Source organism: Aurantimonas sp. A3-2-R12 (assembly GCF_036016755.1).
GTDB lineage: Bacteria > Pseudomonadota > Alphaproteobacteria > Rhizobiales > Rhizobiaceae > Aurantimonas > Aurantimonas coralicida_A.
Genome location: NZ_JAYXIH010000001.1, coordinates 1 through 230,686, shown reverse-complemented (window position 1 = coordinate 230,686; position 230,686 = coordinate 1). Strand labels below are relative to the sequence as shown.

The following is a 230,686-nucleotide window of genomic DNA, read 5'->3' as shown; positions in this document are numbered from 1 at the left end:
CTGATCGACCGATCCGGCATGGGCGACGCCCGCCCATAGCCAGGCAAGACCCACCACGATCGACCCCATCCCCGCGCGCATTGCACAGATTCCTTGCGACAAGAAGTTCGTAAGGGACACGCTACCCGATCGCGCACGCAACACAAGCGCCGCCCATCGGCCGTCATAAAACACATGACCGTGGAACGCCGGTGCTAACGGCCGGCTCCTTGTACGACCGGCCCGTCCGACATCCGCCTTGACAACGCCTCAGTAAATGGAACATAAAGCGAACATTGAACAAAAGGGGAACTCACTATGCTCACCTTCGCCAAGGACTTGCTGTCTCTCGCCGCTGTGTCGGGTTTCGTCCTCAGCCTGAGTCTTCTGATCCACGCGGTTTAATGCAACGTTTTCTGGGGATCGGACGGTTCGGGTCTTACCCCGTCGAATGGCGTGGGTTACCTCTTGGGCGATGCGCGTAGGGCTTTGCTCTGACGCGCGGTTTGCGAGGAAACGGGACGGGTCCTCCAATCGGTATCGTGCCGCGGTGCCGGAGCCAGTAAAGACGGGGTGATCGGCCATGACGGAACCGGTGGAATGCGATCCGAAATTCATTCACCTTCGGGTCCATAGCGCGTTTTCGCTGCTGGAAGGCGCGTTGCGGCTGGACCAGATCATCCAGTTCGCCAAGACGGACGGATTGCCGGCGATCGGGATCAGTGACACGAACAACCTGTTCGGCGCACTGGAGTTTTCCGAAAAGGCCGCGAAGGCCGGCATACAGCCGATTATCGGATGTCAGCTCGACGTCGACTTTGGCGATACCGAGTCTGAGGAGCGCGGCGGCCGCAAGGACCGGAATTTGGCGTCGATCGCGCCGCTGGTGTTGATCGCCGCGAGCGAGGTGGGGTTCGCCAATCTCGTCGAAATCGTTTCGCTAGCCTATCTCGGACATCCGGATAACCCCAAACCGCACGTCTTGTTCGATTGGGTGGCGGAGCGTGCCGAGGGGGTGATCGCCCTGACTGGCGGGCCGCTGGGGCCGATCGGCGCGGCACTTGCCGCCGACCGGGAGGCGATCGCCCGGACCCGGTTGGAGCGTCTGGCGGCGATCTTCGGCGACCGGCTTTATGTCGAACTGCAGCGCCAGGAAGGGCGGAGCCGCAAGGTGGAGGCCGGAACGGTTCGGCTAGCCTATGAGTTCGCGCTTCCCCTCGTGGCGACCAACGAGCCGTTCTTTTTTGGCCGAGACGATTTCGAGGCCCATGACGCGCTGATGGCGGTGGCGAGCAACCGGCTGGTCAGTCACGAGGATCGGCGTCGGCTTTCGCGGGACCACAGCCTCAAATCGCAGGGCGAAATGGCGGTGCTGTTCGCCGATTTGCCGGAAGCCCTTCACAATACGGTCGAGATCGCCCGGCGTTGTTCCTACCGGCCAACGACGCGGGCGCCGATCTTGCCACGTTTCGCCGGCGCCGACGCCGACCCGGTCGAGGCGGAGGGCGCGGAAACCGCCGAACTTCGCCGGCAGGCCGTCGAAGGCTTGGAGAAGCGGCTCGCGGCGCACGGCCTGGCCCCCGGCGAGACCGAGGCGAGCTACCGCGAGCGCCTGGATTTCGAGCTGTCGATCATCGAGCGTATGAAGTTCCCAGGCTACTTCCTGATCGTTTCGGACTTCATCAAGTGGGCCAAGGGGCAGGGGATTCCGGTCGGACCCGGCCGTGGTTCGGGCGCCGGTTCGCTGGTCGCCTATTCCCTGACGATCACAGATCTCGACCCGCTGCGCTTTTCGCTGCTCTTCGAGCGCTTCCTCAACCCCGAACGCGTCTCGATGCCGGACTTCGATATCGATTTCTGCCAGGAGCGGCGCGAGGAGGTGATCCGCTACGTCCAGGAGAAATACGGGCGCGAGCAGGTCGGCCAGATCATTACCTTCGGAACGCTCCAGGCGCGTGCAGTGCTACGCGACGTCGGCCGTGTGCTGGAGATGTCGTACGGCCAGGTGGACAAGCTCTGCAAGCTGGTGCCGCAGAACCCCGCCAACCCGGTGACACTCGCCCAGGCGCTGGTTGAGGAGCCGCGGCTGCAGGAAGCGCGCGAGAGGGAGGAGATCGTCGACCGGCTGATCTCGATCGCGCTGAAGCTCGAGGGTCTCTACCGGCACGCTTCGACCCATGCGGCGGGGATCGTCATCGGCGATCGGCCGCTATCGCAGCTCGTGCCGATGTACCGCGATCCGCGCTCCGACATGCCGGTCACCCAATACAATATGAAATGGGTCGAGCCGGCGGGCCTGGTCAAATTCGACTTTCTGGGGTTGAAGACCCTGACGGTGCTACAGACGGCGGTGGAACTCATTGCCCGAAAAGGCATCGAGATCGATCTCACGGCTATCCCGCTCGATGATGCCAAGAGCTACGAGATGATGACCCGCGGCGAGACCGTGGGCGTGTTCCAGGTTGAATCGGTCGGTATGCGCAAGGCGCTGATCGGTATGCGCCCGGACCGGTTCGAGGACATCATCGCCCTGGTCGCGCTCTATCGGCCGGGTCCGATGGAGAACATCCCGACCTATAACGCCCGCAAGCACGGGGAGGAGGAGCCGGACTTCATTCACCCGATGATCGCGCCGATTCTGAAGGAGACGCAGGGCGTCATCATCTATCAGGAACAGGTGATGCAGATCGCGCAGGTGCTTGCGGGATACTCGCTTGGCGAAGCCGACCTCTTGCGCCGCGCGATGGGCAAGAAAATTCGCGCGGAGATGGACAAGCAGCGGGTCCGTTTCGTCGAGGGCGCGGTCAAGAACGGTCTGCAAAAGGCCCAGGCGAACATGATCTTCGACCTGCTGGCCAAGTTTGCCGATTACGGCTTCAACAAGAGCCATGCGGCAGCTTACGCCCTGGTAGCGTATCAGACGGCCTATCTGAAGGCGAACCATCCGGTCGAGTTCCTGGCCGCCTCGATGACCCTCGACGCGGGCAACACCGAAAAGCTCAATGATTTCCGCATGGATGCGATGCGGCTCGGAATTGCGGTCGTGCCGCCATGCGTCCGGACATCCTACAAATCCTTCGAGGTGGGTGAAAACCGAATCTTCTATGCCCTCGCCGCGATCAAGGGCGTCGGGGAACATGCGGTCGAGCACATCGTGGAGCGACGCGGCGACGTGGGTTTCGCCTCGCTGGAGGATTTCTGCGCCCGGATCGACCCGAAGATCGTCAACAAGCGCACGCTCGAATTCCTGATCGCGGCGGGCGCGCTCGACTGTTTCGGCCACGATCGGTCGCTGTTGAGCGGCAATATCGAACTGATGTCCTCTTATGCGCTGCGGGTCCATGAGGGGCGGACGTCGGGGCAGCACGACATGTTCGGCTCGGCCGGCGATGCGCCTGAGCCGCTGCGGCTCAACCCGGCGCCGTTGTGGATCGCGTCGGAGAAGTTGTTGCGGGAATTCCAGGCAATCGGCTTCTACCTCTCGGCCCACCCGCTGGACGAATACAAGGCGACGTTGAAGCGGCTGCGGGTGCAGACCCACGCGGAAGTCGTCGCTGGTGTGAAACGGGGCGCCAGCGCCGGCAAACTCGCTGGTACGGTCACCTCGCGGCAGGAACGCAAGACGCGGAGCGGCGGCAAGCTCGGAATTGTCCAATTGTCGGACCCCAGCGGCCAGTACGAGGTCGTACTGTTCTCGGAAGCCCTCTACGCCTTTCGCGACATGCTCGAGCCCGGCACGTCGGTGATCGTGACGGTGTCGGCGGAGGAACGGCCGGAGGGAATCTCGTTCCGCGTCCAGTCGGTTCAGTCGCTGGAAGACGAGGCGGTGCGCATGCAGAAATCACTGCGTGTCTTCATGCGCGACGCCGCGCCGCTGCAAAGTTTTCGCGGTCAGCTCCAAGGCGATGGCGACAGCGAGGTCTCGCTCGTTCTGGTCCGCGACGGCGGCGAACGGGAGATCGAGATCATGCTTCCGGGCCGCTACCGTGTCTCGCCGCAGATGGCGAGCGCCGTCAAGGCGGCACCAGGGGTCCTCGACGTCGAGCTTTTATAAGCGTTTGACGGGAAAGCCGCCAGCAGGGGGAGGGCGCGTGTCCTGTCGTGAGCCGTTCTTGGACTCCTGGGAAGCCGGGTCGTTTTCGTGTCGCCGTGCTGGGCGGGGCACCTCGGAATCGGCGGCCTGTCGGAACGTATAGCCGGTCTCGATCGAGCCTTGGCCGAAGCGGTCGCGCAGGCGATCGAGCGCTGCCTCCGCCTTGGCCCGCTTGGCAGCGCCCGGATCGACGAGATCGTCGGGGTCGGCAAGGGCGGCGGGCCCAAAATCCGCGCAGCCGATACCAATGAGCCGGAACCGCGTTCCATCGATCTCCTTTTCGATCAGGGCGAGACCGGTCTCGAATATCCGATCGGCCAGACGCGTCGGATCGTGGAGTTTGCGATTGCGGGTGCGTGTCCGAAAATCCGCGGATTTCATCTTGAGAACGATCGTCGAAGCGGACAGGTCGGTCGCTTTCAGACGTCGTGCGACCTTTTCGCTCAAGCTCCGCAGGACCGGGACAAGCTGGTCGCGCGTCGACAGGTCGTGATGGAACGTCGTTTCCGCCGATATGCTCTTCATGTCGCCGCGCGGATCGACCGTGCGGATGTCGATGCCGCGCGAGAGGCCGAACAATCGCTGGCCCATGCGGCCATATCGCCTCATCAGGTCGGCCTCGTCCATCGTCTGAAGCTGGCCGATGGTTGCGAGCCCGTCTCGCTGCAATGTCCGGTCCATCGCTTCGCCGACCCCCCAGATCATCGAGATCGGCTTGTCTCGGAGAAACACCAGGGTTTCTGCTCGGCCGATCACCGAGAACCCACGCGGCTTCTCCAGATCGCTGGCGATCTTGGCGAGAAACTTGTTGTGCGACAGGCCGACCGAGACGCTGATGCCGAGGTCCCGTTCCACATCGCGCGCAAGACGCGCGAGGGTCATCGCCGGCGGTTGGCCGTGGAGTCGTTCCGTGCCGCTCAGGTCCAGGAACGCCTCATCGATCGACAGTGGTTCGACGAGCGGGGTGATGGCCAGCATCATGTCGCGAACCGCGCGCCCAACCTCGGCATATTTCGCCATGTTCGGACGAAGGACGATAGCGTCGGGACAGAGCTTCAATGCCTTGAACATCGGCATGGCTGAACGCACGCCGTGGATTCGGGCGACGTAGCAGGCGGTGGCGACAACCCCGCGGTGGCCACCACCGATGATCACGGGCTGCTNAACGCACGCCGTGGATTCGGGCGACGTAGCAGGCGGTGGCGACAACCCCGCGGTGGCCACCACCGATGATCACGGGCTGCTGGCGAAGCTCCGGCCGGTCGCGCTTTTCGACGGCCGCGTAGAAGGCATCGCAATCGATATGGGCAATGGCGAGCTCGGCGAGCTCGCCATGACCGACGACCCGCGGGCTGCCGCAGGCGCGACAACGCGCTCCCGCTGTGTCGTCCCGGGCCAGGCAGTCCCGGCAAAACCGCAAATGGGGTGGGATGGACATCACGACCTCGGACGATTCCCAGCGGCCAGAATAGCCAAGTCCGTGAGAAAAGGGAATTTCCGGCGATCCGACCGTCGCGATCTATTCAACCCGGTGGGACGCCAGAATGCTCTCGATGATCGTCTCGGCCTCGTTCCAATGGGCCGCCGCATGCGCGCCGGCAGGAAGCGGCGGCAGATGCGGCCGGAAGACGGTGTTCGCCATCAAATGCAGCAGATGTACCTCAGGCACGCTCTTGCGGACACCCGCAAGATTGGGCGGCAGATCGTCGGCGAAGACGAGCGGACCGGGCCAGCGTTTCGAGAGTTCCGCGACGATCGCGCCTTTCGAGCGCTCGGTTGCGATCATCGGATAATGCAGACCCTTTTTGTCGAGCAGGGCCCGCCGGTATGGATAGTAGGACGGCGTCATCGCCGTCAGAAATACGATGTCGGCCTTGCACGACAGCCGGTCGAGAGCGGCGGCGACACCCGCGACCAGCGGCTGTCGCGTTTCCTGGGTCTCGTAGAGAAGCTCGGTCACGCGATCTAGCTCCGACCCCGACAGGGCCGCTCCAGTCGAAATCGACCGGACGTTGCCGGTCAGTTTGAAGCTCTCGGGGTGGAGGCGCGCGCCATGTTCCTCGAGCAGCCGGCCGAACGGATCGATGAATTCGAGGACGACCTCGTCGACGTCCAGCACCAACAGCGCATCATGGGATTTGGTCAGCGATGCGATCGGTGGACCGGCGGTGACGCTGCCGCGGCTCACGGCTGCTCCACAAAAGGGCTGTCGCCCAACGCCTGCCGGGCCGCGGCGACCCGGGAGGGATCGGTTTCGGCGTCGGCCGCGAAGGCGAGGACCGTCGGCTCGTGTGCGAGAATGAAATCGAGAACCCCGGGCAAAAAGCCCGGTGTCGCGGCGGCTTGACGCAGCGCCGGCACGTCGAGTCCAGTCAGCGCAAGGAAGCGGTCGAACAGGGTCCGATCGGCAGCGATAAAGGCGAGCGCCGCGACCGCCAGGGCTTCCGCTTCCTGGCGATTCATCCCGGCGCCGCCAACGCCGCCGTGCAACCTTTTGTTATCGTTAAGAGATGGCAACCCGTCCATTCCCACTTCTTAAATCAAATCAGCGTAGAAGGGACCTCGATAGCGCAAGATCGCAAGTCGGTCGAGGCAAGGAGTGTCGCCCATGGCGAAGACCGTGATGATCGTCGAAGACAACGAACTCAACATGAAGCTCTTTCGCGACCTGATTGAGGCACATGGTTACGCAACCGTGCAGACTCGCAGCGGACTGACCGCGATGGATCTCGCCCGCGAACATCGTCCCGACCTGATCCTGATGGATATTCAGCTTCCGGAAATTTCCGGCCTCGACGTGACACGGGATCTCAAGGCCGATCCCGAGCTGAGCAGGATCCCCGTGATCGCGGTCACGGCCTTCGCGATGAAGGGCGACGAGGAGCGAATCCGTCAGGGCGGCTGCGAAGCCTATATTTCGAAGCCGATCTCGGTCACCAAATTCATCGACACCATCCGCTCCTTCCTGGGCGAAGCCTGAGGGTCGCGTCATGACCGCTCGAATCCTGCTGGTCGACGATATCGAGATGAACCTTCGCGTTCTCGAGGCGCGGCTGTCGGCGGAATACTACGATGTGGTCACGGCGATGAGCGGCGCAGACGCGCTGGAGATTTGCCGTAGCCAGCCCATCGATCTCGTGCTCCTCGACGTGATGATGCCGGAGATGGACGGCTTCGAGGTCTGCCGACAGCTGAAGGCCGACCCCCGCACGATGTATCTTCCCATCGTTCTGATTACCGCCCTCGATCAGCCCTCCGACCGGCTTGCCGGGCTCGAGGCGGGCGCCGACGATTTTCTGACCAAACCCGTTCGCGATCTGCCGCTGTTCTCTCGGGTCCGCAGTCTGACGCGCCTCAAGCTGGTGACAGACGAATTGCGGCGCCGCGCCGAAACGGCGATCAACCTCGTCGCGGAGGAGCATGCCGGCGACGGGCGCGAGGTGCTCGCCAGGCTCGCCTTCTACGGGGAGGATGTCGACGAGACGCGGCGGATCCAGAAATATCTGAAGGGCGTGGTGCAGGTCGAGGCCGTCGCGGATGCGGCAAGCTTGATCGCCGCCGCCGTCAATGGGGCGGCCGACGCCGTGTTGGTCGACATGGCAGCAAAAGCGGTCGATCCGTTGCGGCTCGTATCGCAGTTGCGGTCGAACGAGGCGTCGCGGCTCCTGCCGGTCCTCGCGATCGCGGAAGCGGAAGATGATGAAACGGCTGCCCGTGCCCTGGAACTGGGTGCCAACGACTACATCCAGCGTCCGCTCGACCGCCACGAACTGATCGCCCGCATCCGAACCCAAATGCGGCGCAAACGCAACGACGAGCGCCTTCGGCAATCGGTCGAACAGACAATTGAGCTTGCCCTGTCCGATTCCCTGACGGGGCTGCATAATCGCCGCTTCTTCGAGACCCATCTCGCCACGGCCGTGCAGCGCGCTCGCACCACAGGAGCGAGCTTCTCGGTGCTGATCGCCGACATCGATCACTTCAAGCGAGTCAACGACGGCTGGGGGCACGAGGCGGGCGACCGCGTGCTCAAGCAGTTTTCCGCAAGGCTCAACGATTGCCTGCGTTCCAGCGATCTGGCGTGCCGGTTCGGCGGCGAGGAGTTCGCGATCCTGATGATGGACGCCGATTTCGACACCGCCATGTCGATCGCCGACCGTATCCGTCGCAGCGTATGCGATACACCCTTCGACATCGGCGGCGAAATGATCGATGTGACCGTCAGCGAAGGCTTTGCCGTCTTCGACGGCGCGCGCGACGACGCGGCGAATTTGGTGAGGCGGGCCGACCAGGCGCTTTATGCGGCCAAGCGCGGCGGCCGCAACCGGGTCGGTACCGCGGAGGCGGCTTGAAAACAGACCGGAGGTTGCAACGGCGGTTTGGCCTCTCGACCTCGGAAGCATCGGCCCCGTAGGGAGGGGCCACCGCCGGTCGAGGAAGCGCCTAGCGTATCATCTTGATACCACTTCGAACGAAGCCGAAACAAAACGGCCTTAACCATTTCTTAAAAGTCTAGACCCAATGGCGCGCAATGTCGTTGCAATTGAATCGGTTCTGGGCGAGTCTCCAGACAGAAATCGAAGGTCAAGAGCTAGACGGAAGACCTTCGAAGTTACCCCCATGGAATGCTCAGGTCCGCCGCATCTCCTGGGTCCCGTGGGGAGGTCGGTCGGTAGCGTGCGCATGCGGTTTCCTCGTACCGTTGTGCGTTGCCGGCCGGCCACTTTTTTGCGGCGCCCCCCGCCGACGATCACCCGATCCCTATTGCCGCTGATATCGCGCTTCGTTCAACCGATGCCGTTTGGCGAACATGCGCGCCAACGGTTTTCTCGCCGTGGCCTGTGGCCCGGCGGCGCTTGGCAAAACAAGGCGGCACTCCAAAACCAAAAGCGCCGCCCCGTTGCCGGAGCGGCGCCATCATCGGCCGATCGTGCCGAAAATTATTTGATTTTCGCCTCACGAAACTCGACGTGCTTGCGCGCGACCGGGTCGTACTTGGTCTTCACCATCTTCTCGGTCATCGTGCGGCTGTTCTTGCTCGTGACATAGAAGAAGCCGGTGTCGGCTGTCGAGAGGAGCTTGATCTTGATGGTGGTTGCCTTCGCCATGGCCTTATCCGTTCGCTGATGCGCGTCGTCATTTTCGATCGAACCGGGCGCGGGCCGATTCCGTTCGCTACGACTGCGGCTGAAACTGTTTCGGCTTGTGGGATTAACTGCATAACAGCCGACACACCACGCACCAACGCGCCGTCGCGATGCGGCGGCGAATTCGACGCGGACCATAGCCAAGCTCGTCGGCAAGTCAAGCCCGTCTCGCCCACGCCATTCGCCCCAGCGTAAGGACGAGGTAGAGGCCGAAGAAGAGGGCGAGCGCCCAAGCGAATCCGTTGGCTCCGAACAGATCCATCGACGAGCCGATGGCCTGCGGACCGACGAGCATGCCTGCGGAATAACAGAAGATGAAGGCGGCATTCGCCGAGGCGAGTTCGGAGCCGGCGAGCTTCGATCCCAGATGCGCCAGCCCCACAGTGTAAAGGCCGGCCACGACGCCGCCCCACAGGAACAGGAGTGTGGCCATCAACATCCAGTCTTGGGCCACCAAAGGCAGCGACAGGGTTCCGATGAGGCCGATCAGCGCGAAGAGCGACAACAGGCTGCGGCGATCCCGGACACGATCGGACACAAGGCCGATCGGAATCTGCATCAGGACATTGCCGAGGCCTATCGCGGTCAGCAACAGGGCGGCGGATGATTCCGAAAAGCCAAGCCGTTCGCCATAGATCGGAAACAGCGCGAAGCCGCCTGACTCCACGGCTCCGAAGATCAGCACGGCGCCGGTCGCGGTCGGGACGGCGAATATGTATCGCCAGAAGGAGCCGCGTTGACGCTCTCCGAGAGCGGGCTGTCGGTTCCAGGCGAAGAACAAGGGAATCGCCGAGGCAAAGATGACGCCAGCGCCGATCGCGAAGGGCAGGATTCCCGTCGAGCCGACTTGCGAGAAGATGAACGGTCCGGCGGCGAAGCCGAGCGACAGGACGGTCGCGTAGATGCCCAGAACGAAGCCGCGCTTGCCGGGCGGTGCCGCCGCGGTGATCCAGAATTCGGAGAGGACGAACAGCGCCGTGATCGCGAAGTGGAAGACCAGCCGCAGCGGAAACCAGGTCCAGAACGGTGTCAGGAAATAGAAGCCGAGAGCCGAGATGCCTGAGAGAGCAATGGCAATCAGCATCGACAAGCGAACGCCGAGACGGCGTGCGATCGGCGTGATCAAGGGCGCCGCGAGGAGCGAGGCAATTCCGGCAACGGCGGTGTTGGCGCCGATCAGGCTTGCCGAGATCCCCCGTTGCTCGAGAATGACACTGAGCAGGGGCAGGCCAAGGCCAAGGGCGATACCGACCGCGCTGATCGAAGCGATGGCGGCGCCGGCCGAGACCCAGTCGACCTGTTCGATCTCGTGTTCGGCTTGTGCGACGATGTCATCGGGCGTCCATTTGCCCATCCGGCGGGTCCGCCCATACCGTCAGAGAAAATCGCGGACGAATCGCCCGCGCACGGCCCGGTAGAAGGGCATGGGGCGTGTCGCGTCGCGCCACGATCCGTCCGCGATCCGCGCCTCCAGATCCGCGAGAACCCGCAAGGTGATGGCGGCGAGTGATAGTTGCTTGACCTGATCGAAGGTGAACCATTCGACCGCTTCGAGTTCATCGGTCGGCAGGTCCTCGAGCGACGGCCCGTGCGACATCTCGGTAGCGGACACACAGAAGAAGCGGGTGTCGTAGCGCCGAGGCGGCCCCGGCGGCGTGATCGCGCGCGCCAACGGCACAAGGCGTCCGGGATCCGGGCGAATTCCCCGGTCGGCGAACATGCCCCAAAAGCCGGCCGTCCGGCCTTCGAACGCACCAGGCGCCCCCACCATCGCGCCCGCCTCCTCGAAGGTCTCCCGAATCGCGGCGAGGGCGGTCGCGGTCGCCCTGCGAGAATCGAACCGGGCTGGGGGCCCCGCGCAAAGCCGCGCAAGGGCCGGTTCGGAGAGGGTGAAGGCCGAAGCCAGGGCGAGATCAGCGGCATCCACCCGGCCGCCGGGAAAGACATAGCGGCCTGGCATGAACACGTGTCCGGCCGCCCGCCGCCCCATCAAGAGACGCGGCGCCGGGCCAGCCTCGTCGACGATGATCAATGTTCCCGCGTCGCGGGGCCGCTGCTTGGGTCCGGCAGGCCGCGGGCCGTCGGGCCGCATTCGTCCGGCATCCAGCGCCGCCATGGCTCCGGTCTCGCTCAACCGTATGGCTCCTCGTCGGCCTCTCCGCCGAAGCCGCCGAGACGCAACGCCCACTGCAATGCGATAGTTGCGCCTTTCAACGGTTGAAGCAGCGCGAGCGAAAGGAAGAGCGTGATCGGGACCCAAATCGCCAAATGCGTCCACATGGACAGCGTGACAGCACGCTCCACGAACATGAACAGGCCGACCACGATATGGCCGACGATAAACACCGTCAGATAGGGCGGCAGGTCGTCGGCGCGGTGATGGTGAATTTCCTGGTGGCAGACCGAGCAGGCGTCCACGCTCTTGAGATAGCCGCTGAAGAGCTTGCCCACGCCGCAATTAGGGCACCGGCAACGAAGGCCCTTGAGCAGCGCCGGCCCCACCGGCCGGACGCTGTCGGGGCTGCTTGCCCGAACCGCGTATTCGCTGTCGATCATCTGCTGGCTCATCGCCGTTTCCTGGCCTTCCCCGCAACGTTCTTGTCGCGTCCTGTGGAGCGCCGGCGTCCGCCTGCCTTGTGGAAGGAGCCGGTCGTGCGCGGCAGTTTGCGGGGCTCGCTCAACATCTCGAACTGCATCGAGCCGGCCAGTGGCAGCGCCTCTTTGAGGCGCACCTCTACCGAATCGCCCAGGCGAAAGCCATGACCGCTCCGGTCGCCGACCAGCGAGCGGCCCACCTCGTCATAATGGAAGAACTCGTTGCCGAGCGTCGAGATCGGCACGAAACCGTCCGCCCCAAAGGCTGGGAGAACGACAAACAGTCCGGCCTTGGTCACGCCGGTAATCCGCCCGTCGAAATCCTCGCCGACGCGATCGGCGAGATGATGGGCGATCAGCCGGTCGACGGTGTCGCGTTCCGCCGCCATGGCGCGACGTTCGGCGCGCGAAATGTTCTCGGCGGTCTGTTCCAGGGTCTCCTCGTCCTCGCGGCTCAGCCCACCCTCGCCAAGGCCGAGCGCGGTGATCAGCGCCCGGTGAACGATCAAATCGGCATAACGACGGATCGGCGAGGTGAAGTGGGCGTAGCGGACGAGGTTGAGACCGAAATGTCCGATATTCTCAGGTGAATAGACCGCCTGCGACTGCGACCGCAGCACTACCTCGTTGACGAGGCTCTCGTGCTCGCTCGCCTTCACCTGGGTGAGGATGCCGTTGAAATGCGATGGCCGCAGCGAGCCGCTCTTGGCCAGCGATATCTCCAGCGTCCGCAGAAAGTCGCGCAAGGATTCGAGCTTGGCGAGCGAGGGCGCGTCGTGGGCCCGGTAGATCAGTGCTTGGCGCTTCGCCTCGAGCGTTTCGGCCGCGGCCACATTGGCCAGGATCATGAACTCCTCGATCAGCCGGTGGGCGTCGAGGCGCGGCGGCACGACGACCTTGTCGACATGCCCGTCCGGCCCCAGGACGATCTTCTTCTCCGGCAGGTCGAGATCCAGCGGTTGCCGGCGCGCGCGCTCCGCCTTGGCGAGGCCATAGGCTTTCCAGAGCGGCTTCAGCATGTCGTCGACGACCGTCGGATGCACGTCACCCGGCGCACCGTCGATCGCCGCCTGGGCCGCCTCGTAGGACAGCTTGGCGTGGCTTTTCATCATGATGCGATGGAAGCTGTGACGCCGCTTTTCGCCATGCGCCCCGAGAATCATCCGGACGGCGAGGGCGGGGCGGTCCACCCCCTCACGCAGCGAGCAGAGTTCGTTCGAAATGCGCTCCGGCAGCATCGGCACGACGCGATCCGGGAAATAGACCGAATTGCCGCGAAGCCGGGCTTCGGCGTCGAGCTTCGAGCCCGGGCGGACATACAGCGCGACATCGGCGATGGCGACCGTGACGACCATGCCGCCGGGATTGGCGGGATCGTCGTCCTCCACCGCATGCACCGCGTCGTCATGGTCCTTGGCGTCGGCCGGATCGATGGTGACGAGAGACAGCCTCCGCCAATCCTCGCGGTCCTTCATCGTTGCCGGGCCGGCGGCCTCGGCTTCGGTGATCACGGCTTTCGGAAAAATATGCGGGATGGAGTGAGCATGCAGCGCGATGGTCGAAATCGCGCGCTCGGAGTTCATCGAGCCGACGACGTCGACGACCGTAGCGATCGGCAGGCTCGTGCGATGGCGCGGCCCCGGCGCGATCTCCACCAGATCGCCGTCCTTGGCGTGGTTCGTGTCGCCCGCCCGCACGATATATTCAAGTTGCTTGCGCTCGACCGGTTCGACGCGGCCCCCGCCGCCCGGCTGCGCGCGGAACACGCCGAGCGCCAAGGTTTTCTGCCGTTCCAGCACCCGGATCACGCGGGCGATTTTAGCGCCGCCCTCGTCCTCGTCGATCCGCGCCAGGATACGCTCGCCAAGACCGGCCACCGGGCCCTTGTCACGATCCTGGCTAACGGGCAGGCGAGGGCGCTCGCCGTCTCTTTCCGCGTCCCAGCTCACGGGTTCGGCGATCAGTCCGCCATCATCGTCGCGGCTACGGATTTCGAGAACCGCCACGTCCGGCAACGCACCGGGCGTCGAAAACCGTTTGCGGCCGCCGGCGAGGACGCCTTCGGCCTGCAGGTCGGCAAGGAGGTCCTTCAGGGCGACGCGCTCGTCGCCCTTGACCTGAAACGCCTTGGCGATGTCGCGCTTGGACGAGCGCCCCGGATTGTCCGTGATGAAGCGGAGCACCGCCTCCCGGCTCAATTCCGGGCGCGTTTCGCCCTGAGGCCGACCCCGCGCCATCGGATCAGTCCGCGTCCCAAGGCAGCGACTCGTCGCCGGTCGCGGAGGATTCGGCGGGTGGCTTCTTCGCCGCTTTGCTCTTGGCGGGTGCCTTCGCCGCCGCCTTCTTCGCCGGCGTCTTGCCGTCTGCGGCAGTTTTGGCGGCAGCTGCCTTCGCCTTGGGCTTGGCGGCCGCCTTAGGCTTGCTCTTGGCTGCAGCCTTTTTCGCGGGTCCCTTCTTGCCGGTCTTTTCCGCCCGTTCGTTGAGCAGCTGGATCGCCTCTTCCAGCGTCACGCTCGACGGGTCCTTGCCCTTCGGCAGCGTGGCGTTGATCTTGCCGGTGTTGACATAGGGGCCGAAACGGCCGTCGCGCACGGTGATCTGGCCGCCGAGCTGCGGGTGTTCGCCGAGTGTCGCCAGAGCCGCCGGTTTGCCGCGACCGCGACCACCGTTCTCCTTCTTTTCGGCGATGACGGTAACGGCCCGGTTGAGCCCGACCTCGAACACGTCCTCGATGGTCTCGAGGTTCGCGTACATGCCGTCATGCTGCAGAAACGGACCATAGCGGCCGAGGCCAGCGAGAATCGGCTTGCCGCTCTCGGGATGAAGTCCCACCTCGCGCGGCAGCGACAAGAGCCGCAAAGCCTTTTCCAGATCGATCTCTGCCGGCTGCCAACCCTTGGGCAGGGACGAGCGCTTGGCCTCCTTGCCTTCGCCACGCTGGACATAGGGCCCAAAGCGGCCGCTGCGCAGCGTCACCGGGTCGCTGGTTTCCGGATCGACGCCCAGATCCTTGGGACCCTCTGCTTCATCGCCATTGCCGTTCCCCGAAAGGCTGGTGCCGAGCTGCCGGGTGAAGCCGCATTCGGGGTAGTTCGAGCAGCCGACGAAGGCGCCGAACTTGCCGAGCTTGAGCGATAGCTTGCCCTCGCCGCAGCGGGGGCAGGCGCGCGGCTCGGTGCCATCCTCCTTGGGCGGGAACACGAGCGGTCCGAGTTCCTCGTTCAGCGCGTCGAGGACATCGGTGACCCGCAACTCCTTGGTGCCGTCGACATGGGTCGAGAAGTTCTGCCAGAACTCGCGCAGAACGTCCTTCCAGGCCAATTTGCCGGCGGAGATGAGATCGAGCTTCTCTTCGAGTTCGGCGGTGAAATCGTACTCGACATAGCGCTCGAAGAAATTGTGCAGGAAGGCCGTGACCAACCGGCCCTTGGCCTCGGGCAGAAGCTTGCGCTTTTCATGCACGACGTAGTCGCGGTCCTGCAGCGTCTGCAGCGTCGAGGCGTAGGTCGAAGGACGGCCGATGCCGAGCTCTTCCATCCGCTTGATCAGGGAGGCCTCCGAGTAACGCGGCGGCGGCTCGGTGAAGTGCTGCGAGGCGTCGATGGCGCGTTTGGCGAGGTCGTCGTTCGCCAGAATCTCCGGCAGACGCGCCGAATCCTCGTCGTCATCGCCAGCATCCGGGGCGCGACTATCGTCGCGATGGTCGACATAGGCGCCGATGAAGCCGTCGAACTTGATCACCTGACCGGTCGCACGCAGCGTCGCGGTCTTGCCGCCACCGCTCGCGAAGATGTCGACGGTCGTGCGTTCGATTTCGGCCGAGGCCATCTGGCTGGCGATGCAGCGCTTCCAGATGAGGTCGTAGAGACGCGCCTGGTCGCGATCGAGATAGCGCTCGACATCCTTCGGCGCACGGCCGAACTCGGTCGGACGAATGGCCTCGTGCGCCTCCTGAGCGTTCTTGGCCTTGGTCGCGTAATAGCGCGGCTTCTCGGGGACGTAGCGCTCGCCGAAGCTGGCGCCGATGGATTGGCGCGCGTCCGCAACGGCCTCCGGCGCCATCTGCACGCCGTCGGTCCGCATATAGGTGATCAGGCCGACGGTCTCGCCGCCGACATCGACACCTTCGTAGAGCTTCTGCGCGACCTGCATGGTTCGCGAGGCCGAAAAGCCGAGCTTGGCGGAGGCGGCCTGCTGCAATGTCGAGGTGGTGAAGGGCGGGCCGGGATTGCGCTTCGTCGGCTTGGCTTCGACGCTGTCAACGCGGTAGGTCGCGCCTTCGAGCATCGAACGAACCACCGATGCGCGCTCCTCGTTGCCGATCGACAGCTTCTGCAGCTTCTCCCCGTCGAAAACCGTCAGGCGCGCCTTGAAGTCATCGCCGCGCGGCGTGGCGAGCTGGGCGGCGATCTGCCAGTATTCGTCCGTCTTGAAGCGCTCGATCTCGGCTTCCCGGTCGCAGATGAGCCGCAGCGCCACCGACTGGACCCGGCCGGCGGAGCGGGCGCCCGGCAGCTTGCGCCAGAGTACTGGCGACAGGGTAAACCCGACCAGATAGTCGAGTGCCCGGCGGGCGAGATAGGCATTGACTAGCGGTTCGTCGATCTCCCGCGGATTGGCCATGGCGTCGAGGACGGCCTTCTTGGTGATGGCATTGAAGACGACGCGGCTGACCGGCTTCTTGCCGATCGCCTTTTTCTGGCGCAGCACTTCCAGAACATGCCAGGAAATCGCTTCGCCTTCGCGATCGGGATCGGTGGCGAGGACGAGGCCGTCGGCGGCCCGAACCGCTTGGGCGATCTCCGTCAGCCGCTTCTGGGACGGTTTGGCGACCTCCCAGATCATCTCGAAATCCTCGTCCGGCCGCACGGACCCGTCTTTTGGCGGCAGATCGCGGACATGACCGTAGGAGGCGATAACCTTGTAGTTTCCGCCGAGATATTTGTTGATCGTCTTCGCTTTGGCAGGCGATTCAACGATGACGACATCCATAGATATTATGTCCTGGCAGGAGAAAGGTCATACCGGCAGCCGAATGCACAGCCGAAGATGGCGAGATTCCGACTGTCGACCGTCCCGTCACATGGACAGTCCGGCGCGGGCGGTCAACCCCGACGAGGACTACGTAAGATGGGCTTGCAACTATAGAGGGAATTTTTCTATAAATGCCTATCGTCAGGTGATCCGGGCTCCGCCACATCTGAACTGCCGATATCCTTGAGTTTCTGGAGTTTTGCCGTCCATGTCAGCCAATCCAACCGATCGACGGGAAAATCTCCAATATGTCCGTGATATGCTCGAGCAATTAAAGGTTGTGTCCGGGGCCAGGGAGGGGTCGATCCTCGGATATTTGATGGACATGGCGCGACTCGAGACAGAGCAACAGATCGGTTCCTCCGCCGAGACATCAAAGAAGCAGTGACACCCGGCCGTTGGCGTGCCGTTCAAGACGCCCAGCAAGATCGAGTTCAAGCAGGACCAACTGTACGGCGCCGGGCGACGATCCGGTGTGCGCAATGATGTCGTCGATATCGATGGGGGTCGTCCCCAGCGTTTCGACGATGCGCTCGCGTTCGCCTTCGGCGGGTTCATCGGCGGGGCCATTCCCCGCGGGCTCTTCCAACGCGACATCGCCGTCGTTCGGCGTCATCCGTGCGTCGAGGGGACGCAGTGCTGCGATGACATCTTCGGCATCCGTCGCCAGAATCGCACCCTCCTTGAGAAGGCCGTTGGTGCCGACCGCGCGCGGATCGAGCGGCGATCCGGGAACGGCGAAGACGAGCCGGCCCATTTCGGCGGACAAGCGGGCACTGATCAGGGAGCCCGACCGCGTGGCTGCTTCCACCACCAAAAGCCCGAGCGCCATCCCGGCAACCAGACGGTTGCGACGCGGAAAGTCCCTGGCACGCGGCTCCCAGCCGAATGGCATTTCGGAGATGAGGCAACCGTCGGCATCGACGATTTGTCGCATCAGTGGCCGGTTTTCGTTCGGATAGGGTCGGTCCAGGCCACCGGCGAAAACCCCCACTGTGCCGGTCGCAAGCGATGCCTCATGCGCAGCGGCGTCGATCCCGCGGGCAAGCCCGGAAACAATGGAGTAGCCGGCGCGACCGAGTTCGACGGCAAACCGTCGGGTCAACTTGATGCCGGAGAGCGAGGCGTTGCGGGCACCGACGATGGCGACCGCCGGGCGCATCAGGACGTCCGTGCCGCCCATGACGGCCAGAACCGGCGGTGCCTGTTCCATGCGGCGCAGCAGGACCGGATAATCCGGCTCACCGAGGCAGACGAAGCGCGCGCTGAGCCGCTCGGCATTTGCCATCTCGTCTTCGATCGCCGCCAAGCTGGCCACGCGGATCTTGCGACCGCCGCGAGCCGCCAGGTCCGGCAGTGCCTCCAGCGCCGCCTCGGCGCCGCCGTAGCGATTGATGAGCGCGCGAAACGTGGCGGGGCCGACATTCTCGCTGCGGATCAGGCGCAGCCACGCGAGCCGCGTGGTCAGGGGGAGGTGGACGCCGGGCTTCTGAGCGTCCGTAAGAGTCACCCCTTCGCTCCGATCTTGCCTTCCTCACCGGAGAGCAGACGGCGGATATTGGCGTGGTGCTTGATATAGACCAGCAGCGTCAGCACTGCGGTAAGCGTCGCGGCCGTCTCGAAGCCGAGCGCGAAATAGGCGGGCGGCACCACCAGCGTCGCGGCGAGGGCGGCGAGGGACGAATAGCGAGAGAAATAAGCGACCGACAGCCAGACGGCCGCAAAGATCAGCACTCCAACTGGAGCGATGCCCAGCAAGATGCCGAGATAGGTGGCGACGCCCTTGCCGCCCTTGAAGCTCAGCCAGACCGGAAAAAGGTGGCCGAGGAAGGCACCAAGGCCAGCAAACGTGGCCGGCACGTCTCCCCAGATTGCCGCGGCGACGACAACGGGGACGGTTCCCTTGAGGATATCGCCCGCGAGCGTCAGTGCCGCCATCGGCTTGTTGCCGGTGCGCAGCGCGTTGGTCGCGCCGATATTGCCCGACCCGATCTTGCGGATGTCGCCGAGGCCGAAAAGCCTCGCAAAGATCAGGCCGAACGGAATCGTACCGCAGAGATAACCACCGGCAAGCGCCGCCGCGATGATCAGGCCCGTCCCCCCTTCGCTCACCAAAAGACTCAACCTCCGCTCGTTTCGGTCGCCGAAAAGACTGTGCGGCCCGCAACGAAGGTTCGCAAGACCCGGCCCTGGAAGCGGGCGTTTTCGAATGCAGTGTTCTTCGAGCGCGAATGGATTGCTTCCTCGCTGAAGATGAAGGGCGCATCGAGGTCGACGAGCGCCATATCCGCCGGCCGGCCGGGAACGAGCGTGCCCCGGTCGAGACCGAGCAAGGCTGCTGGAGCCGACGTCATTGCTTCGACGATCCGAAGCAGCGCGACATGGCAGGCGTGGTGCAACCGCAAGGCCGCGGGCAGGAGCGTTTCCAGACCGATGGCGCCGCTTTCGGCCTCGGCGAAGGGGCGACGTTTGCCGTCGGCGTCCTGCGGATCGTGGGAGGAGACGATAATGTCGATCGTTCCGTCGGCCAGCGCGGCGACCATCGCGGAGCGGTCGTCCTCGCCGCGCAATGGCGGCGACAGGCGAAAATAGGTCCGGTATTCGCCGATATCGTTCTCGTTCAGCGACAGATGGTTGATCGAGACGCCGGCGCTCGCCCTGATGCCGCGCAGCTTGGCACGCCGTATGACCTCGGCCGATTCGCCGAGCGAAATCTTGGCCGCGTGATAACGGCAGGTTGTGAGGGCGGCGAGCCGCAGATCGCGCTCTAGCGGAATGATCTCGGCTTCGGCCGGCACGCCCGGCAGACCCAGCCATGAGGCGAGAAGGCCTTCGTTCATGACGCCGTCGCCGCTGAGCGCCGCGTCCTGGGTCTCATGCATGACGAGCGCGTCGAAATCGCGCGCATAAGTCATGATCCGGCGCAGCAGCGCCGGGTTCGCGATGGTGTTGCGGCCGTCGGTGAAGGCGCGGACGCCCGCGTCCGACAGGAGGCCGATCTCGGTCATCTCCTCGCCTCGCAGGCCTCGGGTGAGTGCTGCCGCCGGAAACACATTGATCGAGGCTGTGTCGCGCGCGGTCCGCATGACAAATTCGGCGATGGCGACGTCGTCAACCACCGGATTGGTGTCGGGCATGGTGAGGATAGACGTCACGCCGCCGGCCGCGGCCGCCGCGGAGGCCGACGCGATCGTCTCGCGGTGTTCGCCGCCGGGTTCGCCGATGAATACTCGCGCGTCGACGAGGCCCGGCAAAAGCGCCAGCCCACGCCCGTCGATTACCTCCGCGCCATCCGGCCGTCCCTGGTTCAGCGCATCGGCGCCACAGGAGATGATCACGCCGTTCGCGACGACGACGGAGCCGACCGCGTCAAGCGACCGTGCCGGATCAATGATTCGAACCTGTTCGATGACGAGGGGGCGAAGCGGGTCGCTCATACCGTATCCTCCGGACCGCCGATCAAGGCTTCCATGACGGCCATCCGCACGGCGACGCCCATCTCGACCTGTTCCTCGATGACGCTTTGCGGTCCGTCGGCGATCTCCGAGGCGATCTCGACCCCCCGATTCATCGGCCCTGGATGCATGACCAGTGCATCCGGCTTGGCGATCTTCAGCTTGTCTGAGTCGAGGCCGAAATAGCGGAAATACTCACGCACCGACGGCACGAAGGAGCCGGCCATGCGCTCGCGCTGGAGCCGCAGCATCATCACCACGTCGGCATCTTTCAGGCCGTCCGCCATCCGGCGGTGAACCTCGACGCCCATCTGCTCGATGCCGCGCGGCAAAAGGGTCGAGGGCGCGACGACCCGGACCTGGGCGCCAAGGGCGTTCAGCAGGAGAATGTTCGAGCGGGCGACGCGGCTGTGCAAGACGTCGCCGCAGATCGTCACGATGAGCCCCGCGATCCGCCCCTTTCGCCGCCGGATAGTCAGGGCGTCTAGCAGCGCCTGCGTCGGGTGCTCATGGGCTCCGTCGCCGGCATTGACCACGGAACAGGCCACCTTCTGGGCGAGCAGTGCGACGGCGCCCGCCGAGTGGTGCCGCACGACGAGAATATCCGGTCGCATGGCGTTCAGCGTCATCGCCGTGTCGATCAGCGTCTCGCCTTTTTTGACGGACGAGTTCGCGACCGACATGTTCATGACGTCGGCGCCGAGACGCTTGCCGGCAAGTTCGAAGGATGCCTGGGTTCGGGTCGAGGCCTCGAAGAAGAGATTGATTTGGGTCCGCCCCTTGAGGGTCGACTTCTTCTTGTCTCGACGGCGGCCGATGGCGACCTCCGCTTCGGCGAGATCGATCAACTGCTCGATCTCGTGCGGCTGCAGGCTGGCAATGCCGAGCAGGTGTCGCTGGGAAAATACGGGAAAGAAAGAAGTCGCGCTCATAAAACCCACGCCTATAGGCAATCGCGGGTTTTGCGGCAAGGATCGTCTTGGCGAGCGAACCGAACGAGGAGGCTGATATGGCCGAACCGACATTTCAGACCCATGAGGTGGTCAACCAGTCATCCGATTACGCCGGCTTCAATGCTTTTCGAAGCGACCCGCTGCTGCGGCATCTCGCGGCGGAGTTCGGCGACGCGACGCTCCTGGCGCTGGAGCAGCATGGGCGGTTTTGCGGTTCCGCCGAGGCGCACGATCTTGCGCGCCTTGCCAATACCGAACCGCCAAAGTTGCGTCGTTTCGACGAGAAGGGCCGTCGGCTGGAACTCGTCGACTATCATCCGGCCTATCACGCGCTGATGCGCCGCTCGATCGCGGACGGTTTGCATGCGTCGCTGTGGAGCGGTCCGGCCGAGGAGGAGGGCGTTCGCCATCGCGCCCGGGCGGCACGCTTCTACATGACGGCCGGTGTCGAATGCGGCCATTTGTGCCCGATAACGATGACCAGTGCGGCGGTCGCACCGCTGGCTGCGGCGCCGGAGGTGCGCGATGCCTGGTTGCCGGTCATCGCGACCCGGCAGTACGATCCGGGCGTGAAGCCGCCGCTGACGAAGGCTGGCGTCACGCTCGGCATGGGCATGACCGAGAAGCAGGGCGGAACGGACGTTCGCGCCAACACCTCGCGGGCGATCGAAGCCGGAAACGGCCGCTATCGCATCACCGGCCACAAATGGTTCATGTCCGCGCCGATGTCGGATGCTTTCCTTGTTCTCGCACAGACCGGCGATGGCCCGACCTGTTTCCTGATGCCGCGGCGGCGCGACGACGGTACGCTCAACGGCCTTTTCATCCAGCGGCTCAAGGACAAGCTCGGCAACCGCTCCAACGCTTCGGCGGAGGTCGAATTCATCGATGCCGAGGCGGTCCGGATCGGCGATTCGGGGAGGGGCGTCCGCACGATCGTCGACATGGTCACGCTGACCCGGCTCGATTGTGCGCTTGCCTCCGCCGGCCTGATGCGAGGCGCGCTCGCCGAGGCGGTACATCATTGCCGCGAGCGTCAGGTGTTCGGCAATGTCCTGGTCGATCAGCCTCAGATGATCAGGGTGCTCGCTGACATGGCCCTGGACGTCGCCGGTGCGACGGCGCTGTCGTTGCGCCTGGCCGAGTCCTTCGACCGTCGCTCGCAGGATGGCGACGGCGCCGCCGAGGCGGCCTGGGCGCGGGTCATGACGCCGGTGACGAAATATTGGGTCTGCAAGCTGGCGCCCGCGCTCACCTACGAAGCGATGGAGTGTCTTGGCGGCAATGGCTACGTCGAGGACGGACGGCTTGCCAGAGCCTACCGCGAGGCGCCAGTGAACGCCATCTGGGAAGGCTCGGGCAACGTCATGGCGCTCGATCTGGCGCGTGTGCTGCGGCAGGACCCGGATGCCTTCGAGACGGTAATCGGGCTGATCGAAACGGATCTGGGCGTCACGGCGGGCGGCACGCCAGGCGTCCTGCGGGCCGCGCTGTCGATGGCCCTGTCCGACGAAGGCGCATGCCGGCTGTTTGCCGAGCAACTGGCGCTCGCCGGCGCGGCTGCCGCGTTGCGTCGTCTGAACGCCGCGCGCGCCGCTGATGCCTTCGTCGATACGCGGCTCGGCGGCGTGTTCCGCCACACCTACGGGATGCTCGATCTGCGTCACGACTCCCGCGCCATCGTCGATAATCTTTATCCACCCATCCGCTGACGACGGTATACCTCGGGTTTTTGCGGCAACCCTATGGGGAGTTGGAAGTTATTCCAGAACCGGAGAGAAATCGGGGGAGTGGCCCGGAGCCATTAAGGTTAACGTTCGGTATCGGTTGCGGCGAAGGGAGCGGATCGCGAGACTGGGCGTTAATGAACTGGTAACCATGACGTAGGGAGGCACCCATGCGCCGTTTGGCGACGACCCTGGCACTGAGTGCCTGGACGGGGTTCACCGCTCTCACAGGCCTGCGCCTCGCTCAAGAGGCAGGGATGCTCGGAGGTCTGTCGGGTGACGGGTGGGGCGGCCTGCTGGCCCTGATGCCCAATCCCCTTGATCTCGGCCTGCTTCCGCATCAGGCGCTCGCCTTCGCTGCGATGTTCGCCGCATTGGCGATCGGTTTCGGCGTGGGGATTGCCGGCCTGAACGTATCGTCGGTGGCCGCCGCGCGCAGGGCCGAGCCCATCGCCGGTGCCGTGCTTGTAGCGCTTGTCGCCCTTTACGCATCGACGGCACTGATGGGTTCGCCGGTCGCCGAGGTCTTCGGGGAGGGGCCGGGCTTCCTCGTCTCAGTAGCGTTCACATTTGGAGCGCTGCTGTTCGACCATCTGATGGAAGTCGACGAGGACGGCGCCGACGACGCGACGTTCGAGACGATACTCCAGTCCATTCGGGCAGCCGAGCGCAGGGCGTTGATCGAAAATCAGCGGTCGTCGAAATTCGAAGAAAGCGATGGCCACTGATGCGTAAGCTTCTCGCCCTTTGGCTCGGCCCGCTGGCGTTCTTCTGGGGCTGGTATTTCCTGTCGCTCAACGATCTGGGCGGGGTGTTCTTCTCCCGCGCGCTGCATGATCAAGTCTTCAACATGTATGGGACCATGCTGGGGATCGAGCCGACTGCCATTCCCGGCATGATCGCCGAGGCCCTTGTCGTCGACAGTCTGATTCTCGGGGCCATCGTCGCATTTCGCAAGCGTCGCAAGATCGCCGCGTGGTGGGAGAACCGCCGAGCATCCGAGCCGAATGCATTTGCGGCGCCTGCCTACGTCGCCTATGGCCGCAGCGACGAAAGCCTGTCCAGCGCGCCCTGAAGGATGAAGGCAGCAGCAGCCGAATCGATCCGCTCGGCGCGTTTGCGGCGCGAGACGTCCGCTTCCAGCAAGCCGCGTTCCGCTGCCACCGTCGACAGCCGCTCGTCCCAAAGAAGCACCGGACGCGGGTCGAACTGCGCGTAATTGCGCACGAAAGCCCGGGTCGACTGGACGCGAGGCCCCTCGGAGCCGTTCATATTGAGGGGCAGGCCGACCACGATGCCAGCGACGCGTTCGCTGTCCAGAGCGGCCAACAGGGCCTTGGCGTCGATCGTGAACTTGACCCGCCGGATTACCTTGCGCGGCGTCGCGAAGCCTTGTCCGAGATCCGAGACGGCGAGCCCGATGGTCTTGGTTCCGAGGTCGATACCAGCGATCGTTGCACCTTCCGGCACATTTGCGGCGAACTCATCGATTGCGAGGATGGGCATTCCAAATCCTTGACCGTTCCGCCTTTACGCGCAGTTAGCACGGCGAGCGCAGACTATGGCAAACCGCCGGGTTTTCCTTCCACGGCAAGGAGCAGCTTCATGAAGATCACCTATTTCGGCCATTCCGCATTTCGAATCGAGACGGCCGCTTCGGTTATCCTGATCGACCCGTTTCTCACGGGAAATCCGCATTTCAAGGGCGATCTGGCAGCGGCGGCCGAAGGCGTGACGCATATCGTGCTCAGCCACGGCCACGCCGATCATGTCGGCGATACGGTGGAACTGGCGAAGCGACACGGCTGCAAGATCGTGGGCAATTACGAGCTGGTGAACTGGCTGGGCAAGCAGGGCGCCGAGAACGGCGAAGGGGGAAACACCGGCGGCACGATCGCCTTCGGCGATTTTACCGTGACTTTCACACAAGCGTTCCATTCGTCCGGCCATGTCGAGGAGGACGGGACGGTGACCTATCTCGGCATGCCAAACGGCCTCGTCTTCCATTTCGACGACGGGCCGACGGTCTATCATATGGGCGACACCGACATTTTCGCCGACATGGCGCTGATCGAGGAGCTGCACGCGCCGAAGATCGCGATGGTGCCTATCGGCGACCGCTTCACCATGGGGGCGGCTGTGGCGGCCTTGGCCTGCCGACGCTACTTCAACTTCGATACGATCATGCCAATCCACTGGGGCACCTTCCCCATGCTCGACGCGACGCCGGACAAGTTCATCGAAGCGATGGAAGGGGAGGCCAGCAAGGTCCGCAATCCGGCGATCGGAGAAGCCTTCGGGGTCTGAGGGGTTCTGCCGTCAGACCCTCCTTCGACCAGCGTGAGGATGATGGACGGGACGCGCCGTTGCCTCGTGCCGGCTACGCCGCTATAGCTCGCGAAAATCTTGTCACAACCATAGGGCCGCAATGTCCGTCGATACCAATACCGTCCGCCGGGTCGCCCGGCTGGCCCGAATCGCCGTTACCGACGACGACGTCGCAGCCATGGAGGGCGAACTCAACGCCATCCTCGGCTTCGTGGAGCACCTCGGTGAGGTCGACGTCGAAGGCGTCGAGCCGATGACTTCGGTGATCCCGATGGCAATGAAGAAGCGCGCCGATGTCGTCACCGACGGGGCGAAGGTCGACGACATCATGGCCAATGCCCCGGTGAGCGACGACCATTTCTTCGTCGTGCCGAAGGTGGTGGAATAGCCGGCGATGGCCGTTACGATCGCGGTGGAAACGCCGCTCCAGGATGAAGTGCGGACGCTGGTTGCCAGCCTCAATGGCTATCTGCAACCACTCTCGCCCCCGGAGTTTCAATTCCAGCTGACCGCCGAACAGATGGCGGATGCGGATACCACCGTGTTTGTAATGCGCGACGACACCGGCGAAGCGGTCGGGATCGGGGCGTTGAAAGTGCATGATGCGACGCTTGGCGAGATCAAGCGAATGTTCACGACACCAGCCGTGCGTGGCACTGGTGCGGGCTGGAAAATTCTGCGGGCGATCGAAGCCAAGGCTCGCGACCTCGGTCTTGGCCGGCTGGTTCTCGAAACCGGGTCGACCACGGGCTTCGAACCGGCCTGGGCGCTGTACGAGCGCTCGGGTTTCACGCCTTGCGGTCCAGTCCTCGATTATCCGGATTCCGCCTACAATTGCTTTTATGAGAAGACCCTGACCTGATGAATGATCTGACTTCACTGACCATAGCGGAAGCACGCGGCAAGCTGGCGTCGAAGGACATCGGCGCCGTCGAACTGACGGACGCCTATCTGGCCGCCATCGACCAGGCCAATGGCGCGCTCAATGCCTATGTCGCGGTGACGGCCGATAAGGCGCGCGACATGGCGAAGGCGTCCGACGCGCGCTTGGCCAAGGGCGAGGGCGGGGCGCTCGAAGGCATTCCGCTCGGCATCAAGGATCTGTTCGCGACCGAAGGTATCCACACCCAGGCCTGCAGCCACATTCTCGACGGCTTCAAGCCGCGCTACGAATCCACCGTCACGGCCAATTTGTGGGCTGACGGCGCGGTAATGCTCGGCAAGCTCAACATGGACGAGTTCGCCATGGGCTCGTCGAACGAGACGTCCTATTACGGCCCGGTCAAGAACCCTTGGCGGAAGAAGGGTTCCAACCTCGACCTCGTGCCCGGCGGCTCGTCCGGCGGATCGGCCGCGGCGGTGGCGGCGCATCTTTGCGCCGGTGCGACGGCGACCGACACCGGCGGCTCCATCCGCCAGCCGGCCGCCTTCACCGGCACGGTCGGCATCAAGCCCACCTACGGGCGCTGCTCGCGCTGGGGCACCGTCGCCTTTGCCTCCTCGCTCGACCAGGCCGGGCCGATTGCCCGTGATGTCCGCGACGCGGCGATCCTGTTGAAATCGATGGCCTCCGTCGATGCGAAGGACACGACATCGGTCGACCGTGACGTGCCGGACTATGAGGCAGCGATCGGCCGCTCCGTGAAGGGGCTCAGGATCGGCATCCCGAAGGAATACCGGGTGGACGGCATGCCGGGCGAGATCGAAACCCTTTGGCAGCAGGGTGTCGCCTGGCTGAAGGACGCTGGCGCCGAGATCGTCGACGTCTCGCTGCCGCATACGAAATACGCGCTTCCAGCCTATTACATCGTCGCGCCGGCCGAGGCGTCGTCCAATCTGGCGCGCTATGACGGCGTGCGCTACGGCCTGCGCGTGCCGGGCAAGGACATCGCGGATATGTACGAGAAGACCCGCGCCGAGGGATTCGGCCGCGAGGTCAAACGCCGAGTCATGATCGGCACCTATGTGCTCTCATCCGGCTATTACGATGCCTATTACCTGCGGGCGCAAAAAGTCCGGACGTTGATCAAACGCGATTTCGAGACCGTCTATGCCGACGGCATCGACGCGCTGCTGACGCCGGCGACGCCCTCGGCGGCCTTCGGCATCGCCGACCAGGAAATGGCCTCAGATCCGGTGAAAATGTATCTCAACGACATCTTCACGGTCACCGTGAACATGGCGGGTCTGCCGGGAATTGCGGTGCCGGCCGGACTGACTGGCGACGGACTGCCGCTGGGACTCCAATTGATCGGTCGGCCGTTCGACGAGGAAACGTTGTTCGCGCTCGGTCATGTCATCGAGCAGGCGGCCGGACGGTTCGAGCCGGCCAAGTGGTGGTAACATCAACGAGAGCTCGCAATTCACCCGTCAGTGCCCAGACCGCTTCTTCCTCTGAAAGCCGACCATGACCCTCATCGACACCCGCACACCCGATCCGAAGAACTTCATCTCCGGTGCTACCGGCGACTGGGAGATCGTCATCGGCATGGAGGTTCACGCCCAGGTCTCGTCGGAAGCCAAGCTGTTTTCCGGCGCTTCCGCCGAATATGGCGGCGAGGCGAATAACCACGTCAGCCTCGTCGACGCGGCGATGCCCGGTATGCTGCCGGTGATTAATGAGGAGTGCGTGCGCCAGGCAGTCCGCACCGGGCTTGGCCTCAAGGCCGAGATCAAGCATCGCTCGGTGTTCGACCGGAAGAATTATTTCTATCCGGATCTGCCGCAGGGCTACCAGATTTCGCAGTTCAAGGATCCGATCGTCGGGGAGGGGGTCGTCAGCGTCTCGGTCGGACCGAACTCCAAGGGCGAGTTCGAGGAGATCGAGGTGGGTGTCGAACGGCTGCACCTGGAACAGGACGCCGGCAAGTCGATGCACGACCAGCATCCGACCATGTCATTCGTCGACCTCAACCGATCGGGCGTCGCGCTGATGGAGATCGTTTCCAAGCCCGACATGCGCTCGGCCGACGAGGCGAAGGCCTATCTGACCAAGCTGCGCACTATCCTGCGCTATCTCGGCACCTGCGACGGCAATATGGACGAAGGCTCGATGCGCGCCGACGTCAATGTCTCGGTGCGCCGTCCCGGCGGCGCCTTCGGTACCCGCTGCGAGATCAAGAACGTCAACTCGATCCGCTTCGTCGGCCAGTCGATCGAAGCGGAGGCCCGGCGTCAGATCGCGATCATCGAGGACGGCGGCACGATCGACCAGGAGACGCGGCTGTTCGATCCGGTCAAGGGCGAGACGCGGGCGATGCGCACCAAGGAAGACGCGCATGACTACCGCTATTTCCCCGATCCGGACCTGTTGCCGCTGGAATTCGACCAGGCCTATATCGACGCGCTGCTGAAGGAACTGCCGGAGCTCCCCGACGACAAGAAGAACCGGCTGATCAAGGATGCCGGGCTGTCGCCCTACGACGCCTCCATCCTCGTTTCCGAAAAGGCGATCGCCGACTACTTCGAGAAGGTGGCCGACGGCCGCGACGCCAAGCAGGCCGCCAACTGGACGATCAACGACCTGCTCGGGGCGCTGAACAAGGCCGGCAAGGGGATCGACGAATCGCCCATCTCGGCCGAGCAGCTCGGCGCGATCCTCGACCTGATCCGCGAAGGCACGATCTCAGGCAAGATCGCCAAGGACCTCTTCGAGATCGTCTGGAACGAGGGTGGTGATCCCAAGCAACTCGTCGACGAGCGCGGCATGAAGCAGGTGACCGACACCGGCGCGATCGAAAAGGCGGTGGACGAGGTGATTGCCGCCAATCCCGACAAGGTCAGCCAGGCCATGGCCAAGCCGACGATGGCCGGCTGGTTCGTCGGCCAGGTGATGAAGGCAACTGGCGGCAAGGCCAACCCCCAAGCGGTGAACGCGCTGGTCAAGGCCAAGCTCGGGCTCGAATGACGCCGTTCTTCATCCGCACGGCCGGACCGCGCGATCTTCAGGCGATCAGCGATCTGCTTCGCGAGACCTGGCACGCGACCTATGACGGCATCTACGGCGCGGCGCGGGTGTCGGAACTCACCGCGTCGTGGCATTCGGTGGATGCGCTGAAGCCACGGCTCGGCCGGCTGAATTCCGAGTTCCTGGTCGCTGACGACGGCGGGCGGCTTGGCGGCATGGCCTTTGCCGCCGCGACCGAAGGAAACGGCAGGACAATCGTCCTGCACCAACTCTACGTTCGGCCTGGCTGCCAGCGGGCCGGCATCGGTCGGAGCCTGCTGGCCGAGATCGAGGAATGCTTCCCGCAGGCCGAGCGGCTGCGGCTTGAGGTCGAGGAGGCCAACGAACCGGCGATCCGATTCTACCGGAGCGCGGGATTCGCATGTACGGGATCGACCGCCAATTGCTGCGACGACACATCGGGAATCCCCGCCGCGGTCTATGAAAAGCGCCTGACCTGACCGCTCGCGGCCGGGTGGACATTTTTCCCCGGCGGCAGCATAACGAGCCCGCATCGCGGCGGCGCGCATCGCGGCGGCCAGCATCGAGACGGATTGAGATCCCCATGAAGGAATGGCTGCTTCAGATCTTCACCTGGTGGAACGGTCAGACGATCGGCACCCGGTTTTTCACCTGGCGGTTCGGCCGGAGCCTCGGCGAGGATCATCTGGGCAATGTCTATTACCAGAACGCGGACGGCTCCAAGCGCTGGGTGATCTACAACGGTCCAGCGGACGCGTCGGCCATTCCTCCCGGCTGGCATGGCTGGATGCACCACCGTGTCGATACGCCACCGTCGTCAGAGGACTACGTCCCTCGTAGCTGGCAGAAGCCGCACCAGCCGAACCATACCGGCACCCCCTTGGCGTACCGGCCCAAAGGCTCGCTGCTCAATCCGGCGGAGCGTCCGCGTGTCACCGGAGACTACGACGCCTGGACGCCGTAATCGACAGAGAGGCGCGTTGTCCATCCAGACTGCCGATGGACCGGCACCGTTCCTATTTCCCGGTCTGCCCTGCGTCGGCAAAATGGCGCCGGTTTCAAACGCTCAATTCTCTGCCGTAATCGTCTGGCACAGAGTGGTGTGGTCATGTCGGGATAGCGGCTTTCGACACGTCGAGGAAGATTTGATGAATAACCGTATTCTGAGTTCGATCTTGGTCGCCGCGACCCTTGGTTTGGGGATCTCGCCGGCGGCGGCGCAGGAACGCGTCTCGAACCCGGTCGCGGTGTTTTCCGGTCTCGACAAAATCACCGGTCGGATCACCAGTTTCGACGTCTATATCGACGAGACGGTCCAGTTCGGTGCGCTGCAGGTCACGCCGAAAGTCTGCTACAGCAGCGCCGAGGGACAGATCGCCAAGACCGACGCGTTTGTGCAGGTCGACGAGATAACGTTGCAGCGCGATATCCGGCAAATTTTTTCCGGCTGGATGTTCGCCGATTCCCCCGGTCTCAACGCCGTTGAACACCCAGTCTACGATGTCTGGTTGAAGAGCTGTAAGAGCGATTCGGCCGTTCCCGCTCCCGAGGGGTAAAAGGTCGCATCCTCGGAGACCGCTTCCGCCAGAAGCACCTGATAGGCATCGCGATGCACCTCGATTGCGCCGAACGAGGCGAGATGATCGGTCAGGAACTGCGTGTCGAGCAGGCGGTAGCCGCCGCGGCTGAGGCGCTCCCACAGATAGGCGAGCGCGATCTTCGAGGCGTCGGTCCGGCGTGAGAACATGCTCTCACCAAAGAACGCCGCGCCGAGCGAAACGCCATAGAGTCCCCCGACCAACTCCTCCCCCTCCCAGACCTCGACGGAATGCGCGAAGCCTTCGCGAAACAGCGACAGGGTCAGCGATCGAATCTGAGAGTTGATCCAGGTCTGCGACCGGCCGGGGGCGGCCTCGGCGCAGCCATCGACCACGGCCGGGAAGGCGGTGTCCACCCGGATCTCGAACGGAGCGCGCCGGATCGTCTTGCGCAGGCTCCGCGACAGATGAAACTCGTCGAGCGGCAATATCCCGCGCTCGGTCGGGTCGATCCAGAAAATGCCGGGATCGTCGGCGGTTTCCGCCATCGGAAAGATCCCGCAGGCATAGGCTTTCAAAAGAATGCTCGGCGTGATCTCGAACCGCTGTCCGCCGCGCCGGACCATGGTGTCAATCCATCGCCTTCGCGGCGAGATAGTTTTCCAGCCAATGGATGTCGTAGTCGCCGGTGCCGATGTCGGGGTTGTCGACCAGGTCACGGAACAGCGGCAGCGTCGTCTTGACCCCATCGACGACGATCTCGTCCAACGCTCGGCGTAGCCGCATCATGCATTCGGCGCGGTTGCGGCCATGCACGATCAGCTTGCCGATCAGGCTGTCGTAGAAAGGCGGAATCTTGTAGCCCTGATAGACGCCGGAATCGACCCGCACGCCCAGGCCGCCAGGCATATGATAATGCGTGATCTCACCGGGTGAGGGAGCGAAGGTCTTCGGATCCTCGGCATTGATCCGGCATTCGATGGCATGGCCGGAGAACTGAATCTCGGATTGTTTAATGGACAGTCCTTGACCGCTCGCCACACGAATCTGTTCATGTACGAGGTCGAGACCGGTGATGGCCTCGGTCACGGGGTGCTCGACCTGCAGACGGGTGTTCATTTCGATGAAATAGAACTCGCCGTTTTCATAGAGAAATTCGATCGTCCCCGCGCCCCGATAACGAAGCTCGGACATGGCGTTCGCGCAGACACTGCCGATCCTTGCGCGCTGCGCATCGTCGAGTGCGGGCGAGTTCGCCTCTTCCCAGACCTTTTGATGGCGCCGCTGTAGCGAGCAGTCGCGCTCGCCAAGATGGATGGCATTGCCGGCTCCGTCGCCGAAAACCTGCACCTCGATATGGCGCGGCTTTTGCAGATATTTCTCGAGATAGACCGCGTCGTCGCCGAAGGCCGATCCCGCTTCGGCGCGGGCGGTCGCCAGCGCGTTGGAAAGGTCGCCAGCCGAGTGCGCGACCTTCATGCCACGTCCGCCGCCGCCGGCGGATGCCTTGACCAGTACGGGGAAGCCGATGTCGTTGGCGATTTTCAAAGCTTCGTCGTCGTCGGTCACCGCACCCGGCGAGCCGGGAACGACTGGGATGCCGAGGCGCTTGGCCGTGCGCTTGGCCTCGATCTTGTCGCCCATGATCCGGATATGGTCGGCGGTTGGGCCGATAAAGGTGACGTTATGCGCCTCGAGAATGTCGGCGAAGCGGGCATTTTCGGACAGAAAACCATAGCCGGGATGAACCGCGTCGGCGCCCGATATTTCACAGGCGGCGACGATCTGGGGAATATTGAGATAACTGTCGCGCGCCGGCGGTGGCCCGATGCACACGCTTTCATCGGCAAGCCGCACATGCATCGCCGTGTTGTCGGCGGTCGAATGCACCGCGACCGTCGAGATGCCGAGTTCCTTGCAGGCGCGCAGAACTCGCAGTGCGATCTCGCCGCGATTGGCAATCAGAACCTTCTTGACCATCCCGTGCCCCTCAAGCGACCACGACGAGCGGCTCGCCGTATTCCACTGGCTGGGCATTCTCGACCAGGATCTTGACGACCTTGCCGGCCCGCGGTGCCGGGATCTGGTTCATCGTCTTCATTGCTTCGATGATCAGCAGCGTTTCGCCTTCCGCGACCTGCTGGCCGATTTCAATGAAATGCCGGCCCCCAGGGGCGGATGAGAGATAAACTGTTCCGACCATGGGCGAGGGGACAGTGCCGGGCTCCGGACCGGTAGAGGCAGGTGCGTTGACAGGGGATACTCCGGATTGCGACGCCACAGGCGCCGGCTGACCGTGCTCGGGAGATGGAGCGTAGGTCAAAGCCTGGGGATGACCGACCACGTAGTCCTTTTGGCGCGACACCCGGACACGGAGCGTACCGTGCTCGACCTCGATCTCGGTGAGGTCAGTGTCGTTCAGGATTGTCGCCAGCTCGCGAACGAGGGCGGAGTCCACATTGTTTTCTGCGTTCGACATTCCGGTCCTTCGGCCCCTTCGGGCTCGCTTTTATCGAAGACGTGCTTTGAGTGCGGTGATGGCGAGTTCGTAACCAACCGGCCCAAACCCCACGATCATCCCATCCGCGATCGGGGCGATCAGGCTCTCGTGCCGGATTTCCTCGCGCGCATGGATGTTCGAGATATGGACCTCGACCACTGGTTTGCCAAAAAAACGGAGCGCGTCGTGAATGGCCAGGGAGGTATGTGTGTAGGCGCCGGCATTGATGATGATCGCCGCGGCGGCGTCTCGCGCCTCCTGTATCCACTCGACCAATTCGCCTTCATGGTTCGATTGCCGAAACACGATTTCGAATCCGGCTTCCGTACCCGCTGCCTCGCACCGGGTCTGAACGTCCGCAAGTGTCGCGGACCCATAGATCTCAGGCTCTCTGAGGCCAAGGGTATTCAAATTGGGTCCGTTGAGGATGTAGATCGTCGGGGTCATCGATCCTCGGTGGGTTCAACAATCACGTACGGCGCCCGCACGGCTTGCAAATCCCTATAGTGCGATAGCTGGCGCGGGGAAAGCGCCACCTATCGCGTTTCCTCGTCATCCAAAGGATTCAGCAGTTCGCGCTGCCGCATTTTCGAACATTGGCGACGGTGGCGGCCAAATCGGCCAAGCCAACGGCACCAGGCAGCACCTTGTCCGCGATGACGTAGGAGGGCGTGCCATTGATCGCCAGCCCTTGGGCAAGTTGATCCGCCTCCTGCAGGGCCGCCTTGACGGCCGGGGACTCCATCACCGGCCGCAGTTGTTCCTCGCTGATACCAAAACCCTCCGCCACCGTCAGCGCTTTGGCCTCGTCGGCGACTCCCCGTCCGGCAAGTAGGTCACGATGGAACGCGGCATATTTTTCGGGAGCAAGTTCACGGAATGCCAGACTGACGGTCGCCGCTTCGAGCGACTGCGGGCCGAGCACCGGAATTTCCTTGAGGATGAAACGCACATTGGGGTCATTCTCGACCAGCGCGTCCATATCCGCCATCGCCCTTTTGCAGAAACTGCAATTGTAGTCGAAAAATTCGACCACGGTGACATCGCCGTCGGGATTGCCCAGAGCCGTGCCTTCGGGCGTTTCGAACAGTGCCGGCCCAGTGTCGGTAATCGCCTTCTTCTGGGAGGCCAGCTGCTGCGCTGATCGCTTGGTCTCCAGCGCGTCCATCACCTCCAGAAGAACCTCGGGGTTCGTCACCAGGTAGTCATGAACGATCTCTTCGATGGCCCGGCTCTCGGTCTCGTCGAAGGATGTCTGTGCCGGCTTTGCGGTCATCGTTTGCTGGGCGCTGGCGGGCGCGGCGAAAGCGATCGCCAGTGCGGCGGCGGCGAGGAGCTTGATTTTGGTCACGAGGAGGCGGTTCCTTCTGGATCGTCAGCGGATCTTGGTCTGGATGATGTCCTGGGCCTTCAGCCATGCTGGGGAGCCTGGCTTCAATTTCTGCTGGGCCCGCGTCGCGAAAATCTTCGCCTGACGGAAAGACCCACCGTGCCAGTAGCCCTCTGCGGTGGCAAGCTCCGCGCGACCGACATCGCCGAGGCGGCCATAGGCCATGGCGAGAAATCGATAAGCGACGGAGTTGACCGGGTCGCTTTGCAGGCCGGATTGGATCAAATCCACAGCCTTGTCCATTTGTGAGCGATCCCCGCCAGTGACGAGCGCCTGTCCGACCTCAGCCTTGAGGATACCCGAGCCGCTCTTGTCGAGCTTGACGGCCTTGGAGAACGCGGCTGCCGCTTCCTGCCAGCGACCGGCATCCATCAAAATCTCGCCGCGCATCTCGTGAAACCACGGGCTGTTCGGCTGGGCCGCAATCAGCGCCTCGATCTTTTGCAGGGCGGTCGCAGGGGAACCGGACAGATGCGTCGCGATGGCGTGGCCATACAGTGCGGCCAGACCGCGCGGATTGCGGGCGAACAGCCGCCGAACCTCCGACGCTCCCCCATTGTAGGCGACGATCTTGGCTCGTGCCAGATCATGCCGCTGAGCCAGGCCCGGCGAATCCTGGCGATTGAAATCGGGACTTTCCTGCGCGACCTGCTTCAAGGCCGCGATGCGCTCGCGCGGCAAAGGATGCGACGACAGATAGTTGCCCGAACGTCCGCTGGCGAAAAGATTGTTGCGATCGAGGGTCTCGAAGGTCTCCAGAAGCCCTTTTCCCGACTGGCCGGTCTTTCGCAGATAGGTCAGCGCAGCCCGGTCGGCGGTCGATTCCTCGCCGCGCTGATAGCTGAGCAGCCCCCGTCGCGCGAGATCGCCGCCGCCGGCCATAAGACCCGCACCGGCTTGAGCCGCCCCGCGCGCGCCTAATGACGCACCGGCCACCGCGACGCCGGCGCCGAGCAGTCCGGCCACGATGGCGATCGTCTTGGCGCGTTCCAATTGCTGGCGCAGCCGCTGCTGGTGGCCGCCCGCCAGATGCCCGATCTCGTGCGCGAGAATGCCGATCAGTTGGTTGGGGGTCTCGGTCGCTATGATCGCCCCGGTGTTGACGAAAATCCGGCGACCGGCAACGAAGGCGTTGAAGCTGCCGGAATTGACCAGGACGATCTCGATGCCCGAGCGGGATAATCCGGCCGCCTTGAGGATCGGCCGCGCGTACTCGCCGATCAGCGCTTCGATTTCGGCGTCCCGGACCACGGGAAGGCTGGCTTTTTCGCTTCGCGCGGCCTCGGCCGCGACCGGGGCCAGCGCGACGGCAAGGGCGACGGCGAGCGCGGTCAAACGGGCCGACAGACGGCGGGGCGACAAATTCATGCTAGGTCCTCTTCCAAACCCGGCCATTCAAGCGGATATCCTCCCCGGATCAAAGGGGCCGAACTCCCGCTGTTCCGGCATTCCAATCCGGCGAATTCGAGGCGAAACAGGAATGAAACAGTGTCCGATCTGCTCACAATGACGGCATCCCGGCGATCGGAAATCGATCCGTTTCGCGCGATGGACGTGCTGGCCGAGGCCAACCGGATGATCGCACAAGGAGATTCGGTCCTCTCGCTGGCCGTCGGGCAACCGGCGGCGCCGGCACCGGAGATCGCGCGCGCCGCAGCGCGGCGTATGCTCGATCATGGCCGCATCGCCTATACGGACGCTCTCGGTCGGCGCGATTTGCGCGAGCGGATCGCGCGGCATTATGCTGAGGCATACGACCAATCGCTCGACGCGGACCGAATCATGGTCACGACCGGCTCGTCGGCCGGTTTCAATCTCGCTTTTCTCGCCGCCTTCGACGCCGGCGATCGAATCGCCATCGCCGCTCCCGGCTATCCCGCCTATCGCAACATCCTGCGCGCGCTCGGTCTGGTCCCGGTGGAAATCGAAGTCGATCATGCGAGCGACTATGTGTTCACTGCCGAGCATCTCCGCAGCGCGCATGAGGCCGGCCCGGTTGCCGGCGTCCTCGTGGCAAGCCCGGCGAATCCGACAGGCACCATGACGCCGCGCGAGGAACTGCGTCGTCTGGTCGAATATGCTGATGCTCAGGGCATCCGGTTCATTTCGGATGAAATCTATCATGGCCTGGCCTATGGCAAGGCGGAGGCGACGGCGCTCGAATTCTCGAAGCGACCGATCGTCGTCAACTCATTCTCGAAATACTACTGCATGACCGGTTGGCGGATCGGCTGGCTCGTGCTGCCGCCGGACCTGATGCGCGCGGCCGAGCGAATTGGCCAGAGCCTCTATATCTCAGCGCCCGAGCTTTCGCAGGTCGCCGCAACGGCCGTCTTCGATGCGAGAGACGAGCTGGATCGGGTTCGCGATGGCTATGTGCGCAACCGTGATCTTCTGATCGATCGCCTTCCATCGCTCGGTTTCCGTGACATCGCGCCGATCGACGGCGCCTTCTATGCCTATGCGGCCATCCCGGAGGGTGAGGCGAGTTCGACCGCCTTCGCCAAGGCCATCCTCGAAAACTGCCATGTCGCGGTCACCCCCGGCACGGACTTCGATCCACGCCGCGGCGAGGGGTTCGTTCGGCTATCCTATGCCTGCGACCACGCGACGCTCAGCGAAGCTCTGGAACGAATCGCGGCGAACTCCGTCCGGTAGGTGCAGCCAGCCTCGCTTGCCAACAGAAACGGGCGGCCCCTTGCGAGGCCGCCCGGTGTCTTTGTGCGTCGCGTTGGAAGGCCAAACGCGATCGGCGCGCGGTGCCGCGCAGCCGGAACCCGCGTTATCGAGAACCGACGGCGCGGGGGCTCAGAAGAACGAGCGCCGCGCCCACCAGCCGGTACGCCGCGGTTTTTCCGCGGTTTCGGTGGTATCCTTCGTCGTGTCGTTGGATGTCACCACCGGCTCACCGGACTCTTCGACCTGGGTTTCACGCACATCGTCATTGGCCGCGGAGGCGGTCGACACCATCTCCTGGTCCGCCATCTCCCTCGGCGCGGCTTCCGGCGTTTCGCGCGAAGCGGATTCCGCGGCCGGAGCGGACTCCGGCGCCGCTGCTGCCAGCTCTTCCCCAGTGCGTTCACCGGATGTCGCGACGGACGTTTCGGCGGACGCGGCATCCGACTCCGCAGCCGCATCCGTGGCGACTGGCTGGAGCGGGGCCGAAGGCGTCACCTCGACGTGCGGCGCGGCAACGGCATCGCCAGCTTCCGCGGCGTTCGCGGGCTGCGCCTCCTGCGCAGCGTCGCCGCCCGCCTCGGTCCCGTCGTCCGCACCGCCGGTCTCGTCACGATTGCGACGACCGCCACGCCGTCCGCGGCGCCGACGTTTGCGTCCCCGATCCGAATCATCCTCGCTTCGATCTGAAGCACGGTCATCGCCCGCCGATTCATCATCGGCGTCGCTGTCGGTCTCCGGCTCGGACTGGTCGCTTTCGGCAGAAACCGTCTCGTCGTCGTTCTCGCCCCGCCGCTTGCGCCGCCTGCGGCGTCTGCGCTTGCCGCCGTCGGAACTATCGGAGTCGGCCTGCTCGCCCGTCTCCTCGATCGTTTCAGGCGACTTGCGGGCAGCTTCCTCGTCAGCCGCTTCGTCCAAAGCGTCGATCTCGGCCGCCGCCACCGATTCAGGATTGACGACGTCGGACAGTATCTCCGGTTTCACCGCCTCGCTGCCATGCTCGATAGCGATGCCTTGATGACCGGCACTCTCATCGGCGGCGAGGAGGATGCGCAGACCGTAATGGCGTTCCAGCTCTTCGATCCGCTGGCGCTTTTCATTGAGCACGTAGAGCGCGGTCGCCGTCTGGATCTTGACGATCAGGTCGTGGCTCGAATGCTTCTGGAGGTGTTCCTCGATGGTGCGCAGGACATGCAGCGCGGAGGAGGAAGCCGATCGGATGTGGCCGGCGCCTTCGCAGACCGGGCAGGGCTGCATTGTGGATTCGAGAACGCTGGCGCGAATGCGCTGGCGACTCATTTCCAGAAGGCCGAAATGCGAAATGCTGCCGACCTGAATGCGCGCCCGATCGCTCTTCAGGCAATCCTTGATCTTCTTCTCGACCGTCCGGTTGTTGCGCTTTTCCTCCATGTCGATGAAGTCGATGACGATCAGACCCGCGAGATCGCGCAGACGGAGCTGCCGCGCGACTTCCTCGGCGGCCTCCATATTGGTCTGGAACGCCGTATCCTCGATCGAGTGCTCGCGCGTCGAGCGTCCCGAATTGACGTCGATGGCAACCAATGCCTCGGTCTGATTGATGATGATGTATCCGCCGGACTTCAGCGTGACATGCGGATGCACCATCTTTTCAAGCTGCGATTCGATGCCTTGGCGCGCGAAGATCGGCGTCTGATCCCGATAGGGCTGAACCACCTTCGCCTGGCTCGGCATCAGCATCCGCATGAAGTCCTTGGCTTCACGGTAACCGGCCTCGCCGGCGACGAGGATCTCGTCGATATCCTTGTTGTAGAGGTCGCGGATCGATCGCTTGATCAGGCTGCCTTCTTCGTAGACCAGGGCCGGGGCGATCGATGACAGCGTCAGATTGCGGACGGTCTCCCACAACCGCATCAGATACTCGTAGTCGCGCTTGACCTCGGGCTTCGTCCGGTTCGCGCCAGCCGTGCGCAGGATGATGCCCATGCCCTTCGGCACGTCGAGATCGCGCACGACATCTTTCAGACGCTTGCGATCGGACGCGTTGGTGATCTTGCGGGAAATGCCGCCGCCGCGCGCCGTATTCGGCATCAGAACCGAATAACGACCGGCGAGGGACAGGTAGGTGGTGAGCGCCGCGCCCTTGTTGCCGCGTTCCTCCTTGACCACCTGGACCAGCAGAATCTGGCGCCGCTTGATCACTTCCTGGATCTTGTATTGGCGGCGCGGGCGGCTCTGGCGAACCGGGACCTCCTCCATCGCATCCTCGGAGCCGATTTCGTCGATCTGCTCCGATTCGTCGCCATTCGCCTCGTCATTGGCGTCGTCGTCGCTTGTCGAGCGGCCACGGCCGCGCCGAGCTCTGCTGCTGCGTCGACCGCGTTGTGATTGACTAGAGGTCGGCTCGTCGTCGCCATCGGAATCGTCGGCGTCGGTCTCCGCGGTGTCGTCTGCCGACTCGCCTTGCGGCATCCCGGCGGCTGCTACGTCAGGCTGATCCCGGTCTTCAGATGATTCGCCGCCGTCGCCCGACGCGGGTTCGCCGTCCTGCGAATCGACGGTTTCCGAGATGCTTTCCTCGTCGTTGCGCTCGGCCGCCTTGTTCCGCGACCCCCTGCGGCTACGCCCACGGCTGGGGCGCGGCTCGTCGGCCTCGTCCTCTTCCTCCTGGACGCGGGCAAGCTCTTCGTCGATCAACGCCTGCCGGTCGGCCTTGGGGATCTGGTAGTAGTCCGGATGGATTTCGCTGAAGGCAAGAAAGCCGTGGCGGTTGCCGCCATATTCGACGAAGGCGGCCTGCAGTGACGGCTCGACCCGTGTCACCTTGGCCAGATAGATGTTTCCCTTGAGTTGCTTCTTGTGCTCCGACTCGAAATCGAATTCCTCGATCCGACTACCGCGGACGACGACGACCCGCGTCTCCTCCGGGTGGGACGCGTCGATCAGCATTTTGTTTGCCATGAATGGACTCCCGGGCGCTCGCGCCGGGCCGTAACGAGGCGTGTGAAGCCTGCGGGACGACTGTGGGGCGCGAGCCCGTAAGGGGCGTGATTCGCTGCCGTTCCTCTCCACGCGGCGACGACCGTCCGGCCCTGGTAGGGCTGGCGATGAACGTCGGGCTATAAGCGGAGGCTGACGACAAAATCACGACCTGCAACAATTGGATGGCCGCTGTAGCGGCCGACGAAACGCGCGGACCGGCTGCTGTTTCGAACAGGGCGCATCCGCATCGTTGGAAAATCGCCTGGAGCTGCGCTCCAGTATCGATTGAAAATCTTCCGAGAAGCTGATGACCGGTGTCGATGCCGTCAAGGATCCAAGTGCCGCAACCCCTGCAACCAGACGCTAGCGTCCACTGGCGGTTCCGCTTTCGACCCGACGACGACACGGTCCTCCCGTCATAGTCAGCCTCGTCTGCGCTTTTATGCTGGCCGAGGGCAAGAAACAAGGGGAACATCGCAATGGGGCGTAGCGCGGTACCGATCTGCCAAGGCCAACGCAAGCTTTGGCCGCTAGCCAAGCGCTAGGACCAAAAAAACTGCCCTGGCGTTGCGGAGCTGGCGATGGGTACGCGCGGGAGCATGGTCGAATCCGATGCGGCTTCCGCCCCAGTCTGATCATCTTTATAGCGTTCGACCGGGCGATGCGGGGTCGAAGGTCGGCTCAGTGCGGCGAGGATTACCAGATGGGAGCACGGGCTGGATCGAGGGGCATGACACGCTTCGTCCAAACACTGGTTTCCGGCTGTCGCGGATTGCTTCCGGTCGCGGTCTTGGCGCTGCTTGCGATCTTGGCCTGGCGGGGGGAGGAGGCGCACGCCCGGGACTTGGTCATCACCGGCATGAGCCAGAGTGCCGAAGAGGGCGAATATTCCGCATCCTTCGTCCTGCGAGGCAAACCCCAGACCCGCATTCTGCGGCTTGCCAATCCCGACCGGATCGCGGTCGACTTCATCGATACGCTTTCGGCCGCTTCCATCGCGGCACCGCCGGACAACGGTATCGTCGAGAGCATCCGCCACGGGCTTGTCTCCAGCAACCGCTATCGCTTCATTTTTCGCCTCAAGCGAGAGGCATTCGCCGCGATCCGGACCGAGGAAAGGCCGGACGGGCAGGTCATTGTCCTGTCGATTCAGCCGTCGGACGCGGCGCAAGCGCCCGTGGCCTCGGTCGAAGCGCCGGGCGCACAGCGCGATGCCACTGATTCGAAACAGACCGCGGCGAAGCCCGAGCGGAAGCTGACGATCGTGCTCGACCCCGGCCACGGCGGAATCGACAATGGCGCGGTGTCAAGCTCCGGCACGCATGAGAAGGAAATCAATCTCCAACTGGCGTTCGCCCTAAGGGATTCGCTGCTTGCCAAGGGTGGCGTCAAAGTGGTTTTGACGCGCGAAGACGACACCTTCATTCCGTTGGACGAAAGGGCTGCCGCCGGCCGTCGGGAGCGGGCCGACCTTTTCATCTCCATCCACGCCGATTCGATTCGCCAATCCGCTTTGCGCGGCGCGACAGTCTATACGCTTTCGGAAACGGCATCGGACGAGCTGTCTCGGCAGGTCGCCGCCGCGGAAAATGCCTCCGACCGCTTTGCCGGCGAGGAATGGCAGAAGGAGAAACCGGATGTCTTCGACATCCTGCTGGACCTCACGCGCCGGGAGACCGTCAGCTTCTCGGAGCACTTCGCGACGTCGCTCGTCCACGATCTGGCCACACGTGACATTCGCCTGATCAATCGACCCAAGCGGTCGGCGGGGTTTAAGGTTCTAAAGGCGCCGGATGTTCCCTCTGTCCTGGTCGAATTCGGTTTTCTTTCCAACCGTCAGGACGAAAAGCTCTTGCAGGATGACGCCTGGCGCGAGGAAGTGGCCGCCGCCACGGCGGATGCCGTGATGAATTTTTTCGGGGGAACGGCACAGGAGGGACGAGGAGGCTGCACGGCGGTCGACGAGTGTGATAAATCGACAACGAAGACGGCAATTGATCGACCGAAAGCCGATTGAGTTCACGGCCTTGCCGCAATTGCCGACAACAAGGTTGATGGATTGAATGCGGGAAAAGGGCAATCCCTCGTCCAGACCGTATTTATAAACCTGCCGGATGGCCAATCGGCGCCATGATCGGGTAGGAGACCGAACCGGAGTGTCGCACCTGGGGCGGACGGAGTTTTTATGATTAGACTGCTCGGCTATTTCTTCGGAATCGGAGCCATCTTCTTCCTGATCGTGGCGGGTGGTTTTGCCTGGTACGTCGAGAAGATGGCGCAGGATTTGCCGGACTATCAGGTGCTGGCCGACTACGAGCCGCCGGTGACGACGCGGGTTCACGCTTCGGACGGCTCGCTCATGGCCGAATATGCGCGCCAACGCCGTTTGTTTCTGCCGATCCAGGCGATCCCAGATCTGGTCAAGAACGCGTTTCTCTCGGCCGAAGACAAGAACTTCTATCAGCATCCCGGCATCGACCTCGAAGGTGTCGCCCGTGCCGTCCTGGTCCTGGCCAAAGGCGGTCGCATGCAGGGCGCTTCGACGATCACCCAGCAGGTCGCCAAGAACTTTCTGTTGACGAACGAGCGCACGCTGGATCGCAAGGTGAAGGAAGCGATCCTTTCACTGCGCATCGAGCAAGCCTATTCGAAGGACAAGATATTCGAGCTTTATCTCAACGAGATCTACCTCGGGCTCGGCTCCTATGGCATCGCCGCGGCGTCGCTGGCCTATTTCGACAAGCCGGTCAGTGAGCTGACGATCGAAGAATCAGCTTATCTCGCGGCGCTGCCGAAGGCGCCTGAGAACTACAATCCGTTCCGCGACGAAGACAAAGCGCTCGAGCGTCGGAACTGGGTCATCGATCAGATGGCCACGAACCAGATTATCACCGACGCCGAGGCCGTCGAGGCTCAGCAGAAGCCGCTGGGCGTCAATCCTCGCTCGTCCGACACCTATCTGGCGGCAGCAGAGTATTTCACTGAGGATGTCCGGCGCGAGATCATCCAGCGCTATGGCGTCGATGCGCTCTACGAAGGCGGATTGTCAGTCCGGACGACGCTCGATCCACAGCTGCAGGCCGAAGCGCGCGCCGCGCTGCAGCGTGGGCTGGTCAAATATGACGAGGCGCGTGGGTTTCGGGGCGCGGTGACGCGGATCGACATTGGAAGCGACTGGGGGCCGGCGCTCGGCAAGGTCGAACCGCTCGCGGACGTGCCCGAGTGGCGCTTGGCGGTGGTTCTCGCCACCGACAGCGACCGGATCAGCATCGGCCTTCAGCCGGCACGCCAGGTCTCCGGCGCGCTCGGCCCAAAACGCGAAGTCGGCACGATCGCGCTCGCCGATATGAAGTGGGCGCTACGGCTGAACACCAAAGAGCGACAGGGCACGGTGAAATCGGCCTCGGATGTCGTCTCGCGTGGTGACGTCGTCTATGTCGAGAGCATCGAGGAAGGCGGCGGCTATCGGCTCCGCCAACCGCCGAAGATTCAGGGCGCGCTAGTTGCGATGGAGCCGCAGACCGGCCGCGTATTGGCCATGGTCGGCGGCTTCTCCTTCGCCGAGTCGGAGTTCAACCGGGCCTCGCAGGCCTATCGGCAGCCCGGATCGTCGTTCAAACCATTCGTCTACGCCGCGGCACTCGACAATGGCTACACCCCCGCGTCCGTCATCCTCGACGCGCCGATTTCACTGCCCGACGGCAATGGCGGTTTCTGGGAGCCTTCCAATTACGGCGGCGGCTCCGCCGGCCCATCGACACTGCGCCTCGGAATCGAAAAGAGCCGCAACCTCATGACGGTCCGCCTGGCCAAGGACATGGGCATGCAACTCGTCGCCGAATACGCGGAACGGTTCGGCATTTACGACAAGCTCTTGCCCTATCTTCCCATGGCGCTCGGCGCGGGCGAAACGACGGTCCTGCGGATGGTGTCGGCTTTTTCGATGATCGCCAATGGCGGGCGTTCGCTCCAGCCCTCGCTGATCGATCGCATCCAGGACCGGTATGGACGCACGATCTACAAACACGATCAGCGCCAATGCCAGTCATGCGATGCGACCCGATATGACGGCCAGCCCGAGCCGGAGCTGATCGACGAGCGCGATCAGATCCTCGATCCGATGACGGCCTACCAGATCACCTCGATGATGGAAGGCGTCGTGCAGCGCGGTACGGCGACCAAGGTGAAGGAACTCGGCGTTCCGATCGCCGGCAAGACCGGGACGACCAATGAGGAGAAGGACGTCTGGTTCGTGGGCTTCACGCCGGATATCGTCACCGGTGTCTTTCTCGGCTACGACAATCCGACGCCGATGGGCCGCGGGGCGACGGGTGGCGGAATGGCTGCCCCGGTCTTCATCGATTTCATGCGTGAGGCTTTGAAAGACCGCAAGCCGATCGAGTTCCAACCTCCGGAGGGCATGGAGATCATCGCCGTCAACCGGAAGTCCGGCATGCGCGCCAGCGGCTCGGGACCCGACGTGATCATGGAGGCGTTCAAGCCCGGAACCGGCCCGTCGGATGCCTACCAGGTCATCGGCATGGACGAGGTCGCGTCGGGTTTCGGCTCCGGCGAAGTCTCGCAGGAAGCCGAGCAGGCCATCGTCCAGGGCGCTGGCGGGCTGTTCTAGCCAAGCGCTGCCATCGGCGTTATAGACGCTTCAAGGGCGGGCCGACCGCCCTTTTCCTTGCGCAAAGCGCCCCGGCGACCGTCGGGGCGGCATTCAAATCACCAGTAAATCAGGAGATTGCGGCATGCGTGCCGAGATCGAGACCATGGTCGACGAAATCAAGCAGGCCATAAGCCTGCTGAGGAGGCATCTTTGACTGGGATCAATCCCTCAAGCGCCTCGATCATCTGAACCAGAAGGCGGAAGATCCGTCGATCTGGGACGATGCGGCGGAGGCGCAGAAGCTGATGCGCGAGCGCCAGCATCTCGACGAAGCGGTCAGCTCCATCAAGCGCCTCGACCAGTCGCTCAGCGATAACGTCGAACTCATCGCCATGGGCGAGGAGGAGGGCGATTCTGAGATCGTGACGGAAGCCGAAAAGGCGATCCGCGGAATTCGGGCCGACGTCGACAAACGGCAGATCGAGGCGTTGCTGGCCGGCGAGGCCGATTCCAACGACACCTATGTCGAGGTCCATTCCGGTGCCGGTGGCACCGAGAGCCAGGACTGGGCGGCCATGCTTTTGCGCATGTATATGCGCTGGGCCGACCGCTCCAAGATGAAGGTGGAGGTTCTCGAGGAACATGCCGGCGAAGAGGCAGGCATCAAATCGGCGACGCTGGTCATCAAGGGCCACAACGCCTATGGCTGGATGAAAACCGAATCGGGCGTGCATCGCCTCGTGCGGATTTCGCCGTATGATAGCCAGGCGCGACGCCACACGTCCTTTGCGTCGGTTTGGGTGTATCCGGTGATCGACGACACGATCCAGATCGACGTGTCCGAGTCCGACGTGCGTATCGATACCTATCGCGCGTCCGGCGCCGGCGGTCAGCACGTCAATACGACGGATTCGGCCGTGCGCATCACCCATTTGGCGACCGGCATCGTCGTTCAGTGTCAGGCCGAGCGCTCACAGCACAAGAACCGCGCAACGGCGTGGAACATGTTGCGCGCGCGGCTCTACGAGGCCGAACTCGAGCGGCGCGAGGAAGAGGCGAGTGCCGAGGCCGCATCGAAGACCGATATCGGCTGGGGTCACCAGATCCGGTCTTACGTCCTGCAGCCTTATCAGCTGGTGAAGGACTTGCGCACCGGGGTGGAGAGCACGTCACCCCAAGACGTGCTGGATGGTTACATCGACGAGTTCATGGAAGCGGCACTGGCCCATCGCGTGCATGGCAGCGACGTGGAAGTCGAAGATATCGCCTGAGAACAGGATGGACGGGCGGGTAAAGGCCGGTCGTCAGCTGAGCGCGCCAATCCTCAGGCCGATGCGACGAAATCGTGCCGGGTCGACGGCTCGGTCATCGCGCCGCACTTCGTAGTGAAGGTGGGGGCCGGTACTGCGCCCGGTGCTGCCGACCTCGCCGATCTTGGTGCCTTTCGCGACGGTCTGGCCCACGCTAACGTCGACCCGCAACATATGTGCGTATCGCGTGGTAATGCCGTTGCCGTGGTCGATTTCGACGAGGTTGCCGTAGCCACCGGCGCGGCCGGCTTTGGTGACGGTGCCGGGCGCGGTGGCCGGGACCGGCGTGCCTGCCGCCGCGGCATAATCGTCGCCCGAGTGCAATCCGCGCCGTCCGAGAAAGGGATCGGAGCGAATTCCGAACGAGCTGGAGAGGCGACTGCCGGGCAGCGGCGCCGAGATCGGAAGGGTCGTCGCCACCAAATGGACCTTCTGCAAAGATGCCAGGGCCGTATCGAGTTCGGCATACGATTCGTCGAAATCATAGTCCACAGGTACCGGCTCGAACGGACCACCCGTGGCAGTCTGCTCATCGAGCTCAGGAACGTCGATCCCGGCCGCTTTCAGTGCCGCGGCGATCTTGAGCGTTCGTGTCCGGGCCGTCTCCGCCATACTCTGTAGATGTTCGATCTGACGAAGTTCGGCGATGTCGATGGAGCGTCCGACCTCGCGGATCATCGCGTCGGCGACCTGGGTCTTCCCGGCCAATTCGGCGGGCGCCGCCGCGGAGGGGCGCAATCCGGTCGTGAGAGCGGCCCGCTCGCCGAGCGAGCCGGTACGGATCGGATCGACGAGGGCCGCAGCGGGCTGCGAAACCGCAGCGCCGACCTCGTCCTCGACGAGCGTGTCGAGCACTCCCATCGGCAAATCCGCCACCTCGAGTCGAGGATTGGGTGTGGGCAGGGGAATCGACGCCAGGGCGACCCCAACCTCTTGGGCGCGTTCATACAAGGGGCGCAGCTTGTCGTAGCGGGCGGTGAGCTCTTCCTGCTGATCGAGAAGCACGTCGACCTTTGTCTCGACGATCTTTTGCGAAATCATCTGTCGGCTAGTGACTGTGTCGAGTTGCGAACGCAGCGATGCGATCCGCTGTTCGTAATCCTGACGGATCTGGGCTTGTCGCGCGGTCAGCCGCGCCGCGATATCGTCTTGCATGAGGAACCAGGTCGGCGCCGCGACAATGGTCAGAGAGATCAGAGCCGCAAAGGCCGTTCCGAGCAGAAGCGACCGTCGCCCCACCGTGAAATGGCGAACCTGTTCGCCGCGGGCGATGATGATGGTGTGAGGCTCGCGGTACTCCCCAAAGGTTCGTCTGTGTTTGCTCGCCGCCATTTCCCGTTCCTCGTTGATGGGACGGAGGCCCAGTCATCGATGAACCGATTGCACACGATTAAGGTTAACGATCCTTTGCCTGTTGCTCACAATTCCGCTTCTCAGCTGGAAAGCGGCGATAGCGAGCGATAGAAGGTTGGGGTCAACCCCGCTTCGGATCGGGCGCGATCGTTGAAGGGCGCTTTTACCTGGCCGCGGAAACTCGCGCGAACGAGTTCTTGAAAGCGCTCGGCGGGATCGCGCCGTTCCCGGGCGCAGAGGAACCGGAACCACTTGGCGCCGATCGCCACATGCTTTTTCTCGTCGCGATAGATGATTTCCAGGATGGCCGCGGTGCCGGCGTCGCCGACACCTTCCAGTTTTTCCAGAAGCGAGGGCGTCACATCCAGCCCCCGCGCTTCGAGGATCAGCGGAACGACCGCGAGGCGGGCGCCGAGATCATGCGCTGTCGCTACCACGGCCTCCCACAATCCGTCATGGGCGGGCAGGGCGCCATAGTGGGAGCCGAGGGCTTCCAGCCTTCGCGCCAACAGGCGGAAGTGCTTGGCCTCTTCCAGCGCGACGGTCATCCAGCCATCGAAGAACGAGCGCGGCACCGCTTCGCTGGCAAAGCGGGCGACGATGTCGAGCGCGAGGTCGATGGCGTTCAGCTCGATGTGGGCAATCGCGTGGATCAGAGCGATGCGGCCCTCGACCGTGTGCACGGAGCGCCGTTTGACCTTGCGCGGCGAAACGAGAATCGGGGCGGCCGGGCGGCCGGGCCGATCTGGCAGCGCAGGATCCCCAGGAGCGTGCAGGCCTATGCGCCGGCCGAACCAGAGGCGGCAGGCGAGGTTGGTGCGCTCCACCTTGGCGTCGAGGTCGCTTTCGCGCAGCGCTTCGATGGTCGCTTGCCGAAGCGTCGAGGGTTCCTTGCTGGCTCTGCTCATGTCGAGGATGCGAGTTGGCGCGCGGCCTCCAGCACCTCCTCGGCGTGCCCCGGCACTTTCACCTTCTGCCAGAGCCGAATGATCGTGCCGTCCGGACCGACCAGCGCGGTGGTGCGTTCGACGCCCATGTAACGGCGGCCATACATGCTCTTCTCGACCCAAACCCCGCAGGCATCGAGCAGCAGCTTTTCCTCGTCCGACAGGAGACGGACGGTTAGATTGTGCTTGTGCTTGAATTTGCCATGCTTTTTGACCGTATCCGGCGAGACCCCGAATACCGGGACACCGAGGGAATCGAATTCGCCCTTCAGCCGCGAGAAATCAACAGCTTCAACCGTGCAACCGGACGTATCGTCCTTTGGGTAGAAATAAAGAACGAATGGTGTGCCCTTCAGATCATCGCGTGAGACGATCTCCCCCTTGTCATCCGGCAAGCGGAATTCGGGGCAGGTATCGCCGGCTGAAAGTGCCATCATGTCGTCCTATTGAGTTCAGGGGCCTGAGAAATCAGCCTTGGGATGTTTTGTGAACCTTGGCTGCCAGAATTTTTTATCAATATCTCTATTGTGTTGGAGCAGCCATGCCGCCCTCGACGCATCTTCAGGAGCGAGAATGAGCATCTTTTCGCGTGGGAAGGCATGGCGACAATGCGCGCTGCGTTCGGCACGCGTGTGATTTGCCCATGAAAACCGCGATTCGGATTGTCGCCGGGCTTGCCAGTCTCGCCATATTCGTTGTTCTGGCGCTCGCCATCGCCATTAGCGCACTGCTGTGGACCGATCGCGGCAAAGACTTGCTGCGTTGGCAGACCGAACGGATCGCCTCGGCGTTTGTCGGGCCAGCCTTCTCGGTTGAGTTCGGTCGCCAGCAGGTCGGATTCGGTCCGGCGGGAACTCTTGGTATTCGCTTTTCCGACGTCGCGATCAAGAATCGGCGGACCGGTCAAGCGGTTGGAACCGCCGGCAGCGTCCGGGCGGGTGTCGGCCTGGGCGCGCTCTTTGGTGGGGGGCTCGCCGTCGATCGCCTCTCAGTCGAGACCGTGCGTCTCGACTCGTCTGTCTTCGACCATCTGCTGTCCGGCAAGGAGTTTGCGGCAGAAGACCTCTTTATCGCTCTCGACCGACCCTTCGTCGCGATCGAGGCCATTGGGTTGCGCCGTATCGAGGTCAGCGATCTTGCCGTGCTTGGCCGGGACGCAGACCGACTTGAGAACTTCGAGATCGCGGCTGACGCCTCGGGCCAATTCACGATGGACGCCAAGGGCATCGTCGCCGCGCACGCACTGGCCTTATCCGGGACAGCCAAGCTTGATCCGAACCGGCAGCGAATTGTCGAGTTCGCGGCAAGAACGTCCGAGCAGGAACTGCGGTGGGGCAGGGTGCCGGCGAATGGGGATGACGACGCGCTCGGGCTCGTGTTGCCGGCAAGCTTCGCCGTTTGGCTCGCCACGACCGCGTCCGGCCGCCGCGTCACCGCGAGCGTGAACGGTCATGACGGCCGGATCGTTGGCAAGGCCACGCAACCTGTGGCTTCGGTTAGGGGCAGCGTCAGCCTTGCGGAAGGCGAGGACCACCTGACGATCAGCGATGGGCGCGTCGATTTCGGGACGGCCGAGGCGGAGTTCGCTGGCCGGATCGCTCTGATCCCGGACGGTTCCGGGCGCCATCGCCTGGAACTTCGCACCACTCGGCTGGCCTCGACGGCAGGACGCTCTGATGTGGCGACATCGGCGTCGTTCAAGGCGGTGGGAGCAGTACATTTCGGTGGGGCGTACGTCGCATTGGATGAATTGTCCCTGAAAACCGATCGCGGCGAACTGGCCGGAACCGGCGAACTCACCGGCCTGAATCCCGCGGACCGGGTTCGGCTGGAACTGACCGCAACTGCGCTGGCGGCTGCGGACATCAGAGCGTTCTGGCCGTTCTTCATCGCCGGCAAGGCGCGCGACTGGGTGCTGGCCCATGTTGGAGAGGCCGGATCAGTGCCGACGGGTTCGCTCGCTCTGGATATCAGTCTTGCGCGGCTTGCCGAGATCGCAGTGCCGGACGAGGGACCAATCGGGGATGAAGTGCGGCTTGCGCTCGATTTCGAGGATGGCACCTTCGCGACGATCGGCGACATGCCCGCAGTCGAGACCGTTTCCGGAACGCTGGACTATCGCGACGGTACGACGCTGATCACGGTCGCGGCAGGAAGCATCACCGGCTTTTCGAGCCTCGACATCGTGCCGTCGTCGTTGGATTTCGTTCGGGCGGACCATGGCGTGGCCGCGTCACTGTCCCTCAATCTCGTCGGCGATGCGCCGGCGCTGCTTCGGCTGGCCGACCGCGGGCCGGTGGGGGCTTTGCGAAAGTTCGGCTGGCGGAGCGACGACGTGACCGGCCGAGCGAAGGTCGGGGTCGGAGCGGCATTTCTTCTCGGTCAACCGGCGCCGGAACAAGAGCGGCTGGAGAGCTGGTCGGTCTTCGCCGATCTCGATGGGGTCGACCTCAAACGCCAGATCGACGGGCGCGAGATCAAAGCCATCTCCGGGATGGTCACACTTGCCCCCGGCGCGGCCATCGGAGACATTGCGGCTGCGATTGACGGGATTCCCGCCAGGGTGGAATTCTCTCAGCCGATCGGGCCGAACCCGATCGGCGAGGCGACGCTCGACGTGACCGCGCGATTGACCGACGACGAAGTTCGCGCAGCGTTGCCGATGCTCGGCGAGATCGTCGATGGCCCGCTGTCGGCGCGTTTGACGCGCGTCCAGGACGGATTTCACGCCCGGCTCGATCTCGGGACGGCACGACTTGACATGCCGGCGGTCGGCTGGAGCAAAGGTCCGGGTGTCCCTGCAATGCTCGCTTTCGATCTGAGCGTATCGGGCGAACAGATCTCGATGCGCAATGTCGAATTGTCGGGAGAGGGTTTCTCGGCCAAAGGCAGCATCGAAGCCGACAGCTCCGGTCTCAGGAGCGTGACGCTGGATAGTGCGGCTCTAAATCGGGGCGACGACATCTCCGGACAGCTCATACGCGGCGACGAGGGGTATGTGCTCGACATGACCGGGCGCAGCCTGGACGCCCGTGCGATGCTCGATCGGCTTCGCCGGGAAGGCCTGGCGGCGAAACCGGGCCAAGCGAGTAAAAGCAAGGCCGTCGACGCCACGATCGTGCTCGAGCGCTTGCTGGGTTTTGACGGTGAGGAGTTTCGGGATGCAACAATTCGCTACAAAGCCGGGGGAGCGATTTCGCTTTCAGCCCACACCATAGCCGGCCGTTCGATCGAGCTCGCCGTCCGGCTACGCGGGGCGGATCGGATGATCAGTCTTGCCACCGACGACGCGGGATCGCTGCTCCGATTCGGTGGGCTTTATGGGCGCATGCAGGGTGGCAGCGCACGCTTGCAGCTCTCGGGATTGGCATCAGGTGGTTTTAGCGGCGCTTTGACGCTGCAAGATTTCACCTTGGTGGATGAACCGAGATTGGCAAACCTGGTCGGGACCACGCGTGCCGGGAGCCAAAGCTTGGCGGGCGCGATCGGCCGCGACCTCGAAGTGTCGCGAGCCTATTTCGACTCCGCGTCCGTCGGCCTTGCCTGGGAAGGCGGCCGTCTTGTTGCGCAGGATGGCATTCTGCGCGGCCCGATCTTCGGCTCGAGCTTCGAAGGCACCATCTACGACTCTCGCGAGCAGATCGACATATCCGGCTCGTTCATGCCGGCTTACGCAATCAACCGGTTGTTCGGAGCCCTGCCGTTTGTCGGCGGCATTCTGGGCAACGGGGCCGAGGGCGCGCTGATCGGAATAACCTACCGATTGGCTGGCGCCTTCGGCGATCCGACTTTGACCGTCAATCCGATATCGGCGATCGCGCCGGGGATATTTCGCAGGATCTTCGAATATTAGCTCCTCGGAGGATCAGACGCTTCAGGCGACCGGCCGCACGAGAACGTGCTTTTTGCGCCCGACCGACAGTTTGGCCACGCCTTCGGCGAGGTTCTGCGGTCCCACCATAAGCCGCTCGTCAGAAACCGACACGTCGTTGAGGCGAACCGCGCCGCCCTTCACATGCCGCCGCGCCTCGCCATTCGATGCCGCAAGCCCAGCCGACACGAGCAGCGACAGAAGTCCGATGCCGGATTCAAAGGACGCCGCCGACACCTCGATCGTCGGCAATGTGTCGGCCAGCGCGCCTTCCTCGAAGGTCTTGCGGGCCGTCTCGGACGCCTCGTCGGCGGCCTCGCGCCCATGCAGCATCGCCGTGACTTCGTTGGCGAGGCGCTTCTTCGCCTCATTGATTTCCGACCCGCCAAGCGCTTCCAGCCGCGCGATCTCGTCCATCGGCAGCGTCGTGTACAGCTTGAGGAAGCGGCCGACGTCGGCGTCCTCGGTGTTTCGCCAATACTGCCAGAAATCGTAAGGCGAGAGCATGTCGGCATTCAGCCAGATCGCGCCGCTGGCGGTCTTGCCCATCTTGGCGCCCGAAGCGGTGGTCAGGAGCGGCGAGGTGAGGGCGAACAGCTCCGCCCCATCCATGCGCCGGCCAAGGTCGATGCCGTTGACGATATTGCCCCATTGATCCGAGCCGCCCATCTGCAGCCGGCAGCCAAAGCGGCGATAAAGCTCGACGAAATCGTAGGCCTGCAGGATCATGTAGTTGAATTCGAGGAAGGACAGCGACTGCTCGCGATCGAGCCGCAGCTTGACCGAATCGAAGGACAGCATCCGGTTGACCGAGAAATGCCGTCCGACGTCCCGCAGGAACGACACGTAGTTGAGGTCGAGAAGCCAGTCGGCATTGTCGACCATGACGGCATCGTTCGGACCCTCGCCGAAGCGGACATAGCGCTCAAAAGAGCGCCTGATCCCGGCAAGGTTCTGCTGGATTCCCTCCACGGTCTGAAGCTTGCGCGCTTCGTCCTTGAAGGACGGGTCGCCGATCATGCCGGTGCCGCCGCCCATCAGCGCGATCGGGCGATGGCCGGTCTTCTGCATCCAGTGCAGCATCATGATCTGCATCAGCGATCCGACATGGAGGCTGGCCGCCGTCGGGTCGAAACCGATATAGCTGGTGACGGTCTCGGTGCGAAACAGCTCATCGAGGGCGGAGTCGCCGGATGTCTGGTGAATGAAGCCGCGTTCGCAGAGCGTCGCCAGAAACTCGGACTTGAAACCGGTCATGGGATAGTGATCCTGAGAGGTTCATGGGAACGCTGAGGTTCCTTCGTTCGTCGAGAGCCGTTTACCAGCCCTGACCAACAATTCCAGATGCGGAGCCGATTTTGGCCGAAACGCCCCAACGCCGAGCGATCGGCCTGATGAGCGGAACCTCGCTTGACGGGATCGACGTGGCGCTCCTCGACACCGACGGAGACGGCCTCGTGAAGCGCGGGCCGGCGCGGGTCTATGAATATGACGCCGCATTCCGGCGCCGTCTCGCCGAGGGGCTCGAAACCGCGAAGTCGATCATCCGCCGGACCGATCGTCCCGGTGATCTGCAAGCCTTGGAAACCGAATTGACCCGGCGCCACGCGGAGGCGGTGCGGCGCTTTTTCGCAGACTGCGACGTCGACCCCGCGACTGTCGACATCATAGGGTTCCATGGCCAGACCGTGCTGCACCGGCCCGACAAGGCAGTGACAGTGCAACTCGGGAACGGTCAGCTGCTTGCGGACATGCTCGGACTGCCGGTCGTCTTCGACATGCGCGCGAACGACATGGCCGAGGGCGGGCAGGGCGCACCGCTGGTTCCCGCCTATCATGCGGCGCTGGCGAAGAATCTGGCGCCCGAATGCCGGGAACTCCCGGTTGTCTTCGTCAATATCGGCGGCATTTCCAACGTCACCTATCTCGACGGCGAGCATGACCCCATCGCTTTCGATTCCGGTCCCGGCAACGCCTTGCTCGACCAGTGGCTGGACCGCGAGGCGGGAATTCCCTTCGACCAGAACGGCGCGATCGCCAGCGAGGGCGGCATTTTGTCCGCGCTTTCCGAACGCTATCTGTCCGCCGAATTCTTCGCGCAGGCGGCGCCGAAGTCACTCGATCGCTTCGATTTTGCCGTTCCGCCGCCCGGCGTCGGCTCGCTGGAGGACGTCGCCCGCACCCTCTGCTTCGTCAGCGCGCAAGCCATTCTCAAGGCGGCCGCGCATTTTCCCGAACCGCCGAAACTGTGGATCGTCTGCGGCGGCGGGCGGCGGCATCCGGCGATCATGGCCGATCTTCGCAATGGCGCCGCGCCGCATGCTCGCGTCGTCACGGCCGAGGAGGTCGGCTTCGACGGCGACGCAATGGAGGCGGAGGCCTGGGCCTATCTCGCGGTCCGCTCGCTCGACGGGAGGCCGCTGACATGGCCGACGACCACCGGCTGCCGCGAGCCGTCGAGCGGCGGCAGCCTCGTGCGACCCGCCTTAAGGCGGGTCGCGTCGGTGTGACATGGCAAGCCGCTTTGCACCGAGGTCATTGGCTATCTCAGCCGTTTGGGCCTCGGGTCTGACAATTCGCCGGCAAGCCGTCGATCGAGATAGTCGGCGCACTCGGCAAGCAGCTGGTCGGTATGTTCGGTGAAGAAGTGGTTCGCACCCTCCATCGTATTCTGGGTGATGACGATACCCTTTTGCGTCTTCAGCTTGTCGACGAGCGTCTGCACGTCCTTGGGCGGCGCCACGCGATCCTGATCGCCATGAATGATCAGGCCCGACGACGGGCAGGGCGCCAGGAACGAAAAATCGTAGGAGTTCGGCTGCGGGGCAATCGACAGGAAGCCTTCGATCTCGGGGCGACGCATCAAAAGCTGCATGCCGATCCAAGAACCGAAGGAATAGCCGGCCACCCAGCACTGCTTGGAATCGGGATGCAGGCTCTGCACCCAGTCGAGTGCCGAGGCGGCGTCCGAGAGTTCGCCGGCGCCATGATCGAATTCGCCTTGGCTGCGGCCAATGCTGCGGAAGTTAAAGCGTAGCGTCGTGAAACCACGTTCGACGAACATATAGAAAAGCTGATAAACGATCTGATTGTTCATCGTGCCGCCGAACCGCGGATGCGGATGCAGGACGATGGCGATCGGGGCGTTCTTCTCCTTGGCGGCCTGGTACCGGCCTTCCAGGCGGCCGGCAGGGCCATTGAAGATCACTTCGGGCATAATTGTCTTCCTTGGCGAGCAGGATTGCTCGGCGGGACGCTTCTTGACGAAGCCAAAGCGGCCTCGTAAGCTCTAGTTTAGAATGATTCAAAACTACCGGCCGGCGTTGAAGGCGTCTTTTAGTCCAAGCGCTGCGGAAAATTCAAGAATTTTGCGTCGACCGGCCACGAAATCGAACCGCTGCGAGAGCGAATGACCGCAAGCCAGCGACGCCTCTATCTGGATTACAACGCGACGGCGCCGCTGCTCGAGGAGGCACGGGACGCGCTCGTGTCGGCGCTCGACGCCGCCAATCCGTCGTCGGTCCATAGCGAGGGGCGCCACGCGCGTGCCCTGGTGGAGGAGGCGCGACGCTCGATCGCCCGCCTGTTGTCGTGCGATCCGGCCGACGTCGTCTTCACCAGCGGAGCGAGCGAGGCGGCCATGACAGCCCTCTCACAACGTTGGTTGATCGACGGTCGGGAGACGGAGATCAAAAAGCTCGCGGTCATCGACACCGATCACCCCTGCATTCGCGAAGGCGGCAGCTTCGCGGCGGATCACGTGACCCGTCTGCCGGTGGATGTGAATGGCATTGTGGACTGCGAGGCGCTTGCGGCCTGGGCCGCCGGGCTCGGCGAGGGCAATGTCGGCCTACTGGCGCTGACGCTGGCCAATTCCGAAACCGGCGTCCTGCAGCCCCTGGATCGTATCCACGCGGCGATCGTCGGTCGCCCGGTCCGGCTGGTGGTCGACGCCGTGCAGGCGATTGGCCGCATACCGCTCGACCTTGCCGAGACGGGAGCCGACGTGTTGCTGGTTTCCGGCCACAAGCTCGGCGCGGCCAAGGGCGTCGGCGCTTTTGTCCTTCGTCATTCCACGACGCGTCCGTTTCCGCTGGTGCGGGGTGGCGGACAGGAGTCGGGGCGGCGGGCCGGCACCGAATCGGTTCCGGCGATAGCAAGCTTCGGCGCGGCTGCCGACGTGGCTCGTGAACGTTTCGAGAGCATGCCGGACCGGCTTGTGACACTGCGCCACCATCTCGAAGCGGCCATCCGGAAAGCGCTTCCAGGTGTCGTCGTGCTCGGCGCGGACGCGGAACGGCTGCCAAATACGGTGGCGGTCGCGACTCTAGGGCTTCGCAGCGAAACGGCGCAGATGGCACTCGACATCGCCGGTATCGCGATATCGGCGGGATCGGCGTGTTCGTCGGGCAAGGTCGGCCGCAGCCACGTCGTTGCCGCGATGGCGGAAGCGGGACTGGCGATCTCGGCTGAGGAGGGAGCCATCCGCGTCAGTTTCGGTTATGAGACGAGCGCGGACGATCTCGACTGGTTCGTCAGCGAATATGCCGGATTGGCCAATCGCATCACGCACGCGCACCGACAAGATCACGCGGCATGAGGATTCAATCTTGCACTGCGGCTCCGGGAGCCTAAAAAGCAGGACGCCTCGTTGCTATGTTAAGGGCCGCGTCGATGATATCGCGGCCGCACACGCCCAACCACCGGACCTTGAATCCGGCGAGTATGGAGAATTGGAATGCCCGCAGTCCAGGAGACCATCGATCAGGTCCGAAAGATCGACGTCGATCAATACAAATACGGGTTCGAGACGCTCATCGAGATGGATGTCGCCCCGAAGGGCCTCACCGAAGACACGATCAAGCTGATCTCGGCCAAGAAGAACGAGCCGCAATGGATGCTCGACTGGCGTCTCCAGGCTTTCGAGCGCTGGAAGACGATGGAAAGCCCGAGCTGGGCGCGGCTCGAATATCCCGAGATCGATTTCCAGGACATTCACTATTACGCGGCGCCCAAGTCGATGTCCGGGCCGGCCTCGCTGGACGAGGTGGATCCGGAAATCCTGCGCACCTATGAAAAGCTGGGAATCCCTCTGCGCGAGCAGGAGATCCTGGCTGGCGTCGTGAAGACCGTGGAGCCATCGGAGTTCGACGAGAATTCGCTGATGCCGCCGGGCTCCAACGGCTCCTCGCGGGTCGCTGTCGACGCCGTGTTCGATTCGGTGTCGGTCGCCACGACCTTCAAGAAGGAGCTCCAGAAGGCCGGCGTGATCTTCATGCCAATCTCCGAGGCGATCCGCGAGCACCCCGATCTGGTGAAGAAATATCTCGGCACGGTGGTTCCGGTGTCCGATAATTTCTTCGCAACGATGAATTCGGCGGTCTTCACCGACGGGTCCTTCGTCTACATCCCCAAGGGCGTTCGCTGCCCGATGGAACTGTCGACTTATTTCCGGATCAACGAGAAGAACACCGGCCAGTTCGAGCGCACGCTGATCATCGCCGACGAAGGCTCCTACGTTTCCTATCTGGAAGGCTGCACGGCGCCCCAGCGCGACGAAAACCAGTTGCACGCCGCCGTGGTCGAACTGATCGCGCTGGACGACGCCGAGATCAAATATTCGACGGTCCAGAACTGGTATCCGGGCGACAAGGACGGCAAGGGCGGCATCTACAATTTCGTCACCAAGCGTGGCGATTGTCGCGGCAAGCGCTCGAAAATTTCGTGGACACAGGTCGAGACCGGCTCGGCGATCACCTGGAAATACCCGTCCTGCATCCTGCGCGGCGACCACTCGCAGGGCGAATTCTACTCGATCGCCGTCTCCAACGGTCGCCAGCAGATCGACAGCGGCACCAAGATGCTGCATCTCGGCAAGAACACCACCAGCCGGATCATCTCGAAGGGGATTTCCGCCGGGCGCTCGAACAACACCTATCGCGGCCAGGTTTCGGCCCACCGCAGGGCGGCCGACGCGCGCAACTTCACACAGTGCGACTCGCTTCTGATCGGCAACGAGTGCGGCGCGCACACGGTCCCTTATATCGAGACCAAGAACGCCACCGCGCAGTTTGAGCACGAGGCGACCACCTCGAAAATCTCCGACGACCAGCTGTTCTACTGCATGCAGCGGGGCATCCCGGAGGAAGAGGCCGTGGCGCTGATCGTCAACGGCTTCGTCCGGGACGTGATCCAGCAATTGCCGATGGAATTCGCCGTGGAGGCGCAGAAGCTGATCGGCATCAGCCTCGAGGGCTCGGTCGGATAATGTCGCGCCCCAACGTGCCGCAGGATGCCGCCCGCGACGAACGCCTGAGCGATATCGAAGACGAGATCGCGCAGGCCCGGGAGACGATCGGGATGGCGCAGGGAAATGCCACTGACTCGACCGTCGCCGACGCACTTGAAGCGCTTCAGAACGAGCGCGATCGTCTTCTGACAGAAATCCAATCGGCCGATGTCGCCGACAACACCGAACGTTGAAGAAAACACCGATGCTTGAAATCAAAAACCTTCATGCCCGCGTGGCGGACGACGAGACCGAAATCCTGCGTGGCGTCGACCTGACGGTCCAGGCCGGCGAGGTGGCCGCGATCATGGGGCCGAACGGCTCCGGCAAATCGACCCTGTCCTATATTCTCGCCGGCCGCAGCGATTACGAAGTGACCGAGGGCGACATCCTCTACAATGGCGAGTCGATCCTGGAGATGGACCCGGCCGAACGTGCCGCCGCGGGTGTTTTCCTCGCCTTCCAGTATCCGCTGGAAATTCCAGGCGTGGCGACGATGACGTTTCTCAAGACGGCGCTCAACTCCCAGCGCAAGGCGCGCGGCGAGGGCGAAATGACGACGCCGGACCTGATGCGACGGGTGAAGGCGGCGGCGGCCGATCTGAAGATCGACGCGGCCATGCTGAAGCGCCCGCTCAATGTCGGGTTTTCCGGCGGCGAGAAGAAGCGCGCCGAAATCCTGCAGATGGCGTTGCTGGAGCCCAAGCTCTGCGTCATGGACGAGACCGATTCCGGCCTCGACATCGACGCGCTGAAGATCGTCGCCGACGGGGTCAACGCGCTGCGTTCGCCGGAGCGGTCGTTCCTCGTGATCACCCACTATCAGCGGCTGCTCGACTACATCGTGCCGGACACGGTGCATGTCCTCTACAAGGGACGGATCATCAAGACCGGCAACAAGGAGTTGGCGCTGCAGCTTGAGAACGAGGGCTACAGCCAGATCATCGACGAGGCGGCGTGACGATGAATGTGCATCAGATGAATCCGCGGACGCCGGCGGAAACGGCGCTGATCGAGCGTGCCGAAAGCACCGGCGTTGTCGCCGACGCCAAGGATTCGGCGGTTGAGGCGCTGCGCCGCGATGGGCTGCCGAACCGGCGCGTCGAAGCCTGGCACTACACCGACCTGCGCTTGCTGATGAGCCGGCTGGAAGACAAGGGCACAGCAGCCGCAGGCCCGTCAGGCGAGGGGAGCACGCTGCTGGCGCCGCTGCTGCCGAACAGCCATGTCGTCGAGATCGGTGCGCCCGACAATGGCGCGGTGCCGGCGGGTGTCACGGTGTCGGCGATCACGGAAGCGGCGGATTGGAGCCGATCGCCGAACCACCTCGACCGGCCGGTCGATACGATCCGGCTTTTGAACGCGTCCTTCGGCGCGGCGGCCGTCGCCATCGAGATCGCGCCGAACACCAACGTGACAGCGCCGCTGGAACTGCGTTCCCAGGCGGGTGATCGCTCGCATGGCCTGGCGCGCTGCACCGTAGGCGCCGGCGCGAAAGCGGTGTTCGTCGAGCGGATCGAGGGAGCGGCGTCGCCGACGCCCTCGACCGGGGTCTCGCATCTGGCGATCGGCGAGGGCGCCGATGTGCTCTGGATCGTCGATCAGGCCAAGGGCGCGTCGGCCGCGCATCTCGGCCAGCTCAATGTCGAACTCGGCACCGATGCCTCGTTCCGGATGTTCGTCCTCAACACGGGCGGCGCGCTGGTGCGCTACGAGGTGCATGCCGAGACGATGGGCGAGGGCGGCGATATCAAGATCCGCGGCGTCAATCTCATCGAGAAAGGCCAGCATATCGACGTGACGACCACGTTGAGGCACACAGCTCCGCATACGACGGCGACCGAGACGTTCCGCAATGTCGTTACCGGCGGTCACGGCGTGTTCCAGGGTATGATCAAGGTGGCCAAGGAGGCGCAGAAGACCGACGCCAAGATGGCCTGCAACACGCTGCTCCTGTCGGACGACGGCGATTTCTCGGCGAAGCCCGAACTCGAAATCTTCGCCGACGACGTGCAGTGCGGCCACGGCGCGACCGCTGGCGAGATCAACGCAGACCATCTGTTCTACCTGATGTCGCGCGGCATTCCCGAACAGCCGGCCCGGGCGCTTCTGGTGAAGGCTTTCGTCGCCGAAATCGTCGAGGAGCTGGAGCATGAGGCCGCCGAAGATGCGCTGATGCAACGCATCGACACCTGGCTCGAACGGAGCCACTGATCGTCGCTGCTTTTTGATCCGGTCGCCATTGGGCGCCCTGATCAGATCCAGCCTAGTTTCGCGAGCCTCCGGGTTCGCCACGGGAGTCCGTTTCCATGAAGGCCGAAGCGACAGCCGCAGACATCGGGGGCTACGACGTCGAAGCCGTGCGCCAGGATTTTCCCATCCTGTCGAAACAGGTCTACGGCAAGCCGCTGGTCTATCTCGACAACGGTGCCTCGGCGCAGAAGCCGCGCGCCGTCCTTGACGCAATCCAGAAGGCCTATAGCGAAGACTATTCCAACGTCCATCGCGGGCTCCATTTCCTGTCGAACAAGGCGACGGAGGAATTCGAGGGTGCGCGGGACAAGGTGCGCGACTTCCTCCACGCCGCCAGCAGCGAGGAAATCGTCTTCACCCGCTCGGCCACCGAGGCGATCAACGTCGTCGCCTATGGCTACGGGATGAACGAGATCGGCGAGGGCGACGAGATCGTCCTGACCATCATGGAACACCACTCCAATATCGTTCCCTGGCACTTCATTCGCGAGAGGAATGGCGCCAAGCTCGTCTTCGTGCCGGTGGAAGACGACGGATCGATCGACATCGAGGCCTTTGAAAAGGCGATCACGCCACGCACCAAGCTGGTGGCGACGACCCATATGTCCAATGTGCTGGGCACGGTCGTCGACGTGAAGGCCGTGACCGCGCTCGCTCACGCCAAGGGCATTCCGGTTCTTGTCGACGGCAGCCAGGCCGCCGTCCACATGCCGGTCGACGTCCAGGACATCGGTTGCGACTTCTATGTCCTCACCGGTCACAAGCTCTATGGCCCGACCGGAATCGGGATTCTTTACGGTCGGCGCGATATGCTCGAGCGCACACGGCCGTTCAACGGCGGCGGCGAGATGATCGTCGAGGTCACCGAGGAAACCGTGACCTACAATGCGCCGCCGCACCGCTTCGAGGCCGGCACGCCACCGATCGTCCAGGCGATCGGGCTCGGCGCTGCGATCGACTACATGAACATGATCGGCCGCGATGCGATCGCGGCCCATGAGGAAAGCCTCAGGGACTACGCGCATGAGCGGCTGAAAGCAGTGAATTCGCTCCGAATCTACGGCGAAGCGCCGGGCAAGGGGGCGATCGTCTCCTTCGACCTGGAAGGCATCCACGCCCACGACGTGTCGATGGTGATCGACCGGGAGGGGGTTGCGGTCAGGGCCGGGACCCACTGCGCCCAGCCGCTCTTGAAGCGTTTCGGCGCGACCTCCACATGTCGGGCATCATTTGGTATGTACAACACACTGGCGGAAATCGACCGCCTCGCGGAAGCCCTCGAAAAAGCCAGACGCTTCTTTGCCTGACGACCGGGCCTGAGGATCAATTCATGACTGACGAAGCCGAGATCACGACGCCGGCGAACGATGATACTCCGGATGCAAACGGTGCGGTGGCCTCCGAGGACGCGGCGCCCGTGTCGGCGCTGCCCGCGGAGGAGTTGACGCGCCTCACCGACGACATCGTCGGCGCGCTGAAGACCGTCTACGACCCGGAGATTCCGGCCGACATCTATGAGCTCGGCCTGATTTACAAGATCGACATCGACGACGAGCGCAATGTCGATGTCGAAATGACGCTGACGGCGCCAGGCTGCCCCGTCGCCGGCGAAATGCCGATCTGGGTCGAGAACGCCGTTAACTCCGTCGCCGGCGTCGGGCAGGTCCGGGTCGATCTCGTCTTCGATCCGCCGTGGACGCCGGAGCGCATGAGCGAAGAGGCACAGGTCGCCGTCGGCTGGTTCTGATCGGCGACGCAGGCGTACCCATGGCTCCACCACTCGCCGGGCTTTTGGAAACCTGCCTTTATGTCGACGACATGGAACGGTCGCGCGACTTCTACCGCCGCGTTCTGGGCCTGTCGCCGCTGTTCGCGGAAGACCGTATCACCGTCTTCCGTTTGCCGGACGGGACGGTTCTTATCCTTTTCGCGCGCGGGTCGACGCTCGAAGTCGTGACGACGCCCGGCGGTACGATCCCGCCGCATGACGGCAGCGGGCCCATTCATTTCGCGTTGGCGATCCCGGAAGGCTCAGTCGACGAATGGCGCGATCATCTTGTCGCCTGCGGTGTAAGCGTCGAGAGCGAGGTCGAGTGGTCGAAGGGGCGGGGACACAGCCTGTATTTCCGTGATCCCGACGGCCATGCCGCGGAACTCGCCACCCGCGAGTTGTGGACGCGCTCTTGAGCGCCAGACAATCATACCCGGGCGAGAGGAGGACATTGTGTTCAGCTTGCGTAGTGTCGCCATACCGCCCATGTTTCGTGTAGAATCCGCAAGACCTTGGACAGCCGAAAAGGAAACCGCCATGGGCCGTTTCACCGTCATGAGCATGACCGACACCGCCGCCGACCGCGTCAAGGCGGTTCTGGCCACCAAAGGCGAGGATGCCCTTGGCCTTCGCGTTGGCATCAAGAAGGGCGGCTGCGCCGGCATGGAATATACGGTCGATCTGGCGACTGAAGCGAAACCGGGCGAAGACTCGATCGAAAAAGACGGCGCACGCGTTTTCATCGCCCCGGAGGCCGTCCTGTTCCTGCTTGGCACCGAGATGGACTACGAGGAGACCGTACTGCGCTCGGGCTTCACCTTCCGCAATCCCAATCAGACTTCGGCCTGCGGCTGTGGCGAGTCGGTCGAATTGAAGCAGGCGGATCTGGCTGCGCTTGCCGGCCACGCCGGCTAAAACCGGATGGACGAGGATTTCCTGCGGGACCTCTTCGTCTCGCTTGCTGATGTCCGCGTTCGCAGGATGTTCGGCGGGCAGGGGGTCTACTCCGGAGATCGGATCGTCGCCGTCGTGGTCCAGGGAGAACTCTATCTGAAGAGCGACGCGCTCAGTGGGCCCATTTACGAGGCAGCCGATCTGACGCGCTGGACCTATGCGCGCGAGGGCCGGGCGCCGACGCGCATGCCCTATTACCGCATGCCGGAGTCCGCACTCGATGATCAGGACGAGGCCGAAAATTGGATCGCCATCGCCGATGCTGCTTCACGTCGCGCCTCCCAGCAGTCGCGACGTCCAAATCGAGAAACCAAGGCAAAATAGAAGACATCCGTCGCCTGGCGCCTCAGTCTGGCGAAGGAGCCGATCGGCGCTTCGCCGCCACCCACAAGGCCTCCATCTCGTCGAGACTTGCCGAATGTAGCGATCGGTTGGTCGTTTCGAGCTGATCCTCGATAAAGCCGAACCGGTCCCGGAATTTGCGCACGCAGCGTCTTAACGCCAGCTCCGGGTCGATCTCGTGGAAGCGGGCGAGATTGACGACGCTGAACAAAAGGTCGCCGAGTTCCGCCTCGCTTGCATCTCGGTCATGGGCTGCGATCGCCTCGGCGAATTCGCCCAGTTCCTCGTCGATCTTCTCCAGGATTGGCTCCGGCCGGTCCCAGTCGAAGCCGGTGTCGGCTGCCTTCTTCTGCACCTTGAGCGCCAGCGTCAGCGCCGGAAACGCGGTGGGAATTCCGTCGAGATGCCGCGGCCGCTCGGCGCCGTTGGCTCCACTTGGTGAGCATGCGTCGCCGGCAAGTTTCGCCCGCAATGCTGCTCTCTCGGCCTTTTCCTCCGCCTTGATCTTTTCCCACTGGCCCTTGGCAGAGCGGGCAGAGCGCGCGACGGCGTCACCGAATACATGCGGATGCCGGCGGACCATCTTCCGCGTGATCGTCTCGACGACGTCGCCGAATTCAAACAGGCCTTGTTCCGCGGCGAGTTGGGCATGGTAGACGACCTGAAGCAAGAGGTCGCCCAATTCCTCACGCAAATCGGCCATGTCGTCGCGCTCGATCGCGTCAGACACTTCGTAGGCCTCCTCGACCGTATAGGGCGCAATCGTCGCGAAATTTTGCTCGATATCCCACGGACACCCGGTTTCTGGTTCGCGCAGAGCTGCCATGATTTCCACGAGACGGGCGACGTTTTTGGAGGGTGTCATGTGGTCGTCCTTGCGCGGGTTATGACGCTGCCGGGCCGATTGCACCCTCTTCGCCGGCTTGGCTTGTGAACAAGAGAAGCGGGCGGTCGGTACCTGCAGCCTGCGCTAACGCGAAGATATTCATGTGCAAGAACGCGGGTTTTATGAACGCCGCCCATCCAGCCCGCGAACAACGATTTGCGATGAAACTGCCCGCATCACACCACAAGGATCCGGGCGCCGCATCAAGCTGCCGCAGCGCCCGGACGGTTCATCAGTTGCGCAGGCTTTCGGGCACAACGCCGCCATTTTCCGCGAGTTTCTGCATCACCGCCTTATGAAGCGCAATGTTCTCCTCCGCGCTGCCATCTGGCCCTGCATGGACGTTCAATTCGTCGGCCAGTTCCTTGCGGGCAGCAAGGCTGGAATCCATGTCGAGAAGCTTGAGGAGGTCGACGATCGATGTCTGGTAATGGCCGCCGCCGCCCTTGTGCGAAGCCGCCATCTTGTCGAGAACCGCGCCGACGTCGACAGTTCGGGCCGGCGCCGCTTCTGACGATCCGCCGGTTGCCGGCGGCATGGACGTTGCCGGTTGCGCGGGTTTTGGCGACGTCACCTGAGCAGTCGCGGACGGTGATGCACCCTGATCGTTGCTTGCTGGCTTCTGGGGCGCGGGGCTCGCCGAAGGTGCTTTCGAGGAAGCAGGCGCCTCCGCCGCCTCTGCGGACCCTTGCCCGAAAATCTTGTTCATGATGTTGCCGAACATGCTCATTGTCGTCTCCTTGAAAGCGTGCGCATGCAAACCGGTGCGCGATCCGTGGAGGGTTAAGCCGTCTGCCCGCGAAAGGTTGCTCGCGGTGATGCACTTGGCTCCAGCACCAGGGATGACCATGCCAACCCTCATGCCCATCGAGAGACCGCTCATGTGTCAGTCGCGACGCACACCGACTGCAACAGGACGACGAGCAGGGCAGTGCGCATGGCCGGGATGTGTCGTCATCGACGTTCAACCTGTTCCGCCTGCCGCCAGCTCCTCTCACGTCATTAAGTGGCATAAGATATATTATGGAACTAAATAGGCCGGCGATGGCTGCTGGCGTAACGGTGGCGGACACTCCACCGCCGGATGACGGGATCGGTCCCGATCGATACAGACCTCAGTCCAGCGGGAATTCGATCGTCAGGCCGTCATATCCCGGCCGCACATGCGCCGGCAGTTCGGCGCAGAGCGTGTCGTAGTCGAGCGGCGTGTTCATGTGTGTCAGCGTCGCGCCGTCGACATGGAAGCGGTCGATCCATGCGAGCGCCTGGGCGACGGTCAGATGGCTCGGATGCGGTTTGTATTGGAGCGCATCGATGACGACGTGCCGGGCGCCGTCGATCGCGGCGATTGCTTCATTGGGGAAATCGCTGACGTCGCTGCAATAAGCGATGGGTCCGACTCGGAAGCCGAGCGAATGAATCGCGCCATGCTCCTGCCGAAACGGCGTCAGCGAGAGCAATCCGCCAGGTCCGGCGATCTCGAAACTCTGCCCGGCAGTGATGGCGACGTGCCGGGCGACCGGCGGATAGTTGCTGCCCGGCGGCGTCTCGAAACAATAGCGAAACGCCTCGAGCACGCGATCGTGGGTCGCGGCGTCGGCATGGACCGGTATCCGTGTCTGCTGTGCGAGCATATAGCCGCGCAGATCGTCGATGCCGTGAATATGGTCGGCGTGTGAGTGCGTCAGCGCGACGGCGTCGAGGCGCGTCACGGATGCACTGAGCATTTGCTGGTGAAAATCCGGTCCGCAATCGATGGCGACCACGGTTCGACCGGCGGCGCCAATTCGTTCGATGAGAGCGGCGCTGCGGGTGCGTCGATTCCTGGGGTTTGCCGGATCGCAGACGCCCCAATCACCATTGATCCGGGGCACCCCCGGCGAGGAAGCGCATCCCAGAATCGTCAATCGCAGCGTATCGCTCACTAAGCAGTCCTCCACCGCTCAGCCGCCGCGCGGATCGGGAATTTTCGTGAACAAGGCAAGGAAGTTGTTCGACGTTTGTTGCGCGATTTCGCCGAGATCAACGCCCTTGGTTTCGGCTAGAACCTCTGCTGTGTGACGCACGTAAGCCGGCTCGTTTCGCTTGCCACGATACGGCGGCGGCGCGAGATATGGCGCGTCCGTCTCGACGAGCAACCGGCTCATCGGCACATCGGCGGCGATGGCGCGGATCTCCTCGGATTTCTTGAACGCCAGAATTCCGGAAAACGACACATAGCCGCCGAGCGCGATCCCGGCCTCGGCGAGGCCGCGGCCGGAGGAGAAACAGTGGAGAATGAACGGGAAGGCCCCCTTCCCGCTTTCGTCTTCCAGAATTCGGATCATATCGGCGTCAGCGTCGCGCGAATGGATGACGAGCGGCAAACCCGTTTCGCGCGCCGCTTCGATATGGCGCCGAAAGACAGTCTCCTGGATGTCTCGCGGGGCTTTGTCGTAGAAGTAATCGAGGCCGGCTTCGCCGATGGCGACGATCTTTTCGTCCTGGCTCAGCCGCACCAAGTCCGCCACGGGCGTATCTGGCTCCGTCGCTGCATTGTGTGGATGGGTTCCCACCGAGGCGAAGATTTCCGCGTGCGCACGGGTCAACTGTTTCAATCGCTCGATCCGGGCCACATGGGTCGAGATCGTCACGAACAGACCAACCCCTTCAGCCTTTGCACGACTGAGCAATTCGACGTGCTCACCCTCGAAATCAGGGAAATCGAGGTGGCAATGGCTGTCGACCAGAAACGGCATCGTCACGCGGGCGTCTCCGCCTCGACAAAACGCGGAAATACCGGTTGCGGCGCCGGAAGTGATTGGCCGGGCACCAAGGCGACGTCCGGCGTCAGGTCGGTGAAGCTTCGTTCGTCGTCGGCCACGCCGAGTGTGTCGAGCAGCTTGGCGGCGCTCTCCGGCACGAAGGGCTGCAGCAGGATTGCCACCCGCCGGATCACCTCGGCGGTGACATAGAGGACAGTCTCCATGCGCGCCGGGTCGCTCTTGCGCAGCGCCCAGGGTTCTTGCCCTGCGAAATATCGGTTCGCCTCGCTGACGACCGCAATGATCGCGGCAAGGACCGCGTGGAGTTCCTGCCGGTCGATCGCCTCGCGCGCCTTTGGCAACAGGTTGCTCGCGGCCGACAGGATGGCGTCGTCGGCTTCGCTCAACGGACCTGGCGTCGGCACCGCGCCGGAGCAGTGCTTGGCGACCATCGACAGCGAGCGCTGGGCCAGATTGCCCAGATCGTTGGCGAGCTCGGAATTCGTTCGGTTGACGATGGCGTCATGCGAGTAATTTCCGTCCTGGCCGAACGGCACCTCGCGCAAGAGGAAATAGCGCAGCCGATCAAGGCCGTAGACGTCGATCAGGGCGAACGGGTCGATGACGTTGCCGACCGATTTCGACATTTTCTCACCGCGGTTGAACAGAAAGCCGTGGGCAAAGACGCGACGCGGCAGCGGTATCCCGGCCGACATCAGAAAGGCCGGCCAATAGACCGCGTGAAACCGCACGATGTCCTTGCCGATCACATGCAGATCGGCGGGCCAGAAGGATGTCCGCTCCCCCTCGCCCGGAAATCCCGTCGCCGTCAGATAGTTCGTCAGCGCGTCGACCCACACATACATGACGTGCTTTTCGTCGTCCGGCACCGGAATGCCCCAATCGAAGGTCGTCCGGGAAACCGACAGATCCTTCAGGCCGGAACGAACGAAGGAGACGACCTCATTGCGCCGCTCAGCCGGGCCGATGAAGTCGGGATTGGCCTCGTAGTGCGCCAGAAGACGGGCTTGGAAATTCGAGAGCCGGAAGAAATAGCTTTCCTCCTCCACCCACTCGACCGGCGAGCCTTGCGGACCGCGACGCTGGCCGTCCTCGCCGACGGTGGTCTCGTCGGCGCCGTAATAGGCCTCGTCGCGCACCGAATACCAGCCGGAATAGGCGCCTTTGTAAATGTCGCCAGCGGCCGCCATCTTCGTCCAGATCGCCTGGCTCGCAGCGACATGCCGCTTTTCGCTGGTGCGGATGAAGTCGTCGTTTGTGCCGCCGAGCGCTTTGGCCATGCGCTCGAACTCAGCGGAATTGCGCTCGGCCAGTTCGTTCGGCGCCAGCCCCTGGTCGCGCGCGCTCTGCAGCATCTTGATGCCGTGTTCGTCCGTGCCGGTCAGGAAAAACACCTCGTAGCCGTCGAGCCGCTTGAAGCGCGCCAGCGCGTCGGTCGCGATCAGCTCGTACGCGTGGCCGATATGCGGGCGACCGTTCGGATAGGAGATCGCGGTGGTCAGGTAGAAGCGTTCGGCCATCGGGGCTTTCGTCAAATCCGGTGCGGGAAGCAATGTCGTACCCGCGACATAGAGCATTGCGCTAAACGGCTCAATCGGCGCCGTTGCCGGTTCGGCGCGGGCACAGGGGGCGTGTCAGGCGGCCCGGTGCCGCGCCCGCCGGTGATAGAACCCGTCGAACAGTGTGAGGAGAGCCTGCTTTCGGTCCAGATTATAGGCTGCGGCTTCCCGAAGCCGCGTGGTTTCGTCCTGCCACAGCGAGGCCAACGCCGCCGCGCCCTCCCCGTCGCCGGCCCGTAGGCATGTCTCGCTGGCTTCGGCGATCGCGGAGAGCAGCGCCGCGACAAGCAGCTCATAGGCCGATTCCCGCCCCTTGAGCGTCAAGGCGTCGGCCAGGGAATGGATAGCGTTCCAATCAGGCCTGTCGGCCTGGAGCAATTGGTCCAGGGTGCTGCGAATCTCTATCCCGCCGTGAGCGATCAGCGAGATGGCCTCGCGGACGCTGCCCTCGGCAATCCGTGCCGCGGCACGAATTTCCTCCGCGTCGGCGCTCGGCAGGCAATGGGCGAGGGTCGCCGCGAGGTCGTCCTCATCCAGCGGCTTGAACTGCAACAGCCGGCAACGAGAGCGGATCGTCGGAAGCAACCGGCCGGGGGTGTGGTTGGTGATCAGAAACAGCGACCGCGGCGGGGGCTCCTCCAAGATCTTCAAAAGCGCATTGGCCGCGCTGCGGTTCATGTCGTCGGCCGGGTCGATCAACGCGATCCGCCAATTGGAACCCGATGCCGTCGCATGAAAGAAGCGGTTGAGCTTGCGGACCTCGTCGACGGTGATCTGCGTCCTGAAGCCCGTACCCTTTTCGACTGGCGGCCGCGCGACGTGGATCAGGTTCGGATGCGTCCCGAAGGCGATTTGACGGACAGTCGCGTCGTCTGGCGAGAATACCGGCGTTGCCGCCTCCGGTTCGTCCGGCCGCGGCCCCGCCAGTAGATGCCGCGCGAAGGCGAAGGCCGTCGTGGCCTTGCCGATGCCGCGCGGCCCCTGGAAAAGCCATGCATGATGAAGACGTCCGCTAGCCCCGGCCGCAACGAGTTCCCGCCATTCGTTCTCATGGCCCGACAGCGTGAGTGTCGCCGGCGGCGCCGGTACGCCGTCGAGATCGTCGTGGGCTTCCGGCGTTTCGAGCGGCAGGTCGTTCATGACGTTCCCTGCCTCGCGTTGAGAGATTGGCAAATTGCCTCGAATCGCGCCGCTTCTAGCCGATCATCGACGATGCCGGCGATTTCCGCGGCGACCACATCCTCCGCCCGTGTCCCATCGACGACGACGCAGCGATCCGGCTCTTCGGCGGCAATCTTGAGGAAGGCCTGCCGCCGTCTCTCGTGCAGGGCCTCGCCTTCCTTCTCGAACCGGTCGGCCGTGCCGCCTTTTCGTCGTTCACGGGCGCGCTCCGCCCCGATGCCGGCCGGGACATCGAGGATGATCGTCAGATTTGGGTATAGCCCCGCGGTCGCGGCCTGCTCGAGGCGTTTCATCAGATCACGGTCGAGGGAGGCGTCCAGGAATTGATAGACACGGGTGGAATCGTGAAACCGATCGCACAGAACGACCTCGCCGCGCTGGATCGCCGGACGTATCACGGCCGCCACATGATCGGCGCGCGCCGCGGCGAACAGAATGGCCTCTACCTCCGGCCCAAGTTCCTCGGCCGCGCCCGACAGGATGACGTGCCGGATCGCATCGGCGCCGGGCGAACCGCCGGGTTCGCGTGTGGTCACCACGATACGGCCCTGGGCTTCCAGGTGGCGGGCAAGACGGGCGATTTGCGTCGTCTTGCCGCTGCCCTCGCCGCCTTCGAATGTGATGAAAAAACTGGTCAATGGGCGTCCGAATCTCGCAGATCAAAAGGCGCGGAGCCAGCCGACGGCCAGTTCCTTGACCGCTCCCATCGCGCGGTCCGCGAAGTCCCCGGCGAAGACGGAAGCGCCAGCATAAAGAGCTTGGGTCATCACTATGTCCTCATCGACGCGGATTTCCAGCGAAGCAACCCTGTCACCTTCATTGATTGGCGGGATCAGCGGCCCATTGTAGCGGATCTGGGCCGAGACGCGGTCCTGAGCATCGACCGGAACCAATAGCTTGACGGGTTGGCGGACGGCCAGCGGGACGCTGCCCGAACTGCCGCCAAAGACGCTTGCGGTGCCAATGCTCGCGCCGCTCTCGAACAGGATGCGGGGCTCGAAGGCCTCCTCGGCAAAGGTCAACAGACGGCGGGCCTCATCGGCGCGCTCCTTGGACTTCTCGAGGCCGCTCATCGCCAGAAAGGTCACCCGGCCGTCCATCTGCGTCACACCGACCAGGGCATAACCCGACGCTTCCGTATAGCCGGTTCCCATGCCGTCGGCACCGAGTTCCATCGCCAGAAGCGGATTGCGATTGCGCTGGAAAATCCCGTTCCATTCGAAGGCGGGCTCGGCATAGATCTTGTACAACTCGGGATATGTTGCGCGGATATAGCGCGCTAAAGTCAGCAGATCGCGCACCGTGACTTCTTGGCCGTCAGCCGGGAGCCCGGTCGGATTGACGAAACGCGAGGCGGTCATTCCCAATTCACGGGCGCGCTCGTTCATCCTCTGTGCAAAAGCCTCCTCTGAGCCGTCCATCCCCTCAGCAATGGCGATCGCCGCGTCGTTCGCCGACTGGACGATGGTGCCGCGGATCAACGCCTCGACCGGAACGCGGGAATTCAGCTTGGCGAACATGGTGGAGGAGCCCGACGGAGCGCCGCCGGTCCGCCAGGCGTGTTCGCTGATCGGAAATTCCGTATCCATGCGCAACTCGCCGGCGCGCAATGCCGCGAATACGATCTCCATCGTCATCATCTTGGCGAGAGAGGCAGGGGGAAATGGCGCGTCGGGATCTTTCTGGAAAAGCACCGTCCCGGTTTCGCCGTCGACCAGGAGCGCTTGCTTCGCCGCCGTTTCGATCCGCGACGCCGTAGCAGGTTCCTGCGAAAATGTCGGATTCGACGCGACCACCGCCGCCAGAATACCTGCCGCGAACAGGACACGCGTCTTGAGGAAACCTGCTCGACTCATGGACACCATCTTTCCCGGAAGGCCCGTTGCGAACGCGCGCTGATGCCGTTCTTGACCCCAAACTAGGCTATCGGGTGTTTCGATCGCAAGAATTGGCGTCAGATGGTTGCGGAAGCCGGTCGAAATCAGTTCCGAACGACGAAGGCTTCGTCGGCGCCAGCCTGCCACAGCGCGAGAAGCACCGCGTCGACATCCTCGCCCCGAGCGACGGCGAGGCTCGCCGAGATCAGACCGGCCTCCGGTCCGGCTTCTTCAATCAGATCGCCCTTCCCATTGACGAGGAAACGAACACGTTCGGCCACCGCTTCGTCGATCAGGCCAATTGCGATCCGCTCAGCTGAAGCGCCGCGGGCGCCAAACGCCCTGAGAGCACGGGGTGCTCCCGACGCTCGTGACTCAGATGCATAGGACGAGCTGAAGGCCGGCGATGTCGGGACCGGCACTGACTGTCCGACAGACGGGACTGGTGTCCAGAGATCCCGCGCCAGATGGTCGAGCGGTCGAACCCCAGGCAACTCTGGTTTCGCCGCGTCGTATGCGACATGCGCGAGGCCGTTCCTGCCCGAGATTGGCTGGTCTGCCGCCGCCACCATGACGGCCTCGGCGCCGGAGGAATTCCATTCCCCACCGCGCTCGAAGCTGGCCATCAGCATTTGGGTGTCATCGCCTTCGAGCGGCGCCCGGCCGATATATTCCACCTTCACATTGGCCGTGCCGGCGGTCTTGAAGTCGAGGAGGTCGGCGGCCTGCGAGGACACATCAATCTCGCGGCCGTGGGCATAAGGCCCTCGGTCGTTGACCCGCACCATCACCCGGTTTCCGTTCGTCAGATTGGTGACCATCGCATAGGACGGCAGCGGAAAGGTCTTATGGGCGGCCGACAACCCGTACATGTCGTAGATTTCGCCATTGGCGGTCAGGCGGCCGTGGAAGTTCGGTCCATACCAGGAGGAGATGCCGGTGTTCACATAACCCGGCTCATCCTTGGGATAATACCATTGGCCGCGCACCTTGTAGGGCTTGCCGACCTGGGAGCGGCCGCCGCCCTTGCGGATGTTTTTCGAGGTCGTCACCCGCGGACTGGCTGGAACACCAAAGGTCTTGGAATCGAACTTCACGGTCGTACTGATGTCGGCCATCTCTTGGACCGGCGATCGCGCGCCCTGGCAACCCGATACCAGAAGTCCAACCGAGACGAGCATACCCGTCAGGATCGCGCTCCGTTTCATATCCGCAATGGCATAGCCCATGCGGCACCCCCTCTTCCATGCATCTGTCAACGCGGGTGCGAACAGACGCTCCCCAGCGCGGCGCACCCATGCAGACAAAGACTTAACAACCGCCGAACACGCGAATCAACGCATTCCGGCCGAACGATCCTGGCATCGCCGCCATGCCGCGAACCTGACCTGCCGGGGTCAGGGAGTCGCGCAACGGTTACGACGACAGCAAGTTGGAGGCGAATGGCCCTGTGTCGGCGTCCGCGGCCCCGGTCATGAAGGAGGTAAGGCACTGTCGGGAAAGCCGGAAATTCTGTGCGATGGCCACGCCTTTCTCGAGCGGGGACGTAGGAAATCGGCAACTCGCCTCAGCCTTCGCCTTACATCCGCCAAAATTCCGCCACGCTTTCGCCTCTTCGTCAATTTTGTCACGATTTGTTTCAATCACCGCACAAATCCGTGAATCGCCCCGGCGACGAACGTCCATCCGGCTGGCGCAGGCCGTCCCGTGCGGACCGATATGCATTCCTGCGCCGACTCGCCTTGCCTCCCGTCGCCATCGCCATTAAGCGGGCGGAGCGGGATGGGTGGCCGAGCGGTTGAAGGCACCGGTCTTGAAAACCGGCAGGCGGGAGACCGTCTCGTGGGTTCGAATCCCACCCCATCCGCCATTATCATGCCCCACGCGATACTCATAATCCATTGATATTACTGAAGAAATCGCGATTTCCGATTTTCGTCTGGCCTCGCATTGGCAACCTATGCTATACATTTTGCTGTGCATTTTGCGGGCAAGATCATGAACATCACCAAACGCGGCAGCACCTATCATCTCGTCCGGCGCGTGCCCAAGCGTTACGGCAGCGTCGAGCCGCGCGGGACCATCTGGATAAGCCTGCACACCGATTCCGAGAACGAGGCCAAACGCAAGGCCCCGGTCGCGTGGAGCCTCATGGAAGCCGCGTGGGAGGCCCGTCTTGCCGGCGAGGTAGACGACGCCGAACGGCGCTATGAGGCCGCGCGCAATCTCGCCGCCATGCGCGGCTTCCGCTACCTGCCCGTCGAGAAGGTCGCCGCCCTGCCACGGCAGGAACGGCTTGAACGCTTGGAAGCGGTCATGCGCAACGGCGAGCCGGACCGGATCGAAGCGGCCGCCATCCTCGGCGGGGTCACCCCGCCGCCGATCACCGTCAACCGGGCGCTGGAAATGTTCTGGACGCTCGCCAGGGACCGCACCCTCGGCAAAAGCGAAGACCAGCTTCGGCGATGGAAGAATCCGCGCATCAAGGCCGTGCGCAATTTCGTGGAGGTCGTCGGCGACAAGGCCATAGACCAGATCACGCCCGACGACGTGCTCGAATTTCGCCAGTGGTGGGTCGAACGGGTCGAGACCGAAGGCAAGACACCCAACAGCGCCAACAAGGACTTCACGCATCTCGCCGACACGTTGCGGACGGTCAACCGAATGAAGCGGCTGGGGCTGGTCCTGCCCTTCACCGACGTCGCCCTGAAGGAAGGCGAGAAGCGGGTACGGCCGCCCTTCTCGACGGAATGGATCGAGACCAAATTGCTTGCGCCCGGCGTGCTCGACGGACTCAACACGGAAGCGCGCTGCATCGTCCTCGGCATGGTCAACACCGGTTATCGCCCCAGCGAGGCGGCCGGCCTGTTGCCGGAGCATATCCGGCTCGACGGCACCGTGCCCTATGTCTCTATCGAACCGGTCGGACGGCAGCTGAAGAACGCCACGAGCAAGCGGCTTATCCCGCTGGCGGGCGTGTCGCTCGACGCCTTCCGGCAATGCCCCGATGGGTTCCCCGCCTATCGGGGCAAGGACAAGATCAGCGACACCGTGAACAAGTTCCTGCGCGAGAACGGGTTGCTCGAAACGCCTGCCCATAGCCTCTATGGGCTCCGGCACGCGTTCGAAGACCGGATGATCGCCGCCCGCGTTGACGAGCGCGTGCGGCGCGACCTGTTCGGTCATGCCTACAATCGCGAGCGCTACGGCAAGGGGGCTGATCTCAAGCATCTTCACGAGGTCGTTTCGAGCGTCGCCTTATGCGCGCGTTCCAGCGCTTCCAGTTCTTCCAAATCGCGTTCGAACGCTCGGAAGATCGGAAGATAGACCGGGTTTTCGCGCACGAGTTTTGCCGCTGCGGCATGGGCTTTGCGCACCCTCGCCAACATATCCATGACCGAACCTTTGGTTACGGTCCCATGCGCTGAGTTATGGGCGAGCGGAGAGGTCAGGAATCCACTTGCCCGGTTGGATCAGAACGCGCCGTTGAGACGCACGCTGGTCGTGCCGGACGGGTTGACCGCCGTTGCGACGCTCACGCCGATCTTCGTGTTGCCGGTCGCCGTGATAGTGACGAGCTTCGCGGCGTCATCCCAGTAGACGGGCGTGCCGACCGCCATGGCGTCGAGCGCGACTTTGGGCAGGACGAACACGCCCTCGGTCACAAGATCGACTTCAGCGCCGATCGCGGCGTCGCCAGCGGCCACGCCGAAGATAGAGCCAACCAAAGCCCCGTCGCCGCTCGACAGGGCGTAGGGCGCGGGAAGGGTCAAATTCTCGCCCTTCTGCACATAGTTCTTCATGATCAAAGTCCTTTCGAAGTTTTGAAGAGGATGGTGGAAGGCCGCTTGCCTGCAATCGCCGCGTCGGCGGCCGCGAGCGCGGCGGCCATTTCCCGATCGGAGCGGTATTCCACCTCTTCGCCGTTCTGATCGCGGACACGCCGCACACCTTGAAGTCGAGCTTCGAAAAGAGCGTCGCGCCATGCGACCAGATCGGCGAGGGAGACGGCCATGCTTACGCGCCCGGATTGAGATAGGCACCGCGCCAATCAACCGCGCCGGCCCCGAAATCGAGCACCACGCGGAATTCCACTCCCAGCGTATTCCAGCCCTCACGCGACGCCATCTGGGGCCCCTGCGCCGACGACAGATACGCGTATTCGAGGGTCGGAAGGACCGCCGGGTCTGCGAAGACGTACCAGGACGAATCGACGATCCGGGGTTCGACCAAAAGCGACAACCGGCCAGCGAACGGGTTCGCGTCGCCGAAGGTCGTGGCGTAGATCGTTGCCAAGACCTGTTCGGCCGCCGTCTCAAGCGCCGGCCCGACAAGCAGGAACTTCGGCGTCGCGTTGATCGGCGTGTTGCCATCCAGCGCCTTCATTCCGCGCATGGCGAGGCGAGCGTCGGACAGGGCCGCCACGTCCACCGCGCCGCCGGGCGCGGCAAGGTTGCCATGGGCAGCGCTGAAGAGGTTTGCGCCGTCCTCGCCCATGGCGGGATTCGCGAGCAGCTTAGTGACCAGAAGGTTCGCTTCGGTCTCCGCCGCCATGCGGCCGGCCGTGGCTCCCCAGTCCCGGAACGCGCCAAGGTCGTTGTTGATCAGCGCTTTCCGGGAAATCGCGAACTGCGTCGCGTGCGTTTCGAGCGCATACGACTCAGCCGCCTCGCCGCGAGACGTGTGGGTGATTTCGCCCGATTCGCTCACGCGCTCAAGCAGGCCGATGTCGGACAGCTTGAGTTTCGTGCCAGGCCGGAAATCCGAAAGCGTCGTCTGGCGGGCGAGCGTCGTCTTGATCGGCGAGGCGGCCGCCTGATAGCTCGCCATCAGCGTGCGGTTGCCCGTGCCGGTCAAAAGCTGGGGGAAGTCGCTGGTCGTGTGCATCGCTGCGCGAAAGAGCGAGTCGGCGTCCATGCCGCGCGTAGAGATGCCAGCGGTTTCGACACACGCCCGCGCCATGTCGCGAAGGGTTTCGGCCATGAACGGCCGGGCTTCGTCGGTCGGCGCGGTGCCGGAAACGCGGGCGTAGAGCGCATCGGCGCGCCGGGTGCGCATGACGGCCGGGTCTTCGCTGGATGGGCTCACGACGCGGATGCGCGGCGTGTTGCGCGTGCGGGTCTGCATCGCCTGAAAAGCTTCCGCACGCGCTTCGGTGATCGACAAATCGCGGTCGATCATATCGTCCGCCTGGTCGGTCGTCATGCCGGCGGAGCGGGCAATCTGGCGGATGGCGGCGCGGTTTTCGGCCGGGGTGTCTTCGACGGTCTCGATGATGTCTTCGTCTTCCATGTTCTCACTCCGAAAGGTTGCTCCGGGATCGGCCGGGACCGGCACGGCGGAAACTTCAAAGATCGACCACGCCGCCGCCGTGCGGACGCGGACCTTGTTTTCGATGGAGTCGGCCCAGCGTTGGACGCGGTAGCCGACAGAGACGCCGCGAATGATGCCCTGCCGAATGCGCTCGATGATGGGCTTCACATCGTCGGACTGAAGCAGGCGGATCGTGGCAATGAGCGCGTTGCCGGCCATGCGATAGGCGGTCACGACACCAATGGTGTCGCGGGCGCTCGCCTGCCGATGGCCGTCCAGGACGGGCGCGCCGACAAGCCGCGTCGCGTCGAGCCCGGCCGGGTCCAGCCGCTCGACGTACCCGCCGCGATGGTCGCGACGGTTCACATCTGAAAACGTCGAGATGGTCGCTTCGACGGTCAACGCCGCTTCGTCGAACGAGTCGGGCGAGATGACCGCGCGGCGCGTCATGACGTCCTGCGATTCCAACGGCAGGTTTCCGTGGCGAAGAATGACCGGCTCGCAATAAACGTCGTCATACTTGCGGCGGCGCGCGGGCGCGGCTTTCCTAACTCCCGGCATTTGAGGGCTCCTTTTCGGCGGCGATCTCTTCGTCCAGTTGTTCGATGGACCAGCCGCGTTCGGCGACGGCCTTGCGGCGGCTGGTAAGCCCGGCCTCGATTTCGGCGACGGTCGCTTGCGTGTCCTTCAGCGGGTCGACCTGCATGGGCTTGGGCGGCAACCATTCGACCGCCAGCCATTCCGGGCCGAAGTCGTCGAGTTCGCCGGAAAGGCCCGCATAGGTGACGACGCGCCGCCACACGGGCGCGAGGAACTGCGGAACGAAAGTGCCGTATTGGATTTGCTCGACGCGCTGGCGGAATGGCAGAAGCCCGGCGCGCAAGGAACTGTAGTTCGCGCCGGTCAAGTCGCCGTCGACAAAGTGCGTCGGCAGGCCGAGACCGGCGGCGAGCTGCCGCAGCTGCGCCTTCACAAATTCGGTCGTTTGCTGGGCCTGCTGCGGCGTCGAAAACTTCACGTCAACGCCCGTCGGCAACCGTTTCAACGTACCCGGCTCAAGTCCGGTTTCGAGGATTCCGCCCTCGCCGGTGCCGTCATACGCCTCCCCGGTGCCGTTCTGATCGACCAGAAACCCCGCGTGCATGGCGGCGATCTTGACGCCCATGAGCAGCGCGTCGGTAAGCTGGTCCAATTCGCTGGCGGGTAAGATGACGGGCGTGAGCCAGGAGACGCCCCTAACCTGTCCGGCCGCCAGCGGACGCATGATGTGAAGGATTTCCGAAGCGTCGATCCGCACCGGTGGCGCGTAAGTGGCGAACTGATCGTGGGGGCGCGATGGTAGGACGTGGTACGCGACCCGCCGCCCGTCGGTGTCGAACTCGACGCCCTGCACGATCACGCCGCCGTTGCCGAGTTCACGCGTCATCGACTCGTCGACCAGCTCCGGCGGGATTAGCCGGAGTCGAACGCCGTCTGAATCGAGAAACTGGACGAAGGCTTCGCCGTCCACGACAAGGCCGCGCGCGACATCCGCCTGGAGGCCCCAAAAGGTCGTGCGTGCGTCCGCGTCCGCCACTTCGGCCCAGGTGTTGAAAAGTTTCGCCAACACCCGGCGAGCGCTGGCGTCGGGATGCTGACTGGTCGGCACGATGCCGGGGCCGACCAGCGCGCCGGTCCAGTTGGCGACAGCGTTGGAAAGCAGTGGATTGTTCGCGGCGAGGTAGCGGGCGCGACCGCGAAGGCTCGCCCCAGCGGCGGCGACCTCGGGATTGATCGCGCCAAAATTGCCCATGCCCCAACCGCGCCGGCCGCCCGCCGCGCCATCGAACCGGCGGACGTGCTGCGGCCGCGTCGTGCGGCGGAAAAGGCGGTCGAGCAAGCGCATGGTCAGTTCACCGCGCCCCGCGAGTGCATCCGGTCCAGTACGTCGCCAAGGTCGATGGCGAGCACGGCACGCTGCGCGAATTTTGACAGGTCGTAGGTCAGCGAAGGCCCGCTACCGGCGGCCGGATTGTAGATGCGAGCGTCATGGACAACCGTGCCGCTGTCGCTGCGCAAAGACCAAAGTTCCAAAGTCCAGTTCGCGGCCCCCTCGACATAATTCTTGATGACCAGCGCGCCGGGCGAATAGCCGGGCGCTTCGCCGTCCTTCGCGTTCCACTGGTAGAGCGCCTTCGCGGCCATGTGGCAGGCCCGCGCATCGCGAAGGCCCATCTCGGTCATGCGGAGAAGGGTCGCGGCCACGAGGCACGTTGCGGGAGCATAGAGATACGCCTGGCGCGCTTCGGTCTCGCGATACGGCGCGAAAAGGTAGCCCTGCACAGCGAATTGCCGGAGTGCGGCGATCATCTTCGCCTTGTCTTCTCCCGGTTCCGCGACCGCTTCCGCAACGTCAGCGATAGTGAGGAAGTGGCCCGGATTTCGCGAGATCGGCTTCGAAATTAAGAGATGGTTGTTTTCGAGCATTGTCAGGACTCCCAAGGGTAAATCTTGGATGCCACGTTTACTCGGATTCGAAGCAATGTAAATGAGCAACTAAAGGTAGCTATAAGCAACCAAAGGGTCACAATGCGATATATTCTTGACCGGATGCCAGGTATCGGCTAGTTCTATTTGCGATCCGAGAGGGTCGACCGATAGCCAACGGGCCGGGCGGGGAACTGCCCGGCCCCCCCGGTAAAAGGACGAGCCAATGCAGAGCGAATTGAAACGGATGGAAGCCATTCGCTACGAAGCGAACCAGATTCTCGCGGAGGGGGCGACGAAGCGCTATCCGCTCTTGCTGTCGGTGCTGGCAGTGCGCCTGATGTTCCGCAAGGAGGGCGTTCCTTCGCCCGACGACGTGCTCGCCTTCGCGTCCGGCGGTAAGGTCAACATGACCATGGTGGACGACTGGCAATCACCATGGGGCTGCTGATTCGAATAGGAGTTTTCAGCACGTCAGAACGGTCGAGCTTCCTGACCCGCATTGTCTGGCAGAGGAAGGCCATGTAGCTTTTCCCGACGGCATTGGCGGGGGTAGAAAAATGGAATGGTTGGCTGGCTTCGTATTAGGATTTATTGCGGACCTTGTTCGATCCGCCTTCATTCCCGCCAGCACCGAGTGGTTTAATCGTTTCATTCCTTCTTCTCGTCAAAAAGCGAATGTCGAAGAAAATATTCTGACGCTCGACATAATGGAAAAACTGAAATCGCTAGGAAAAGACCCCGATCTAGTAAAGCACGCTCGCGATGATGCCACTCAATTCATGAGCGTCTTGTCCAGCCAACAAGAAGCGTTCGTCGAGACCGCGATAGAAATTATCGACAGCACCTTCATGACGCAGGCCGAAATGAATATGGAGGCAGGCCGCCGCGCGGACGTAGCGAAAAAGCAAATGGAGCGCGCTATTATCGCTTTGGAGCGTTCGGGCTGGATGAGCGAAGCCCAGACTTCCGCCCTGACAGAAACACAGGAACGTTGGGGGAAATACGCTCAAGCCCAAGCGGAGTTTGCCGCAGCCGAATTTGAGGGCGGTTCTATGGCTCCTCTTATTTTTGCCAGCGAATTGGAGTCTGCGACCGTGAGCCGAACAGGTGAACTGAAGCGCATGCTGGAAGAAATGCGTGAGCGCTATGGTGATTAGCGATCCAACCATGCGCTGCGGACCACGCTGGGCGGTTTCTTCGGCATTCGCGGCGACGCCAGTTCCTCTTCGCGCCGGTCGAGGTCGAGATTCACCAGTTGCCGGGCGGCGAGCGAGTAGGTCAAGCAATCCAACGCTTCGCCACGGCGGCCGGGGATGCGCTCGAATGCGCGGACCGGCTGACCACGATGATAGCGCACGACGCGCTTTTCACTGGCAAGCTGTTCAAACCAGGTCGCGTCGAGGCTATCGCTGAATCGGATCGTGCGGCCCGCCTGAAGACGGTTCATGATTTGACTTTTCGCCGCGTCGACGCCAACCAAAATCAAACGGATTTCCCGCACCTTTGACAGTTGCACAAGCGGCCGCTGGAAGCCGGCGACGCCCTTGCCAGCGAACACGCGGCGCACGGTGCGCGGTCGGCAGAACGCATAGACGGCGTCGGTGTGGCCGCCGGAGCCGGAGTCGACCACGGCCGCGTCGATCTTCAGAAGGCCACCGTTCGGATGCCGCCATGACCGTTTGAGGAGGTCGTCAACTTCCACCCATGTATCGGACGCGAGCGGCGAGCCCCACACGATTTCGTGACCCAGCACGAGCGCGTCGCCGTCCTTCGTCCATCCGGCCGTCGTGATCTCGATTCGATCGTCCTGGACGTCGAGGCCCGCCGTCACGACCAGGACTTCGGCTGGCAGACGGTCAAGACCGAACGGCTCCACGCGGTCGAGGAGGGAGTCGCCGTCCAGTTCCTCGCCAGCGTCGCGCCATGCCTCGCCCAGAACGGTGTTGACGAAGGTTTGCAGCGTCTGCGGGCTTTTCTTCGCCTCCAGGAACTCCGCTGCCAGCTTCGGCCATGCGGCGTTCGGCAACATCGAGATCAGCGCCGACACGCGGTAGCCGTGATGGCCGACGATCGCCGGCCGCGTCGCCCGCCACCGGCCGCCAGAGACGAAAGCCGCCTTGTCGTCTTCCTCGACGATGCCGCCGCACGCGGGGCACGCCCAATGAGCCGTCTCGGGCCGGTCTGGGAGCCAGTGAATGTCCTTCCACCGAAGTTCGGCCCGCTCGCCGCACGCCGGACAGGCGCACTCATAGACGCGCTGATCCGACTTTTCATAGGCTCGCAAGATGCGCGACGTAGACTCGTGAACGGGCGTCGAGCCCATAACGATTTTTCTATTGCTGAAGGTCGCCGTCCGGCGTTCGGTGAGCGCCACGGGATCGCCCTCGCCGCGCACGTCGACTTCGAAGGCGTCCACTTCGTCTAGGAGCAACACGCGGGCGGTATGGCCGCGAAGGTTGCGAGGCGCGCGGGCCGAAACCAGCTTCAGCGACCCACCGGGAAAGCGACGGCTGTAGAGCGTGTCGCGGTCGTTCATGTTCGACGTGAGCGCGGACCGAAGCGCCGGGGACTCGGCGAACACCGGCTCGATGTTTCCGACCATCAAATCGCGGCAATCTTGTTCGGCGGGCAGGACAACTAAGACGGGGCCGGGATCGTTCGCGGTGAAATGGCCCAGCGTCGCGACGAGGAGCTGAGTATAACCGACGCGGGCGGACTTCAGCATCGTGATGCGCTCGACGGCCGGGTCACCCATGCTCCTGGCAATGTCCACCTGATGCGGCCATAGGCGCATTCGCCCCGGATGCGCGGCCAGGCTCGCCGGCAACACGACGTTCGCCTCCACCCAATCGGCGAGGTCGAGGCGCTGGGGCGGCCGGAGCGCCTGCATGGCGGCACGGCGGATATGATCAAGCATCTGCCAGCGCCTCCAATGCGGACCGGATTTCGTGGTCGAGCCGTTCGCGGTCTAGGTCTGGCAGCCGCGACGGAATTGCGAGCACGGCCGCGCGCACGTCGGTCAGGATCGACTCCCATTCGGCCTTCACGTCGGCGGCCGCAACGAGTTCGCCGCGCGCGACGGCGTTGCGGTGCGCTTCTCGGTCGGCTTGTTCTCGCACAAGGCGGCGTCGTTCGTCGGCGAGCGCCGGGTCGGCCGACTTCCTGCCCACGGGATTTTCCCGGAGATAGGCGATATACCCTCGCACGGCAGCGCGGCGTTCGAAGCGGCCCTTCGACACACGGGGGATGTGACCGCTACGGGCAAGCATGAGCACCCGGTTGACGGACAGGTCGAGAAGGTCCGCCAATTCGTCCGTGGTGATTGGTTGCTTACCCACAGTGCCTACCAGGGCTTCGATGTCAGCTTCCACGGTCATTTTAAAATCTCGATTCCTAAATTCTCTCACACGGGGATAGACCGGCGATCCGCGCTCCCCCCGACGGCCACCACCCTCCAAGGACCCGTTCCCTCCCAGCATGGGGGTGGTCCAGACGGTCCACACGGCGGTCCAATAGCCCAGCCTCGCAAGTCATTGATTTCATTGGCTGGTCCAAACGGTCCAATTGGTCCGATAGAATCCGGTCAATTCCCCTAGGGATTGCACGAGTCATGCCCTCACGATCAGTCGTCGATTGCCATAGAACTGTAAAACCCATTGGACCGTTTGGACCGTCTGGACCAGAAGGATTAACCAACGGATTTCGCTGACGAATTCCGGTCCAATCGAAGCCGCCCGTCTTCCCGGTCATCTGGACCGTTTGGACCGTCATTCGTCATCCCCCCAATCGACGGGTGCGCCCAGCCACTCGACGAACTCGGCGCGGCACTCACGCAACGGCGGGAAGACGTAGAAGCGCGGGCGCTGTCCGCCATCCACGCGGGGGCGAGTTTCGCTCAAGCTGGGAAGCATCTTCCGCAACTCGATACCGAACTGCCGAGAGTTCACCGCGTCGCCCTGGTGGCGGTTTTCCCGGATGAAGGATTCGTATCGGCCCCGAATGCCGTCGCGGTTCGCCGTGACGGTCTCTTCCCAATCATCGAAGTCGCCGATGTCGCCCTTGTGCAGGAACTCGAACCACCAGCGCTCGACGCCGCGAAGCGTGTTCAGCTTCTGGTCGCGAAGGGCTTCGGTCTGCGGCACGTCGCGAACGTTGAAATCGGACAGGTCCACGTCGAGCAAATGGGCCAGGAATCCGGCCGGGCCGTCACCTTCGATCTCGGCATAGAGCGCCGTGAAATAGTCGTCGTCGCGGATGCGGGAATCGCTCACGTCGAACACGGCATAGCGCCGCTCATCATTCGACGCCGGGACGGCCCATGCTTCGTTCGTGGTCATGATCAGACGAAGGAAGGAGTCGACCGTCACCGTGTCGATACCCTTCCGCTCAATTGGAAGCGTTTCCGACGTGATCAGCGATTGCAGCGTCCCTTTTTTGTCGTGCGCACCGGACCAGAACGCCTCTTCCACATGGCCCAGGATCGCCGTGGCGAACGGCGCGTTGAAACGTTGGGTGAGCGCGTCCGCGCGGTTGACGTGCGCGACGTGCCGCTTGCCGACGATCCGCCGGAGCGCGACCGCCAGGGTGTCTTTGCCAGCGCCCTTGCCGCCCTTGAAGACCAGCGCCACGCCGGGCTTTCGGCCGGCATTTTGCACCATGTCCGCCAGCCATCCGATGATGTAGCGGGCATGGGCACGATCGCCGTTAGCGAGCACGTCGCGGATATGGTCAAGGATCAGGGCGCAAGAGGCGTCCGGGTCCGGCTCGACGGCCCAGCCCGTCCACAGATTGAGCGCCGTGCGCGATGCGCTGCCAGTCGGATCGAAAACGATTTCGGAGAACTGGCGACGGCGCGGGTCGCGAAGCCAATGGCGCGACGCCGGTTCCATCCGCTTGCCGTCGAGCGTCGGCACAAGGTCGTTGGCGAACAGAGTGTGCAGGTCATCGACTCCCCCAAGGTGGAAGCCGTCACGATGGAACTCGACGACCAGCGTGCGCCCGGCATGGCGGGCGAGCGCGAACCGCTCATTGACGCGCGTCGTGATCGCATCGGCCGGAGGCGTGCCGACCAGATCGTCAATGTCCGGGTCGTCGAAACGGGGAGACGGCGCGCGCGCCCATGCGCGATCAATCGCCCGCTCGCCTTCCTTCGCCACATGGGCGGCCGCGTCCGGCTCTTCCTCGATAGCGGCGATGAAGTCTTCCTTCGTGCCGCCGCTCAACTTGATCTTCCGGGCGAGGCGGTAAAGGACGCCGCTGCCCGACTCGTCCTGCTTCCGTCCGGCGAAGGCCGGACCGGCGACATGAACCAGCCAGCGAAGGTCGTTGAGCCCGACAACGCGGAGATGCCGCACGCCGACAAGATCGCCCAACGCCTCGGCCGTGACGGCGTAGTAGCGGCCGCCAAGATCGAGCGCCATCTCGCAATGCTCGCCCTTGTTGAAGGCAATGCGATGTTTCGGCCCCATCGACTCCCGGTCCGCGTCGCGCACGAGGAAGAAGAGCTTGACGCCTTTGCCGCTGGGGCTGATCTCGGCATATGTGCTGAAAAGATAGACGACCTCTTCGGCCCAGCCTGCCAGCGCGTCGCCGTCAAGACAGGAGTCGAGGTCCACGCCGCAAAGGTGGAAGCCGTTGCCAAGATCGCCCAGCATGACGCCGATGCTGCCCTTGATCTTGGACGCGTAGCGTATGGCGGCCGCGCGCGTCGCCCATGTCGACGGGTCGTCGCTCTTCGCCCGGCGACCGGTCGCGGGGCTGTAGGGAACCTTGGTCGGCTTTCCTTCGCGAAGCTCCGTTTTCCACGAAACCCACTGCCGTTCATCGTTCAAATCGTCGAGCGTCCGAACGTGCAAATGCGTTGTATTCGCTGAAGAATTTTGGTAAGCATGGGCGGTCATTGCGGTGCTCCGTGATGGTGCTTCATGGGGAATTTCCTCTGTTGCATTTGCCCCTGTAAGGCTCGGCTATAGCGCCGCTCCGGTTCGTCCCCGGAGCGGCGTTTCTCGTTGTGGAATTTGCTGTGAGGAATTTGCTGCGCATCTTGCTGTACAAATTGCAGCGCGAGCAGGTGCTAAGTAATTGAAATATATAGACTACTGAAACTGTCTGGCGGACACCCCATCCGCCATTGTCTCGATAAACGTTCAGCGCGAATTCCCACTGAAATGCAAACGGCGCGGCTCTAACAAGATCGAGTACCGGGTCCGCGCCAACAACGACGATTGCTCCATCGACACCTCACCCGTTTCCGATCCGCCAGCTACTCAGCCAACCTCCACATCATATGCAAACCCTGCTATCTGTTTGGCGTTCAAGGGAGGAACACATGGTGAGACATATTACTGCGAGTTTCGTCGCTGCCGGAGTCGCGCTGGCGGCGCTTGCCGGAACGGGCGCCGCGGAGGAGCTGACGGTCGGGATCGCGCGCGACATGCCAAGCGTGACCGTTGACACCGAGGACGGCCCGGTCGAAATCCGCCGAATCCAGGATCAGGACCACGAAATCACGGGCGAATTCGCGAAGACGTCGCGCGCCTGTCCGCCATTTTGCATACAGCCGATTGCACCGGCGGAAGGGGTGACAACAATCGGGGAGCTTGAATTGATCGAAATGCTCATGGACCCGGACGCGATCGTCGTCGACAGCCGGACGATCGATTGGTTCCTGGGTGGATCGATTCCGGGCGCGATCAGCCTGCCCTACACGCAAGTGGGCGACAGGCTGACCGAACTTGGTTGCGAGCCGGATTTCGACGGCTGGGACTGCGCGAATGCCGAGAGCGTCGCGTTGTTCTGCAACGGGCTGTGGTGCGGCCAGTCGCCAACCGCTATTCGCGCTATGATCGCCGCCGGCTATCCAGCGGAGCGCATTTTTTACTATCGCGGTGGCATGCAGAGCTGGCGAGTTCTCGGCCTTACGGTGACCAGCCAGGGCGACTAGCGTCGGGAAGAAGGGCGACGCTGCTCTCCCATTCTCCGTGGCGGTTCCAGATACGTCTATGTGACCCGGACGCCGCCAAAGATTCACCGCGCGCACCGGCCGGACGCGGCGACGCGGTTGGCGGAGCGCGAGGTCGGCCTTGCACAGTAGCCTGCAAAGCCCATCCTCGCAGATTTCCTGGGTGTCGACATTGACACCGAGATACCTCATTCGATCGCTGGCGATCGGCCGATCAGGCAACATCAGCGAGACTTTGACGCCGAAACGTCGATATCCTGACCGGCATGCCGTGCACGCGGCGCCGGTCGCGTGCCGCAATGATACCGTCCCCGTCTCGGGAAGTCTCATGAGACGCTGGCCAGCAGCATCGGCCGTGGTATCGCTTCAATAGCGAACGTGGCCTCAGCCAAGCCGACAAGCATCCGGAGCGACCGAGAATGGAGAATCGTGAGCCCCCTCACCGGCAACAGCGGGATAACGCGGCCAAGCTGAAGGGCAAAGCATTCGGCGACGAGGACGTCGTCTGGCATGCGCTCGACCCGGCGGCGGCGCTGGAGCAGGCCGCCGCACGATCTGAGGGGCTTTCGGCGGCTGAGGCGGCGGTGCGGCTGGGCCAGTTCGGTCCCAATGCATTGCCCGAACCGTCGCGACGCGGGCCGCTCGCCCGCCTGCTCGCGCAGTTCAACAATCTCCTCATATACGTTCTGATCGCGTCCGGAATCGTAACGGCGTTGCTCGGCCACTGGACCGATACGCTGGTAATCTTCGCCGTCGTCATTCTCAACGCCGTCATCGGCTTCTGGCAGGAAGGGCGGGCCGAGGATTCGCTCGCCGCCGTGCGCTCGATGCTCTCGGCGCACGCCTCGGTACTGCGCGACGGCACGCGGGTGACCTTGCCGGCGACCGATCTGGTTCCCGGCGACGTGGTGCTCTTGGAAGCTGGCGACCGGGTGCCGGCCGATCTGCGGCTTCTCGACACGCGTGGGCTTCGCGCCCAGGAGGCGGCCCTGACCGGTGAGTCGGTGCCGGTGGTGAAGGATACGGTGCCGGTCTCCCACAATGCATCGCTGGGAGACCGCGACTCGATGGCGTTTTCCGGCACGCTCATCACGTCAGGTCGTGGTGTTGGGCTCGTCGTCGCGACGGGCTCTCGCGCCGAGATCGGGCGGATCGGCGCGATGCTGGAGGGCATCGAGGAGATCACCACGCCGCTGCTACGACAGATCGATCGCTTCGCCCGCTGGCTGACACTCGTCATCCTCGCCGCCAGCGGTGCCGTCTTCGCCTTCGCGGTGCTGGCGCGCGGCTATGCGCCGCAGGATGCCTTTCTGGTCATGGTGGGCATGGCCGTCGCCGCGATCCCGGAAGGATTGCCGGCCGTTTTGACTATTACGCTTGCGCTCGGGGTGCAGCGTATGGCGCGACGGCACGCGATCATCCGCAAGCTGCCAGCCGTCGAGACGCTGGGTGCCGTTTCCGTCATCTGCACCGACAAGACCGGTACGTTGACGCGCAACGAGATGGTGGTGCGCGCGGTCGTCATCGAAGCGGATGGCGAAGCAATCGCGGTCACCGGCGACGGCTATGCCCCCGACGGCGAATTGCGCGGCGCGGGGGCGCGATCGACCTTTGACCAGACCGATGCGCTTCGTGGCTTCGCGCGCGCCGCCTTGTTGTGCAACGACGCCCAGCTGCATCGCGGCGACGATGGCGCGTGGAGCGTCGCCGGCGACCCGATGGAGGGTGCCCTCCTCGCTCTCGCCCACAAAGCCGGTCTCGATCCCATCGCCGAGCGAGCCCGCCATCGCCGGCTCGATGACATCCCCTTCGACGCGGCGCACCGGTTCATGGCGACGCTCAATCAGGATGGCGCCGGCGGCAACACTATTACCGTCAAAGGCGCGCCGGATCATGTCATCACGCTCTGCGCGAACCAGATCGCTGGTGACGGGGTCGCGCCGCTGGAGCATGAGGCATGGTTGAAGCGGATCGACGCATTGGCCCGCGAGGGCCAGCGCGTGCTGGCCTTTGCCGTCAAATTCGTCGGCGACCAAGCAACGCTGGGCATGAACGACATGGCGAAGGGCTTCACCCTGCTCGGCATTGCCGGCTTCATCGACCCACCGCGTCCGGAAGCCATCGAAGCGGTCGCCGACTGCGCCCGCGCCGGCATCGACGTCAAGATGATCACCGGCGATCATGCGGTCACAGCGCTCGCTATCGCCGGCCAGCTCGGGCTCAATACGCGCAACGGCGTTTTGACCGGCAACCAGATCGAGGCGATGGACGACGAGGAGCTACGTCGTCGCGTCGCGGATGTCGATGTGTTCGCCAGAGCCGCGCCGGAGCACAAGCTGCGGCTCGTCGAAGCGCTGCAGGCTTGTGGCAAGGTCGTTGCCATGACCGGGGACGGGGTCAACGACGCCCCTGCCCTCAAGCGCGCGGATGTCGGCGTCGCGATGGGGATCAAGGGCACCGAAGCCGCCAAGGAGGCCGCGCGGGTGGTGCTGGCCGACGATAATTTCGCCTCGATCGTTGCCGCCGTGCGCGAGGGGCGCACGATCTACGACAACATCCGCAAGGTCATCGCCTGGACGCTGCCGACCAATGGCGGCGAGTCGCTGGTGATCGTCGGGGCGATCCTTCTGGGCTTCGTGCTGCCGGTTTCGCCCGTACAGATCCTGTGGATCAACATGGTGACGGCCGTCGCGCTCGGCCTGACCCTGTCCTTCGAGCCAGCCGAGCCGTCGGTGATGGAGCGGCGGCCGAGGCCGGGCAACGCCTCGCTGCTCGACATGGAAATGGTCTGGCGGATCGTCCTGGTTTCCATCCTGTTCGCGGGCGCCGTCTTTGCTCTCTTCTTCTGGTCGATCGAACGCGGCGACGAGTTGGCCTACGCTCGAACCCTCGTTGTCAACCTGATCGTCGTCATGGAGATCTTCTATCTGTTTTCCGTGCGCTATCTGCACCTGACCTCGCTGACCTTCACCGGTGTCGTCGGCACCCCGGCGGTGCTGCTCGGCGTCGGCCTGACCGTCATCCTGCAACTGGTCTTCACCTACGCACCCTTCATGCAGGCCGTGTTCGAGACGCGCCCGATCGCACTGGCCGATGGAGCGATCGTCATCGGCATCGGCGTCGGGTTGCTGCTGCTTCTGGAAGCGGAGAAAGTGGTGCGGCGTCGCCTCTTGTGACCGCCCGACTGCTGACCACCTCTTGACCTCGATCAACGCGGCAATCCCCGCGGCGTGAGCACCTATCCGACACGGACAAAACGGAAAGGGACAAGGCCATGCCAGAGAAGATGCGAGCGACAATTTTCATCGAGCCGGGCCGGATCGCGCTCGGCGAAAAGCCGATTCCGGATGTCGGCGCGAACGACGCGCTACTGCGCATCACCACGACGACGATCTGCGGCACCGACGTTCATATCCTCAAGGGCGAATACCCTGTCGAGAAAGGCCTGACCATCGGTCACGAGCCTGTCGGAATCATCGAAAAGCTCGGGTCGAACGTCAAGGGCTACCAGGAGGGACAGCGGGTCATCGCCGGCGCCATCTGCCCCAGCGGCTATTCCAACGCTTGCCTGTGCGGCCAGCACTCCCAGGATGGTCAGAGCCACCCGCACGGCTACAAGCCGATGGGCGGCTGGCGCTTCGGCAACACGATCGACGGCACGCAGGCCGAATATGTCCTGGTTCCGGACGCGATGGCCAACTTGGCGCCGGTTCCGGATGAGCTGACCGACGAGCAGGTGCTGATGTGTCCCGACATCATGTCCACCGGCTTCGGCGGTGCCGAACGGGGCAACATCCAGATCGGCGACATCGTCGTCGTCTTCGCCCAAGGGCCGATCGGCCTCTGCGCGACGGCGGGCGCCAGAATGCGCGGCGCCGGCCTGATCATTGGGGTCGACACGGTTCCCGAACGCCTCGACATCGCCAAGAAACTCGGCGCCGACGTCGTCATCGACTTCAAGACGGCCGATCCCGTCGACGAGATCATGAAGATCACCGGCGGACGCGGCGTCGACGTTGCGATCGAGGCGCTCGGCACGCAGAAGACCTTCGAAAGCTGTCTGCGCGTTCTGCGGCCGGGCGGCACGTTGTCCAGCCTCGGCGTCTATTCCTCCGATCTCACCATCCCGCTCGGTGCGTTCCACGCCGGGCTAGGTGACAACACCATCGTCACCTCGCTGTGTCCCGGCGGCAAGGATCGCATGCGCCGCCTGATGAACGTGATCGAATCCGACCGCGTAGACCTCGGCGCGTTGGTCACCCACCGCTACGGCCTCGACCAGATCGAGGAGGCTTACGAGCTGTTCGCCAACCAGCGCGACGGCGTGCTCAAGGTCGCTATCACGCCATAGGGCCGCCGAGCGGATCAGGGCGCAAGCTTCAACGCGTCGCTCGGATCCAGCCGCTCGGATGCGAGGCCGAGTTGGAGTGGTGCGGACCAAAGAGACCTTGACCTCACCGGCCGGGGTCCCCTACCCGGTCGGACATCGGCAGAGCAGAGGATCCCTGATGAAAAATCGCGCGCTCATTCTCACGATCGTTCTCGTGGTCACGGCCCTTGCCATCTGGTGGCGTCTCGACGGTCGCGGCGCGGACGAGGCCGGCCTGGGGGCGGCGCTGGCGGACGTGACCGTGCCGGAACTGAGCGCCGTCGAAACGAGGGGCGAGGCGCTTTTCAATACGAACTGCGCAACCTGCCACGGAACCAGCGCCGCAGGAAAAAGCGGCACGGCCCCTCCCCTTGTCCATAAGATCTACGAACCTAACCATCACGCCGACGCGGCTTTCCAACTGGCCGTGCAGAACGGCGTGCGTGATCATCACTGGGGCTTCGGCAGTATGCCGCCGATCGAAGGGATATCGCCGAAGAGCGTCAGCCAGATCGCCGCCTATGTCCGCGCGCTACAACGCGCCAACGGGATCGAATAATCCCGAAGCGGCCAGAATTCGCGAAATTCACGATTCATTGATGTGCTTGGATAGGGAATACTTAAGCAGGTACTGTTACCGTGCGGCGCATGAGGCTGTTGTTCCTTATCCTAATCGTGACGATATTGGCGGCGACGCCTAAAGGCATCGCGGTCGCCGTGGCCGGGAATGCCGCCCATGGCGGCTCGATCGTCGCGAATGTTTTGTCGGCAACGGCTGATGACGGCGACGGTGTCGCCGCGGCCGCGGATTGCTGCGACAACGAAATCAGGGCTTGGCACGGGGCGCCCCACTGTCCCTTGGATTGCGGGGCCACCCTGTCCGCAATCACTGCTGTGATCCCTGGCGACGGACGGGAAAGCCTTTTCGTCCCCGTCTTCTCTGGCGCTTCAGGAAGCCGTACTGGCTTATTCCGTCCTCCGATCAGCTGACGTCCCCGCTTCGGACATCCACTGCGGTGTTCCGCTCCCTTCGACGACTAGATGATCAGGATGACGAAAATGCTCTCAAGACGTGCTCTTCTTCTGGCTGGCTTTGGCGGCTTGCTGACGTCCGCGATGCCGGCTCTGGCCCACGGTCCCCGCAAGGCATTCCAGCTCAATCCGAAATACCTGCCCCAAACCGTGAAGTTCGGTGGCTACCAAGCGGGCACGATCGTGGTCGATCCGCGCAACCATTTTCTCTACCTGGTTCTCGGCGATGGTCTGGCGCGACGCTACGGCGTCGGTGTCGGCAAGGCGGGACGCGCCTTCAAGGGATCTGCGCGGATCGGACGCAAGGCCAAGTGGCCGAGTTGGACGCCGACCAAGAACATGATTCGCCGCGAGCCGGGCAAGTATGCACGCTATGCCAACGGCGTACCCGGTGGACCGAGAAACCCGCTCGGCGCGCGTGCGCTCTATCTCTATCGCGGCAAACGAGACACCTACTACAGGATCCACGGCACGACCGAGCCCTGGTCGATTGGACGGTCGGTCTCCAATGGCTGCATCCGGATGATCAACGATCACGTCATCGATCTCTATAACCGGGTTCCGACCGGCGCACGGGTGGTCGTCATCTAACCAAACCCGATTGTCGGCGGCCACGCGGCTCGAAAAGAGGTCGCCGGCACCCGGCGGAGTGCCGGGCGGGCCGCCACCGCGCGACGGCAAGAAGGCGACGCCCGCCAAGGAAGCGGATGTTGCCTCGGCCGTCGTGTCGGGAGACGAACGGCGCGCTTGGAAGGTCGGCCATCCTGTTTCGGTCAGGCACCGGACAGGGTCGCCGGCGAGCGTCGGAATGCGCTCATCGTCTTGTCGCGATTCTTGACGTGCCCAGGAGATTGCGCCGGGTCAGCTCGACGACCAGCAGCGGCACGACGATCCATTGAAGCAGCGGCGAGAGACCGGTTCCGAATGGCGGCACCAGCGGCATCAGCTCGGAATAGGACCAGCGGTTGGATATTTCGACGTAATAGAATTCGAGCCCGACGGTGATGGCGAGGCCGACGGCCAGGAAGACCAGAAACTGCCATGCCTTCTTGTCGATTATCCAATGTCGTGTGCGCGCCGCGAGCGACGTGATCCAGAAGGCGGCCAGGGCGATACCCACATCGCCGATGGTGGCGTAGGTGCATATCTTCACGCCCTCCCAGTGCCGAAGGTCCGCCATTCCTTCGAATGTCGGAATCTGCAGGAACTCCCAAATGAAATGGAAGGCGAAGGAGAACAGAGCGAGCGAGACCTCCGGAACCGCCCACAGCCCCTGCCTCGTGTCCCGCTGCTGCGGCTCTGACGTGATCATTCGGTCCCCTTGATCGGGTCGCTGGCGGTGCGGCCATGTGGGCCGCCGGTTCGAATGGCCCCGCCCCGGCTACCCTGATACGCTAAACTTGTGTCGTGAACTGCCCCATCATCCCGGCGTCTTCATGTTCCAAAATATGACAGTGAAAGACGAACGGCAGTCCCTCGCTGGTTTCGGCATCAATGGAAACCGCGAGTTCGGCCTCCCCGTTCACCAGGACGGTGTCCTTCCATCCCCGTTCCTCGGGGCGTGGTTCGCGGCCGCCGTTCCTCAAGACCTGGAACTTCGCGCCATGGACGTGGAACGGATGCGCCATCTGGTTGGCAACGACGGTCCAATGCTCCTGTGCGCCGACCGGCGTTGAAAAATCGACGCGGTCGATCTCGTAAGGTTTGCCGTTGATGGTCATCACCGGGGAGCCGCCGAGCAGACCGCGCACCATGTTCATCGGCCCCATGCCTTCGTCAAGGAGGAAACGACGCCGCGCGCCGGTTGCCGCGATGGCAACCATGGACCCCGGCAGGCGCTCCGGCAACGTGGTGACGGCGGCTTCCTGGCTGTCTTCGGGCACAAGCGTCAGGAGGACTGCGCTCCCGGCATCGCCGCCCATGCCGCCCATCATACCGCCCATGCCCATGGATGATTGCGATGCCGCCATAAGGCGGTCTTCGCCAAGCCTCAGGTCGACCAGTAGTTCAACGCGTTCGCCGGGTGCGATCAAGACCCTGCTCACTTCTACCGGCGCATCGAGCAGGCCTTGATCGACACCGATAAGGACGAGCGGCCGGCCGCTCTCGAGCGACAGATCGAAGGGACTCGAAGTCGCCGCATTGATTAAACGCAGCCGCACCAGACCGCGCGGCGCCTTGGCAATCGGCCGAAGCTGACCATTGACGAGCACCGCGTCGCCGCGAAAGCCGTGCATGACGTCCATCATGCCTGGTTCGTAGACCGCTCTGCCCGAACTATCGAAACGCTTGTCCTGCAGGATCAACACGAAATCGTCGACGCCGTAGGTCCTGGGAAGTTCGATGCCGGCCTCGTCGTCGTCCTGGAGGATCACGGCACCGGCCAACCCGGCATATACATCGGGCGCTGTGCGGCCGTGAACATGGGTGTGATACCAGTGCGTTGCAGCCGGTTGGTTGACTGGTAGCTCGACGTCACGGCCAGCGCCTGGAGCGGTTTCGGTGCCCGGGCCGCCATCCGCCGAACTGGGGACTGTCAGGCCATGCCAATGGAGGGTGATCGGTACATTGACGCCGTTCTCGATCCGAACCGGGATGTTCGTTCCGCGCCGCAGCAGAACCGTCGGCCCGAGGTAGGTTTGATTGAACCCCATGGTCGATGACGGAGCGCCGCCGGCGAAAACCGTCGTCCCAGCCGTAGCCTCGAGACGGATCGGGCCGGACCGCGCGTCCAGTAGCGGCGGAAGGCCAAGTTCCTCGCCGTCGGTCTGTCCCGCAGCCGCCTGGGCATTCGCAGCCGAGACCATGCCGGAAGTTGCCAGCCAGGCGAGAAGCGAGGAGCCGCTCATCAAAAGTTCACGTCGGTTCATATCAAATCTTTCTCAGGGCGGGACCGTCCGCTGATTTGCAGGATCGGCATCGCGCCTGAAGGCCCCGCCGCCGCCGCGCAGCGGGCCCTTGCGAGAACCGAATCGAGGAAGTGCTGGCGTCACGGTGCGGCGTGCCGCTTCCTGTGCGCACAGAATACATCATACAGGCTCGCCATGATCGCGCGAACTTCGTCGCTTGCGAGAGAGTAGAAGATCGTCTGGGCGTCACGTCGGGTGGTGACCAATCCACCAGCCCGAAGCTTTGCCAGATGCTGCGACAAAGCGGATTGGCTGAGGCCGACCTCCGATACGAGGACTCCGACCGACGCTTCGTCCTCGGCGAGCTTGCAAAGAATGCGTAGCCGATGGGCGTTGCCCATGAGTGCGAGAATGGCCGCCACGCCGGCGGCACGCGCATCCAACTCGGACATATTAGATTTGACTACTTTAGACATGATTCATATATGGGCTTCCTACGGCCACCAGTAAAGAGCCGATTGTCAAAGGGAACCGCGCGATGCCACCGTCCACCATGACCGAGTTCACCCCCTGGGCCTCCTTATTCGGAGGCGGGCTGATCGGCTTGTCAGCGGTCATGGTCATGGCATTCTTCGGCCGCGTCGCAGGCATTTCCGGGATAACTGTCGGCGCCTTGCCATCCATCCGCTCCGATTGGAGCTGGCGCTTGGCGTTCTTGATCGGCCTGGTGGCCGCGCCGCTCCTGCTCGTTCTTGCCACGGGTGAGCCGGTCGTACAGACCGTTTCCGACAATCTGGGCGTGATGATCCTGGCCGGGCTGCTGGTCGGTTTCGGGACGATCTGGGGCTCCGGTTGCACCAGCGGCCATGGTGTCTGCGGTCTGGCGCGGCTGTCGACGCGATCGCTTGTTGCGGTTGCGGCCTTCATGACGACCGCGTTCCTCACGGTCCTTTTCCTCCGGCACATACTCGGGTGACGATCATGCGATTTGTATTGGGACTTGTATCGGGCCTGGTCTTCGGCATGGGTCTGGTGGTTTCCGGCATGTCGGATCCCGCGAAGGTTCTCAACTTTCTGGATGTTTTCGGCTCATGGGACCCGAGCCTTGCCTTCGTCATGGGCGGCGCATCCCTGACCACCTTCGTCGGCTACCGGCTGATCTGGCGGCGTGAAAGGCCTTTGATGATGCCGCGTTTCGAGATTCCGACGCGCGCGGATATCGATGCGCCGCTTTTGACAGGCGCGGCGATATTCGGGATCGGCTGGGGAATCGGCGGCTTCTGCCCCGGCCCCGCCTGGACAGCCTTGCCGCTGGCTGCCCCGGGCACGCTTGCTTTCCTGCCGGCGATGGTGATCGGCATGCTGGCCGGCTTATGGATCTCATTGCGGCTGAGAGCCAAAAAGCCAAGATTTGCGACCTGACTTCACGCTGTAGCGCCGCAGACGTGTCTGGTAATTTTTGAACGAGCGGTCAAATCTCGGCGCGTACCGATATTGGCGTTAAGCGGCGGCAAACGAAGCGCGCCGCCGCGCCGCGCCTCACTTCGCGCTGTCGACTGGGGTCTTCAGATAGGCGATCAGATCCGTCATATCCGCGTCCGTCATCGACCACCGCGGCATCACTGGATCGAGGCGCTCGCCGCCGGGATCGATGCCGTCGGTGATGGCCCGTCGCAGCGTGTCGTCGGTATAGTCGTCATGATCGCCATGACTCTCGGTCGCGCCTTCCGTCCCGGCAGCCTCATCGTGCTCACCGAATAAAGCGGCGGCTGTCAGCGGTGGCGCCGACTGCCAGAAACGTGGCATCAGCCGCCCGCCACCCCGGTCCGCACCATGGCAGGCGACGCATCCGCCGCCGGCCATCATCATATGCATGCTTCCGCCCTGAGGCGCGATCGGCTGGCCCGAAGCACTGGTCGCGGTGAAATAAATTCGCTCGCCATTGCTTCGAAATTCGGACGGCCAAGCGCCGCGATCGGTCAAAGGGCCAGAGCCGAATAGCCGCACGCCCGCCAGCACGACAAGCAAAACCATTGCGATGCCGACTACTCTGACGATGCGCGACGATAAGGACCGATGTTGTCGAAGCATTTGGTGTCATTCTCCCGCATCAAAACCGCGTGACTGGCATCGGCATGTCTTATCCCTGGCGGACTGCCCCAGCAACGCTCCCGTTGCTCGGACTGACGATTATCACTTGAAATGGCCTGGCGGTCGATCATTCCGCTCGAATGGCGCAGGGGGCGACAAATCTGCCGCTGGGGCGTATGCTGATCAACGGTGCAGGTCGCGGTTTCGCGTGACCCAGTTGCGTACGCAAAACGGCAGCACCATGAACCGCGGCCATACCAGACCTGATTCAGGAGGAATGGTCATGGCCAATTTTCATGTTCTCGAAGGCGGCGAGAAAACCGTCGCTCGTCCCGTCGTGCGTCAGATTGAGATCGCGGACGTCTTCGACGCGCTGCGTCGCGGGTTCGACGATTTCTGGGAAAAACCCTCGCATTACGTGTTTTTGTGCCTGATCTACCCGGTGATGGGTTTGATCCTGATCACTTGGTCCTCGGGCGGCAATGCACTGCAGCTCATCTATCCGCTGATGTCCGGTTTCGCCCTCCTCGGTCCCTTGGCGGCGATTGGCCTTTACGAAATCAGTCGGCGGCGGGAACTCGGTCTCGATACGTCCTGGCTGCATGCGCTCGAGGTGCGCAACTCCCCCGCCATTCCGGCCATCATTGCCGTCGGTCTGTTGCTCCTCGGTCTGTTCATCGCCTGGATTTTCACGGCGCAGGCGCTCTATCAGTGGCTCTACGGTTCGGCGGAACCAGCCTCCATCACCGCGTTCATCTATGACGTCCTGACGACGGGCCGCGGGTGGGCCCTGATCATCCTCGGCAACTTCCTCGGTCTGCTGTTCGCCCTGGTCGTCCTCAGCACCACCGTCGTCGCATTTCCGCTGCTTCTCGATCGGGACGTGGGTGCCTATGCGGCCATTCAAACATCGGCGGAAGTCATGCTCGCCAACCCGGTCCCAACCATGCTGTGGGGATTGATCGTCGCGGCCGGCCTGCTCATCGGTTCGCTACCGCTTCTCGTCGGCCTGGCGATCGTCATCCCGGTTCTCGGGCATGCGACATGGCACCTTTACCGCAAGGCTGTTGTGCCGCCAGTTGCCGATGCCGAGAAGCGGGTCGCACCTCGCTGAGCTGTGCTCTGGAGCAGACCGGCGCGCCAGGCGCCGGTCTTCGGCAATGGGATAAGAGCCTTACGGGCCAACGCCGAAAAATGTTATGCGCGTCAGCAGCGTGTACTCGGATTCAAAAACCATCATCGCGGTAAACACGAGCACCGCCAGCGGCGGCAGCAGGATCGCATAGGTCAATGCCAACCGCTCCCAAGCGATGTGCATGAAGACGGCGACGATCAGCCCCGCCTTGAGCATCATGAACAGCAGGATCAGCGACCATCTGAGATAGCCCTGAAGGCCGGCGTAATCGACGAGATACGAAAACGCGCTGAGCACGAATAGGCTACCCCACACCACCAGATAGAGTCTGATGGGATGCTGCTGATGTCCTTCGGCGGCAGGCGCTTCCGCCGGAATGGGGTCGTGGGCATCGCCCGCCACTTCAGGATGGCCCCGGTTGTCCACTGTGATGTCGGTCATGTCCGCTCCTCACCAGAGATAGAAAAATGCAAAGATGAACACCCACACCAGATCGACGAAGTGCCAATAGAGCCCCATGATCTCGACGCTCTCGTACTGGCCTTTCCGGCTGGTGAAAAAGCCGCGCCGCCCGGTATCGTAATCGCCGCGCCAGACCTTGCGCGCGACGATCAGCAGAAAGATCACGCCAAAAGTGACGTGGGTGCCGTGGAAACCGGTGATCATGAAGAAGCTCGCGCCGAACTGCTCGGCGCCCCAGGGGTTGCCCCACGGACGGACGCCCTCCGAAATCAGCTTCGTCCACTCGAAGACCTGCATACCGACGAAGGTCGCGCCGAGCGCAGCAGTAAGAAGCAACAGGGCGGCGGTCTTCTTTCGCTGGCGCTGGTAGCCGCAATTGACCGCCATCGCCATGGTGCCGCTCGATGAGATCAGCACGAAGGTCATGATGGCGATCAGGATCAGCGGCAGATGCGCCCCCCCAATCTCGAGAGCGAACACTTCGCTCGCATTGGGCCATGGCACTCGCGTCGACATACGGGCGGTCATGTAGGACAAGAGGAACGTTCCGAAAATAAAGGTGTCGCTGACGAGGAAGATCCACATCATGGCCTTCCCCCAAGAGACGCCCTTGAAGGAGCGTTGATCGGAAGCCCAGTCCGCCAAAACGCCCCGCCATCCGGGCGGCTGGGGTCCGGAACCTGATGTGTGCGTCAACGCAGTTTCTGTCATCCGCCCGACCCTCCTAAATCAGCGATTGGCGGAACATATTGATGAAATCGGCAGGCCAGCCGGCCAGAAGAACGAAGACCGCCAACCACACGATGAGCAGGAAGTGCCAGTACATGGCGCAGAGGTCGACGCTGAGCCGAAGCTTCTGCGGTCCGTAAGACCCCCAGGCCCCGGCGATGGTCCTGCCTAGGGCCACCAATCCGCCGAGAATGTGAAGCCCGTGCAAACCGGTGATCAGGTAGAAGAAGCTGTTGGCGGGGTTACCGGCCAGGACGTATCCATCCGCCACCAGTTGCCGCCATGCGAGGAGTTGTCCGATCAGGAAAATGACGGCGGCGATGCCCCCGGCCGTCAGTCCTAGCCGGACCAGATGCCATTCGTCACTGCGAGCGGCGATCAGCGAAAATTGCAGCGCGACGCTGCTGAGGACCAGTACACCGGTGTTGAGCCACAATAGGCCGGGCATCGGCAATGGACGCCAATCCGACAGCTCCATGCGCATGAAATAGGCGCTGGCGAACAGCGCAAACAAAGCACCGATGACGGCGAGGAAAACGCCCAATCCGATCTTGGCTGTCGGAAGGGTGGATCGGTCGGAACCCTCAAATCCGCCAAGCGGACCTTGCTCGAGCCAGGGTTTGGCCGTCATTCGTTGGTGAGACAGCCACCAAGCGGCGAATCCGGCCATGACCAAGAGAAAGACCAGAATGACGCTCATCGCGGCGCCTCGGCGAGACCCAGGGCACCGGGATCGTTCTGTGCCAGAAAATCCTGCTCGGCGTTCGGAACGCTGTAATCGTAGGCCCAGCGATAGACCACCGGCAGATGCTTGCCCCAATTGCCGTGCGGTGGCGGCGTCTCGGGCGTCTGCCACTCCAAAGTGGTGGCCCGCCAAGGGTTGCCGCCAGCGTCCCGGCCGTTGCGAATGCTCCAGATCAGGTTGAAGAGGAAGACGATCTGGGCGAAGCCGACGATGAAGGCCATGACGCTGATGAAGGCGTTCAAGGTTTGGACCGAGTCGGGAATGAAGGCTGTTTCCCCCAATTCGGAATAACGCCGCGGGACGCCCACCAACCCCACGTAATGCATCGGAAAGAAGATCAGATAGGCACCGAGGAAGGTGACCCAGAAGTGGAACTGGCCGAGCACCTCGTTCAGCATTCGCCCGGTGACCTTCGGATACCAGTGGTAGATCGCCCCAAAGATCACCAGGATCGGCGCAACCCCCATGACCATGTGGAAATGGGCCACCACGAACATCGTGTCGGACAGCGGCACGTCAACGACCACATTGCCCAGGAACAGTCCCGTCAGGCCACCGTTCAGGAAGGTGACGATGAAGGCCAGGGCGAACAGCATCGGCAAGGTCAGATGAATGTCGCCCCGCCACAGGGTCAGCACCCAATTATACACTTTGAGGGCGGTCGGAACGGCGATGATCAGCGTCGTGGTGGCGAAGAAGAAGCCGAAATACGGGTTCATGCCGCTGACATACATATGATGGGCCCAGACGACGAAGCTGAGCGCGCCGATGATGACGATCGCCCAGACCATCATGCGATAGCCGAAGATGTTCTTGCGCGCGTGCGTCGAGATCAGGTCGGAGACAATGCCGAAGGCCGGCAGCGCGACGATGTAGACCTCGGGATGACCGAAGAACCAGAACAGGTGCTGGAACAGGATCGGACTACCGCCGCCATAGCTGAGTTGCTCGCCCATCTCGACCAGCGCCGGCATGAAGAAGCTGGTGCCGAGCACCCGGTCGAACAGCATCATCACCGAGGCGACGAAGAGCGCCGGAAAGGCGAACAAAGCCATTACCGTGGCGGTGAAGATGCCCCACACCGTCAACGGCATCCGCATCAAGGTCATGCCTCTGGCGCGGCCCTGGAGGACGGTCACGACATAGTTCAGGCCGCCCATGGTGAAGCCGATGATGAACAGGATCAGCGAGACCAGCATCAGAATGATGCCGGCGCCCTGACCGCCCGGCGTGCCGCCGAGGATGGCCTGCGGCGGATAGAGCGTCCAGCCGGCGCCGGTCGGACCGCCGGGTGCGAAGAAACTGACGACCAGCACGAGCACGGCGAGGAGATAGATCCAGTAGCTCAGCATATTGGCGTAGGGAAAGACCATATCCCGCGCGCCGACCATCAACGGAATCAAGTAGTTGCCAAATCCACCGAGGAACAGCGCGGTCAACAGATACACCACCATGATCATGCCGTGCATGGTGACGAACTGGTAGTAGGCTTCCGGCGTGATGAAGTCGAAGGTGCCGGGAAAGCCGAGTTGCAGCCGCATCAGCCATGACAGCACCAGGGCGACGAGCCCGATGGCGAGAGCTGTGGACGAATATTGGATGGCGATGATCTTGGCGTCCTGCGAAAAGACGTATTTCGTCAACCAGCTTTTCGGGTGGTACAGTTCGACATCCGCGACTTCGGCGGGCGGGATCGCTTCGCCGCCGCCTGACGTGACATCGACCATCGCTCTGCCTCCCTGTTCCGTCCGGCGCACCCTGTTGTCCTGCCCCGGGTTGCTGGCACGCTTACGTCGGCGTTGCCCCCGCCCTGCTCATCATTTGACCTCGTCCACCGAGCTGACCTGGTCGGGCGTCGACAATTGCGCGAAGGTCGACTGCTCCTGCAGCCAGGCAACGTAGTCCTCTTGGGTGTCGACCACGGTGATGCCGCGCATGAAGCCGTGTCCGATGCCGCAGAGTTCGGCGCAAAGGATTTCGAAGCTGCCGGTTCGCGTTGGGGTGAACCAGAAATAGGTGACGCTGCCTGGGACCATATCCATCTTGGCCCGGAATTCCGGGACGTAGAAATCATGCAGCACGTCGATGGAGCGCAGCAGCATCTTGACCGGCTTGCCGATCGGTAGATGCAAATCGGTTGCCTCGATCACGACGTCGTCCTGGCCGGCCGGATCGGCGGGATCGATTCCCAAGGGATTGTCCGGCCCGATCTTGCGGTTGTCGGACGTGCCCAACTGACCGTCCTCGCCAGGCAGGCGAAAGCTCCACTGCCACTGCTGTCCGACGACCTCGACTTCGGTCGCATCGTCGGGAACGGTAACGAACTGACCCCACACGACCAGCCCCGGCGCCAGCATCGCCGCGACGCCCAGCGCGGTCGCGGCCGTGAGCCAGATCTCGAGCTTTTTGTTTTCCGGCTCGTACGCGGCCCTGGATCCCTCCTTGTGGCGGAAGCGAAAGACGCAATAGGCCATGAACAGGACGACGGCGACGAAAACGAAGCCCGTAATCCAGAAAGTGACGATGATGGTTGTGTCGATATAGCCCCAATTTGAGGCAATAGGTGTCCACCACCATGGGCTCAGAAGGTGAAACAGCACCGAGCCGACAGCGACGAGAACGAGCACGAGCGCAATGGCCATGGTACCCCTCCCCACCTCGCACTGGCCTGAGAGGTCCAGCGAGATGACGGTGGCACTATAGCGTGATTCCGGGATGAATTTCCAGAGCCGCGACAATAATCGTCAAGTTGACGCGGTTTCCCCTCCGGAAGTTTCGCGAGCTTCCGTTGGACGCCCGTGGGAGCGGCATTCCAGCGCGGTGGCGCTTCGCAGTGCACAAAAATTCATCGGGCAAAAAATATGACCAGCGTCTGTTGCCAGCAGATATTTTATGCGTAAACTAATTTTGGTGTGGGGGCGGAAATTCCGATGTCCACTGATTTCCGGCGCGGATCGTCAACGCTTGCGCCGGCCCGATCTCCGGCTGGGGACGGACCATTGTTAGCGACCTTTTTGAATGGAGATCAAGAGATGAGTTCGATCCGCACCGCCACTATCGCCCTTATGACTGCGACCACCTTGTCCGGCGCGGCGATGGCGCAGACCGCCGACGACGGAAAACTGAAGATCGGCCTGATGTTCACATTGAGCGGGCCCGCCGCGGTGCTCGGAGAGCAGGGCCGTGACGGCTTCCTGCTTGCGGTCGAGAAGATGGGCGGCAGGCTCGGCGGCCTGGAGACAGAGATCACCACCGTCGACGACGAGCTGAAACCCGATATCGCCGCCAACAAAGCACGCGAACTGGTCGAACGCGACGATGTCGACTTTGTCGTCGGCCCGATCTTTTCCAACATCCTGATGGCGATTAACAAGCCGGTGACAGACGGCGGTGCCTTCCTGATCAGCCCAAATGCCGGCACCTCGAATTTCGCCGGGGCCGAGTGCAACGAGAACTTCTTCGTCACCTCCTACCAGAACGATCAGGTTCACGAGGTTCTCGGCAAATATGCTCAGGACAAAGGCTACAAGCGCCTGTTCCTGCTCGCCCCGAACTATCAGGCGGGCAAAGATTCGCTGGCCGGCTTCAAGCATTCCTACAAGGGCGAGGTGGTCAACGAGATCTACACGCCGCTCGGCCAGCTCGATTTCTCGGCCGAGCTCGCGCAGATCGCCGCCGAGCAGCCGGACGCCGTCTTCACCTTCATGCCGGGCGGCATGGGCGTGAACCTCGTCAAGCAGTATCGGCAGGCCGGGCTCGACAACATTCCGTTCCTGTCCGCCTTCACCGTCGATGAGACCACCCTGCCCGCCCAGCAGGATGCGGCCGTCGGCTTCTACGGCGGCGCCAACTGGGCGCCGGACATGGACAACGAGCAGTCCAAGGCCTTCGTCGCCGCCTACGAGGAAAAATACGGCAGCGTTCCAGGCACCTACGCCATGCAGGCCTACGACGCTGCGCAGCTGATTGACAGCGCGGTCAAGGCCGCCGGCAAGCTCGACGACAAGGATGCTTTGCGTTCGGCGCTTGAGGCAGCCGACTTCCAGTCCCTGCGTGGCGATTTCAAGCTCGGCAACAACCACTACCCGATCCAGGACTTCTATCTGGTCAAGGTGGCCAAGCGCGACGACGGCAAATACCAGACGCAGATCGCCGAGAAGATCTTCGACGACTACCAGGACAACTACGCCGCCGAATGCAAGATGCAGTAGCGGCCCGCTCGTGAAGCCGGCCGGGCGAAAAACCCCGGCCGGCGCCGAGCGGGTGTTCGATTTTGATGTCGAGCGCCGCCGTTCTGGACTGGCGGTGCCGGGATGGCATCATGGCCGCTTGCCGCGATGAACGAGCCGCCGAAGGGCACGGATGTTCAACCTCTTTCTTCTCCAGGCGCTGAACGGGATCCAACTCGGCATCCTCTTGTTCCTCGTCGCCGCCGGGCTGACACTGATCTTCGGTGTCATGGACCTGATCAACCTGGCGCACGGCGTTCTGTACATGGTCGGCGCCTATCTGGCTGCCACCTTCACCGCCTTCACCGGTGACTTCTTCCTCGGGCTGGCCCTCGCTCTTCCGGCGACGCTCGCCTTCGGCATCGTTCTGGAATTCCTGATCTTTCGGCGACTCTACGACCGCGATCACCTCGATCAGGTGCTCGCTACTTTCGGGCTCATCCTGATCCTCAATGAGGGGGTGAAGATGATCTGGGGCGCGGCACCGATGAGCGTGCCGATCCCCGATATCCTTTCTGGCTCGATGCCGCTCATCGGCAACATGCGCTATCCGTTCTTCCGGGTTGCGATCATCGCCTCCGGTCTCGTCACTGCCCTTGGCCTTTATCTGATGGTCAATCACACGCGGATCGGCATGCTGCTCAGGGCCGGCGCCACCAACGGACCGATGGTCTCGGCGCTCGGCGTCGACATCGGCCGGCTGTTCATGATCGTCTTCGGCCTCGGGGCAATGCTGGCGGGCTTTGCCGGCGCCATGGTCGCACCGATCCTTTCCGTCGAGCCCGGCATGGGCGACAGCGTCCTGATCCTGACCTTCGTCGTCATTGTCATTGGCGGCGTCGGGTCGGTCCGTGGCGCTTTCGTAGCAGCCATCCTCGTCGGTCTGGTCGACACGCTCGGCCGCACCTTCGGGCCGATCCTGTTGCGCAGCCTGATGGACCCGTCGGCCGCTTCGCAGACCGGCCGAACCCTGGCGCCGATGCTGATCTACATCCTGATGGCGGCGGTCTTGTTCTTCAGGCCCTCCGGGCTGTTTCCGACCAAAGGGACCGTCCAATGACCTCGGGCCTGTCGGACGCTGCTGTCTCCAATTCGCAGATCGACGTCGGAGCCGTTCGTCGCCCGCTCCTCGGCCGTCACGGCTCCAGTGTCGCGGCCGCAGTGATTTTCGCCGGTCTCGGGCTCCTGCCGCTGCTGGCATGGGCCCTCGACGATCCGTTTCTGCTCGTTACTGCCACCCGCCTGACGATCTTCGCGATCGCAGCGCTCTCGCTCGACCTCGTACTCGGCTACGGCGCGATGGTGTCCTTCGGCCATGCGGCCTTCATCGGGCTCGGAGCCTATGCCGTCGCGATCCTGGCGGCGAACGGCATCGAGGACATTTTGCTTCAGGCGCTCGCCGCTATCCTGGTTTCAGCGCTCTTCGCCCTGATCACCGGGGCGATCTCGTTGCGGACCAAGGGCGTCTATTTCATCATGATCACCCTCGCCTTCGGCCAAATGGCGTATTTCTTCATGGTCTCGCTGTCGGCCTATGGCGGCGATGATGGCATCACCCTCGCCAACCGCTCGACGCTGTTCGGTACGGACTTGTTAGAGAGCGATCACGTCCTCTTCTACGGTGCGCTCGGTTTCCTCGTCGCCGCCTTTGTCGGCCTGAGAGCGCTGGTCGCCTCACGCTTCGGCAGGGTACTGCGGGGAACCCGCGACAATCGGCTTCGCATGCAGGCGATCGGCTTTGCCCCGTTCCCGTACCAACTGACCGCCTATGTCATCGCGGGTGCGATTGCCGGCGTCGCTGGCGTCTTCCTCGCCAATCAGGCCGAGTTCGTCTCCCCCGCCTACATGACGTGGCAACGCTCGGGCGAGCTGATCGTCATGGTCGTCTTCGGCGGCATGGGAACCCTCGTCGGCGCGATCGCCGGGGCGATCGCGTTTCTGCTGCTGGAGGATTGGCTGGCGCAGTTTTCCGAACACTGGAAGCTCTGGCTCGGAATTCTCCTCGTGCTCCTCGTCCTCTTCACCCGCGGCGGCATCGCCGGTTTCGTTTCCCGTCTATCCGAGGGCGCGCGGTCATGACGACGCCGTTGCTCGATGTCCGCAATCTCCGAAAATCCTATGGTGCGCTCGCTGTTACCGATGATGTCAGCCTCGATGTCGCACCCGGCGAACTCCATGCAATCATCGGACCGAACGGGGCCGGCAAGACGACGCTGATCCATCAGCTCTCGGGAAACCTCCGCAGCAATTCGGGCACCGTCCACTTCGCCGGCGAGGACATCACCCGGCTCGGCATGGCCGAGCGGGTGCACCGTGGTCTTGCGCGGTCATTCCAGATTACCTCGATCCTCGACGGTTTCACCGTCTTGGAGAACGCCGCGATGGCCGTCCAGGCGCGGTCGGGCTCGAGCTTCCGCTTCTTCACGCCGGCGGCGCGCGAAACCCGGCTCAACGACGAGGCGATGGCGGCGCTGGCACGCGTCCGTCTGGACGACCGGGCGGACCGCCGCGCCGGCAGCCTGTCGCACGGCGAAAAGCGTCAACTCGAGATCGCGATCGCCTTGGCCACCGGGGCGCGATTGCTGCTGCTGGACGAACCGCTCGCGGGAACGGGCCACGAAGAATCCGCCGTGCTCGTCGCGCTGATGCGGGAGCTGAAGTCCACGCACACCGTCGTTCTCGTCGAACACGACATGGAGGCGGTGTTCGCTCTCGCCGACCGGGTGAGCGTTCTCGTCTATGGGCGGCTGATCGCCACCGGCACCCCGGAGGAGGTGCGCCTGGACCCCGAAGTGCGCAGTGCCTACCTCGGCGAAGAGGAGGCCGCCTGATGTTGGCGATAGAAGGTCTCGAAAGCGGCTATGGCGACTCCCGCATTCTGTTCGGGATCGATCTCACCGTCGCTGCGGGCGAGGTCGTCACGCTGCTCGGCCGCAACGGCATGGGCAAGACCACGACCGTCAGATCCCTGTTCGGGCTCTTGAAGCCGCGCGGCGGCCGAATTCTCATCGACGGCGACGACGTCACCGGGCGCCCGCCCCACGTCATCGCCAAGCACGGCCTTGGTTTGGTGCCGGAAGGCCGGCAGATCTTTCCGACGCTCTCGGTCGAAGAGAACCTCGTGGCTACCCATCGCCCCGGCACGGGGCCCGCCCAATGGACGCTGAGCAAAATTTACCGGCTGTTCCCACGCCTTCAGGAACGCCGGCGCAATATGGGCAACCAGCTGTCCGGGGGCGAACAGCAGATGCTGGCGATCGGCCGCGCGCTGATGACCAATCCCCGCCTCGTCGTTCTCGACGAGGCCACCGAAGGTCTCGCCCCGCTCATTCGCGAGGAGATCTGGACCTGCCTCGCCGCCATCAAGGATGCCGGGGCGGCGATCCTCGTCATCGACAAGAACGTCGATGCGCTCGCCCGTTTTGCTGACCGACACGTCGTCATCGAGAAGGGCCGCGTCGCCTGGACCGGAACGACGGATGAACTCAGGTCGACGCCGGAGATCAAGGACCGGTTTCTGCATGTTTGACACTGACCAACTCGCAACGTCGAAGGGAGATATTCGATGACGATCATGACCGCCGGGGTGACCAAGGCCGACGAAGGCATCGACGGCATCCGCTGGAACATCCTTGGCCAGACCTACATCCCGAAACACCACTGCGAGAGTTCGCTGTCCTGGCACGCGACGTTTCCCGTCGGCACCTTCGTGCCGCCGCACATCCATCCGACCCAGGACGAGTTCATCTACATGTTTCAGGGTCGGTTGGACCTGGTCCTCGACGGCCAGGAGACCTTCGCCCAGCCGGGTGACACGATCCGCCTGCCACGCGGCATACCGCACGGTATCTTCAATCGCAGCGGTGCCGACGTGAAGTGTCTGTTCTGGGTTTCGCCGGCGCGTCGGCTCTACGATCTCTTCTGGGCGCTACACAATCTGGGGCCGGCGGCCGATCCGGCCGAGGTCGTCGCCATCTCCGCCAAGCACGAGGTGGATTTCCTGCCGCCGCCGGATGCCGAGTGATCCACACGGCCCCAGGACTGGAGGACAGACCATGAAAGTGATCATCGTCGGGGCCGGCATCGGCGGTCTGACCACCGCGCTGATGCTGCACAAGCGCGGCATTCGGGCCGAGGTCTACGAGCAATCTCCCGAGGTTCGCGAAGTGGGGGTCGGCATCAACACCCTCCCCCATGCAATTCGGGAACTCGCCGAGGTCGGGCTGCTGCCGGCGCTCGACAAGGTCGGCATCCGCACCCGCGAGCTGGTCTACTATAATCGCCAGGGCCAGGAGGTCTGGCGCGAGCCGCGCGGCACGGACGCCGGCCATCCGGTGCCGCAGTTCTCGATCCATCGCGGACGGCTGCAGAAGGTCATCCACGACGCCGTGATCGAGCGGCTCGGGCAGGAGTCAGTGAAGACCGGGCTGAGCCTTTCCGGGTTCATGCAGGACGAAGGCGGCGTGACTGCGCATTTCACCGACGCGGTGAAGGGCGACGCCGGGACGACGGTGCGGGGAGATATCCTCGTTTGCGCCGACGGCATCCATTCGGCCGGCCGGCGTCACTTCTACCCTGACGAGGGAGCACCATGCTGGAACGGCGTCCTGATGTGGCGCGGCGCGGCCGAGTGGACATCATGGGGCGACGGTCGGACGATGGCGATCGGCGGCGGCATGGGCGCCAAATTCGTGCTCTATCCCATCGCCGAACTCGGCGACGGCAAGCAGCTGATGAACTGGGTCGTCAACGTCAAGATGGCCGACGGCAAGACCTCGCCGCCGCCGAAGGAAAGCTGGTCGCGACCGGCGTTGCGCTCGCTGGTGCTGCCCTACGCCAAGCGCTTCACCATTCCCGATTTCGATGTCGCCGCGCTCGTCGAGGCGACGCCGCAGGCTTTCGAATATCCGATGTGCGACCGCGATCCCCTGCCCCGCTGGACCTTCGGGCGGGTTACGCTACTCGGCGACGCGGCCCATCCGATGTATCCGGTCGGCTCCAATGGCGCCTCGCAGGCAATCCTCGACGCCCGCTCCCTTGCCGACGCCCTGCACCGCGCCGAGCACCCCTGCCAGGCCCTGTGGGAATACGAACGAGAGCGGCTGCCGACGACCGCCGAGGTGGTGCGACTCAACCGCAAGGGCGGCCCCGAGCGGGTCATCGACGAAGTCGAGAAGCTGGCGCCCGGTGGCTTCGATCAGGTCGATTCCGTGCTGAGCCGCGCCGAACGCCAGGCAATCGTCAGCGGCTATGCGGGAAAAGCCGGCTTCGCCGCTCAACCCGGCGGTCAGGCGGAGCGCAGAGCCGCCAACGCCTGAGACGTGTTGTCCCGTGACAGGACGGGCCATGCAGGATGCCGATTGCAAGTCCGATTTATTAGTTTAATGTTAAAATAGTTTCCGGATGCAGGATGATCCCGTGACCATCGAACGACGGCCCCGACATATCCTCGTTACCGGCGCCTCCCGCGGCATCGGGCGGGCGATCGCCGAGCGCTTTGTCGCTTCTGGTGATACGGTGACAGTGCTCGCACGCTCTCAAGATGGCGCCGAACAGGTCCGCGCCGAACTTGGAGCCGCGGCCGCGGTCGCGGCGGACGTCACCAATGCCACCGCCTTGGAAGAGGCGCTCGACACCGCCGCCACACGCTCTGGCCCCATCAACATCCTGGTCAATAACGCCGGCGGGGCCGAGACCGCACCGATCTCCCGGCTCGATGTCGACCAGCTACGCCGGATGATGGCGCTGAATGTCGAGCCGGTGCTGACCGCCATACGCTCGGTACTACCGGCCATGAAGGAGCGCGGCTTCGGCCGGATCGTCACGATTGCCTCGACCGCCGGGCTCAAGGGCTATTCCTATGTCGGGGCTTATTGCGCCGCCAAACACGCTGTTGTCGGGCTCACCAGGGCGCTGGCGCTGGAACTCGCGCCGACGGGCATAACCGTCAACGCCGTCTGTCCGGGCTACACGGACACCGACCTCGTGTCGGGGTCGCTCGATCGGCTGGAGCAGAAGACCGGGCGCCTCCGCGCCGACCTTCTCGCTGAATTCACCAGCGCCAATCCTCTCGGTCGACTCATCCGTCCCGACGAGGTGGCGGATTGTGTGCATTGGCTGGCTGGCGCCGGCGCCTCGGCAATCACCGGACAGGCGATCGCGGTCGCGGGAGGTGAGCTGTGAGCAACGCCCGACGCGAGACGGTCGATCCTATCGATGCAGAATCCAAGGTGCGCGAAAGTCCGCAGCACCACCGCGCCGAATTGCGCCTCTGGTTGCGCTTGCTGACCTGCACCAATTTGGTCGAGGCCAAGATCCGCAAACGGCTGCGCGAAGAGTTCGACACCACCCTTCCGCGCTTCGATTTGATGGCGCAGCTCGAGCGTTCGCCGGACGGCATTCTCTTGGGCGAGCTGTCCCGCCGGATGATGGTCTCCAACGGCAATGTGACGGGGCTGGTCGATCGTCTCGTCCAGGAAGATCTCATCGAACGTCAGGTCTCCGAGATCGATCGCCGTGCGGTCCGTGTCCGCCTGACAGCCAAGGGGCGATCGGTTTTCGCGACGATGGCGGAGGCGCACGGCAACTGGATCGCCGAGATGCTCGGGGAACTTGCTCCGGCCGAGCAGGAGGCGCTCTGGAACCAGTTGGGCGATCTCAAGGCCTCCGTGCGCAAGGCCAGCAATAGCGCACGGACGCCGACCGTCCGCGGAGAGAAGTCATGAAGTACCAGAACGCCATCGCCGCGCCGCTCGCCGATTTCGCGCCGGAGCATTTTCGATTATCGATCGATGGCGGGATCGCGACCGTGATGTTGAACCGGCCGGAGCGGAAAAACCCGCTGACCTTCGAGAGCTACGCCGAGCTGCGCGACACCTTCCACGCGTTGCGCTTCGACGACACGGTGACCGCCGTCGTGCTCACCGGCGCCGGCGGCAATTTTTCCAGCGGCGGCGACGTTTTCGAGATCATCGAGCCGCTGACCAAAATGAGTGCCTCTCAGCTCCATGCCTTCACGACGATGACCGGCGATCTGGTCAAGGAGATGCGGGCCTGTCCGCAACCGGTGATCAGCGCGGTCGAGGGCGTTTGCGCTGGCGCCGGCGCGATCATGGCCATGGCGTCCGATATGCGGGTCGGAGCGGCTGGCGCGAAGGTCGCCTTCCTGTTCAATCGCGTCGGACTTGCGGGCTGCGATATGGGCGCCTGCGCGATCCTGCCACGCATCGTCGGCCAGGGCCGCGCCTCGGAATTGCTCTACACCGGCCGCTTCATGAGTGCCGCAGAGGGCGAGCGCTGGGGGTTCTTCAACCGCCTCACCGACAAGGGTGGCGCGCTCGATGCCGCCATGGAGATGGCAAAGGCGCTGAGCGAAGGGCCCACCTACGCCAATTCGGTCACCAAGCGGATGCTGCAGATGGAATGGGCGATGGGCGTCGACGAGGCCATCGACGCGGAGGCGATCGCCCAGGCGCTGTGCATGAAGACCGGCGACTTCCGCCGGGCCTTCGAGGCCTTCGCCGAAAAGCGTCAGCCGGTCTTCGAGGGAAACTGAGACGATGGCGGACAAGAGCTTCCTCGCCTGGCCATTCTTCGAAGAGCGCCACCGCCGGCTGGCGGACGAAGCCGAGCGCTGGGCCGCAGACAACGTGCCCGCTCTCGCCGATCATCACGACATAGACGGCAGTTGCCGCCGGCTGGTCGAGGCGATGGGCGCGGCTGGTTTCCTCGCTCATGCCGCGCCCGAGGACGAGCGGTTCGACGTCCGCAGCCTGTGCATCCTGCGCGAGACTTTCGCGCGTCACGACGGCCTGGCCGATTTCGCCTTCGCCATGCAGGGGCTCGGCACCGGGGCCCTGACCCTCTCCGGGTCCGACGAGCTGAAGCGGCGGATTCTTCCGGGCGTGCGCGCCGGCGAGACCATTGCCGCCTTCGCCCTGACCGAGCCCGAGGCGGGGTCGGACGTCGCCCAGATTGCGCTGAAGGCCACGCCCGCCGGCAACGACATGCTCCGGCTCGATGGCGAGAAGATCTGGATTTCCAATGGCGGCATCGCCGATCATTACGTGGTCTTCGCGCGGACCGGCGAAGCGCCAGGCGCGAAGGGGCTGTCGGCGTTTTTCGTGCCGGCCGACACGCCGGGCCTCGTGATCGCCGAGCGGCTAGAGACCATCGCGCCGCATCCGCTGGCACGCCTGACATTCGACGACTGCTGTATCCCAACGACGAACCGCATCGGCAATGGCGGTGACGGCTTCAAGATCGCCATGGCGACGCTCGATGTGTTCCGCTCCACCGTCGGCGCCGCCGCGCTCGGCTTTGCTCGCCGCGCCCTCGACGTTACACTGGATCGGGCGCGCAGCCGCCAGCTTTTCGGCGGACCGCTTGCCGATCTGCCGCTCACCCAAACCGCGTTGGCGGAAATGGCGACGGCCATCGATACCTCCGCCCTCCTCGTTTACCGCGCCGCCTGGACCCGCGACGCCGGCGCGCCGCGGATCACGCGCGAAGCCGCGATGGCCAAGATGGTGGCGACCGAAAACGCCCAGGAGGTCATCGACCGTGCCGTGCAGATCCACGGCGCCGAAGGGGTGCGTTCCGGCTCGGTTCCCGAGACGCTCTATCGCGAGATCCGCGCGCTGCGAATCTACGAAGGCGCCACGGAGGTCCAGAAACTCATCATCGCCCGCCAACTCCTGTCGCAAGTTGCTTGAGGAGACGCCATGACCGACACGTGCCACGTCGACACCTTCGTCCTCGATAATTTGCCGCCGGCTCACCTGATGCCGGACTTCATCAATCTCGACCGGCTCGGCTACCCGGCGCAACTGAACGCCACGGTCGAACTCGTCGACCGCCACGTTGCCGAGGGTCGCGGTGAGCGCATCGCGGTGATTGGCCCGGACGTGTCCTGGACCTATGCCGAACTTGCCCGGTTGATCGATCGGATGGCCAATGTGCTGGTCGGTAAGCTTGGCCTCGTCCCCGGCAACCGGGTGCTGCTGCGCTCGGCCAACAATCCGACGCTGGTGGCGCTGTATATGGCGGTCATCAAGGCCGGCGGTGTGGTCGTTGCGACGATGCCGCTCTTGCGGGCAAAGGAACTCGTCAAGATTATCGGCAAGGCCGAGATCGGCTTGGCTTTCTGCGATGCGTCGCTCGTCGACGAGATGGCGAAGGCCGCCGCAGCGTCGCCTGTGCTCGACCGCGTCGTGACGTGGTCCGGGACCGCCGGCGGAGAGTTGGGAGACCTGCTCGAAAACGTCTCCGACCGATTCGACCCGCCGGCGACACGGGCGGGCGATCCCTGCCTTCTCGGCTTCACATCCGGAACCACAGGCCTTCCCAAGGCGACGATCCACTATCACCGGGACCTTCTCGTCATCTGCGACTGCTATGCGAAAGACGTGCTGCGGGCGAATGCGGACGACGTCTTCATCGGCTCTCCACCGCTCGCCTTCACCTTCGGCCTCGGCGGCCTTGTCCTGTTCCCGTTCCGGATCGGTGCGGCGGCCGTGCTGATCGAAAAGGCCGCACCGCCGGATCTCGCCAAGGCGATCGGCGATTATCGCGCGACCATCTGCTTCACTGCGCCCACAGCCTATCGCGCCATCGCGGCCAAGAGCGACGAGTTCGATCTCTCTTCCTTACGCAAATGCGTCTCGGCTGGGGAGACATTGCCGCCTCCAACCTATGAGGCTTGGCTTGAGGCGACCGGCCTCAAGCTGATGGACGGGATCGGCGCGACCGAGATGCTGCATATCTTCATTGCCGCGCGCGAAGACGAGATCCGGCCGGGCGCCACCGGCCGACCGGTATCGGGCTACGAAGCGCGGGTGATCGACGCAGACGGCAAGCGCTGCCCGACCGGCACGCCCGGACACCTCGCCATGCGCGGTCCGATCGGCTGCCGCTACCTCGCCGACAACCGTCAGGCGGCGTATGTCCAAAGCGGCTGGAACATTACCGGCGACACCTATGTCGAGGATGCGGACGGCTATTTCTGGTTCAAGGCGCGCAACGACGACATGATCGTCTCCTCGGGTTACAACATCGCCGGACCGGAGGTCGAAGCCTCGCTCCTCGCCCATCCGGCCGTCGCGGAAGCCGGGGTCGTCGGCTCCCCGGACGCGGATCGCGGCTGTATCGTGAAAGCCTATGTGCTGCTGGCGGACGGCCAAGCCGGGGATGCGGCCTTGGCCAAGGCGCTGCAGGACCATGTGAAACAGGACCTGGCGCCCTATAAATATCCCCGATCGATCGTCTTCGTCGAGGCGCTGCCAAAGACCGAATCGGGCAAACTGCAACGCTTCGCACTGCGCCAGCAGGCGGAACGGGAAGCCAGCCAGGGAGAAATGGCGTGAATCTAACCCGTCCGATCGTCGGTGAAGCCGCGACATCCGATCGCCCGACCGCCAAGGGCAGCCTCACCGCTTTGCAACCGGCGGGTTGGCCGACACCAAAAGGCTATGCCAACGGCGTGATGGGACGGGGCAACATGGTCCTGACCGGCGGGCTGATCGGCTGGGACGAGAGCGAGAAATTCCCCGAGAGCTTCGTCGCCCAGGTCGAACAGACGCTGAAGAACGTGCTCGCCGTTGTGGCGGAAGCTGGTGGCGGACCTGAGCACATCGCCCGGCTGACATGGTATGTCAGGAGCATTGCCACCTACCGCGCTTCGCTGGCCGAACTCGGCCCCGTCTATCGCCGGATCATGGGGCGCCACTTCCCGGCGATGGCGCTGGTCGAGGTCTCCGATCTGGTCGAGCCGAAGGCGCTGGTCGAGATCGAAGCCACCGCCATCGTGCCGGACTGATCGGGATCGCGACGCGCCATGGTGCAATCTTCCTGGCGGCAGGATGCCGCCCCTCTGACCGACTTCGACGCAGCCTATGCCAACAGTGCCGCGATCGCCGGATCGCAGTCCTATCCGCCGCGATGGGCGGCTGCGGCCACGGCCTTCCGGGAGCATCTCGCCTCGGCCGGACGAGCCCGGCTCGATCGCGCCTATGGCCCAGCGCCCCGCAACCGATACGATCTGTTTTTCCCGGACGGGGCTCCGCTCGGTCTCGTCGTCTTCGTCCATGGCGGCTACTGGAAAGCCTTCGACAAATCGCTCTGGTCGCATCTGGCCGAAGGGGCGCTGCAGCGCGGTCATGCGGTCGCAATGCCGAGCTATACGCTCTGCCCCGACGCGACCATCCGCGCGATCACGCGAGAAATCGGCGCGTTCCTCGACCACGTTGCCGACGAAGTTCGTGGGCCGATCCGCCTCTCCGGTCACTCGGCGGGCGGCCATCTCGTCTCGCGCATGCTCTGCACCGACGCGCCGATCGCGCGTGCCACGGCAGACCGCATCGACCGGACGGTTTCGATCAGCGGCGTTCACGACCTTCGCCCGCTGCTCGCGACCGGCATGCACGACATCCTCCAGTTCGACCTCGCCGAGGCGCGCGCCGAGAGCCCGGCGCTTCTCGAGCCGCGTGCGAATATCGATATCACCTGTCTCGTCGGTGGCGCCGAACTGGGCGAATTTCGCCGTCAGAACGCGCTGCTCGCCAATGTCTGGCATGGTTTCGGCGTGCTGACGCGAGCAGTCGAACGGCCGGGAAAGCATCATTTCGATGTCATCGACGAACTCCGTGATCCGGCGAGCGAACTCGTCGCGATCTTGACGGGTGCCCCGAACTCCTGAAACCGTCGTATCCAGACAAACGAACCACCGCCGCCCGCCCCGGCAGGAGCCTTCATGAAACCGATCTTCGTCCAGTTCAAATGCCAGCCCGGCATGGCCTACAAAGTCGCCGACAGCCTCATCCAGGACATCGAGGAAATTTCGGAGGTGTTCTCCACGTCCGGCCATTACGACCTGATCGCCAAATTCTATCTCAGCGATGACCAGGACATCGGCCACTTCGTCACCGAGCGTCTCCAGGTGACCGAGGGCGTCGCCGACACGTTTACGCTGGTCGCCTTCAAGGCGTTCGGCTGAAGTCGATCGCGCGGCCCGCCCCCTACTCCGCCGCCTCGCGCCGATCCGGAGGCGACTGACCATCGCCGGAATCATGCGGTCGTGGCCTCGCCTTGCGCCGGGTTTCAATGTCCTGCTCGCGCTTTTTCGCCAGTTCGCGATGCGCCTGGTCACGTCCGGCAAGATACTGCTTCGGCCAGTGCTGGTTGCGCGCGTCGTACCAGGCGGCGGCCTCGCGGGTGAAATACGGGTTCCATAGATGCGGCCGGCCGAGCGCGACGAGGTCGGCGCGGCGCGTGTGCAGGATGGTGTTGACCTGCGCGGGCTCGGTGATCGCCCCGACGGCCATCACCGCCAGCTTCGGCACGTTGCGGATCGCCTCGGCGAACTGCACCTGGAACATCCGGCCATAGATCGGAGTCTGGTCGGCGACCGTCTGCCCGGCTGAAACGTCGATGAGGTCGCAGCCGACCTCGGCGAAGGCTTTGGAGATCGCGACGCTGTCGCCTTCGTCGATACCCCCTTCCTGCCAGTCGGTCGCGGAAATGCGCACCGACATCGGCTTTTCCGCCGGCCAGACTGCGCGCATCGCCTCGAACACCTCCAGCGGATAGCGCAGCCGGTTCTCGATCGCACCGCCATATTCATCGTCGCGCGTGTTGGTCAGCGGCGAGAGGAATGAGGCGAGCAGGTAGCCATGGGCGCAATGAAGCTCGACCATGTCGAAGCCGGCCCGCTCCGCCCGCTCCGTCGCCTGGACGAAATCGTCCCTAATCCGGTCCATTGTGGCGCGGTCGAGTTCCGCCGGAACCTGGCTGACACCCTCGAAATAGGGAATCGGCGAGGCCGAATAGATTTGCCAGTTCTTCGCCGCGTCCGCCAGCGGCCGGTCCATCTTCTCCCAGCCGAGCTGGGTCGAGCCCTTGCGACCGGCATGGCCGAGCTGCATCACCATCTTGGTCGTGGTGTTGGCGTGGACAAAGTCGACGATCCGCTTCCACTCGGCCTCGTGGCGATCGGTCCACAGTCCGGTGCAGCCCGGGGTAATCCGCGCGTCGGCCGACGGACAGGTCATCTCGGTAAAGACAAGGCCCGGCGCGCCGAGCGCGTGCGAGGTGTAGTGGACGAAGTGCCAGTCGGTCGGATTGCCATTGGCGTCGGCCGAATATTGCGCCATCGGCGACATCACCACGCGGTTCTGAACCTCCATGTCGCGAAGCCGGAATTTGGTGAACATGGGCGTCGGCCGGCTTTCGCGGTAATCGTCACCGGTCTCGCGATAAAGCTGTTCGTAATAGGCGGTGTCGACCTTCTCCACATAGGCCGGATCACGAACGACCAGATTGTCGTAGGTGATCGACTTCGCCCGGCACATGACGACCATCGAAAACTGTTCCGGACTCATGTCCCAGGACCGGTTCATATGCTCGAACCAGGCCAGCGAGACGTCGGCATTGTGCTGGATGATCTGGCAGGGCGTGCGCCGCTCCGCGTCATAGGCTGCAAAGGCGTCTTCGACGCTCGTCTCGCCGTGTTCGACGACCGCGTCGGATAGCGAGATCGCGCATTCCATGGCGAGCTTGGTGCCCGAGCCGATGGAAAAATGCACCGAGGCCTTGGCATCGCCCAGAAGCACGATGTTCCCGTGCGACCAGCGATGGCAAAAAATGCGGGGAAACCGGCGCCATTGCGAGCGGTTGAGCAGCAGACCGTGCCCCTCCAGCTCTTCCTCGTACAGCGCTTCGAGCCTGGCGCGTGAATCCTCCTCGTCGGTCTCCGAGAAGCCGAGGCCCTGAAAGCAGGCCTCATCCATCTCGAACACCCAGGTCGAGCGACCCGGCTCGTACTGGTAGCAATGGGCGCAGACGATGCCGTGCTCGGTTTCGCGGAAGAAATAGTTGAACTCGTCCATCGGCCGGGTCGAGCCCATCCAGCAGAAGCGGTTCGACTTGATCGTCACCTCGGGCTGGAAGGCCTCACGAAAATGCTCGCGAATGCGCGAGTTCACGCCATCGGCGGCGACGACGATGTCGGAATCGGTGAAGCGGGTGGCGATCTCCTCCGGTCGGACCGCCGCGGAAAAGTGCAGGTCCACCCCCTCCTCCCGGCAGCGCTGCTGCAAAATGGCGAGAAGCTTCATCCGTGAGATGCCGGCAAAGCCGTTGCCGGCGCAGCGCATCTCGGTGCCCTGCTTGTGGATTGCGACGTCGTCCCAATAGGCGAATTCAGTGCGGATGCGGTCGAAGGATTTACGGTCGCGCGACAGGAACTCGTGCAGCGTCTCGTCGGAGAACACGACACCGAAGCCAAACGTGTCGTCGGCGCGGTTCTGCTCATAGATTTCGACCGACCAGTCCGGCTGCCGCTTCTTGGTCAGGAGGGCGAAATAGAGGCCGCCAGGACCGCCACCGATCACGGTGATACGCATGGGCTCTCTCCTGTCGGGTCGAACGGGTCGTCGCACAAGATATTTTATAGTTAAACTATCTCTTTGCAAGTCCGGACTTCGGCGTGCCACCTCCCCACGGTCGGGACTCATCGCAACGGACGTAGTGCCGACCCGCCATGCCTATCTGCCCGGCTTCGATCGTCGCTTATCAAGTGATCAATCGGAATCGCGTCCGGCTTGCGGCGCGTAGGCGGCGGCATCGACAATCGCATCGCGGCCGTCGAGGAACAATCGGCTCACCCGTGGTTCCGATCGGGCGAGTATCCGCCCTCTTCGCACCACCGCCAGTCGATGCGCCTTGAGGCGGATGGCCTCGATCGGGTCCGCCGCCTGCAGGACGAGGAAATCGGCGTGGTTGCCGACAGCGAGGCCATAACCGTCGAGCCCCATGACCCGAGCGGAATTGACGGTGACCGCGTCGAAGCAGGCGCGCATCGCCTCGCGCGAGGTCATCTGGCCAACGTGGATGGCCATGTGCGCGACCTCGAGCATGTCGCCGGAGCCGAGCGCGTACCAGGGGTCCATCACGCAGTCGTGGCCGAAGGCGACGTTGATCCCGGCGGCCATCAGTTCCGGCACGCGGGTCATGCCACGGCGCTTGGGATAGCTGTCATGGCGGCCCTGCAACGTGATGTTGATCAGCGGGTTCGGGATGACATGCATTCCAGCTTCGTGGATCAAGGGGATCAGCTTCGAGACGTAATAATTGTCCATCGAATGCATGGAGGTGAGGTGAGAGCCGGCGACCCGGCCCTGAAGCCCGTGCCGGATAGTTTCAGCCGCCAGGGTCTCGACATGGCGGGACAGGGGGTCGTCGGATTCGTCGCAATGCATGTCGACGGGAAGGCCCCGCTCGGCGGCGATCCGGCAGAGCGCCGCGACCGAGGCGGCCCCCTCCGCCATCGTTCGCTCGAAATGCGGAATGCCGCCGACGATATCGACGCCCATGTCCAGAGCGCGGGCGAGCGCGTCGGCGGCGCCGGGCGCGCGCAGATAGCCATCCTGCGGAAACGCCACGAGTTGCAGGTCGAGATAAGGTTTGACCCGGTCCCTGACCTCGAGCAGCGCTTCGACAGTGACGAGACGCGGGTCGCTGACGTCGACATGGCTGCGGATGGCGAGCAGGCCTTGCGCGACGGCGAGATCGCAGTAGCGCAGCGCTCGCTCGACCAGAGCCTCGCGGGTCAGGAGCGGCTTCAACTCGCTCCACAGCGCGATGCCCTCCAGCAGCGTTCCGGACTGGTTCATCCGGGGGAGACCCAGCGACAGTGTGGCGTCCATGTGGAAATGCGGATCGACGAAGGGCGGCGAGACCAAACGATTGGAGGCGTCGATCGTCGCGGCGGCTTCGGCACCGATGCCGCGTTCGACGGCGGCGATCCGGCCGTCGCGGACCGCGATGTCGATCCCGGTGCGGCCATCGGGCAAATTGGCGTTGGTGACGATGAGGTCGAACATCGGATCGCTCCAGCGCGCGTATGGTCAGTCCTGGCGGCCCCCGTTGCGTCGTATGCAAGGCGTTTGCACCGAAGTGGCGCCGCCGCAATTCCCACGCGACGGCGTCCTCGGTCCGGAAGCAAACAGCTAGATCGTCAAGACGGTCGCGCCGGTCGTCTTTCGCCCTTCGAGATCGCGGTGCGCCTGGGCCGCCTCGGACACCGGATAGGTCTGGCCGATGGTGATCTTTACCACGCCCGATTCGATGACGTCGAACAGCGCCTTGGCCGAGGCGTCGAGTTCCTCGCGATTGGTGTTGTAGCCGAACAGGCTCGGTCGGGTCGCGTAGAGCGATCCCTTCTGGTTGAGAATGCCGAGGTCGATATCTGGCAGTTTGCCGGAGGACTGGCCGAAGGCGACCCACAGGCCGCGATTCTTCAGGCAATCGAGGCTTCCCGGAAAGGTGTCCTTGCCGACCGAATCGTAGACGACGTCGCATTTGCGTCCGTCGGTGATCTCCCTCACTCGTTCGACGAAATCCTCCTCGCGGTAGTTGATCACATGGTCGCAGCCGTTCTCGCGGGCCAGCTTGCACTTTTCCGGCGTGCCGGCTGTTCCGATCACGGTCGCGCCGAGATGCTTGGCCCATTGTCCGGCGATCAGGCCGACACCGCCGGCTGCGGCGTGGAACAGAAGGACCGTGTCCGGCCCTACCTTGAAGGTCCGCCGCAGAAGATATTCCGCCGTCATGCCCTTCAGCATGATCGCCGCGGCGGTCTTGAAGTCGATCGAGTCGGGCAGCTTCACGGCCTTGTCCGCCTCGGTCACGAGCCGTTCGGCATAGCTGCCGGTGACGCCGTTATAGGCGACGCGGTCACCCACCTGGAAGCGGTCGACCCCCTCCCCGACTTCGGAGACGACGCCCGCACCCTCCTTGCCGAGAACGAAGGGCATCGTCGGTGACTTGTAGACCCCGGTGCGGAAATAGACGTCGATGAAGTTGAGGCCGGCCGCCTTCTGATCGACCAGAATCTGGCCGGGACCCGGCCGACCCGGATCGTGATCCTCCCACTTCAGGACCTCCGGGCCACCCACTTCGTGAACGACAATTGCCTTGCTCATGCTTCACTCCCGTTATTCCCAGATCACGATGAAATCGAAACCTTCGATCCGGTTTCGTCGTCATCGAGTCCATAAACTCAGCGCGGAATGCGGGTGGAAAACCGGTTCCCACTTTTCCTCATTCCGCGCTAATCGTGCGAAACGCCCCGCAGGCGGTCGACCATCTGGAGGACGCCGCCGATGGCGAACAGATAGAGGCCGGAGGCGACAAGTCCCCATTTGATCCACCACAGCGGCGCGAAGTCGGAAAACAGCGCGGCGAGCCCCAGAACGGACCAGATCGCGAAGACGCCGAGATTGACGCCACGCAACCGCTCGACGCGCACCGGATGCAGGAATTTGATTGGCAGGAAAGTTGCCGCGGAGCAGAAGACCACGAACGCGAATGCGGTCCACTCGTTCGGCTGAATGGCGAAAAACGTGAAGACGACCATGTTCCAGGCGACCGGAAATCCGCGAAAGAAATTGTCCTTCGTCTTCATGCGGAGGTCCGCATAATAGATCGCGCTGGAGATGACGATCAGCGCCGCGGCGACGAACGACCATGGCCGGCCGATCATGCCCGATAGATAGAGAGCGACGGCGGGGATCATGACGAAGGTCGCATAGTCGATAATCGAATCAAGGAGATCCCCCGACCAATTGGGTAGCACCCGCTTGATCTCGATCCGCCGGGCCAGCGGTCCATCGATCCCGTCGACGAACAGCGCGAAGCCCAACCAACCGAACATCGCTACCCAGCGCTGCTCCGCCGCCGCAATGACCGACATGAACGCGAGGAAGGCACCGCTGGCGGTCAAAAGATGCACGCCGAAGGCGCGCCATTTATCGAAGGCGGTGACTTCGTCTGCCATAAATCCCCACGCTGCGCTGTCGCTTTTCGCCGCCCCTCGGCCAACGACCATTGCCATCCGCTGTAACCGGCGTATGTCGGGATTCCAAGCGAAACGAGCGACACCGCTCGCGGTTTCCGACCATTTCACCGGATAAACGGCGGGAGATTGTGCAAGTGGCCACAGAGCGTAGAGAGATCGCCGTCGTCGGAGGCGGATTGGCGGGAACCGCCACCGCGCTGGCTTTTGCCGCCGCCGGCTTCGACACCGTGCTGATCGCGCCGAAGTCGACGCCGGATGGGCGCAGCACCGCGCTTTTGGGCGATTCTGTCGCCTTTTTGTCCAGTCTGGGCGTAATGGATCGGCTCGGCGCAAAAGCGGCGCCCTTGGCGGTGATGCGGCTCATCGACGACACCAAGCGCCTGTTTCGCGCGCCGGTCGTGGAGTTCCGCGCCAGCGAAATCGGCCTGGCCTCATTCGGCTACAATGTTCTCAACGCCGATCTCCAGGCGGCGCTCAGCGAGGGCGTCGCGGAGGCGACGGAGTTGGAGGTTCGGGAGACGGCAGCACGGGGCTTCACGATCGAAGGCGACCGGGCCGTGGTGACGCTCGAGGATGGGGGGTCCTATTGCGTCGAGCTGGTCGTGGCCGCCGACGGGCGCCGCTCGCCAATGCGCGAGGCGGCCGGAATCGGCGTCCGGCAATGGACCTATCCGCAGAGCGCCATCGTCTTCAACTTTCGCCATCGCATCGATCATCATTCCGTCTCGACGGAATTCCATACGCGGGCCGGCCCGTTCACGCAGGTGCCGCTGCCCGGCCGGCGTTCATCCCTCGTGTGGGTCGAGGAGCCCGAGCTGGCAGAACTCTATGTCGACCTGAAGCCGGACCGGCTCGCGCGCATGGTCGAGGACAAGATGCATTCGATTCTCGGTTCGGTCGAAATCGAGGAGCCCATCCAGCGCTTTCCGCTGTCCGGGGCATCGGTCGACCGGATGACCGGCGAACGCCTCGCTCTCGTCGGAGAAGCGGGCCATGCGTTTCCGCCGATCGGGGCGCAAGGGCTCAATCTCGGCTTGAGGGATTGCGAGGCGATCGTCCGTTTCGCCACCGAAAGCCGCGATGATCCCGGTCAGCGAGGGGCGCTGTCGCGTTACGAAGCGGCCCGCCGGGCCGACGTCCGCTCGCGCACCGTCGGGGTCGATCTTCTCAACCGCTCGCTTCTCGCCGACTTCCTGCCCACGCAGCTCGCGCGGACCGCCGGGTTGGCCGCTATGCGGAGCGTTCCGCTTCTGCGCCAGTTCGCCATGCGGGAGGGTTTGTCGCCCGGCGCGGGCCTCGCCGGAGTTTCCCGATCACTACGCGAAGGGATCGGCCGGAACGATCCCTGAGGAAATCAGGAAGAGCAACAGCGTGACCGAGGCGACGGAGAACACCGTCGTCACCAGGACCGAGGCCGAGGCGCGCTCCACCCACACGCCGTATTGCTGCGCGATGACGAAGACGTTGGTCGCCGTCGGCAGGCTGGCGAGCAGGATCGCGCTCTTCACCCAGACCGGATTGAAGTTGCCGAACAATCCCAGCAGCAGCCACACGGCAAGCGGATGCAGCACGAGCTTGATCGGCACGATATAGCCAAGTTCCACCGGCACCCGTTTCAATGGCCGCAGCGCCAGCGTCACCCCCATCGCGAATAGCGCGCAGGGCGCCGCCGCGTTGGCGAGAAGCTGGAGGAAGCGGTCCACAGGCTCCGGCGGCGTGGCCCCGACGATGGCGGCGGCGACCCCGAGGGCGGTCGCGATGATGAACGGATGTGTGACGATCTTGACCACTACGCCGAGCGCGATCTTCGCCGGTGATCCCTTGCGATCGCCGCCCAGCGCCATCATCAGCGGCGCCATGGTGAAATGCAGGGTGTTGTCGAAACAAAAGATCAGCGCCACCGGAACCGCGGCTTCCGGGCCGATGGCGACAAGGGCCAGTCCCGGACCCATATAGCCGATATTGCCGTAGGCTCCGGCGAGCCCCTGAATCGTCGCAACGGGAATGTCGCCCCGCGTTCTCGCCAACGCCACCGCGAAGCCCAGGGCGAAGATGACGAAAGTTGCCAGCGTCGTCGCGACGATAAAGCCGCCGCTGGCGAGCTTTTCGACCGGGGTTTTCGACAAAAGCTGGAAGAACAGCGCCGGCAGCGCGATATAGATGATGAAGACATTGAGCCAGGCGAGCCCGTCGACCGGATGGCGGACGATCCGACCGGTGGCGAATCCGAGCGCGATCAGGCCGAAGAACGGCGAGATCAGGCCGACGATCGCGATCAACGGGCAGTCCGGAGCGTGAGGAAACGCGTCATCGGTGTGCGGTTCGTCGGCGGCGGCGACAGACGCGCTTGCGTTGTCGCTTCGAGATTGGCTATTGCCGGTCCCTTAAGGGAGTCGTGAATTTGATGCAAACTGCCCGCTTCTTCATTGGACAAGTCGTCTGCCATCGCATGTATCCGTTCCGCGGTGTCATTTTCGACGTGGATCCAGAGTTCGATAACACCGAAGAATGGTATAACTCGATCCCAGAGGACGTGCGTCCGCGCAAGGACCAGCCATTCTATCATCTCTTCGCCGAGAACGCGGAGAGCGAATATATCGCCTATGTCTCGGAGCAAAACCTCCTGCCCGACGAGACCGGGGTCCCGGTTCGCCATCCCCAGATCGGCGAGATCTTCGATGGCCCCATCGATGGTTCGTACCAACTGAAAGGTGCCCACCGCAATTGAACCTGCCGCAGTCGCGAGACGGCGTGCCGCGCGCGGACAAGCAAACGGCGGCTGACGCCGCCGTTTGATCCTTCGGAAAATGGTCCCGCCGAGCCAGGCCTTGCTTATTGCGCGGCGGGCTTGGCCTCGCCGGTGTTGTCCTTGGCCGCCTTCTGGGCATCCTCGAACTTCTTGCGCCGCTCGTCGGCTTGCTTCTGCAAGGCCTCGTTCAGCTCCTTCTGGCGCTGGGCCAGCTCCGGCTCAGCCTTGGGAGCCCCGTCGAAGGCCTGGGTGAATCCGGACAGGCTGATCGGGATCGGATTGGCCTGGCGCTGGAAGTTGATCGACGTCACCGTCATCTGCTTGCCGCGTTTCATCGAAGCGACCAGGGCGTCGGTCAGTTCAGCCTCGGCGATGCAGCGGTCGGCGAAGCAGACCGAGTAGTTCAGGGTCTGCGGCTTTTCGTCGTCGACCTTCATCTGAACGCCAGCGGGAATGACCCGTCCGGTCGGGACCACGGCCTGGATGACCTTCTGGTTCACCTTGCCCTTGACGTTGATCAGGTTGACCGCGGTGATCAACTGCCGCGTATCGGCGATCATCGTGTATTGGGTGTTGCAGATTTCGTTTTCACCCTGGGTCGAGCAGACCTTGAACCATTCGGCGGGAATCGCCTGGGCTTGTGCGGGGTTGGCAGCCCGCGCTTGGCCGGCGGCGGGCTTGGCGTCCTGGGCGATCGCCCCTGAAACGCCGACGGCAAGCGTCGCAAGTCCGACCAGCCCGGCGGCGAGCATCGTGGTGGAAGCGTTCGACAAACGGTGCGTCACAGGCCTCAAATCCTCTCGGCATAAACAAAATCGGGAAACAGTGTTCCTTAGCGGCCCACGCCCTGTTTCGCAAATGCGGCCGTTTGAAGGCCTCGGTTGCGCTGCGCCCGCCGTTGTCGCGGTAGGCAAGACAGGGCTTTGCCGTTAGAATCGCGAAACGCAGACAACCATCGGGAGCTCGTCCATCCGCATGCAGATCCTTTTTTCAGCCAAGCGCCGCGCGAGCTTCCTGGCGCCTGTCGTCGTGGCTCTTCTCGCGGCGTTCACCGTGCCCGGTACGGCCGAGCCTCAGCATGCGATCGCCATGCAGGGTGAGCCGGCCCTGCTCGCGAATTTCGAGCGTCTGCCCTTTGTGAACCCGGACGCGCCGCAGGGCGGCACGATGCGTTACGGCGTCTTCGGGGCCTTCGACAATCTCAACCCGGTGATCGTGCGCGGCGCGCTGACCACGGCGCGGGGCATCTGGTTCGACAAGGAATTCGGCAATCTGGTCTTCGAGCCTATGATGCAGCGCTCGGCGGACGAACCCTTCACCATGTACGGGCTGCTTGCCGAAACCGTCGAGACCGACGCCGAGCGCAGCTTCGTGGAATTCCAGCTCAATCCGGCGGCGAAATTTTCCGATGGCGAGCCCGTCCGGCCGGAGGACGTGCTGTTCACGGTCGAGATGCTGCGCGAGCATGGCCGGCCGATGTACGCCAACTGGCTGCGGCCGGCGGTCAAGATCGAGAAGGCTGGCGCAAACGGCGTTCGCTTCACCTTCGACGCGACCGCCGACCGCGAAACTCCTCTCCTCATTTCAGGGCTGCCGGTGCTTCCCGAGCACGCCTTCGATCGCGACACGTTTGAGCGGACGACATTGGAGCCGGTGACCGGCTCGGGGCCGTATCTGATCGACAAGGTCGAGCCCGGCCAGCGCATCACCTACAAGAAGAACCCGGATTATTGGGGCCGCGACCTGCCCATCAAGCAAGGCGTCGACAACTACGACACCATCGTCATCGAGTATTTTCGCGATTCCAACGCCCAGTTCGAGGCGTTCAAGAAGGGGCTGTCCTACGTCTATATCGAGGGCGATCCGAACCATTGGCGCACGGCCTATGATTTTCCCGCGGTGACGAACGGCGACGTCGTCAAGGAGACCTTCACCTCCGGCGCACCGTCGAACATGCTCGCCTTCGTGTTCAACACCCGCCGGCCGGTTTTCGAGGATCGAGCGGTCCGGAAGGCGCTGTCGATGCTGTTCGACTTCGAATGGGCCAACCGCAATCTTTATTACGACGCCTACAAACGGACGGGGAGCTTCTTCCAGAATTCCGAGCTGTCCAGTGCCGGCAATCCGGCATCCGAGGCCGAAAAGGCGCTGCTTGCGGACTATGCCAATCAGATTGATCCGGATGTCATGGATGGGACCTATGCGCCCCCGGCGACCGATGGCAGCGGCAGCGATCGCAAGGTGCTGCAGGCGGCGGCCAAGGCTTTCCAGGAAGCCGGCTACCGCTTCGAGGGGCGCTCGCTCGTCAGTCCCGACGGCAAGCCGCTGTCGTTCGAGATTCTGGTGCAATCGCCGGAACAGGAGCGGATCGGCCTCGCCTATAAGCGGACCCTCGACCGAATCGGCGTCCAGACGACGATCCGGCAGGTCGACGACGCCCAGTATCAGGCGCGCAAGTCAGCCTACGACTTCGACATGATCATCGCGACCTACAGCGCCTCGCTGTCGCCAGGCGCCGAGCAGGTCTATCGCTGGGGATCGATCTCGAAGGACGCCAACGGAACGTTTAATTTCGCCGGCGTCGCCGACCCGGCCCTCGACAAGCTGATTAACGAGATCGTCTCGGCACGTAGCCGCGAGGCCTTCGTCGACGCGGTGCGCGCCTATGACCGGGTGCTGATTTCGGGCCACTATGTCGTGCCGCTGTTCCACCTGCCGGAGCAGTGGCTGGCCCGCTGGAAGTTCATTGAGCACCCCGAAACGACGCCGCTTTATGGCTATCAGCTGCCGACGTTCTGGAAGGCGCCGGACGCAAAATAGCGCGCCCTGGGGCGACGAGCGGCCGCCATGGCTCTTGGCCTGACGTTTGAGACGCCGTCGGCGTCTGCTTCGCGGTATCGGCGTCCGGCGACACGCCGGTATCGACCGGGTCGCTGGCACCGGGTGGCGCGTCGGTCCGGGTATCCGGCACTGTCGTCTGTGCTAGGGTGGCCGAAACCACTACGGCCAACTGCATCGGCAAGAGCCGTCCGACCTTGTCGGACAGGCCGATGATGGTGTTGGCGAGAAGCTTTCCGACCTTGCCCTCCACCGTGCAGACCAGCGTATCGAGGTCGCCGTTCGCCATCCGCTCGCCCTTGCAGGACACTGCGTCGTCGAGCCGGACCTTGTCGGGCGACAGGCCGACATAGTCGAGAACCGCGCCATTGGTGCTCGGTTGGCACCCCATCCGGAAATCCAGGACGACATCGGTCGGCGTCGATGCGAAACGCGTCACCCGGTGGCGGCTCTGGTCCCAACGGAGATTGGTGTCGATCGGAATGAAGGCGGGAATCGGCAAGCCGACGAGCGATGAAACCGTGCGCAGATCGAACTGGAGCGGCTGGCAAATGTCAGCGGCGTTCAAGCGGTCCTCGATCGCGACCAGCGTTGCGAGATCGGCATCGATGCGTTGGTCAGCTTCGACATCCTGGGCATGCGCGCTGGAAGCGATCGCAAGGGACACAGCGATCGCGGCGAAAAGACGCTGCCTGACGGCGGACCGGGAAAGCGAGAGACGATATTTGATCATCCGTGCGCCTTCGCCCGCCCAGACGGCCAAATTGTGGAAGGGGCATCAGGGGGATACGGCCCTTTCCGCCTTTCCGTCACGCAGCCTTTTTCTGTACCTCGTCCGCGAAGCGCGCCAGTTGGGTCGCCACCGTCGCCGCGCCGTTGAGCCGCTTGTCCGCCGTCGGCCAGTCGCGGATGAGGACGACCGACTGATCGGCGCGGATCTTCGCCGACGCGCCCTGCTCGGCGATGTAGCGGACGAGCGCGCCGGGGTTGGGGAAGGTCTTCTCCCGGAAGGTGATGACGATGCCCTTCGGCCCGGCGTCGAGCTTCTCGATATTGGCCTTGCGGCACAGGGACTTGATGAACACCACCTTGAGGAGATGTTCGACTTCGGCCGGTAACGGCCCGAAGCGATCGATGAGCTCGGCGCCGAAGGCGTCGATCTCGCGCGCGTCGGAGAGGTCCGCCAGCCGCCGGTAGAGCGTCATGCGAAGCTGCAGATCGGGCACGTAGCCCTCCGGGATCATCACCGCGGTGCCCAGCGCGATCTGCGGCGACCACTGGCCATCGCTCTCCAGCTCTTCGCCCTTCATCTCCGCGACCGCCTCTTCCAGCATCTGCTGGTAGAGTTCGAAGCCAACCTCCTTGACGTGGCCGGACTGCTCGTCGCCGAGCAGATTGCCGGCGCCGCGCTGGTCGAGGTCGTGGGAGGCCAGCTGGAAGCCCGCGCCGAGCGTATCGAGCGATTGCAGCACTTTGAGCCGCCGGTCGGCGCCCTTGGTCGGCGTCTTGTTCGCCGGAATGGTGAGCAACGCGTAGGCGCGCACCTTGGAGCGGCCGACACGACCGCGAAGCTGGTAAAGCTGCGACAGGCCGAACATGTCGGCCCGATGGACGATCATCGTGTTGGCCGACGGGATGTCGAGACCGGATTCGACGATCGTCGTCGACAGCAGCACGTCGTATTGCCCCTCGTAAAAGGCGTTCATGATGTCGTCGAGTTCACCCGCCGCCATCTGGCCGTGGGCGGTCGCCACCTTCAGCTCCGGCACGTCCGAATCGAGAAACGCCTTTACGTCGGCCAGATCGGAGACGCGCGGACAGACATAGAAGCTCTGCCCGCCGCGATAGCGCTCGCGCAGCAAGGTCTCGCGCACCACCAGCGGATCGAAGGGCGACACGAAGGTGCGGACCGCCATGCGGTCAACCGGCGCCGTGGTGATCAGCGACAGTTCGCGAACGCCGGTCAGTGCCAGTTGCAAGGTGCGCGGGATCGGCGTCGCCGACAGCGTCAGCACGTGGACGTCGGATTTCAACTCCTTGAGCCGCTCCTTGTGCTTGACGCCGAAATGCTGCTCCTCGTCGATGATCAGCAGCCCCAGATTCTTGAAGCTGATGGCCTTGCCGAGCAGCGCGTGGGTGCCGACGACGATGTCGACGGTGCCTTCGGTGACGCCCTTCTTGGTCGCTGCGAGTTCCTTCGACGTCACCAGCCGCGAGGCCTGTGCGACATTCAGCGGCAGGCCGCGGAAGCGCTCCGCGAAGGTCTTGTAGTGCTGGCGGGCCAGCAAAGTGGTCGGCACGACGACGGCGACCTGCAGGCCGTTCATCGCCGCGATGAACGCCGAGCGCATCGCCACCTCGGTCTTGCCGAAGCCGACGTCGCCGCAGATCAGCCGGTCCATCGGCCGCCCGAGCGCCAGATCGTCGGCCACCGCGTCGATGGCGTTCATTTGGTCCTCGGTTTCCTCATAAGGGAACCGGGCGGCGAATTCGTCAGTGAGCCCTTCCGGCGGTAGCAGCTTCGGCGCGCCGCGCATCTGCCGCGCGGCGGCGATGCGGATCAGCCCGTCCGCCATGTCGAGCAAGCGCTTCTTCAGCTTGGCCTTACGGGCCTGCCAGGCGCCGCCGCCAAGCTTGTCGAGCATTGCCTCCGAGCCCTCGCCGCCATAGCGCGACAACAGCTCGATATTCTCTACCGGCAGGAACAGCCGGTCCTCGCCGGCATAGCGCAGTTCCAGGCAATCGTGCGGCGCGCCCGCCGCCTCGATGGTCTTCAGGCCGACGAAGCGGCCGATGCCGTGATCGACATGGACGACGATATCGCCCTCGTCGAGACCGGAGACCTCGGCGATGAAATTCTTGGCGCGCTTTTTGCGGCCCCGCCGCACCAGTCGGTCGCCGAGAATGTCCTGTTCGCCGACGACGGCGAGATGGGGGGTCTCGAAGCCCGCCTCAATGCCGAGGACGGCGGTCACGACGAGGTTCTTGGGGGCTTCGTTCAGCTTCTTGAGGTTGTCGACGGGCTTCAGGCCTTCGAGCCCGTGTTCCTCGACGACCTGGCTGAGGCGCTCTCGCGAGCCCTCGCTCCAGGCCGCTAGCAGCACGCGTTTGCCGTCGGCGCGCAGCCGGCCAATATGGTCGACCGCCGCCTGAAAGACGTTGACGTCGCCGCTTGCGCGCTCGGCCGCGAAATTGCGGCCTCGGCTGATCTCGAGATTGAAGACGACATGATTGGCGGCGTCGCTCGCGCCATAGGCCGACAGGCGGATCGGGTCAGCACTGGCCAGACCGCCCGCCAGTTCGTCCTCCGACAGATAAAGATCGTCCGGATCGACCGGATGGTAGGGAATGGACTCCCCGCTGGCCTCGCCGGCATTGCGTTTGCGTGACTCGTAATGATCGCCAATCGTCTCGCGTCGCTCGCCGACCGCTTCGAGCGCCAGGTGGTCGAGAACCATCGGAAAGCCGTGGCAATAGTCGAACAGCGTGTCGAGCTTTTCGTAGAACAGCGGTAACCAGTGCTCCATCCCGGAGAAACGCTTGCCCTCGCTGATCGAGCTGTAGAGCGCGTCGTTGCGCTGTGCGGCGCCGAAGCGCTTGACGTAATTGGTACGGAAGCGGCTGACCGTCTCCTCGCGCAAGGTGATCTCGGAGACCGGCGTGAGTTCGAAGCTCTGCAATTGCCGGGTCGTGCGCTGGGTCGCGGGGTCGAAGCCGCGGATCGTCTCCAGCGTATCGCCGAAGAAGTCGAGGCGCACCGGCTCCTCCTCGCCCGGCGCGAAGAGATCGAGAATGCCGCCGCGCACCGCGAATTCGCCGCGCTCGCGCACGGTGGCGACCCGATCGAAACCGCCGCGCTGGAGGGCGCGCACGATGTCTTCCATGGCGATGCGGTTGCCGGCCTTGGCCGCGATCGTTTCCTCGCCGAGAACAGCGGCCGGCGGCATCTTCTGCAACAGCGCGTTCGCCGTCGTGAGAATCAGCGCGCGGTGCGGTTCGCGGCGCAACGCCCCGAGCGCGGCCATCGCCGATAGGCGGCGCGCCGCCACCTCGCCCGAGGGTCCGACCCGGTCGTAGGGCAGGCAATCCCAGCCAGGCAGCGTCAGCACCGGCAGCTCGGGCGCCACGAATTTGAGCGCGTCCTCGAGTTCGCCAATCCGGTTGCCGTCGCGCATGACGTAGACCACCGGCTTCTTCGCGCCGCGTAGGCGCGCGATATCGGCGAGAAGAAACGCCTCGTAGCCGTCGAGGACGTTGCCGATCTCAAGGCCCGCGCCTTTCGTCAGCGCTCTTTTCAACGGCTCAGGCAGACTCATGGCCGAGGCTCCTCCTCCACCACGTGGAAGTCCCGAATCCGCCGGAACACGCTGGTGTCGAAATTCGCCGGCGTTGCCGTTTCCCCGGTCAGCCACTGAAAAAGATCGCGGTCGGGCGCTTCCATCAATTGCTCGTAGTCGTGGAGCTCGGCGTCGGTCAGACGGTCGATCTCGGCGTCGGCGAAACGGCCGAGCACCAGATCCATCTCGCGGATGCCCCGATGCCAGGACCGGAACAACGCCTTGCGGCGGCGGACGTCGAGATCGCTCGAAGAGCGCTGCATACCAGTCATATCGAACCTGTCGTGTGAGTAAGGCTTCTATATAGGGCTGGACCGGCCCTGTCAGCCTTGCCATCGGCCCATATCCGACTAAACCTCGCCCTCGATGCGCCCTTCGATCCTCGACCCGCTGTTTGCCCCCGTGACGACGCTGGAAGGCGTGGGACCCAAGGTCGCAAACCAGTTCCAGACGCTGCTGGTCGGAACCGGCGAGACCGTGCGCGTCCGCGACCTCCTGTTCCACCTTCCGACCGGCCTGATCGACCGGCGCAAGCGCGCCGAAATCGCGACCGCACCGGAGGGCGGGATCGTGACGCTGACGGTTCGCATCGACCGCCACCAGACGCCCGGACGGGCGGCGAAATCGGCGCCATACAAGGTGTTCGCCCAGGACGCGACCGGCGAGATCGCCCTCACCTATTTCCGCGGTCAATCCGGCTGGCTAGAAAAGCTCCTACCAATCGGCGAGACGATGATCGTGTCCGGCCGGGTGGAGTGGTTCAACGGCCGCCCGTCGATGGTCCATCCCGACTTCGTAGCGTCGGTTGACGAAGCCGAATCACTATCCCTGGTCGAACCGGTCTATCCGATGACCGCCGGGCTCTCGCCCAAGATCCTGCGCAAGGCGATAGGCCAGGCAGTGGAGCGCCTGCCGACGATCCGGGAGTGGATCGATCCGTCGATCGTCGCCAAGCACGGCTTCCCGGACTTCGGAGCCGCGCTGAAGCGCCTGCACGATCCGTCCGACGAACGCGATCTGGCGCCCGAGGGCGCCGCCTTCAGCCGGCTCGCCTATGACGAGTTCCTGGCCAGCCAATTGGCTCTCGCGCTGTCGCGGCAACGCATGAAGAAGGCGCGCGGCCGCCCGCTCACCGGCTCCGGCGCCCTTGCGGCGCGGCTTCGGGCGGCGCTTCCCTTCGTTCTCACGGCAGCCCAGCAAGGTGTCATCGCCGAGATCCTCGCTGATATGGCGGACGAGGACCGGATGCTGCGCCTGCTGCAGGGCGATGTTGGCGCAGGCAAGACGGTAGTCGCGCTGATGGCGATGGCAACGGCGGCCGAGGCCGGGGCGCAATCGGCGCTGCTTGCCCCGACCGAAATTCTGGCGCGCCAGCATTTCGATAGCCTCTCGAAGCTCTGCGAGGCGGTCGGGCTAAAGATCATCCTCCTCACCGGCCGCGATACCGGCAAGGCGCGGGCCGCCAAACTCGAAGCCATCGGCTCGGGCGAGGCGCAGATCGTCGTCGGAACCCACGCGCTGTTTCAGGAGGGGGTCGAGTACCGCGATCTCGGCCTCGTCGTCGTCGACGAGCAGCATCGCTTCGGCGTTCACCAACGGCTGAGCCTGACCGCCAAGGGACGCGCGGCCGATCTGCTGGTGATGACCGCGACGCCGATCCCGCGCACCCTCGTCCTTGCCGCCTTCGGCGACATGGATGTCTCGCGGCTTGAAGGCAAACCCGCCGGGCGCAAACCGATCACCACCGTCGCCGTACCGATGGAGCGGCTCGACGAGATCGTCGATCGCGCCGGCCGGGCGATGGCGGCTGGCGACCGGCTTTATTGGGTCTGTCCGCTGGTCGAGGAATCGGAAAAGAGCGACCTGATGGCGGCCGAGGAGCGGTTTCGCCAGCTCAAGGGTCTGTTCGGGGACATGGTCGGGCTCGTCCACGGCCGGATGAGCGGTGAGGAGAAGGACGCCGCGATGGCCGCCTTCAAGGCCGGGCGCACGAAACTCGTCGTTGCGACGACGGTGATCGAAGTCGGGGTCGACGTGCCGGACGCCTCGATCATCGTCATCGAACACGCCGAGCGCTTCGGCCTGTCGCAACTGCACCAGCTGCGCGGCCGGGTTGGACGCGGTGAGAAGGCCTCGTCCTGCGTGCTTTTATATCGCGCGCCGCTCGGCGAGACGGCGGCGGCCCGCATCGCGGTCATGCGGGAAACCGAGGACGGCTTCCGCATCGCCGAGGAGGATCTGAAGCTGCGCGGCGAAGGCGATCTCCTCGGGACCCAGCAGTCGGGCATGCCGTTCTTCCGAATCGCCTCGATGGAACATCACGCCCATCTGATGGAGATAGCCCGCGATGATGCGCGGTTGATCCTCGCGACCGACGGCGATCTGAAATCCGAGCGCGGCGAAGCGCTCCGCACGCTCCTCTATCTGTTCGGCAAGGACGAGGCGGTGCGGCTGCTGCGCTCCGGTTAGAGCATCGGTGGCGCTACTCGGCCGGCTCGATCGGCCGCTCGGTCCGCTTCTCGCGCGCGGCGACCACGCGCGAGGCTTTCGCCATGCTGACCGGCTTGTCCTGGCGCACCACCTCATCCGGCGACACCAGCCCTGCCGAAATGACCAGCCGCAACGCCGCCTCGATGCTCATATCGAGCACCCGCACGTCCTCCCGCGGCACGAAGAGCAGGAAGCCCGACGTGGGGTTGGGTGTCGGCGGCAGGAAGACGGCGAGCATTTCCTCGCCCTGGTCGGAAAGCACCGTCGCGATCTCGCCGCGGGCGGTCGTCGCCACGAAGACGAGACACCACACGCCCTTGCGCGGATATTCCATCAGTGCCGCTGTCTTAAACGACGACGACCGGTCGGCGAGGACCGTCTCGAAAATCTGCTTGAGCGCCGTGTAGACGGAGCGCACCAACGGCGTTCGGCTGAGCAGGTGCTCGCCCCATCGGACCACCGTCCGGCCGATGAAATTGGCGGTCAGGAAGCCAACCAAGGTGATCAGCACCAGCGCCACGATCAGGCCGAAACCCGGGACGGCAAAGGGCAGATAGGAATCGGGAAGATATTGGACCGGGATATAGGGCTTCACCCAGCCATCGACCCAGCCCATGAACGACCAAGTGATCCAAGCCGTGATCGCCAGCGGCGCGCAGACGATGAACCCGGTCAGGAAATAATTACGCAGACGAGCCATTATCGCCAATAATCCCTAGCGCCAGTACGGCGCCCTGCAAAGGCGCCGCAGACGCCAAGCGATTGAAACATCGCGATCCGACACTGCAATTGCAAGATGATTGCCGCAATTGCGAAGACGACGGCTCGGCTTATTCGACGGTGACCGACTTCGCCAGATTGCGCGGCTGGTCGACATCCGTGCCCATCTGGATGGCGGTGTGATAGGCGAGCAATTGCAAGGGGATCGCGTAGACGATCGGGGTCAGGATTTCCGGCATGTCCGGCAGGACGATCATCTCAGCGCCCTCCACCGCGCCGCTGGCCGCGCCTTTGACGTCGGTGATCAGGATGATCTCGCCGCCGCGCGCCGCGACCTCCTGCATGTTGGAGACCGTCTTTTCGAAACTCCGGTCGTGGGGTGCGATGACGACGACCGGCATGGTCTCGTCGATCAAGGCGATCGGCCCGTGCTTCAATTCGCCGGCCGCGTAGCCTTCGGCGTGGATGTAGCTGATCTCCTTGAGCTTCAGCGCACCTTCCATTGCCAGCGGGAAGGAGAAGCCCCGTCCGAGGAACAGTGCGTGCCGCTTTGTCGCCATGTTCCGCGACAGCACCTCGATCCGGTCTTCGAGCTGGATCGCCTCGTTGGTCAGCCGCGGCGCTTCGGCCAGAATACGGGTGAGTTCAAGTTCGCGGTCGGGCGAAATCACCCCCCGGTCGACGCCCGCCTTGATCGCCAGCGCGGCGAGCGCCATCAGTTGGCAGGTGAAGGCCTTGGTCGACGCGACGCCGATCTCGGGGCCGGCCAGCGTCGGCAGCACGAAATCGGATTCACGCGCGATGGTCGATTCCTGCACATTGACCACCGAGGCGATTTGCAGCCCCTCGGCCTTGGCGTAGCGTAGCGAGGCGAGCGTGTCCGCGGTCTCGCCGGACTGCGAGACGAACAACGCCAGATCGACGTCGCCGAGCGGGCTTTCGCGGTAGCGAAATTCCGACGCGACATCGAGATCGCAGGGAATCCGAGCATAACGCTCGAAGTAGTAACGGCCGACCAGTGCCGCGTAGTATCCGGTGCCGCAGGCCGACAGCGCCATCCGGTCGACCTTGGCGAAATCGAGCGCCTGTCCGTTCGGAATCCGCGTTCGCCCGGTCGTCATATCGACGAAAGCGCCGAGGGTGTGAGACAGCACCTCCGGCTGTTCGTAGATTTCCTTCTGCATGAAATGCCGGTGATTGCCCTTGTCGACATAGAACGCCTTGCCGACAGAGCGCCGGATCTCGCGGGTCACCGGCCTGGCATGCGCGTCGAAGATATCCACCCCGTCATGGGTCAGGACGACGAAATCGCCCTCTTCCAGATAACGGACCGTGTCGGTGAAGGGCGACAGCGCTATCGCGTCGGAACCAAGGAACATCTCGCCCTCGCCTTCGCCAACCGCAAGCGGGCTGCCGCGGCGGGCGCCGATCAAGAGATCTTCTTCGCCGTTGAACAGGAAGCCAAGCGAGAAGGCGCCTTCCAGCCGCCCCAGCACGGCATGGACGGCATCCTTGGGCGACAGGCCGCGTTTGAGCTCGCGCGTCACCAGGTGGGCGATCGTCTCGGTGTCGGTCTGGCTTTCGAAGGTCACGCCCTCGGCTTCGAGCTCGGCCTTGAGGTCGCGGTAGTTCTCGATAATGCCGTTGTGGACGACGGCGAGCGCCTCGGTCGCATGCGGATGGGCATTTGGCTCGGTCGCCGCGCCATGGGTCGCCCAGCGGGTGTGGCCGATGCCGATCGTGCCGTTGAGCGGCGCGTCGTCGAGACGCTTGGCCAGGTTGACCAGCTTGCCCTCGGCCCGGCGGCGGGTGAGCACCCCTGCTTCGAGCGTCGCGACGCCGGCCGAGTCATAGCCCCGGTATTCCAGGCGCTTCAACGCGTCGACGAGACGATCCGCGACTGGTTCGCGACTGATGATGCCGATGATTCCGCACATGGGATGGTCCTTGGATGTGTCGCTCGAACGAAGCGGCGGGACGGCGAGATGGACGACGTTCTAGCGTCCACCGCCGCTTGCCGGGATTCACGTTTGGTATCGCGAGATTACGCCGGGTCGGGTCGTTTGGTGGCGGTCATGGCGGCTTTCGCCGCCGCGTTGCGTTCGGTGATCTGGCGGCCGCGATCGGGCTTGGTCACCTGGCGCCCGCGGGCGATGGCCAGCGCCCCATCCGGCACATCCTCGGTGACCACACTGCCCGTCCCGACATAGGCGCCGTCGCCCACCCGTACCGGCGCAACGAGCGCCGAGTTCGACCCGATAAAGGCGCCTTCGCCGATTTCGGTCAGGTGCTTCAGCGCGCCGTCGTAATTGCAGGTGATCGTGCCCGCGCCGATATTGGCCTTCGCGCCCACGGTCGCGTCGCCGACATAGCTGAGATGATTGACCTTGGCGCCGGTGGCGAACTGGGCGTTCTTCACCTCGCAGAAATTGCCGACCTTGGTGTTTTCCGCGAGCCGCGTGCCGGGGCGCAAGCGCGCGAACGGACCGATCGAGGCTCCCTCGCCGATCGTCGCGCCCTCGATATGGGAGAAGGCGTGGATCACGGCGCCGGCGGCCACCGCAACGCCCGGACCGAACACGACATTCGGCTCCACGAAGGCGTCGGCGGCGATCTTCGTGTCATGGGCGAAGAACACACTCGTCGGATCCATCAGCGTCACCCCGTCGAGCATCGCCTGACGTCGCCGCGCGATCTGCCAGAGCGCTTCGACGGCGGCGAGTTCCAGCCGCGAGTTGACGCCGAGCACCTCGTCGGCATCGGCTTCGATGGCCTTGACGCTGCGGCCGGCGCGGCGGGCGATCTCGACCAAATCGGTCAGGTAATATTCGCCCTTGGCATTGTCGTTGCCGATCGCGTCGAGCATATCGAGCGCACGGTCTCCGGCGAACGCCATGACGCCGGCATTGCAGAAGTCGACGGCGCGTTCGGCCTCGCTGGCGTCCTTTTCCTCCCGGATCGCGACAAGCTCGCCGCTCTCTTCGATCAGCCGGCCGTAGCCGGTCGGATCGGTGGGCCGAAAGCCGACGACGCAAATTTCGGCCCCTTCGGCGAGTGCGGCCCGCGCGCGCGAAAGCGTTTCCGGCCGGATCAGCGGCGTATCGCCGAACAAGACGAGGACATCGTTGCAGCCTTCGGAGATAGCGTCGCGCGCGGCGAGCACCGCGTGGGCCGTGCCCAGGCGCTCGGTCTGCGGATAGGTCGCGACCTCGGCGATATCCTGGCGGACCGCCGCCTCGACGGCCTCGCCGTCACGCCCGACCACGACGGCAACGCGGTTCGAGCCGGCATCTCGTGCCGCACGGGCGACGTGCCGGATCATCTCCAGGCCAGCCACCGCGTGCAGCACCTTGGATTTGGACGATTTCATTCGGGTGCCTTCGCCGGCAGCCAGAATGATCGACAGGCAGTTTCTCGCCATCGGCAACTCGCAAAAATCACATCAAGACGGCGAGGCCTTAGCACAGGCTGTCCGAAAAAGGATGTGTCGGCGGCCGCGATCAGCCGATGGTCTGGAACACCGGGAAATTCTCCAGCAGCCAGAACGACATCGTCTGCATGCTGCCGGTCAGGAACAAGACGCCGGTGACAACCAAGAGGCCTCCCATCACCTTCTCCACCGTGGCGAGATGCGCCTTGAAGCCGTTCATCCAGCGGAAGAAGGCCCCGGAGAACGTTGCCGCGAGAATGAACGGAATGCCGAGGCCGGCCGAGTAGAATGTGAGCATCAGCGCGCCCTCCCCGACCGTGCCCTTGGCGCCGGCCAGACCGAGAATTGCTCCGAGCACTGGCCCGATGCACGGCGTCCAGCCGAAGGCGAAGGCCAACCCCATCAGATAGGCGCCGACGACGCTGCGCGGCTTGTCGGGCGCGGTTAGCCGGGCTTCCTTCGACAGGAAGGACAGCCGGAAGACGCCGAGGAAATTCAGGCCCATGATGATGATCGCGATGCCGGCGACGATGCCGAGCCAATCGAGATTTTGCCGAAGAACCTGGCCGATCGTGCTGGCGCCGGCGCCGAGCGCCACGAATACCGTGGAAAAGCCGAGCACGAAGACGAGCGAAGTCACGATCAGCCGCGTATAGCGGGCCGAGCCGAGCTGCGGCCCGGCGCGCAATTCGTCGGCGGAGACGCCCGCCATGTAGCACAGATAGGGTGGCACCAGCGGCAGGACGCAGGGCGACAGGAACGAAAGCGCTCCCGCAAAGATAGCTGTCGGGTAGGAAAGTTCGGCGAGCAAGGCATGCCTCGGTTCTATCGCATTGATCCGATTCGCGGGTCGCCCGACACCGGCCCGGCTTCACTGCGCGCGAAACCGCCGTTTGAGGGCGACGATCTGGGACGCGGACCGTCGGCCGGGTCTTAATTGCCCGAGCGCCGCGCGGCAAATCGCAAATCCGTCACCGGGAGCGGCGATTTCCGGTTGACCGGCATATGCCGCCTTTCTATGTTCCGCCCGTTCTCGCCGGGTCGCTCGCGCCCCGGCGGTTCGAGCGCGTAGCTCAGTTGGTAGAGCAACGGACTTTTAATCTGTAGGTCCAGGGTTCGAATCCCTGCGCGCTCACCAAAACATTCAATAAATTCAATTAATTACAGCGCAGTCGCAACTTAATTTTGGCCGTTGGTTTCATTGGCGGAAGTCGATCCAGCGGTCTTCGGCCCCTACGCGAGGTAGATTCGTCATGGCAGATATTCATGCCCAGTTCGATCGAATGACCGATGCCGTCGAGAAGCTCGTCAGGGAGACCAAGCGTTTACGTCACGATGTTGCGGCGCTCCATCAGCGTATTGAACCCTTTGAGGGAGAGACGCCAATCCCGGAGCCGGATGTAAAGTTTCGAAAGATGCGCACTTTTGTTGACGTGTTCGACGCGCTTGATGAGGCGAGCCGAGGAATCAGAGGAAGCGAGTACGCGCTGACGTGTATCAGAGGAGTGATGAGCGGGATTTCGTCCGATGCGATTTCACGATCTGAAATGAAGCCGTGGCTTAAGACTTAGGCGCGACGACGGTGCGTCGCGTAGGAATCCTCGTCTCATCGTTGCCGTTGACAATCGAGCTTCGCCGCTTGGCGCAGACAAGACCGCAGTGACGTCTTTGACGCCGGAGCGACATGGCGTTTGATCGAACGCGCGCCGCCGTTATTCCCGCAGGGGTGCGGCGTGCGCGGCGGTGGTAATAACCCGCGGCGGTGGACGGCATTGTCGAATTCACGCCTCGGTCTATCACAATCGGGACCGAATTTTCTTGGCGGCCGAGTGCTTGCGATTAACCACGGCGCGATAATTCAGTGGATTGGTCTGCGAGCCGTTGCCTATTTAGGCAGATGAGATCGGAGTTTCGAAATGGCCAAAGACAATACCGACAATTCATCGAACGATATCGCCGACACTCTTGAAAGAGAGTTGAGCGACGAATTCGGCAAGGCTGTGTCGCAGTCATCGAAGAGTTCTTCAGTCCCCGCCAATCCGAAAGGCGCGACGCCGGTGGCGCTACCGCGTCGAATTGCAGGTGGGTTTCTCGGTGTGCGGGACGACCTCGACGAGCGCGCGCGCGAATGGCGGAACATGTCCCGTGCCATCGCGCAGCAGCGTCCCCTGTTGGAAACGCTGGAAGCGGAACGCGGCGCGCTGCTCGAGACATTGGCCAAGACGGCAGAGGAGGCAATTGCCGACGGCAAGGCGCTCGCGCTGCTCATGGAGAGCACCAAGAATGGTGACGTGACGGGAAATCTCACCGAGCGGTTCGACGCGAGCGTTAATACATTGGAGGAGTTGGCTGGAGTCTCGACCGCGCTGACCGACAATCTGTTGTCCCTACGATCGAGTTGGGAGCAATATTTCAGTTTGGTTCTCAAGGGCCAAGAGATGCAGGAGGGGCGTCGGCAGGACTGATCGGGCATAACCGATCACCGTTAACCGGCGATGCCGCTATATTTTGCCCGTCACCACACGGGCATTCAGCAAGTCGACGTTTCGCAGCGGACAATTCGACACAGATTGCGCCATTTTGTAATTTCCGTTAGGGAAGGAGTGCTTCTCGCGGTGGGCAAAACGTCGTTGGGAAGGCGGGCGGTGTAGCGGCTCCCACCCGCTACACCGCCCGCGCATCCGGTTCATTTGAGCATAGCCTCTGGTGCTGGAACTCGCGCCGCGAGGGCCGCCTGCACAGATGTCGACCTTTCGGCGACGATGCGACGCAAGCGTCCTTGTCCAATCGCCCTTCGACTTCCATTTTAATCCCATGACAAAAGAAATTCTTGAATCGCACGTCACGGGCACGATGCAGGCAGCGATCGACGATGTGATGGAATCCGCGGCAGCGCTGACCGACGCGGTAAACGCGGCCGCCGATCTCGGCGTGCGGGTGGAACTCGACATCGTCCCGCTTGCCAGCACCAGCCACCGCAAGGTCGTGGCCCATGTCGCTTATCCCGACGAAGGCCGGCGGCCCGAAGATCTGAATTCGGCGAACGACGGCTGAAACCGGCGTCCGCTCGGCCGTTTGAAACACGCGGCATGCGCCATCACGCGGAATTGAGCGCCGGCGGTTTGCCGCCGCGGCGGTTCCGTTCGATCCTTTTCGCGTGACGCGAAAGGAGCAAGCATGGCGAGTCGGCTGGTCATGCTGATGGCGGCGGTGGCACTGACGGGGATGGTTCTCGCTTTACCTGCCCGCGCGGGCGATGCGTCGGACGTGCGGGCCGCGATTTCCGGCCAGATCGAGGCCTTTCGGTCCGATGACGGCGCCAGCGCCTATTCCTACGCCGCGCCGAACATTCAGGCGATGTTTCCCTCGCCGCAAATCTTCATGGGCATGGTCCGGTCGGGCTACGCTCCGGTCTACCGATCCAGCAACACCGTCTTCGGCGCGCTGGAGGCCGAGGGCGCGGGCTTCCGTCAGGAGGTCTATCTCACCGACCAGAACGGGCAGAGCTGGATTGCCAGCTATACGCTGGAACGCCAGGCGGACGGGTCGATGAAGATCACCGGCTGCGCGATCCGCAAGGGCGACGATCTCGCCGCCTGAACGGCTCAGACGCGCGGTGGAATGTCTCCCCGCGCCCAATCGGCCTCGGTGGCCGCGGCGAAGTCGGCGAAGCGCCCGGCTTCGATCGCGTCCCGGATGCCGGCCATCAGCGACTGGTAGTAGGCAAGGTTGTTCCAGGTCAGAAGCATCGAGGCGAGCGCTTCATTGGAGCGCACCAGATGGTGCAGATAGGCGCGCGAATAGTCGCGCGAGGCCGGACAGTCCGAGGCCTCGTCGAGCGGGCGCGTGTCTTCCGCGTGGCGGGCGTTCTTCAGGTTCACCTTGCCGAAGCGGGTGAAGGCGAGCCCATGCCGGCCCGAGCGGGTCGGCATGACGCAGTCGAACATGTCGATCCCCCGCGCCACCGAGCGCAAGATGTCGTCCGGCGTGCCGACGCCCATCAGATAGCGGGGCTTTTCCGCCGGCATGACGGGAAGCGTCTCGTCGAGCGTCTTGAGCATCACCGCCTGCGGCTCGCCGACCGCGAGACCGCCGACGGCGTAGCCCTTCAGGTCCATGGCCGCCAGACGCTCGGCCGAGCGAATCCGCAAGTCGATGGCGTCGCCGCCTTGCACGATGCCGAACATCGCCTTGCCGGGCTGGTCGCCGAAGGCGGTGGCGCAGCGTTCGGCCCAGCGCAGCGACATCTCCATCGCCCGTTCTATCTCGGCCCGTTCCGCCGGCAGCCGAATGCACTCGTCGAGCTGCATCTGGATGTCACTGCCGAGTAGCCCCTGGATTTCGATCGCCCGCTCGGGCGTCAGCGCGTATTCAGAGCCGTCGACATGGGAGCGGAAACGCACGCCGGTCTCGTCGAGCTTGCGCAGTTTTGCCAGCGACATCACCTGGAAGCCGCCGGAATCGGTCAGGATCGGATGCGGCCAGCGAGCGAATGCGTGCAGGCCGCCGAGCCGGGCGACGCGCTCGGCGCCGGGCCGCAGCATCAGGTGATAGACATTGCCGAGGATGATGTCGGAGCCGAGCTCGCGCACCTGATCCAGATACATCGCCTTGACCGTGCCGGCGGTTCCGACCGGCATGAAGGCCGGCGTGCGCACCGTGCCGCGCGGCATGGTGATTTCGCCGCGCCGCGCCTTGCCGTCGGTGGCGAGCAGCCGGAACTGAAAGGATTCGCTCATTCCGGCACCCGATCCAGCAGGCAGGCATCGCCATAGGAATAGAAGCGGTAGCCCGTTTTGATGGCGTGGGCGTAGGCCGCCTGCATGGTCTCGAAGCCCGAGAAGGCCGAGACCAGCATGAACAGGGTCGAGCGCGGCAGGTGGAAGTTGGTCATCAGCCTGTCGACAGCCTTAAAGCGATAGCCGGGGGTGATGAAGATGTCGGTGGAGCCGGTGAAGGGTTCGATGATGCCATCGTCGCGCACCGCGCTTTCCAGAAGCCGCAGCGACGTGGTGCCGACAGCGACCAAGCGTCCACCGGCCTGGCGCGCGGCATTCAGACGCTGCGCCGTCGCCGCGCCGATCCGACCGATCTCGGCGTGCATCCGGTGCTCTGCCGTATCTTCCGCCTTGACCGGCAGAAACGTGCCTGCCCCGACATGGAGCGTCAGATATTCGGTTCCAATGCCACGTTTCGACAGTTGGTCGAGCAACGCGGGCGTGAAATGCAGGCCGGCGGTCGGCGCCGCCACGGCTCCGTCCTCGCGGGCGTAGATGGTCTGGTAGTCGGCCCGGTCGCGCTCATCGTCCGGCCGCTTGGACGCAATGTAGGGCGGCAAGGGAATGTGCCCGACCACTGCGATCGCCTGGTCCAGCGCCGGACCGGAGCGGTCGAAGTGCAAGGTTGCCTCACCGTCGTCGCCCCTGTCCTCGACGGCCGCATCGAGCGTGCCGGAAAGGCCGTCGGTTTCGTCAGGGCCGAAGGCGAGATGGTCGCCGACCCGCACCCGCTTTGCCGGGCGCAGAAAGGCCCGCCAGCGATCCGGCGCGACGCGCATGTGCAGCGTCGCAGAAATGCGCGCCCTGCCCTCGCCGTCCCGCGCATCCGGCCGCTGGCGCACGCCTTCGAGCTGGGCCGGGATGACGCGGGTGTCGTTGAAGACGAGCACGTCGCCCGGTTCGAGCAGCGACGGCAGATCCCCGACGTGACGGTCGCCGAGCGTGCCGTCCGCGCCGACGGCAAGCAAACGCGCGCTCTCCCGGGGCGACGCGGGCCGCAAGGCGATGCGGTCTTCCGGGAGCTCGAAGTCGAACTGATCGACGCGCATGCTGGGCCAGCCGGATCTGTGAATCATGACGGCGACGGATCGAACAAACCCGCCGTCCGCAACGACATGGATGGAATACACGTCAGCGGCGCAAAAGCGGAAAACCGGTTCCCAGTTTTCCGCATTCGGCGCTAGAGGTCGGACGCGACCCGCATGGTGGTGATCGAATCGGGATCGCTCACCGGCTCGCCGCGCTTGATCTGATCGATATTGTCCATGCCCTCGACGACCTCGCCCCACACGCTGTACTGGCGATCGAGCCACGGGGCCCGGTCGAAGCAGATGTAGAACTGGGAGTTCGCCGAATTCGGGTTGGCGGTGCGGGCGGCCGAGACCGTACCGCGCTTATGCGGCTCGGCCGTGAACTCGGCCTTCAGGTCTGGCTTGTCGGAGCCGCCGGAACCGGTTCCCGTGGGATCGCCGGTCTGGGCCATGAAGCCGTCGATGACCCGGTGGAAAACGACGCCGTCGTAAAAGCCTTCGCGCGCGAGCTCCTTGACGCGCGCCACATGGGCGGGCGCGAGGTCGGGTCGCAGCTTGATGACCACGCGGCCCTTCGTCGTCTCGAGTACCAGTGTATCGTCGGGGTTCTCGTGCGCCATGTTGCTCTCCTTGCTTGTCGTATCTCGAAAACGGGAACGGCCCGGATCTAGCCCGGACCGTATCGGTGGAGCCTCTTTGAGCGGATTCGCTCCAAGGCACAAGGTTTGCCGCCGTCAATCGGCGGCGGCTTTCAGATCACTTGCCGTCGGCGGCAACGCTGACCTTGATCATCTTGTCGGGGTCCTGGACCGTGCCGTTCTGGGCGGAGTCGCCCTTCTTGATGGCATCGACATTCTCCATGCCCGACACGACATCGCCGACGATCGTATACTGGCCGTCGAGGAAATCGCCATCGGCCAGCATGATGAAAAACTGGGAATTTGCCGAATTGGGGTCCTGCGAGCGGGCCATGCCGACGGTGCCGCGGTCGAAGGTCTCGTCGGAGAACTCGGCCTTGAGGTCCGGCTTGTCGGAGCCGCCCATGCCAGTGCCGTCAGGATCGCCCGTCTGGGCCATGAATCCGTCGATGACTCGGTGGAAGACGACGCCGTCGTAGAAGCCCTCGCGCGCCAGTTCCTTGAGCCGTTTGACGTGCTCGGGCGCGAGATCTGGGCGAAGGCCGATCTCGATGTCGCCGGTCTTCGTGGTGACGACCAGGGTGTTTTCGGGATCTGATTGCTGCGCTGACGCGAGACCCGTGAAGGATGCGGCGGCGATCGACACGGCCAGGCCGAGTGTAGCGAAAAACTTCATGCAAGATGGTTCCCAGATTGTGGCGCCCGCGGTTCGCGTCAGGCGACTTTTCCTCGTATCGCTTCCGCGACGTTTCCGGGCACGAACGGCGTAACGTCCCCGCCCATCATGGCGATTTGGCGGACCAATGTGGCGGTTATGGGCCTTGTCGCAGGCGAAGCCGGAAAGAAGATCGTCGCAATCTCCGGCCGCATGACGCCGTTCATCCCGGCCATCTGCATCTCGTAGTCAAGATCTGTTCCGTCTCGCAGGCCGCGGACCAACGCCACTGCCTCGGCGTCGCGCGCGGCCTCGACCACGAGCCCATCGAAGGAGACGACGCGGATCACGTCGGTCTGGCCGGTAATGGATTCCGGGGCAGCACATTCGGCAATCAACCGGGCGCGCTCGTCGAAGCTGAACATCGGTTGCTTGCCCGGATGGACACCGATGCCGATGACGACCTCGTCGAAAATCGCCACCGCCTGACGCAGAATGTCGAGGTGACCGTTAGTAATCGGATCGAAGGATCCAGGGTAAAACGCGCGTTTCATGGCTTCGATTATCCTGTCCTTGCCAAAGAAAAATTCGCAAGAGGCCCACCGGAGACCCCACGCAGATGAACGGTTTGTGAACCACTTCCTGTGCCGTCGTTCAGCTCGCGGAGTTTATATGGAACAAATTCGCCGCTACTGGGTTTTTAAAGCGAACAACGGAGTATTGACATGCTGGTTTTCGCGCTTGCCCTCGCCATGATCGTCACCCTGCTTTCCGCCACCGCCATCACGCTCCATAGCGAGTCGCAGAACGTGCGCGTCAAGGCGACTGCCCGCCGCACCCGCTTCATGCAATAGACGCCGCTCACCGAGCGAGCGGCCGCGGTATCCTCCCCGCGGCGCAGACATCAGCAAGCCGTCCGGAATCGCTCCGGACGGCTTTTATGTTTGTGAATGCACGCGCGTCGAACCTGAAACGTCAGGACGTCTCGCCTTCAGGGCCGCCATCGCTCGCGACATCGTCGTCCGCCTGTGGCGCTTCCGTCTCCTCCGCGTCATCGGCGCCCTGATCGGGAATCCGCTCCACCGAAACGACACGCTCGCCCTCGGCCGTCCGGAAAATGGTGACGCCGCGCGTCGCCCGACCGGCAATGCGGATGCCTTCAACCGGCACCCGGATCAGCTGACCCCGATCGGTGACGAGCAGAATCTGATCGCCGTCCTCGACCGGGAAGCCAGCGACAAGATTTCCGATCTCGCTCGCTTTCGACAGATCGGTGGCGCGGATGCCCTTGCCGCCGCGACCGATGGTGCGGAAATCATAGGACGACGAGCGCTTGCCGTAGCCGAACTCGCTCAGCGTCAGCACGAATTCCTCGTTGGCACTGAGGAAGCCATAGCGCTCCTGATCGATAGCGACGTCCTCGACGCCCTCCTCCTCAACCACGGTCTCGGCGGCGGCTTCGCCGTCGACGGCGCGGCGCATCTTCAGATAGGAGGCCCGCTCGGCCGGGGTCGCATCCACATGACGCAGGATCGCCATCGAGATGACGGTATCGCCCTTGGCGAGCGCGATACCGCGGACGCCGACCGAATTGCGGCCGGCGAAGACGCGCACATCGGTCGTCGGGAAGCGGATGCATTGGCCGGAGGCCGCCGTCATCAACACGTCGTCGTCTTCCGAACAGGTGGCGACGGCCAGGATTTCGTCGCCCTCCTCGTCCAGTTTCATCGCGATCTTGCCGTTGCGATTGACCTGCACGAAGTCGGACAGCTTGTTGCGACGAACCGTGCCACGGGTCGTCGCGAACATCACGTTGAGTTCGGCGGCCGCCTCGGGATCGCTCGGTAGCGGCAGGATCGAGGTAATGCGCTCGCCTTTTTCCAAGGGCAGCATGTTGATCAGCGCCTTGCCACGCGCCTGCGGGCTCGCCAGCGGCAGCCGCCAGACCTTTTCCTTGTAGACGATGCCGCGCGAGGAGAAGAACAAGACCGGCGTGTGCGTGTTGGCAACGAACAGTCGGGTGACGAAATCCTCGTCGTTCTTCAGCGACATGCCGGATCGACCCTTGCCGCCACGCCGCTGCGCCCGGTAGGTGGTCAGCGGCACGCGCTTGATGTAGCCGCCATGGCTGACGGTGACGACCATGTCCTCACGCGGAATCAAATCCTCGTCGTCCATGTCCGCCGCCCCTTCGGTCAGCTCTGTGCGGCGCGGCGTCGCGAACTCGTCGCGCACGGCGATGAGTTCGGCCTTGATGATCTCGCGGACCTTGGTGCGCGAGGAGAGGATTTCGAGATACTCCTTGATCTCCTCGCCGATCTTGTTGAGCTCGTCGCCGATTTCGTCCCGGCCGAGCGCGGTCAGGCGCTGGAGGCGCAGATCGAGGATCGCCCGTGCCTGGGCTTCCGACAAGCGATAGGTGCCGTCCTCGGCGATGCGGTGGCGCGGATCGTCGATCAGCCGGATCAGCGGGGCGACGTCCTTGGCTTCCCATGCGCGGGCCATCAGCTGTTCGCGCGCCGTCGCCGGGTCCGGCGCGGCGCGGATCAGCTTGATGATTTCGTCGATATTGGCCACGGCAATGGCCAGGCCGACGAGAACGTGGGCCCGCTCGCGCGCCTTGCGCAGCAGGAACTTGGTGCGCCGGTTCACCACCTCCTCGCGGAAGGCGATGAAGGCCGACAGCATGTCGATCAGCGTCAGCTGCTCCGGCTTGCCGCCATTCAGCGCGACCATATTCGCGCCGAAGGAGGTCTGCAGCGGCGTGAAGCGGTAGAGCTGGTTGAGGATGACGTCGGAGGACGCGTCACGCTTCAGTTCGATGACCACACGGTAACCGTCGCGGTCGCTCTCGTCGCGGATGTCCGAGATACCCTCAATGCGCTTGTCGCGCACGAGATCGGCCATCTTCTCGATCATCGAGGCCTTGTTCACCTGATAGGGAACCTCGGTGATGATGATCGCTTCGCGGTCGCCGCGCATCGGCTCGATGTGAGCCTTGCCGCGCATCAGGATCGAGCCGCGGCCGGTAGAATAGGCGGACAGGATGCCCGCACGACCGAGAACGATCGCCCCGGTCGGGAAATCCGGACCAGGAATGAATTCCATCAACTCTTCCAGCGCGATCGCAGGATTGTCGATCATCGCCACGCAGCCGTCGACGATCTCGCCGAGATTGTGCGGCGGAATGTTCGTCGCCATGCCAACGGCGATGCCGCCGGAGCCGTTGACGAGAAGGTTCGGGAAACGCGCCGGAAGGACGACCGGCTCCCGTTCGCGGCCGTCGTAATTGTCCTGGAAGTCGACGGTCTCCTTGTCGATATCCTCGAGCAGCGCCTCGGAGACCTTGTAGAGCCGGGTCTCGGTATAGCGCATGGCCGCCGGCGGATCGCCGTCGATCGAGCCGAAATTGCCCTGCCCCTCGATGAGCGGCACGCGCAGCGACCAATCCTGCGCCATTCGCACGAGGGCGTCGTAGATCGAGGAATCGCCGTGCGGATGGTATTTACCCATCACCTCACCGACGACACCGGCGGACTTGCGATAGGGCTTGTTGAAGCTGAGGCCCATCCCGTGCATGGCGTAGAGGATGCGCCGATGCACAGGCTTCAAGCCATCGCGCACGTCCGGAAGCGCGCGGCTGACGATCACGCTCATGGCGTAATCGAGATAGCTGCGCTGCATTTCCTCGATGATCGAAATGGAGTCGATACCGCTGGGGCGTTCCGGCGGCGTCGTGTTGTCGTCGTCTTCGGCCAAAATCATGTCCCGATGGGCTTGAAATTCATTGCTTGGCTATAGCGCGAATAGCGCGTCAAGGGCAATTCCCGCGGTCGTTGACGGCAGCGAATTTGTCTAATTATTTCAATCAGTTGCACAAGCAGAAAAAGAAACTTCCAATGACGTCAGGCTCAGCCGCCGAAAACCGGCGCGAATTGGCGAGAATCAGCCCGTCGGATCGTTCGCTCGACAGCGATGGCGAACGTAGCGGTTGACGACCGGTCGGCACCTGCTACCCAGAATGCTGGATCACCGGACGGCTGGAATATGTTCGATCTTCTTCTCAGCGGCTTTGTCACGCTCTTCGTCATCCTCGATCCGCTCGGGCTCGTGCCGCTGTTCCTGGCGGTGACACCCGGCGTGGGGGCTGTCGAACGACGCCGCATCGCGCTCCGGGCCTGCATCATCGCCTTCGTGATCCTGACCCTGTTCGGGCTCGCCGGTCTCATGCTGCTCGAAGGTCTCGGCATCACACTTGGGGCCTTCCGTGTGGCCGGCGGCCTGTTCCTGTTCTGGATCGGCTTCGAGTTGGTCTTCGAAAAGCGAAAGGAACGCCACGAGCGCAGTGCCAATCGCGCAGTGGATGATCCGGACCTCGCCGATGTCGCGGCTTTTCCCCTGGCGATCCCGCTGATGGCGGGACCGGGCGCGATTTCGGCCGTGATCCTGTTGTCCGGCTCGGTCCCGAGTCTCACCGGCCAGATCGGCTTGGTCGTCGTAGTTTTCACGGCCCTCGCGGTCACCTTCGGCTTTCTCGCGGTGGCGGACCATTTCGACCGCTGGCTTGGCGCCACCGGCCGCGCGGTGATTTCCCGGCTGCTGGGCGTTCTCCTGGCCGCATTGGCGGTGCAGTTCGTCGCGGATGGAATTGCGGCTTTGGTTCAATCCAGCCAGAGCATCACTACCGTCGCCTGACCTGTAAATCCGCGCGTCCACCGCCGCTTCAGCGTCCGGGGATCACTACCGTCTTGCCCGGTCCATCGCCATGGATGTTGTCGTGGCCGCGCACCACGATCTCCCGAACCCCGTCGGGAAGTGCGATCCCCGACTGGCTTCGGGTGAAGGGTTGTTCGTCCATGTGGGGATGGAGCAGCGTCCGGGTCCCGTAGACCGTCCCGTCCGATCCGACCACGTCCCACCGGTCGGCGTAGTGGTCCCAGCCTTCGTCGGCGTGGCGAAGCGTTACCGCGAAACCGAAGGCGCCGCCGTTTTCAGACGTGACGCGGGCCGCTTCCACGGTGACCTCGCCCGCCGTCGCAACGCTAAACGATGCGACGGCGGCGCCAGCCAGGCAGACGATGCCAAGCGCGCCAAAGGTTCGAATCGGCCGTCTCCTCCGAATCAGAACGGGATTTCGTCGTCGAGATCACGCGACGATCCGCCACCGCCGCCGCCCTGGTCGTAACCGCCGCCGCCGGATTTTCCGCCGCCACCGGAGCCGCCGCGCGCGCCGCCGCCCTGGTCATAACTGCCACCGCCGCCGCCGCCGCCTTCGCCACGACTGTCGAGCATCTGCAGTTCGCCGCGGAAGCGTTGCAGCACGACTTCCGTCGTGTAGCGCTTCTGCCCCGACTGGTCCTCCCAGTTGCGGGTCTGGAGCTGGCCCTCGATATAGACCTTCGCGCCCTTCTTCAGATATTGCTCGGCGACCTTGACGAGGTTCTCGTTGAAGATAACGACATTGTGCCACTCGGTTTTTTCCCGGCGCTCGCCGCTGCTCTTGTCCCGCCAGCTTTCCGAGGTAGCGATGCGTAGATTGACCACCGCGTCGCCGGAGTTCAGGCGGCGGATCTCCGGATCGGCTCCGAGATTTCCGACCAGGATCACCTTGTTCACGCTGCCTGCCATTATCGAACTCCATGCTTTAAAACCGGCGCGATCCTATCCGACCACGCCAAGGGGCGAAAGGACGCAGGCGCACTCGTCCACCGCTGAAAACGCTCTTCGTCCGTTTGCGCGATTTCCCTGCGGCGGCCGTATGCGCTTGGCTGACTCACTTTAGCCTGCTAAGAACAAAAAAAGAACATTATTGAAATCGAGTCAATGGCGGGCCGCCTTGGAAGAGTCGCCTGGACGACTTAAGTAGGCTCGGTCTCCCAATCACAAGGACCGCCGGACGCGTCATGGCCGAACTGAAGACGATCTCCATTCGCGGCGCGCGCGAGCATAATCTCAAGAACGTCGATCTTGACCTGCCGCGCGACACATTGATCGTCATGACCGGCCTGTCGGGCTCGGGCAAGTCGTCGCTGGCGTTCGACACGATCTATGCCGAAGGGCAGCGGCGCTATGTCGAGAGCCTGTCGGCATATGCCCGCCAGTTCCTCGAGATGATGCAAAAGCCCGATGTCGATCAGATCGACGGGCTGTCGCCGGCGATCTCGATCGAACAGAAAACGACCTCGAAAAACCCGCGTTCGACCGTCGGCACCGTCACCGAAATCTACGACTATCTGCGGCTGCTGTTCGCGCGCGTCGGCGTTCCCTATTCGCCCGCCACCGGCCTGCCGATCGAGAGCCAGACGGTCAGCCAGATGGTCGACCGCGTCCTGGAACTCGACGAGGGCGCCCGTCTCTATCTGCTGGCCCCCATCGTGCGCGGCCGCAAGGGCGAATACCGCAAGGAACTGGCGGAACTGCAGAAAAAGGGCTTCCAGCGGGTCCGCGTCGACGGTGAGTTCTACGACATTGCCGACGCGCCGGTCCTCGACAAGAAGTACAAGCACGATATCGACGTGGTGGTCGACCGTATCGTCGTACGGGGCGACATATCCGCGCGCCTTGCAGATTCAATGGAGACCGCGCTGGGTCTCGCAGATGGGCTGGCGGTGGCCGAATTCGCCGACGGCGTCGACGAGAACGGCAAACCGCGGCAACTGGTGTTTTCGGAAAAATTCGCCTGCCCGGTTTCGGGCTTCACGATCCCGGAGATCGAGCCGCGCTTGTTTTCGTTCAACAATCCGTTCGGCGCCTGTCCGCGCTGCGACGGCCTCGGCTCGCAGCGCGCCGTCGATCCCAAGCTGATCGTCCCCAACGAGGCAGTGACGCTGAAGGGCGGCGCGATCGCGCCCTGGGCGAAATCGACCTCGCCCTATTACGCCCAGACGCTCGACGCGCTCGGACGCACCTTCGGCTTCAAACAGACCGACAAATGGTCGGAGCTGCCGGATGACGCCCAGAACGCGATCCTGAACGGCACCGGCAAGACCAAGATCGAATTCCGCTACAATGACGGAATGCGATCCTACAAGACGACGAAAAGCTTCGAGGGCATCGTGCCCAATCTCGCGCGCCGCTGGAAGGAGACCGATTCGGCCTGGATGCGCGAGGAGATCGAGCGCTTCATGTCGGCGACCCCCTGCCCGGCCTGCGGTGGCCATCGGCTGAAACCGGAGGCGCTGGCGGTCAAGATCGGCGGATGCCACATCGGCGAGGTGACCGAGCTGTCGATCCGCGCGGCTGGCGACTGGTTCGAGGCGCTGCCGGCCAAGCTCAGCGACAAGCACAATCAGATCGCCGTGCGAATATTGAAGGAAATCCGCGAGCGGCTGCGCTTCCTCAACGATGTGGGTCTGGAATATCTGACGCTGTCGCGTTCCTCCGGCACCTTGTCCGGCGGCGAAAGCCAACGCATCCGCCTCGCTTCGCAGATCGGCTCGGGGCTCACCGGCGTTCTCTACGTCCTGGACGAGCCGTCGATCGGCCTGCATCAGCGCGACAATGAGCGCCTGCTGGTGACGCTGAAGCACCTGCGCGACATCGGCAACACCGTCATCGTCGTCGAGCATGACGAGGATGCGATCCTGTCGGCCGACTATGTCGTCGACATCGGGCCGGCGGCGGGCATCCATGGCGGCGAGATCATCGCCTCGGGCACGCCCGCCGACATCAAGGCCCATCCGAACTCCCTGACCGGGCGCTATCTGTCGGGCGATCTCGGCGTGCCGGTGCCGGCAAAGCGCCGCAAGCCGGTCAAGGGCAAGCGGCTGAAGGTGGTCGGCGCGCGTGGCAACAATTTGAAGGACGTGACGGCGGAGATTCCGCTCGGCCTGTTTTCCTGCGTCACCGGCGTTTCCGGTGGCGGCAAGTCGACCTTTCTGATCGAGACATTGTTCAAGGCGGCGGCGCGCCGCATCGCCAATGCCCGTGACGTACCGGCCGAGCACGACCGGATCGAGGGGCTGGAACATCTCGACAAGGTCATCGACATCGATCAATCGCCGATCGGCCGCACCCCGCGCTCGAACCCGGCGACCTACACCGGCGCGTTCACGCCGATCCGCGACTGGTTCGCGGGGCTGCCCGAAGCCAAGGCGCGCGGCTATCAGCCCGGCCGGTTCTCGTTCAACGTCAAGGGCGGGCGCTGCGAAGCGTGCCACGGCGACGGCGTCATCAAGATCGAGATGCACTTTCTGCCGGATGTCTACGTCACCTGCGACGTCTGCCACGGCAAGCGCTACAACCGCGAGACGCTGGAGGTGACCTTCAAGGAGAAGTCGATCGCCGATGTGCTCGACATGACGGTCGAGGAAGGAGTCGAGTTCTTTGCCGCCGTGCCGGCGGTTCGCGACAAGCTCGCCACGCTGAACGAGGTCGGGCTCGGTTACATCAAGGTCGGCCAGCAGGCGAATACGCTGTCGGGCGGCGAGGCGCAGCGGGTGAAGCTCGCCAAGGAGCTGTCGCGCAAGGCGACCGGCCGGACGCTCTATATTTTGGACGAGCCGACGACTGGACTGCACTTCCACGATGTCGCGAAGCTTTTGACCGTGCTGCATGACCTCGTCGATCGCGGCAACACGGTCGTCGTCATCGAGCACAATCTCGAGGTGATCAAGACGGCCGACTGGGTGGTGGACATCGGCCCAGAAGGCGGCGACGGCGGCGGCGAGATCGTCGCGTCCGGCACGCCGGAGGACATCGTCAAGGCCGAGGGCTCCTATACCGGGCAGTTCCTGAAGGGTCTGCTGCAGCGGCGCCCGCATGTGAGCAGCGTGGCAGCGGAGTAAGCGACCTCAATTTCCTGTGCGAGGATCAACCGGTCAAAAGAAGCCCGTAGTTCGCCCGGCCATCTACCACACCGTTTTTGTTCCGAAATCGGTGAAACGCGGATCATTGGTCGCAAGCACCAGGTCTTCGATCTCGGCCTGAGCTGCGAGAATGCGATCGAACGGATCGCGATGCGCTCCGTCCATCAGTCCGGCGCGCGCCGCGTGGCGCGCGGCAATCGGGATGATCGGCAGATCCTGGTCGCGCATCACTTCTTCGAAGGCTGTCGCCATCGGCCCGACTTCCGGCCACTTTCCGAGCCGGAACTTCGTCGCTGCCTCGAGGGCGGAGACCGCGCTCACGAAGACCGCGTTGTCGGTATCTTTCAGCAGATTCCGGATTGTGGCGGACAGCCGCGGGTGGTCCAATAGCCACCACGCCAAGGTGTGCGTATCGAGAAGCAATCTCATTTATCGGGTTCAAACGAATATTTACCGTCCCACGCCTGCAATTCGTCCTCCGGAAGGGGGTCGAAGACATTGTCCGGAACCTTGAACATGCCCTTCAGCGCCCCTGGAATACGCTCCTTCTTTCGCATTTCGCCGACGGGAACCAGCTTGACCGCAGGTTTGTCGCGACGCGCGATGACAATCTCCTCGCCTGCTTCGGCGCGAGCCATGAGTTTGGAGAGTTCGGTCTTGGCCTGATGAACCGTGAAAGTCGCCATGAATTGCAATATAGCTAATCGCTTAGCTAAGAACAAGTGGAGTGCGCCATGACCCAATCAGCGGCTATCCGCGCCGGCATCGGCGGCTGGACCTTCGCGCCCTGGGAAGGCTCGTTCTATCCTGATGGTCTGCCGAAAAAGCGTCAGCTGGAATATGCCGCCTCGAAGCTGACAACGATCGAGGTCAACGGCACCTTCTACCGTTCGCAAAAGCCCGAGACCTTCGCCAAATGGGCGAGCGAGACGCCGGACGGCTTCGTCTTCTCGCTCAAGGCGCCGCGCTATGCGGTCAATCGCAAGGTGCTGGCCGAGGGCGGCGAATCCATCGACCGCTTCGTGCGCTCGGGCATCGTTGAACTGGGCGACAAGCTGGGGCCGATCCTGTGGCAGCTCGCCGGCACCAAGCGCTTCGAGCCGGACGATTTCGGCGCCTTCCTCAAATTGTTGCCGAAAGACATCGACGGAATCCGGCTGCGTCACGCGGTTGAGCTGCGCCACGAAAGCTTCGTGTGTCCCGAGGCGCTGACGCTGTGCCGTGATGCCGGCGCCGCCATCGTCTACGCGGAAAGCGCCGATTATGCCGAGATCGCCGATGTGACATCGGATTTCGTCTATGCGCGGCTGCAGAAGGGCAATGCCGAGATCGAGACCGGCTATCCGTCCGATGCACTCGATCGCTGGGCCGAGCGGGCACGGCTCTGGGCGACGGGCGGCGAACCGGACGACCTGCCACGCGCCGATCCGCAAACGCATGCCGCGAAGACGCCGCGCGAGGTGTTCGTCTACTTCATCCGCGAGGGCAAGGTACGGGCGCCGCAGGCGGCGATGGCGTTGATGGAGCGGCTCGGCAACCGCTGAGCAGGCTGCGCCGCGCCTCCGACTCGAGCGAGTGGAAATCAGGCGCGCGGATTGGAAGCAAGGGCTTCCAGTTGGCGATGAACCTTCGGCAGCATCGCAGGCAAATCCTCCGAAATCAGTCCCGGCCCGAACAGTTCGGCGGCCCGCCCATGCATCCAGACCGCCGCGCAGGCTGCCTCGAAGCTGGGCGTGCCTTGCGCGAGTTGCGCCGCGACGAGCCCAGCGAGAACGTCGCCCGTCCCCGCTGTCGCCAGCCAGGGCGTTCCGGTCGCATTGATCGCGGCTCGCCCGTCCGGCGCGGCGATGACCGTGTCACGCCCTTTCAGGACAATGATCGCGCCGGCGCGTGTGGCCGCCACCCGCGCCCGCTCCAGCTTCGAGGCATGTCGATCCGCAATGTCGGGAAACAGCCGCTTGAACTCGCCATCATGGGGCGTCAGCACGAGCGCCGAAGCCCCCTTCCCCCCGGCCCGGGCGGCTGCGAACAGGGTGTCCGGATCGTCCGCGAAAGCGGTGATGCCGTCGGCGTCGAGAACCAGTCGCCGCCCCGCCGCCAGCACCGCGCTGGCGAAACACCGCGCTCGCTCGCCGACACCGAAGCCCGGCCCGAGCACGAAGGCGTTGAACCGCGAGTCTTCCAGGCGTTCTCCGAGCGCCGCCTCGTCGTCGCAACGCTTCAGCATGATGGCGGTGAGATGCGCGGCATTGGCCATCAGCGCCGCGCCTGGTGAAAAGATCGTGACCAGTCCGGCACCGCCGCGCAACGCCGCCGTCGCGGCCAGTCGCGCCGCGCCGGTTCGCGTCGCGCCGCCGGAAAAGACGACGGCATGGCCGCGGTCGTATTTATGACCGGCTATGGGTGGACGCTTGAGCGCGTCCATCCACAGTGCCGGCTCATTGGCGAAGATCATCGGGGCAATGGCGTCGAGAACCGTCGCCGGGATGCCGATATCGGCGACGATGGTGGGTCCGCAAAGGCTCCGGCCCGGCTCCAGCAAATGGCCCGGCTTGCGCCGGAAGAAGGTCACCGTCAGATCGGCCGAAACCGCTTCGCCCAGGCGCTCGCCGGTAGCGCCTGAGACGCCTGACGGAAGATCGATGGCGACGACCGGTGTCGGCGCCGCGTTCAGCTTGCGGATCACCCCGGCCGCCTCGCCCTCGACGGGGCGCGACAGGCCGGCTCCGAACAGGCCGTCGATGACCAGATCGAACGCCGCGGGATCGAAGCTGTCGAGCGGATGCGTGGTTCCGCCGAAAGCCGTCGCGGCGATGGCGGCGTCTCCGTGAAGCTTCGTCGCAGCGACGAGGCCGAATATCTCCACCCGGCGCCCCGCCTCACCCAGCAACCGGGCCGCGGCATAGGCATCGCCGCCATTGTTGCCGGGGCCGGCCAGCAGCGCGATCCGTTCGGCGCGCGGATAATGCGAATGGACGGCGGCGGCGACCGACTCCGCCGCCCGCTCCATCAGCGCGATGCCGGGCGTTCCGGCCGCGATGGTCCGGCGATCCGCCTCGGCCATCTCATCGGGCGTCAGAAGCGCGGTGCCGCATGTATCTTGAAAGACCATTGTCCTGCCTATTCCTTCATCATTGTGACAGCGTATTGGGCATTCCAGGTGACAGAAGGACCGGCCTCGTGTAGCCGAGAGAATGATCGCAAGCATCCGCCTTCGGTTCCACCGATGCGTTTGCTCGGTCTTCCAGCGCGCGGACCGGGCCGATTGCGGTCACGGAAGAGCGTTCGTGAAACTATTTCGAACCGGTCACGGTTCTAAGCCGTCTTTGGCACGTCTCCTGCTTTCGGCAGAGGTGACGGGCCGGCGGCCCGTGACGAGGGCAACGTCGAAAAGGACGATCGATGAAGAAGGTCGAGGCTATCATCAAGCCTTTCAAGCTGGATGAGGTGAAGGAAGCGCTCCAGGAGGTCGGACTTCAGGGGATCACCGTCACCGAGGCCAAGGGTTTCGGGCGCCAGAAGGGGCACACCGAGCTTTATCGCGGCGCCGAATATGTCGTCGACTTCCTTCCGAAGGTGAAGGTCGAGATCGTGCTCGCCGACGAAACCGTCGCGGCGGCGGTCGAAGCCATTCGCAAGGCGGCCCAGACAGGACGCATCGGCGACGGCAAGATCTTCGTCTCCAATATCGAGGAAGCGATCCGTATCCGCACCGGCGAAGCCGGCACAGACGCGATCTGACGCCCGCCCTCTCCCGCAACAATTACATCGTTCAGTAACAGGAAAGACAACCATGACGAGCGCCAACGACATCCTGAAGCAGGTCAAGGACAACGACGTGAAATTCGTCGATCTGCGCTTCACCGATCCGAAGGGCAAGACCCAGCATGTGACGATGGATGTGACCCTCGTCGACGAGGACCTGTTCTCCGAAGGCACGATGTTCGACGGCTCGTCGATCGCCGGCTGGAAGGCGATCAACGAATCCGACATGGTGCTGATGCCGGATCCGGAAACGGCCTACATGGACCCGTTCTTCGCCCAGTCGACCATGGCGATCGTCTGCGACATCCTCGACCCTGTCTCCGGCGAGGCCTACAACCGCGATCCGCGTTCGACGGCGAAGAAGGCAGAAGCCTACCTCACCCAGTCCGGAACCGGCGATACCATCTTCGTCGGTCCGGAGGCGGAGTTCTTCATCTTCGACGACGTGCGCTACAAGGCCGATCCCTACAATACCGGGTTCAAGCTCGACTCGACGGAATTGCCATCGAATGACGACACCGACTACGAGACCGGCAATCTGGGTCACCGTCCGCGCGTCAAGGGCGGCTATTTCCCTGTGCCCCCGATTGATTCCTGCCAGGATATCCGCTCCGAGATGCTGACGGTGATGGCCGAAATGGGCGTTTCGGTCGAAAAGCATCACCATGAGGTGGCGGCCGCGCAGCACGAGCTCGGTATCAAGTTCGACACGCTGACCCGCAACGCCGACAAGATGCAGATCTACAAATACGTCATCCATCAGGTGGCGAACGCCTACGGCAAGACGGCGACTTTCATGCCAAAGCCGGTCTTCGGCGACAACGGCTCGGGCATGCATGTTCACCAGTCGATCTGGAAGGGCGGCAAGCCGACCTTCGCCGGCAATGAATATGCCGGTCTGTCGGAAAGCGCGCTGTTCTACATCGGCGGCATCATCAAGCACGCCAAGGCGCTCAACGCCTTCACCAACCCGTCGACGAATTCGTTCAAGCGGCTCGTCCCGGGCTACGAGGCGCCGGTGCTGCTGGCCTATTCGGCGCGCAACCGCTCGGCATCCTGCCGCATCCCCTTCGGCCAGTCGCCGAAGGCCAAGCGCGTCGAGGTGCGTTTCCCCGATGCGACGGCGAACCCCTATCTCGCCTTCTCGGCCATGCTGATGGCCGGCCTCGACGGCATCAAGAACAAGATCCATCCGGGCGCGGCCATGGACAAGGACCTGTACGACCTGCCGCCGGAGGAGCTGAAAGAGATTCCGACTGTCTGCCGTTCGCTCCGCGAGGCGATGGAAAGCCTCGACGCCGATCGCGACTTCCTGAAAGCCGGCGGCGTCTTCGACGACGACCAGATCAGTTCGTTCATCGACCTGAAGATGGCCGAAGTGCTGCGGTTCGAGATGACGCCGCATCCGGTCGAGTTCGACATGTATTATAGCGTCTAGAATCGGAGCCCTTGGATTGGACGGATAACCGCCTTTTCAAGGGATTGGAGTTGACGGATGGGGTGGAAGGTGGCTCGGAATCTGGGACGTAAAGTCCCTAAGCCGAGCCACTTTTTCTATGCGAACACCGTTCGATAATTACATTCGGCAGCTCGTGCAATTCGAAAGGCAGGCCGCGTAAAACTGAAAACGCTCTGCACCAAAGCGGGGCAAGTCCCATCTTATCGAGTACTTTTTCAGGGCGACCGCTCTTCGCGAACGACGTGATCAAACACCGCCCGGTCTGGACAATGGAGGCCGGCATGCATCGGTCCATTGTCGCGCCATCGGCGGCAGCACATCGAGAAGATCGGCCGCACGCCGGGCGATCTGGTCGATGATCTCGTTTGAGGTTACGGGTTTCAGATAGAAGGCCGGGCTCGGGGGCGCGACGATGGCGCCCATCTCGGTCACCGCGCACATGGCCCGCAAATGGCCGAGATGCAGCGGCGATTCGCGGGCGATCAGCACCAGCCGGCGCCGCTCCTTCAACTGCACGTCGGCGGCGCGGACGAGCAGATTGTCGCTCAGAGAATTCGCGATCGCGCCGAGGCTGCGCATCGAGCAAGGCGCCACGATCATCCCGGCGACGGGATAGGAGCCGGAGGCGACAGTGGCGCCGAGATCGTCGATCGCATGACGTCTGGTGGCGAGGCGGTCGAGCCGGGCCAGCGCATCGGGGCCGACTTCCTCGTTCAGGGTCCGCTCGGCGCCGCGGGTGACGATCAGTTCGACCGACACCGCCGCCGCGCTCAACAGCTCGGCCAGGCGCAGGGCGATCGCCGCGCCGGAGGCGCCGCTGACGCCCAGAATGACAGGGGCGGCGCTCATGCCGGCAGCTCCTTCGATCCGACCAGTCCGAGCCGCTCGCAGAATCGCGCCGCCTCTTCGGCCAGCGGAGCCGGCATATCCAGCACCTTTCCCCATTCGCGCCGGGTCTCGGCGCCGATCTTGTTGGTGGCGTCGATCCCCAGCTTGCCGCCGAGACCCGGCTCGGGCGAGGCGAAGTCGAGATAGTCGATCGGCGTCCGCTCGATCACCATGAGATCGCGCGAGGGGTCCATGCGCGTCGCCAGCGCCCAGGAAATGTCGGACCAGCTTCTGGGATCGATGTCATCGTCCACGACGATGATCGTCTTGGTGTAGGAGAACTGCGCCAGCATTCCCCACAGCGCCATCATCACCCGCCGCGCCTGCCCGGGATAGCGCTTGCGAATCGAGATCACCGCTATGCGATAGGAGCACGCAGCGGGCGGCAGCCACAGATCGACGATTTCGGGAATCTGCCGGCGGATCATGGGCAGCGCCAGCGTGTTGAAGACCTCGCCGATCACCGACGGCTCGTCCGGCGGCCTGCCGGTGAAGGTGGTCAGATACAGCGGGTCGCGGCGCATGGTGATGGCGCTGATCCGCATCACCGGGAACGGCTCGACCGCGTTGTAGTAGCCGGTGTGGTCGCCATAGGGACCTTCCGGCGCCGTCTCGGTCGGCGAAACCCAGCCTTCGAGTACGATCTCGGCCTCGGCGGGCACCATCAGCGGAACCGTGCGCGCCGGGGCCAGCGCCTGGCGTTCGCCGCGCAGCACGCCGGCGAAGCGAAGTTCCGCGATTCCCTCGGGCAGCGGCAGGGCGGCGGCCAGCATCGTGGCCGGATCGGCGCCGATCGCCACCGCTACCGGCATCGCCTCGCCACGCGCCGCCCAGGCCCGGTGGTGCGCGGCGCCGCCACGATGCGCCAGCCAGCGCATGATCGCACGATCGCGGCCGAGCACCTGCATCCGATAAACGCCCATATTGGTCTGGGTGGTGTCGCCGGCTTCCGTTTCCGGTGGACGGGTGATCACCAGCGGCCAGGTGATCAGCGGCGCCGGTTCGCCGGGCCAGCAGGTCTGCACCGGCAGGCGGCCGAGATCGACATCCCTGCCCTCCAGAACCGAATGCTGCACGGGCGCGCGGTTCACCAGACGGGGCCGGGTCGCCAGCGCTGAGCGCAGCATCGGCCAGCGCGAGAATGCGTCGCGCATCCCATCGACCGGGGCGGGTTCGCGCAGTGCGGCGAGGAGCTCGCCCAGTTCCTCGACTCTGTCGGAGGTCAGCCCCAGGCCTGCCGCCACCCGCTGCTGCGTGCCGAACAGATTGGCGATAACCGGCATTGTCGCGAGGCGTCCCTGGCCATCCGTCGCCGCGTCGAAGCGCAGCGCCGCCCCGCCCTCACGCAAGACATGGCGATGCACCGCCGTCATCTGGTGTTCCAGCGAAACGGGTTCCGCCACCCGTGCCAGGTCGCCCGAGCGGTCAAGGTGGCTGAGGAACTCGCCAAGGTTGGCGAAGGGGGGCAGGTCGCGGATCGGCATCATTCCTCTCGATCCGCCCTGATAGCCTGCCGATCGGTTCGCCGGACTTGATCTCGATCAATGCCGGGAGGAGCGGTCGCGGTTACCTCGAACGGCATGAACGGCGCCAATTCGATCCCTCATTTTCCGTCCGCGGGCGCGCGGTTGCTCGCGCAGCTGCCGCCCGGTCCCTTGTCTCTCATCCTGGGACGCGCCGCGCGCGACATGGCGGAGCATCATCCCGGCCTGTTCACGCGCCTGGGCCCGCATGCACAAAAGCGCTTTCTGATCGACCCAACGGATCTGCCATTTGCCTTTCTGCTCTGTCCCAGGCCCAGCCGGCCCAGCATCGACGCGCGGAGCCGTTCGGCCCCGTGCCACTGGGACTGCCGGATCGCTGGACCGCTGGCCGCGCTTCTCGGCATGATCCATGGCGCCTATGACGGCGACGCGCTGTTTTTCTCGCGCGACATTGCCGTGGAGGGCGACACCGAGGCCGCGCTGGCACTGCGCAACGCGACCGACGATGCCGAGATCGACCTGTTCGAGGCGGTCGCGGGAAGTCTCGGCGCGCCGGGTCGCGCGGTGGGGCGGCGGTTGCGTCCGCTGGCGCGGGTGGCGGAACGGATCACCGGGGTCGCGCTGATGCGGCCGGAGATGAACGCGTGAGCGGGCCGGCGCTGGAACTGGTCTGCCCGGCCGGTACGCCCGCGGCGTTGCGCGCGGCCGTCGACGCGGGTGCGCACACGATCTATTGCGGCTTCGCCGACGAGACCAATGCCCGCAATTTTCCCGGACTGAATTTTTCGCGTGACGAGATGGCCGCCGGTGCCGCCTACGCCCACAAGGCGGGCGCCAAGCTCTTGATCGCGATCAATACCTTCCCGCGCGCCGGTGCGGAGGATTTCTGGCACCGCGCCGTCGACGACGCCGAGTCCGCCGGCGCCGACGCGGTGATCATGGCCGATCTCGGCCTGCTCGCCTATGCCGCCGAACACCGTCCGGCGCTCCGGCGTCATCTCTCGGTGCAGGCGGCGGCCGCCAATGCCGACGCGATCATGTTCTACGCCGAGGCATTCGACGTGAAGCGGGTCGTGCTGCCCCGGGTGCTGAGCGTCGAGGAGATTGCCGCGATCAACCGCGACATCGATGTCGAGACCGAAGTCTTCGTCTTCGGCGGGCTTTGCGTGATGGCGGAGGGGCGCTGCTCGCTGTCCTCCTACGCCACCGGCCGTTCGCCCAATATGAATGGCGTCTGCTCGCCCGCCAGTCACGTCGTCTATGGCGAGGAGCAGGAAGAACTGGTCTCGCGCCTCGGCGGCTTCACCATTCACAAGGTCGCCAAGGATGCGCCGGCCCCCTACCCGACGCTGTGCAAGGGATGCTTTTCGGCGGGGGGGCATACCGGTCACGTCTTCGAGGACCCGATCAGCCTCGACGCCGCCGAACTGATCCCCAGGCTGGCCGAGGCCGGGGTGACGGCGCTGAAGATCGAGGGCCGCCAACGCAGCCGCGCCTATGTCTCGGCGGTGGTGAAGAGCTTCCGCCGGGCCACCGACGCGATCGCCGCCGGGCAACCGGTGCCGGTCAGCGAGTTGGCGCATCTGACCGAGGGGCAGGCGAGCACGCTCGGCGCCTATCGCAAGATCTGGCGCTGACATGTGCGCCATGAGCAAGGGAGCGCGACGATGCGCCTGACACTGGGCCCAGTTCTCTACAACTGGCCGGCGGATGATTGGTCCGACTTTTATGCGCGGATTGCCGACGAGGCGCCGGTCGATCGGGTGGTGGTCGGCGAGGTCGTCTGTTCCAAACGCCTGCCCTTCTACCAGAACCGCATTCCTGAAGTCGTCGAGCGGCTGCAGCGGGGCGGTAAGGAGGTCGTCCTCGCTTCGCTGGGGCTGGTCACTCTGCGGCGCGAGCGAAGGATGTTGGCCGAATTGGTCGAGTCCGGCCTGCCGGTCGAGGTCAACGACCTGACGGCGTTGCGCCATCTCGCGCCGGGCACGCCCTTCACGGTGGGTCCGTTGGTCAATGTCTACAATAGGGGCACGCTGGGCTTCCTCGCCAGGCGTGGAGGAATCTCGTTCTGCCTGCCCCCCGAGCTCGCCTTCTCGTCCGTCGCGACGCTGGCGGCTACCGGGGCAGGATTTGGCGTCGACATCGAGGTCTGGGCGTTCGGGCGGCTGCCGCTGGCGCTCTCGGCGCGCTGTTACCATGCCCGCCTTGCCGGCCTGGCCAAGGACTCCTGTCAGTTCGTCTGCGAGCAAGACCCGGACGGGCTGCCGGTCGAAACCCTCGACGGACAACCCTTCCTTGCGATCAACGGAGTCCAGACGGTCTCCGAGCGCTGGGCCAACCTCGCAGGCGATCTGGCGCCGCTGGCCGAAGCCGGCGTCGGCGCGCTGCGGCTTTCGCCCCATACCGGCGACATGGTGGAGGTCGCGCGCCTGTTTCGGGCGGCGGCCGACGACCGGATCGCCCCGGACGAAGCGCTTGCCGAACTCGCAGCTTTGGCACCGGAACGGCGCTTCGCCAACGGCTTCCTGTTCGGACAATCCGGCGCGGAGTGGACCCATTGAACCGGATGAATAACCGCGACGCCGCCGCTCCTAGGGCGAATTCTATGCTGCGAAAGGAAAATCGATGCTGATTGCCGCCGTACACTCCAGTGAGCCGGGCCGTCTCGACGCGGTCATGAGCGAGGTTGCCGAGACGCTGCTGTCGCAAGGCCTGCGGCTGGCCGGGGTGGTCCAGACCAACTGCGTCAATCCGGACCGGCATAAGTGCGACATGGACGTGCGGGTGCTGCCCGACGGCCCCCTGATCCGCATCAGCCAGGATCTGGGGACCGCCTCGCGCGGCTGCCGCCTCGACCCGGCGGCGCTCGAAGAGGCGGTTGCGCTGGTCGGCCCGCGCCTGGCGGCCGGGGCGGATCTGCTGATCCTCAACAAATTCGGCAAGCACGAGGCCGACGGGCACGGGTTTCGGGACCTGATCGCCGAGGCGCTGGCCGCCGGAGTCCCGGTCCTCACCGGGATCAACGGGCTCAACCGCCCTGCCTTCGAGGCCTTTACCGACGGCATGGCCGAGGTCCTGCCCGCCGACCCCTCGGCCCTGTTGGCCTGGGTGCGCGCGGCCCGCCTGTCAAAGGTGGCGTGATGACGTCCCGGTCGCCGGGGATTTCGGTCCGGCGCGAGCCGGACTGCGGCTGCGAGGCGGCCGCGGATTTGATCTCCGTCGATCGGGCGTTAGCGATAGTGGCGGATCTGGCGCGACCGGTCGCGGACTGCGAGACGCTGCCGCTCGGCGCGGCGACGGGCCGGGTGCTGGCCGGGGCCGTGCATGCCGCCGCCGATGCGCCGGGCTTCGACGCATCGGCGATGGATGGCTATGCGCTGCGTGCCGACGGGTTGCGCGGTGACGGCCCCTGGATGCTGCCGGTCGGCTCCCGGATCGCGGCCGGCCAGACGGCTGGCCCCCTGCCTCACGGCCAGGCCGCGCGCATCTTCACCGGCGCGCCACTGCCCGAAGGAGCGGACACTGTCGTGATGCAGGAGGCGGTGACGCGGCGGGACGACCTGATCGTGATCGCGACACGGCCGGCTCCGGGACAGAATATTCGCCGACGCGGCCAGGACATGGTGCGCGGCATCGAGGTGCTGCCCGCCGGCCGCCAACTGGGACCGCGCGACATCGCCGCAGCGGCGGCGGCCGGAGCCGGTCATCTGTCGGTCCGGCGCAGGCTACGAGTAACGCTGCTCAGCAACGGCGCCGAACTGGCCGAGCCGGGCGAGACCCTGGACAAGGGCCAGATTTGGAACGTCAACCGCGCCATGCTGGCCGCTCAGATGGCCGGTCCCGGGCTCGATCTGACGGATGGTGGCATCATTTGCGACGATCACATCGCCTTCACCGACGCGCTGATCGCCGCAAGTCGCGGCGCCGACCTCGTCGTCACGTCCGGCGGCGCGTCGGTCGGCGAGGAGGATCATCTGCCGCGCGCGCTGGCCGAGGCCGGGGCCGAGATCCATTTGCGCAAGGTCGCGATGAAACCGGGCAAGCCGCTGACGATCGCAAGTATCGGCCGGGCCCTCGTGCTCGGTCTGCCGGGCAACCCTGTGGCGGCCTTCGTCAGCTGGCATGTTTTCGGCCGACCGATCGTCGCGGGACTGAGCGGCGCCGAGCATCGCCCCCGCCGCCTGATGGCGCGCTTGTCCGAGGGCCTCAGCCGCCGACCCGGGCGCCGCGAGTTCCGCCCCGTCCGCTGGGTGGGCACGGGCCTTGACGGCCTGCCGGTTCTCAAGCCCGGTCCGGCGGAGTTCTCGGCCCGGGTGGCCGAACTGGCGCGCGCCGACGGGCTGGCCGACATCCCGGCCGGGATCGACAGCCTCGCGGCCGGCGATCTCGTGGAGTTTCTCCCTTTCGGCTGAGCATCCGCTCGCCGTCCTCCGAAGACCCGGTGACGCCACGTCCCCGGGTCGGCCGGTCGCCTGTCAGGCCGCGACCAGCGTGACGCCGGTCACTTCGGCGTCACTGACCAAGGTCGCCGTGAAATTACGCGCGGCCTTCGCCCAAGCGACTTTTTCCAGCATGTCGCGGATGCGCGGCGCCACGGCCTCGAACGGCAGAACCGCACCTTCGGCACGCGCATCCAGCCGGATGATGTGCAACCCGTAACGCGATGCCACCGGTTCCGGCGCGATCGCGCCTTCGGCAAGCGCATCGAGCGCCGCTTCGAACTCGGGCACGGTGTCGCCGCTGATCAGCTGTCCCAGCCTTCCACCGGCATCGCGCGAGGAACAGGCACTGTGCTCGCGGGCCAGACGATCAAACGCGCGCGGATCCCGCCGCACCTCGGTCAGCACCGCAGCCGCTTCGATCCGGGCCTTGGCCAAGGCCGCCGCGTCGCCCGGCCTGACCGGGAAGAGAATATGCGCCGCCTCATAGAGCGTCGGCGCGCGCCAGCGTTCCGGCGAGGCATCATAGGCGGCACGCAGATCGGCTTGCGCAGGCACGACCGGATCGACCGCCGCGTCCAGCACCTGCCGGATCAGTGCCTCGTCGTCGGTCTCCACCCGCCCCTCGGCCACCTCTTGCGGGTCGGGGGCAAGCCCGCGTCGCCGTGCCTCCTGCAGCAGCAGCGCGCGGATCGCCAAGGCCCGCGCGGCGGCGGTCCAGGCCAGTCCGGGCTTCGATTTGGGCGTTGGATGATTCTGCGCCTCGGACGCGATTACCTTGGTCGGAATCGTCTCGCCGTTTACGACCACTTCGCTGAAGAGAGATGTCATGATGCACGCTCCGCCGGAGAATTGACGACCCGCTTTCTGGTCCGCACGATCTGATAGCCGGGTCTCCAGAGATACCGGACCGGGGCCGACAGCATGTGTACGAGCCGCGTGAACGGGAACAGCAGGAAGATCGTCAGGCCGAGCACGATATGCAGCTTGAAGATCAGGCTGCTGTCGGCGATGAGATCGGCGGCGCCCGCGCGGAAGGTGAAGATGCCCTGGGCCCAGGCCATGAACCGGGTCATCTCCTCGCCGTCGAGATGCTGGAGCGAGACAAATATGGTGGCGATCCCCAACACCAGCTGCGCCATCAGCAACACCAGAATACCGGTGTCGGCAAAGGTCGAGCTGGCGCGGATACGCGGGTCGTTCAGCCGCCGCATCAGAAGGATCGTCCCGCCCACCAGCGCCATGATTCCGGCGATGCCGCCGAAGATGATCGCCAGCAACTGTTTGGCGCCGTGGCTGACGCCGAGCGCGTCGAAGATCCAGATCGGGGTCAGAAGGCCCACGAAATGGCCCGCGAAAATGACCAGGACGCCGACATGGAACAGTACGGACCCGATGATGAACTGATGCCGTCGCAGCAACTGCGAGGACGACGATTTCCAGGTGAACGGGTCACGCTCGTAACGGACCATCGATCCGATCAGCAGGACCGACAGTGCGATGTAGGGGTAAATTCCAAACAGGAAGTTGTTCATTCCGGCCTCCGTCAGTTGCCTGCCCCGGCTCGCGCCGGGTTGAGGGGTGTGTCCATCGCGGCCAGAATGTCGCGCGATACGGGGCAGCCCGCGTTGGGATCGGGCGCGAAAGTGACCTGCGCCTCTTCCCAGACCGCGTCGAGCGCCGCCAGATCCTCGGGGTCGTCGTCCTTTTGCGACAAGAGCGCCGCCGCGACTCCGGTGTCGGCCCCTGCCTGGCCCATATCGGCCAGCGCGACCAATATCGCTGCATAGGGCGTCTCGCGTCGGGTCAGCCGTTCGGCGAGCGCCACCAGGATCGGTCCGGCGTCGGCCAGGATCTCACGCGCCTCCGCCAGAAGCCGGGTCGAGAGAAACTCCAGCAGCACCGGCAGATGATCCGGCAGTTCCGGTCCGACCAGGTCGAAGCCCCCTGCCCGGTAGGTTTCCAGGAGATCCACCATCGCGCCGCCCCGATCGCGGCTTTCCCCGTGGACATGCTCGAACAGGTTGAGCGACAGGGTTCGCGAGCGGTCGAACAGCAGGACATAGGCCTCCTGCAATTCGATGGTGTCGCCTTCGGCGAGGCGCTGCAGCAGGGGCTGCAGCGCCTCGATCCGAGGCGGCGGCAGCACCGCCTCCTCGGTCAGGACGGTGCGGATGTCCGGGATCGCCGCCTGCAGCTCGCTCGAGGGATAGGTCAGCAGCGCGGAAAGCGCTTTGAACGTCCGGGTCATGACCAGCCCTCCGCCGGGGTTATGTGCTTGCGGCCGCCGAACAGAGTGCCCTTCGACACCCCCGACGAGCAGCCGTTGCCGTCGGTGAAGCCGCAGCCGCCACGCAAATCATAGGCATCCTCGACCACCTCGCGGTGGGTAGTGGGGATGACGAAGCGATCCTCGTAATTGGCGATCGCCATGATCTGATACATCTCGTCGATCTGATGCGGGGTCAGGCCGACGCGCTTGGCAACGCCGAGGTTGATCACGCCGTCGACCGTCTTCGAGCGCATGTAGGACCGCATCGCGAGCATGCGCTCCAGTGCCGAAACGACCGGTGCCTCGTCGCCCGCCGTCAGCATGTTGGCGAGGTATTTCACCGGGATACGCAGCGACTTCACGTCGGGCATGTCACCGTCCGCGGCGATCTGGCCGGCCTCGGCGGCGTTCTGAATCGGGCTGAGCGGCGGAATGTACCAGACCATCGGCAAGGTCCGGTATTCGGGGTGCAGCGGAAAGGCGATCTTCCATTCCATCGCCATCTTCCAGATCGGCGATTTGCGGGCCGCCACGATCCAGTCCTCCGGCACGCCCTCGGCCCTTGCCGCGGCGATCACCTCGGGGTCATTCGGGTCCAGGAACACGCCGAGCTGCGCATCGTAGAGATCCTGGTCGTTCTCGATCGAGGCGGCCTCCGCGATCTTGTCGGCGTCATAGAGCATCACGCCGATGTAGCGGATGCGCCCCACGCAGGTTTCCGAGCAGACCGTCGGCAGGCCGGATTCAAGACGCGGATAGCACAGCGTGCATTTCTCCGACTTTCCGGTCGACCAGTTGTAGTAGATCTTCTTGTAGGGACAGGCCGACACGCACATCCGCCAACCGCGGCACTTCTCCTGGTCGATCAACACCACGCCGTCTTCCTCGCGCTTGTAGATCGCGCCCGAGGGGCAGGCCGAGGCACAAGCCGGGTTGAGGCAATGCTCGCACAGCCGCGGCAGGTACATCATGAAGGTGTTTTCGTACTGACCGTAGATTTCCTTCTGGATGCCCTCGAAGTTGTAATCCTTCGATCGCTTGGCGAACTCGCCGCCGAGGATCTCCTCCCAGTTCGGACCCCATTCGATCTTCTCCATCCGCTCGCCGGTCAGCTTCGAGCGCGGCCGCGCGGTCGGGAACGCCTCCATCTCGGGCGCCGACTTCAAATGGTCGTAATCGAAATCGAACGGCTCATAATAATCGTCGATCTCGGGCAGGTCCGGATTGGCGAAGATATTGGCGAGGATGCGCCACTTCGCGCCCTGCTTGGGCCGCAGCTTGCCGCCCTTGGTGCGTTCCCAGCCGCCGTTCCAGCGTTTCTGGTTCTCCCAATCCTTCGGATAGCCGATCCCGGGCTTGGTCTCGACATTGTTGAACCAGGCGTATTCGACGCCGTCGCGGCTGGTCCAGACGTTCTTGCAAGTGACAGAGCAGGTGTGACACCCGATGCATTTATCGAGATTCAGCACCATGCCGATTTGCGCGCGAACTTTCATTCCGCTGCCTCCGCTGACGCGACCGGCGTATCCAGCCAATCGACCTTTTCCATCTTGCGCACGATCACGAACTCGTCTCGGTTCGACCCGACGGTGCCGTAGTAGTTGAAGCCGTAGCTCAACTGGGCATAGCCGCCGATCATGTGGGTCGGCTTCAGAACCGTCCGCGTGACCGAGTTATGAATACCGCCGCGCTTGCCGGTGATCTGGCTGCCGGGCGTATTCACGATCTTTTCCTGCGCGTGGTACATGAACAGCGTGCCTTCCTTGATGCGTTGCGAAACCACCGCCCGCGCCGTCAGAACGCCGTTCGCGTTGAAGACCTCGACCCAGTCATTGTCGACCAGCCCGGCCTTCTTCGCATCCACCTCGGACAACCACACGACCGGACCGCCGCGATTCAGCGTCAGCATCAAGAGATTGTCCGAATAGGTCGAGTGGATGCCCCATTTCTGGTGTGGGGTGATGAAGTTCAAAACGACATGCTTGTCGTTGCCCGCCTGCCCTATCGCCGGCGCGATGGTCTTCAGATCCACCGGCGGCCGCCAGGTCACGAAGGCTTCGCCAAAGGCGCGCATCCACTCGTGGTCCTGGTAAAGCTGCTGGCGGCCAGACAGCGTGCGCCAAGGGATCAGTTCGTGGACGTTGGTGAAGCCGGCGTTGTAGCAGACGTCCTCGCTTTCGATCCCGGACCATGTGGGCGACGAGATGATCTTGCGCGGCTGCGCGGCGATGTCTCGGAAGCGGATTTTCTCGTCCTGCTTGGGCCTTGCCAGATGGGTGTGTTCGCGCCCGGTGATCTTCTCCAGCGCCTCCCAGGCCTTGACCGCCACCTCGCCGTTGGTTTCCGGCGCCAGCATCAGGATGACCTCGCAAGCATCGATCGCGGTGTCGATCCTGGCCATGCCCTTGGTCACGCCCTCGTCGGTAACGCGGCCATTGAGATCGCGAAGGTGATGCACCTCGGTCTTGGTGTCCCAGGCGATGCCCTTGCCGCCGTTGCCGACCTTCTCCATCAACGGCCCAACCGCGGTAAAGCGCTTGTAGAGGTTGGGATAATCCCGCTCCACCGCGATGTAGTTCGGCGCGGTCTTGCCGGGAATCAGCTCGCATTCGCCGGCCTTCCAGTCGGCCACGACCGATTGGGCCAGCTCGCCGGGGCTGTCGTGCTGCATCGGCAGCGCGACCACGTCGGTTTCCACTCCCAACACCTCGGGCGCGATTTCGGAGAACTTCCTGGCCAAGGCCTTGAATATCTCCCAGTCCGATTTCGATTCGTAAGCCGGGTCCACGGCCGCCTGCAGCGGGTGGATGAAGGGGTGCATGTCGGACGTGTTGAGGTCGTCCTTTTCGTACCAACTGGCTGTGGGCAGGACGATGTCGGAATAGACGCATGTGGTCGACATGCGGAAATCCAGCGTCACCAGAAGATCGAGTTTTCCTTCGGGCGCCTGATCGTGCCACTTGGCCTCGATCGGCTTGACCCTGCCTTCCTCGCCCAGATCCTTGCCGAGGACGCCGTGATCGGTGCCCAGAAGATGGCGCAGGAAATATTCATGTCCCTTGCCCGACGACCCCAAAAGGTTCGAGCGCCAGACAAACAGGTTGCGCGGCCAGTTTTCCGGTGCATCCGGGTCTTCGCAGGACATTTCCAGCGCGCCTGACTTCAGCCCTTCGGCCACGTATTCCGGCGCCGTCTTGCCCGATGCCTTGGCGGCGCGGCCAACCTCGAGCGGGTTGGTCTTCAGTTGCGGCGCAGAGGGCAGCCAGCCCATGCGTTCGGCCTGGATGTTGTAGTCGATCAGGCTGCGCTCGGCCCAGTTGCCCGCCGGCGCCGTCGGCGACAGGATCTCGCCCGCTGTGACAGTTTCGTAGCGCCACTGGTCGGTGTGCGCGTACCAGGCGGAGGTCGAGTTCATGTGCCGGGGTGGGCGTGCCCAGTCCAGCGCGAAGGCCAGCGCCGTCCAACCTGTCTGCGGGCGGAGCTTTTCCTGGCCCACATAGTGCGACCAGCCGCCGCCGGATTGTCCGACGCAACCGCACATCACCAACATGTTGATGATGCCGCGATAGGCCATGTCCATGTGGTACCAGTGGTTCAGGCCAGCGCCCAGAATGACCATCGACTTGCCGCTGGTCTTTTCGGCATTGGTGGCGAATTCACGCGCCACGGCTACGATCCGGTCGCGCTTGACCCCGGTGATCTTCTCGGCCCAGGCCGGCGTAAACGGCACATCGGCGTCGAAAGAAGTGGCGACATGTTTGCCGCCCAGCCCACGGTCGAGGCTGTAATTGGCGCAGAACAGGTCGAACACCGTCGTCACCAGCGCCTCGCCATCCTTCAGCTTCAGGCGGCGGACTGGAACGTTGCGGGTCAGCACCTCGGGGTGATCGCATTTGGTGAAATGCTCGGTTGCCTCGCCGCCGAAATAGGGAAAATCGACACCGACCACATCGTCGCGATCCTCCTCGAGGACCAACGTCGTCTTCAGGTCGATCGCCTTTCCGCCCGCGTTCTCCTCAAGGTTCCAATGCCCGCTTTGCCCCCAGCGGAAGCCGATCGAGCCATTGGGGACGACGACAGCGCCAGTGTTGCTGTCGATCCCGACCGTCTTCCAGTCGGGGTTGTTGGATTCGCCCAGCGCATCGGTGAAATCGGCGGCGCGCAGCATCCGGCCCGCAACGTAGCCTCCGTCCTTCTTGTCCAGCCGTACCAGCAGCGGGAAATCGGAATATTTGCGGGTGTAATCCTCGAAATACGGCACTTGCCGGTCGAGATGATATTCACGCAGGATGACGTGGCCAAACGCCATCGCCAGCGCGGCGTCGGTGCCAGCCTGCGGGTTTAGCCAGATGTCGCCGAACTTGGCGGCCTCGCTGTAATCCGGGCTGACCACGGCGGATTTGGTGCCCCGATAGCGCGCCTCGGTATAGAAATGCGCGTCCGGCGTGCGGGTTTGCGGCACGTTCGATCCCCAAAGGATCAGGAAGCCGGAATTGTACCAGTCGGCGCTTTCCGGCACGTCAGTCTGCTCACCCCAGGTCTGCGGGCTGGCGGGCGGCAGGTCGCAATACCAGTCGTAGAACGACATGCAGGTGCCACCCATCAGGCTGAGGTAGCGCGAGCCCGCCGCGTAGCTGACCATCGACATCGCGGGGATCGGCGAGAAACCGAAGACGCGGTCGGGTCCGTAGATCTTGGTGGTGTAGGCATTGGCCGCCGCGACGATCTCGGTGACCTCGTCCCAGCTGGCGCGAACGAATCCGCCCTTGCCGCGGGTCTTGGTGTAGCTGCCCCGCTTGGCCGGATCGGCCTGGATCGCCTTCCACGCCTCGATCGGGCTCATCGTGGCGCGCAATTCGCGCCACAGCCGCATCAGCCGCCCCCGCACCAAGGGCGTCTTCACCCGATTGGCCGAATACAGATACCAGCTGTAGCTGGCCCCCCGCGCGCAGCCGCGCGGCTCGTGGTTGGGCATGTCGGGCCGGGTCCGCGGATAATCGGTCTGCTGGGTCTCCCAAGTCACGATCCCGGACTTGACGTAGATCTTCCACGAACAGGACCCGGTGCAGTTCACCCCGTGGGTGGACCGCACGATCTTGTCGTGGCGCCAGCGATCGCGGTAGACGTCCTCCCAATCCCGGCTCTCGATGGTGGTCTGGCCGTGACCATCGGCGAAGGTGTCCTGTCGCGTGGACTTGAGGAAATTCAGTCGGTCGAGAAGATGGCTCATCTTGCTCTCCTTTCAGGTCAGACTGCGGAGATGGCGGGCGAGGAACGGCCGGCGCGCTCGGTTGCGGCCAGGAGGCCGCCCCGCCGGGTGTAGTAAAACCAGGTCAGCACGACGCAGATCACGTAGAAGCCGAGGAACCCCCAGAGCGCCGCCACCGGCCCGCCGGTCATGGCGATCGAGGTGCCGTAGGCTTTCGGGATGAAGAAGGCGCCATAGGCCGCGATGGCGCTGGTAAAGGCGATGATCGCCGCGCTTTCACGTTCCGCCTGCTTGCGCAGCGCGCCCCCGTCCAGCTCCGGCATCAGACGCGGGATTTCGCGCCCCATGATCGCGGGGATCATCTGGAATGTGGAGGCGTTGCCGACCCCGGTCAGGAAGAACAGCGTCATGAACGAAGCGAAGAAGCCCCAGAACGCGCCCGGCTGTTCCTTGATGCCGAGGAAGAAGATCACCCCGAACACCGCCACGATCATCCCCAGGAACGTCCAGAAGGTGACCCGGCCGCCGCCGTATTTGTCGGAGATCCAGCCCGTGCCGGCGCGCGACAGCGCCCCGACCAACGGCCCGAGGAATACGAACTGCAGCGCGTTCACGTCTGGGAACTGAAGCTTGGTGAGCAGCGGGAAACCAGCGGAATAGCCGATGAAGCTGCCGAAAGTGCCGGTGTAAAGCACGCACATGATCCAGTTGTGCTTGCGGCTGAAGATGATCGCCTGCTCCTTGAAGCTGGCCTTGGCGTCGGCGATGTCGTTCATCCCGACCCAGGCAGCGATGGTGGCCGCGATGATGAACGGCACCCAGACGAAGCCGGCGTTCTGCATCCAAAGCTGGCCGCCATCCGACATGGTCTGCGGCTGACCGCCCAACGCGCCGAAGACACCGGCGGTGATGACGAGCGGCACCAGGAACTGCATGACGGAGACGCCGAGATTGCCGAGGCCCGCGTTCAGCGCCAGCGCGTTGCCCTTTTCCGCCTTCGGGTAGAAGAAGGCGATATTGGCCATCGACGAGGCGAAGTTGCCGCCGCCGAAGCCGCACAGCAGCGCCAGAACCAGGAAGATCAGGTAAGGCGTATCGGGATTTTGCACCGCATAGCCGATGCCCATGGCCGGTAGCAGCAGCGAGGCAGTAGAAAGGGTCGTCCACAGCCTGCCGCCGAAGATCGGCACCATGAAGCTGTAGAAGATGCGCAAGGTTGCACCGGAAAGCCCCGGCAGCGCCGCCAGCCAGAACAGCTCGCCCGGCGTGAAGTCGAAGCCGATCGCCGGCAGACGCGCCACGACCACCGACCACACCATCCAGACCGAGAAGGCCAGAAGCAGTGCCGGGATCGAGATCCAGAGATTCCGGCGCGCGATGCGGCGGCCTTTGTCCTCCCAGAAGCTCTTGTCCTCGGGGCTCCACTCTTCCAGCGTGTGCGCATCCTGCGAGGCGTCCGAGACCGGCATCCCCAGCATCTCGGGTAGTTGCGGCAAATGGTTCAGGACTGCGCCCTGCTCCGTCCGCTCCATCACGCGGATCGCCATGTGCATCCAGAGCAGCGAGACGCCCACCAGCAGGAACAGCAGCGCAAAGGCCGAGGTATAGATGCCAGTCAAGTCCAGCGCTGCGCCGAATATGATCGGCAGGATGAACCCCCCAAGGCCGCCGATCATGCCCACCAGCCCGCCGACAGCGCCGACATGCTTGGGGTAATAGGCCGGGATGTGCTTGAATACCGCCGCCTTACCGAGGCTCATGAAGAAGCCGAGCGCGAACAGGATTAAGACGAAAGGCCAGAAGTCCAGCTGGGTCGAAAAGGCGATCGGGCCGTCCTTGCCCTGGATCACATAGTCTGTTGCCGGATAGGACAGCATGAACAGCAAGATGGTGGAAAACCCGAGGCTCCAATACATCACCGCCCGGGCGCCGAAACGGTCCGACAACGCTCCGCCATAGGCCCGGAACAGGGATCCCGAAAGCCCGAAGGCCGCGACCGCCATGCCAGCCATGCGGATGTCAACGTCGTAGACATCCATCAGGTAATGCGGCGTCCAGAGCGCGATTGCGACAAAGCCGCCGAACACGAAGAAGTAGTAGAGCGAGAAGCGCCAGACCTGCAGGTTCTTCAGGGGCGCGAACTGTTCGGCCAGCGAGGGTGGCCGCGCGCCGCTTTTGCGGCGGGCCACGAGTTCCGGGTCATCCTTGGCAAACAGGAAGAACACGACCGCCATCAGCGCCAGGGCAGCGGCCCAGACATGGGCGACCCCGTGCCAGCCATAGGCGACCATCACGAAGGGCGCGACGAATGTGGTGACCGCCGAGCCGACGTTGCCGGCGCCGAATATCCCCAGAGCTGTGCCCTGCCTGCCCGCGCCATACCAGCGCGAGACATAGGCGACGCCGATGATGAACGATCCGCCGGCCAGGCCGATGCCCAGCGCGGCGACGAGATACATCGTATAGGTAGACGCCCAGGTCAGCATCCATGTCGCCGCCGCCGTCAGCAGCATCTGCGTCGTGAAGACAGCGCGGCCGCCGTATTTCTCGGTCCAGACACCGAGGATTAGCCGGGTAAGCGATCCAGTCAGAATGGGCGTGGCGACCAGCAAGCCGAACTCGAACTCGTTGAGCCCCAGCTCGGCCTTTATCTCGACGCCGATGATTGAAAAGATCGTCCAGACCGCGAAGCAGGCCGTGAAGGCGATCGTGCTCAGCCCCAGCGCTCGTGTGCGCTCGGCATCCGAGACGTGTGCCTGCTCCATCATGATCTATCTCCGCTTCCGACGCGTTTCGTCGCGCCGGAGTGGGACGGAAGAAGCCGCCGCGACTTGACCGAGATCAAACCGCAGCGGCCGGCGAGAGCAATCGAACCAGATTTGATGATAGGCACCGCAATGACCTGGGTTTGTCAGGCGTCAGGGATTGATATTGCCTATATCCCCTAGACTGATGTCTGTTCATCAATTACCAAATATCAAGCGAACTGTCGGAGATGAGTTGATTCATGCGTGAAACGGTCCTTCCGGCGATCCGCCGCCTTCCGCTGTTTCGATCGATGGCGGAGGAGAATTTTCTCGCCCTGACGCGCGCGGCGTACGATCAGACCTTTCCGCCCCAGATCCAGCTGATCGACGAGGGCGAGTCTGCCGATTTTCTCCACATCGTCGTGGAGGGCTCGATCGAGCTCTTCGCGGGCTGGCAGGAGCGTGAAACCACGCTGGCGGTGGTGCGGCCGCGTTCGACCTTCATCCTCGCCGCCTGCATGCGAGACGCGCCTTACCTGATGTCGGCGCGCACACTGGAGAAAACCCGCCTCATCCTGGTGCCCAGCAGCGATGTGCGAACCATCTTCCGCACCGATGGCGAATTTGCGTTGGCCACCATCGCCGAGCTTTCGGCCGGTTACCGCGGCATGGTCCGGCACGCCAAGGATCTCAAGCTGCGCAGCGCACGCGAGAGGTTGGCCGCTTACCTTCTGTGTCAAGCCGGGGCCGCCGGCGACAGAGCAAGCTTTGTCCTACCCATGGAAAAGCGGGTGCTCGCCTCGTTCCTCGGGATGACGCCCGAGAGTCTCTCACGAGCGATGAAATCGCTGCAGACAGATGGCGCCGTGGCCGACGGTCAGCGGGTCATCATCACGGACCGCCCTGCACTGGAGGCGCTGGCGAAGCCCACTTCGCTCATCGACGGGCCGGATTGCGATGGCTTGCAAGGCGACGGGGCAGCCGTGGACGTATCGTGATCACGCGGGCCTGAGACCGCCACGCGGCCGCGACGGCCGTCTGGCGTTTCGTCCCGTCGTCGGCATTCTTTCGTTTCCTGCTCGACCGTCGCTGCCGGACTTCACACGACGGTGCAAGCGGATGTCGGCACCATGGAGAAAGGGACGCCGTTCCGCATCCTTTGTTTTGGAGTGTGTGGCGCCCGAGCACACGTGCCGCGCCGCCGGTTTTGGCGCACCCGCCCGACGGAACCCGTGGATAAACCTGTCGCGGAAGCGTTATGCGCTGGGAAACGGTACCGGACTCTTGAAGAACATTTCGTGAAAGTATAGGCAGACCCCATGGTTGATGGGCGCGAGAATCCATTGCAGCACGAGTTTGTCCCGCACGTTTCGCAGACGGGTCCGCGATGAGCGACGACCTGTTTTCGGGCAATGCGGCGCGTCGGCCGAAATCGCCAAAGCCGGCCGACCAGCCTTTGCCGGTGCAGAATTCAACGCAGCCCGCTGAATACACGGCGGCCGATATCGAGGTGCTGGAAGGGCTGGAGCCGGTTCGCCGCCGCCCCGGCATGTATATCGGCGGCACCGACGAGAAGGCGCTGCATCATCTTTTCGCCGAGGTCATCGACAATTCGATGGACGAGGCGACCGCCGGACACGCCAATTTCATCGAGGTCGCGCTGGAAGCGGACGGCACCTTGTCCGTCGCTGACAACGGTCGCGGGATCCCGGTCGACCCCCATCCCAAATACAAGAACAAGTCGGCGCTTGAAGTCATCATGACGACGCTGCATGCCGGCGGAAAATTCGATTCGAAGGTCTATGAGACCTCGGGCGGCCTGCACGGCGTCGGCGTGTCCGTGGTCAATGCCCTGTCGGAGGTCTTGGAAGTCGAGGTCGCGCGCAATCGCAAGCTCTACCGCCAGACCTATGCGCGGGGACTGGCGACCTCGACGCTCGACGAAGTCGGCGAGGTTCACAATCGTCGTGGCACGCGGGTGCGGTTCAAGCCGGATCCGCAGATTTTCGGCGCCGGCGCCAGGTTCCGCCCCGAGCGGCTGTTCGCCATGGCTCGCTCGAAAGCTTACCTCTTCGGCGGCGTCGAGATTCGCTGGTCCTGCGATCAGAGCCTGCTCGTGCCCGGCGGCGACATCCCGGCTCGCGAGACATTCCACTTCCCCGGGGGGCTGAAGGATTACCTCGACGTCACGCTCGGCAAGGAGCACCGCGTCACCGCGCAGATCTTCGCCGGCCGCACCGAGAAAGTCTCGGGCCACGGGGCTGTCGAATGGGCTGTCAGCTGGACGCCGGAAGATGGCTTCATCCGCTCCTATTGCAATACCATTCCCACACCCGAAGGGGGCACCCACGAGGCGGGCCTACGCTCGGTTCTGCTGCGCGGCCTCAAGGCCTTTGCCGAGGTTTCCGGCAACAAGCGCGCTGCGATCATCACGGGCGATGATCTGATGCTGACGGCGTCGGCCATGCTGTCGATCTTCATCAGGGAACCGGAATTCGTTGGCCAGACCAAGGACCGGCTGGCCACCGCCGAGGCGCAGCGGATCGTCGAGCAATCGATGCGCGATTCCTTCGATATCTGGCTTGCTTCCTCGCCGCAGGATGCGGCGCGGCTGATCGACTGGGTGGTCGAGCGGGCCGACGAGCGGCTCCGTCGCCGCCAGGAGAAGGAGGTCAGCCGGAAGAGCGCAACGCGCAAGCTGCGGCTGCCGGGCAAACTCGCGGACTGCTCGCAAAACGGCGCCGCCGGGGCCGAGATTTTTATCGTCGAGGGGGATTCCGCCGGCGGTTCGGCCAAGCAGGCGCGCGATCGCCGCCTGCAGGCGATCCTGCCGCTGCGCGGCAAGATCCTCAACGTGGCGAGCGCCGGTCGCGAGAAACTCGGCGCCAATCAACAGCTCGCCGATCTGATCCAGGCGCTGGGCTGCGGCACCCGCGCGAAATACCGTGACGAGGATTTGCGCTACGAGCGTGTCATCATCATGACCGACGCCGACGTCGACGGCGCCCATATCGCCTCTCTGCTCATCACCTTCTTCTATCAGGAAATGCCGGAACTGATCCGTAGCGGTCACCTGTTCCTGGCGGTGCCGCCGCTTTACAAGCTGACCCAAGGTGGAAAATCCTTCTACGCCCGCGACGACAAGGATCGCGAGCGATTGATCGCAAAAGAGTTCAATGGGCGCGGCAAGGTCGAGATCTCGCGCTTCAAGGGCCTTGGAGAGATGCTGCCCTCGCAGCTCAAGGAAACGACCATGGACCCAAGGAAACGCACCTTGCTCAGGGTCGTTATGGACGAAGCGCCGGAATCGGGCACGTCGATCGCGGTCGATGCGCTGATGGGAAACAAGCCGGAAGCCCGCTTCCGCTTCATTCAGGATCGCGCCGCATTCGTCAAGGAACTGGACATCTGATCCGATCCAGCTGAAATGCCGTCGATTGCTCAATCGGAGGACTTCCCATGCCCCATCTCAGACACTGGCTTGCCGGTACCGCATTCCTCGTCATGGCCATGAGCCATACGGCCGCTCTGGCCCAGGCAGACGCCGGAGCCCCCGTTGCCGCTCCGGACGCCGCTCAACCGGCTGAAGCCCCGGTGACACCCGACACCGCGCAACCCGCTGAGGCCAAGACGGCGCCGGCAAGCTCCGGCGATCCCGAGCTCGCCGCAAAGGCAAAGTCGGCTGCCGAAGCCCTGTCGCCGCAGGTCCAGGATGTCCAAATCGTCGGACCATGGTCGGACGGTACGCGTGAGGGCGTCTGGCGGACGGTCATGGTGCAGTCGCAGACCGACGATTCCGCCTTTCATTTCTTCGTTCAGCAACTCGAGGGTGCGGGAAGCGACCTGAGCCTGCGCGCGACGACAGAGGTCGTCGAGATCAATCAGATCGAAGGCGCGGTCGTAGGCTATCGCGCCGACGAGCCGAGCGAAGAACAGCCGAATAGCCTGACGCTGTTCTTCGACATCCTGCCCTCCGACGGGGAAATCGCCGAGACCTACGAGCTGCACTTCTTTCCGGGGGAACCTTATAGCTTCGGTCCTGCGACCAACTGATAGGGCGCGACCGAGGCATCCCGTTGAAGATGCCGTCGGATCACCGCACTCGCGGCGTCGGGCGCTTCCATTGTCACCATGTGACCGACGCCGTCGAGGAGATCAAGCGTGCTGGCCGGCATAGCGGCAGCCATTTCGCGGGATCGGTCCGGCGAAATGATCTGATCGTGGATCCCGGCCAAAACCGTCGTCGGGACGTCTATGCACGGCAAAAGCGATGTCTGGTCCCGCCGTCCGATGATGGCCTCCTGCTGACGCGCGAAGATATCGGCTCCGATCGCTTCCGCCATTGCGACGATCCGCCGGCGCAGCTGCGGGTCGGTGCGGCCATTGGGACCGAGCAGTCGGTCGGAAAGGATTTCGGCGACGGCCGCGATCCCCTTGTCGTGAGCCAACGTGACCAGGCGCCGGCGCATGGCCGTCTGCTCCGCGGTGTCGGCCTTGGCACTGGTCGCCATCAGAACCAGGTCGGTGACGCGTTCGGGTGCGATCCACATGACTTCGAGGGCCACATACCCGCCCATCGACAAGCCGCAGAGGAGGAACCTATCCGGCGCAACCTCTACCAGACGCTCGGCCATCGCCGCGATGGTCCGATCGGACGTCGTATCGGCCACCAGGACACCGCAGGATGGGACGGACGCGATCTGGTCCCGATAGAGATCGTCGGTACACAACAGACCCGGAATCATCACAATCTGTGTCAGATTCATCTTTTGTACCCTGTAAATCACCTGAAATCGCCCCATATGCGGCGCTGCGGTTGACTCGCGACGAGCGTCACCCTATCGCCCTGTCGACTGGGCTTTCAAACGCTATCGACCCCCCAATTCAACAATTCAAGAGAACCGCTAGCTTGAAACTCTTTTCCGAACTCGGCCTCAGCGCCAAGGTCCTGGCCGCCGTAGAGGCAGCTGGATACAGTGAACCGACGCCGATCCAGGAACAGGCCATCCCTCACGCGATCGAAGGCCGGGACGTGCTCGGCATCGCGCAGACGGGTACTGGCAAGACGGCCTCCTTCGTGCTGCCGATGTTGACGCGGCTCGAAAAGGGGCGCGCGCGCGCTCGGATGCCGCGGACGCTGATCATCGAGCCGACCCGCGAGCTCGCGGCGCAGGTCGAGGAATCCTTCGTCAAATATGGCCTCGACCAGAAGATCAATATCGCGCTGCTGATCGGCGGCGTCTCGTTCGGCGATCAGAACAAGAAGATCGACCGCGGCGTCGACGTTCTCATCGCGACGCCAGGTCGCCTGCTCGATCATTTCGAGCGCGGCAAGCTGTTGATGACCGCTGTCGAAGTCCTCGTCATCGACGAGGCGGATCGCATGCTCGACATGGGGTTCATTCCCGATATCGAGCGGATTTGCAAGCTCTTGCCGATTACGCGGCAGACGCTGTTCTTCTCGGCGACGATGCCACCTGAAATTACCCGGCTTACCGAGCAGTTTCTACAGAATCCTGTCCGCGTCGAAGTGGCGAAGCCGGCGTCCGCCGCCCTCACCGTCACCCAAAGATTGATCGCCTCGAAGAAGGACGATTTCGAGAAGCGAGAGACGCTGCGCACGATCATTCGCGAGCAGGACGACCTGACCAACGCGATCATCTTCTGCAATCGCAAGCGCGACGTGGCCACGCTGTTCCGCTCGCTTGAGAAACACGGCTTCTCGGCGGGTGCGTTGCACGGCGACATGGACCAGCGCTCGCGAACCGCGATGCTCCAGAGCTTCCGCGACAACCAGATCCAGCTTTTGGTCGCGTCCGATGTCGCGGCCCGCGGACTCGATATCCCGGCCGTCAGCCATATTTTCAACTTCGACATTCCAATTCACGCCGAAGACTACGTGCATCGCATCGGTCGAACCGGTCGTGCCGGCCGGTCCGGCAAGGCCTTCACCCTCGTCGCCAAGTCCGACAAGAAATATCTCGACGCGATCGAGAAGCTGATCGGCGGTGAGATCGCATGGCATGGCGAGTCGGTCGCGACGCTCGTCGACGCCCCGTCAGAAGACAAGCCAGCCCGTCGTAGCAGTCGTCGTGGCACCGGCACGCGCCGCCGCGACAACAGCGAGAAGCCGCCTTTGGCGCCTGAAGCCGCGTCAGTGGTGGAAGAGCCGGCAGTGGTGCGCGCCGAAGCCGGAGAATTGGATGTTCCGGTCGATGCTCTCGCCGAGGAGAGTGTCGCATCATCATCTGAGGCACCTGAACGCAGCCGGACAAGCCGCAAGCGGTCCGGCACGAACGGCGAACGCGCCAGACCGGCCGCCGCGGCTGCTCCCCGCTCACGGGCGGCGCAGCCGGCCAGTCGCGCGCGGACCGACGACGGCAACGCTCCGGTCGGCTTCGGCGAAGACATTCCAGCCTTCATGCTCATCGGCACCGGCGCTTAACGCCACCCGCCGCAGGTCTCGCGCGCACATATCGGACGGACCAGGATGTCCTGGCCCGCCGAATGGATGCGTTTCGCGTCAATTGCTTCAGCTGCATTGGTCGATCGCCTGGAGAAGATCACGATATCGGCGGAGCGCGCGAAACCGTGCTTGATCCACTGCAGTTGATCGGCTTATCGAAATTCTATGCCGGATAATTGCTCGCTTAGTCGGCGTAATTCAGTCACGGCCTGAACGGTCATCTCGGCGCTGAGAGCCACCGAGCCGTCATCCCGATCATCTCTGCGGATCACCGATGAATTCTGGTAGATCCAGGGCAGAACACCCATGCCATCCGGCGCGACCTCGATGCTCACTTCGCGGAGACGGCCGGCGATGCGCCGCTCAACGTCCGCGAGAAGCTCGGGCACGCCTTCGCCGGTGATCGCCGAAACCAGGTGTGCGGCCTGAGTTGCTTGCTGTCCCTCGCGGACCGTCGCCAAATGGTGGCTGACGGACTCGTCCAGCAGATCGATCTTGTTCCAGACCTCGACGACATGCTCGCTGTCGTCGGCATCGATGTCGAGATCGCGCAGGATTTTCCGCACGTCCTCGGCCTGCGCCAAAGTGTCGGGATCGGCCATGTCGCGCACGTGCAGGACGATCTCGGCTTCGATCACTTCTTCCAGGGTTGCCCGAAACGCCGCGACGAGATGGGTCGGCAGGTCTGACACAAAACCCACGGTATCGGAAAACATCACCTCGGTTCCGTGGGGAAGTGCCGCACGGCGCAGGGTTGGATCGAGCGTGGCGAACAGCAGGTCCTTGGCGAAGACGTCGGCGCCGGTCAACCGGTTGAAAAGTGTCGATTTTCCCGCATTCGTGTAACCGACCAGCGCCACCACCGGGTGCGGCGCTTTCTTGCGCTTGGCGCGATGCAACTGACGTGTGCGCCGCACCGACTCCAGATCCTTCTCCAGCCGCTTGATGCGCTCCTGCAACTGGCGGCGATCGGATTCGATCTGCGTTTCGCCGGGGCCGCCCAGAAATCCGGCACCGCCGCGCTGTCGCTCGAGATGGGTCCAGCTGCGTACGAGCCGGCCGCGCTGATAGTTCAGATGCGCCAATTCGACCTGAAGCCGGCCCTCCTTCGTTCGGGCGCGTTGTCCGAATATCTCGAGGATGAGCCCGGTTCGGTCGAGGACTTTGGCGTCGAGTTCCTTTTCGAGATTGCGCTGTTGGACCGGCGTGAGCGAATGATCGAAGACGACAAGACCGATGTCTTCGCTCGCCACGAGGCCCTTCAGTTCCTCGACCTTGCCGGCGCCGATCAGCGTCGCCGGGCGCGGCCGAACGGCGCTAACGACGCCGCTGGCGACAATATCGAGACCGATCGCTGCGGCCAGGCCCATAGCCTCGTCCAAGCGCGCCTCGTCGCTCCGGCGCACCAACTCAGAGCTGCCCTGGCTTGCTTCGTCCCGCGATTGATATTGTTTGAAAACCGGCACGAAAACCGCCGCGCGCGTTACCACACTGCCGTGTTCGATCGGACCCTTTGGTCTGGATTCCTTATGCTCGGCCAATCACGCCTTCCCGTCTTCGTCGCCATCATACATGTTGACCGGCTGCGAGGGCATGATCGTCGAGATCGCGTGCTTGTAGACCAGTTGGGAATGACCGTCGCGCCGCAGCAGGACACAGAAATTGTCGAACGACGTCACCACGCCGGTCAATTTCACGCCGTTGACGAGGAAGATCGTCAGCGAAATCTTTTGCTTCCGGACCGTATTGAGAAAGAGATCCTGCAGATTCTGTGTGCGTTCAGGCATCAAACCTTGTCCTTTTCCTATTCTTATTGGCCGCGGCAACGACCGCCTGGCGGCTGTCGATCCGTGCGTTTGGCTCGCTCTCTAACTGAGCGCTTACGGTGTCGGTGCTTTGCCTCGCAACCTCGACCACAACAAAAACTCGGCCGTCTGGCCGATGATCGGGCTCCGGCGGAGCGACCGGATCAAAAAAACTCCAAACTCACGCGGAACAACTGCTCGACATGACGGACGGCGCTGGCGGTCGCAAAGATCACGACACGGTCCTTCGCCTTGATCTTGGTTTGCCCACTGGGTCGAACAAACTCGCCATTGCGATAGATCGCGCCGATCCGCAAGTTCTCCGGCAAATCCAGCTCGCGCAGCGGCTTGCCGACCAGCGGCGATGTCTCCAACGCCTCGGCCTCGATCACCTCCGCCACGCCGTTCTGGATCGAGTGGACCGCGCGGATTCGTCCGCGCCGCACATGCTGCAGGACCCGCGATATAGTGACCGACCGCGGGTTGATGAAGGCGTCGATTCCCAGCGTTCGGGTAAAACTTTGGTAGTCGGGGTTGTTCAGCAATGTCAGATTGCCGCCGCAGCCGAGTCGCTTGGCCATGACGCTCGCGAGGATATTGACCTTGTCGTCATTGGTCAGCGCCACCAACAGATCGCTCTGCCTGATGTCAGCCTCGTTGAGGATCACCTGATCGAGACCGCTGCCGTGCAGCACGATGGTTCGCTTCAATGTGTCGGCGATAGCGACCGCCCGGTCGTGATCCGCCTCGATGACACGAACCTTGGCGCCGAGATTACGGCGCTCCATCTGTTGCGCGACGTAAAGGCCGATATTGCCGCCGCCGACAATCACGATGCGGCCGGCTTCGGGCTCCTCGTGTCCGAAAAGACCAAGCGTCCGGCGTACGTGGGAGCGCTCGGCGACGACATAGGCGATGTCGCCGGCCACCATCTGGTCGTTCGAGGTCGGAATGAACAGCCGCTCCCCACGCCAGATCCCGACGACGGTCGCCTTGAGATCGGGAAACAGTTCGGTCAGCTGATCGAGCGGCGTGTCGACCACCGGACAATCGTCGCGGCATTCGATCGCGACCATCGCGATCGTATCGTCGGCAAAACGCACGGCATCCATCGCCCCAGGCAGGGCGATCCGTCGCAGCACCATCTCGCCGACCTCGACCTCCGGGGAAATGATGACGTCGATGGGCATGTTATCGGTCGAGAACAGATCCTGCCAATGCGAACGCAAATAGCTCTGGGACCGGATGCGCGCGATCTTGGTCGGAACATTGAACAGCGAATGGGCGACCTGGCAGGCCACCATGTTGACCTCATCATGCAAGGTCACCGCGATGATCATGTCCGCCTGCTCGGCGCCGGCCTCGGCCAGCACGTCCGGATGAGCCCCGTGGCCGACGAAGCCGCGAGCATCGAGATTGTCGCGGATCGCCTGGACGAGCGACCGCGACGTGTCGATCACCGACACGTCATTGCGTTCGGATGCAAGGCGCTCGGCGATGCCATAGCCGACCTGGCCCGCGCCACAAATCACCACTCTCATGGAATGCGCCTCTTTTGCCGACCCGCGAGCCGATCACCACAGGCGTCCATATCGGCTTGAGAGGTTTTGCGCAAAGGATTCCGGGTCTGCCGAGGCCCCATGTTGCCTGTCATCCGCCGGGGAGAACGCGGCGCCATCCGCCGTTCCCGTCCATAGGTGCGCGTCGGTCCACGTCGTCAGATGCCAAGCGACTTCAACTTACGGTGCAAAGCAGACCGCTCCATGCCGACGAACTCCGCGGTGCGAGAGATATTGCCGCCGAAGCGATTGATCTGCGCGACGAGATACTCCTTCTCGAACACTTCGCGCGCGTCGCGCAGCGGCAGGGCCAGGATCTGGCCATCCGACTGACTGGGTGTGCGCGGCAGCATTTCGCCGACCTCACGTGGCAGCATGTCCGCCGAGATCTGCGTTTCCGCATCGCCCTCCCTGGACAGGATCATCAGCCGTTCGACATTGTTGCGCAATTGCCGGACGTTTCCTGGCCAGTCGCTGGACTGCAAGACCGCCATCGCTTCGGGGCTGATGGCCTTCGGCTTGATGCCGGTCTGCTCGCTGATCTGCGTCATGAAGGCCTCCATGAGCAGCGGAATATCCTGGCGCCGGTCGGCGAGCGGGGGCACGACAATCGGGACAACGGCGAGCCGATGGTAGAGATCCTCGCGGAATATTCCGTCGGCGATCATCGATTCCAGATTCTGCGCCGTCGACGAAATGATCCGAACGTCAACCTTCACCCGCTTGGAGCCGCCGACCCGCTCGAACGTCTGCTCGGTAAGAACGCGCAGGATCTTGTTCTGGGTCTCGCGCGGCATGTCGCCAACCTCGTCGAGATACAAGACGCCACCATGGGCTTCCTCGAGCGCCCCGACCTTGCGCTCGACCCCCGGCGGTGTCTCCGTGCCGAAGAGCTCCACCTCCATGCGATCGGGCATGATGGCGGCCGCGTTGAGAGCGACAAAGGGCCCGTCGGCGCGGCTCGACCCGGCGTGGATCGCGCGCGCCACCATTTCCTTGCCGGAACCCGAGGCGCCAAGGATCATCACCCGGCTGTTGGTCGGGCCGACCCGCTCGATCAGCGTCCGTAACTGGTTCATCGGATGCGACTTGCCGATCAATTCGGCGAAATCGGACGAACGTCGGCGCAGTTCGGAAACCTCGCGCTTCAACTTCGAGGTCTCCAGCGCCCTTTCGGCGACGAGAATCAGCCGATCGGCTTTGAACGGCTTTTCGATGTAATCATAGGCGCCCCGGCGGATCGCCGACACCGCCGTCTCGATATTGCCGTGTCCGGAAATCATGACGACGGGAACTTCGGGATGCTGCGCCTTGATCGCATCGAGGAGATCAAGTCCGTCCAGCCGGCTGCCTTGCAGCCAGATATCCAGAAAGATAAGCCGCGGCACCCGGTCGGCGATCGACTGAAGCGCCGCATCCGAGCCGCCAGCTGTTCGCGTTTCATGACCCTCGTCCTCGAGGATTCCCGCTACCAGTTCGCGGATGTCGGCTTCGTCATCGACGATCAAGATGTCCGATGCCATCGATCTCACCTGTCCTTTCTTCCGTCTCTTCTTCGTTCGGCTCGACGGCAGTTTCCATCGCCGGCAAGGTGATACGTACCAATGCGCCTTGAGGCTGGTCCGGCGCATCGTCGAGGGCGATGGTTCCGCCGTGATCCTCGATAATCTTCCGGACGATCGCCAGGCCGAGCCCTGTACCCTTCTCGCGTGTCGTCATGTAGGGCTCAAGCAGACGATCTCGATCCTCGCGCGGAAATCCGCGACCGTTGTCGATGATTTCGACGATGTGGCGGTCCTGGCCCGGCTCCGCCCGGATGACGATGCGACCCTCGATATCCTCGGTTGCCTCGAGCGCCTCGACCGCGTTCTTCACTAAATTTCCAAACGCTTGTGACAGCAACCGTATGTCATAGGAACCGAGCATGGGTTGATCTGGAATATTGGCCTCGAAGGCGATCCCGTGGTCGCCCATTTCGCGCATGAAGACCGCCTCGCGCAGCGCTTCGCGAAGGTCCTTGGCTTCCATCTTCGGCTTCGGCATCCGCGCGAAGGTGGAGAATTCGTCGACCATGCGGCCGATATCGGAGACCTGCCGCACGATCGTTTCGATGCACCGGTCGAAGACTTCGCGATCGTCCTCAACGCGTTTTCCGTATCGACGCCGGATGCGTTCCGCGGACAGTTGGATCGGGGTGAGCGGGTTCTTGATCTCATGGGCAATACGACGCGCGACGTCCGCCCAGGCTGACGAGCGCTGAGCCTCGACAAGGTCGGTGATGTCGTCGATCGTCACCACACTCGACTGGGCCTCCTCCCCTGCCTCGGAGGACGTGATCCGGATCGCCAGGGTCCTTTCTCGGTCGCGGATGCGCAGTTTGACTTCCTCTTGATACTCCGGCCGCGAAGATATCGACGCGGCGCGGTAAATCCTGCCGATGAGCGGAAACGTCTCATCAAGATTTCGGCCCACCACGAGCCGAGATTCCACATCGAGAATGCGCTCGGCCGACGGATTGACCATCGTCGCCGTGCCATCCCGTTCGACACCGATCACTCCGACGGTCACGCCGGACAGAACGGCCTCGGTGAAGCGGCGGCGTTCGTCGATAACATCCTTGGCGTGAACCAGTTCCGAACGCTGGCTGCGAAGCTGCAGGATCATGTTGTTGAATGTGTTCGACAGGGATCCGACGTCGCCGTCGGACGCGCGCACAGGAACCGATATGGATAGATTGCCGTCGCTGACCTCATCGGCCGCACCCATCAGCATCCGGATCGGTCGGACGAGCCGGTCGGCGACGCCGATGCCGGTCCAGATCGCCGACAACAGGACGATCAGCGTGATCCCCAGATACAAAAGCGCGAAGGCGAGCTGGAGGCCGAAGCGATTGGACTGGAGGCTCGAATATTCCGCCGACCGTTCCTCCATCAACCGCAGCGCGGCGATCACCTCCGGGTCGACGGCGCGCACGGTGTAGAGATAGACATTCGCGATCTGCCTCAGTTTGATGATCGCGCCAACGAGGTTGGTGACGCCGGGGGGGATGAAGACGAGGTTACCTTCCGCCGCCTGTTTCAAAGCGTCGTCCGGGGGGACCGGCAGCGGGCGTTCGACCGCGACGTCAGCTGCCAGGAATGGCGTGCCGTCCGGCCGCAAAAGCTGCGCCCCGAGCAGCGAGCGCCCCTTGGCCTGATCGGTCATCAGATTCTGGAAACCGGTCTGATCGAGACCGAACAACCGCCGTTGCTGATCCAGGTCGTAGGCCATCGACAACGTTGAGCCCTGAAGGTTGCGGGCGTTCTCGTTGACATAGGCCCGCGCCACGCTGATCGAGGATTCGACAATGGTGCGGGTGCGAATCTCGAACCAGCGGTCAAGGCCGAGATCGAGCGTGATACCGGCCACGATCGCCACTAGCAGCGCCGGCAGCGCAGCGACGATGGAAAACAGCAAGACGATGCGAACGTGCAGACGCGACGCGGCCTTTCCCTGCCGCCGCGCCCGGACCATGCGCATGACTTCCCGCCCGATCAAAAGGCAGAGGATCAACACGAAGGCGCCGTTGACGACGGTCGCGATGGTCACGATCGTGTCCGTCGGCGCGATCGGCGTCAGTCCCATGAGGACGACGAAGGAGATCGCCCCCGTCACCAGTGCCCCAACAACGGCCAGAAGGCCCGGAACAAGCATGAATCGCCGCCGTTCCAACAGGAACGGAATCTCGCCTTCTGATTGCACCGGGTTAGAAGTCATGATTCGCCGCAAATGATGATCACGTTGCCACACAGCAACGGATTGTGTCTAATCTGCAACGAAATTCGGCAGATATCCAGTTATCTGATCAAGCGGACGACAGAAATGTCGAGATCGCGGATTTTCTTGCGCAGGGTATTTCGGTTGACGCCCAACAGATCGGCCGCCCGGACCTGATTTCCGCGTGTTGCCGCGAGAGCTGCCGCGATCAGCGGATACTCCACGTCTCGCAAGATCCGCTCATGCAGACCTGGCGGGGGCAGACCATCCCCGAACGACGCGAAATAGTCGGAGAGATAACGTTCCACCGCCGCGCTGAGATCGATCGGCCTGTCGCTATCGCTGTCGATGCCCGGGGAACTGGGGGCATCATTGGACAATTCGTGCTCGACCAATTCGGCCGATATCTCGTCTTGCGGATAGAGCGCCGAAAGGCGGCGCACGAGGTTTTCGAGCTCACGGACGTTGCCGGGCCAAGGGTAGCGGCGCATGACGTCGAGCGCGCCTTGGCTCAGCGTCTTTCGCGGCAGCCCCTCCTTTTCGGCCTGGGCGAAGAAATGCCGCGCGAGATCGGCCAAATCCTCGATGCGTTCGCGCATCGGCGGCAGCCGCAGCGGCACCACGTTGAGGCGATAGAACAGGTCCTCGCGAAACAGCCCGCGGCCGATCAACTGGCGCAGATCCTTGTTGGTGGCGGCCACGATACGCACGTCGGTGGCGATCGGCGTGCGCCCTCCGACGATCGTATATTCGCCCTGTTGGAGCACCCGCAGAAGTCGGGTTTGCGCTTCCATCGGCATGTCGCCGATCTCGTCCAAAAACAGCGTTCCGCCTTCGGCCTGCTCGAAACGGCCGCTGGTGCGGGCCTGCGCCCCGGTAAAAGCCCCCTTCTCATGACCAAAAAGCTCGGATTCGATCAACTCGCGCGGGATAGCCGCCATGTTAATAGCGACGAACGGCCCCTTGCGCCGCCGTCCATAGTCGTGAAGCGCACGGGCGACGAGCTCCTTGCCGGTGCCCGATTCACCCGTGATCGTCACCGTGAGATCGGTCTGCATCATCCGGGCCAGCGCGCGGTAGATGTCCTGCATCGCCGGCGAACGGCCCACCAGCGGCATCGAGTCCTGGAGTTCTTCCGGCGCGCCCGTCTTGGCCCCGGGCCTCGGTTCGGACAGCGCGCGGCGCACGATCGCAACGAGTTCGGTCAGATCGAAGGGCTTGGGAATGTAGTCGTAGGCGCCCTTCTCCGACGCCTTGATGGCCGTCATGAAGGTGTTCTGCGCGCTCATGACGATCACCGGCAGGTCCGGTCGTGAGTTCTTGATCCGCGGAAGCGTGTCGAAGGCGTTGCCGTCGGGCATGAGAACGTCGGTGATGACCAGATCGCCCTCACCCGCCGAAATCCACCGCCACAGCGTCGCGATGTTCGAGGTGACGCGCACCTCGAACCCGGCGCGCATCAGCGCCTGCGAGACCACCGTGCGGATGGCCGAGTCATCGTCGGCGACGAGGATCTGCATACTCATTCCCGTGTCCTCAGATTTCCGTTCCGACAGGCAGATCCTGCTCGTCGGGAGTTCGCGCTTCGCGCCAGGCCGGCATCAGAACGCGGAAGATCGTGTGCCCCGGCTGCGACTCGCATTCGATGACCCCGCCATGATCGCCGACGATCTTCGCGACCAGGGCAAGTCCAAGGCCGGAACCGCTCGGCTTGGTCGTCACGAAGGGATCGAAGATGTGCTGGCGGAGGTCATCGGGGACTCCGGCGCCGTTGTCTTCCACAGCGAATTCCAACGGTAAGGTGACGCGGTCCTTGGTGCCGGGAACCGACAGCCGGACGCCAGGCTTGAAGGCGGACGAAAGGCGGATTTCGCCGTCCTCGCGACCATTTACCGCTTCCGCCGCATTCTTCAGGAGGTTGAGAAAGACCTGCACCAGCTGGTCCCGGTTGGCCAGGACCGCCGGCAGCGAGGGGTCGTAAAGCTCGGCGATCTTGATATCCCGGGCAAAGCCGCTTTTGCCGAGCATCTTCACGTGCTCCAAGACCGAGTGAATGTTCACCGCCGATCGCTCGATCGGCCGCTGGTCGGAGAACACCTCCATCCGGTCGACCAGCTTGACGATCCGGTCGCTCTCCTCCTGGATCAGCCGAGTCAAACCTCGATCTTCGTCGCTGGCCGAGGTGGCCAGGAGTTGCGCCGCGCCCTTGATCCCGGACAGCGGGTTGCGGATTTCATGGGCGAGCATGGCCGCCAGCCCGGTGACGGATCGAGCGGCGGATCGGTGGGTCAGCTGGCGGTCCATCTTCTCCGCAATGGAGCGCAGCTGGATCATCACCACGACGAGGTCGGGCTCGTCCGGTAAATTCGAGACGTACAGATCCACCAGCCGTTCGCCGCCGAGACGTGGCGAGGAAAGGTCGACGCGATACTCGCTGATTCGTCCCTGCTGCTGTCGGACCTGCTCGATCAGCGCGAAGAGCGGGCTGTCCCCCGGCACGAAGTCCTGAATGCGCCGTTTGGCGAGACTGGCCATGCCGGCCGAAAAGAACTGCTCGGCATCGGAATTGGCGAACCGAAAATACCCTTCGCGGTCGAGAACGACGACGGGATGCGGCAAGGCATTCAGGATACGCGTGTGTTCAAACGCAACGGCTGGAGAATCGAACGGGATCGTCACCGGTCAGGCCGCATCGCGAAAGAGGTCATGCCGGAAGGTCGGCTCCACATCGGACAGGCGGGCGTCGCCGAACAGGCGCCTCAGACAGGCGACGATAGCCGCCGGTTCACGGCCTGCCATGACCGACGCTCTATCCGCCGCCGAAATCGGCTCGACGCCGCCTGCGCCGAAACGGTCAAGGTACCAGCCCAGATGCTTTCGCGCATGGCGGACGCCGACATTTAGGCCGTAATGGGCCAGCATCATATCGTAGTGCTCCTCGACGAGATCGGACAGGCGAATGGCGGACAAGTCCTTCAAGCCAACCCTGCCGACGAGAAGCCCCGGCAGCCAGGGCCGTCCTTGCGCCCCGCGACCGATCATGACGGCATCTGCCCGGCTCGATGTCAGCATTGGTTGCAGTTGATGGAAATCGGTGAGATCGCCATTGGCGACGACCGGTACGGCGACCGCGTCGCGCACCGCTGCGATCGCCGGCCAGTCGGCCTTTCCTTCATAGAAATCGGCGCGGGTTCGCCCATGCACCGTGATCATCCGGACGCCCGCCGCCTCGGCCCTCGCAGCAAGTTCGGGAGCGTTGATCGAGGCCCGATCCCAACCAAGCCGCATCTTCAGCGTCACCGGGATATCGCCGGCACCGGCGACGGTCGCTTCGACGATCCGCAAGGCGAGATCAGGCTCGCGCATCAGTGCCGAGCCGGACAATCCGCCGACGACTTTTTTCGCCGGACAGCCCATGTTGATATCGATGATGTCGACGCCGAGATCCGCCAGCCGTTCGGCCGCCTGGCGCATCCATTTCGGATCGCGGCCGGCGAGTTGGACGGCATGGGTGCCCGATCCGTCTCGCATCGCCCGCATCGCACTCGCGTCGCAACCTTTGACGAATTCGCCGCTGGCGACCATTTCGGATACAACCAGCCCGGCGCCGAATCGGCGCGCGAGACGACGAAATGCCACGTCGGAAATACCTGACAAAGGAGCCAGGAAGACGCGGTTATCCAAGCGGTTAGGCCCAACCGACAGCGGTTGCTCGACACCGCGCGGGGTTGATCGCCAAGCGCCGGCTTCGGAGCTCTTTCCAGGTTGTGTCGATTCTCGCATCATTGGGTTGCACTTTATAGAGGCGTGCTCAAAAGACAAGCATATTGCACTTGCGAAGTCGCCCTCATCTGTGATCCAGACTGGGGCGACACAAGGGAAGGATCGCCAGAATGAAACCCACTGTCGCGGCGATCGTCGTTGCCGCGGGGCGCGGCGAACGGGCCGGCCAATCCCATGAAGGGCCGAAACAATATCGCCGCATCGCGGGACGGTCCATTCTGGCTCGGACACTTGATAATCTCCGTTCGCATCCGGCCATCGAGCGCCTCGTCCTGGTCATCCACCCCGACGACCGTGAGCTGCTGCGGAAGGCTCTCGGGACCGATGGCGACGACGACCTGCAAATCGTCGGCGGCGGTTCGACGCGCCAGGAATCGGTGCGTCTTGGACTGGCTGCCCTGGCCGAGACGCCGCCGGATCGCGTCCTCATCCATGACGCCGTGCGCCCCTTCGTCGACGCGGCGCTGATCGATCGAACGCTGGCGGCTCTCTCCGATACCGTCGGTGCCATCCCGGCGCTGCCCGTCGCGGATACCCTGAAACGTGGTGCGGAGGCTGGCCTGATCGCCGCGACGGTCGACCGACGGCAACTCTTTGCCGCCCAGACACCGCAGGGCTTTCACTTCGGTCCGATTCGTGACGCGCACGAGCGGGCCGCCCGGTCCGGCCGAACCGATTTCACCGACGAGGCCTCGATTGCCGAATGGGCCGGGCTGGCCGTGCGGCTCGTCGACGGTTCGTCCGACAATGTGAAACTGACGACCGCGCGTGATATCGCCTTGGCCGACGAACGATTGAGGAGAGCTCCGGGCATGATCGATGTCAGAACCGGCAATGGCTATGACGTCCACCAGCTGGTCGATGGCGACCATGTAACCCTGTGCGGCGTGCGGATCGCCCATGATCGCGCGCTGTCTGGACATTCCGATGCCGATGTCGGGCTGCACGCGCTCACCGACGCCCTGCTCGCCACCTGCGGCGCGGGCGACATCGGCGATCATTTCCCGCCCAGCGATCCGCAATGGCGGGGCGCGCCGTCGCATATCTTCGTGGCGAAGGCTGTGGAGATCGTGCGCGCGAGGGGGGGGCGGATCATGAATGCCGATGTGTCGCTGATCTGCGAGGCGCCGACGATCGCGCCCCATCGTGAGACGATGCGTGAGGCGATCGCGGAAATGACAGGGATCGGCCTCGATCGGGTCTCGGTCAAGGCGACGACCAACGAAACCATCGGCTTCGTCGGGCGACGAGAGGGCATTGCGGCGATCGCCACGGCGAGTGTCGCTTACGGGGAAAGCGCGTGACGGAAGAAGCGGGCGAGATCGCCGACAAGGCCCGCAGGGTCATCGAGGCCTACACCGCGCGCGGCCTGAAAATTGCCACCGCCGAGTCCTGCACGGGCGGGATGATCGCGGCAGCCCTGACGGATATCGCCGGGTCTTCGGCTGTCCTTGACCGCGGGTTTGTAACCTACTCGAACGAGGCCAAAATCGCGATGATCGGTGTTGATCCGGAAAGTCTCGCGGCCGACGGCGCTGTGTCGGAAACCGTCGCGCGTCAGATGGCGGAAGGAACCTTGCGAGCCTCGAACGCGGATGTCGCCATATCCGTCACCGGCATCGCCGGTCCAGGTGGCGGTTCGTCGGCAAAGCCCGTCGGCCTGGTGCATTTCGCATGCGCGGGCAACGGTATGACACGACACGTCGAAAAACGTTTCGGTGACCTTGGCCGTTCGGCTATCCGAGGCGCCAGCGTCAGGGTGGCGCTCGATCTATTGCTGGAAGCGGTGAGAGATCAACCGGCCTGCTGAGAATCGGCCGGGCGGGTATCGAAACCGTAGACTGCGTCGGCGCGCTCCTCGAATGCCTTGGCGAACCGCCGAAAGGCAAAGTCGAACATCGACCCCATTAAAAGGCCGAGCGTCCGACTCTTGAACTCGTATTCGATGAAGAAATTGACGTCACAGCCGCCGTCGCTGGCTGCCTCGAAGGTCCAACGATTGTCGAGATAGCGGAACGGCCCGTCGACATATTTGACATCGATCCGGCGTTCGGCGGGCTTGAGTAGAACCTGCGTCGAGAAGGTTTCCCGAACCATCTTGTAGGCGACCGTCATGTCGGCCACGAGCAAGGTCTTGCCGTCTTTCTCCCGTCGGGAGCGCACGACCAACTGCTGGCAGAGCGGCAGGAATTCCGGATATTTTTCGACATCCGCGACGAGCGCGAACATTTCGTCTGGGCTATGGCGCACATGGCGCGTCGTCTCGAACTTTGCCATGGTTCCGCAATATTAGGCTGCGGCCTCGCGGGCAAGGCGCGCCGCTTTAAGCCGGTCGAAATCTTCGCCGGCATGATGCGACGAGCGGGTCAGCGGGCTAGACGCGACCAGGAGGAAGCCTTTCGCCAGCGCCACGGTCTCAAAGGACGTGAACTCTTCCGGAGTCACAAAGCGCATCACCGCGTGGTGCTTCTTGGTCGGCTGCAGATATTGCCCGATGGTGAGGAAATCGACGTCGGCCGTCCTCAGATCGTCCATCAATTGCAGCACTTCGTTCCGCTCCTCGCCGAGACCGACCATGATGCCGGATTTGGTGAACATCGTCGGATCGAGTTCCTTGACCCGCTGCAAGAGGCGGATCGAATGGAAGTAGCGGGCTCCGGGCCGAACCGTCAGATAGTTCGACGGCACCGTTTCCAGATTGTGGTTGAAGACGTCGGGCTTGGCGGCCACCACCGTTTCGAGCGCACCGGGTTTGCGCAGGAAATCCGGCGTCAGGATCTCGATCGTCGTTCCCGGCGCGATGGCGCGGATCGCGCGGATCGTCTTGACGAAGTGTTCCGCGCCGCCGTCGGGCAGATCGTCGCGGTCGACCGAGGTGATAACGACGTGGGCCAGCCCCATCGCAGCCACGGCACGTCCGACACTCTCCGGTTCACTTTGGTCAAGCGCCTTAGGCAGTCCGGTGGCAACATTGCAGAAGGCGCAGGCACGGGTGCAAATCCCGCCCATGATCATGAAGCTCGCGTGCTTCTTTTCCCAGCAGCCGCCGATATTGGGACAGCCGGCTTCCTCGCAAACCGTCACCAGATTATTGGAACGGGTAATTTCGCGGGTTTCGTAATAGCCCTTAGACACCGGCGCCTTGACGCGAATCCAGTCTGGCTTCTTCAGACTGGCCGTCTGATCCGGACGATGGGCTTTTTCGGGATGCCGCGGCCGGGGAGTCTCCCCGGCCGGCCGGCGATTATCGAGCACGGTGACCATGCGACTTACTTAGCCTCGCCTCGGCACCGTTGCAACGCGCCGAAGCGCTTGGCTGCTATGTGCGACCGCGAACCGCGCGGAAGATGAAGATCAACAAGCAGGCGCCGATGAAGCCCACGATCAGATAGGAGAACGAGAACGACGCGCCTGCCTGGAAATCGACCAGACCCGTAAGTCCGAGGATCAGGTTCAGGACGATGGCGCCGACGATCCCGAGAATAATATTCATGAAGAGACCCATGTCGCTCTTCATGACCTTTTCGGCCAACCAACCAGCGATGCCGCCGACGATAATTGCTGCAAGCCAACTCATACGAATCTCCATCAAGTTTTTGTTTTGATGAAGATAGGGCGAATTGACCTTTGCCAAGCTCACCGTTGCATTTTTTGTGAAAGACGGTGATCGGCCCGGGATTTTCCGGGTTCCGCAGCGCCGAGAGGCCGCTTTCTTGCCGACAATGTGGCGACGGCCGCTCGCTTTTCTGAGCGACGATGCGCCTGTTGACTACGAACGCCCTGCTCCACCATCGAAGTCGGGGCGGCTTGGGCCTGACCCCAAGCCTGCGCCTCACATGTGGATAACCTTGCCATAGGCATCGAGCACGCTCTCGTGCATCATTTCCGACAGGGTCGGATGCGGGAAGACGGAGTGCATCAGCTCTTCCTCGGTGGTCTCGAGGCCCATGGCGATGACGAAGCCCTGGATGAGTTCGGTCACCTCCGCGCCGACCATGTGCGCACCGAGCAACTCGCCGGTCTTGGCGTCGAACACGGTCTTCACCAGCCCCTCGGGCTCGCCCAGCGCGATCGCCTTGCCGTTGCCCTTGAAGTTAAAGCGCCCGACCTTGACTTCGCGGCCGGCTTCCTTGGCCTTGGCCTCCGTCATGCCCACCGAGGCGACCTGCGGCTGGCAATAGGTGCAGCCGGGAATTTGCGTCGTCTTCATGGGGTGAACATCCATCCCCTTGATCTTCTCGACGCAGATCGTCCCCTCATGCTCGGCCTTGTGGGCCAGCATCGGCGGTCCGGCCACATCGCCGATGGCATAGATGCCCTCGACATTGGTCCGGCCGAAGCCGTCGATCTTGACCACGCCCCGCTCGATCGCCACGCCGGCCTCCTCGAGCCCTAGGCCATCGATGTTGCACTGGACCCCGACGGCCGAGATCAGCCGCTCGGCCTTCAGCGTCTCGGTCTTGCCTCCCTTGGCTTCGACGGTCACCTCGACGCCCTGCCCGGATTTCGTCACCTTCGAGACCTTGGCGTTCGTCAGGATCTTGATGCCCTGCTTCTCCAACTGCTTGCGGACGACGCCCGCGATCTCGGCATCCTCGACCGGCATGATCTGCGGCAGCAGTTCGACGACCGTCACCTCGGCGCCCATCGTGCGGTAGAAGGAGGCGAATTCGATGCCGATCGCGCCCGAGCCCATGACGATGAGCGATTTGGGCATCGACGCCGGCTTCATCGCCTCGAAATAGGTCCAGATGCGATCGCCGTCCGGCTCGATGCCCGGCAGAACGCGCGGCCGCGCGCCGGTGGCGACGATCACGTGCTTGGCCTTGTAGGCCCCCTCCCCGAGCACGCCCTTGGGCGTCGGATTCTGCGGCTCCACCGCCGGCTTCTTCATTTTGCCGACCGACACCTCGACAGGGGCGCCCTTCCCGGCCTTGGTGATCTTCGCTTCGCCCCAGATGACGTCGATCTTGTTCTTCTTCATCAGATAGCCGACGCCGCCGTTGAGCTGCGCCGAAACGCCGCGCGAGCGCTTGACCACGGCGGCGATATCGAAACCGGGCTTGGCGATTGTCAGTCCGTAGTCCTTGGCGTTCTCGGCATAGTGGAAGATCTCGGCCGAGCGCAGAAGCGCCTTGGTCGGGATGCAGCCCCAGTTGAGACAGATGCCGCCGAGGTGCTCGCGCTCCACGACGGCCGTCTTGAACCCGAGTTGCGCCGCCCGGATCGCCGCGACATAGCCGCCAGGACCGCCGCCGATGATCAGGATGTCGTAGGTGTCAGCCATTGGTCGTCTCCTCGGCCGGACGGGCGGAGTGAGACGCCTCGTCGGCTTCGTTCAATATCGCTCTCACCGGCTCAACCAGTTCCTCGCCGAGAGCGCGGGTGTGCGCGGCGGAGAGATGAACTCCGTCCAATTCAGTTGTCTCGCAGACCTCGGACGCATCGAAGAAAGCGCAGCCATATTCTTCTGCCACCTTCGTAAAGGCCGAGCGGAAATGCTGCGATTCCTCGACGCCATGGCCGAATAGCAAGGCGAAGTCGGGCTCCATGGTTTCGCAGAACATGGGCGGAGCGACGATCAGGATTTTCGGCGCCCCATAGCCACGCTGATAAGGGAACCCTTGGACGATCTCGACCAGCCGCTCCATGCCCTGGCGTGACTCGAACACCCTGCCTCCACCGGTGTGGCGCTTGAGGTCGTTTGTTCCCAGCATGAGGATGACGAGATCGAGTGGCTGATGCGCGCCGAGCGCGGTGGCGATCGTCTTCACCCCATTGCGCTCGGCCATGACCATCTGGTCGTCGAACACCGTGGTACGGCCGTTCAGGGCGTCGGTGATGACCACGACATCATCGCCGAGCGCTTTGGCCAGGACATTCGGCCAGCGGTCATCGAAGGCGTGCCGCAGTCCGGTTTCGGAGTCGTAGCCCCAGGTCAGCGAGTCGCCGTAACACAGTACCGTCTTCATCAAACCATTGTCTCCGCCCTCTACCGTCCGTCCAGCAATTTCGTTACGTCTTCCAGGCTGCGCACGTCCGGTGTCAGCTCGACAGGTGTCTCGGAGCGCTCGGACAGTCGAAAGATATCCCCGCGTGCCGAATCGAGGACGCGTTCGGCGATGATGGCCGTCTGCTCGCACATCACGAGAGTGTTCGTCTGGCTCGGTCCGATCGTTTCAGGAGGATAGCTCAGGCAAAGTTCGACGCCGTCCACACTCCAATCCGCAACAACGATCTTTGCGCCCAGGCTCGACGACCAAACCGAAGCGGACCCGCCGGGCGCAAGATATTCGACCTGCACGGAGGGGTCGTCGGGGCCGTCGCCCCCGTAAAGTAGCGTCATGTCGATGAAGTCGAACGTGGCGGATTCACTCGCGCCGCCTGCCACCGCCGCCGCCATCTCGAAAACGCCGATCAGGCACCCCAAGGCTGCGACCAGTGCGACCCGACGGCCTCGCGCGCCATGGGAGGATGCGATTTGCATCGCCTCAAACCAGCATCGACATCGGGTTTTCGATCAGCTGCTTGAACGCCCCGATCAACTCAGCGCCCAACGCTCCGTCGACCGCCCGGTGATCGGTGGACAGCGTCGCGCTCATCACCGTTGCCACCATGACGGCGCCGTTCTTCACCACCGCCCGTTGCTCGCCGGCCCCAACGGCCAGGATCGTCGCGTGCGGCGGGTTGATCACCGCGGCAAAGTCCTTGATACCAAACATGCCGAGATTGGACACCGCAGTGGTGCCGCCCTGGTATTCTTCCGGCTTCAGTTTGCGTGTACGGGCGCGCTTGGCCAGATCCTTCATCTCGTTGGAAATCGCAGAGAGGGTCTTCTCCTCCGCCCGCCTGATGATCGGGGTGATCAGGCCGCCCTCGATCGAAACCGCGACGCCGACATCGGCATGCTTGTGCTTGAGCATCGCCGCCTCGGTCCAGGAAACGTTGGCCGTCGGAACGGCCTTGAGGGCCAGCGCCATCGCCTTGATGATCATGTCGTTGACCGACAGCTTATAGGCGGGACGGTCGCCGGCTTCGCCCTTGATCATCGGAGCGGCGTCGTTGAGCTGTTTGCGCAGTGCCAGCAGCGCGTCGAGTTCGCAGTCGATCGTCAGATAGAAATGCGGGATCGTCGTCTTCGCCTCGACGAGGCGTTTGGCGATGGTCTTGCGCATGCCGTCGTGCGGCACCTTTTCGTAGGAGCCTTCTTCGAAGAGTTTGAGGATGGACTCGTCGCTGGTGGCCTTGGCCATCGGAGCAGCCGCCGGCTGCGCGGCCGCCGCGCCCGTTTCTGCCGGAGCCGCCTTCCTGGCGCCGCCCTTGGCCGCGGCTTCCACGTCGGTCTTCACGACCCGGCCACGCGGGCCGGAGCCTTCGACGGTGCCAATATCGATGCCGGCGTCCTTGGCTAGCCGCCGCGCCAGCGGCGAGGCGAAAACGCGCTCGCCCTTGGCGCCATTGGAAGCCGCTGGCTCGCCCCCACCCTGCGCCCGACTGTCGGCGCGCATCGCAGCGTCTTTCGCATCGGCCTCAGAACCCGTGACCGCCGCGTCGGCCTGCGGATCGGCTTTGATCGCGCCGGCCTGTCCATTGCCTTGAGACGCCTTCTCACCACTCGCAGCGCCCCCGCCCGCCGCGGCGTCCTCGGCGCTCTCGCCGTCGGCGGCGAGGATGGCGATGATCTCGTTGACCTTGACGCCCTCGGTGCCGGCCGCGACGACAATCTTGGCGACAGTGCCCTCGTCGACGGCCTCGACCTCCATCGTCGCCTTGTCGGTCTCGATCTCGGCGATGATGTCGCCGGAAGACACCTGGTCGCCCTCCTTTACCAGCCATTTGGCGAGGTTGCCCTCTTCCATGGTCGGTGAAAGCGCGGGCATCGTCACGTTGATCGGCATCCGGAACGTCTCCTCAATGGCCCTTACGCCGGGCGTCGTGTTCTTGTGCGTGGGCTGCCAGCTTGGCGACATGCGCCGACCAGCCATTACGGTGGTCGAGCAGCAGCGTGGCGCGCTCGGCTTCCGGCGCCGCTTGCCAGCCCTGATGTTCGATCGTGACGCGGGTGCCGCTCCCCCGCTGTTCAAGCGTGACTGAGACCACGGTGTCGAAGTCCCAGTCCTCGTCGGCCCAAACCATGACGAAGCCGCGTGGGGGATGATAGGCCGTGACCTTCGCGCGCGTGGTCCGTTGCCGTCCCGACGGATCTTTCCAGGGTTCCAGGAAGCGACCGCCGTGCTTTGGCTCGAATTCCAGCTCCTCGCGCCACCAAGTCTTGAAACATTCGGGCTCGGTCAGGCAGTCCCACACCGCGGCCGGCGAGACATCGACATCCTGGATGATCACGAGGCTATCGCCAGCCTCGTTCGATCCGATATTCGCGGTCTCGCCGTGCATCGCGTCAATCCCGATAAGTGACGGACTTGACCGCGTCGATCACTTCCTTGACCGACGGCAGCGCCAGTTTTTCCAGATTGGCCGCATAAGGCATCGGCACATCCTTGCCGCAGACCTTAAGAACCGGCGCGTCGAGATGGTCGAAGGCGCGGACCATCAGCTCGGACGCGATGTGCGAGCCGATCGAGCCCTGCGGCCAGCCCTCTTCCACCGTGACGCAGCGATTGGTCTTCTTCACCGAGCGAATGACGGTCTCGATGTCCATCGGCCGGATGGTGCGCAGATCGATGATCTCGGCGTCGATCCCCTCCTTGGCCAATTCTTCGGCCGCCTTGATTGCATAGGTCATGCCGATGCTGAAGGAGACGATGGTGACGTCGGCGCCCTTCCTGTGGATGCGCGCCTTGCCGATCGGCACGGTCCAGTCGTCGATCTTCGGAATGTCGAAAGACTGGCCGTAGAGGATTTCGTTCTCGAGGAAAATCACCGGATTGGGATCGCGGATCGCCGATTTCAGAAGTCCCTTGGCGTCCGCGGCCGTGTAGGGCTGCACCACCTTGAGGCCAGGTACATGGCTATACCAGGCCGCGTAGTCCTGACTGTGCTGGGCGGCGACGCGCGCAGCCGCGCCATTCGGCCCACGGAAGACGATCGGGCAGCCCATCTGGCCACCGGCCATGTACAGCGTCTTGGCGGCCGAATTGATGATCTGGTCGATCGCCTGCATGGCGAAGTTGAAGGTCATGAACTCGACGATCGGCCGCAACCCCGCGAACGCGGCGCCAACGCCGAGACCGGCAAAGCCGTGCTCGGTGATCGGCGTATCGACGACCCGCCGCGCGCCGAATTCGTCGAGCAACCCCTGGGTGATCTTGTAAGCGCCCTGATACTCGGCGACTTCCTCGCCCATGACGAAGACGGTCTCGTCACGGCGCAACTCCTCGGCCATCGCGTCGCGCAACGCTTCGCGCACCGTCGTCGCCACCATTTCGGTGCCTTCGGGAATCTCCTGGCCGAACCCGCCGGTATCGTCCTCCGGCTCGGGATGGACCTTGCCCTCGGCCGGCACGCGCCGTGCCGCCATGCTGTCGCCCTTCGCCTCGGCTGCCGGCTCGCTTGCCTTGGCTTCGCCAGCTTCGGATTCGGCGCCGGCACCCTGATTGGTGCTCTTCGCCCCGCCGCCGGACGGCGTGCCTTCGAGCGCACTCGCGTCCTCGCCATCGAGCAGCAACAGCGCGATCGGCGTATTGACCTTCACGCCCTCGGTGCCGGCTTCGATCAGGATCTTGCCGAGCTTGCCCTCATCGACGGCTTCTACCTCCATGGTCGCCTTGTCGGTTTCGATCTCGGCGATCACATCGCCCGGCGCGACGGCGTCGCCTTCCTGCTTGATCCATTTGGCCAGATTGCCCTCTTCCATGGTCGGGGACAGGGCGGGCATCAAAATTTCGGTCGGCATCGTCGGTCCCCTTACTCGGCCGTCTGCGGAATTTCATCCGCGTAGATATCGGTCCACAGTTCGGAGATGTCCGGCTCCGGATCGTTCTGGGCGAAATCCGCCGCGTCGGCCACAATCTCCCGGACCTCCTTGTCGATGGCTTTCACATCGTCATCGGACATGGCGTGGTCTTCCGTGAGCCGACGCTTGACCTGCTCGATCGGATCGGACTCCGATCGCATCTTCTGGACCTCGTCGCGGCTGCGGTATTTCGCCGGATCGGACATGGAATGACCGCGATAGCGATAGGTCATCATCTCCAGGATGATCGGCCCGTCGCCCTTGCGGCAATGTTCGACCGCAAGATCGCCCGCTGCCTTCACGGCGCGTACGTCCATTCCGTCAACCTGAATGCCCGGAATCTTGAAGGACAGACCGCGATGAGCGAAGTTGGTCTCGGCCGAGGCGCGGTTGACCGAGGTTCCCATCGCGTAGCGATTGTTCTCGATGACGTAGATCACCGGCAGCTTCCACAGCGAGGCCATGTTGAAGCTCTCATAGACTTGGCCCTGGTTGGCCGCGCCATCGCCGAAATAGGTCACCGCGACCGCGTCCGTGCCGTTGTAGCGGTTGGCAAAGCCAAGCCCGGTGCCGATCGAGACCTGCGCACCAACGATGCCGTGACCGCCGAAGAAGTTCTTCTCCTTCGAGAACATGTGCATCGAGCCACCCTTGCCCTTGGAATAGCCGCTGCGACGCCCGGTCAACTCGGCCATAACACCGCGCGCTTCCATGCCGGTGGCGAGCATATGGCCATGATCGCGATAGCCTGTGACGACCTGATCGCCCTCCTTCAAGGCCATTTGCATGCCGACAACCACCGCCTCCTGACCGATGTAGAGATGGCAGAAGCCGCCGATGAAACCCATGCCGTAGAGTTGCCCGGCCTTCTCCTCGAAGCGGCGAATCAGCAGCATGTCGCGATAGGCCTGAAGTTCGCGATCCTTGGAAAAGGACGCTGGCTTGGGCGGTTCGAAATGCTCAAGCGTTTTGACGATTTCGGCGGACGAATCCGCTGGCACGCCCTTTTGCGGACCGCTCGCTCCGCTGGCGTCTTTTGCCGTGGGGGATTTCTTCTGCCTGGCCGCCATGCTGCCTCCCGGTCTTGACCTGCCGACATGCGGCCACAAATCCTGATGGGAGTATAGACGGAGCGCAGCCGTCATCAAGCGACGCAGAACCGTTTAACGGATTCACCGTTTAATTGCCGCCATGCAGCAAATTAACGGAAAATCTGTTAATTAACAGGCTTACTGTGCATATCTCTGTAGAGCCATGGCTGAATGGGGGATCCGACGGCCCCTTGCAGGGCACCGCCGGGCGTCGTTTGGCCGGCCGGATTCGCGGCCGGTCAGCGAAGGATGACGATCTCGTCGTCGGTGGTCACGTTGAGCGCCCGGCGTGCTCGCTCGTCGATCATGTCGCGCTCGAGCGTTCCGTCGTGGAGGAGCTGGACTCGCTGTTCGAGCCGTTCGCGAACTTCAGTCACTTCGTCGATCTTGGCACCACGTTCGGCCAGCTCCCGGCTCAATGCCGCCTTTGCCTCCAGGCTATAGCGTCCGCTTTGAGCATGGATCGCGAAATACGCCAGAAAGCTGACCGTGATCGCCGGCACGATCAAGCGGCCGATATGGCTCTGTCGCTTTTGGATGGTACGCATCTTGGCTCCTTGCCGCCATCATCGCAGGCCTCACTTAAGAGAGCGTAAACCAAGTCCCAACCGCGGTTGGTCCAGATGCGGATCGCCGCCGCTGTTTTCGCCTGTGTCCGGCGCCCTAGGTTCCACCGTCCGAGCAACGGACAATTGGACGATGGACCGAACGGATCATGAGGGCGTCGAGGGCAAGCAGGGGGCATCCGACAAGCCCCGGCAAGCGAAAGACGTGACCGAACAACGGCTCGAGGACGAAGGCTCGCCGCTGAGCCACAGCGAGCGGCATCAAATCGAGAACAGGCTGAAATTGCGGCCGGTCGCCGTCTACGAGTTGGTTCGCCAGGAAGGCGAAGACGAACTGTCGCGCCCGACCAGCAGCCTTTGGTGGTCGGGCCTCGCGGCCGGGCTGTCGATCGGCTTTTCGGTCTTTGCGCAAGCGGCGATCCGCGCCAACCTGCCCGATACGGACTGGCGCCCGCTGATCGATTCCTGGGGCTACGCGGTCGGCTTCCTGATCGTCATTCTCGGACGTCAGCAGCTGTTCACCGAAATCACCCTGACCGCCACGCTGCCTGTCCTGGCCCGGCCGAGCTGGCGCGGCCACCTGGCGATCGCCCGCCTCTGGCTCATCGTTTTTGCCGCCAACATGGTGGGAACGACCATCTTTGGCGCGGCGATCGCCTTTGATGTCCTTAATTTGCCGGACATCGCCAAGGCCGCGATCGAAATTTCGCAGGAAGCCATGGAACCGGGTTTCGGTCATACACTGCTGCGCGGAATTGCCGCAGGCTGGCTGATGGCGACGGTGGTCTGGCTATTGCCGTCGGCGGATAAATCCAGCTTCCTGGTGATCGCGCTCCTGACCTACCTCATCGCGCTGTTTCACCTGTCTCATGTGGTGGCGGGATCAGTCGAGGCGATGGCCCTGGTCTTTTCCGGTCACCTGTCGTTCGTCGATGCGGTCATCGGCTTCTATGTCCCGGCCCTCATCGGCAACATCCTGGGCGGCGCCACGCTGTTCGCGCTGATCAGCTATGGTCAGGTCGCCGAGGAGCTGGACGAGAAGAAAAGATGAAAAAACGGCACCGGCGGACCTTGCCCGCCGGTGCCGATCTGGCCGTCCTGGAGGCGGCAGGCGGTTCAGCCGCGCCGGCGCAAGATCGAGCGACCGGCATAGACGCCCTGATCGCCCAATTCCTCCTCGATCCGCAGCAGCTGGTTGTACTTGGCGAGCCGGTCCGAACGCGCCAGCGATCCGGTCTTGATCTGCCCGCAATTGGTCGCGACCGCCAGGTCGGCGATGGTCGAATCCTCGGTCTCGCCGGAGCGGTGCGACATCACCGCGCTATAGCCGGCGCGATGGGCGACGCTGACGGCGTCGAGCGTCTCCGACAAGGTTCCGATCTGATTCACCTTCACGAGGATCGAATTGGCGACGCCCTTGTCGATCCCCTCGCGCAGGCGCTCGGAATTGGTCACGAAGAGATCGTCGCCGACGAGTTGGACCGTCTCGCCGATCTGGCCCGTCAGGGCCTTCCAGCCGCTCCAGTCGTCCTCGCCCATGCCGTCCTCGATCGAGATGATCGGATAGGCGCCCGCGAGTTCGGCGAGATAGGCCGCCATGTCGGTGGGCGACAGCTTCCGCCCCTCGCCTTCCAGATCGTAGACATCGTTCTTGAAGAACTCCGTCGCGGCGCAATCGAGCGCCAGGAACATGTCCTCGCCCGGCTTGTAGCCGGCCTTCTCGATCGCCTTCATGACGAAGTCGAGCCCGTCCTTGGCCGAGGCCAGACCCGGTGCGAAGCCGCCCTCGTCGCCGACATTGGTGTTGTGACCGGCCTCTTTCAGCATCTTCTTGAGGGTATGGAACACCTCCGCGCCCATCCGCAGCGCCTCCCCGAAGCGCTCCGCGCCGACCGGCATGATCATGAATTCCTGGAAGTCGATCGGATTGTCAGCATGGGCGCCGCCATTGATGATGTTCATCATCGGCACCGGCAGGACATGAGCCGAGGCACCGCCGACATAGCGATAGAGCGGCAGGCCGGAGGCGTCGGCCGCGGCCTTGGCGACGGCGAGCGAGACGCCGAGGATGGCGTTGGCGCCGAGCCGGCTCTTGTTCTTGGTTCCGTCGAGGGAGCGCATCGCCGCGTCGATACGCATCTGGTCCTCGGCCTCGAGACCACCGATCGCCTCGAGAATTTCGCCGTTCACCGCCGCGACCGCCTTCTCGACGCCCTTGCCGAGATAGCGCGACCCGCCGTCGCGCAGCTCTACCGCCTCGTGGGCGCCGGTCGAAGCGCCCGAGGGAACCCCCGCCCGTCCCATCGAGCCGTCTTCGAGGAGGACGTCGACCTCGACCGTCGGATTGCCCCGGCTGTCGAGTATTTCACGTCCGATGATATCGATGATGGCGGTCATGGGCCCACTCCAGTTGCTAGGTCGCTTTGGAGGGCTTTTAGACCAAGGCAGCGCGGGCGTGAACCGTTTTCCCGCCGGTCTTAGCCGAAGGCCTTCGCCACCGCGTCGAGCGCCTGCAACCGCTTCAGCAAGTCCGGCATTCGATCGAGCGGCACCATGTTCGGCCCGTCCGATGGGGCGTTGTCCGGGTCCTCATGGGTCTCGATGAACAGCCCGGCGACACCGACCGCGACAGCCGCCCGTGCCAGGGTCTCGACGAAGCGGCGGTCGCCGCCCGATGAGCCGCCCTGCCCGCCCGGCTGCTGCACCGAATGGGTCGCGTCGAAGATCACCGGCGCGCCCATCTCCGCCATGATCGGCAGCGCCCGAAAATCCGACACCAGCGTATTGTAGCCGAAGGAGACGCCGCGCTCGGTCAGGAGCACGTTCGGATTGCCGCTGTCGGTCACCTTCGTAAGGACGTTCTTCATGTCCCAGGGCGCCAGGAACTGGCCCTTCTTGATATTGACGACGCGGCCGGTCTTCGCCGCGGCGATCAACAGATCGGTCTGGCGGCAGAGAAACGCCGGGATCTGCAGGATATCGCACACCGCGCCGGCTTCGCGGCACTGCTCCTCGGTGTGGACGTCGGTCAACACCGGCAGGTCGAAGGTGCGCGCGATCTCCTCGAACACCGGCAGGGCTTCGGACAGCCCGATGCCGCGCTTGCCGGCGAGGCTGGTGCGGTTCGCCTTGTCGAAGCTCGCCTTGAAGACGTAGCCGATGCCGAGATCGCCGGTGATCTTTTTCATCGTCTCGGCGATCATCAGCGCGTGGTCGCGGCTTTCCATCTGGCAGGGGCCGGCGATCAACGCGACTGGCAGAGTCTGCGAGAAACGGACGCCCTTGGCGGAGACGGTACTGTTGGGTGCGGTCATGCGGGCGATTCCTCGAATGCGATGAAGCCGCCGTCCTTGCCGAACGGGACGACGAGGCGGTCGCCGGTCATCTCGGACGAATGGCCGCCGGCGGCAAGACAGGCACGGGTTGCGGCCATGTCCGCGACGTTCAGCACAATGCCGCAAACACGTAGTTCGCCCGACACGTTCTGCTTCACCCCATAGTCTTCGACCAATAACGCGTCGGAAAGGACATGGAGCGTGGTGTTGGCGAGTTCGAAACACAGCCCCCCATGACTGCCTTCGTCCGCGCGAGAATCCGACACGGTCGCCAGCAGTTCGCGTGATTTATCTGGCGGACAGTCCGACAGGACGATGCGCGCGAGACCGGACACACCATTCGGGTGTCGGGTCAGTGTGGAGCGGTCCGGCGCCTTAGTATGCAGTGGCTGGCAGAAGAAGAAGTGGACATGCGAGTCGGGTTCGGCGCAGGCGAAGGCTAGGCGGAACGACACCGACGCATCCTCGCCTGCGGGTGTCCGAAAATTCCGCGAAAACTCGACCAGTTCGGCCTCGGCAAGCCGCTTTTTTGCCAGCGCGGCCCGGTCGCCCAGCGCGTCGGCCGAGCGAAAGGCGATGGCCGAGATCGACGGCAAGCCATGGCGGGACCGAAAGCCGGCATCGCGCGCGACGAATAGGTTGCCCGCGGACTTCGCGGCTTCGTAGGCCGCCGGGTCGGCGATCGCCAGCGGCTCGAGATAGGTGCCGTCGGCAAAGAACACGCAAGCGTTGCCGGTTCCGAAGGGATGGACGGCATCGGGCGCGACGGTGAAGCCGAGCGCCGTGAAGAGACGGCGGGCCTCGTCCAGGGACTCGAACGGAAGGACGACGTGATCGAGGGCCCGCCCCGCGCGGTCGTCGCGAATTCCGCCGGTCACACCAGCCGGCTCTGCTCGACCGCCGCGGCGATGAAGCTGGCGAACAGCGGGTGCGGCTCGAACGGCCGGGATTTCAGTTCCGGGTGGTACTGCACGCCGATGAACCAGGGATGGTCGGCCAGTTCCACCGTCTCCGGCAGAAGGCCGTCAGGCGACATGCCGGCGAAGCTCATGCCGGCCGCTTCCAGCGCCTCGCGATAGGCGCGGTTGACCTCGTAGCGGTGGCGGTGGCGTTCCTCGATATCGGTGTCGCCGTAGATCGCGGCGATTCTGGAGCCGCTCTTGAGGCTCGCCTTGTACGCCCCGAGCCGCATGGTGCCGCCGAGGTCGCCCTGGGCGGCGCGCTGTTCCAGTTCATTGCCCTTCAACCATTCGGTCATCAAGCCGACGACCGGCTCGCTGGTCTCGCCGAATTCGGTGGAACCCGCCTTGTCGATCCCGGCCAAGGTCCGCGCGGCCTCGATCACCGCCATCTGCATGCCGAAGCAGATGCCGAAATACGGCACGTTGCGTTCGCGCGCGAAGCGGGCCGCGGCGATCTTGCCCTCCGCCCCGCGCTCGCCGAACCCGCCCGGCACCAGGATGCCGTTAACCCGCTCCAGATACGGGGCCGGATCCTCCTCTTCGAACACTTCCGCCTCGATCCAGTCGAGCTTGACGCGGACCCGGTTGGCGATGCCGCCGTGCTGCAGCGCCTCGATCAGGGATTTGTAGGCGTCCTTCAAGCCGGTGTATTTGCCGACGACGGCAATAGTCACCTCGCCCTCGGGATTGCGAATCCCGTCGACGACCTGATGCCAGCGCTGCAATTGCGGTTTCGGCGCCGGATCGATGCCGAAGGCAGCGAGCACCTCGGTATCGAGGCCTTCGTGGTGATAGGCGATCGGCACGTCGTAGATCGTGGCGACATCGAGCGCCTGGATGACCGCCGTTTCCCGAACGTTGCAGAACAGGCTCATTTTGCGCCGTTCCTCGGTCGGGATCGGCCGGTCGGCGCGCACCAGCAGGATGTCCGGCTGAATGCCGATGGCGCGCAGCTCGCGCACCGAATGCTGGGTCGGTTTGGTCTTCAGTTCACCAGCCGTCGGGATGTACGGCATCAGCGTCAGGTGGACATAGACCGCGCCGCCGCGCGGCAGGTCGTTGCCGAGCTGCCGGATGGCCTCGAAGAACGGCAGCGCCTCGATATCGCCGACCGTGCCGCCGATCTCGCACAGCACGAAATCGAACTCCTCGTTGCCGTCGAGAACGAATTCCTTGATGGCGTCGGTGACGTGGGGAATGACCTGGACCGTGGCGCCGAGATAGTCTCCGCGCCGTTCCTTGGCGATGATATCCTGGTAGATTCGGCCGGTGGTGATGTTGTCCATCCGGTTAGCCGATCGCCCGGTGAAGCGCTCGTAATGGCCGAGATCGAGATCGGTCTCGGCGCCGTCGTCGGTGACGAACACCTCGCCGTGCTGGGTCGGGCTCATCGTGCCGGGATCGACATTCAGATAGGGATCGAGCTTGCGCAGCCGCACCCGGTAGCCGCGGGCCTGCAACAGCGCGCCGAGTGCCGCCGATGCAATTCCTTTACCGAGTGAGGAGACCACGCCGCCGGTGATGAAGATATATCGCGCCATGGGCTTTCCCGATATCTCGACCGGTCTGATTCTGCCAGTCACTTTTCGGCCATGCCGAAACTGGACGGGGCGCCCGAAGGCGCCCCGATGATGACGACCGCAAACGGTGCGTGAATGCTACTGGGCGGTTCCGGACGGCGACGTGCCGCTCTCGACCGGCCGTTCGACACCAGCCGGCGGTGCCTCCACCGGCGGAACCGTCGGGTCCTCGGCGGCATTCGGCGCAGTGGGAGCCGGATTGGCCGGAATCTGTGGCGCCGGGGTGGCAGCCGACGTGGACGCGTCTTCGGCCGGAGCCGATTGCGGTACGGCCGTTCCGGTGGCGTTCTCCGGCATGGATGGTGCGGCGCTCGGTGCGTTTGGATCCGATGGCGTCACGTCCGTTGCGGCGGCGTCCGCCTGCGGCGCCTGATCGGCGTTGCCGGACGCTCCCTCCTGCTCCGGCAGTGCGCCCAGCTGATCCAATAGGCTGCCGCCTTGATCCGAGCCACCCTGAGTGGTCGGCAAGCGATCGAGAATGTCGGTCGGCTGGCCGCCATAACGGGCGAGAATCCCGAGCGACAGCGAGGTGAGGAAAAAAGCCGCCGCCAGAATGCCGGTCGTTCGGGTCAGCGCATTGGCGGCGCCACGGGCCGACATCAAGCCGCCGCCACCGCCGCCGATACCCAAGGCCCCGCCCTCGGATCGTTGCAACAGCACTACGATGACGAGCGCGATGACGATCATCAAGTGGATGACGATAAGAATTGTTTCCATTGGACTTTCGCAGCGCGTCGATTTTAGGAATTGCGCGCCTTCTACAGAAGCGCGGCCGGCTTTCCAACCGGTTTCGGTGTTTCACCGCCATTTTGATCAGGAAACGACGACGGCCTCGCATATCGCGATGAAGTCGGACGCCTTCAAGCTCGCGCCGCCGACAAGCGCCCCATCGACATTGTCGACAGCCAGAAGCTCGGCCGCGTTCGCAGGTTTGACAGATCCACCGTAAAGGATTCGCACAGCCGAGGCGACAGCTTCGCCAAAGCGATCCGACAGGGTCTTGCGAATGAAATCGTGAACCTGTTTCACGTCGGCGACCGTCGGCGTGCGTCCGGTTCCGATCGCCCAGACAGGCTCGTAGGCGACGACCGCGGTCTCGCCGGTCAATCCGTCCGGTAGAGAGCCGGCCAGTTGCGCCCCGAGGACCTCCAGCGTCTGGTCGGCCTCGCGTTCCGCCTCGGTCTCGCCCACGCAGATCACCGCGACCAGCCCCGCCTTCATGGCCGCTTCCGCTTTTGCGCGAACCAGCGCGTCCGATTCGCCATGATCGGCGCGGCGTTCCGAATGACCGACGATGACGTAACGCGCCCCGATATCCTTCAGCATCGCAGCGGAGATGTCGCCGGTGTGGGCACCGCTTTCCGCCGGATGGCAATCCTGCCCTCCGACCGCGACATTCTCACCCAGGACCCCGCGACTGGCGGACAGGATCGTCGCCGGCGGACAGATCAGCAGGTCGCGGCGGTCGGCGAGCCCGTGGCCGGCAGCGTCCGCGATGCTCTTCAGTTCCGTCAATGCCGACAACTGCCCGTTCATCTTCCAGTTACCCGCGATCAGTGGCCGTGGCTTCATGTCGACATTTACTCCCTGGAGCGGTGCGCGGAGGGCGCGGACCTGATGGCGCATACCTATCATCGTCGGTCGGCAATATGCGAGGGAGCCGAGAAATCAATCGTCCAGCCTGCTTGCGCCCGCCCCGCGCTGTTTCCTATTAAGGCCTGAGAACGATGGATGCCCTGCTTCGCTTCGCCGCCGCGAAAGTCGAGCGGGCGAAGGGAGACGACGATGCTCAATACACTGCGAGGCAGCATTTCCGGGTGGACCGCGAAGATCCTCCTTGCCCTGCTCGTCGTCAGCTTCGCCGCCTGGGGTATTGGCGACGTATTTCGCGGCGATACGGCGACGACGGTGCTGACAGCTGGCAAGACCGAGGTTTCGCTGGAGGATTACGCTCTGGCCTACAACCGGGCCCAAGCCCGTCTGGCCCAGCAGATCGGCCGCCGTCCGACCACGGAAGAATCCCAATTGTTCGGCATCGACCAAGGCGTCCTCAGCCAGCTCGTCGCCGGCGCCATGCTCGACGAACAGGGTCGTCGCATCGGCCTCGGCCTGTCGGAGGAGCGTCTGGCGCGTCTGATCGCGGACGACCCCTCGTTTCAGGACGCCTCGGGAAATTTCTCGCGCAATGCGTTTCAGGCGGTCCTTTCCAACGCCCGCATCCGGGAGCGGGACTATATCCGCAGCCAGGAAGACGCCGCCATTCGCAGCCAGATCGTCGAGGCGATTTCGCAGGGCGGCAATACGCCCGTAACGTTCGAAACGGCGCTGGGCCTCTACAATGGCGAGCGCCGGACGGTCGATTACATCAGCATGTCCCCCTCGACGGTGCCACCGGTCGCCGATGCGTCGGACGACGTGCTGAAGGTCTATTTCGAGGAGAACAAGGCGAAATACGCCGCGCCCGAATATCGCTCCCTCGCGTACGCCACGCTGACGCCGGAAGTGCTGAGTGATCCGGCGACGATCACCGACGAGCAGGTGAAGGCGGACTACGAACAGAGCAAGGAGCGCTATACCACACCGGAGCGGCGCCAGGTCCAGCAGATCGTCTTCGCCGACAAGGCGGCCGCCGACACAGCCAAGGCCAAGCTGGACGGCGGTGCGAGCTTCGAAGAGGTCGCCAAAGAGGCCGGACGGACCGTCGAAGACACCGACCTCGGCTTGGTATCCAAATCTGAAATTCCGGACGCGAAAATCTCCGACGCGGCGTTTTCCCTGGGCGAAGGGGCGATATCGGACGTTGTGGCCGGCGCCTTCGGCCCGGCGATCCTGCGCGTTTCAAAAATCCAGCCGGTGGGTGTGAGTCCGCTCGACGAGGTCTCGGACGAGATTCGCAAGGCTCTGGCGCTCGTCGCGGCGAACGACACCGCCGCAAGCGCCTACAACGCCTTCGAGGATGCGCGCGCCGGTGGCGCCAGCTTCGCCGAGGCGGCCAAGGCCGCGGGCATTGCGGCCGAAACCGTTCCGGCGGTCGACAGCCAGGGCAACGGTCCCGACGGCGCGCCGGTCCCGGAACTTCCGGCGGCGGAGGAGCTTCTGGCCGGTGCCTTCGAAACCGAACCGGGATTCGACAATGTGCCGATCAACTTTGAATCGAACAGCTATGTCTTCTACGACGTCGTCAGTATCGACCCGGCGCGCGACCGCACATTCGACGAAGCACGCGACCGCGTGCTCGCCGACTGGAAAAACGATGAGACCCAGCGACTCTTGAGCGAGCGAGCCAATATTTTGAAGGCCGAACTCGAGAGCGGCAAGAGCATGGACGAGGTGGCGACGGAAGCGGGCCTTAGCAAGCAGACGGCGGCGTCGATCACGCGGCAGTCCGGCGCGGCCGTTCTGGGTCAGGTCGGCGTCGCCGCGGCGTACTCCGGCGGCGATGGAACGATCGCCACGGCGCGCGGCCGCGAGTCCGGCTCACAGGTCGTCCTGAAGGTTACCGAAATCGCTCCTCCCGCCGATCCGGCCGCGAACGTCGCGGCGGAGGAGCGCCAGCAGTTGAAGGGTATCTTCGAAAACGATCTCCTGCAGAGCTACGTGACACTCCTGCAAAACGACACGCCGCTCAGCGTCAGTCCGGCCGCCATCGAAAACGCCAAGGCGATCGTCCGGTGAGCCAAAGTCTGAAACCTTTCATCGCCAAGGTCGCGGACGGTCAGTCCCTGACGCGATCCGAGGCGGAGGCCGCCTTCGCGGTGATGATGTCCGGCGAAGCGACGCCCTCGCAGATCGGCGGCTTCCTGATGGCGCTCCGCGTGCGCGGCGAGACCGTCGACGAGATGGCGGGTGCCGTCTCGGTCATGCGCGCCAACATGTCGCGGGTCGCGGCGCCGCCGGACGCCATCGACATCGTCGGCACTGGCGGCGATCACGCCGGCACGCTGAACGTTTCGACATGCTCGGCCCTCGTCCTCGCCGGGTGCGGTCTCGTCGTCGCCAAGCACGGCAACCGGGCCCTGTCCTCGAAATCAGGTGCGGCGGACGTGCTGGCCGCGCTCGGGGTCGACGTTGACCTGAAGCCGGATGCGATCTCGCGGGTGCTCGCCGATGCCGGCCTCTGCTTCATGTTCGCTCCGACGCATCACGCCGCGATGCGCTTCGTTGGTCCCAGCCGGGTCGAGCTCGGCACCCGAACGATCTTCAACCTGCTCGGACCGATGTCGAACCCGGCGGGCGTGAAGAAGCTGCTGGTTGGAGTGTTCTCGCCACAATGGCTGCTGCCGCTTGCGGAGACGCTGCGCGAATTGGGGACCGAATCCGCCTGGGTCGTGCATGGTGACGGGCTCGACGAAATGACCGTTTCGGGGACGACCGCGGTTGCTGCCCTCCATGACGGCGATATCCGCACCTTCAGCGTCGAGCCGGAGGACGCCGGGTTGCGGCGTTTGCCCCTTGCCGAAATCAAGGGCGGGGACGCGGCGGCAAACGCCGCGGCGCTGACCGCAGTGCTCGGCGGCGCGAAAAACGCCTACCGCGACATCGTCTTGCTCAATAGTGCCGGCGCCCTGATGATGGCCGGCAAGGCTGAGGATATTCGCGGCGGCGTCGCAATGGCAGCCGATGCGATCGACAGCGGCCTGGCGCGTGCCGCCCTGGAGCGCCTGGCGGCAGCAACGCGCAAGTTCGGCGAGGCGTCCGCATGAGTGACATCCTTGAGCGAATCGAAGCCTACAAGCGCGACGAGATCGCCGCTGCCAAACAGCGCATGCCGCTCGCCGATCTCGAAGCCACGATCGATCCCTCGGATGCGCCGAGAGGATTTGCGGCGGCGATCCGGGCTCGGCACGCCGAGGGTCGGCTAGCACTCATCGCGGAAGTGAAGAAGGCCAGTCCCTCGAAGGGCGTGATCCGCGAGGATTTCGATCCGCCTGCTCTCGCTGCGGCGTATGAGCGCGGGGGCGCGACATGCCTCAGCGTCCTCACCGATACGCCCTCGTTTCAGGGTGCGCCCGCCTATCTGACGGCGGCTCGCGCCGCGACCACGCTGCCGACGCTGCGCAAGGATTTCCTGTTCGACCCGTATCAGGTGGCCGAAGCGCGCGCTTGGGGCGCGGACGCGATCCTGATCATCATGGCCGCCGTGGACGACACGCTGGCGCGTGATCTCGAAGCCACTGCCGAACACTACAGCCTCGACATCCTGGTCGAGATCCATGACGAAGCCGAAGCCGAGCGTGCGCTGAAGCTCCGCACGCCGCTGATCGGGATCAACAATCGCAACCTGCGGACCTTCGAGACCAGCCTGGCCACGGCCGAGCGGCTGGCGGCCTTGGTGCCGGAGGACCGAATTCTCGTCGGTGAGAGCGGCATCTTCACCCATGCAGACTGCCTGCGCCTCGCCGATCGGGGGATCCGCACCGTTCTCGTCGGGGAAAGCCTGATGCGCCAGTCTGATGTGGAGGCGGCGACGCGCGTGCTGCTCGGCGCCACCCGCCAACCGGGGGCCTCGTCATGAGCGACACCAAGCAATCCGGACTCACCCATCTCGACGCCGCCGGCGCTGCCTCGATGGTCGATGTCGGCGACAAGGCCGACAGCGTTCGGGTCGCCGAGGCCGAGGGTTTCGTTGCCATGCAGCCGGCGACGCTGGAGCTGATTCTCGCCGGGGAGGCCAAGAAGGGCGACGTCATCGGCATTGCGCGGATCGCCGGAATTATGGCGGCCAAGCGTACGCACGAGCTGATTCCGCTTTGCCATCCGCTGATGCTTGAGAAGATTGGCGTCGAAATAACGCCGGATGCGACCCTGCCCGGTTTGCGCGTGACCGCGCTGGCCAAGGTCAGCGGCAAGACGGGCGTCGAAATGGAGGCGCTCACGGCGGTCTCCGTGGCCTGTCTGACGATCTACGACATGGCCAAGGCCGTGGACCGCTCGATGCGCGTGTCCGGCATCCGGCTGCTGTCGAAATCCGGCGGCCGTTCCGGCGACTTCACGGCGGCCGGGTCATGAGTCTGCTTCCCGTCGAGGAAGCCTATCGACGATTGGTTGGGAGCGCGGTGCCCCTCACCCGCACCGAGCAGCTGCCGTTGCTTCAAGCGGCCGGACGCGTTCTTGCCGAGGACGTCCTGGCCCGCCGCACCCAGCCGTCCTTCGATGCCTCGGCCATGGATGGCTACGCCGTCCGGGCGGTGGACGTCCAGTCGCCGTTCGAGACCCTGCGGGTCGTCGGCGAATCCGCCGCCGGGCGCGCCTTCGACGGCCAGGTGGGAATCGGTGAAGCGGCGCGAATCTTCACCGGGGCGCCGGTGCCGCAAGGTGCGGATGCGATCCTGATCCAGGAAGACGCCCGCGTTGTAGTCGATGGCACCGTACGCCCGACGGTTTCGCTCGAACCCGGCCAATTCATCCGGGCAGCCGGTATCGATTTCGCTGCGGGCGAGACGTTGTTGACCCGCGGCGCCCTGCTCACGCCCGGCGCCATCGCGCTTGCGGCGAGCTGCGGTTACCCCGCGCTGACGGTGCTGGCGCGGCCGAAGGTGGCCATCCTCGCAACTGGCGACGAACTCGTGCTGCCCGGCGAGCCGCTCGGTCCCTCGCAGTTGGTCGCCTCCAACCCGTACGGCGTCGCGGCGATGGTGGTAGGCGCCGGCGGCGATGCGATCGACTGCGGGATCGCTGGCGACGACGTCGCCACGATCGACGCGCGCCTGAGCGATTCCATCCGGGACCGGGCGGATGTCTTCGTCACGATCGGCGGGGCGTCGGTCGGCGATCACGACCTGGTCGGCAAGGTGTTCGCCAACCGCGGCGTCGGACTCGACTTCTGGAAGGTCGCGATGCGCCCCGGCAAGCCCTTGATGGCGGGGCGGCTTGGCGATCTGACGATCGTCGGTCTGCCGGGCAATCCGGCCTCCTCCATGGTCGCCGCGCGGTTGTTCCTGATTCCATTGGTGCGCCGGTTGGCGGGTTTTCCCGATCGCCAGCTCTACCGGCATGGGCTGCTCGGCGCGCCGATGCCTGAAAATGGCCTGCGGACCGACTTCGTTCGCTCACGGCTGGAGGCTCGAGAAGACGGCGTCGTCCGGGTCATTCCGCTGCCCCGCCAGGATTCCTCCCTCCTGTCCACCTACGCGCAGGCCGATGCTTTGCTCGTGCGGCCGTCTTCGGCGGCTCCGGCGAGCGCGGGGGAGGCTTGCCGCTACGTTGTGCTCGACGAATGGAAGGGTCTTGCGGAACACAACTAGAACAGATAGGTTTGTTCAGGTTTTGTTTTAGGGAGTCGCCTCGATGCTGACACGCAAGCAGCACGACCTTTTGTCGTTCATTCACGAACGGCTGAGGGATAGCGGGGTGCCTCCCTCCTTCGACGAGATGAAGGACGCGCTGGAGCTTCGGTCGAAATCCGGCATTCATCGCCTGATTACCGCGCTTGAGGAGCGGGGCTTCATTCGGCGCCTGCCCAATCGCGCGCGAGCGCTGGAGATCCTCAAGCTGCCCGAAGCGATGCAGAAGGACCGCCCTGCCCCCGTCGGCCACGCCGGGTTTACGCCGAGCGTGATCGAAGGAAGCCGCGACGCGGCACGCAAGACGTCTGAGCCGATTTCCCGACGCGCGACGACGAGACCGCCTGAACCGGCCACAGTCTCGATTCCGGTCATGGGCCGGATCGCGGCGGGCGTTCCCATTTCGGCGATCCAGCACACCACCCATTCCCTCGCCGTGCCGCCGGATATGCTTGGCGGCGGCGAGCATTATGCGCTGGAAGTCAAGGGCGATTCGATGATCGAAGCCGGAATCCTCGACGGCGACACGGTGGTGATTCGCCGCGCCGACACAGCGACGCCCGGGGAGATCGTTGTCGCGCTGGTCGACGAGGAGGAAGCGACGCTGAAGCGGTTTCGCCGGCGCGGCAATACGATTGCGCTGGAGGCTGCCAATCCGGCTTATGAAACGCGGATCTTCGGCTCCGAGCGGGTCAAGGTTCAGGGCCGGCTGGTCGGGCTCATCCGCAAATACTGAAGGCCGGACCGACAGTTGGCAACCGATCCCGCGGAGCCAACTTTTCGACCTGTGCCAGCTGCTGCTTGAGCCGCGAACCAGGCCGCGCCGCGCAGAGCCTTGACGGCGCCGCGAAGGAAGCGCGTGTGGATCGTTCCCGGGTCGGGGCGAGGTTTCGCGGTGTCCGGTTTGAATGGCCGCGGGGTGCCTTTCGATCATGTTCACCGGGTTTTCTTCTTGCCTCCCTTGCACCGGGCCCGTCGCGCAGGTATCTGCGTCCTCGGAGAGGTGGCCGAGTGGTCGAAGGCGCTCCCCTGCTAAGGGCGCCACATCGAACCTCAGTTTTCCTGAAATCACCTGCAAATCCGAATTGTTATGCCGAAATGGCCACAGCCGGTTTGAGGCATTTAGCGGATTTCTTGCAAAACAGCCTTCGTTCACATTGTGTTCTTAGCGCGTAGCAATCCCATGTTATGAGCGGCACACGGGTATGTTTGGTCTGACTATGGCTACGAGAAATCGGACGCTACCTGTTGCGCTGATTAGGCGGTGACATGGAGGGATCGCCCAATTAGCCAGTGTCGGACCGTCTGCTCGAAGGCTGGAACGAGACTGAAATTACGTTCGCCGTCCGCGCAATAACCACTTGATTGGGTTCTTCACATTGGCACTCAGGTCCTGAATGCTCTTCTCTGAGCGAACCAGTATTGGAAACGCTTTATTTCCCAGAATACCCACGGCCAAACTCTCGAAATTGGCGTCGGTGAATCGATCCCTAATAGAGGCTTGACGTTTGCCGAAAGTGTCGAGCACCATGTCTCGACGAACCCAAAAATCGTCACGCCCGAACACCCACTTGATGTAATCGCGTGTCTGGGGCGGGATAATCTTGGCTGCGTCGACTAGGATGCTATCATCCTTGTCTTTATCTCTAAGTCGAGCGATGTTGACGAACTCGTTTTGTTTGCCGAGCTTTCTGTCCCTCTCCCAGATTTCATATAGGCGGTCGACCAACTCACCATTAACTTTCACGGCTAGGAGCTCTTCCATCTGACGACACCGCCAGACACCGATCATCTGCGCCAGATCCGTGCTGCGATGCAGACTGGTCAGCTTGGAGACATCCGCCGTCCGTTCATAGGCGGTCACCTTACCGTTATCATCGAAGATCGGTCGGAGATTTTCACTCGTCTGGCGTTGGCTCCCGATCTGGCGCTCGATCAACCGGACCTGGTTCATCTCACTGATCCGTCCGCCCATGATTTCGCCCACGCTGTAACCGGTCTCGGGATCGATACCTGACACTGTCTGATGGACTGTCTGCAGAGCACCCTGGCTGAAGGGTGCTAATCCGGATATTGGGGCGAAATAGTAAGCACGGCTTCCAAGCATTCGATCGGCCGAGGATCCTTCATAGTCCGACACTTTCTTGTAGCCACGGCTGAGCAGGTGAGCGTGTTCGGTTGCCGAAGCGATGGTCAACGATCCACCCTGAAGAGCTTCAGAAGGGATATGCCCCTTGTAATGGTTCAGCCTGGCTACTTGGTTAGTGCCGATCTTGGCCAGTTCGTCGATACGATTACCTACAAGGTAGCTGATGATGAACTCGACGCCATCCCTCTGAGTTTCTATTAGATTGGCCATCGTAACGCGTGACCGTTGATCCAGTAAATCGATGGCGTAGACCGTGACCAGTCGATCAATGTCGTTGACCAAATGTGCCGGCGGACTGGTGAGTAGAAAATTTTTCTCCCCCAGCATACGAGCGATAGCCTCGGCATTGCACAGAAGCTGCGCCCCATGTTCGCCGGTCATCATAAAGTGCGCCAGCTGACGAGATTTTGCCTGCATCTTGGCGAATCGTCGCGGCTCAACAACGGCGATGGATCCTTCTAGCCTCCTAATTTCGGCATCCAGACTATGCGAACTACTGATCATCTCTAATGCACATCGGACACCCATCGAGTTTGTCAGTGCCGCCCAGTCGGTCTTGCCGAGCGCCTTGAACATTGCTGTCCACTCGTCACTGGAAAGTTCTCTGGAGAACGCCCTCTTGAGGCTTATCGGAAGATCGTCACGGAATCTCTGGCGGGTCTCCTGGACCTCGGAACGGACTTTATGGATCATATCGAACACGCGAGGATCTTCCTTGTTGGAGCCGACTACGCGGTTAACGAGCACCTTCGCGCACCACATGAGTGAGAATGCAGATACCAGACTGGGAGACGCTGTCCAGTTTCCCTTGGTCATTGCGATGTACGATCAGGGCAGAGTGTCAATCCGATCCTGGGACAGCAAGTTGCAGACCACGGCTTTGCCACCAGCGGGAGGCTATAGCGAAGCTTCTAGGAATCTCCGAGGATTCGGCGTGCAGTCGGCGCAAATTTTAACGGATCGAACCCCGTCAAATCAACGCCATGCAAACCGCCAAACCCCTGGCGGGTATGTTTTGAAAAGTAGTCCCTTGCCTGCATAGCCTCATACTGGCTGTCAAAGGAGCCCAGGACTATGAACCTACCGTTTTGTCGGATCGAAGCGCCCCACTTTCCGTTCTTCTCAAAGATCCCGGTCTTCCCTGGAACCACTCGCCGGCTCCACGTAACCTGCAATCGCGTAGCTATACGGAGATTGCAACGACGGTTGTTTAGACCGTCTCCATCCTGATGACTGACCTCGATACCGTCTCGCGCCGTCATAATCAGTCGATGGAGAAGCACGTCTTCGCCCTTGGATGTGCCCGTCGCGTATTTCTGGCCTTGGCCCTTCAAAAGAGTCCATCTGATGCCCGAAACTAAATCCCAATCGGCATCATCAATGACTGTCGCCTCGGTGGACCTGTAAAGGGGGATGCGCATGGAACGATTATAGAACAGGCACCCGTTCCGGGACTAGACGGTTTTGCAGATTTTTTGCTGTATCGGCTCGTCAAACCGTGTTTGTTCCCGTTTCGAGCCGTCATCCCGTGTCACTTGACGGGTTGACTAACCCTATGAAAACAGGCATTTCCCGTCCTCGGAGAGGTGGCCGAGTGGTCGAAGGCGCTCCCCTGCTAAGGGAGTATACGGGAGACCGTATCGAGGGTTCGAATCCCTTCCTCTCCGCCACGCCTAAGTCATTGATTTTCTAGCAGCGGATGGGCACACCCCGTCGGGTCCTGCGAAAAAGCATTGCCGACAAGGCGTTCATGACGTGGTTGAGCGTGTCGTGCGAGGGCACGCCCCACGCGAAAGGCAGAAAGCGCCTGAGGAAATCCAGCTTCTGGCCGGCCCATTCCTCAATCTCGACGCAGTCCTCCGCTCTCGCCATCCATCGTGCCGCAAAGCACGATCAACACGGTCTCGGCAAGGGATGGATCGCCGTCCACGTCTGACGCGAGTCCTCGAGAGCCGAGAACTGATCCAAAAGCGACTGGCCGGACATGGGAAACCTCACCGATTCGAGGTCTCCTATGAATCACGGTAATCTCCGTGCCGGAATCGCCTCCCTTCAAGCGATTGCCCCGGGTCTGGCCCACGCTTCTGGCCTTTAGCGTAAAAAGACCCTCCCTTTAGCCACCTCAGCATTCCGGCAGGTTTACAGCGAGTCCTCCAAGCGACGTCTCCTTGTACTTTTCGCTCATGTCGATCCCGGTCTGCCGCATCGTCGCGATGCAATTGTCGAGGGGCATGAAGTGTTTGCCATCGCCGCGCAGTGCGAGTGACGCCGCCGAGACCGCCTTGATCGCGCCGAGGCCGTTGCGCTCGATACAGGGAACCTGCACCAGTCCCCGAACCGGATCACAGGTCATCCCGAGATGGTGCTCGAGCGCGATCTCCGCGGCATTTTCAATCTGCTCGTTGGTTCCTCCAAGGACCGCGCAAAGCCCCGCGGCGGCCATCGCGGCTGCCGACCCCACTTCCCCCTGACATCCGACTTCGGCGCCCGAGATCGAGGCATTGTGCTTGATCAGGCCACCGATCGCCGCAGCCGTCAGCAGGAACACCGGAGTGTTCTTGGATTCCGCCCCACGCAATGGTCGAGATAGTAGCGTAGCACCGCCGGCACGACGCCGGCGGCGGCGTTCGTCGGTGAGGTGACGACGCGTCCGCCAGCGGCGTTTTCCTCGTTGACCGCCATTGCATAGACCGAAAGCCAGTCGTTGACAGCATGGGGCTGCGCCGAGTTTCGGCCGCGCTCCGTCAGGAGTTGCTCGTGAATGCCGCGAGCACGCTGTCGCACCGACACGGCCTCGTGTCTCGATGCGTCCATCTCGCGCTGGGATATGACAGCGACGCCATTCGCGACGATCTCGAGCGGCGCGGCGCAGACCCGGTGATCCCGACAAAGTCGAACCGCAGAGTTCAGCGCCCGGTCGACAAGACCAAATACGCGCTGCGCAACCGCATCGAGCGCTTCTTCAATCGCCTCAAGCAGTCCCGCCGCATCGCCACCCGTTTCGACAATCTGGCCTCAAGCTTTCTCGGATTCGTTGAGATTGCTACGATCAGACAATGGATCAGGTTTGTCCACACAACCTAGACCCAAGGCCTGTCCAGGCTGTCGGGCAAGTTGTCCAACGCCGGCGAGCAGGTACTTGACCGCCGAGACTGTTATCATCCGACGACCCACTTCGGAGGCTGGCTGCCAATGTTCGACATCAAGGATATCGAGATCGTCAGTTGCATCGTCCGGCATGGTGGCTTCCGGGCCGCAGCCGCGCAGATGAGACTGTCCCAGTCCGCCGTATCAGCGCGGATCGCCGCGCTGGAGGATCGGCTGGGTGTCGAACTGTTCGACCGGCGCAAGCGCCGTGGACGGCTTTCGCCGGCGGGTCGCACCTTCCTCGACCAGACGGCGCGTCTCACAGAAATGCGCGACCGCATCATGGCCACGCTCGGGCATGAGGGCGGTTTCGCCGGCACGATCCGTATCGGTGTGGCGGAAACGGTCGTGCATACATGGCTGCCTGGCATGATGACCCGAATCCGTGATCGTTTTCCAAACCTTAGGATCGAATTGGCTGTCGACACGTCGTCAGTCCTCGCGGCCAAGCTGCTGCAGGACGATCTGGATATCGCCGTCCTGATGGAGGAGTGGGTACCGGCCCAGGCGTCCGGCACATTCATCCACGCCAGCATCATTGACTGGTTCGCGGCCGCGACGACCGACGTCCCCGACCACCCGCTGACATTGAAGGACTTGGCGAGGCATCCGATCGTGACCTTTCCGAAGGGTACCATTCCCTATCGAAATCTGGATGCGATCTTCACCGCCGCCCACCTCGATGCAGCTCCACTGCTGCACGGCTGCGCATCGCTCTCGACCGCGTTGCATCTGGTGCGCGCCGGCTTCGGAATTGGCGTTCTGCCGTCCAGCATGGCCGCCACGGACATTGTCGCTGGTCGGATCAGGCGGCTCGACACCGTCGCAGCCGCGAAACCGAAACCACTCCGCTTTGTTCTGGCGCACCACCCGTCGCTGGACGCCGACGTCAGCGCCGAATTGAAGGTCGCGGCGGAACAAGCCGTCGCAGCGATGGACCATCCATTTGATCTTCCCAGCGGATCAAAATGATCGAAAGTTGATCAATTGACGCATGCAGCGACGGATGGAACACTCCCCTTGCAGAAAAAATAAACAGCTCGGGAGGCTGCCCAGGAAATGACCGGAGAGTTCGAGCGATCCCCTCGCACCTTGCGCGAACGGATTCGGTCCGGTTCTTTCACAGGTCCGACGAGCGGTCAGGCGCCTGGATATTTTCAGGGAAATCTGGCGATCCTTCCGGAAGCCTTGGCCGGGGATTTCCTGCGCTTTTGTGTCCTCAATCCCAAGCCGTGCCCGCTGCTGGCCGTCGGGGAGGCCGGAGATCCCCGCCTGCCGACTCTCGGTGCGGACGTCGATATCCGTACAGACGTGCCGCGCTACCGGATTTTTCGCGACGGCGAGCTGGTCGGCTCCCCAGGTGATTTGACAAAGGAGTGGCGAGACGATCTCGTTACCTTCGTGATCGGTTGCTCCTTCTCCTTCGAGGCAGCTCTGCAACGCGCCGGGATCCGGGTCCCGCATATCGACGCGGATACCAACGTGCCGATGTATGTGACCAACATCGCAACGAAACCCGCCGGCCCCTTCGCCGGCCCGATCGTCGTCTCGATGCGCGCCTTCTCCCCCCAGGATGCGATTCGGGCGATCGTTCTTTCCGACCGTCAGCCGCTGGCGCATGGAGCGCCGCTGCATTTTGGCGATCCAGCCGCGATCGGCATCGCCGACATCATGAATCCGGACTTCGGCGACGCCCCAGTGATCGGGCCAAACGAAGTTCCGGTCTTCTGGGCCTGCGGTGTCACCCCACAAATGGCGATCCGCGCCGCGCGACCGGATATCGCCATCACCCACGATCCTGGCCACATGCTGGTGACCGATCTCCTGGCCGAACGAAGTTCCTGACCAATCACCCGCTTCTTGTCACCTGCCACCAAATGGAGTCACGCAATGAAAGCACTTCTTCGCACTCTCTCGATCTCAACGGCATTGCTGGCGGCAAACGCTGCCGCGAATGCGCAAGACCTGCCGGACACAACGCTTTCCGTGGTCGGTAGCTGGAGTAGCCTGCCGCTCTACAAGGAATTCGAGCAGCCGTTCTGGACCGAAATCCTACCGGGGGACTCGAAGGGTGCCGTCACGGTGAACCTGACCACCTTCGACCAGATGGGCGTTCAGGGTGCCGACGTCTTCCGTTTGCTCAGCGACGGCGTCTTCGACATCGGCATGACGGTCGCCGACTACACGGTGGGAGACGCGCCCGAACTCGAGGGCCTTGACGTTCCGCTGATCGCTACCGACGCAGCAACGGCCCGCGACGTCGCCGAAGCCGCCAAGCCGATGGTCGAAGACATCATGCGCGACCGCTTCAATGCCAAGCTGCTAGCGATCGCCCCCTACCCGCCTCAGGTCGTCTTCTGCAACGCGCCGATCTCCAATTTGGAAGACCTCAAGGGCAAGAAGATCCGCGCCTCCGGCCGGATGACCGCGATCTTGCTGGAAGAACTCGGCGCCGAGGGGATCACCATGGCGTTTTCCGAAGTGCCCGGCGCGCTCGAGCGCGGCGTCGTCGATTGCGCCGTGACCGGTGCCGGCTCCGGCTACAGCGCCGGTTGGTGGGAATCCTCGACGCATCTTCTCACTCTGCCGCTCGGCGGCTGGGACCCTGTCGTCACCGCGATGAATCTCGACAAATGGAACGAGCTGTCACCCGAGATGCAGACGTTCCTTCAAGACGAGATCAAGACCAAGTTCGAGGCCCCGGCCTGGGACCAAGCCGCTGACGCGCTGTCACGCGATGTCGCCTGCCTGACCGGCTCCGGCGACTGCGCAGCGGGCAAGCCCGCTTCCATGACCTTGGTCGAGCCAACTGACTCGGATCGCGAAGTCGCCCGGAAAGTGCTGACCGAGAAGGTACTTCCAGACTGGGCCGAACGGGCCGGCGGGGACTGGGCCAAGCGCTGGAACGAGTCGGTCGGCAAAGCCGTCGGCGTCACCATCGCCGCGCAATAAGACGAAAAAGGGCGGCGGTCATGACAGGAACCCAAGCAAGAGGTGGCGGCCCGGTCCGGGTCGCCGCCGCGCTGGCCACGATCAACCGCGCAATCGCGGTTCTCGCCGGCATGGCTCTCCTGGCAACTGTCGCCCTCATCCTCCTCGAGATCGTCCTTCGGCAAACGTCGATTGGCAGCCTCGGCGGTGCCGACGAGATCTCGGGCTACGTGATGGCCGGTGTCGCCACCTGGGGCTTCAGCTTTGCGCTGACCGAGCGTGCGCATGTGCGCATCGATATTCTGCAGTTGCGTCTGTCGACCGCCGGGCGGGCACTGTTCGACCTTCTGGCGTTGGCCAGCCTGAGCGGCATCGCCTGCCTCGTCGCCTTCTATTCCTGGGACGTCCTGGGCAAGACGCTAGCCCGCGGCTCACACGCCAACACACCGCTGGGTACACCTTTGTGGATTCCGCAATCGATCTGGTTTGCGGGTTGGGTCTGGCTCGCACTCGTCTCCGCGGTTCTGCTCGTCTGCATCGTCGTGTCGGCGTTGGGGCGAGACTGGCAAGCTGTGCGGGACGTAGCGGGCGACGGCGGCGAAGCCGGGGAAATACCATGATCGGATCAGTCAGCGTCGGACTTCTCGGGCTGCTCGCCCTTTCCCTACCGGTCGGCGTCGTCCTGTTTCTGCTCGGTATTGGGATCGATGTCTTCTATTCGCCTTTTCCCCTGATCCGAGGCCTCGGCCAGATCGTCTATTCGTCGTCCGACAGCTTCCTCCTCATCGCCATTCCGTTCTTCGTTCTGCTGGGAGAAATCCTGGTGCGCGCCGGCATCGCGGAGCGGACCTATGCCGCGCTCGATTCCTGGTTTTCCTGGCTGCCGGGCGGCTTGGTCCACGCCAATATCGCGACTGCCACACTGTTTTCGGCGACGTCCGGATCATCCGTCGCCACCGCAGCCACGGTCGCCACGGTCGCGATGCCCCAGGCCGACCGGCTCGGCTACGATCCAAAACTGTTCGCCGGAGCAATTGCCGCCGGCGGCACTCTTGGAATCCTCATTCCACCGTCGATCAACCTGATCGTCTACGGGTTTCTCACCGAAACGTCGGTGCCGCGACTGTTCCTTGCCGGTCTTCTGCCGGGACTGTTGCTGGCGCTCGGCTTCATGGCGGTGACCGCGGTGATCTGCAAGATCAAACCCGCGCTCGGCGGTCCCTCGCGCAGCTTCTCGTGGCGCGAGCGGTTCTCCGGACTGCGCCACCTTCTGCCGATCGCAATCCTGTTCGGCGTCGTTGTCGGATCGATCTATCGCGGTTGGGCGACCCCGACGGAAGCAGCCGCCATCGGGGTTGCAATGGCCTTCGCCATTGCCGCCTCCCATCGGGCACTGACCTTTTCGATGATCCGCGAGGCGTTGCTGGGCACCGTGCGCACCACCGCGATGATCATGTTCGTCATCGTCGGCGCCTACTTCCTCAACTACACGCTGGCCTCCGCCGGGCTCGGCCGCCAGCTCACGGAACTCCTCAACAATCTCGGCCTCGGGGCATACGGCACCCTGTTCGTGATCGTCCTTCTCTACATCGTGCTCGGTTTCTTCATCGAAACGCTGTCGCTGATGATCGCGACCATCCCGATCGTCGTGCCGATCGTCGCCGACCTCGGCTTCGACAAGATCTGGTTCGGCGTGTTGATGATCGTGCTGATCGAGATGGCGCTGATAACGCCGCCGGTCGGACTCAATCTCTATGTCGTCCAGGCGGCCCGATCCAAGGGCTCGCTGAGCGAAGTGATGCTCGGCGTCACACCCTACGCGCTGACCATGCTGGCGATGGTCTTCGCGCTCATCCTGTTCCCGGGCCTTGCGCTCTTTCTCGCCAACGGCCTCTGATTTCCAACCGTCACAACAGGCAGGTACGATCTTGACCACGACATTGACGTTCGAAGTGCTCGGTGACAGCCCATTGTCTGTCAACATTGACAACGCCGTGATTGCCGGCTGGACCGGGCGTGACCAGGCCGCCGTCGACCACCACATCGCCGAACTGAAAGCGATCGGAGTCGCGCCGCCGTCTGCCGTCCCACTGTTCTACCGGATCGGCTCGGCTCTCCTTACGAACGACGCCGCGATCCAGGTCGTCGGCGCGACATCGTCGGGCGAGGTCGAGCCGCTGTTGCTGGACGATGGCAAGGCGCTGTTCCTTGGACTCGGTTCGGATCACACGGACCGCGAATTGGAAGCCCACTCCGTCGCGCTGTCCAAGCAGGTCTGCGCCAAGCCAGTGGCGAAGCGGCTTTGGCGCTACGAAGAAGTGTGCGGACATCTGGACGAGATCGCGCTGCGCTCGTGGATCCGCGACGAACCGGGCACAGAGTGGACACCGTATCAGGATGGCGGCGTGGCGAAGATCCGGCCGCTGGCGGGACTGATCGAGACATCTCCCTTCGCGGCGGGCCCCGATCGCCTGCAGCCGGGAACGGCAATGATGTGCGGCACGCTGGGGGTTCTGTCGGGGGGCGTCCGACCTGCCCGCTACTTCCGGATGCAGTTGCACGACCCGGTGCTTGGCCGTACGATCGAACATGAGTACGAAAGCCTGGTTCTGCCAGCGGTGGAGTGAGCCAAGCCGAAAGAACCAGCTTTCGCCTTGAAGTGCGCCTCCGGCCGTTTGACCTTTCGCGCCGTGAATCGGGCGGTGCAGGTCGTCAACAGAGTTCACCGATCAATGCGTCGACCACACGGTGCGGGATGCCGCCGACCGCGGCTACTATCCCATATGCATCTCGGATGCCTGCGCCACCCATTCCAAGGAGCGACACGTCAACGCGCTTGCCGCTTTCACAAGCTATTGTCAGACGTTGACCACCCAAGAGATGATCGGGCTCGCGACCCGCTCTTCATCCGCCCGGGAGTGAGACAGGCGCGAATGTGTTCAGCATTCCCAGAGCCGCGCGGCAGAGTTGAATGCCAGCCTTATCGCATCACTGAAGCGGCTGATTAGAGCATCCGGCGAATAATTTGAATCGACGGGTTCCCATTTGATGTTCGGTTTGATTCTCTGTGAGCAGGAGGTGCTTCATGGGAAAGGCTGTTTCATCAGATTT

At 63.7% G+C, this 230,686-nt stretch carries 206 protein-coding genes, 3 tRNA genes and 5 pseudogenes (1 of these 214 cut by a window edge); 99 read left to right on the top strand and 115 right to left on the bottom strand.

What is annotated here, in order from left to right; translation table 11 throughout:
• Positions 1-81, bottom strand: partial view of a DUF922 domain-containing Zn-dependent protease gene (locus VSX60_RS01060; RefSeq protein WP_327622254.1) — the beginning only. 528 nt of this gene lie to the left of the window's left edge; 81 of the gene's 609 nt are visible here — the first part of the coding sequence; its start codon is at positions 79-81; its stop codon lies beyond the left edge, outside the window.
• Positions 82-562: 481 nt separating this feature from the next.
• On the opposite strand from VSX60_RS01060, the gene dnaE reads away from it, so the two are divergent.
• Complete coding sequence (dnaE, locus tag VSX60_RS01055) at positions 563-4,033, top strand: DNA polymerase III subunit alpha (RefSeq protein ID WP_327622253.1); 3,471 nt, start codon at positions 563-565, stop codon at positions 4,031-4,033.
• A 75-nt stretch (positions 4,034-4,108) separates the two neighbouring features.
• Here dnaE and VSX60_RS01050 read toward each other — a convergent pair.
• The 3 genes and pseudogenes from VSX60_RS01050 to VSX60_RS01040 form a co-directional block, all read right to left on the bottom strand.
• Positions 4,109-5,510, bottom strand: a pseudogene (locus tag VSX60_RS01050) (DNA polymerase IV); the annotation flags it as partial.
• 81 nt (positions 5,511-5,591) lie between these two features.
• On the bottom strand, positions 5,592-6,260 hold the full coding sequence (locus VSX60_RS01045; RefSeq protein WP_327622252.1) for a hypothetical protein: 669 nt from the start codon (positions 6,258-6,260) through the stop codon (positions 5,592-5,594).
• Positions 6,257-6,535 (bottom strand): DUF3572 family protein, encoded by a 279-nt coding sequence (locus VSX60_RS01040; RefSeq protein ID WP_327622251.1) that lies wholly within the window; start codon positions 6,533-6,535, stop codon positions 6,257-6,259. Before VSX60_RS01040 ends, VSX60_RS01045 begins: the two co-directional genes overlap by 4 nt.
• A 145-nt stretch (positions 6,536-6,680) precedes the next feature.
• On the opposite strand from VSX60_RS01040, the gene VSX60_RS01035 reads away from it, so the two are divergent.
• Entirely contained in the window at positions 6,681-7,052 is a 372-nt protein-coding gene (locus VSX60_RS01035; RefSeq protein ID WP_327622250.1) for a response regulator, read from the top strand.
• A gap of 10 nt (positions 7,053-7,062) precedes the next feature.
• On the top strand, positions 7,063-8,424 hold the full coding sequence (locus tag VSX60_RS01030) for a PleD family two-component system response regulator (RefSeq protein ID WP_327622249.1): 1,362 nt from the start codon (positions 7,063-7,065) through the stop codon (positions 8,422-8,424).
• Positions 8,425-9,012: 588 nt separating this feature from the next.
• Here VSX60_RS01030 and rpmG read toward each other — a convergent pair.
• From rpmG to VSX60_RS00980, 10 genes are all read right to left on the bottom strand, one after another.
• Positions 9,013-9,180, bottom strand: a complete 168-nt coding sequence (gene rpmG / locus VSX60_RS01025) for a 50S ribosomal protein L33 (RefSeq protein WP_206454054.1) — start codon at positions 9,178-9,180, stop codon at positions 9,013-9,015.
• Positions 9,181-9,376: 196 nt separating this feature from the next.
• Complete coding sequence (locus VSX60_RS01020) at positions 9,377-10,573, bottom strand: MFS transporter (RefSeq protein WP_327622248.1); 1,197 nt, start codon at positions 10,571-10,573, stop codon at positions 9,377-9,379.
• Positions 10,574-10,594: 21 nt separating this feature from the next.
• Positions 10,595-11,353: an NUDIX hydrolase gene (locus tag VSX60_RS01015; protein WP_327622247.1), complete on the bottom strand. Its 759-nt coding sequence runs from the start codon at positions 11,351-11,353 to the stop codon at positions 10,595-10,597.
• Complete coding sequence (locus VSX60_RS01010; RefSeq protein WP_327622246.1) at positions 11,350-11,787, bottom strand: DUF983 domain-containing protein; 438 nt, start codon at positions 11,785-11,787, stop codon at positions 11,350-11,352. The genes VSX60_RS01015 and VSX60_RS01010 overlap by 4 nt, the downstream gene beginning before the upstream one ends.
• On the bottom strand, positions 11,784-14,051 hold the full coding sequence (rnr, locus tag VSX60_RS01005; protein WP_327622245.1) for a ribonuclease R: 2,268 nt from the start codon (positions 14,049-14,051) through the stop codon (positions 11,784-11,786). The genes VSX60_RS01010 and rnr overlap by 4 nt, the downstream gene beginning before the upstream one ends.
• A 4-nt stretch (positions 14,052-14,055) precedes the next feature.
• Positions 14,056-16,806, bottom strand: a complete 2,751-nt coding sequence (gene topA / locus VSX60_RS01000; protein WP_327622244.1) for a type I DNA topoisomerase — start codon at positions 16,804-16,806, stop codon at positions 14,056-14,058.
• Positions 16,807-17,221: 415 nt separating this feature from the next.
• Positions 17,222-18,358, bottom strand: coding sequence for a DNA-processing protein DprA (dprA, locus tag VSX60_RS00995; protein ID WP_327622243.1), 1,137 nt, complete (start codon positions 18,356-18,358; stop codon positions 17,222-17,224).
• Positions 18,355-18,963, bottom strand: coding sequence for a glycerol-3-phosphate 1-O-acyltransferase PlsY (gene plsY, locus VSX60_RS00990; protein ID WP_327622279.1), 609 nt, complete (start codon positions 18,961-18,963; stop codon positions 18,355-18,357). The genes dprA and plsY overlap by 4 nt, the downstream gene beginning before the upstream one ends.
• Positions 18,964-18,968: 5 nt before the next feature.
• Positions 18,969-20,285: a dihydroorotase gene (locus tag VSX60_RS00985; RefSeq protein ID WP_327622242.1), complete on the bottom strand. Its 1,317-nt coding sequence runs from the start codon at positions 20,283-20,285 to the stop codon at positions 18,969-18,971.
• A complete protein-coding gene (locus VSX60_RS00980) occupies positions 20,282-21,235 on the bottom strand; it encodes an aspartate carbamoyltransferase catalytic subunit (RefSeq protein ID WP_327622241.1) in 954 nt (317 codons plus the stop codon). The genes VSX60_RS00985 and VSX60_RS00980 overlap by 4 nt, the downstream gene beginning before the upstream one ends.
• A gap of 77 nt (positions 21,236-21,312) precedes the next feature.
• Here VSX60_RS00980 and VSX60_RS00975 point away from each other — a divergent pair, with 77 nt between their 5' ends.
• From VSX60_RS00975 to VSX60_RS00965, 3 genes are all read left to right on the top strand, one after another.
• Positions 21,313-22,968, top strand: coding sequence for an acyl-CoA dehydrogenase family protein (locus tag VSX60_RS00975; protein ID WP_327622240.1), 1,656 nt, complete (start codon positions 21,313-21,315; stop codon positions 22,966-22,968).
• Positions 22,969-23,153: 185 nt separating this feature from the next.
• Complete coding sequence (locus VSX60_RS00970; RefSeq protein WP_327622239.1) at positions 23,154-23,711, top strand: hypothetical protein; 558 nt, start codon at positions 23,154-23,156, stop codon at positions 23,709-23,711.
• Positions 23,711-24,058, top strand: coding sequence for a DUF6105 family protein (locus VSX60_RS00965; RefSeq protein WP_327622238.1), 348 nt, complete (start codon positions 23,711-23,713; stop codon positions 24,056-24,058). Before VSX60_RS00970 ends, VSX60_RS00965 begins: the two co-directional genes overlap by 1 nt.
• Here VSX60_RS00965 and ruvX read toward each other — a convergent pair.
• The gene (gene ruvX / locus VSX60_RS00960) at positions 24,019-24,489 is read right to left on the bottom strand and encodes a Holliday junction resolvase RuvX (protein ID WP_327622237.1); all 471 of its coding nucleotides are present in this window, start codon (positions 24,487-24,489) and stop codon (positions 24,019-24,021) included. The two genes, VSX60_RS00965 and ruvX, sit on opposite strands and share 40 nt — an antisense overlap.
• 99 nt (positions 24,490-24,588) lie before the next feature.
• Between ruvX and VSX60_RS00955 the strand changes: the two genes are divergently transcribed.
• From VSX60_RS00955 to VSX60_RS00920, 8 genes are all read left to right on the top strand, one after another.
• Entirely contained in the window at positions 24,589-25,290 is a 702-nt protein-coding gene (locus VSX60_RS00955) for a metal-dependent hydrolase (protein ID WP_327622236.1), read from the top strand.
• 121 nt (positions 25,291-25,411) lie between these two features.
• Positions 25,412-25,699 (top strand): Asp-tRNA(Asn)/Glu-tRNA(Gln) amidotransferase subunit GatC, encoded by a 288-nt coding sequence (gene gatC / locus VSX60_RS00950; protein WP_327622235.1) that lies wholly within the window; start codon positions 25,412-25,414, stop codon positions 25,697-25,699.
• Between the two features lie 6 nt (positions 25,700-25,705).
• A complete protein-coding gene (locus VSX60_RS00945; protein ID WP_327622234.1) occupies positions 25,706-26,173 on the top strand; it encodes a GNAT family N-acetyltransferase in 468 nt (155 codons plus the stop codon).
• Positions 26,173-27,654 (top strand): Asp-tRNA(Asn)/Glu-tRNA(Gln) amidotransferase subunit GatA, encoded by a 1,482-nt coding sequence (gene gatA, locus VSX60_RS00940; RefSeq protein WP_327622233.1) that lies wholly within the window; start codon positions 26,173-26,175, stop codon positions 27,652-27,654. Before VSX60_RS00945 ends, gatA begins: the two co-directional genes overlap by 1 nt.
• 64 nt (positions 27,655-27,718) lie before the next feature.
• Complete coding sequence (gene gatB, locus VSX60_RS00935) at positions 27,719-29,218, top strand: Asp-tRNA(Asn)/Glu-tRNA(Gln) amidotransferase subunit GatB (RefSeq protein ID WP_327622232.1); 1,500 nt, start codon at positions 27,719-27,721, stop codon at positions 29,216-29,218.
• The gene (locus VSX60_RS00930) at positions 29,215-29,718 is read left to right on the top strand and encodes a GNAT family N-acetyltransferase (protein WP_327622231.1); all 504 of its coding nucleotides are present in this window, start codon (positions 29,215-29,217) and stop codon (positions 29,716-29,718) included. Before gatB ends, VSX60_RS00930 begins: the two co-directional genes overlap by 4 nt.
• 104 nt (positions 29,719-29,822) lie before the next feature.
• The gene (locus tag VSX60_RS00925) at positions 29,823-30,203 is read left to right on the top strand and encodes an NADH:ubiquinone oxidoreductase subunit NDUFA12 (RefSeq protein WP_327622230.1); all 381 of its coding nucleotides are present in this window, start codon (positions 29,823-29,825) and stop codon (positions 30,201-30,203) included.
• 184 nt (positions 30,204-30,387) lie between these two features.
• Positions 30,388-30,795: a DUF2155 domain-containing protein gene (locus tag VSX60_RS00920; protein WP_442873028.1), complete on the top strand. Its 408-nt coding sequence runs from the start codon at positions 30,388-30,390 to the stop codon at positions 30,793-30,795.
• On the opposite strand, the gene aat is transcribed toward VSX60_RS00920, so the two are convergent.
• From aat to VSX60_RS00890, 6 genes are all read right to left on the bottom strand, one after another.
• Entirely contained in the window at positions 30,735-31,403 is a 669-nt protein-coding gene (gene aat / locus VSX60_RS00915; protein ID WP_327622227.1) for a leucyl/phenylalanyl-tRNA--protein transferase, read from the bottom strand. The two genes, VSX60_RS00920 and aat, sit on opposite strands and share 61 nt — an antisense overlap.
• Before the next feature lie 4 nt (positions 31,404-31,407).
• On the bottom strand, positions 31,408-32,757 hold the full coding sequence (gene accC, locus VSX60_RS00910; RefSeq protein ID WP_327622226.1) for an acetyl-CoA carboxylase biotin carboxylase subunit: 1,350 nt from the start codon (positions 32,755-32,757) through the stop codon (positions 31,408-31,410).
• Between the two features lie 10 nt (positions 32,758-32,767).
• On the bottom strand, positions 32,768-33,256 hold the full coding sequence (accB, locus tag VSX60_RS00905; RefSeq protein WP_327622225.1) for an acetyl-CoA carboxylase biotin carboxyl carrier protein: 489 nt from the start codon (positions 33,254-33,256) through the stop codon (positions 32,768-32,770).
• Positions 33,257-33,286: 30 nt separating this feature from the next.
• The gene (aroQ, locus tag VSX60_RS00900) at positions 33,287-33,724 is read right to left on the bottom strand and encodes a type II 3-dehydroquinate dehydratase (RefSeq protein ID WP_327622224.1); all 438 of its coding nucleotides are present in this window, start codon (positions 33,722-33,724) and stop codon (positions 33,287-33,289) included.
• 118 nt (positions 33,725-33,842) lie between these two features.
• The gene (locus VSX60_RS00895; protein ID WP_327622222.1) at positions 33,843-34,628 is read right to left on the bottom strand and encodes a DsbA family protein; all 786 of its coding nucleotides are present in this window, start codon (positions 34,626-34,628) and stop codon (positions 33,843-33,845) included.
• Between the two features lie 24 nt (positions 34,629-34,652).
• The gene (locus VSX60_RS00890; protein ID WP_327622221.1) at positions 34,653-36,035 is read right to left on the bottom strand and encodes a M48 family metalloprotease; all 1,383 of its coding nucleotides are present in this window, start codon (positions 36,033-36,035) and stop codon (positions 34,653-34,655) included.
• A gap of 138 nt (positions 36,036-36,173) precedes the next feature.
• Between VSX60_RS00890 and VSX60_RS00885 the strand changes: the two genes are divergently transcribed.
• Positions 36,174-37,325 (top strand): pyridoxal phosphate-dependent aminotransferase, encoded by a 1,152-nt coding sequence (locus VSX60_RS00885; protein WP_327622278.1) that lies wholly within the window; start codon positions 36,174-36,176, stop codon positions 37,323-37,325.
• Positions 37,326-37,475: 150 nt separating this feature from the next.
• Here VSX60_RS00885 and VSX60_RS00880 read toward each other — a convergent pair whose 3' ends face one another.
• Complete coding sequence (locus VSX60_RS00880; protein WP_327622220.1) at positions 37,476-40,283, bottom strand: Rne/Rng family ribonuclease; 2,808 nt, start codon at positions 40,281-40,283, stop codon at positions 37,476-37,478.
• A 751-nt stretch (positions 40,284-41,034) separates the two neighbouring features.
• Between VSX60_RS00880 and VSX60_RS00875 the strand changes: the two genes are divergently transcribed.
• The 3 genes from VSX60_RS00875 to prfB all read left to right on the top strand — a co-directional run bounded on the left by VSX60_RS00875 (position 41,035) and on the right by prfB (position 46,187).
• Positions 41,035-42,321 (top strand): N-acetylmuramoyl-L-alanine amidase, encoded by a 1,287-nt coding sequence (locus VSX60_RS00875; protein WP_327622218.1) that lies wholly within the window; start codon positions 41,035-41,037, stop codon positions 42,319-42,321.
• Positions 42,322-42,489: 168 nt separating this feature from the next.
• Positions 42,490-44,934, top strand: coding sequence for a penicillin-binding protein 1A (locus tag VSX60_RS00870; protein WP_327622217.1), 2,445 nt, complete (start codon positions 42,490-42,492; stop codon positions 44,932-44,934).
• 124 nt (positions 44,935-45,058) lie between these two features.
• A protein-coding gene (gene prfB, locus VSX60_RS00865; protein WP_327622216.1) for a peptide chain release factor 2 occupies positions 45,059-46,187 on the top strand; the annotation gives its coding sequence in 2 pieces (ribosomal slippage) (positions 45,059-45,127 and positions 45,129-46,187; 1,128 coding nt in all).
• 33 nt (positions 46,188-46,220) lie between these two features.
• Here prfB and VSX60_RS00860 read toward each other — a convergent pair.
• From VSX60_RS00860 to VSX60_RS00850, 3 genes are all read right to left on the bottom strand, one after another.
• The gene (locus VSX60_RS00860) at positions 46,221-47,558 is read right to left on the bottom strand and encodes a peptidoglycan DD-metalloendopeptidase family protein (protein WP_327622215.1); all 1,338 of its coding nucleotides are present in this window, start codon (positions 47,556-47,558) and stop codon (positions 46,221-46,223) included.
• 101 nt (positions 47,559-47,659) lie between these two features.
• The gene (locus VSX60_RS00855) at positions 47,660-48,487 is read right to left on the bottom strand and encodes a ferritin-like domain-containing protein (protein ID WP_327622214.1); all 828 of its coding nucleotides are present in this window, start codon (positions 48,485-48,487) and stop codon (positions 47,660-47,662) included.
• Complete coding sequence (locus tag VSX60_RS00850; protein ID WP_327622213.1) at positions 48,484-48,963, bottom strand: peroxiredoxin; 480 nt, start codon at positions 48,961-48,963, stop codon at positions 48,484-48,486. Before VSX60_RS00850 ends, VSX60_RS00855 begins: the two co-directional genes overlap by 4 nt.
• 206 nt (positions 48,964-49,169) lie before the next feature.
• Between VSX60_RS00850 and VSX60_RS00845 the strand changes: the two genes are divergently transcribed.
• Complete coding sequence (locus VSX60_RS00845; RefSeq protein WP_327622212.1) at positions 49,170-52,379, top strand: hypothetical protein; 3,210 nt, start codon at positions 49,170-49,172, stop codon at positions 52,377-52,379.
• A 21-nt stretch (positions 52,380-52,400) separates the two neighbouring features.
• Here VSX60_RS00845 and tyrS read toward each other — a convergent pair whose 3' ends face one another.
• On the bottom strand, positions 52,401-53,654 hold the full coding sequence (tyrS, locus tag VSX60_RS00840) for a tyrosine--tRNA ligase (protein WP_327622211.1): 1,254 nt from the start codon (positions 53,652-53,654) through the stop codon (positions 52,401-52,403).
• Between the two features lie 101 nt (positions 53,655-53,755).
• On the opposite strand from tyrS, the gene VSX60_RS00835 reads away from it, so the two are divergent.
• The gene (locus VSX60_RS00835) at positions 53,756-54,907 is read left to right on the top strand and encodes an anhydro-N-acetylmuramic acid kinase (RefSeq protein ID WP_327622210.1); all 1,152 of its coding nucleotides are present in this window, start codon (positions 53,756-53,758) and stop codon (positions 54,905-54,907) included.
• A 32-nt stretch (positions 54,908-54,939) separates the two neighbouring features.
• Here the strand turns inward: VSX60_RS00835 and VSX60_RS00830 are convergent, their stop codons facing one another.
• On the bottom strand, positions 54,940-55,614 hold the full coding sequence (locus tag VSX60_RS00830) for an alpha/beta hydrolase (RefSeq protein ID WP_327622209.1): 675 nt from the start codon (positions 55,612-55,614) through the stop codon (positions 54,940-54,942).
• Between the two features lie 192 nt (positions 55,615-55,806).
• On the opposite strand from VSX60_RS00830, the gene VSX60_RS00825 reads away from it, so the two are divergent.
• The 10 genes from VSX60_RS00825 to VSX60_RS00780 all read left to right on the top strand — a co-directional run bounded on the left by VSX60_RS00825 (position 55,807) and on the right by VSX60_RS00780 (position 63,988).
• Complete coding sequence (locus VSX60_RS00825) at positions 55,807-56,997, top strand: cysteine desulfurase family protein (RefSeq protein WP_327622208.1); 1,191 nt, start codon at positions 55,807-55,809, stop codon at positions 56,995-56,997.
• 138 nt (positions 56,998-57,135) lie between these two features.
• Complete coding sequence (gene sufB / locus VSX60_RS00820; RefSeq protein ID WP_327622207.1) at positions 57,136-58,665, top strand: Fe-S cluster assembly protein SufB; 1,530 nt, start codon at positions 57,136-57,138, stop codon at positions 58,663-58,665.
• A gap of 14 nt (positions 58,666-58,679) precedes the next feature.
• Positions 58,680-58,880 (top strand): hypothetical protein, encoded by a 201-nt coding sequence (locus VSX60_RS00815; protein WP_327622206.1) that lies wholly within the window; start codon positions 58,680-58,682, stop codon positions 58,878-58,880.
• Positions 58,881-58,891: 11 nt separating this feature from the next.
• Positions 58,892-59,647, top strand: coding sequence for a Fe-S cluster assembly ATPase SufC (sufC, locus tag VSX60_RS00810; protein WP_327622205.1), 756 nt, complete (start codon positions 58,892-58,894; stop codon positions 59,645-59,647).
• A 2-nt stretch (positions 59,648-59,649) separates the two neighbouring features.
• Positions 59,650-60,900, top strand: coding sequence for a Fe-S cluster assembly protein SufD (sufD, locus tag VSX60_RS00805; protein WP_327622204.1), 1,251 nt, complete (start codon positions 59,650-59,652; stop codon positions 60,898-60,900).
• A gap of 95 nt (positions 60,901-60,995) precedes the next feature.
• Positions 60,996-62,246: a cysteine desulfurase gene (locus VSX60_RS00800; protein WP_327622203.1), complete on the top strand. Its 1,251-nt coding sequence runs from the start codon at positions 60,996-60,998 to the stop codon at positions 62,244-62,246.
• Positions 62,247-62,269: 23 nt separating this feature from the next.
• Entirely contained in the window at positions 62,270-62,686 is a 417-nt protein-coding gene (locus VSX60_RS00795) for an SUF system Fe-S cluster assembly protein (RefSeq protein WP_442872889.1), read from the top strand.
• Between the two features lie 20 nt (positions 62,687-62,706).
• The gene (locus tag VSX60_RS00790) at positions 62,707-63,126 is read left to right on the top strand and encodes a VOC family protein (protein ID WP_327622202.1); all 420 of its coding nucleotides are present in this window, start codon (positions 62,707-62,709) and stop codon (positions 63,124-63,126) included.
• A gap of 121 nt (positions 63,127-63,247) precedes the next feature.
• A complete protein-coding gene (sufA, locus tag VSX60_RS00785; RefSeq protein ID WP_206454098.1) occupies positions 63,248-63,625 on the top strand; it encodes a Fe-S cluster assembly scaffold SufA in 378 nt (125 codons plus the stop codon).
• Between the two features lie 6 nt (positions 63,626-63,631).
• The gene (locus VSX60_RS00780) at positions 63,632-63,988 is read left to right on the top strand and encodes a TfoX/Sxy family protein (protein WP_327622201.1); all 357 of its coding nucleotides are present in this window, start codon (positions 63,632-63,634) and stop codon (positions 63,986-63,988) included.
• Positions 63,989-64,010: 22 nt separating this feature from the next.
• Here the strand turns inward: VSX60_RS00780 and mazG are convergent, their stop codons facing one another.
• The 9 genes from mazG to VSX60_RS00735 all read right to left on the bottom strand — a co-directional run bounded on the left by mazG (position 64,011) and on the right by VSX60_RS00735 (position 73,504).
• A complete protein-coding gene (gene mazG / locus VSX60_RS00775; protein ID WP_327622200.1) occupies positions 64,011-64,871 on the bottom strand; it encodes a nucleoside triphosphate pyrophosphohydrolase in 861 nt (286 codons plus the stop codon).
• 253 nt (positions 64,872-65,124) lie between these two features.
• Positions 65,125-65,775, bottom strand: coding sequence for a DUF3597 domain-containing protein (locus VSX60_RS00770; protein ID WP_327622199.1), 651 nt, complete (start codon positions 65,773-65,775; stop codon positions 65,125-65,127).
• Between the two features lie 232 nt (positions 65,776-66,007).
• A complete protein-coding gene (locus VSX60_RS00765; RefSeq protein ID WP_327622276.1) occupies positions 66,008-66,766 on the bottom strand; it encodes an MBL fold metallo-hydrolase in 759 nt (252 codons plus the stop codon).
• Between the two features lie 69 nt (positions 66,767-66,835).
• Positions 66,836-67,630: a TatD family hydrolase gene (locus VSX60_RS00760; protein WP_327622275.1), complete on the bottom strand. Its 795-nt coding sequence runs from the start codon at positions 67,628-67,630 to the stop codon at positions 66,836-66,838.
• 2 nt (positions 67,631-67,632) lie between these two features.
• Entirely contained in the window at positions 67,633-69,177 is a 1,545-nt protein-coding gene (metG, locus tag VSX60_RS00755) for a methionine--tRNA ligase (protein ID WP_327622198.1), read from the bottom strand.
• 114 nt (positions 69,178-69,291) lie between these two features.
• Positions 69,292-70,356: a DNA polymerase III subunit delta' gene (locus tag VSX60_RS00750; RefSeq protein WP_327622197.1), complete on the bottom strand. Its 1,065-nt coding sequence runs from the start codon at positions 70,354-70,356 to the stop codon at positions 69,292-69,294.
• Positions 70,353-71,036, bottom strand: coding sequence for a dTMP kinase (tmk, locus tag VSX60_RS00745; RefSeq protein ID WP_327622196.1), 684 nt, complete (start codon positions 71,034-71,036; stop codon positions 70,353-70,355). Before tmk ends, VSX60_RS00750 begins: the two co-directional genes overlap by 4 nt.
• A gap of 21 nt (positions 71,037-71,057) precedes the next feature.
• Positions 71,058-72,254 (bottom strand): D-alanyl-D-alanine carboxypeptidase family protein, encoded by a 1,197-nt coding sequence (locus tag VSX60_RS00740; RefSeq protein ID WP_327622195.1) that lies wholly within the window; start codon positions 72,252-72,254, stop codon positions 71,058-71,060.
• Between the two features lie 125 nt (positions 72,255-72,379).
• Complete coding sequence (locus tag VSX60_RS00735) at positions 72,380-73,504, bottom strand: septal ring lytic transglycosylase RlpA family protein (RefSeq protein WP_327622194.1); 1,125 nt, start codon at positions 73,502-73,504, stop codon at positions 72,380-72,382.
• A gap of 551 nt (positions 73,505-74,055) precedes the next feature.
• Here VSX60_RS00735 and VSX60_RS00730 point away from each other — a divergent pair.
• Positions 74,056-74,145: transfer RNA gene (locus tag VSX60_RS00730), tRNA-Ser, on the top strand.
• Between the two features lie 128 nt (positions 74,146-74,273).
• Positions 74,274-75,602 carry a DUF6538 domain-containing protein gene (locus VSX60_RS00725; RefSeq protein ID WP_327622193.1) on the top strand — a complete coding sequence of 443 codons (1,329 nt, stop codon included), beginning with the start codon at positions 74,274-74,276 and terminating at the stop codon, positions 75,600-75,602.
• Positions 75,603-75,748: 146 nt separating this feature from the next.
• On the opposite strand, the gene VSX60_RS00720 is transcribed toward VSX60_RS00725, so the two are convergent.
• From VSX60_RS00720 to VSX60_RS00700, 5 genes are read right to left on the bottom strand one after another with little or no spacing between them, the layout of a single operon-like run.
• A complete protein-coding gene (locus VSX60_RS00720) occupies positions 75,749-76,078 on the bottom strand; it encodes a DUF2190 family protein (protein WP_327622192.1) in 330 nt (109 codons plus the stop codon).
• 2 nt (positions 76,079-76,080) lie between these two features.
• Complete coding sequence (locus tag VSX60_RS00715) at positions 76,081-76,290, bottom strand: phage head-tail joining protein (protein ID WP_327622191.1); 210 nt, start codon at positions 76,288-76,290, stop codon at positions 76,081-76,083.
• 2 nt (positions 76,291-76,292) lie between these two features.
• A complete protein-coding gene (locus VSX60_RS00710; RefSeq protein WP_327622190.1) occupies positions 76,293-78,149 on the bottom strand; it encodes a prohead protease/major capsid protein fusion protein in 1,857 nt (618 codons plus the stop codon).
• On the bottom strand, positions 78,136-79,467 hold the full coding sequence (locus VSX60_RS00705; protein ID WP_327622189.1) for a phage portal protein: 1,332 nt from the start codon (positions 79,465-79,467) through the stop codon (positions 78,136-78,138). The genes VSX60_RS00710 and VSX60_RS00705 overlap by 14 nt, the downstream gene beginning before the upstream one ends.
• An 8-nt stretch (positions 79,468-79,475) precedes the next feature.
• Positions 79,476-80,054, bottom strand: coding sequence for a hypothetical protein (locus VSX60_RS00700; RefSeq protein ID WP_327622188.1), 579 nt, complete (start codon positions 80,052-80,054; stop codon positions 79,476-79,478).
• Between the two features lie 226 nt (positions 80,055-80,280).
• Here VSX60_RS00700 and VSX60_RS00695 point away from each other — a divergent pair, with 226 nt between their 5' ends.
• Together VSX60_RS00695 and VSX60_RS00690 are read left to right on the top strand one after the other, a co-directional pair.
• A complete protein-coding gene (locus VSX60_RS00695; protein WP_327622187.1) occupies positions 80,281-80,505 on the top strand; it encodes a hypothetical protein in 225 nt (74 codons plus the stop codon).
• A gap of 118 nt (positions 80,506-80,623) precedes the next feature.
• Positions 80,624-81,214 carry a lysozyme inhibitor LprI family protein gene (locus VSX60_RS00690; protein ID WP_327622186.1) on the top strand — a complete coding sequence of 197 codons (591 nt, stop codon included), beginning with the start codon at positions 80,624-80,626 and terminating at the stop codon, positions 81,212-81,214.
• Here the strand turns inward: VSX60_RS00690 and VSX60_RS00685 are convergent.
• The 3 genes from VSX60_RS00685 to VSX60_RS00675 form a co-directional block, all read right to left on the bottom strand.
• Positions 81,211-82,974: a phage terminase large subunit family protein gene (locus VSX60_RS00685; RefSeq protein WP_327622185.1), complete on the bottom strand. Its 1,764-nt coding sequence runs from the start codon at positions 82,972-82,974 to the stop codon at positions 81,211-81,213. The two genes, VSX60_RS00690 and VSX60_RS00685, sit on opposite strands and share 4 nt — an antisense overlap.
• Positions 82,967-83,428, bottom strand: a complete 462-nt coding sequence (locus VSX60_RS00680) for a hypothetical protein (protein WP_327622184.1) — start codon at positions 83,426-83,428, stop codon at positions 82,967-82,969. The genes VSX60_RS00685 and VSX60_RS00680 overlap by 8 nt, the downstream gene beginning before the upstream one ends.
• Positions 83,429-83,824: 396 nt before the next feature.
• A complete protein-coding gene (locus VSX60_RS00675; protein ID WP_327622183.1) occupies positions 83,825-85,888 on the bottom strand; it encodes a DUF5906 domain-containing protein in 2,064 nt (687 codons plus the stop codon).
• 497 nt (positions 85,889-86,385) lie between these two features.
• Here VSX60_RS00675 and VSX60_RS00670 point away from each other — a divergent pair, with 497 nt between their 5' ends.
• The 5 genes from VSX60_RS00670 to VSX60_RS00650 all read left to right on the top strand — a co-directional run bounded on the left by VSX60_RS00670 (position 86,386) and on the right by VSX60_RS00650 (position 93,010).
• Entirely contained in the window at positions 86,386-87,000 is a 615-nt protein-coding gene (locus tag VSX60_RS00670; RefSeq protein WP_327622182.1) for a rhodanese-like domain-containing protein, read from the top strand.
• 437 nt (positions 87,001-87,437) lie between these two features.
• A complete protein-coding gene (locus tag VSX60_RS00665) occupies positions 87,438-90,194 on the top strand; it encodes a cation-transporting P-type ATPase (protein WP_327622181.1) in 2,757 nt (918 codons plus the stop codon).
• Positions 90,195-90,292: 98 nt separating this feature from the next.
• Positions 90,293-91,369, top strand: a complete 1,077-nt coding sequence (locus tag VSX60_RS00660) for an NAD(P)-dependent alcohol dehydrogenase (protein WP_327622180.1) — start codon at positions 90,293-90,295, stop codon at positions 91,367-91,369.
• 157 nt (positions 91,370-91,526) lie between these two features.
• Complete coding sequence (locus VSX60_RS00655; RefSeq protein WP_327622179.1) at positions 91,527-91,946, top strand: c-type cytochrome; 420 nt, start codon at positions 91,527-91,529, stop codon at positions 91,944-91,946.
• Positions 91,947-92,446: 500 nt separating this feature from the next.
• Positions 92,447-93,010: a L,D-transpeptidase gene (locus tag VSX60_RS00650; RefSeq protein WP_442873025.1), complete on the top strand. Its 564-nt coding sequence runs from the start codon at positions 92,447-92,449 to the stop codon at positions 93,008-93,010.
• 223 nt (positions 93,011-93,233) lie between these two features.
• On the opposite strand, the gene VSX60_RS00645 is transcribed toward VSX60_RS00650, so the two are convergent.
• The 4 genes and pseudogenes from VSX60_RS00645 to VSX60_RS00635 form a co-directional block, all read right to left on the bottom strand.
• Positions 93,234-93,731 carry a hypothetical protein gene (locus VSX60_RS00645; protein ID WP_327622178.1) on the bottom strand — a complete coding sequence of 166 codons (498 nt, stop codon included), beginning with the start codon at positions 93,729-93,731 and terminating at the stop codon, positions 93,234-93,236.
• An 82-nt stretch (positions 93,732-93,813) separates the two neighbouring features.
• Entirely contained in the window at positions 93,814-94,725 is a 912-nt protein-coding gene (locus tag VSX60_RS00640; RefSeq protein ID WP_327622177.1) for a multicopper oxidase family protein, read from the bottom strand.
• 63 nt (positions 94,726-94,788) lie between these two features.
• Positions 94,789-95,226 (bottom strand): annotated as a pseudogene (locus VSX60_RS22520) (multicopper oxidase domain-containing protein); the annotation flags it as partial.
• 182 nt (positions 95,227-95,408) lie between these two features.
• The gene (locus tag VSX60_RS00635) at positions 95,409-95,720 is read right to left on the bottom strand and encodes an ArsR/SmtB family transcription factor (RefSeq protein ID WP_327622176.1); all 312 of its coding nucleotides are present in this window, start codon (positions 95,718-95,720) and stop codon (positions 95,409-95,411) included.
• 86 nt (positions 95,721-95,806) lie between these two features.
• On the opposite strand from VSX60_RS00635, the gene VSX60_RS00630 reads away from it, so the two are divergent.
• Positions 95,807-96,244: a YeeE/YedE family protein gene (locus VSX60_RS00630; protein ID WP_327622175.1), complete on the top strand. Its 438-nt coding sequence runs from the start codon at positions 95,807-95,809 to the stop codon at positions 96,242-96,244.
• A 5-nt stretch (positions 96,245-96,249) separates the two neighbouring features.
• The gene (locus tag VSX60_RS00625; RefSeq protein WP_327622174.1) at positions 96,250-96,690 is read left to right on the top strand and encodes a DUF6691 family protein; all 441 of its coding nucleotides are present in this window, start codon (positions 96,250-96,252) and stop codon (positions 96,688-96,690) included.
• 117 nt (positions 96,691-96,807) lie between these two features.
• Here VSX60_RS00625 and VSX60_RS00620 read toward each other — a convergent pair whose 3' ends face one another.
• A complete protein-coding gene (locus VSX60_RS00620; RefSeq protein ID WP_327622173.1) occupies positions 96,808-97,143 on the bottom strand; it encodes a c-type cytochrome in 336 nt (111 codons plus the stop codon).
• A gap of 499 nt (positions 97,144-97,642) precedes the next feature.
• Between VSX60_RS00620 and VSX60_RS00615 the strand changes: the two genes are divergently transcribed.
• The gene (locus tag VSX60_RS00615) at positions 97,643-98,473 is read left to right on the top strand and encodes a DUF2189 domain-containing protein (protein ID WP_327622172.1); all 831 of its coding nucleotides are present in this window, start codon (positions 97,643-97,645) and stop codon (positions 98,471-98,473) included.
• Between the two features lie 60 nt (positions 98,474-98,533).
• Here VSX60_RS00615 and VSX60_RS00610 read toward each other — a convergent pair whose 3' ends face one another.
• The 5 genes from VSX60_RS00610 to VSX60_RS00590 form a co-directional block, all read right to left on the bottom strand.
• Entirely contained in the window at positions 98,534-98,935 is a 402-nt protein-coding gene (locus VSX60_RS00610; protein ID WP_327622171.1) for a cytochrome C oxidase subunit IV family protein, read from the bottom strand.
• Positions 98,936-98,944: 9 nt separating this feature from the next.
• The gene (locus VSX60_RS00605; protein WP_327622170.1) at positions 98,945-99,667 is read right to left on the bottom strand and encodes a heme-copper oxidase subunit III family protein; all 723 of its coding nucleotides are present in this window, start codon (positions 99,665-99,667) and stop codon (positions 98,945-98,947) included.
• 13 nt (positions 99,668-99,680) lie between these two features.
• Positions 99,681-100,385 carry a cytochrome c oxidase subunit 3 gene (locus VSX60_RS00600; protein ID WP_327622169.1) on the bottom strand — a complete coding sequence of 235 codons (705 nt, stop codon included), beginning with the start codon at positions 100,383-100,385 and terminating at the stop codon, positions 99,681-99,683.
• Entirely contained in the window at positions 100,382-102,157 is a 1,776-nt protein-coding gene (gene ctaD, locus VSX60_RS00595) for a cytochrome c oxidase subunit I (protein ID WP_327622168.1), read from the bottom strand. Before ctaD ends, VSX60_RS00600 begins: the two co-directional genes overlap by 4 nt.
• Before the next feature lie 90 nt (positions 102,158-102,247).
• Positions 102,248-103,072: a cytochrome c oxidase subunit II gene (locus VSX60_RS00590; protein WP_327622167.1), complete on the bottom strand. Its 825-nt coding sequence runs from the start codon at positions 103,070-103,072 to the stop codon at positions 102,248-102,250.
• Between the two features lie 390 nt (positions 103,073-103,462).
• Here VSX60_RS00590 and VSX60_RS00585 point away from each other — a divergent pair, with 390 nt between their 5' ends.
• From VSX60_RS00585 to VSX60_RS00515, 15 genes are all read left to right on the top strand, one after another.
• On the top strand, positions 103,463-104,641 hold the full coding sequence (locus VSX60_RS00585) for an ABC transporter substrate-binding protein (RefSeq protein ID WP_442873024.1): 1,179 nt from the start codon (positions 103,463-103,465) through the stop codon (positions 104,639-104,641).
• 151 nt (positions 104,642-104,792) lie between these two features.
• On the top strand, positions 104,793-105,719 hold the full coding sequence (locus VSX60_RS00580) for a branched-chain amino acid ABC transporter permease (protein ID WP_327622166.1): 927 nt from the start codon (positions 104,793-104,795) through the stop codon (positions 105,717-105,719).
• On the top strand, positions 105,716-106,738 hold the full coding sequence (locus VSX60_RS00575; RefSeq protein WP_327622165.1) for a branched-chain amino acid ABC transporter permease: 1,023 nt from the start codon (positions 105,716-105,718) through the stop codon (positions 106,736-106,738). Before VSX60_RS00580 ends, VSX60_RS00575 begins: the two co-directional genes overlap by 4 nt.
• Complete coding sequence (locus tag VSX60_RS00570; RefSeq protein WP_327622164.1) at positions 106,735-107,490, top strand: ABC transporter ATP-binding protein; 756 nt, start codon at positions 106,735-106,737, stop codon at positions 107,488-107,490. Before VSX60_RS00575 ends, VSX60_RS00570 begins: the two co-directional genes overlap by 4 nt.
• Complete coding sequence (locus VSX60_RS00565) at positions 107,490-108,188, top strand: ABC transporter ATP-binding protein (RefSeq protein ID WP_327622163.1); 699 nt, start codon at positions 107,490-107,492, stop codon at positions 108,186-108,188. Before VSX60_RS00570 ends, VSX60_RS00565 begins: the two co-directional genes overlap by 1 nt.
• A gap of 36 nt (positions 108,189-108,224) precedes the next feature.
• A complete protein-coding gene (locus VSX60_RS00560; protein WP_327622162.1) occupies positions 108,225-108,683 on the top strand; it encodes a cupin domain-containing protein in 459 nt (152 codons plus the stop codon).
• Between the two features lie 31 nt (positions 108,684-108,714).
• Positions 108,715-109,977, top strand: coding sequence for a flavin-dependent oxidoreductase (locus VSX60_RS00555; RefSeq protein ID WP_327622161.1), 1,263 nt, complete (start codon positions 108,715-108,717; stop codon positions 109,975-109,977).
• A 106-nt stretch (positions 109,978-110,083) separates the two neighbouring features.
• Entirely contained in the window at positions 110,084-110,842 is a 759-nt protein-coding gene (locus VSX60_RS00550) for an SDR family NAD(P)-dependent oxidoreductase (protein WP_442873027.1), read from the top strand.
• Positions 110,839-111,384, top strand: coding sequence for a MarR family winged helix-turn-helix transcriptional regulator (locus tag VSX60_RS00545; protein ID WP_327622159.1), 546 nt, complete (start codon positions 110,839-110,841; stop codon positions 111,382-111,384). Before VSX60_RS00550 ends, VSX60_RS00545 begins: the two co-directional genes overlap by 4 nt.
• Positions 111,381-112,214, top strand: a complete 834-nt coding sequence (locus VSX60_RS00540) for an enoyl-CoA hydratase family protein (RefSeq protein ID WP_327622158.1) — start codon at positions 111,381-111,383, stop codon at positions 112,212-112,214. Before VSX60_RS00545 ends, VSX60_RS00540 begins: the two co-directional genes overlap by 4 nt.
• 4 nt (positions 112,215-112,218) lie before the next feature.
• Entirely contained in the window at positions 112,219-113,373 is a 1,155-nt protein-coding gene (locus VSX60_RS00535; RefSeq protein WP_327622157.1) for an acyl-CoA dehydrogenase family protein, read from the top strand.
• 9 nt (positions 113,374-113,382) lie between these two features.
• The gene (locus VSX60_RS00530) at positions 113,383-115,023 is read left to right on the top strand and encodes an AMP-binding protein (protein WP_327622156.1); all 1,641 of its coding nucleotides are present in this window, start codon (positions 113,383-113,385) and stop codon (positions 115,021-115,023) included.
• A gap of 14 nt (positions 115,024-115,037) precedes the next feature.
• Positions 115,038-115,475: a RidA family protein gene (locus tag VSX60_RS00525; RefSeq protein ID WP_327622272.1), complete on the top strand. Its 438-nt coding sequence runs from the start codon at positions 115,038-115,040 to the stop codon at positions 115,473-115,475.
• An 18-nt stretch (positions 115,476-115,493) separates the two neighbouring features.
• Positions 115,494-116,354 carry an alpha/beta hydrolase gene (locus tag VSX60_RS00520; RefSeq protein ID WP_327622155.1) on the top strand — a complete coding sequence of 287 codons (861 nt, stop codon included), beginning with the start codon at positions 115,494-115,496 and terminating at the stop codon, positions 116,352-116,354.
• 54 nt (positions 116,355-116,408) lie between these two features.
• A complete protein-coding gene (locus tag VSX60_RS00515) occupies positions 116,409-116,651 on the top strand; it encodes an Lrp/AsnC family transcriptional regulator (RefSeq protein WP_327622154.1) in 243 nt (80 codons plus the stop codon).
• A gap of 22 nt (positions 116,652-116,673) precedes the next feature.
• On the opposite strand, the gene VSX60_RS00510 is transcribed toward VSX60_RS00515, so the two are convergent.
• From VSX60_RS00510 to pcsA, 4 genes are all read right to left on the bottom strand, one after another.
• Positions 116,674-119,058, bottom strand: a complete 2,385-nt coding sequence (locus VSX60_RS00510; protein ID WP_327622153.1) for an oxidoreductase — start codon at positions 119,056-119,058, stop codon at positions 116,674-116,676.
• Positions 119,059-119,235: 177 nt separating this feature from the next.
• Positions 119,236-120,537: an amidohydrolase family protein gene (locus VSX60_RS00505; protein ID WP_327622152.1), complete on the bottom strand. Its 1,302-nt coding sequence runs from the start codon at positions 120,535-120,537 to the stop codon at positions 119,236-119,238.
• Between the two features lie 126 nt (positions 120,538-120,663).
• The gene (locus VSX60_RS00500) at positions 120,664-121,638 is read right to left on the bottom strand and encodes a quinone oxidoreductase family protein (RefSeq protein WP_327622151.1); all 975 of its coding nucleotides are present in this window, start codon (positions 121,636-121,638) and stop codon (positions 120,664-120,666) included.
• Positions 121,639-121,766: 128 nt separating this feature from the next.
• On the bottom strand, positions 121,767-122,492 hold the full coding sequence (gene pcsA, locus VSX60_RS00495) for a phosphatidylcholine synthase (protein WP_327622150.1): 726 nt from the start codon (positions 122,490-122,492) through the stop codon (positions 121,767-121,769).
• A 155-nt stretch (positions 122,493-122,647) separates the two neighbouring features.
• Here pcsA and VSX60_RS00490 point away from each other — a divergent pair, with 155 nt between their 5' ends.
• A complete protein-coding gene (locus tag VSX60_RS00490; protein WP_327622149.1) occupies positions 122,648-123,862 on the top strand; it encodes a UbiH/UbiF family hydroxylase in 1,215 nt (404 codons plus the stop codon).
• Here VSX60_RS00490 and VSX60_RS00485 read toward each other — a convergent pair.
• Positions 123,830-124,792, bottom strand: a complete 963-nt coding sequence (locus VSX60_RS00485; protein WP_327622148.1) for an AEC family transporter — start codon at positions 124,790-124,792, stop codon at positions 123,830-123,832. The two genes, VSX60_RS00490 and VSX60_RS00485, sit on opposite strands and share 33 nt — an antisense overlap.
• A 125-nt stretch (positions 124,793-124,917) precedes the next feature.
• Here VSX60_RS00485 and hspQ point away from each other — a divergent pair, with 125 nt between their 5' ends.
• Positions 124,918-125,241, top strand: a complete 324-nt coding sequence (hspQ, locus tag VSX60_RS00480) for a heat shock protein HspQ (protein ID WP_327622147.1) — start codon at positions 124,918-124,920, stop codon at positions 125,239-125,241.
• A 104-nt stretch (positions 125,242-125,345) separates the two neighbouring features.
• On the opposite strand, the gene VSX60_RS00475 is transcribed toward hspQ, so the two are convergent.
• The gene (locus tag VSX60_RS00475; protein WP_327622271.1) at positions 125,346-126,014 is read right to left on the bottom strand and encodes an invasion associated locus B family protein; all 669 of its coding nucleotides are present in this window, start codon (positions 126,012-126,014) and stop codon (positions 125,346-125,348) included.
• Between the two features lie 223 nt (positions 126,015-126,237).
• On the opposite strand from VSX60_RS00475, the gene VSX60_RS00470 reads away from it, so the two are divergent.
• The gene (locus tag VSX60_RS00470; protein WP_327622146.1) at positions 126,238-128,082 is read left to right on the top strand and encodes an extracellular solute-binding protein; all 1,845 of its coding nucleotides are present in this window, start codon (positions 126,238-126,240) and stop codon (positions 128,080-128,082) included.
• Here VSX60_RS00470 and VSX60_RS00465 read toward each other — a convergent pair.
• The 3 genes from VSX60_RS00465 to VSX60_RS00455 all read right to left on the bottom strand — a co-directional run bounded on the left by VSX60_RS00465 (position 128,006) and on the right by VSX60_RS00455 (position 132,709).
• Positions 128,006-128,833: a hypothetical protein gene (locus tag VSX60_RS00465; protein ID WP_327622145.1), complete on the bottom strand. Its 828-nt coding sequence runs from the start codon at positions 128,831-128,833 to the stop codon at positions 128,006-128,008. The two genes, VSX60_RS00470 and VSX60_RS00465, sit on opposite strands and share 77 nt — an antisense overlap.
• Before the next feature lie 76 nt (positions 128,834-128,909).
• A complete protein-coding gene (mfd, locus tag VSX60_RS00460; RefSeq protein WP_327622144.1) occupies positions 128,910-132,416 on the bottom strand; it encodes a transcription-repair coupling factor in 3,507 nt (1,168 codons plus the stop codon).
• Positions 132,413-132,709, bottom strand: coding sequence for an FAD assembly factor SdhE (locus tag VSX60_RS00455; RefSeq protein WP_327622143.1), 297 nt, complete (start codon positions 132,707-132,709; stop codon positions 132,413-132,415). Before VSX60_RS00455 ends, mfd begins: the two co-directional genes overlap by 4 nt.
• A 94-nt stretch (positions 132,710-132,803) precedes the next feature.
• Here VSX60_RS00455 and recG point away from each other — a divergent pair, with 94 nt between their 5' ends.
• The gene (gene recG / locus VSX60_RS00450; RefSeq protein ID WP_327622142.1) at positions 132,804-134,906 is read left to right on the top strand and encodes an ATP-dependent DNA helicase RecG; all 2,103 of its coding nucleotides are present in this window, start codon (positions 132,804-132,806) and stop codon (positions 134,904-134,906) included.
• A gap of 13 nt (positions 134,907-134,919) precedes the next feature.
• On the opposite strand, the gene VSX60_RS00445 is transcribed toward recG, so the two are convergent.
• From VSX60_RS00445 to VSX60_RS00430, 4 genes are all read right to left on the bottom strand, one after another.
• A complete protein-coding gene (locus VSX60_RS00445; protein ID WP_327622141.1) occupies positions 134,920-135,627 on the bottom strand; it encodes a DUF502 domain-containing protein in 708 nt (235 codons plus the stop codon).
• Between the two features lie 130 nt (positions 135,628-135,757).
• Entirely contained in the window at positions 135,758-137,584 is a 1,827-nt protein-coding gene (gene glmS, locus VSX60_RS00440) for a glutamine--fructose-6-phosphate transaminase (isomerizing) (RefSeq protein ID WP_327622140.1), read from the bottom strand.
• 107 nt (positions 137,585-137,691) lie between these two features.
• Positions 137,692-139,068 carry a bifunctional UDP-N-acetylglucosamine diphosphorylase/glucosamine-1-phosphate N-acetyltransferase GlmU gene (glmU, locus tag VSX60_RS00435; protein ID WP_327622139.1) on the bottom strand — a complete coding sequence of 459 codons (1,377 nt, stop codon included), beginning with the start codon at positions 139,066-139,068 and terminating at the stop codon, positions 137,692-137,694.
• Between the two features lie 79 nt (positions 139,069-139,147).
• On the bottom strand, positions 139,148-139,888 hold the full coding sequence (locus VSX60_RS00430) for a cytochrome c biogenesis CcdA family protein (RefSeq protein ID WP_327622138.1): 741 nt from the start codon (positions 139,886-139,888) through the stop codon (positions 139,148-139,150).
• Between the two features lie 251 nt (positions 139,889-140,139).
• On the opposite strand from VSX60_RS00430, the gene VSX60_RS00425 reads away from it, so the two are divergent.
• The 5 genes from VSX60_RS00425 to VSX60_RS00405 all read left to right on the top strand — a co-directional run bounded on the left by VSX60_RS00425 (position 140,140) and on the right by VSX60_RS00405 (position 142,677).
• Positions 140,140-140,215 (top strand) — tRNA-Lys (locus tag VSX60_RS00425).
• A 115-nt stretch (positions 140,216-140,330) separates the two neighbouring features.
• A complete protein-coding gene (locus VSX60_RS00420) occupies positions 140,331-140,648 on the top strand; it encodes a hypothetical protein (RefSeq protein ID WP_327622137.1) in 318 nt (105 codons plus the stop codon).
• Between the two features lie 345 nt (positions 140,649-140,993).
• Entirely contained in the window at positions 140,994-141,542 is a 549-nt protein-coding gene (locus tag VSX60_RS00415; RefSeq protein WP_327622136.1) for a hypothetical protein, read from the top strand.
• A gap of 241 nt (positions 141,543-141,783) precedes the next feature.
• Positions 141,784-142,131, top strand: a complete 348-nt coding sequence (locus tag VSX60_RS00410; protein ID WP_327622135.1) for a hypothetical protein — start codon at positions 141,784-141,786, stop codon at positions 142,129-142,131.
• A 123-nt stretch (positions 142,132-142,254) separates the two neighbouring features.
• Positions 142,255-142,677 carry a DUF4864 domain-containing protein gene (locus VSX60_RS00405; protein WP_327622134.1) on the top strand — a complete coding sequence of 141 codons (423 nt, stop codon included), beginning with the start codon at positions 142,255-142,257 and terminating at the stop codon, positions 142,675-142,677.
• A gap of 5 nt (positions 142,678-142,682) precedes the next feature.
• Here the strand turns inward: VSX60_RS00405 and tgt are convergent, their stop codons facing one another.
• The 5 genes from tgt to coaD form a co-directional block, all read right to left on the bottom strand.
• Entirely contained in the window at positions 142,683-143,816 is a 1,134-nt protein-coding gene (gene tgt / locus VSX60_RS00400) for a tRNA guanosine(34) transglycosylase Tgt (protein WP_327622133.1), read from the bottom strand.
• On the bottom strand, positions 143,813-144,904 hold the full coding sequence (queA, locus tag VSX60_RS00395; protein WP_327622270.1) for a tRNA preQ1(34) S-adenosylmethionine ribosyltransferase-isomerase QueA: 1,092 nt from the start codon (positions 144,902-144,904) through the stop codon (positions 143,813-143,815). Before queA ends, tgt begins: the two co-directional genes overlap by 4 nt.
• 131 nt (positions 144,905-145,035) lie before the next feature.
• Complete coding sequence (locus tag VSX60_RS00390) at positions 145,036-145,506, bottom strand: peptidylprolyl isomerase (RefSeq protein WP_327622132.1); 471 nt, start codon at positions 145,504-145,506, stop codon at positions 145,036-145,038.
• A 136-nt stretch (positions 145,507-145,642) separates the two neighbouring features.
• Positions 145,643-146,200, bottom strand: a complete 558-nt coding sequence (locus VSX60_RS00385) for a peptidylprolyl isomerase (RefSeq protein ID WP_327622131.1) — start codon at positions 146,198-146,200, stop codon at positions 145,643-145,645.
• Positions 146,201-146,238: 38 nt separating this feature from the next.
• The gene (gene coaD, locus VSX60_RS00380) at positions 146,239-146,733 is read right to left on the bottom strand and encodes a pantetheine-phosphate adenylyltransferase (RefSeq protein WP_327622130.1); all 495 of its coding nucleotides are present in this window, start codon (positions 146,731-146,733) and stop codon (positions 146,239-146,241) included.
• A 171-nt stretch (positions 146,734-146,904) separates the two neighbouring features.
• Here coaD and VSX60_RS00375 point away from each other — a divergent pair, with 171 nt between their 5' ends.
• Positions 146,905-147,033 carry a hypothetical protein gene (locus VSX60_RS00375; RefSeq protein WP_327622129.1) on the top strand — a complete coding sequence of 43 codons (129 nt, stop codon included), beginning with the start codon at positions 146,905-146,907 and terminating at the stop codon, positions 147,031-147,033.
• A 121-nt stretch (positions 147,034-147,154) separates the two neighbouring features.
• Here VSX60_RS00375 and gyrA read toward each other — a convergent pair whose 3' ends face one another.
• Positions 147,155-149,938, bottom strand: a complete 2,784-nt coding sequence (gyrA, locus tag VSX60_RS00370; protein WP_442873023.1) for a DNA gyrase subunit A — start codon at positions 149,936-149,938, stop codon at positions 147,155-147,157.
• A gap of 288 nt (positions 149,939-150,226) precedes the next feature.
• On the opposite strand from gyrA, the gene VSX60_RS00365 reads away from it, so the two are divergent.
• On the top strand, positions 150,227-150,874 hold the full coding sequence (locus tag VSX60_RS00365; protein ID WP_327622127.1) for a MarC family protein: 648 nt from the start codon (positions 150,227-150,229) through the stop codon (positions 150,872-150,874).
• Between the two features lie 28 nt (positions 150,875-150,902).
• On the opposite strand, the gene VSX60_RS00360 is transcribed toward VSX60_RS00365, so the two are convergent.
• A complete protein-coding gene (locus VSX60_RS00360) occupies positions 150,903-151,196 on the bottom strand; it encodes a hypothetical protein (RefSeq protein ID WP_327622126.1) in 294 nt (97 codons plus the stop codon).
• Between the two features lie 104 nt (positions 151,197-151,300).
• The gene (locus VSX60_RS00355; RefSeq protein WP_327622125.1) at positions 151,301-151,807 is read right to left on the bottom strand and encodes a single-stranded DNA-binding protein; all 507 of its coding nucleotides are present in this window, start codon (positions 151,805-151,807) and stop codon (positions 151,301-151,303) included.
• Between the two features lie 275 nt (positions 151,808-152,082).
• On the opposite strand from VSX60_RS00355, the gene uvrA reads away from it, so the two are divergent.
• Positions 152,083-154,965, top strand: a complete 2,883-nt coding sequence (gene uvrA, locus VSX60_RS00350; protein WP_327622124.1) for an excinuclease ABC subunit UvrA — start codon at positions 152,083-152,085, stop codon at positions 154,963-154,965.
• A 63-nt stretch (positions 154,966-155,028) separates the two neighbouring features.
• Here the strand turns inward: uvrA and VSX60_RS00345 are convergent, their stop codons facing one another.
• Both VSX60_RS00345 and VSX60_RS00340 read right to left on the bottom strand, forming a co-directional pair.
• Complete coding sequence (locus VSX60_RS00345) at positions 155,029-155,415, bottom strand: type II toxin-antitoxin system VapC family toxin (protein ID WP_327622123.1); 387 nt, start codon at positions 155,413-155,415, stop codon at positions 155,029-155,031.
• On the bottom strand, positions 155,412-155,672 hold the full coding sequence (locus tag VSX60_RS00340; RefSeq protein ID WP_327622269.1) for a type II toxin-antitoxin system Phd/YefM family antitoxin: 261 nt from the start codon (positions 155,670-155,672) through the stop codon (positions 155,412-155,414). Before VSX60_RS00340 ends, VSX60_RS00345 begins: the two co-directional genes overlap by 4 nt.
• Before the next feature lie 48 nt (positions 155,673-155,720).
• Here VSX60_RS00340 and VSX60_RS00335 point away from each other — a divergent pair, with 48 nt between their 5' ends.
• Positions 155,721-156,530: a DUF72 domain-containing protein gene (locus tag VSX60_RS00335; RefSeq protein ID WP_327622122.1), complete on the top strand. Its 810-nt coding sequence runs from the start codon at positions 155,721-155,723 to the stop codon at positions 156,528-156,530.
• Positions 156,531-156,568: 38 nt separating this feature from the next.
• Here VSX60_RS00335 and VSX60_RS00330 read toward each other — a convergent pair whose 3' ends face one another.
• A complete protein-coding gene (locus VSX60_RS00330) occupies positions 156,569-158,098 on the bottom strand; it encodes an NAD(P)H-hydrate dehydratase (protein WP_327622121.1) in 1,530 nt (509 codons plus the stop codon).
• Positions 158,099-158,388: 290 nt separating this feature from the next.
• Between VSX60_RS00330 and VSX60_RS00325 the strand changes: the two genes are divergently transcribed.
• Positions 158,389-158,727, top strand: a complete 339-nt coding sequence (locus tag VSX60_RS00325; RefSeq protein WP_024350649.1) for a P-II family nitrogen regulator — start codon at positions 158,389-158,391, stop codon at positions 158,725-158,727.
• A gap of 52 nt (positions 158,728-158,779) precedes the next feature.
• Complete coding sequence (gene glnA, locus VSX60_RS00320) at positions 158,780-160,189, top strand: type I glutamate--ammonia ligase (protein ID WP_327622120.1); 1,410 nt, start codon at positions 158,780-158,782, stop codon at positions 160,187-160,189.
• A 267-nt stretch (positions 160,190-160,456) separates the two neighbouring features.
• Here the strand turns inward: glnA and VSX60_RS00315 are convergent, their stop codons facing one another.
• Positions 160,457-161,059: a UbiX family flavin prenyltransferase gene (locus VSX60_RS00315; protein WP_327622119.1), complete on the bottom strand. Its 603-nt coding sequence runs from the start codon at positions 161,057-161,059 to the stop codon at positions 160,457-160,459.
• On the bottom strand, positions 161,056-162,582 hold the full coding sequence (locus VSX60_RS00310; protein WP_327622118.1) for a UbiD family decarboxylase: 1,527 nt from the start codon (positions 162,580-162,582) through the stop codon (positions 161,056-161,058). The genes VSX60_RS00315 and VSX60_RS00310 overlap by 4 nt, the downstream gene beginning before the upstream one ends.
• A 96-nt stretch (positions 162,583-162,678) precedes the next feature.
• Between VSX60_RS00310 and ubiT the strand changes: the two genes are divergently transcribed.
• The 5 genes from ubiT to VSX60_RS00285 all read left to right on the top strand — a co-directional run bounded on the left by ubiT (position 162,679) and on the right by VSX60_RS00285 (position 166,994).
• Positions 162,679-163,230 carry a ubiquinone anaerobic biosynthesis accessory factor UbiT gene (gene ubiT / locus VSX60_RS00305; RefSeq protein ID WP_327622117.1) on the top strand — a complete coding sequence of 184 codons (552 nt, stop codon included), beginning with the start codon at positions 162,679-162,681 and terminating at the stop codon, positions 163,228-163,230.
• Positions 163,231-163,241: 11 nt separating this feature from the next.
• Complete coding sequence (ubiU, locus tag VSX60_RS00300; protein ID WP_327622268.1) at positions 163,242-164,219, top strand: ubiquinone anaerobic biosynthesis protein UbiU; 978 nt, start codon at positions 163,242-163,244, stop codon at positions 164,217-164,219.
• Positions 164,220-164,249: 30 nt separating this feature from the next.
• Positions 164,250-165,143: a ubiquinone anaerobic biosynthesis protein UbiV gene (gene ubiV, locus VSX60_RS00295; protein WP_327622116.1), complete on the top strand. Its 894-nt coding sequence runs from the start codon at positions 164,250-164,252 to the stop codon at positions 165,141-165,143.
• Positions 165,144-165,207: 64 nt separating this feature from the next.
• The gene (locus tag VSX60_RS00290; RefSeq protein WP_327622115.1) at positions 165,208-165,723 is read left to right on the top strand and encodes a DUF2478 domain-containing protein; all 516 of its coding nucleotides are present in this window, start codon (positions 165,208-165,210) and stop codon (positions 165,721-165,723) included.
• Complete coding sequence (locus VSX60_RS00285; RefSeq protein WP_327622114.1) at positions 165,723-166,994, top strand: molybdopterin molybdotransferase MoeA; 1,272 nt, start codon at positions 165,723-165,725, stop codon at positions 166,992-166,994. The genes VSX60_RS00290 and VSX60_RS00285 overlap by 1 nt, the downstream gene beginning before the upstream one ends.
• Before the next feature lie 63 nt (positions 166,995-167,057).
• Here the strand turns inward: VSX60_RS00285 and VSX60_RS00280 are convergent, their stop codons facing one another.
• Genes VSX60_RS00280 through VSX60_RS00255 form a run of 6 tightly spaced genes read right to left on the bottom strand, consistent with a single transcriptional unit; the run spans position 167,058 to position 177,270 of the window.
• On the bottom strand, positions 167,058-167,852 hold the full coding sequence (locus tag VSX60_RS00280; RefSeq protein ID WP_327622113.1) for a peptidylprolyl isomerase: 795 nt from the start codon (positions 167,850-167,852) through the stop codon (positions 167,058-167,060).
• Positions 167,849-168,556, bottom strand: a complete 708-nt coding sequence (gene narI, locus VSX60_RS00275; protein ID WP_327622112.1) for a respiratory nitrate reductase subunit gamma — start codon at positions 168,554-168,556, stop codon at positions 167,849-167,851. Before narI ends, VSX60_RS00280 begins: the two co-directional genes overlap by 4 nt.
• A gap of 11 nt (positions 168,557-168,567) precedes the next feature.
• Entirely contained in the window at positions 168,568-169,272 is a 705-nt protein-coding gene (gene narJ, locus VSX60_RS00270) for a nitrate reductase molybdenum cofactor assembly chaperone (protein WP_327622111.1), read from the bottom strand.
• On the bottom strand, positions 169,269-170,789 hold the full coding sequence (narH, locus tag VSX60_RS00265) for a nitrate reductase subunit beta (RefSeq protein ID WP_327622110.1): 1,521 nt from the start codon (positions 170,787-170,789) through the stop codon (positions 169,269-169,271). The genes narJ and narH overlap by 4 nt, the downstream gene beginning before the upstream one ends.
• On the bottom strand, positions 170,786-174,523 hold the full coding sequence (locus tag VSX60_RS00260; RefSeq protein WP_327622109.1) for a nitrate reductase subunit alpha: 3,738 nt from the start codon (positions 174,521-174,523) through the stop codon (positions 170,786-170,788). The genes narH and VSX60_RS00260 overlap by 4 nt, the downstream gene beginning before the upstream one ends.
• A 17-nt stretch (positions 174,524-174,540) precedes the next feature.
• On the bottom strand, positions 174,541-177,270 hold the full coding sequence (locus VSX60_RS00255) for a nitrate/nitrite transporter (protein ID WP_327622108.1): 2,730 nt from the start codon (positions 177,268-177,270) through the stop codon (positions 174,541-174,543).
• 239 nt (positions 177,271-177,509) lie between these two features.
• Between VSX60_RS00255 and VSX60_RS00250 the strand changes: the two genes are divergently transcribed.
• The 3 genes from VSX60_RS00250 (at position 177,510) to VSX60_RS00240 (ending at position 181,302) form a co-directional block, all read left to right on the top strand.
• Entirely contained in the window at positions 177,510-178,247 is a 738-nt protein-coding gene (locus VSX60_RS00250; protein WP_327622107.1) for a helix-turn-helix domain-containing protein, read from the top strand.
• A gap of 389 nt (positions 178,248-178,636) precedes the next feature.
• A complete protein-coding gene (parE, locus tag VSX60_RS00245) occupies positions 178,637-180,661 on the top strand; it encodes a DNA topoisomerase IV subunit B (protein WP_327622106.1) in 2,025 nt (674 codons plus the stop codon).
• Between the two features lie 47 nt (positions 180,662-180,708).
• Positions 180,709-181,302, top strand: coding sequence for a hypothetical protein (locus VSX60_RS00240; RefSeq protein WP_327622105.1), 594 nt, complete (start codon positions 180,709-180,711; stop codon positions 181,300-181,302).
• Here the strand turns inward: VSX60_RS00240 and VSX60_RS00235 are convergent.
• Positions 181,275-182,015 (bottom strand): alpha/beta fold hydrolase, encoded by a 741-nt coding sequence (locus VSX60_RS00235; protein WP_327622104.1) that lies wholly within the window; start codon positions 182,013-182,015, stop codon positions 181,275-181,277. The genes VSX60_RS00240 and VSX60_RS00235 overlap by 28 nt on opposite strands.
• 143 nt (positions 182,016-182,158) lie before the next feature.
• Between VSX60_RS00235 and VSX60_RS00230 the strand changes: the two are divergent.
• Positions 182,159-183,275: pseudogene (locus tag VSX60_RS00230) on the top strand (DEAD/DEAH box helicase); the annotation flags it as partial.
• A gap of 592 nt (positions 183,276-183,867) precedes the next feature.
• On the opposite strand, the gene hflX reads toward VSX60_RS00230, so the two are convergent.
• From hflX to dusB, 8 genes are all read right to left on the bottom strand, one after another.
• Entirely contained in the window at positions 183,868-185,256 is a 1,389-nt protein-coding gene (hflX, locus tag VSX60_RS00225; RefSeq protein WP_442873022.1) for a GTPase HflX, read from the bottom strand.
• Positions 185,257-185,502 (bottom strand): RNA chaperone Hfq, encoded by a 246-nt coding sequence (gene hfq, locus VSX60_RS00220; protein ID WP_206453939.1) that lies wholly within the window; start codon positions 185,500-185,502, stop codon positions 185,257-185,259.
• Positions 185,503-185,684: 182 nt separating this feature from the next.
• On the bottom strand, positions 185,685-187,061 hold the full coding sequence (gene trkA, locus VSX60_RS00215; RefSeq protein ID WP_327622102.1) for a Trk system potassium transporter TrkA: 1,377 nt from the start codon (positions 187,059-187,061) through the stop codon (positions 185,685-185,687).
• A 176-nt stretch (positions 187,062-187,237) separates the two neighbouring features.
• Positions 187,238-188,602: a nitrogen assimilation response regulator NtrX gene (ntrX, locus tag VSX60_RS00210; protein WP_327622101.1), complete on the bottom strand. Its 1,365-nt coding sequence runs from the start codon at positions 188,600-188,602 to the stop codon at positions 187,238-187,240.
• Positions 188,574-190,835, bottom strand: coding sequence for an ATP-binding protein (locus VSX60_RS00205; RefSeq protein ID WP_442873021.1), 2,262 nt, complete (start codon positions 190,833-190,835; stop codon positions 188,574-188,576). The genes ntrX and VSX60_RS00205 overlap by 29 nt, the downstream gene beginning before the upstream one ends.
• Before the next feature lie 80 nt (positions 190,836-190,915).
• Positions 190,916-192,361, bottom strand: a complete 1,446-nt coding sequence (ntrC, locus tag VSX60_RS00200) for a nitrogen regulation protein NR(I) (RefSeq protein WP_327622099.1) — start codon at positions 192,359-192,361, stop codon at positions 190,916-190,918.
• A 10-nt stretch (positions 192,362-192,371) separates the two neighbouring features.
• Positions 192,372-193,514, bottom strand: coding sequence for a two-component system sensor histidine kinase NtrB (locus VSX60_RS00195; RefSeq protein WP_327622098.1), 1,143 nt, complete (start codon positions 193,512-193,514; stop codon positions 192,372-192,374).
• A gap of 3 nt (positions 193,515-193,517) precedes the next feature.
• Positions 193,518-194,540, bottom strand: coding sequence for a tRNA dihydrouridine synthase DusB (gene dusB, locus VSX60_RS00190; RefSeq protein WP_442873026.1), 1,023 nt, complete (start codon positions 194,538-194,540; stop codon positions 193,518-193,520).
• A 188-nt stretch (positions 194,541-194,728) separates the two neighbouring features.
• On the opposite strand from dusB, the gene VSX60_RS00185 reads away from it, so the two are divergent.
• Both VSX60_RS00185 and VSX60_RS00180 read left to right on the top strand, forming a co-directional pair.
• Positions 194,729-195,922: a bifunctional 2-C-methyl-D-erythritol 4-phosphate cytidylyltransferase/2-C-methyl-D-erythritol 2,4-cyclodiphosphate synthase gene (locus VSX60_RS00185; RefSeq protein WP_327622096.1), complete on the top strand. Its 1,194-nt coding sequence runs from the start codon at positions 194,729-194,731 to the stop codon at positions 195,920-195,922.
• A complete protein-coding gene (locus tag VSX60_RS00180; RefSeq protein WP_327622095.1) occupies positions 195,919-196,428 on the top strand; it encodes a CinA family protein in 510 nt (169 codons plus the stop codon). Before VSX60_RS00185 ends, VSX60_RS00180 begins: the two co-directional genes overlap by 4 nt.
• On the opposite strand, the gene VSX60_RS00175 is transcribed toward VSX60_RS00180, so the two are convergent.
• The 11 genes from VSX60_RS00175 to VSX60_RS00125 all read right to left on the bottom strand — a co-directional run bounded on the left by VSX60_RS00175 (position 196,413) and on the right by VSX60_RS00125 (position 206,170).
• Positions 196,413-196,895 (bottom strand): type II toxin-antitoxin system RatA family toxin, encoded by a 483-nt coding sequence (locus VSX60_RS00175; RefSeq protein WP_327622094.1) that lies wholly within the window; start codon positions 196,893-196,895, stop codon positions 196,413-196,415. The genes VSX60_RS00180 and VSX60_RS00175 overlap by 16 nt on opposite strands.
• Positions 196,896-196,907: 12 nt before the next feature.
• Positions 196,908-197,882, bottom strand: a complete 975-nt coding sequence (lipA, locus tag VSX60_RS00170; protein ID WP_327622093.1) for a lipoyl synthase — start codon at positions 197,880-197,882, stop codon at positions 196,908-196,910.
• Between the two features lie 55 nt (positions 197,883-197,937).
• Positions 197,938-198,195 carry a GlsB/YeaQ/YmgE family stress response membrane protein gene (locus VSX60_RS00165; RefSeq protein ID WP_442872872.1) on the bottom strand — a complete coding sequence of 86 codons (258 nt, stop codon included), beginning with the start codon at positions 198,193-198,195 and terminating at the stop codon, positions 197,938-197,940.
• A 255-nt stretch (positions 198,196-198,450) separates the two neighbouring features.
• The gene (lpdA, locus tag VSX60_RS00160; RefSeq protein ID WP_327622092.1) at positions 198,451-199,905 is read right to left on the bottom strand and encodes a dihydrolipoyl dehydrogenase; all 1,455 of its coding nucleotides are present in this window, start codon (positions 199,903-199,905) and stop codon (positions 198,451-198,453) included.
• Positions 199,898-200,590, bottom strand: a complete 693-nt coding sequence (locus VSX60_RS00155; RefSeq protein ID WP_327622091.1) for an SGNH/GDSL hydrolase family protein — start codon at positions 200,588-200,590, stop codon at positions 199,898-199,900. The genes lpdA and VSX60_RS00155 overlap by 8 nt, the downstream gene beginning before the upstream one ends.
• Positions 200,591-200,610: 20 nt before the next feature.
• Positions 200,611-201,048, bottom strand: a complete 438-nt coding sequence (locus VSX60_RS00150; protein ID WP_327622090.1) for a hypothetical protein — start codon at positions 201,046-201,048, stop codon at positions 200,611-200,613.
• Positions 201,049-201,109: 61 nt separating this feature from the next.
• Positions 201,110-202,516 (bottom strand): pyruvate dehydrogenase complex dihydrolipoamide acetyltransferase, encoded by a 1,407-nt coding sequence (locus VSX60_RS00145; protein WP_327622089.1) that lies wholly within the window; start codon positions 202,514-202,516, stop codon positions 201,110-201,112.
• Positions 202,517-202,529: 13 nt separating this feature from the next.
• Positions 202,530-203,012 carry an SRPBCC family protein gene (locus VSX60_RS00140; protein WP_327622088.1) on the bottom strand — a complete coding sequence of 161 codons (483 nt, stop codon included), beginning with the start codon at positions 203,010-203,012 and terminating at the stop codon, positions 202,530-202,532.
• A 4-nt stretch (positions 203,013-203,016) separates the two neighbouring features.
• On the bottom strand, positions 203,017-204,471 hold the full coding sequence (locus VSX60_RS00135; RefSeq protein ID WP_327622087.1) for a pyruvate dehydrogenase complex E1 component subunit beta: 1,455 nt from the start codon (positions 204,469-204,471) through the stop codon (positions 203,017-203,019).
• 11 nt (positions 204,472-204,482) lie between these two features.
• Entirely contained in the window at positions 204,483-205,601 is a 1,119-nt protein-coding gene (gene pdhA, locus VSX60_RS00130) for a pyruvate dehydrogenase (acetyl-transferring) E1 component subunit alpha (RefSeq protein WP_327622086.1), read from the bottom strand.
• A gap of 260 nt (positions 205,602-205,861) precedes the next feature.
• On the bottom strand, positions 205,862-206,170 hold the full coding sequence (locus VSX60_RS00125) for an FtsB family cell division protein (protein WP_327622085.1): 309 nt from the start codon (positions 206,168-206,170) through the stop codon (positions 205,862-205,864).
• Positions 206,171-206,321: 151 nt separating this feature from the next.
• Between VSX60_RS00125 and VSX60_RS00120 the strand changes: the two genes are divergently transcribed.
• Entirely contained in the window at positions 206,322-207,239 is a 918-nt protein-coding gene (locus VSX60_RS00120; protein ID WP_327622084.1) for a formate/nitrite transporter family protein, read from the top strand.
• A 65-nt stretch (positions 207,240-207,304) separates the two neighbouring features.
• Here the strand turns inward: VSX60_RS00120 and eno are convergent, their stop codons facing one another.
• From eno to tpiA, 6 genes are all read right to left on the bottom strand, one after another.
• On the bottom strand, positions 207,305-208,585 hold the full coding sequence (eno, locus tag VSX60_RS00115; RefSeq protein ID WP_327622083.1) for a phosphopyruvate hydratase: 1,281 nt from the start codon (positions 208,583-208,585) through the stop codon (positions 207,305-207,307).
• An 80-nt stretch (positions 208,586-208,665) separates the two neighbouring features.
• On the bottom strand, positions 208,666-209,502 hold the full coding sequence (gene kdsA, locus VSX60_RS00110) for a 3-deoxy-8-phosphooctulonate synthase (protein ID WP_327622082.1): 837 nt from the start codon (positions 209,500-209,502) through the stop codon (positions 208,666-208,668).
• Positions 209,499-210,401: a VOC family protein gene (locus tag VSX60_RS00105; RefSeq protein ID WP_327622081.1), complete on the bottom strand. Its 903-nt coding sequence runs from the start codon at positions 210,399-210,401 to the stop codon at positions 209,499-209,501. Before VSX60_RS00105 ends, kdsA begins: the two co-directional genes overlap by 4 nt.
• Positions 210,398-212,026, bottom strand: a complete 1,629-nt coding sequence (locus tag VSX60_RS00100) for a CTP synthase (protein ID WP_327622080.1) — start codon at positions 212,024-212,026, stop codon at positions 210,398-210,400. Before VSX60_RS00100 ends, VSX60_RS00105 begins: the two co-directional genes overlap by 4 nt.
• 117 nt (positions 212,027-212,143) lie before the next feature.
• Positions 212,144-212,782, bottom strand: a complete 639-nt coding sequence (gene secG, locus VSX60_RS00095; protein WP_327622079.1) for a preprotein translocase subunit SecG — start codon at positions 212,780-212,782, stop codon at positions 212,144-212,146.
• A 96-nt stretch (positions 212,783-212,878) separates the two neighbouring features.
• The gene (gene tpiA / locus VSX60_RS00090) at positions 212,879-213,637 is read right to left on the bottom strand and encodes a triose-phosphate isomerase (protein ID WP_327622078.1); all 759 of its coding nucleotides are present in this window, start codon (positions 213,635-213,637) and stop codon (positions 212,879-212,881) included.
• 213 nt (positions 213,638-213,850) lie between these two features.
• Here tpiA and VSX60_RS00085 point away from each other — a divergent pair, with 213 nt between their 5' ends.
• From VSX60_RS00085 to lexA, 6 genes are read left to right on the top strand one after another with little or no spacing between them, the layout of a single operon-like run.
• Positions 213,851-215,740, top strand: coding sequence for a peptidyl-prolyl cis-trans isomerase (locus VSX60_RS00085; protein ID WP_327622077.1), 1,890 nt, complete (start codon positions 213,851-213,853; stop codon positions 215,738-215,740).
• A complete protein-coding gene (gene trpD, locus VSX60_RS00080; RefSeq protein ID WP_327622076.1) occupies positions 215,737-216,768 on the top strand; it encodes an anthranilate phosphoribosyltransferase in 1,032 nt (343 codons plus the stop codon). Before VSX60_RS00085 ends, trpD begins: the two co-directional genes overlap by 4 nt.
• Positions 216,765-217,580, top strand: a complete 816-nt coding sequence (gene trpC, locus VSX60_RS00075) for an indole-3-glycerol phosphate synthase TrpC (protein WP_327622075.1) — start codon at positions 216,765-216,767, stop codon at positions 217,578-217,580. Before trpD ends, trpC begins: the two co-directional genes overlap by 4 nt.
• Positions 217,577-218,074 (top strand): cyclic pyranopterin monophosphate synthase MoaC, encoded by a 498-nt coding sequence (gene moaC / locus VSX60_RS00070; protein ID WP_327622074.1) that lies wholly within the window; start codon positions 217,577-217,579, stop codon positions 218,072-218,074. Before trpC ends, moaC begins: the two co-directional genes overlap by 4 nt.
• Positions 218,071-219,309, top strand: a complete 1,239-nt coding sequence (locus tag VSX60_RS00065; protein WP_327622073.1) for a molybdopterin molybdotransferase MoeA — start codon at positions 218,071-218,073, stop codon at positions 219,307-219,309. The genes moaC and VSX60_RS00065 overlap by 4 nt, the downstream gene beginning before the upstream one ends.
• A 43-nt stretch (positions 219,310-219,352) precedes the next feature.
• A complete protein-coding gene (lexA, locus tag VSX60_RS00060) occupies positions 219,353-220,084 on the top strand; it encodes a transcriptional repressor LexA (RefSeq protein WP_327622072.1) in 732 nt (243 codons plus the stop codon).
• A 597-nt stretch (positions 220,085-220,681) separates the two neighbouring features.
• Here the strand turns inward: lexA and VSX60_RS00055 are convergent.
• A complete protein-coding gene (locus tag VSX60_RS00055) occupies positions 220,682-222,199 on the bottom strand; it encodes a hypothetical protein (RefSeq protein ID WP_327622071.1) in 1,518 nt (505 codons plus the stop codon).
• An 878-nt stretch (positions 222,200-223,077) separates the two neighbouring features.
• Here VSX60_RS00055 and VSX60_RS00050 point away from each other — a divergent pair.
• Positions 223,078-223,167 (top strand) — tRNA-Ser (locus VSX60_RS00050).
• A gap of 55 nt (positions 223,168-223,222) precedes the next feature.
• Here the strand turns inward: VSX60_RS00050 and VSX60_RS22515 are convergent.
• Positions 223,223-223,483 (bottom strand): annotated as a pseudogene (locus tag VSX60_RS22515) (transposase family protein); the annotation flags it as partial.
• 136 nt (positions 223,484-223,619) lie between these two features.
• Positions 223,620-224,287, bottom strand: a pseudogene (locus tag VSX60_RS00045) (L-serine ammonia-lyase); the annotation flags it as partial.
• Between VSX60_RS00045 and VSX60_RS00040 the strand changes: the two are divergent.
• From VSX60_RS00040 to VSX60_RS00005, 8 genes are all read left to right on the top strand, one after another.
• Entirely contained in the window at positions 224,210-224,581 is a 372-nt protein-coding gene (locus VSX60_RS00040; protein ID WP_327622070.1) for a transposase, read from the top strand. The pseudogene VSX60_RS00045 and the gene VSX60_RS00040 sit on opposite strands and share 78 nt — an antisense overlap.
• Before the next feature lie 108 nt (positions 224,582-224,689).
• Positions 224,690-225,616 (top strand): LysR family transcriptional regulator, encoded by a 927-nt coding sequence (locus VSX60_RS00035; RefSeq protein ID WP_327622069.1) that lies wholly within the window; start codon positions 224,690-224,692, stop codon positions 225,614-225,616.
• A gap of 87 nt (positions 225,617-225,703) precedes the next feature.
• Positions 225,704-226,489, top strand: coding sequence for a putative hydro-lyase (locus VSX60_RS00030; protein WP_327622068.1), 786 nt, complete (start codon positions 225,704-225,706; stop codon positions 226,487-226,489).
• 45 nt (positions 226,490-226,534) lie between these two features.
• Positions 226,535-227,596, top strand: a complete 1,062-nt coding sequence (locus tag VSX60_RS00025) for a TRAP transporter substrate-binding protein (protein ID WP_327622067.1) — start codon at positions 226,535-226,537, stop codon at positions 227,594-227,596.
• A 20-nt stretch (positions 227,597-227,616) separates the two neighbouring features.
• Positions 227,617-228,195: a TRAP transporter small permease subunit gene (locus VSX60_RS00020; RefSeq protein WP_327622066.1), complete on the top strand. Its 579-nt coding sequence runs from the start codon at positions 227,617-227,619 to the stop codon at positions 228,193-228,195.
• Positions 228,192-229,472: a TRAP transporter large permease gene (locus VSX60_RS00015; RefSeq protein ID WP_327622065.1), complete on the top strand. Its 1,281-nt coding sequence runs from the start codon at positions 228,192-228,194 to the stop codon at positions 229,470-229,472. Before VSX60_RS00020 ends, VSX60_RS00015 begins: the two co-directional genes overlap by 4 nt.
• Positions 229,473-229,515: 43 nt before the next feature.
• Positions 229,516-230,202: a DUF2848 domain-containing protein gene (locus VSX60_RS00010; RefSeq protein ID WP_327622064.1), complete on the top strand. Its 687-nt coding sequence runs from the start codon at positions 229,516-229,518 to the stop codon at positions 230,200-230,202.
• A gap of 67 nt (positions 230,203-230,269) precedes the next feature.
• The gene (locus tag VSX60_RS00005; protein ID WP_327622265.1) at positions 230,270-230,497 is read left to right on the top strand and encodes a cysteine hydrolase family protein; all 228 of its coding nucleotides are present in this window, start codon (positions 230,270-230,272) and stop codon (positions 230,495-230,497) included.
• The last annotated feature ends 189 nt before the right edge of the window (positions 230,498-230,686 follow it).

Bases quoted from the DNA above. Each gene is read 5' to 3' on its own strand.
- dnaE (WP_327622253.1), top strand. From the start codon at position 563: ATGACGGAACCGGTGGAATGCGATCCGAAATTCATTCACCTTCGGGTC.
- VSX60_RS01040 (WP_327622251.1), bottom strand. From the start codon at position 6,535: ATGAATCGCCAGGAAGCGGAAGCCCTGGCGGTCGCGGCGCTCGCCTTT.
- VSX60_RS01035 (WP_327622250.1), top strand. From the start codon at position 6,681: ATGGCGAAGACCGTGATGATCGTCGAAGACAACGAACTCAACATGAAG.
- VSX60_RS01030 (WP_327622249.1), top strand. From the start codon at position 7,063: ATGACCGCTCGAATCCTGCTGGTCGACGATATCGAGATGAACCTTCGC.
- rpmG (WP_206454054.1), bottom strand. From the start codon at position 9,180: ATGGCGAAGGCAACCACCATCAAGATCAAGCTCCTCTCGACAGCCGAC.
- VSX60_RS01020 (WP_327622248.1), bottom strand. From the start codon at position 10,573: ATGGGCAAATGGACGCCCGATGACATCGTCGCACAAGCCGAACACGAG.
- VSX60_RS01010 (WP_327622246.1), bottom strand. From the start codon at position 11,787: ATGAGCCAGCAGATGATCGACAGCGAATACGCGGTTCGGGCAAGCAGC.
- rnr (WP_327622245.1), bottom strand. From the start codon at position 14,051: ATGGCGCGGGGTCGGCCTCAGGGCGAAACGCGCCCGGAATTGAGCCGG.
- topA (WP_327622244.1), bottom strand. From the start codon at position 16,806: ATGGATGTCGTCATCGTTGAATCGCCTGCCAAAGCGAAGACGATCAAC.
- VSX60_RS00985 (WP_327622242.1), bottom strand. From the start codon at position 20,285: ATGAGCGACCCGCTTCGCCCCCTCGTCATCGAACAGGTTCGAATCATT.
- VSX60_RS00980 (WP_327622241.1), bottom strand. From the start codon at position 21,235: ATGAGCGCGACTTCTTTCTTTCCCGTATTTTCCCAGCGACACCTGCTC.
- VSX60_RS00975 (WP_327622240.1), top strand. From the start codon at position 21,313: ATGGCCGAACCGACATTTCAGACCCATGAGGTGGTCAACCAGTCATCC.
- VSX60_RS00970 (WP_327622239.1), top strand. From the start codon at position 23,154: ATGCGCCGTTTGGCGACGACCCTGGCACTGAGTGCCTGGACGGGGTTC.
- VSX60_RS00965 (WP_327622238.1), top strand. From the start codon at position 23,711: ATGCGTAAGCTTCTCGCCCTTTGGCTCGGCCCGCTGGCGTTCTTCTGG.
- ruvX (WP_327622237.1), bottom strand. From the start codon at position 24,489: ATGCCCATCCTCGCAATCGATGAGTTCGCCGCAAATGTGCCGGAAGGT.
- VSX60_RS00955 (WP_327622236.1), top strand. From the start codon at position 24,589: ATGAAGATCACCTATTTCGGCCATTCCGCATTTCGAATCGAGACGGCC.
- gatC (WP_327622235.1), top strand. From the start codon at position 25,412: ATGTCCGTCGATACCAATACCGTCCGCCGGGTCGCCCGGCTGGCCCGA.
- VSX60_RS00945 (WP_327622234.1), top strand. From the start codon at position 25,706: ATGGCCGTTACGATCGCGGTGGAAACGCCGCTCCAGGATGAAGTGCGG.
- gatA (WP_327622233.1), top strand. From the start codon at position 26,173: ATGAATGATCTGACTTCACTGACCATAGCGGAAGCACGCGGCAAGCTG.
- gatB (WP_327622232.1), top strand. From the start codon at position 27,719: ATGACCCTCATCGACACCCGCACACCCGATCCGAAGAACTTCATCTCC.
- VSX60_RS00930 (WP_327622231.1), top strand. From the start codon at position 29,215: ATGACGCCGTTCTTCATCCGCACGGCCGGACCGCGCGATCTTCAGGCG.
- VSX60_RS00925 (WP_327622230.1), top strand. From the start codon at position 29,823: ATGAAGGAATGGCTGCTTCAGATCTTCACCTGGTGGAACGGTCAGACG.
- VSX60_RS00920 (WP_442873028.1), top strand. From the start codon at position 30,388: ATGAATAACCGTATTCTGAGTTCGATCTTGGTCGCCGCGACCCTTGGT.
- aat (WP_327622227.1), bottom strand. From the start codon at position 31,403: ATGGTCCGGCGCGGCGGACAGCGGTTCGAGATCACGCCGAGCATTCTT.
- accC (WP_327622226.1), bottom strand. From the start codon at position 32,757: ATGGTCAAGAAGGTTCTGATTGCCAATCGCGGCGAGATCGCACTGCGA.
- accB (WP_327622225.1), bottom strand. From the start codon at position 33,256: ATGTCGAACGCAGAAAACAATGTGGACTCCGCCCTCGTTCGCGAGCTG.
- aroQ (WP_327622224.1), bottom strand. From the start codon at position 33,724: ATGACCCCGACGATCTACATCCTCAACGGACCCAATTTGAATACCCTT.
- VSX60_RS00890 (WP_327622221.1), bottom strand. From the start codon at position 36,035: ATGAATTTGTCGCCCCGCCGTCTGTCGGCCCGTTTGACCGCGCTCGCC.
- VSX60_RS00885 (WP_327622278.1), top strand. From the start codon at position 36,174: ATGACGGCATCCCGGCGATCGGAAATCGATCCGTTTCGCGCGATGGAC.
- VSX60_RS00880 (WP_327622220.1), bottom strand. From the start codon at position 40,283: ATGGCAAACAAAATGCTGATCGACGCGTCCCACCCGGAGGAGACGCGG.
- VSX60_RS00875 (WP_327622218.1), top strand. From the start codon at position 41,035: ATGACACGCTTCGTCCAAACACTGGTTTCCGGCTGTCGCGGATTGCTT.
- VSX60_RS00870 (WP_327622217.1), top strand. From the start codon at position 42,490: ATGATTAGACTGCTCGGCTATTTCTTCGGAATCGGAGCCATCTTCTTC.
- VSX60_RS00860 (WP_327622215.1), bottom strand. From the start codon at position 47,558: ATGGCGGCGAGCAAACACAGACGAACCTTTGGGGAGTACCGCGAGCCT.
- VSX60_RS00855 (WP_327622214.1), bottom strand. From the start codon at position 48,487: ATGAGCAGAGCCAGCAAGGAACCCTCGACGCTTCGGCAAGCGACCATC.
- VSX60_RS00850 (WP_327622213.1), bottom strand. From the start codon at position 48,963: ATGATGGCACTTTCAGCCGGCGATACCTGCCCCGAATTCCGCTTGCCG.
- VSX60_RS00845 (WP_327622212.1), top strand. From the start codon at position 49,170: ATGAAAACCGCGATTCGGATTGTCGCCGGGCTTGCCAGTCTCGCCATA.
- tyrS (WP_327622211.1), bottom strand. From the start codon at position 53,654: ATGACCGGTTTCAAGTCCGAGTTTCTGGCGACGCTCTGCGAACGCGGC.
- VSX60_RS00830 (WP_327622209.1), bottom strand. From the start codon at position 55,614: ATGCCCGAAGTGATCTTCAATGGCCCTGCCGGCCGCCTGGAAGGCCGG.
- VSX60_RS00825 (WP_327622208.1), top strand. From the start codon at position 55,807: ATGACCGCAAGCCAGCGACGCCTCTATCTGGATTACAACGCGACGGCG.
- sufB (WP_327622207.1), top strand. From the start codon at position 57,136: ATGCCCGCAGTCCAGGAGACCATCGATCAGGTCCGAAAGATCGACGTC.
- sufC (WP_327622205.1), top strand. From the start codon at position 58,892: ATGCTTGAAATCAAAAACCTTCATGCCCGCGTGGCGGACGACGAGACC.
- sufD (WP_327622204.1), top strand. From the start codon at position 59,650: ATGAATGTGCATCAGATGAATCCGCGGACGCCGGCGGAAACGGCGCTG.
- VSX60_RS00800 (WP_327622203.1), top strand. From the start codon at position 60,996: ATGAAGGCCGAAGCGACAGCCGCAGACATCGGGGGCTACGACGTCGAA.
- VSX60_RS00795 (WP_442872889.1), top strand. From the start codon at position 62,270: ATGACTGACGAAGCCGAGATCACGACGCCGGCGAACGATGATACTCCG.
- VSX60_RS00790 (WP_327622202.1), top strand. From the start codon at position 62,707: ATGGCTCCACCACTCGCCGGGCTTTTGGAAACCTGCCTTTATGTCGAC.
- sufA (WP_206454098.1), top strand. From the start codon at position 63,248: ATGGGCCGTTTCACCGTCATGAGCATGACCGACACCGCCGCCGACCGC.
- VSX60_RS00780 (WP_327622201.1), top strand. From the start codon at position 63,632: ATGGACGAGGATTTCCTGCGGGACCTCTTCGTCTCGCTTGCTGATGTC.
- mazG (WP_327622200.1), bottom strand. From the start codon at position 64,871: ATGACACCCTCCAAAAACGTCGCCCGTCTCGTGGAAATCATGGCAGCT.
- VSX60_RS00770 (WP_327622199.1), bottom strand. From the start codon at position 65,775: ATGAGCGGTCTCTCGATGGGCATGAGGGTTGGCATGGTCATCCCTGGT.
- VSX60_RS00760 (WP_327622275.1), bottom strand. From the start codon at position 67,630: ATGCCGTTTCTGGTCGACAGCCATTGCCACCTCGATTTCCCTGATTTC.
- metG (WP_327622198.1), bottom strand. From the start codon at position 69,177: ATGGCCGAACGCTTCTACCTGACCACCGCGATCTCCTATCCGAACGGT.
- VSX60_RS00750 (WP_327622197.1), bottom strand. From the start codon at position 70,356: ATGAACGACCTGCCGCTCGAAACGCCGGAAGCCCACGACGATCTCGAC.
- VSX60_RS00740 (WP_327622195.1), bottom strand. From the start codon at position 72,254: ATGAGTCGAGCAGGTTTCCTCAAGACGCGTGTCCTGTTCGCGGCAGGT.
- VSX60_RS00735 (WP_327622194.1), bottom strand. From the start codon at position 73,504: ATGGGCTATGCCATTGCGGATATGAAACGGAGCGCGATCCTGACGGGT.
- VSX60_RS00725 (WP_327622193.1), top strand. From the start codon at position 74,274: ATGAACATCACCAAACGCGGCAGCACCTATCATCTCGTCCGGCGCGTG.
- VSX60_RS00720 (WP_327622192.1), bottom strand. From the start codon at position 76,078: ATGAAGAACTATGTGCAGAAGGGCGAGAATTTGACCCTTCCCGCGCCC.
- VSX60_RS00715 (WP_327622191.1), bottom strand. From the start codon at position 76,290: ATGGCCGTCTCCCTCGCCGATCTGGTCGCATGGCGCGACGCTCTTTTC.
- VSX60_RS00710 (WP_327622190.1), bottom strand. From the start codon at position 78,149: ATGCCGGGAGTTAGGAAAGCCGCGCCCGCGCGCCGCCGCAAGTATGAC.
- VSX60_RS00700 (WP_327622188.1), bottom strand. From the start codon at position 80,054: ATGCTCGAAAACAACCATCTCTTAATTTCGAAGCCGATCTCGCGAAAT.
- VSX60_RS00695 (WP_327622187.1), top strand. From the start codon at position 80,281: ATGCAGAGCGAATTGAAACGGATGGAAGCCATTCGCTACGAAGCGAAC.
- VSX60_RS00685 (WP_327622185.1), bottom strand. From the start codon at position 82,974: ATGCTTGATCATATCCGCCGTGCCGCCATGCAGGCGCTCCGGCCGCCC.
- VSX60_RS00670 (WP_327622182.1), top strand. From the start codon at position 86,386: ATGGTGAGACATATTACTGCGAGTTTCGTCGCTGCCGGAGTCGCGCTG.
- VSX60_RS00665 (WP_327622181.1), top strand. From the start codon at position 87,438: ATGGAGAATCGTGAGCCCCCTCACCGGCAACAGCGGGATAACGCGGCC.
- VSX60_RS00660 (WP_327622180.1), top strand. From the start codon at position 90,293: ATGCCAGAGAAGATGCGAGCGACAATTTTCATCGAGCCGGGCCGGATC.
- VSX60_RS00655 (WP_327622179.1), top strand. From the start codon at position 91,527: ATGAAAAATCGCGCGCTCATTCTCACGATCGTTCTCGTGGTCACGGCC.
- VSX60_RS00650 (WP_442873025.1), top strand. From the start codon at position 92,447: ATGCTCTCAAGACGTGCTCTTCTTCTGGCTGGCTTTGGCGGCTTGCTG.
- VSX60_RS00645 (WP_327622178.1), bottom strand. From the start codon at position 93,731: ATGATCACGTCAGAGCCGCAGCAGCGGGACACGAGGCAGGGGCTGTGG.
- VSX60_RS00635 (WP_327622176.1), bottom strand. From the start codon at position 95,720: ATGTCCGAGTTGGATGCGCGTGCCGCCGGCGTGGCGGCCATTCTCGCA.
- VSX60_RS00630 (WP_327622175.1), top strand. From the start codon at position 95,807: ATGCCACCGTCCACCATGACCGAGTTCACCCCCTGGGCCTCCTTATTC.
- VSX60_RS00625 (WP_327622174.1), top strand. From the start codon at position 96,250: ATGCGATTTGTATTGGGACTTGTATCGGGCCTGGTCTTCGGCATGGGT.
- VSX60_RS00620 (WP_327622173.1), bottom strand. From the start codon at position 97,143: ATGCATATGATGATGGCCGGCGGCGGATGCGTCGCCTGCCATGGTGCG.
- VSX60_RS00615 (WP_327622172.1), top strand. From the start codon at position 97,643: ATGGCCAATTTTCATGTTCTCGAAGGCGGCGAGAAAACCGTCGCTCGT.
- VSX60_RS00610 (WP_327622171.1), bottom strand. From the start codon at position 98,935: ATGACCGACATCACAGTGGACAACCGGGGCCATCCTGAAGTGGCGGGC.
- VSX60_RS00605 (WP_327622170.1), bottom strand. From the start codon at position 99,667: ATGACAGAAACTGCGTTGACGCACACATCAGGTTCCGGACCCCAGCCG.
- VSX60_RS00600 (WP_327622169.1), bottom strand. From the start codon at position 100,385: ATGAGCGTCATTCTGGTCTTTCTCTTGGTCATGGCCGGATTCGCCGCT.
- ctaD (WP_327622168.1), bottom strand. From the start codon at position 102,157: ATGGTCGATGTCACGTCAGGCGGCGGCGAAGCGATCCCGCCCGCCGAA.
- VSX60_RS00590 (WP_327622167.1), bottom strand. From the start codon at position 103,072: ATGGCCATTGCGCTCGTGCTCGTTCTCGTCGCTGTCGGCTCGGTGCTG.
- VSX60_RS00585 (WP_442873024.1), top strand. From the start codon at position 103,463: ATGAGTTCGATCCGCACCGCCACTATCGCCCTTATGACTGCGACCACC.
- VSX60_RS00580 (WP_327622166.1), top strand. From the start codon at position 104,793: ATGTTCAACCTCTTTCTTCTCCAGGCGCTGAACGGGATCCAACTCGGC.
- VSX60_RS00575 (WP_327622165.1), top strand. From the start codon at position 105,716: ATGACCTCGGGCCTGTCGGACGCTGCTGTCTCCAATTCGCAGATCGAC.
- VSX60_RS00570 (WP_327622164.1), top strand. From the start codon at position 106,735: ATGACGACGCCGTTGCTCGATGTCCGCAATCTCCGAAAATCCTATGGT.
- VSX60_RS00565 (WP_327622163.1), top strand. From the start codon at position 107,490: ATGTTGGCGATAGAAGGTCTCGAAAGCGGCTATGGCGACTCCCGCATT.
- VSX60_RS00560 (WP_327622162.1), top strand. From the start codon at position 108,225: ATGACGATCATGACCGCCGGGGTGACCAAGGCCGACGAAGGCATCGAC.
- VSX60_RS00555 (WP_327622161.1), top strand. From the start codon at position 108,715: ATGAAAGTGATCATCGTCGGGGCCGGCATCGGCGGTCTGACCACCGCG.
- VSX60_RS00540 (WP_327622158.1), top strand. From the start codon at position 111,381: ATGAAGTACCAGAACGCCATCGCCGCGCCGCTCGCCGATTTCGCGCCG.
- VSX60_RS00535 (WP_327622157.1), top strand. From the start codon at position 112,219: ATGGCGGACAAGAGCTTCCTCGCCTGGCCATTCTTCGAAGAGCGCCAC.
- VSX60_RS00530 (WP_327622156.1), top strand. From the start codon at position 113,383: ATGACCGACACGTGCCACGTCGACACCTTCGTCCTCGATAATTTGCCG.
- VSX60_RS00520 (WP_327622155.1), top strand. From the start codon at position 115,494: ATGGTGCAATCTTCCTGGCGGCAGGATGCCGCCCCTCTGACCGACTTC.
- VSX60_RS00515 (WP_327622154.1), top strand. From the start codon at position 116,409: ATGAAACCGATCTTCGTCCAGTTCAAATGCCAGCCCGGCATGGCCTAC.
- VSX60_RS00510 (WP_327622153.1), bottom strand. From the start codon at position 119,058: ATGCGTATCACCGTGATCGGTGGCGGTCCTGGCGGCCTCTATTTCGCC.
- VSX60_RS00505 (WP_327622152.1), bottom strand. From the start codon at position 120,537: ATGTTCGACCTCATCGTCACCAACGCCAATTTGCCCGATGGCCGCACC.
- VSX60_RS00500 (WP_327622151.1), bottom strand. From the start codon at position 121,638: ATGAGCAAGGCAATTGTCGTTCACGAAGTGGGTGGCCCGGAGGTCCTG.
- pcsA (WP_327622150.1), bottom strand. From the start codon at position 122,492: ATGGCAGACGAAGTCACCGCCTTCGATAAATGGCGCGCCTTCGGCGTG.
- hspQ (WP_327622147.1), top strand. From the start codon at position 124,918: ATGCAAACTGCCCGCTTCTTCATTGGACAAGTCGTCTGCCATCGCATG.
- VSX60_RS00475 (WP_327622271.1), bottom strand. From the start codon at position 126,014: ATGCTCGCCGCCGGGCTGGTCGGACTTGCGACGCTTGCCGTCGGCGTT.
- VSX60_RS00470 (WP_327622146.1), top strand. From the start codon at position 126,238: ATGCAGATCCTTTTTTCAGCCAAGCGCCGCGCGAGCTTCCTGGCGCCT.
- VSX60_RS00465 (WP_327622145.1), bottom strand. From the start codon at position 128,833: ATGATCAAATATCGTCTCTCGCTTTCCCGGTCCGCCGTCAGGCAGCGT.
- mfd (WP_327622144.1), bottom strand. From the start codon at position 132,416: ATGAGTCTGCCTGAGCCGTTGAAAAGAGCGCTGACGAAAGGCGCGGGC.
- VSX60_RS00455 (WP_327622143.1), bottom strand. From the start codon at position 132,709: ATGACTGGTATGCAGCGCTCTTCGAGCGATCTCGACGTCCGCCGCCGC.
- recG (WP_327622142.1), top strand. From the start codon at position 132,804: ATGCGCCCTTCGATCCTCGACCCGCTGTTTGCCCCCGTGACGACGCTG.
- VSX60_RS00445 (WP_327622141.1), bottom strand. From the start codon at position 135,627: ATGGCTCGTCTGCGTAATTATTTCCTGACCGGGTTCATCGTCTGCGCG.
- glmS (WP_327622140.1), bottom strand. From the start codon at position 137,584: ATGTGCGGAATCATCGGCATCATCAGTCGCGAACCAGTCGCGGATCGT.
- glmU (WP_327622139.1), bottom strand. From the start codon at position 139,068: ATGGCGAGAAACTGCCTGTCGATCATTCTGGCTGCCGGCGAAGGCACC.
- VSX60_RS00420 (WP_327622137.1), top strand. From the start codon at position 140,331: ATGGCAGATATTCATGCCCAGTTCGATCGAATGACCGATGCCGTCGAG.
- VSX60_RS00415 (WP_327622136.1), top strand. From the start codon at position 140,994: ATGGCCAAAGACAATACCGACAATTCATCGAACGATATCGCCGACACT.
- VSX60_RS00405 (WP_327622134.1), top strand. From the start codon at position 142,255: ATGGCGAGTCGGCTGGTCATGCTGATGGCGGCGGTGGCACTGACGGGG.
- tgt (WP_327622133.1), bottom strand. From the start codon at position 143,816: ATGAGCGAATCCTTTCAGTTCCGGCTGCTCGCCACCGACGGCAAGGCG.
- queA (WP_327622270.1), bottom strand. From the start codon at position 144,904: ATGCGCGTCGATCAGTTCGACTTCGAGCTCCCGGAAGACCGCATCGCC.
- VSX60_RS00390 (WP_327622132.1), bottom strand. From the start codon at position 145,506: ATGGCGCACGAGAACCCCGACGATACACTGGTACTCGAGACGACGAAG.
- VSX60_RS00385 (WP_327622131.1), bottom strand. From the start codon at position 146,200: ATGAAGTTTTTCGCTACACTCGGCCTGGCCGTGTCGATCGCCGCCGCA.
- coaD (WP_327622130.1), bottom strand. From the start codon at position 146,733: ATGAAACGCGCGTTTTACCCTGGATCCTTCGATCCGATTACTAACGGT.
- VSX60_RS00375 (WP_327622129.1), top strand. From the start codon at position 146,905: ATGCTGGTTTTCGCGCTTGCCCTCGCCATGATCGTCACCCTGCTTTCC.
- VSX60_RS00365 (WP_327622127.1), top strand. From the start codon at position 150,227: ATGTTCGATCTTCTTCTCAGCGGCTTTGTCACGCTCTTCGTCATCCTC.
- VSX60_RS00355 (WP_327622125.1), bottom strand. From the start codon at position 151,807: ATGGCAGGCAGCGTGAACAAGGTGATCCTGGTCGGAAATCTCGGAGCC.
- uvrA (WP_327622124.1), top strand. From the start codon at position 152,083: ATGGCCGAACTGAAGACGATCTCCATTCGCGGCGCGCGCGAGCATAAT.
- VSX60_RS00345 (WP_327622123.1), bottom strand. From the start codon at position 155,415: ATGAGATTGCTTCTCGATACGCACACCTTGGCGTGGTGGCTATTGGAC.
- VSX60_RS00340 (WP_327622269.1), bottom strand. From the start codon at position 155,672: ATGGCGACTTTCACGGTTCATCAGGCCAAGACCGAACTCTCCAAACTC.
- VSX60_RS00335 (WP_327622122.1), top strand. From the start codon at position 155,721: ATGACCCAATCAGCGGCTATCCGCGCCGGCATCGGCGGCTGGACCTTC.
- VSX60_RS00330 (WP_327622121.1), bottom strand. From the start codon at position 158,098: ATGGTCTTTCAAGATACATGCGGCACCGCGCTTCTGACGCCCGATGAG.
- VSX60_RS00325 (WP_024350649.1), top strand. From the start codon at position 158,389: ATGAAGAAGGTCGAGGCTATCATCAAGCCTTTCAAGCTGGATGAGGTG.
- glnA (WP_327622120.1), top strand. From the start codon at position 158,780: ATGACGAGCGCCAACGACATCCTGAAGCAGGTCAAGGACAACGACGTG.
- VSX60_RS00315 (WP_327622119.1), bottom strand. From the start codon at position 161,059: ATGAGCGCCGCCCCTGTCATTCTGGGCGTCAGCGGCGCCTCCGGCGCG.
- VSX60_RS00310 (WP_327622118.1), bottom strand. From the start codon at position 162,582: ATGCCGATCCGCGACCTGCCCCCCTTCGCCAACCTTGGCGAGTTCCTC.
- ubiT (WP_327622117.1), top strand. From the start codon at position 162,679: ATGAACGGCGCCAATTCGATCCCTCATTTTCCGTCCGCGGGCGCGCGG.
- ubiV (WP_327622116.1), top strand. From the start codon at position 164,250: ATGCGCCTGACACTGGGCCCAGTTCTCTACAACTGGCCGGCGGATGAT.
- VSX60_RS00290 (WP_327622115.1), top strand. From the start codon at position 165,208: ATGCTGATTGCCGCCGTACACTCCAGTGAGCCGGGCCGTCTCGACGCG.
- VSX60_RS00285 (WP_327622114.1), top strand. From the start codon at position 165,723: ATGACGTCCCGGTCGCCGGGGATTTCGGTCCGGCGCGAGCCGGACTGC.
- VSX60_RS00280 (WP_327622113.1), bottom strand. From the start codon at position 167,852: ATGACATCTCTCTTCAGCGAAGTGGTCGTAAACGGCGAGACGATTCCG.
- narI (WP_327622112.1), bottom strand. From the start codon at position 168,556: ATGAACAACTTCCTGTTTGGAATTTACCCCTACATCGCACTGTCGGTC.
- narJ (WP_327622111.1), bottom strand. From the start codon at position 169,272: ATGACCCGGACGTTCAAAGCGCTTTCCGCGCTGCTGACCTATCCCTCG.
- narH (WP_327622110.1), bottom strand. From the start codon at position 170,789: ATGAAAGTTCGCGCGCAAATCGGCATGGTGCTGAATCTCGATAAATGC.
- VSX60_RS00260 (WP_327622109.1), bottom strand. From the start codon at position 174,523: ATGAGCCATCTTCTCGACCGACTGAATTTCCTCAAGTCCACGCGACAG.
- VSX60_RS00255 (WP_327622108.1), bottom strand. From the start codon at position 177,270: ATGATGGAGCAGGCACACGTCTCGGATGCCGAGCGCACACGAGCGCTG.
- VSX60_RS00250 (WP_327622107.1), top strand. From the start codon at position 177,510: ATGCGTGAAACGGTCCTTCCGGCGATCCGCCGCCTTCCGCTGTTTCGA.
- parE (WP_327622106.1), top strand. From the start codon at position 178,637: ATGAGCGACGACCTGTTTTCGGGCAATGCGGCGCGTCGGCCGAAATCG.
- VSX60_RS00240 (WP_327622105.1), top strand. From the start codon at position 180,709: ATGCCCCATCTCAGACACTGGCTTGCCGGTACCGCATTCCTCGTCATG.
- VSX60_RS00235 (WP_327622104.1), bottom strand. From the start codon at position 182,015: ATGAATCTGACACAGATTGTGATGATTCCGGGTCTGTTGTGTACCGAC.
- hfq (WP_206453939.1), bottom strand. From the start codon at position 185,502: ATGCCTGAACGCACACAGAATCTGCAGGATCTCTTTCTCAATACGGTC.
- trkA (WP_327622102.1), bottom strand. From the start codon at position 187,061: ATGAGAGTGGTGATTTGTGGCGCGGGCCAGGTCGGCTATGGCATCGCC.
- ntrX (WP_327622101.1), bottom strand. From the start codon at position 188,602: ATGGCATCGGACATCTTGATCGTCGATGACGAAGCCGACATCCGCGAA.
- VSX60_RS00205 (WP_442873021.1), bottom strand. From the start codon at position 190,835: ATGACTTCTAACCCGGTGCAATCAGAAGGCGAGATTCCGTTCCTGTTG.
- ntrC (WP_327622099.1), bottom strand. From the start codon at position 192,361: ATGAGTATGCAGATCCTCGTCGCCGACGATGACTCGGCCATCCGCACG.
- VSX60_RS00185 (WP_327622096.1), top strand. From the start codon at position 194,729: ATGAAACCCACTGTCGCGGCGATCGTCGTTGCCGCGGGGCGCGGCGAA.
- VSX60_RS00175 (WP_327622094.1), bottom strand. From the start codon at position 196,895: ATGGCAAAGTTCGAGACGACGCGCCATGTGCGCCATAGCCCAGACGAA.
- lipA (WP_327622093.1), bottom strand. From the start codon at position 197,882: ATGGTCACCGTGCTCGATAATCGCCGGCCGGCCGGGGAGACTCCCCGG.
- VSX60_RS00165 (WP_442872872.1), bottom strand. From the start codon at position 198,195: ATGAGTTGGCTTGCAGCAATTATCGTCGGCGGCATCGCTGGTTGGTTG.
- lpdA (WP_327622092.1), bottom strand. From the start codon at position 199,905: ATGGCTGACACCTACGACATCCTGATCATCGGCGGCGGTCCTGGCGGC.
- VSX60_RS00155 (WP_327622091.1), bottom strand. From the start codon at position 200,590: ATGAAGACGGTACTGTGTTACGGCGACTCGCTGACCTGGGGCTACGAC.
- VSX60_RS00145 (WP_327622089.1), bottom strand. From the start codon at position 202,516: ATGCCGATCAACGTGACGATGCCCGCGCTTTCACCGACCATGGAAGAG.
- VSX60_RS00140 (WP_327622088.1), bottom strand. From the start codon at position 203,012: ATGCACGGCGAGACCGCGAATATCGGATCGAACGAGGCTGGCGATAGC.
- VSX60_RS00135 (WP_327622087.1), bottom strand. From the start codon at position 204,471: ATGCCGACCGAAATTTTGATGCCCGCCCTGTCCCCGACCATGGAAGAG.
- pdhA (WP_327622086.1), bottom strand. From the start codon at position 205,601: ATGGCGGCCAGGCAGAAGAAATCCCCCACGGCAAAAGACGCCAGCGGA.
- VSX60_RS00125 (WP_327622085.1), bottom strand. From the start codon at position 206,170: ATGCGTACCATCCAAAAGCGACAGAGCCATATCGGCCGCTTGATCGTG.
- VSX60_RS00120 (WP_327622084.1), top strand. From the start codon at position 206,322: ATGGACCGAACGGATCATGAGGGCGTCGAGGGCAAGCAGGGGGCATCC.
- eno (WP_327622083.1), bottom strand. From the start codon at position 208,585: ATGACCGCCATCATCGATATCATCGGACGTGAAATACTCGACAGCCGG.
- kdsA (WP_327622082.1), bottom strand. From the start codon at position 209,502: ATGACCGCACCCAACAGTACCGTCTCCGCCAAGGGCGTCCGTTTCTCG.
- VSX60_RS00100 (WP_327622080.1), bottom strand. From the start codon at position 212,026: ATGGCGCGATATATCTTCATCACCGGCGGCGTGGTCTCCTCACTCGGT.
- secG (WP_327622079.1), bottom strand. From the start codon at position 212,782: ATGGAAACAATTCTTATCGTCATCCACTTGATGATCGTCATCGCGCTC.
- tpiA (WP_327622078.1), bottom strand. From the start codon at position 213,637: ATGAAGCCACGGCCACTGATCGCGGGTAACTGGAAGATGAACGGGCAG.
- VSX60_RS00085 (WP_327622077.1), top strand. From the start codon at position 213,851: ATGCTCAATACACTGCGAGGCAGCATTTCCGGGTGGACCGCGAAGATC.
- trpC (WP_327622075.1), top strand. From the start codon at position 216,765: ATGAGTGACATCCTTGAGCGAATCGAAGCCTACAAGCGCGACGAGATC.
- moaC (WP_327622074.1), top strand. From the start codon at position 217,577: ATGAGCGACACCAAGCAATCCGGACTCACCCATCTCGACGCCGCCGGC.
- VSX60_RS00065 (WP_327622073.1), top strand. From the start codon at position 218,071: ATGAGTCTGCTTCCCGTCGAGGAAGCCTATCGACGATTGGTTGGGAGC.
- lexA (WP_327622072.1), top strand. From the start codon at position 219,353: ATGCTGACACGCAAGCAGCACGACCTTTTGTCGTTCATTCACGAACGG.
- VSX60_RS00040 (WP_327622070.1), top strand. From the start codon at position 224,210: ATGGGGCTGCGCCGAGTTTCGGCCGCGCTCCGTCAGGAGTTGCTCGTG.
- VSX60_RS00035 (WP_327622069.1), top strand. From the start codon at position 224,690: ATGTTCGACATCAAGGATATCGAGATCGTCAGTTGCATCGTCCGGCAT.
- VSX60_RS00030 (WP_327622068.1), top strand. From the start codon at position 225,704: ATGACCGGAGAGTTCGAGCGATCCCCTCGCACCTTGCGCGAACGGATT.
- VSX60_RS00025 (WP_327622067.1), top strand. From the start codon at position 226,535: ATGAAAGCACTTCTTCGCACTCTCTCGATCTCAACGGCATTGCTGGCG.
- VSX60_RS00020 (WP_327622066.1), top strand. From the start codon at position 227,617: ATGACAGGAACCCAAGCAAGAGGTGGCGGCCCGGTCCGGGTCGCCGCC.
- VSX60_RS00015 (WP_327622065.1), top strand. From the start codon at position 228,192: ATGATCGGATCAGTCAGCGTCGGACTTCTCGGGCTGCTCGCCCTTTCC.